This window comes from Streptomyces sp. NPDC002787, assembly GCF_053592095.1.
In genome coordinates, this window is sequence record NZ_JBSFVC010000022.1 from 1 (window position 1) to 187,969 (window position 187,969).

Consider the following 187,969-nt stretch of genomic DNA (forward strand, 5'->3'; position numbering starts at 1 on the left):
GTCGTGCGTCGGCTGCGGGTGCCTGGGGGCTGGTCGCGCAGTTCCCCGCGCCCCTGAAAAGCAGGGGCTGCGCCCCTTGCTTTTCGGCCCGGGGCCCCTTCGCGTTTCAGGCCCCGCGGAGCCTGGTCTTTCCGGGACGCGGGGAACTGCGCGAGAAGCCCCACCGGACCCGCAGCCGACGGCCGACCGAACAAAAGGGGCCCCTCCGCACGGAGGGACCCCTTTGATGCTGAGCGGTGCCGCAGGCCTACCGCAGCCGCGCCATCAGCGCGTGCTCGACCAGGGTGATCAGCGCCGACTTCGCATCGGCCCGGTGCCGCGCGTCCGTCGTGATGATCGGGGTGTCCGGACCGATCTGCAGAGCCTCCCGGACCTCGTCCGGGTTGTACGGCTGCTGGCCGTCGAAGCCGTTCAGCGCGATCACGAACGGCAGGCCGCTGTTCTCGAAGTAGTCGACGGCCGGGAAGCAGTCGGCCAGACGACGCGTGTCGACGAGGACGATCGCGCCGATGGCGCCGCGGACCAGGTCGTCCCACATGAACCAGAAGCGGTCCTGACCGGGGGTGCCGAACAGGTACAGGATGAGGTCCTGGTCGAGGGTGATGCGGCCGAAGTCCATGGCGACCGTGGTGGTCGTCTTGTCCCCGGTGTGGGTGAGGTCGTCGATGCCCGCCGACGCGGACGTCATGACGGCCTCGGTACGCAGCGGGTTGATCTCCGAGACGGCCCCGACGAACGTGGTCTTGCCCACGCCGAAGCCGCCAGCCACCACGATCTTCGCGGACGTGGTGGAGCGGGAAGGCCCTCCGCTAGAGCTTGCGAAGTCCACTGAGCACCCTTTCGAGCAGTGTCACGTCTGGCTGGCCGCCGGCGCTCTCGTCGCCGCCGGGCTGATGGATGGCGACCAGGCCCGCCTCCGCCAAGTCGGCGACGAGGATCCTGGCCACGCCGAGGGGGATGGTCAGGAGCGCCGAGATTTCGGCGACCGACTTGATCTCTCGGCAGAGGTTGCAGATCCGCTGATGCTCGGGCAACTGGCCCTGCATCTGGTGCGGCTGCGCGGTGGTGTGCACCAGTGCCTCGATGGCGAGCTGGTAGCGCGGCCTGGTGCGGCCGCCCGTCATGGCGTACGGGCGCACCAGGGGGTTGCTCGCCGCCCCGGCGGGCGACGGCTCAGGGGTGCGGCGCTGCGGCTGCACGGGCTGGATGCGCGGCGCCGGCGGCTGGTCGTACGGCGAAGGGCCGGGGCCCTGCGGTGCGTACGGCTGCTGGCGGCTCGGTGCGGAGGGGAAGTTGTACCGGTTCTGGTCACCCTGGCCCGGCCCCTGGCCAGGGTAGGACCAGTTGCCCGACGATGAACCGCCTGGGGGTGTTGCCACGTTCTCTCCTCCTCCGACTGTGCTGGCATCCATGGCTCATTGGAAGCCGCGTCCCGAAACCTTACGGCCCCGGGACGCCAAAACGCACCGTCTGACTGTTAGTTGAGCAGGCTGCCCTGGAGCTCCGCACGAAGATCGGGCGTCAGGACGGTACCGGCACGGTCGACCAGAAGGGCCATCTCGTACCCGATGAGGCCGATGTCGGCTTCCGGATGTGCGAGAACGGCGAGCGAGGAACCGTCGGAAATGGACATGATGAAGAGGAATCCCCGCTCCATCTCCACAACCGTCTGATTGACGCTGCCACCTTCGAAGATGCGGGAGGCACCCGCTGTCAGAGAGGTCAGACCCGACGCGACGGCCGCCAGCTGGTCGGCTCGGTCACGCGGGAACCCTTCGGACATCGCCAGAAGGAGTCCGTCGGCGGAGACCACCACCGTGTGCGACACCCCTGGGGTGTTGTCCACGAAGTTGGTGATCAACCAGTTCAGGTTCTGCGCCGCCTGGCTCATCGGGCTCACACTAACGCTCCTGGTTGTAGGTGCTGTCAGGACCGAAGCCCTGGCCGTTCGTTTCACTGCCTGCGTTGCGCCCACGCTGGACACCCCGGCGCAGGTTGCTCAGCCTGCCCCGGACGTCCTCGGGAGCGCGGGAGATCTGTGGACCTCCCTGCGGGGTCGTCGTGGCGGCTCCCTCGACCAGGTTGGCCTTGGGCACCCGCCGCGGCAGACCGGAGGAGGTGACCCCGCCTGCCTTGGGCTTCTTCAGCTGGGAGGCCTGCTGCCAGCGCTCGTCGTTGGCCGAGCGCCAGTCGCCGTTCGGTCCCCCGGCCTTCGGCTGGTCCTGGGCCACATCCTGTCGTCCGTTCACGGCGCCCGCGCTCGTGCCGCCCGCGCTCGCGGTGGAGCCGCGGCGGGGGAGGCCGGCGTCGGTCAGCGCGTGGCCGGCGGAAGGAGTGGATCCCGGACGGTCGAAGCCTACGCGGTCCGGCTCCTCCACGTCAGCGGCCTGCGCAGATTCCGGTTCCGGAGCGTACTCGGAGCGGTACGAGCTCTGGTAGTCCTGCTGCTGCGGCCAGTCGTCCTGATAGGACGGCTCTTCGAAGCCCGAGTACGTCTCCGGGGCGTTCGCGGCGGCCGCCGCGTGCTCTTCCTGGACGGGCTCCGCATAGGAGGGCTCGGGGTAACCACCGGTAGCGGTGAACGAGTCGTTCCCGCTCGGCAGATGCCCGTTGCCGTTCGCCACGCCGCCCGGCGAGCCGAAGTACGTCTCGTCGTACGACGGCTGCCGCGGCTCCTCGTACGCCGTCTGCTGGTCGAACGACCGCTGCGGGTCCACGTAGGCCGTCGCGCCGTTGTCGTAGGACGGCTCGGGGGCCTGGAAGTCGTCGCCGTAGCGCGGCGTCTCACCGGCGGGCAGCTGCGGGTTCTGGTGCGTCTGGGCCTCCAGGGCCGCGCGACGCTCCTCGCGCATCAGGGAACGGCCGACGGGGTCCAGATCGCGGATGTCGTCCGGGACCTCGTAGCGGCTGTCGTCGAAGCCCAGCTCGGCGGCGGTCCGCATCGGGGCGATGTCCGGCTGCTGGAACGCGTGCTGCTGCTCCGGGATGATCTGCGAGACGGTGAACTGGTCGGCCTGCGGCTGCTGCTCGCCACCGCCACCATGGGTGATGACGTCCGGGAGCATGACCAGCGAGGTCGTACCGGCCTGCTCACCCGAGGGGCGCAGCTGGACGCGGATGCCGTGCCGGTCGGACAGCCGGCCGACCACGAAGAGGCCCATGCGCTGCGAGATCGCGGCGTCCACGGTCGGCGGGTTGGCCAGCTTGTGGTTGATGTCCGCGAAGTCCTCGGCGGTGAGGCCGATGCCCTTGTCGTGGATCTCGATCATCACGCGGCCGTCGGGGAGACGGGTCGCGGTGACGCGGACCTTGGTCTGCGGGGAGGAGAACGTGGTGGCGTTCTCCAGGAGCTCGGCGAGCAGGTGCACGAGGTCGGTCACCGAGCGGCCGTGGATCTCGGCCTCCGGGACGCCGGAGAGCTCGATGCGCTCGTACTGCTCCACCTCGGAGGAAGCGGCGCGCAGCACGTCGATCAGCGGGACCGGCTGGTCCCAGCGGCGGCCGGGCTCCTCGCCGGCGAGGACGAGGAGGTTCTCGCCGTTGCGGCGCATACGGGTCGCCAGGTGGTCCAGCTTGAAGAGGTTCTCCAGCTGGTCCGGGTCGGCCTCGTTGTTCTCCAGGTCGGTGATCAGGGTCAGCTGGCCCTCGATCAGCGACTGGTTGCGGCGCGAGAGGTTGGTGAAGATCGCGTTGATGTTGCCCCGCAGCAGGGCCTGCTCGGCGGCGAGCCGGACGGCCTCGCGGTGGACCTGGTCGAACGCGCGGGCGACTTCACCGATCTCGTCCGTGGAGTTGATCGGGATCGGCGCCACCCGGGTGTCGACCCGGCCGGGGTCGGTGCGCGAGAGCTGGTCGACCAGCATCGGCAGGCGCTGCTCGGCGATGCCGAAGGCGGCGTTGCGCAGCTGGCGCATCGAGCGGCTCATCTGGCGGGCCATGATCCCGGCGATGATGAACGCGGCGAGCAGGGCGACGATGACGATGGCGCCGTTGATGTAGGCGTCGCGCTGGGCGTCGGAGGCGATCTGGCCGGCCTCGGACACCGCGCGGTTGATCAGTTCGGTCTCGACCTCGCTGTAACCCTCGAACTTCAGGGTGGAGGCCGCCATCCAGTTCTGGTAGGTGACGCCCTGCTTGGCGAGGTCCTCGGGGGAGGCACCGCTGCCGATCGCCTGGATCATCTTCAGCATGGTGTCCGGCGGCGCGACGTAGTCCGGGTCCTTCGCGGCGGCCTCGGCCGCCTGCTTCTTGCCCTCTTCGGTCTTCTGCGCCATGACCGACTCCAGGCGCGCGGCGTCGGCCTCGGTGCCGCCGGAGACGTACTCCTGTACGGCGATGTTCTCCAGGTACGCGTACGAGGTGAACGCGGTGACCTGCTGGCGGAAGACCCTCTCGTCCTCGCTGGGCCGGACCAGCAGGTGGGTGCCGATCGAGCGCTGCAGCGAGGCGGCGCCCTTGGCGAGCGTGACCGCGTAGACCGTACGGCCGTACGCGGTGATGTTGCCGGTACCGAGGCCGAGCTCGTTGGAGAACTCCGCCAGGAGGTGCTCGACGGTGACGTAGCCCTCTTCGGTCTGTACCGGGTCGGCTGCCCGGGTAAAGGCGGTCTGCCGGAGTTTCTCCAGCGACGGCTCGGCCTCCTCCACCAGACGCAGCCGGCGCTCCAGGCCCTGCCCGGCGGGCATCCCGACGACCTCCGCGTGGAAGGCGTCGGCCTTCTCGTCGGTGAAGGCGCGGGCGTCCTTGACGACCTCGCTGTCCCGGTCGCCGTCCAGCAGCGGCTGGGCGGAGAGGTCACGCTCGTTGAGAAGCGCCTCGGCGTAGACACCGGCGGCGGCCACGATCTTGGCGACCTTCTCGGCCTCCCGTGCCTCCTGCCAGGTGTCGATGGAACCCTTCACCTGGAAGCCGCCCATGACCAGGCCGACCAGCACGGGTATGAGGAGAATCGCGTTCAGGCGGGTGGGTACACGCCAGTTGCGGGGGGAGAGACGACTGCCGCTGGGCGCGGGAGCTGCCGTCGGCTCCGGTCCGGTCACTTGTGCGGGTGCCGCTCCGCGCGACGGCGGGGTGAAGTTGCCCCGCGCCGACGGCTCGGGACCTTTCTTGCTTCGCCTCACTCGACCAACAACCTCTCGGCGCCGGCACCTACGTCGTGCCGCGGGTGACTCCACGCCCTAGTACGTCTTTGACTAATGGGCAGTTCAGGCATTCCAGCACGTCACGCTGAGGACTTCCAAACACTGGGAGGCAACGATTCCGCGTGATGTAAGTCCCAGATAAAACGGTCATAAAGAGCGAGCCCCGGCAAAAAGCGGGGCCATCGTGAGCGCAGCGGTACCGATCGACCGCGACGCGTGGTCGTACCACCCTATTTCTCTGTCGAAACGTTATGAACACCGAGGCCGACCGTGTCAAAGGACACAGCCGGCTTCGGTGTAACTACGACAACTGCCGTATGACGTTGTGGACTTGAGTCCTGTTTTGGGTCCAGGTGAGGTACTTCGGACCCCTGTGGCCTACCGCAGGCGGGCCATCAGCGCGTGTTCGACCAGGGTGATGAGGGCCGACTTGGCGTCCGCGCGGTGGCGGGCGTCGGTCGTGATGATCGGGGTGTCGGGCCCGATCTGCAGTGCCTCGCGCACCTCGTCGGGAGTGTAGGGCTGGTGACCGTCGAAGCCGTTGAGGGCGATGACGAAGGGGAGCCCGCTGTTCTCGAAGTAGTCGACCGCGGGGAAGCAGTCGGCGAGCCGGCGGGTGTCCACCAGGACCACCGCGCCGATGGCGCCGCGGACCAGGTCGTCCCACATGAACCAGAAGCGGTCCTGACCCGGCGTACCGAAGAGGTACAGGATGAGGTCCTGGTCGAGGGTGATGCGGCCGAAGTCCATGGCGACCGTGGTGGTCGTCTTGTCCCCGGTGTGGGTGAGGTCGTCGATGCCCGCCGACGCGGACGTCATGACGGCCTCGGTACGCAGCGGGTTGATCTCCGAGACGGCCCCGACGAACGTGGTCTTGCCCACGCCGAAGCCACCCGCCACCACGATCTTCGCCGAGGTGGTGGCCCGCCCCGCTTCAGAGCTTCCGAAGTCCACTGAGCACCCTTTCCAGCAGAGTCACGTCCGGGGCGCCACCGGCGTTCTCGTCGCCACCGGGCTGGTGGATCGCGACGAGTCCGGCCTCGGCGAGGTCCGCGACAAGGATCCGGGCCACACCGAGCGGCATGGACAGCAGGGCCGACACCTCGGCCACCGACTTCACCTCGCGGCACAGGTGGCAGATCCGCTGGTGCTCGGGGAGCAGCCCCATCAGGTGCGCGGGGTCTGCCGTCGTGCTGATCAGCGCCTCGAGGGCGAGCTGGTAACGCGGCCGCGTCCGGCCACCGGTCATGGCGTACGGCCGAACCAGCGGCTGGTCGCCCTCGTCTCCGTACGGCTCTGCGTACGGATCGTGAGGAGCGGTGGGCGGGGTCATTGATCCTCCGAGCGGGACAGCAAGTCGGTCAGTCGTGCCGTCTGACGGGGGCCGGTGGGGGGACTGTGGCGGCCGGACGGTGATTTGGTGAGTTCGGTGGAGCCGCAGGCGTCAGTGGAGCAGACTGCCTTGGAGTTCGGCGCGCAGGTCGGGCGTGAGCACGGCGCCCGCGCGGTCGACGAGCAGCGCCATCTCGTAACCGACGAGGCCGATGTCGCACTCGGGGTGGGCGAGGACGGCCAGGGACGATCCGTCGGAGACGGACATCAGGAACAGAAAACCGCGTTCCATCTCGACCACCGTCTGGGCCACGTCCCCGCCCTCGAAGATCCGGGACGCCCCGGCCGTGAGTGACGTGAGCCCGGAGGCGACGGCGGCGAGCTGGTCGGCACGGTCGCGCGGGAAACCTTCCGACATCGCCAGAAGAAGACCGTCGGCGGACACGACGACGGTGTGGGACACCCCGGGGGTGTTGTCCACGAAGTTGGTGATCAACCAGTTGAGGTTCTGTGCCGCCTGGCTCATCTGGCTCAACTAACGCTCCTGCTGGTGAGTGGGGCTCGGGAAGCTGCCGGTCTGGCCGGTACCGGCCTGTCGACCCTGCGCGATGCCCCGACGGAGATTGGTCAGCCGGCCGCGAACGTCGTCAGGCGTACGCGAGACCTGCGGACCGGTTTGGTGCTGTTGCTGCTGAGCCGTGCCCGGCACGAGGTTCGCGCGCGGGACCCGACGCGGGAGGCCGGAGGTGGTGACCCCGCCCGCCGACGGCTGACGGACACGCTCGGCCTGGCGGACCAGGTCGTCGTTGGGAGTGCTGCGCCAGGTGGGGGAAGCGGGCGCGGCGGGGGGCGCCGGACGCTGGGGAGCGGCCGGGGCCTGGTGGGCGGGCGGCTGCTGCGGCGCGGGAACGTTGCCCGGCTGCTGCGGCTGCTGGTCGTTCTGCCCGTTCTGACCGCCCTGACCGTGGAACCAGTTGGTCTCCAGCGTGTCGTACAGCGGCGTACGGCCGTCCATCGGCCCCGTGGCAGGCGGCAGCGCCTCCGGCTCCTGCGGGCGCGCGGGGCGCTGCGGGGGCACGGGCGGACGCTGCGGCGGCATCGGGGGACGCGGGGCGCCGTAGCTCTCACCGTTGTCCTGCGGACGCTCGAACTGGCCGGTGTCCTGCGGACGCTCGAACTGGCCGGTGTCCTGCGGACGCTCGAACTGGCCGGTGTCCTGCGGGTTCTGGCGCCCCGGTGCGTCGAAGCGCCCGGTGCCCCGGCCGTTCTGGCCGGACGTGCCGAACTGGCCGGTGTCCTGCGGGTTCTGTCGGCCGTTGGCCCCGAACTGGTCGGTGTGCCGCGGGTTCTGCCGGCCCGGCGCCGGGAACTGGCCCGTACCGGAGCCGTCGTAGCCCTGCGTGGCGAACTGGCCGGTGGACGAGGGGTCCTGCGAGCCGCCCCGGGCCGGACCGGTGGGCGCCGGCGGAGCACCGGCCCCGCCGTACACGTCGGAGCGGATGAAGGAACCGGTGCCGTTCTGCGGGGCACCCGCGCCGGGGCGCCGGCTGTCGAAGTCGGCATGCGGGGAAGGCGGGAAGTCCGTGGGCGAGCCCGGACCCTGGCCGGGGTCGATGCGCGGCATCGGCGCGGTGACGTCCGGCTGCTCCTCGTGGCCGCGCGGGGCGTCCAGCGAGGCGCGCGGCACCGGCGGCTGCGCGTTGTCGTCGCTCCAGCTCGGCGTCCGCGGCGGGGTGTTGCCCCCGGGCAGCTCGGCGCGCGGACCACCGCGGCCGGGCAGCTGCGGACGGCGCCTGCCGGAACGTTCCTTGCCCTGCTTCGGCGGCACGGGACCCAGGCCGTTGTCGGCCCCGCCCGGCCGGCCCGCACCCGCGTCACCCGGGCCACCGGCCGGGCGCAGACCCGGACCGCCGCCCGGGAAGCCGCCCTGGCGCCCGGAGTCGTCGAAGCTCTCGAAGTGGTGCCCACCGGTCCCGGCGGCCTGCAGCCCCTGCGGGGCACCCGGCGCCTGACCGCCGCCGAACCCTCCGGCACCGGCGCCCGCCGGAGCCGGCCGGCCGCCCTGCCCAGGCGCCGGCGGACCACCCTGGGGCCCACGCGGACCACCGGGGTTGCCGAGACCGCCCGGACCACTGGGGTTGCCGGGCAGCGCGGCCCGCGGACCCTGGCCCGCGCCGACCTGCCCACGCTGCGGAGGACCACCGAGCAGACCGCCACCGGCGGAGGGGCCACCACCGAGCGGCGGGCCCGACTGGTTGCCGGCCTGGCGACGCGCGGCGGCGGCACCGGCCGCGGCCTGCGCGGCGGCCGGACCACCGGTGGAGGGAGCGCCCTGGCCGGGCTTGCCCGGGGTGGGCTTCTTGTTGCCCTGCGCCACGTCCACGGGGAGCATGACGAGCGCGGTCGTACCGCCCGAGTCGGACGGACGCAGCTGGATACGGATGCCGTGGCGCTGCGACAGCCGGCCGACCACGAACAGACCCATGCGGCGGGAGACCGAGACGTCCACGGTGGGCGGCGAGGCGAGCCGCTCGTTGATCGCGGCGAGGTCCTCGGGGGAGAGGCCGATACCGGTGTCGTGGATCTCGATCAGCACCCGGCCGTCGGGCAGCGCGTGACCGGTGACCTTGACCTTGGTCTGCGGGGAGGAGAAAGAGGTCGCGTTCTCCAGCAGCTCGGCGAGCAGGTGCACGAGGTCGTTGACCACGCGACCGGCGACCTCGGTCGTCGGCACGGAGGCGAGTTCGATGCGCTCGTACTGCTCCACCTCGGACGCGGCGGCGCGGAGCACGTCGACCAGCGGGACCGGGCGGGTCCAGCGGCGGCCGGGCTCTTCACCGGCGAGAACGAGGAGGTTCTCACCGTTACGGCGCATGCGGGTGGCGAGGTGGTCGAGCTTGAAGAGGGAGGACAGCTGGTCCGGGTCGGCCTCGCGGGACTCCAGTTCGGAGATGAGCGACAGCTGACGCTGGATGAGGCCCTGGGAGCGGCGCGAGAGGTTGGTGAACATCGCGTTGACGTTGCCCCGGAGGAGGGCCTGCTCGGCGGCGAGGCGGACGGCCTCGCGGTGCACGTCGTCGAAGGCCGCGGCCACCTGGCCGATCTCGTCCCGGGAGTGCACACCGACGGACTCGACGGAGGTGTCGACGTCCTGCGGGTCCGACTCGGACAGCTGCTTGACCAGCTCGGGCAGCCGGTCCTGGGCGACCTTGGTCGCCGTGTCCTGCAGCCGCCGCAGCGAGCGGATCATGGACCGGGCCACGACGAACGCGCCGACCAGGGAGACACCGAGGACGAGCAGGATCAGCGCACCGGAGAAGATCGCCTCCTGCTCGGAGTCGGCCCGGAGGTTACGAGCGGTCTGCTCCATCTCCTCCAGGAGAGACCCCTCGATCTTCTTCATCTGCTCGATCTTGGCAGACGAGTCGTCGGTCCAGTCCTTGTACGAGCGCCTGTCCTGCCCGCCCAGACCGCCCGCGCTGCCGAGCACCCGGTCCGCGTAGACGTCGGCGGCCTCGATGGTCGGGCTCGCGTCGTCGATCGGCTTGGTCAGCTCCTCGGCGCCCGAGCCGTAGATGTCGGAGAAGGTGCTGCGGTCGGACTGCTCGTTGGCCAGGGCCGAGTTGGCGTACAGCCGGTCGTTCTCGGAGAGCTTGCCGGCGCTGGCGTCGGTCGGGGGCAGGGCCGCCGCGATGACCGCGCGCTGGATGGAGGCGTACTCCTTGGCGGACGAGAACGCCGCCAGGGCACGGGTCCGCTTGATCATGTCCGGGTTGCTGGTGGCCTCGGCCATGTCCGTGGAGAGGTCCAGCAACTGGTCGATCAGGCGGTGGTAGGCCTCGACGGTCTGCGTGGAGTTCTTGGGGTCCGCGTAGGCGTTCTTGCGGATGCTGCTGAGGTTGTACAGCTCACGCACGACCCGGACGAGACTGTCGCGGACACCGGGCAGCTTGTCGGTGGTGTTCGCGGTCTCGGCGGCCTGGGTCGCGTCGGTGAACTGGACGCGGGCCTGGTCCGTCTTCTCGCGGGTGCCCTTGACCGTGTAGTCGCCGACGCCCAGCCCGTGCGCGAGGGGACCGGCGGACAGGTCCCGCTCCTGCTGGAGCGCGGCGGCGAGCTCGGTCGCCTGCTTGGTCATGTCCGTCAGCAGCCGCATGTTCTCGAGCTGCTGGATGTCGTCCACGTTGTCGCCGATGCGCAGGGCGCCGAGCGAGGTCGCCGCCACCACGGGGAGCGCGAGCAGCGACACGAGACGGGTCGAGATGCGCCAGTTGCGCAGGGCTATTCGGGAGCCGGCGCCTCCGGCACCGGCCTTGCTGCCGCCCTTGGGCTTCCCGGGCGGCGCGGAAGGAACTGACGCGCCGGGGCGCCCGGAGCGCTCACCGCCGTCGCCGATCTCAGCCGGACCCGGGTTCTGGGCGTGCTGGGGGGAGGAACCGTTACCGGCTCCGTTGTGTGGCTCCGGCTCCGCCGAAGCGCTGCCATCCCTCTTGAAACGTCCCTGCACTAGCGTCGCAACCTCTGGACCAGGCGCCCCACCGCGTGAACGGCGGGACGGTGTCGGCGTCTTCGGGGACGCCCTGAATTCGTCCCCATTGGTGGTCGTGAGTGACCGGCGCTGGCTCCCCCTTCCACCGCCGCCAGGCGCTGCTCTGCGCCTCTGCGCGCCGGCACGATCCTGCGGCGGTCCGTGGAATTCCAGCACAGTGCCGGATCTCCAACAAGGCCAATGGGTAACGGTCTGTTCACTGTGACAGCATGTGAGTGAGGCGTCACCGGGCGTGGAAGGGGTTTCTGTTTATACCGGGCATATCCGGGTGAACCGCTGGTGTGAGCAGGGTGTCCCAGTCGCCATGATCAGGAGCGGAATGCGGGCTTCAGGTAACTAATGTCCGTTTCGCAAGGGCGAGTTGATGGCCTGGATTGCCCGTTTTGCCCATGACTGAGTGAGCAAACTCACACGCCGATCATGCCTTCTTCACGACTTGACCCGGGAATCGGATGTTTAGCCTGACGCTTTACAGGGATGGCGAATCCGACAACCCGCGCTTGTGGGACGGCCCTTGCGGCCCTCCCGGCGCCCGTACACGACGAGGTCTTGGACAACAGTGAAGACGACGACGATGTTCCGCACGATAGCCAACCCCCGGCGCACGACGCTGGCCCACCTCGCCGACGCCGAGGATCTGCGCACGCCGGAGCAGGAGCACTCCGTCGACCTCCCCTCCCAGACCGCCAACCCCCGCCGGACGATCCTGGAGACGGTCCCGGTCCGGGCGGCGGAGTAGTTGCAGGCTCAAGTACGTACGGAATCCGTCAACCGCTCAAGTCGGTTCCTGTGAAGAAACGGCGGATTCCTGCGAGGGTGACGCGGAAGGGCGCCCGGCACGAGCCGGGCGCCCTTCCGCATGCGCGCCGTATTAATGCGCAGGCGGGCACCCATTGCCGCGTTAGCCTGGACCGTCAGACTCCAGCCAGCTCAGTTAAGGGGCGCAAGCATCCCGTGCGCATCGCCAGGTTCTCCATCGACGGGAACGTAGCCTTCGGCGCGGTCGAGGGCGACAAGCCGGACGAGCTCGTCCTCGACATCATCAAGGGCATTCCGTTCGCGGACTTCGAGCTCTCCGGTACGAAGGTCCCGGTCAGCAAGGTCAGGCTGCTGCCGCCGGTGCTCCCCAACAAGGTCGTCGCCTTCGGCCGCAACTACGCCGAACACGCCCGCGAGCTGGGCAACGAGGTCCCCGACGCCCCGTTCGCCTTCTTCAAGCCGGCCACCTCGGTGATCGGCCCCGGCGACGAGATCCAGTACCCGTCCTTCACCGAGGACCTCCACCACGAGGCCGAACTGGCCGTCGTCATCGGCCGTATGTGCCGCGAGGTCCCGCGCGCCCGCGTCAAGGACGTGATCTTCGGCTACACCTGTGCCAACGACATCACCGCCCGTGACGTCCAGAAGCGCGAGAAGCAGTGGGCCCGGGCCAAGGGCTTCGACACCTCCTGCCCGCTGGGCCCCTGGGTGGAGACCGACCTCGACCCGAGCGACCTGACCATCCAGCTCACCGTCAACGGCGCGCAGCGACAGCTCGGGCGTACGAGCGAGATGATCCACTCCATCGAGGACCTGATCGTCAACATCACCGAGGCCATGACCCTGCTCCCCGGCGACGTCATCCTCACGGGCACCCCGGCGGGGGTCGGCCCCCTCAACGTCGGCGACGAGGTCGCCGTCACCATCGAAGGCATCGGCACTCTCACCAACAAGGTGATCAAGCGTGGCTAACGGCTCCGTCCGCGTACGTTTCTGTCCGTCCCCGACCGGCAACCCCCATGTGGGCCTGGTCCGCACGGCCCTGTTCAACTGGGCGTTCGCCCGCCACACCGGCGGCACGTTCGTCTTCCGCATCGAGGACACCGACGCGGCCCGCGACTCCGAGGAGTCCTACGAGCAGCTCCTGGACTCCCTGCGCTGGCTGGGCTTCACCTGGGACGAGGGACCCGAGGTCGGCGGCCCGCACGCGCCGTACCGCCAGTCGCAGCGCATGGACACGTACAAGGAGATCGCCCGGAAGCTCCAGGACGCCGGCCACGCCTACCACTGCTACTGCACCGCCTCGGAGCTGGAGGAGCGCCGCGACGCCGCCCGCGCTGCCGGCCGACCCTCCGGCTACGACGGCAAGTGCCGCGAGGTCACCCCCGAGCAGAAGGCCCGGTACGAGGCCGAGGGCCGCGAGCCGATCGTCCGCTTCCGGATGCCCGACGAGACGATCACCTTCACGGACCTGGTCCGCGGCGAGCTGACCTTCACCCCGGAGAACGTGCCCGACTACGGCATCGTCCGCGCGAACGGCGCCCCGCTCTACACGCTCGTCAACCCCGTCGACGACGCCCTGATGGAGATCACCCACGTCCTGCGCGGCGAGGACCTCCTCTCCTCGACGCCCCGTCAGTTCGCCCTGTACAAGGCGCTGATGGAGCTGGGCATCGCCAAGGAGGTCCCGTCCTTCGGGCACCTGCCGTACGTGATGGGCGAGGGCAACAAGAAGCTGTCCAAGCGCGACCCGGAGTCGAGCCTGAACCTCTACCGGGAGCGCGGCTTCCTGCCCGAGGGCCTGCTCAACTACCTCTCCCTGCTCGGCTGGTCGCTCTCCGCGGACAAGGACATCTTCACGATCGAGGAGATGGTCGCCGCCTTCGACATCGCGGACGTGAACCCCAACCCGGCCCGCTTCGACCTGAAGAAGGCCGAGGCGATCAACGCCGACCACATCCGCATGCTGGGTGTGAAGGAGTTCACCGACCGCTGCGCCCCCTGGCTGAAGGCCCCCTTCGCCTCCTGGGCGCCGGAGGACTTCGACGAGGCGAAGTGGGAGGCCATCGCCCCGCACGCCCAGACCCGCCTCAAGGTCCTCTCGGAGATCACGGAGAACGTCGACTTCCTGTTCCTGCCGGAGCCGGTGCGGGACGAGGCGAGCTGGACCAAGGGCATGAAGGAGGGCTCCGACGCCCTGCTCCGCACGGCCCGCGAGAAGCTGGAGGCGGCCGACTGGGCCGCGGCCGAGTCCCTGAAGGAAGCCGTCCTGGCCGCTGGTGAGGCCCACGGCCTCAAGCTCGGCAAGGCCCAGGCCCCGGTCCGCGTCGCCGTCACCGGCCGCACGGTCGGCCTGCCCCTCTTCGAGTCCCTGGAGATCCTGGGCAAGGAGAAGACGCTGGCGAGGATCGACGCGGCGCTGGCCAGGCTGGCCGCGTAACGCGCGTGCGCCACGCTCGTACGTGAGGGGCGGCACCCGGAGGACCGGGTGCCGCCCCTTCGTCATCCCCGTCCTCCGGACAGGACGGCCGGCCTGCGGCTACCGTCGGATCATGGACATCAAGGCGGTGCTCTGGGACGTCGACGACACTCTTTTCGACTACACCGCGGCCGACCGGGCCGGAATGCGGGATCACCTCACCGCCGAGGGCCTGCTGCTCGGACACGAGTCCGTCGAGGCGGCCCTGTCCCGCTGGCGCGAGCTCACCAGCCTGCACTGGAGGCGGTACGCGGCGGGCGAGGGGGACTGGGAGTCCACGCGCCGCGACCGGGTACGGGACTTCCACGGTCAGCCCCTGAGCGACGCGGAGGCCGACGCCTGGTTCGAGCGCTACGTCGCCCACTACGAGCGGGCGTGGTCGCTCTTCCCGGACGTCCTGCCCGTCCTGGACGTGCTCGCCGCCAGCCACCGGCACGCGGTGCTGTCCAACTCCAGCCTCCCCGTCCAGGAACGCAAGCTGCGCGCCCTCGGCGTGTGGGACCGCTTCGAGACGGTGCTGTGCGCCGAGCAACTGGGCGTCCACAAGCCGGCCGCCGAGGCGTTCCACGTGGCCTGCGAGGCCCTGGAGCTGCCGCCGCACGAGGTCGCGTACGTCGGCGACCACCCGGAGATCGACGGCCGGGGCGCCGCCGACGCCGGTCTGCTGTCCGTCTGGATCGACCGCGGTGGCCTCTACGCGACCGTCGACCCACCGGTCGGGCCGCACCGGATCGCCACCCTCGCCGAACTCCCCGCGATCCTCGGCTCGGATACCCGTTTTGGAGCGCCGTCCACCTTCGGGTAATGTTCTTTCTGCGCCGCCGGGGAGCGGGCCGAAAGGCCGGAACCGACGGAGCAAGCTAGAACAAGATCCCCTCAGGGGCTTGCGTTCCAGTGGCCTATGGTGTAATTGGCAGCACGACTGATTCTGGTTCAGTTAGTCTTGGTTCGAGTCCAGGTAGGCCAGCTCGCAGAGCTCATCTGCACCAGCGGAGATCATATCCGCGAAGCCCCCGTTGTGTAGCGGCCTAGCACGCTGCCCTCTCAAGGCAGTAGCGCCGGTTCGAATCCGGTCGGGGGTACGGTGATCTGAAGATCGCTAGGGCCCCCGTTGTGTAGCGGCCTAGCACGCCGCCCTCTCAAGGCGGTAGCGCCGGTTCGAATCCGGTCGGGGGTACTGACTGGTCTAAACCACATTGGTCTATGGTGTAATTGGCAGCACGACTGATTCTGGTTCAGTTAGTCTTGGTTCGAGTCCAGGTAGACCAGCTCGGACCTGCGGCGGTGTAGTACTAAACGCCTGCAGGCTCCACGCCCCCGTTGTGTAGCGGCCTAGCACGCCGCCCTCTCAAGGCGGTAGCGCCGGTTCGAATCCGGTCGGGGGTACGTTTCATGAAGGCCCTCCACTTCGATGGGGGGCCTTCGTCGTGCGTTCCGGCTGCATGGGTTCCGGCTACTCGATGCCGTACCGCCGCGCCGACTCCTCCTCCTGGGCCAGTCGGTGCAGGGCGCGCAGGACCGGCTCGAAGAGCACCGTGGCCGCGACCGCCGTCTCCACCATCTCCGCGTCCGACTCGTGGGCCTCCATGCGGTCAAGGTCCCGCGCCGCCGCCTGGTGCATCAACTCCGCGTACGGGGCCATCAGTTCGGCGTCGCACGGATAGCCGAGCCGCAGCAGCGTCGCCACCAGCGCCACCAGCGAGCGGTGCACGGGGGACAGGGAGCCGATCTCCCGCGCCGCATCCCAGCCCAGGGTCCGCAGCAGCCGGTCCACCTCCGCCGTCGCGGCGGCCGTGACGGGGTCCTCCGCGTCCGGGTCGGGGGCCTGGGGCAGCGCCCACAGGGCCGCGCCGAGCCGGATCGTACGGCCCAGGGACTCGTCGTCGACGTGCTTCAGCACCTCCCGGGCGTTCGCCACCGGCACCTTCCCCACCTGGATCAACGCGCGCACCAGCCGCAGCCGGCGCAGATGCTCCTCGTCGTACTCCGCCGTCGTCGCGTTGACCTGGCGGCCCGGCTGCAACAGGCCTTCGCGCAGGTAGTACTTGATCGTCGCGGCGGACACCCCGCTCCGGCTGCTCAGTTCGGCCAGTCGCACAGCACTTGCACCTTTCCTTGGTTAGCGGCACTATCCAATCATGGGTACTCGGATAGTGCCGCTCACCAACGAGGGGGAGTCATGTTCGGGAAGCGTGTGACCGCCGGCCGTACCACCGCCGACGCCGAGGGTGACGTCGTCGTCCTGCTCATCGGCGTACGCATCAACCACTTCTGGGCCGTGCACCACTGGGGGCCGGTCATGGCGGCGATGCCGCGGATGCTGCGGGAGCTGCGCAAGGACCCGGCCCGGGGGCTGCTGAACGCGGTGCTGCTCACGGCCTCGCCGCGGACGTACTACGTCGTCCAGTACTGGGAGTCCAAGGAGAAGCTGTACGGATACGCGCACGCGCCCGACGCGTTCCACCGCGTGGCGTGGGCGGCGCTCAACCGCAAGGAGCGCAAGGGCAAGGGGCGGCAGCACGTGGGGCTGTGGCACGAGACGTATGTGGTGCCGGAGGGGTCCTACGAGTCTATCTACGCCGACATGCCGGCGTTCGGGCTGGCGGCCGCGCACGGGCAGGTCGCGGTCGAGCGGCGGGGGCGGTCGGCGCAGGAGCGGTTCGCTCATCGGGCGGGCAAGGAAGCGACGGCCTAGCTGGTCGCCGTGAGGGAACTGCGGTCGGGCGGCTGCGGGGTTCGTCGTGGTTGCTCGCGCAGTTCCCTGCGCTCCTGGCCCGGCCGTGCTGCCGTGATCTCATGAGAAAAGGCCTGCCGCGGCGTTGAGGCAGGCCTTTTCATGGTGGGACGGGGCTTTGGGACGGTCAGCCTGTGCGGCGCAAGGCCTCTGACAGGCGGCCCGCGGCGTCGATGACCGCCTGCGCGTGCATGCGGCCCGGGTGACGGGTCAGGCGCTCGATGGGGCCCGAGACGGAGACGGCGGCCACCACACGGTTCGACGGGCCGCGCACGGGGGCCGAGACCGAGGCCACGCCCGGCTCGCGCTCGCCGATGGACTGGGCCCAGCCCCGGCGCCGTACGCCCGAGAGGGCGGTGGCCGTGAAGCGTGCGCCCTGGAGGCCGCGGTGCAGGCGCTCCGGCTCCTCCCAGGCCATGAGGATCTGCGCCGAGGAACCGGCCTTCATCGTGAGGGTCGAACCGACCGGGACCGTGTCCCGGAGTCCGGACAGGCGCTCCGCCGCGGCGACGCAGATGCGCATGTCGCCCTGGCGGCGGTAGAGCTGAGCGCTCTCGCCCGTCACATCCCGTAGGTGCGTGAGCACCGGGCCCGCCGTCGCGAGGAGGCGGTCCTCGCCGGCGGCCGCGGCCAGCTCGGCCAGCCGGGGGCCGAGGATGAAACGGCCCTGCATGTCGCGTGCCACCATGCGGTGGTGTTCCAGAGCCACGGCCAGGCGGTGGGCCGTGGGTCGTGCGAGTCCGGTGGCGCCGACCAGACCCGCGAGGGTGGCCGGACCGGACTCAAGGGCGCTCAGGACCAGGGCCGCCTTGTCCAGAACGCCGACGCCGCTACTGTTGTCCATGCAACGATACTCGCGTCTCACTCTGTGAAACGCAAGTTCAATTTCGCGTGGACCTTGCCACTCTGGAAGCAGAACAAACGGCTCGCGGACCAACGAGCCGGGCGGCCGGCGCGCGGTGCTGCGACTCAGTGGGGCATGGGCGCTCGCCACCTCCGTATCTCTAGTTGGGCCGGCGCACGGACAAGCCGGCCGGAGGGAAAGCGATGGGTAGGACACTCGCGGAGAAGGTCTGGGACGACCATGTCGTCCGGCGCGCCGAGGGCGAGCCCGACCTCCTCTTCATCGATCTGCACCTGCTGCACGAGGTGACCAGCCCCCAGGCCTTCGACGGTCTGCGCAAGAGCGGGCGGAAGGTGCGCCGACTCGACCTGACCATCGCGACCGAGGACCACAACACCCCGACCCTCGACATCGACAAGCCGATCGCGGACCCGGTCTCGCGTGTCCAGCTGGAGACGCTGCGCGCGAACGCCGCCGAGTTCGGTGTGCGGCTGCACCCGCTGGGCGACGTCGAGCAGGGCGTCGTGCACGTCGTCGGCCCGCAGCTGGGTCTGACCCAGCCCGGCATGACCGTCGTCTGCGGTGACTCCCACACCTCCACCCATGGCGCCTTCGGCGGTCTGGCGTTCGGCATCGGCACCTCCCAGGTGGAGCACGTGCTGGCCACCCAGACGCTCCCGCTGGTCCGCCCGAAGACCATGGCCATCACGGTCGACGGCGAGCTGCCCGAGGGCGTCACCGCCAAGGACCTGATCCTGGCGATCATCGCCAAGATCGGCACGGGCGGCGGCCAGGGCTACGTCCTGGAGTACCGCGGTTCCGCCATCGAGAAGCTCTCGATGGAGGCCCGGATGACCATCTGCAACATGTCGATCGAGGCCGGCGCCCGCGCGGGCATGATCGCCCCCGACGAGACCACCTTCGCGTACCTCAAGGGCCGCCCGCACGCCCCCGAGGGCGAGGACTGGGACGCGGCCGTCGCGTACTGGAAGACGCTGAAGACGGACGAGGACGCGGAGTTCGACGCCGAGGTCGTCATCGACGCCGCCTCGCTGTCGCCGTTCGTCACCTGGGGTACCAACCCCGGCCAGGGTGCGCCGCTTTCGGCGGACGTCCCCGACCCCGCTTCGTACGAAGACGCTTCGGAGCGCCTGGCCGCCGAAAAGGCCCTGGAGTACATGGGGTTGGAGGCCGGGCAGCCGCTGCGCTCCATCAAGGTGGACACCGTCTTCGTAGGCTCCTGCACCAACGGCCGCATCGAGGACCTGCGCGCCGCCGCCGAGCTCGTCAAGGGCCGCAAAGTCGCCGACGGCGTACGGATGCTGGTCGTCCCCGGCTCCGCGCGGGTCGGACTGCAGGCCGTCTCCGAGGGTCTGGACGTCGTCTTCAAGGAGGCCGGCGCCGAATGGCGGCACGCGGGCTGCTCGATGTGCCTGGGCATGAACCCCGACCAGCTGGCCCCGGGCGAGCGCTCCGCGTCCACCTCCAACCGCAACTTCGAGGGCAGGCAGGGCAAGGGCGGTCGTACGCACCTGGTCTCGCCGCAGGTCGCCGCCGCGACGGCCGTACTGGGCCACCTGGCGTCCCCCGCCGACCTGTCCGACGCCGACACCCGTACGCCCGCTGGAGTCTGAGAGCCATGGAAGCATTCACCAAGCACACCGGCCGGGCCGTCCCGCTGCGCCGCAGCAACGTCGACACCGACCAGATCATCCCCGCCCACTGGCTCAAGAAGGTGACCAGGGACGGCTTCGAGGACGGGCTGTTCGAGGCCTGGCGCAAGGATGAGAAATTCATCCTCAACCAGCCGGAGCGCGAGGGCGCCACCGTCCTGGTCGCCGGTCCCGACTTCGGCACCGGCTCCTCCCGCGAGCACGCGGTGTGGGCGCTGCAGAACTACGGCTTCAAGGCCGTGATCTCCTCCCGCTTCGCCGACATCTTCCGCGGCAACTCGCTCAAGAACGGCCTGCTCACGGTCGTGCTGGAGCAGAAGATCGTGGACGCGCTCCAGGAGCTCACGGAGAAGGACCCCGAGGCCGAGGTCACGGTCGACCTGGAGGCCCGTGAGGTGCGTGCCGAGGGCATCACCGCCTCCTTCGAGCTGGACGAGAACTCCCGCTGGCGGCTGCTGAACGGGCTGGACGACATCTCCATCACCCTCCAGAACGAGGCGGACATCGCCGCGTACGAGGCCAAGCGCCCGTCGTACAAGCCGAGGACGCTGAAGGTCTGACCCGTCGGCGCGACGTACCCCTCCGGGCGGCTCGCGCAAGGCGGATTCCAGCCACGGTGACACCCCCAGGTACCCCCAATCGTGCACGGTTGGGGGTACCTGCATGTCCGGGTTCGGAGACCTTCGAAGTCATGTGCAGAAAGGTTTCAACTCCCCTAGTTACAAAGGTGATTGCCGGGGTACGCGCACCATGATGCGGCATCGTTCGGGGGTGCTCCGGAAGCCCCCGGGAGACGGCAGTTGCCCCCTGCGCAGGCGACAACTCGCCCCAGATGGCACAATCTGTGCATGGAACACGACGGCCAACTCGAGCTCTATGCGGCGGTCGCGAGCCAACTCAAGGAAGCGCACGCAAGGGTGCGCGCACTGCAAGTCCCGGAGGGCGTACGCATGGCGCTGACCCGGAAGCTGCTGGTCATTACGGCCGTGGCCAAGCACGATCTCGCCGACGCGGCAAGGCGTCTGGAGATCTTCATGACGGACCTGGACGAGGGGCGAATGCCCGCAGAGGAACGCTGAAGGAACTCCATGACCGCCGAGTTCGTTGCGGCACAAGGGTGATAAGCCCGTTTCGTGTTTGATTTGCGGTATATATCTGCCTAACGTGCGAAAAAGCTTGAACATTTCGTTCTGGCGATGTCTCCGAAGGGGAAGACGTGAACAAGGCGCAGCTCGTAGAAGCGATTGCGGACAAGCTCGGTGGTCGTCAGCAGGCCGCCGACGCGGTCGACGCCGTCCTGGACGCCATCGTCCGGGCGACGGTCGCTGGTGAACGGGTCTCGGTCACCGGCTTCGGTTCGTTCGAGAAGGTCGACCGCCCGGCCCGTTACGCCCGCAACCCGCAGACGGGTGAGCGGGTTCGGGTCAAGAAGACCTCCGTGCCGCGTTTCCGCGCGGGCCAGGGCTTCAAGGACCTGGTGAGCGGTTCGAAGAAGCTTCCCCGTGGTGGCGAGGTCGCGGTCAAGAAGGCCCCCAAGGGCAGCCTGAGCGGTGGGGCTTCGGCGACGGTCAAGAAGGCGGCGGCGAAGAAGACGACCGCGAAGAAGACCACCGCCCGCAAGACCACCGCGGCCGCCAAGAAGACGACGGCGGCCGCGAAGAAGACCACGGCGAAGAAGACGACCGCCAAGAAGACGGCGACGAAGTCGACCGCCGCGAAGAAGACCACGGCGGCGAAGTCGGCGACGGCGAAGAAGACGACCGCGAAGAAGGCGCCGGCGAAGAAGGCCACGGCCACGAAGGCGCCGGCCAAGAAGTCGACGGCTCGCAAGACGACCGCGAAGAAGACGACTGCGACCCGCCAGTCGTAGGGCGCCGGGTACTCACACGCGCCGGGCCGGGCTCCTGTGGATGGAGCCCGGCCCGCGGTGTGTTCTTGGGCGGATTCGGGTTCCCCGCACCCCTTCGGGACGCGGCCCCGGCCCAGCTCTTCTCAGAACGTCTGCAGGGTGATCAGGGTGATGCGCAGGGCTTCGCCCTTGCCCTCTGTTTCGATGCGCACGCGTTGGCCCGGGCGGAGGAGGCGCAGGGCGCCGGCGTCGAAGGCCCGGGCGTCGAAGGGGACGGGGGTGCCGTCGTCGAGGAGGACCTGGCCGGTGCGGGTGGTGGGGTCGTAGGTGTACGCGGTGGCCTGCATGGACGCAGCCTACTGGCCGGGGATCAGCAGGCGCGCGGCCGCGGCGGCCGTACGGGGGCCGACGCCGAGGGTGAGGGCGGCGCGCAGGTCGCCGCCGGTGTCGACGTCCTGGCGTACGGAGTCGACGGTGTCGAGTGAGAGTTCCACGGCGCCGGAGCGGCGGTGGCGCAGGCGGGAGTCGGGGCCGAAGGCGGGGGAGAGATCGTGCCCGGGGGTCGCGGCGAGCAGGGTGGTGCCGGTACCGGCGGCGTCCGGGAGGAAAGCGCGGGGGAACGCGGTGGCCGCGTTCAGGACGCGGGTCAATTCCGTGGGCCGCAGGGCGGGCAGATCGGCGTTCAGGGCCGCCACGGGGCTTTGCGGGCGTGCAGCGCGCACGATGGCCGTTCCGTGCCGCAGAGCGGCGTTCAGGCCGTCTTGGGGGCCATCGCGGGGATCCTCGGGGACCGTGCGGGCGCCCAGGGCCGTCAGCTCGCGGGCGGCGAGGGGGTCGTCCGTGACCACCACCACACCACCGACCGCCCTGGCGGCCAGGGCCGCGGCCACCGTGTCCTGGGCGAACGCGAGCGCCAGGCCGGGGCGCACCCCGTCGGCAGCGGTGTCCGAGAGCCTGCTCTTGGCCCGCGCCAGGGGCTTCAGGGGTACGACCAGGGTCCACTGCACGGGCGTTCCGTCCCTCTCTTGTCGCGGCCATTGTCACCTGGGAGCCATGGGGCGCCGCAGGGTGGGGCGTACGGTGTTCTCGACAGACCGGTGGCCCGGGGCGACACTTGTGCGGCTCCGGACCCCGGGGCAGGCCCTGGGAAGTCCTAGAGGAAGGTGTCCGCGTGCCCCGCCGCAGAATCGGCTTCTGGTACCGCCTCGCCGCGGTGATCGCCAAACCGCCACTGGTGGTGCTGATCAAGCGGGACTGGCGCGGAATGGAGAACATTCCGGCCGAGGGTGGATTTATCACCGCAGTGAACCACAATTCTCATGTCGACCCCTTTGCGTACGCCCACTATCAGTACAACAGCGGCCGTGTTCCGCGATTTCTCGCGAAGAGCGCTCTCTTCGGCAAGGGATTCGTCGGCGCCGTCATGCGTGGCACCGGACAGATCCCCGTCTATCGCGAGAGCACCGACGCGCTGAGCGCCTTCCGGGCCGCGATCGACGCCGTGGAGCGCGGCGAGTGCGTCGCCTTCTACCCCGAGGGCACCCTCACCCGCGACCCGAACGGCTGGCCCATGACCGGCAAGACCGGCGCCGCGCGGGTCGCCCTGCAGACCAGGTGCCCGGTGATCCCCGTCGCCCAGTGGGGCGCCAACGAACTTCTGCCGCCGTACGCCAAGAAGCCCAACCTCCTGCCGCGCAAGACCCACCACGTGCTCGCGGGCCCGCCCGTCGACCTCTCGCGCTTCTACGGCCAGGAGATGACCCCCGACCTGCTGAAGGACGCGACGGAGGTCATCATGGCCGCCATCACCCACCAGCTCGAGGAGATCCGCGGCGAGAAGGCGCCCGAGACGCCGTACGACCCGAAGCGGGAGCGGATCGAGCAGCGGCGCAGGACAGCCCGGGCGGTCGTCGACCATCACAAGCAGCAGCGGCACGGCATGATCCAGCGGACACAGGCACATCAGGAAGAGGGGCAGGGCAAGTGAGCAAGCCGGTCAAGGCGGCCGTCTTCGGCACCGGTTCGTGGGGCACGGCCTTCGGCATGGTGCTCGCGGACGCGGGATGCGACACCGTTCTGTGGGGGCGGCGCCCGGAACTCGCGGACGCGGTCAACTCCACCCGGACCAACCCGGACTACCTGCCCGGCGTGGAGCTCCCGGAGAACCTGCGGGCCACCACCGATCCCGCCGAGGCCGCCGCGGACGCCGACTTCACCGTCCTCGCCGTCCCCTCCCAGACCCTGCGCGCCAACCTCGCCGAATGGACGCCCCTGCTGGCCCCCGACACCGTCCTCGTCTCCCTCATGAAAGGCGTCGAACTCGGTTCCGCCATGCGGATGAGCGAGGTCATCGAGGACGTCGCCAAGGTCGGCCGGGACCGCGTCGCCGTCGTCACCGGGCCCAACCTGGCACGGGAGATCGCCTCGCGCATGCCCGCCGCCTCCGTGGTCGCCTGCACCGACGAGGCGGTCGCGCAGAAGCTCCAGACCGCCTGCCACACCCCGTACTTCCGCCCGTACACGAACACCGACGTCGTCGGCTGCGAGCTGGGCGGCGCGGTGAAGAACGTCATCGGTCTCGCCGTCGGCATCGTGGACGGCATGGGCCTCGGCGACAACGCCAAGGGCTCCCTCATCACCCGTGGTCTCGCCGAGACGACCCGCCTCGGCCTCGCGATGGGCGCCGACCCGCTCACCTTCTCCGGACTCGCGGGCCTCGGCGACCTGGTGGCCACCTGCTCCTCGCCGCTCTCCCGCAACCACACCTTCGGCACCAACCTCGGCAGGGGCATGACCCTGCAGGAGACCATCGCGGTCACCAAGCAGACCGCCGAAGGCGTCAAGTCCTGTGAGTCCGTGCTGGACTTGGCGCGCCGGCACGGTGTCGACATGCCCATCACCGAGACGGTCGTCGGCATCGTCCACGAGGGCAAGCCGCCCGTGGTCGCCCTCAAGGAGCTGATGTCGCGTTCCGCCAAGCCGGAGCGACGCTGAGCGAAACCGGCCGTGGGGGCGCTGACTGCCGCACTACCAACGGGTACTCTCAACGCGATATGAGCACCGAGAACCTTCCCCAGAGCCCTGAGCAGCCGCCCCGCAAGCCGCGCGTGGCCGTCGTCTTCGGCGGCCGCAGCTCGGAACACGGGATCTCCGTGGTCACGGCCGGCGCCGTCCTGCGCGCCATCGACCGGACGAAGTACGACGTCCTGCCGATCGGCATCACCAGGGAAGGCCGTTGGTTCCTCACCGCCGACGAACCGGAGCGCATGGCGATCATCGACCGCCGCACGCCCAGCGTCGAGGAGCTCGCCGAGTCGCGGGAGGGCGGCGTGGTGCTCCCCGTCGATCCCGCCAACCGCGAAGTCGTCTACAGCGAGCCCGGTTCGGTGCCCAAGGCCCTCGGCGAGGTCGACGTCGTCTTCCCCGTCCTGCACGGCCCGTACGGCGAGGACGGCACCCTCCAGGGCATGCTGGAGCTCTCCGGCGTCCCGTACGTCGGCTCGGGCGTCCTCGCCTCGGCCGTCGGCCAGGACAAGGAGTACATGAAGCGGGTGTTCACCTCCTTCGGGCTCAAGGTCGGCCCGTACGTGGTGATCCGGCCGCGCGAGTGGCAGCTCGACGAGTCCGCCGCCCGTAAGAAGATCATCGACCTCGCCGGTGAGCACGGCTGGCCCCTCTTCGTGAAGCCCGCCCGCGCGGGTTCCTCCATCGGCATCACCAAGGTCGACGACCTCTCCGGCCTCGACGAGGCGATCGCCGAGGCCCAGCGGCACGACCCGAAGATCCTCGTCGAGGCGGCCCTGCGCGGCCGCGAGATCGAGTGCGGCGTCCTGGAGTTCGAGGACGGCCCCCGCGCTTCCGTCCCCGCCGAGATCCCGCCGCCCGAGGCCCACGCGTACTACGACTTCGAGGCCAAGTACATCGACTCCACCCCCGGCATCGTCCCGGCCCCCCTCACCCCGGAGGAGACCGCCGAGGTCCAGAAGCTCGCGGTCGACGCCTTCGAGGCGGCCTCCTGCGAGGGCCTGGTCCGCGCGGACTTCTTCCTCACGGAGGACGGCGATTTCGTGATCAACGAGATCAACACGCTGCCCGGTTTCACGCCGATCTCGATGTACCCGGCGATGTGGAAGGCGAGCGGCGTGGAGTACGTGGAGCTGGTGGACCGCCTGATCCAGGCGGCGCTGCGCAGGCCGACGGGCCTCCGCTGAGGCGTACCCCTGATGGGCCGGAGGCCCAAAAGGGCGCGGGAACCTGCGCGACCAGCCACAAGCGGGCCGCAGCCTCCCGACGGCCGTCCTGGCAGACGACTAGGAAGCAACCCCCTCAGGTATCGCCTTCTTGATCGCGGGCGCCAGCCCCACCAGTATCGGCGAGGTGTCCTCCCCGGCCCGATCCGCCGACACCGCAACCTCCACATACGCGGAGCGATTCGCCGTGGTGAAGCGGTACGACCCGTCGTCCCGCTTCTCCATCAGCCAGTCCACCCCGTCGACGGCCCCGGCCACGGCATCGGCATCCCGCCCCTCGGCCACCCCGGGGTCGATCATCTTGGGCGGCTGGGGCACACCACAGCGCAGTATGATCACCGCGTCGCCCCAGCCCGCCGTCAGCTCGGAGGCCGGCTGGGGATCCTGGCGGCTGAGACCGTCCACCTCGCGCGGCAACACCTCGTCCAGGTTCCGGCACAGTTTCACGGCGGCAGCCCCAGCGCTGGGAACCGCCGCCGAGCCGCCGTCGTCTGCTGAGGAGCAGCCCACGACGGCGATCAACGACATGGCCAGGACGGGCAGCCCGAGGCGAACGGGGTGCCGGTGACGCGAGGAGTTCACCGGCCAAGGGTAGACGGGGGCTACAGATGTACGACCGGGCAGGTCAGGGTGCGGGTGATCCCGTCCACTTGCTGGACCTTCGCGACCACCAGTCGGCCGAGGTCGTCGACGGTGTCGGCCTGGGCGCGCACGATGACGTCGTACGGACCCGTCACGTCCTCGGCCTGGATGACCCCAGGGATCTTGCTGATCGTGTCGGCGACGGTCGACGCCTTGCCGACCTCCGTCTGGATCAGGATGTACGCCTGTACCACGGAACCTCCAGGGCGGCCACGAGGATCATGTGGATCATGTCGGGAAAAGGAACGCCACGGTATCGCGTCGCCGAGCGCCAGGGGGAGACCCAGGGAGGCCGCGCCGCACGCACCGGGGTGCGGGGACGACGGAAGTTGACGGTCCACTCGACCGTACCGAGGACGACAACGGCCCGCGACCGGGCGCGAGTGACACTGGAAGCGGCACGAGAAGGGGCGATACGACGATGAAGGGCACCGTGGGAGAGCTGGGGGAGTTCGGGCTCATCAGGGAGCTCACCTCCCGGCTCACCACCACCCCGGCGGTCCGGGTCGGCCCCGGCGACGACGCCGCCGTGGTGTCCGCGCCGGACCGCCGGGTCGTGGCGAGCACCGATCTGCTCCTGGAGGGGCGGCACTTCCGGCGCGACTGGTCCACGGCGTACGACGTCGGGCGCAAGGCGGCCGCGCAGAACCTCGCGGACATCGCCGCCATGGGTGCCGTGCCCACCGCGCTGCTCCTCGGGCTGGTCGCGCCCGCCGAACTCCCGGTGACCTGGGCCACCGAGCTGATGGACGGCCTGCGCGACGAGTGCCAGGTGGCCGGCGCCGCCGTGGTCGGCGGTGACGTCGTACGCGGCGACACCATCATGATCTCGATCACCGCGCTCGGTGATCTGCGCAACCACGAGCCCGTGACCCGGGGCGGAGCCCAGCCCGGCGACGTCGTGGCCGTCACCGGCTGGCTCGGCTGGTCCGCCGCCGGGCACGCCGTGCTCTCCCGGGGCTTCCGCTCACCGCGCGCCTTCGTGGAGGCCCACCGGCGCCCCGAGCCGCCGTATCACGCGGGCCCCGCCGCCGCCGGCCTGGGCGCGACCGCGATGTGCGACGTGAGCGACGGGCTGATCGCGGACCTGGGGCACATCGCGGAGGCGAGCAAGTGCCGCATCGACATCCGCTCCGGCGCGATCGACATCCCCTCCCAGATGAACGACATCGGGCAGGCCGTCGGCGTCGACCCCATCCAGTGGGTCCTCACCGGCGGCGAGGACCACGCGATCGTGGCGACCTTCCCGCCGGACGTGAAGCTGCCCGCGCGCTGGAAGGTGATCGGCGAGGTCCTCAACCCCTCGGCGCTGCCCCAGGTGACCGTGGACGGGGCACCCTGGACGAGCAAGGGCGGCTGGGACCACTTCGGGGACATCGAGTCATGAGCCTCCCCAGGGTCCTGACGGTGGCGGGCTCCGACTCGGGTGGCGGGGCCGGCATTCAGGCCGACCTGAAGACGATGCTCGCGCTCGGCGTGCACGGCATGAGCGTCGTCACCGCCGTCACCGCGCAGAACTCCCTCGGGGTGCAGGGCGCTTGGGAGCTGCCGGTGGAGGCCGTACGGGCCCAGTACCGCAGCGTCGTCGACGACATCGGCGTCCAGGCGGTCAAGACCGGCATGCTCGCCTCCGCCGAACTGGTCGAGGCGGTCGCCGAGTTGCTGGCGGCCACGGACGCGCCGGTCGTCGTCGACCCCGTCGGCGTCTCCAAGCACGGCGACCCGCTCCTCGCCGCCTCCGCGGTGGACTCCGTACGCGAGCGGCTGCTGCCGGTGGCGACCGTCGCCACGCCCAACCTCGACGAGGTCGCCCAACTCACCGGCGTACAGGTGGGGTCGGAGGCCGGTATGCGCGAGGCGGCCGAGGCCGTGCTGGCGTACGGGCCGCGATGGGCGCTGATCAAGGGCGGACATCTGCCGGGAGAAGCCGTCGACCTGCTGAGCGACGGCTCCGAGGAGCACTGGCTGCGGGCCCCCAGGTACGACAACCGGCACACGCACGGCACGGGCTGCACCCTCGCCTCCGCGATCGCCGCGCAGCTCGCGAAGGGGCGGACGGTGCCGGAGGCCGTCGCGGCGGCCAAGGAGTACGTCACCGGGGCGATCTCCGCCGGGTTCGCGCTCGGCGGCGGCATCGGGCCCGTGGACCACGGCTGGGCCCTCACCCGGGGTACTCCGGCGGCTTGATGTCCGTCGCCGGCTTCCCGGTGACCCGTAGGTAGGGCGTCGTCGGGGACGGCAAAAAGCCGGTCCACCCCAGGTGGACCGGCTCGATGCAGCGAACCAGCAGTGGCCGCGCGCTTAGCTGTGCGTCAGCGCGAGACCTTGCCGGCCTTGATGCACGAGGTGCAAGCGTTCACGCGCTTCGGCGTCCCGCCGACCACGGTACGGACGCGCTGGATGTTGGGGTTCCAGCGACGGGACGTACGGCGGTGCGAGTGCGAGATGTTGTTGCCGAAGCCCGGCCCCTTGCCGCAGACGTCGCAGTTGGCAGCCACGGGTCACTCCAAAGACTTCAGATGCACTAACGGTTGATCCCGGCAGGCCGGGATCGTGATCATGGGATCAGAATCTGAGTGGCGTTGCCAGGGGAGAGCCCGATGTGGATCGGGCAACCGGAGCAGCATACAACGGCTGCGCCGGTACAACGAAACTACCATGGCTGCTCAGGAGCCCTGCCCACGCCCTCTTCCGGTGTCCACCCCTCCAAGGTCTACTCTGCGTCCCAGTCCAGCAGCTCAAGGAGGCGCAGGTGCCGCAGGTGCCGCAGACATTCTTCGATGCTCTCGCGGTGCGCACCTGGTGCGGACTCGCGCTGGCGGCGCTGGGACGCGCGCGCGAGGAGATCGACGCCATCAACGTCTACCCGGTGGCCGACGGCGACACGGGCACAAACCTCTACCTGACGATGGAGTCGGCCGCGGCGGCCGTGGAGGCGGTGTTCGCGGGCCACGAGGCCGGCGGCTCGCCCACGAGTGAGGGGAAGCCCACGCTCGCCGAGGCCGCGCGGGCCATGGCGCACGGCGCGCTCATCGGGGCCCGGGGGAATTCCGGGACGATCCTCGCCCAGTTGCTGCGCGGCATGGCCCAGGTCCTCGCCGACGACGGTGAGGCCGTCCACACCGACGGGCAGGGCCTCCGGCTCGCCCTCCGGCACGCCGCCGACTCCGCCCGCGACGCCGTAGCCCACCCGGTCGAGGGCACCGTCCTCACGGTCGCCTCCGCCGCGGCCGACGCGGCCACCGGCGCCGGTGGCGGTGGCGACTGCGGCACGGTCGCCCGCGCCGCCTACGAGGGCGCGGGTACGGCCCTGGCGGCGACCCCCGGCCAACTGGCCCCTCTGGCCCGCGCCGGCGTCGTGGACGCGGGCGGGCGGGGTCTGGTGGCGGTGCTGGCGGCGCTGGTGGAGACGTTCACGGGGGAGGCGCCGAGGACGGTGGCGGTTCCGGCCGTGCACGCGCGCGTGGCCGACGCCCCCGGTGCCGTGGCGGAGGTGTGCGAGGCCGATGACCGGCCCGGGGCGGGCGGGCCCGCCTTCGAGGTGATCTACTTGCTGGAGGCGGAGGACACGGCCGTGGCCCGCCTGCGGAGCCGTCTGGACGCGCTGGGCGACTCGCTCGTGGTGGTCGGCGGGGACGGGCTGTGGAATGTCCATGTGCACGTCGACGACGCCGGGGCCGCCGTGGAGGCCGGGGTCGAGGCCGGGCGGCCGTACCGGATCCGGATCACGCACTTCGGGGCCGAGGACGCGCACATGACCGGTGAGGCCGGGCGGCAGCCGCGTGAGCGCGCCCAGCGGGCCGTCGTGGCCGTCGTGCTGGGGGAGGGGCTGGCCGGGCTGTACACCGAGGCCGGCGCGACCACCGTGCTGGCCCGTCCCGGGGAGCCGCCCGCCAGCGGGGAGCTCGTGGAGGCCGTACGACGTGCCCACGCGCGCGAGGTGGTGCTGCTGCCCAACGACGCGGACCTGCGCCACACGGCGGCCGCCGCGGCCGAGCAGGCCCGCGCCGAGGGTGTCCGGGTCGCCCTCATCCCCACCCGCTCGGCCGTCCAGGGCATCGCCGCCCTCGCCGTCCACGAGCCCGACCGCCGCTTCGACGAGGACGTCGTCTCCATGACCTCCGCGGCCGGCGCCACCCGCTACGCCGAGGTCGTCATCGCCGAGCGCCAGTCCTGGACCATGGCCGGCATCTGTCAGGCCGGCGACGTCCTCGGTCTCATCGACGGGGACGTCGCCGTCATCGGCGACGACGTCACGGCCACGGCGGCCTCGGTCGTCGACCGCATGCTCGCCGCCGGCGGCGAAATGGTCACCCTGGTCCTCGGCGACGAGGCTCCCGCCGGTGTCGTGGACCACGTGGAGACGCGGGTGCGAGAGGGGCACCTGGCGGTGGACACGGTGGTCTACCGGGGCGGCCGCCAGGGCGCGCTGCTCCTGATCGGCGTGGAGTAGGCCGAAAAGGGGCGCGGGGAACTGCGCGAACGGGGTCCGGGGCGGAGCCCCGAGTCTTTGACGGGGGTCGAAGGGGCACCGCCCCTGGGAGGGGACGGGTAGGGGCGGCGGGGGCGAGAAGAGCCAGGGGGCACCCCCGGCTCAGCCCTCCCCCGCCACCTCCCGCAGCCGCTCCGCCTCCGCCCGCCGAGCCACCGCCGTCTCGTCGTCGCGGTCACCCAGCGCGACCAGAACGGCCCGCGCCCGCCCCCCAGCGGCAGCCCCCCGCTGAAGATCCGCCTCCAACCACCCCGCGGCGAGCTCCGCGGCCGTACGCGCGTCGACGAAGTCCGCCCCGAGGGAGTCGTACACCGACACCGCCCGCTCGACGAACACGAGCGCCTCCTCGAAGACCGGCCGGAAGGAGGCGAGGTCCGCGTCCTCGGCCACGGACCGGGCGAGCAGGTCACCGAACTGCCGGTACGTCTCGCCGAGTTCCGCAACGACGCGCCGCCGGTTCTCCTCACCGGCCACATCGGACAGGGCCGCCTCGCACCCCACCACCGCGTCACCCATCAACTCACGCGCCACGTCGAGGTCGGCCCCCTCACGATCCGCGCGCCCCGCGTACCAGGCCCGCGCCCGCAGCGCCCGGACATACCCGTGGACGTTCCCCAGCTCGCCCCAGAGATCGACGGCACGCGCGTACGCCCGGTCGGCCTCGGCGGGCATTCCCGCGCGCGCGAGGGCCTCGGCGGCGAGATGGGCGAGCATCGCGTGGTCGCGCTGCTCGGGCCAGTGCCGGGCGATGTCGGCCGCCCGCAGCCACCGTTCGGCGGCCTCGCGGTGCTCACCCAGCTCGGTGTGGCAGTCTCCGAGCCACCACAGGGTCTGGGCGACGGCCCCTTCCCCGTGCGTCTCGGCAGTGAGATCCGGCAGCGCCGACTCCAGCACCTCGGCCGCCTCCGCCCAGCGCCCCAGCCGCAGCAGGAACCCGCCGAGCAGATGCCGCGCCCAGGCGCCCAGCGTGGTGCCCTCGCCCGCCTCGTCGGCCCAGTGCGCCGCCTCCAGGGCGTGCTCCGCGGCCTGATCGACCCGCTCACCGGCGCCGAGCAGCTCGGCCAGCTGGAGGTGCAGCTGGGCGTGGCCCACCGGCTCCAGATCCGCCCCGCCGTGCTCCAGCGCCGCCCGGGCCGCCCCCTCGGCGGTCTCCAGGTCCCCCAGATGCTGCGCGACCCCGGCGAGCCGCGCCTCGTACTGCACCGCGAACCACGGCAGCCCGGCGGCCACATACCGCTCCGACGCCTCCGCGAACAGTTCGGCGGCCCTCTCTGCGTCCCCGCCGTGCGCGGCCAGTTCCCCGAGCATCGCCTGGGCCTCCGCAGCTCGTGAGGCCAGCCGCACGTCCTGCGCGCGGCGCGGCTCGACGAACTCCGCCAGCTCCCGCACGGCGGCCTCGGCGGGGGCCACCGCGTCGGCCCCCTCCGACTCGTGCATCCGCTGGACGAGTATCCGCGCTCGCCCCACCAGCACGGACGCGGTCTGCCGCACGCCCGTCCCGCCGTCCGCCCAGAGGGCGAGGACCTTCTCGTACGGCTCGGAGATCAACTCCAGGGCCGCATCCGAGTGCCCCGTCAGGGCGTGGACGTTCGCCCCACGCGCGCGTGCGGCCAGCGCCTCGCCGGGGTCGCCGGCCTCCTCGTACAGCTCGGCGGCCCGTTCGAACAAGGCGCGGCCCTCGGGTCCGAGGCCGATCGCCTCGTGGTCGACGATCTCCGCACGGTCCCAGGCCTCCAGTTCCCCGCCCTCGGCCCGCGCGGCACGCGCCACGGCGGCCCAGGCGTCGACCGAACCCGGGTGCAGGGACGCGGAGAGCCGCCGCGCCTCCGCGAGGAGGGAGGGCAGGTCGTCCGGGGCGGCGGAGGACTCCGTCCGCTCCACGGCGGCGGGCTGCCGGGGCGCGGGCACCGGCACGACGGTCCGCGTCGAGCGCACCCCCAGCGGCAGCCGGTCCAGCAGCGGCGACCGGTCCATCCGCTCCCGGACATGCGTGCTGACGTACGCCGTGCCGTTGCGCTCGTCGAAGAGCGCGGCCAGGGAAAGGGCCTCCTCGCGCGCGTGGGAGGCCAGTTCGCGGGCGGTCCAGGTACGGCCGGGGGGACCGGGGACGGTCTGATCGTCGAACCCACGTGCGGTCAGGCGGTTCATGAGGAGCGCGACCACGCTCATGAAGTCCAGCTTGCTGCGCGGGTCCCCCGAGTCCGTGAAGTACGCCGGACGCTCGGCCAGCAGCTCCAGGCCGCGCGCCTCGTTGCCGGTCAGGGCACAGAACTCCACGTGGTCCGCGTACGCGCCCCGCATGCTCTCCATGGCCCGCACCAGCCGGAAACCCCGCAGATGGTGGCCCCGCGCCTCGTCCGTCCGTCCCAGGCGCAGCAGCGGGACCAGGGACGACGCCAGGATGGTGTGCGGTTCGTGGGCGCAGGTGTACTCGCCCTCCAGGACCGGCGCCCACAGCTCCAACGCCTCGTCGTCCCTGCGCTGCCGGGCCTGCCACCAGCCCTGGCCGTGCAGCTCGCAGGCGTGGCAGTCGGCCATGGCGTCCCGGTCGGCGGCCAGCCACGCCCCGTACGCACGCTCGGCCCGCCCCAGGTCACCGATGTGCGCGGCCACACTGAACTCGGCGCTGCGCACGGCCCGTTCCGAGTGCCCGGCGAGCCGGTAGCGGTGCTCCATCTCGCCGAGCCACTTCTCGATGGAGGCGAGCGGGATGTGCGGCTGGTTCAGCATGCCGGCCGACATCCACTTGAAGACCCAGTGCAGGGAGTGGATCTCGTACTCGTCGAAGTCCTCCGGGCGCTCGTCCCACATGCGCAGCAGACGCGCGAAGGGGACGAACATCTTGTCCTTCTCGGAGCTGTAGTTGTAGACCTTCAGCTGGTGCCCGAGCGCCTCGATCACGGCGAGCGGGACGTTCAGCTTCTCGGCCTCCGCGAGCAGCCGCTCCGCGCGCGCGTTGCGTGCGGGACCCTCCGGCTGCTCGTAGTTCTCCGCCATGGCCCGGCGCAGCTCGTCGAAGTCCATGGAATCCATGACGTCACTCATCCGCGGCCGCCCTCCCCGAAGCCGAAGCCCGAACCGGACCCAGGACCGGAGCCGGGCCCCGACCCCGGCTCGGTGTGCGTGGCCCACTCCAGCAGGCCGATGAACGCGCGGTTCAGCAGCGCCGAGTCGGCGGGCCTGAGCGGCCGCTGGGCCATCAGCAGGGCCTGCCCGTACAGGGACTCCGTGGCCGTGCCGATCAGCTCCCGGTCGGTCAGGGAACTGATCCGCCGGATCAACGGGTTGAGGTGGTTGAGGACCAGCCGCGCGCGCGGGGCGCTGCCCCGCAGCGAGCCGAGGATGCCCGCCCACAGGTCGTCGGCCTGCTCCTCGGCCTCCGCGCGGGCCTGCTCGTGCCGGGAGGACCGGTCGTCCAGGTGCAGCGCGGGCACCGACAGCGGATGGAAGGCCCTGAGCACCACATCGCACCCCAGGGGATCGAGCTTGGCACGCGCGGCCGACAGGAAGCCCGCCAGCGCCAGCTCCACGTCCGGGTCCACCGTGTCCAGGTGCGCGGTCACCGTGTCGGCGTCCAGCTCGGCGACGACCGTCCCCGGGCGCACCGACGGCAACGCCTCGACCAGCTCGCTGTCGTACGTGTAGCCGCCGTTGACCACGCCGACGCCCTGGGCGGACGCGATCGGCGCGACCTGCCGGTACTCCTCGACGGTGCGCGTGAAATGGACCACCGGGTGCCGTTGTGCGAACTCCTCCAGGGACAGCCGTCCGTCGGTCGTCTCGAAGGGCAGCCACGGCAGCATCGTGCGCAGCATCTCCCTGTCGTGCCGCGCCAGGGACTTCACGCCCAGGTAGTGCACCGACAGGAAGGCCGCCAGCCGCTCCGGATCACCGGCGGCCAGCCCCGTGAGCCAGCCGCGGATCCGCTCGCCCAGCGCCTCCCGGACGGCCGCCAGGGTCTCGTCCTCGTACAGCGACTCCCGCGAGGCCGTGGGCCGCAGACTGTCCGTGTCCAGCACACAGCGCACGAAGAACGCCCAGTCCGGCAGCAGCTGTTCGGCCCGCTCGGTGAGCAGCATGCCCTTCAGATGCACCCGGTGGCCCGCCCGCTGGGCCGGGCTGACGGCCGAGGGCAGGACGTACGCCACACCCCGGATCCCGGCCAGCGGCACGTCCAGGTCGATCGAGTCCAGCGGAGTGAACCCGAACAGGTCGTGACAGTGCCGCGCCAGGGCCACCTTGCGGGTGCTGGGGGAGGGGTACGCGCGTTCCCAGGGCGCCGGCAGATCGGTGACCGCCTCGTCGCCCACCCGGACGTCGTACGGCAGCAGCGACCCGAAGTCCCGCGCGAGTGTCAGCACGCGCGCGTGGGAGAGCCAGTCGGCCGTACCGGGCCGCGCGACCAGGTGCACGGTCGTGCCCGGTTCGGGACACGCCTCGTCGGGCAGCGTCCGCACGGTGTACGAGCCGTCATCGGCCGCCGTCCACTCCACGGGCGGCGCGTCCGGCGTACGGGCGCTGCGGCTGACCACGCGGATGCGTTCGGCGACCACGAAACAGGCGAGGAGCCCGATGCCGAACTGCCCCAGGAAGTCCGAGCGGACCTCCTGGATGCCACCGTCGCCGCGCTTGGAACTGCGCCCGATCGTGGCCAGCAGGCTGTGCACGTCCGCCTCGGTGAGCCCGATGCCGGAGTCCTCCACCCACAGCGCGCCGCCCTCGGCGAACAGCCGTACCCGGGCGGGAGCGTCGGGCTGCTCGGCGCGGCGCGCGGTGATCGCGTCCACGGCGTTCTGCAGCAGCTCGCGCAGATAGACCTTCGGACTGGAGTAGAGGTGGTGCGAGAGCAGATCCACCAGGCCACGCAGATCGACCTGGAACGTATGAGGTGACTGGGGTGACTGAGGAATCCGAGGTGCCTGGGATGACTGTGAGGTCATTGAATCCATCGTCGCAGCGCCGGTGGGAGGGGAATCTGGCGACGGCGGCGGGGTCGGGCGGTCCCGCGAGACGGTGACCGCGGACGGAGGCGGCAGGGCCCGACTGCTGGGCCCGGGAGTGCGTCATCCTAGGCGCGAACGACCCGTCTGACCAGCGGATTTCGGGGACGTATACGGGATTGTCAGTGCCGTGGTGTGCAATGGATCTCGTGCCCGCGCTCGAAGAACCGCTCAAGAACACGCTCGGCGCCGCCACCGCGAAGGTGATGGCCGAGCACCTCGGCCTGCACACCGTCGGGGACCTGCTGCACCACTATCCCCGCAGGTACGAGGAGCGCGGGCAGCTCACCCACCTCGCCGACCTGCCCATGGACGAGCACGTCACGGTGGTCGCCCAGGTCGCCGACGCCCGCCTGCACACCTTCGCCTCCGCCAAGGCCCCCCGGGGCAAGGGCCAGCGCCTCGAAGTGACCATCACGGACGGCAGCGGCCGCCTCCAGCTCGTCTTCTTCGGCAACGGCGTGCACAAACCCCACAAGGAGCTCCTCCCCGGCACCCGCGCCCTCTTCGCCGGCAAGGTCTCCGTCTTCAACCGCCGCCTCCAACTGGCCCACCCGGCCTACGAACTGCTGCGCGGCGACGACGTCACGGAGACCGTCGACACCTGGGCCGGCGCCCTCATCCCGATCTACCCGGCCACCGCCAAGCTGGAGTCCTGGAAGATCGCCAAGGCGGTGCAGACGGTCCTGCCGAGCGCGCAGGACGCCGTCGACCCCCTGCCCGACTCCCTCCGGGAGGGCCGAGGCCTGGCCACCCTCCCCGAAGCCCTCCTGAAGATCCACCGCCCGCACACCAAGGCCGACATCGAGTCCGCCCGCGACCGCCTCAAGTGGGACGAGGCCTTCGTCCTCCAGGTGGCCCTGGCCCGCCGCCGCCACGCCGACGCCCAACTCCCCGCCGTCGCCCGCCGCCCCGCCCCCGAAGGCCTCCTCACCGCCTTCGACGCCCGGCTCCCCTTCACCCTCACCGAGGGCCAGCGCAAGGTCTCCAAGGAGATCTTCGACGACCTGGCCACCGAGCACCCGATGCACCGGCTGCTCCAGGGAGAGGTCGGCAGTGGGAAGACCATGGTGGCCCTCCGCGCCATGCTCGCCGTCGTCGACGCGGGCGGGCAGGCGGCCATGCTGGCGCCCACCGAGGTGCTCGCCCAGCAGCACCACCGGTCGGTCACCGAGATGATGGGCGAGCTGGCCGAGGGCGGCATGCTGGGCGGCGCCGAGCACGCCACCAAGGTGGTGCTGCTCACCGGCTCGATGGGCGCCGCGGCCCGCCGGCAGGCGCTGCTGGACCTCGTCACCGGCGAGGCCGGGATCGTCATCGGCACCCACGCGCTGATCGAGGACAAGGTGCAGTTCCACGACCTGGGCCTGGTCGTCGTGGACGAGCAGCACCGCTTCGGAGTGGAACAGCGCGACGCCCTGCGCGGCAAGGGCAAGCAGCCGCCCCACCTCCTCGTCATGACGGCCACCCCCATCCCGCGCACGGTCGCCATGACCGTCTTCGGCGACCTGGAGACCTCGGTCCTCGACCAACTCCCCGCCGGCCGCTCACCCATCGCCAGCCATGTCGTCCCGGCCGCCGACAAGCCCCACTTCCTCGCCCGCGCCTGGGAGCGCGTCCGCGAGGAGGTGGAGAACGGCCACCAGGCGTACGTCGTCTGCCCCCGCATCGGCGACGACATCGACGAACCCGCCGACCCGAAGAAGTCCGGCAAGAAGTCCCCCGAGGACGAGGCGGAGAAGCGCCCGCCCCTCGCCGTCCTCGAGGTCGCCGACCAACTCACCAAGGGCCCCCTCCAGGGCCTGAAGGTCGAAGTCCTGCACGGCCGTATGCACCCCGACGACAAGGACGCGGTCATGCGCCGCTTCGCCGCCGGCGAGACCAAGGTCCTGGTCGCCACCACGGTCATCGAGGTAGGCGTCAACGTCCCGAACGCCACCGCCATGGTGATCATGGACGCCGACCGCTTCGGCGTCTCCCAGCTCCACCAGCTCCGCGGCCGGGTGGGCCGAGGCTCCGCCGCGGGCCTCTGCCTCCTGGTCACCGAGATGCCGGAGGCGAGCGCCGCCCGTCAGCGCCTGGGCGCCGTCGCCTCCACGCTCGACGGCTTCGAGCTCTCCCGCATCGACCTCGAACAACGCCGCGAGGGCGACGTTCTCGGCCAGGCCCAGTCCGGCGCCCGCACCAGCCTGCGCATGCTGACCGTCATCGACGACGAGGAGATCATCGCGGAGGCGAGAGAGGAGGCGGCAGCGGTGGTGGCCGCCGACCCGGACCTGGAGCGCCTGCCTGCGCTGAGGACAGCCCTGGACGCCTTGCTGGACGAGGAGAGGGAGCAGTACCTGGACAAGGGCTGAGGGCAGTGCGCCCCTTCAGGGGCGCGGGGAACCGCGAGAGCAGCCACGACGAACCCGCAGCCGTTCACGGTGCTCACGCACCCCCCATCTCCGACTGCCAGACTGGACCCGTGACCACGCCCTCGAACAAGGACCCACGATGACCCGCGTGATCGCCGGCGCAGCCGGCGGACGCCGTCTCTCTGTGCCGCCCGGCACAGGAACCCGGCCCACCTCCGACCGCGCACGCGAAGGCCTCTTCTCCACCTGGCAGTCCCTCCTCGGCGGCCCCCTCGACGGCGAACGGGTCCTCGACCTGTACGCGGGCTCGGGCGCGGTCGGCCTGGAGGCCCTCTCCCGAGGCGCCGGCCACACCCTCCTCGTGGAGGCCGACGCACGAGCGGCCCGCACCATCCGCGACAACGTCCGATCGCTCGGCCTCCCCGGCGCCGAAGTGAGGTCGGGCAAAGCGGAGCAGATCATCCAGGGCCCGGCGCCGGAGAAGCCGTACGACCTCGTCTTCCTCGACCCCCCGTACGCCGTCTCCGACGACGATCTTCGCGAGATTCTGCTCACACTCCGTACCGGGGGGTGGCTAGGCGAGGAAGCCCTCGTCACCGTGGAGCGCAGCACCAGAGGCGGTGAATTCGCCTGGCCGACCGGTTTCGAAGCCATCAGGGCCCGTCGCTACGGCGAGGGAACGTTTTGGTACGGTCGCGCCGCCTCTACGTGCGAAGACGCACGATGACCGGACCGGAGAGCGAGGGATCCCAAGTGCGCCGTGCCGTCTGTCCCGGGTCGTTCGACCCCATCACCAACGGCCACCTCGACATCATTGGCCGCGCCTCCAAGCTGTACGACGAGGTCTACGTCGCGGTGATGATCAACAAGTCCAAGAAGGGCCTGTTCGAGGTCGAGGAGCGGATGGAGCTGATCCGCCAGGTCACCGGCGAGTACGCGAACGTACGCGTGGAGGCCTTCCACGGCCTCCTCGTCGACTTCTGCAAGCAGCGCGACATCCCCGCCATCGTCAAGGGCCTGCGCGCGGTCAGCGACTTCGACTACGAGCTGCAGATGGCCCAGATGAACATCGGCCTGTCGGGCGTGGAGACCCTCTTCGTCCCCACCAACCCCACCTACAGCTTCCTGTCGTCCTCCCTGGTCAAGGAGGTCGCGACCTGGGGCGGCGACGTCTCCCACCTGGTGCCCCCGCTCGTCCTCCAAGCGCTGAGCGAGCGACTGAAGCGGGACTGAGCGGACGAAGGTCCCCCGCTGGCCGTACAGTCGACCCGACCGTCTCCAACACAGCTGTAGAGAGTGGCGAGCACACGGTGGACCACACGGTGGACGTGCAGAAGAAGCTCGACGAGATCGTCTCGGTGGTCTCCGGCGCCCGATCCATGCCCATGTCGGCCTCGTGCGTGGTCAACCGCGCCGAACTGCTCTCCCTGCTCGAAGAACTGCGCGCCGCCCTGCCCGACTCCCTCGCCCAGGCCAGGGAGCTGATCGGCGACCGTGACCACATGGTCGAGCGGGCCCGCCAGGAGGCCGAGCGGATCATCGAGCACGCACACGCCGAGCGCGGCTCCCTGATCTCCGACACCGAGGTCGCCCGCCGCTCCCAGAACGAGGCCGACCGCATCCTCTCCGAGGCCCGCCAGGAGGCCGAGGAGGTCCGCGCCGAGGCCGACGACTACGTCGACTCCAAGCTCGCCAACTTCGAGGTCGTCCTCACCAAGACCCTCGGTTCGGTCGGCCGGGGCCGCGAGAAGCTCCTCGGCACGGGCCCCGGTCTCGACGAGCAGGGTTACGAGGACGAGGACGCCCCCGAGCGCAGCCACGACCCCGAGACCCTGCGTCGCGACGCCGACGCCTACGTGGACGCCAAGCTCGGCGCCTTCGAGGCGGTCCTCGCCAAGACCCTGGAGGCGGTCGGCCGCGGTCGGCAGAAGCTCCACGGCCGCATCGCCACCGACGACCTCGGCGCCCTCGCGCTGAACGACGACGGCACCTCTCCGCAGCTCACCAGCGACGCCGACTACCTGGCCGGACTGGCCGAGCTCTCCGACACCCCCGCCCAGCGGTCCCCGTCCGTGCCGGGGCAGCAGTCGTACGGCCAGCAGCAGGACGCGTACCAGGCGACGGCGTACCAGCAGGATCCGTACGGCGGCTACCAGCAGCAGTACACCCAGCCCCAGCAGGCCGCCGATCCCTACGGCTACCAGCAGGCCGACCCGTACGCGGCCGGCTACCCGCAGCAGCCGGCGTACGACCCGAACCAGGGCCACCAGGACCAGCAGGGGCCCCAGGGGCACCAGGACCATCAGGGGTACGCGCAGCAGCCGGCGAACGCGCTCGACGAGACCAGCCTCTTCGACACCACCATGATCACGGCGGAGCAGCTGCGCCGCTACGAACAGGGCCGCTGACAGCGGATTGGGCCGTGAGCGAAAGGTCCAGTATCCTGGCTCTTCGGTCGCGCGTGCGTTCATGCTGTCCGCAGAAGACGCCCGCGATCGTGCGCTGCCCGGAACACCGGGGGCGGCGCCCTCCTCCGAGTTCCGAAGACCGAAAGCAGAAATGGCTCTGAACGCCCGCCTCGACCACCGCAACCCCCTCGTGTTCGACACGCACGAGCTGGGTCGGCGGCCCGGTGCGCTGCAGCGCCTGACGCGCTCGGTCGACGCTCCGAAGGACCTCGGGATCAAGGGGGTCGTCGGAGTGCCGGAAGGCGCCCCGGTGGAGCTCGAACTCCGCCTGGAGTCGGTCATGGAAGGGGTGCTTGTCACAGGCACCGCCCGTGCCAAGGCCGAGGGGGAGTGCGTAAGGTGTCTGGAGCCGCTGGAGCTGGAGCTCGAAGCGGACTTCCAGGAGATGTTCTCGTACCCCGACGCCGACGAGCGGGGCCGCGTGATCGCGGAGCCCGACGCCGACGCCGAGGACGACGAGGACAGGCTCTTCATCGAGGACGGCCTGTTCGACCTCGAACCCGTGCTGCGTGACGCGGTGGTGCTCGCACTGCCGATGCAGCCGGTGTGCCAGGACGACTGCCCCGGCCTGTGCTCCGAGTGCGGAGCCAGGCTCGCGGACGACCCGGACCACCACCACGACGCCGTCGACATCCGTTGGGCGGCACTGCAGGGACTCGCCGGTTCACTCGAAGATGGCGAGAAGGACGAGATGAGCGGCGCCGAACCGGGCGTCGACGAGAAGCAGGAGAAGTAGCCGTGGCTGTTCCGAAGCGGAAGATGTCGCGCAGCAACACGCGCCACCGCCGGTCGCAGTGGAAGGCTGCGGTCCCCACCCTGGTTGCGTGCGAGCGCTGCCACGAGCCCAAGCTGCAGCACATCGCGTGCCCGTCTTGCGGCACCTACAACAAGCGCCAGGTCCTCGAGGTCTGAGCGGCTGGTGAGAGGCTTTATGTCTGACGCCAAGGCGGAGACCAACGCCAAGAAAAAGGCGGAGAACACAGCCTCGTCCCACACGCTTCTGGAAGGGCGGCTCGGCTATCAGCTCGAGTCCGCCCTTCTGGTGCGCGCGCTGACCCACCGTTCGTACGCGTACGAGAACGGCGGTCTGCCCACCAACGAGCGCCTGGAGTTCCTCGGGGACTCCGTCCTCGGCCTCGTGGTCACGGACACGCTGTATCGCACCCACCCCGACCTGCCCGAAGGCCAATTGGCCAAGCTGCGGGCCGCGGTGGTCAACTCTCGTGCGCTGGCGGAGGTGGGCCGTGGGCTCGACCTCGGCTCCTTCATCCGGCTCGGCCGCGGTGAAGAGGGCACAGGCGGCCGGGACAAGGCGTCCATCCTCGCCGACACCCTGGAAGCGGTGATCGGTGCGGTCTATCTCGACCAGGGACTGGACTCGGCGGCGGAGCTGGTGCACCGCCTGTTCGACCCGCTGATCGAGAAGTCCTCGAATCTCGGAGCCGGCCTGGACTGGAAGACCAGTCTCCAGGAGCTCACCGCGACCGAGGGGCTCGGTGTGCCCGAGTACCTGGTCACGGAGACCGGCCCCGACCACGAGAAGACCTTCACAGCTGCCGCCCGCGTCGGAGGCGTCTCGTACGGCACCGGCACCGGCCGCAGCAAGAAGGAAGCGGAGCAGCAGGCGGCCGAGTCCGCCTGGCGTGCGATCCGCGCCGCGGCGGACGAACGGGCGAAGGCGGCGGCCGAGGCCGCGGCCCAGCCCGACGACCCCGCCGACACACCTTCGGACACCGCCCCGGCCTGACACCGGGACCGGATCGATCGAAACCCCCACCGGACACGCTTCCGGTGGGGGTTTCGGCATTCCGTGCGAGGCGATGACTTGTGGGGAAGCGGGACAGGGCCGCGGCAGCGGACGCGGGCGGAGCACCGAGCGACGACACGGTGAACCACCTCGCGGCAGCCGCCATCGGCGGGCACGGCTACAGATCGGGCATGCCCACGGCAACATCTCCATGACGACACCCACCGACGTCCCGTGCCACGGCACCCAGTCGCCGGTGAGCGAGGGCCCCGCTCCCTGCTCACCCCCGGTCTCACCCCTGACGGCCGCCTCGCCGACGCCCCCTGGCCACCGGGTACGCTGCCGACGTCATCCCACACCGCCACCGGAGGACCCCGTGCCCGAACTTCCCGAGGTCGAGGTCGTCCGGCGGGGACTGGAACGCTGGGTGGCCCACCGCACCGTCGCCGACGTCGAGGTGCTGCACCCGCGCTCGATCCGGCGGCACCTGGCCGGCCCCGAGGACTTCGCGCACCGCCTCAAGGGGCACCGGATCGGCGAGCCGAGCCGGCGGGGCAAGTATCTGTGGCTGCCGGTGGAGGACACCGGGATCGCCGCGCTGGCCCACCTCGGGATGAGCGGGCAACTGCTCGTGCAGCCGCACGACGCGGCGGACGAGAAGCACCTCAGGATCCGCGTCCGCTTCGCGGACGACCTCGCCACCGAACTCCGCTTCGTGGACCAACGCACCTTCGGCGGCCTGTCGTTGCACGACACCACCCCCGACGGTCTGCCGGACGTCATCGCGCACATCGCCCGCGACCCGCTCGACCCGCTGTTCGACGCCGAGGCCTTCCACCAGACGCTGCGGCGGAAGCGTACGACCATCAAACGGGCCCTGCTCGACCAGTCGTTGATCAGCGGGGTCGGCAACATCTACGCCGACGAGGCGCTCTGGCGCGCACGCATCCACTACGAGCGCCCGACCGCCGGTTTCACCCGCCCGCGCACCACTGAACTCCTGGGCCATATACGGGACGTGATGAACGCGGCCCTGGCGGTGGGCGGCACGAGCTTCGACAGCCTGTACGTCAACGTCAACGGTGAGTCGGGGTACTTCGACCGCTCGCTCGACGCGTACGGCCGCGAAGGGCTCCCCTGTCGGCGCTGTGCCACGCCGATGCGGCGCCGGCCGTGGATGAACCGGTCCAGCTACTTCTGCCCGACGTGTCAGCGGGCGCCGCGGGCCTCGTCGTAACGCGTGCGGGCCCGGAGCACGTCCTCCATGCGGTCCTCCACGCAGGTGATGAGGGACAGCAGGCGCTCGGAGACCTCGCGGCCGAGCGGGGTGAGTGTGTAGTCGACGCGGGGCGGGTTGGTGGGCTGGGCCTCGCGATGGACCAGGCCGTCGCGCTCCAGCGCGTGCAGGGTCTGGGAGAGCATCTTCTCGCTGACGCCGTCGACGCGTCGGCGCAGCTCGTTGAAGCGGAGCGAGCCCTCGTGCAGCGCGCCCATCGTGAGCACGCCCCAGCGGCCCGTGACGTGCTCCAGGGTGCCCCGCGACGGACAGTTCCTGGCGAACACGTCGAAGGCCAGGTCGTCGAGGTTCACGGCGTCCGCGCCCGAGGCGGCCAGCGCGGGCGTCACGGCGGTCTGCGCGGCTGATTCCATACGCCCAGAATACTCCGGCACAGCGCTAACCAGAAGGTTGCACTAACTTCGAGTTAGCGCAGCGCGTGGGGTGATCCCGACTGACGAGCGGCTCTACGGCCTAGTAACCGAAGTCCTGCGTCCACCACGGCCCGCCGTCGCCCATGTGGACGCCGACGCCGAGGGTCTTGAAGTCGCAGTTCAGGATGTTCGCCCTGTGGCCCGGGCTGTTCATCCAGGCTTCCATGACCGCCTCGGCGGTGGCCTGGCCGCGGGCGATGTTCTCGCCGCCGAGGCCGATGATCCCGAGGGCGGTGGCGCGGTCCCACGGGTCCTGGCCGTCAGGGTTCGTGTGGTCGAAGAAGCCGCGCAGGGCCATGTCCTCGCTGAAGGCCTCCGCCAGCTTCGCCAGGTCGCTGTTGGCCGCCACCGGGCTGCAACCCGCCTTGGCCCGCTCCTCGTTGACCAGGAGGAGTACCGCGGCCTCGGCCTGGGTCTCGGAGGAGACCTCCGCCGGGGGAACGGTCTTCTTCTCCTTGGTGGGCTCGGCGCTCGGCTTCTTGGTCTTCTTCGAGCCGGAGCCCTTGTCCGCCTCTTCGGAGGGCTTCTCGGACGGCGTCTTCGAGGGGGACGGGCTGTTCGACGGCGAGGCCTCGCGCTCGGCGTCACGGCTGGTGGACTCGTCCTCGCGCTGCTCCTGCGCGGCGCCGTCCGTGCCGCCCTGCTGGGCCGCCGCACCCGTCGGCGAGCCGGCCGGCACGACCGTCTCGTTGCTGGCGCCCCCGCTGACCGTGTACTTGTCGCCGCCCGGCAGCACCCCGGTGGCCACCGCGACGGTGCCGAGGGCGACGGCGGCGGAGACACCGAGGAGACCGGTCTTCACGGGGGTCACGGTCTTCTTCTTGCGGCGGCGTGAACCACCGGCACGCGACGCGGCCTGTGCGTCCGCCTCCAGGACCGCGGCGAACCCGTACAGGTTCTCCGGACCGTAATGGGGCTCCTCGGAAGGGAAGCCGAGGTCCGTGACCCCGGTGGCACGGCCCCCCCTGGCGGCGCGGCCGGCGGCGGAGCGTCGGTGGCGTCCCATGTCTTGGCCTTCCTCGTCCTTGCGGTGTCCCAGCGGTCAACGTTGGTGATGTCGTCAACGTTGTGCTCGTCTTCTTCACGAACCCCACACGAACGAGTGAGTTTCATATGAGATTCATTGGGTGGGGACGGTACAGCATGGCGCCAGGGGAGGGAGAGGCCCGGGGGACATTGGCCCGTTAGCGTGCAGGCATGAGCGAGGATGTACGGCTGGTCGCCTGGGTGCGTGGACGGGTGCAAGGTGTGGGTTTCCGCTGGTTCACCCGGGCCAGGGCGCTGGAGATCGGCGGGCTGAGTGGTTTTGCTCTCAATTTGGCCGACGGGCGGGTCCAGGTGGTCGCCGAGGGCTCCCGTGAGGCGTGCGAAGGGCTTCTCCAGTGGCTCCAGAGTGACGACACGCCCGGGCGCGTGGACGGGGTCACCGAGATCTGGGACACACCGCGAGGGGGTTATGACGGCTTCGCCATCCGCTGACCCCTTCGGAGAAGCGGCCGGGAGGAGCACGGAAGGGTGCGCCAACGGCATATGCCAGCGGCATGTACAAACCAGAAATGTGCAGGTGATTGCCAAGACGGGATTGTCGTGGCAGTCTCCGAAGAAGGGATGATCCCTTCGTTTCGCCGGTCAGGAGAGGTCCCGGAACCGCCGCAGCGCCGCCCGCTCAGGGCCGCGCGCCACCGGGGTGCCCGCCAATACGGGGCGTGATCGTGTTGACCGTCAAACTTTTTGGTGAGACGCTGAAAGCCCCGCGCACCTTAGCTGTTTGGCATGGAGTACGGCAGCAAAAACTCAACAGTGCCAAGCACCACGGGTGCGATTCCCTCACGACCCACACCGCTTCGGTCGGTCACTCATTGTGGAGGACCATCCATCATGGCAAAGGCGCTTCTCGGTTACGTCGGCGGCTCCGACCCGCGACTCCTCGCCGAGATGCGACGGCTCCAGCAGCGCGTCCAGGACCTGGAATCCGAGCTCAATCGGATCCAGGCCGAGAACGACGCACTGACGGCTGCCGCTTCTCACGACTCGCTCATGGAGCTCGACGCACACCAGGCGGAGCCTGCGCTCACCTGATCACTGCATCGCACCACGACAGACAGCAGTGGTTGGGCTGCCCGTATCAACCGCTAAGTTGTCAGATCTGCAAGGGACGCCTTCCTGAGGCGTCCCTTCTTTCTTTCCCCCGCGCCCCCACGCGTCCTCACACTGTTTAACGTCTGATGTGCCCTGCACGTTCATGTGCGAAACCGCGCGTTCATGGAGTGAGACAAGGCCGGAAGGTAGAGTCCAGCGCCGTGCACCTCAAGGCCCTGACCCTCCGAGGGTTCAAATCGTTCGCCTCGGCGACCACACTCCGGTTCGAGCCGGGCATCACGTGTGTCGTCGGACCGAACGGTTCGGGCAAGTCCAACGTCGTGGACGCGCTCAGCTGGGTCATGGGCGAGCAGGGCGCGAAGTCGCTGCGCGGCGGCAAGATGGAGGACGTCATCTTCGCCGGCACCACCGGGCGTCCCCCGCTCGGCCGCGCCGAGGTGTCCCTGACCATCGACAACTCCGACGGCGCCCTGCCCATCGAGTACGCCGAGGTCACGATCACGCGGATCATGTTCCGCAACGGCGGCAGCGAGTACCAGATCAACGGCGACACCTGCCGCCTCCTCGACATCCAGGACCTGCTCTCCGACTCCGGCATCGGCCGCGAGATGCACGTCATCGTCGGCCAGGGCCAGCTCGACTCCGTCCTGCACGCCGACCCCATGGGCAGACGCGCCTTCATCGAGGAGGCCGCCGGCGTCCTCAAACACCGTAAGCGCAAGGAGAAGGCGCTCCGGAAGCTGGACGCCATGCAGGCCAACCTGGCCCGCGTCCAGGACCTCACCGACGAACTCCGCCGCCAGCTCAAGCCGCTCGGCCGGCAGGCCGCCGTCGCCCGCCGGGCCGCCGTCATCCAGGCCGATCTGCGTGACGCCCGCCTGAGGCTGCTGGCCGACGACCTCGTACGACTCCACGCGGCGCTGCGGACCGAGGTCGCCGACGAAGCCGCGCTGAAGCAGCGAAAGGACGCCGCCGAGGCCGAGCTGAAGAAGGCGCTCCAGCGGGAGGCGCTGCTGGAGGACGAGGTACGACGGCTCACCCCACGCCTCCAGCGGGCCCAGGAGACCTGGTACGAGCTGTCCCGGCTCGCCGAACGGGTGCGCGGCACGATCTCCCTGGCCGACGCCCGGGTCAAGAGCGCCAACTCCGCTCCCTTCGAGGAACGGCGTGGCCGCGACCCGGAGGACATGGAGCGCGAGGCCGCCCGCATCCGCGAACAGGAGGCCGAGCTCGAAGCGGCCCTGGAAGCGGCCGAGCGCGCCCTGGAGGACACGGTCGAGCACCGGGCCGAGCTGGAACGCGACCTGATGATCGAGGAACGCCGGCTGAAGGACGTCGCCCGCTCCATCGCCGACCGCCGTGAGAGCCTCGCCCGTCTGAACGGCCAGGTCAACGCCGCCCGCTCCCGCGCGGCCTCCGCCCAGGCGGAGATCGACCGCCTGGCCGCCGCCCGCGACGAGGCGCAGCAACGCGCCGTCACCGCACAGGAGGAGTACGAGGCGCTGAAGGCCGAGGTCGACGGCCTCGACGCCGACGACACCGAACTGGCCGAACAGCACGAGGCCGCGAAGCGTGCCCTCGCCGAGGCCGAGTCGGCCCACGCCGCCGCCCGCGAGGCCACCACCACCGCCGAACGCCGCCGCGCCGCCACCCAGGCCCGCCACGAAGCCCTCGCCCTGGGCCTGCGCCGCAAGGACGGCACGGGCGCGTTGCTCGGGGCCAAGGACCGGCTCACCGGGCTGCTCGGCCCGGCCGCCGAGCTGCTGACGGTCACCCCGGGCCACGAGGTCGCCCTGGCGGCGGCCTTCGGCGCGGCGGCCGACGCGATCGCGGTGACGAGCCCCGCCTCTGCGGCCGAGGCCATCCGGCTCCTCCGCAAACAGGACGCGGGCCGGGCGGCACTGGTGCTGGCGGGGGTGCCGGAAGAGCCGACACCAGCGCCCCGTAGGGACGTGGGGAACTGCGCGGCCGGCCACGACGAACCCGCGGCCGAACGGCGACCCCTCCCGGCATCCCCCCTCGCGCACTTCGCCACCGATCTCGTCCGAGGCCCTTCCGACCTCATGCCGGCCGTACGCCGGCTCCTGCGAGGCATCGTCGTGGTCGACACCCTCGAAGACGCCGAAGACCTCGTCTACGCGCGCCCCGATCTCACCGCCGTCACCGCCGAGGGCGACCTCCTCGGCGCCCACTTCGCGCACGGCGGCTCGGCCGGGGCGCCGAGCCTGCTGGAGGTGCAGGCGTCCGTCGACGAGGCGGCGGCCGAGCTGGAGGAGCTGGCCGTACGGTGCGAGGAGTTGGCCGAGGCCCAGCAGAGCGCCGTCGAGCTGCGCCGGGAACGGGCCGGACTCGTGGAGGAGCTGGGCGAGCGGCGCCGCGCGGCCGAGCGGGAGAAGTCGGCGGTCGCCCAGCAGCTCGGGCGGCTGGCCGGGCAGGCGAGGGGCGCGGCCGGGGAGGCCGAGCGCTCCACCGCCGCCGCCGCGCGGGCGCAGGAGGCGCTCGACAAGGCCGTACAGGAAGCCGAGGAGCTGGCCGAACGGCTCGCGGTGGCCGAGGAGATGCCCGTCGAGGAGGAGCCCGACACCTCCGTACGGGACCGGCTCGCGGCCGACGGGGCCAATGCGCGGCAGACCGAGATGGAGGCCCGGCTCCAGGTGCGGACGCACGAGGAGCGGGTCAAGGGGCTCGCGGGGCGTGCCGACTCGCTCGACCGGGCCGCGCGCGCCGAGCGCGAGGCGCGGGCGCGGGCCGAACAGCGCAGGGCGCGCCTGCGGCACGAGGCGGCCGTCGCCGAGGCGGTCGCCTCCGGTGCCCGGCAGCTGCTTCTCCACGTCGAGGTCTCGCTCGCCCGCGCGGAGGAGGAACGCTCCGCCGCCGACGCGGCCAAGGCCCGGCGGGAGCAGGAGCTCACGCGGGCCCGGGGCGAGGGCCGTGACCTCAAGGCCGAGCTGGACAAGCTGACCGACTCCGTGCACCGGGGTGAGGTGCTCGGTGCCGAGAAGCGGATGCGGATCGAGCAGCTGGAGACCAAGGCGCTGGAGGAGCTGGGCGTCGAACCGGAGGGGCTCATCGCGGAGTACGGGCCCGACCAGCTCGTACCGCCGTCGCTGCCTGCGGAGGGGGAGGAGCTGCCGGAGGACCCGGAGCATCCCCGCAACCAGCCCAAGACGTTCCACCGGGCCGAGCAGGAGAAGCGGCTCAAGGCGGCCGAGCGGGCCTACCAGCAGCTCGGCAAGGTCAATCCGCTGGCGCTGGAGGAGTTCGCGGCGCTGGAGGAGCGGCACAAGTTCCTCAGCGAGCAGCTGGAGGACCTGAAGAAGACCCGCGCCGACCTCCTCCAGGTGGTGAAGGAGGTCGACGAGCGCGTCGAGCAGGTCTTCACCGAGGCGTTCTGGGACACCGCACGGGAGTTCGAGGGCGTATTCAGCCGCCTCTTCCCCGGTGGTGAGGGGCGGCTGATCCTCACCGACCCCGACAACATGCTCACCACCGGCGTCGATGTCGAGGCCCGGCCGCCGGGCAAGAAGGTCAAGCGGCTGTCGCTGCTCTCCGGTGGCGAGCGGTCGCTGACCGCCGTCGCCATGCTCGTGTCGATCTTCAAGGCGCGGCCCAGCCCGTTCTATGTGATGGACGAGGTCGAGGCGGCGCTCGACGACACCAACCTCCAGCGGCTGATCCGCATCATGCAGGAGCTGCAGGAGGCTTCGCAGCTCATCGTGATCACGCACCAGAAGCGGACGATGGAGGTCGCCGACGCGTTGTATGGCGTGTCCATGCAGGGCGACGGTGTGTCGAAGGTCATCAGTCAGCGGTTGCGTTAGCCGTTTTCGTCTGCGGGTAGGCGGGGCTGGTCGCGCAGTTCCATGAGCCCTATGTCAGCCAACCCGCTCAATCTTCAATACTTGAACTCAATTTCCTCCATCTCCCCCCTCGCAGCTAGTAAACGCTTGCCCAGACCCCCCTCTTGACTTCGAAAGTTGAAGGCATAGTCTCGGCGGCGTTGTTTTTACCTTCAAAGCGGAAGGTCCCCCCACGTGACCAGCACTGCCCAGTCATCCAGAACAGGAGCTCGGGACGCTCAGCCCGACCATCTCTCGCACGTGATCTTCATCGCCGCGGCGGCCGCGATGGGCGGCTTCCTCTTCGGCTACGACAGCGCCGTGATCAACGGTGCCGTCGAAGCCATCCGGCACCGCTACGACATCGGCTCCACGGCCCTCGCCCAGGTCATCGCCGTCGCGCTGATCGGCTGCGCCGTCGGCGCCGCCACGGCCGGTCGCATAGCCGACCGCATCGGCCGAATCCGGTGCATGCAGATCGCGGCCGTCCTCTTCACGGTCAGCGCCGTCGGCTCCGCGCTCCCCTTCGCGCTGTACGACCTGGCCTTCTGGCGGATCGTCGGCGGCTTCGCCATCGGCATGGCGTCCGTGATCGGCCCCGCCTACATCGCCGAGGTGGCCCCACCCGCCTACCGGGGACGGCTCGGCTCGTTCCAGCAGGCCGCGATCGTGGTCGGCATCGCCGTCTCGCAGCTGGTCAACTGGGGCATCCTGAACGCCGCCGGCGGCGACCAGCGCGGTGAGCTGCTGGGCCTGGAGGCCTGGCAGATCATGCTCGGCGTCATGGTCGTCCCGGCCGTGCTGTACGGCCTGCTCTCCTTCGCGATCCCCGAGTCGCCGCGCTTCCTGATCTCCGTCGGCAAGGACGAGCGCGCCCGGGAGGTGCTCGCCGAGGTCGAGGGCAAGGACGTCGACCTCGACGCGCGGGTCGCCGAGATCGAGTCGGCCATGCGGAGCGAGCACAAGTCGACCTTCAAGGACCTGCTGGGCGGCAGCTTCCTCTTCAAGCCGATCGTCTGGATCGGCATCGGCCTGTCGGTCTTCCAGCAGTTCGTCGGCATCAACGTCGCGTTCTACTACTCCGCCACCCTGTGGCAGTCCGTGGGCGTCGACCCGACCGAGTCGTTCTTCTACTCCTTCACGACCTCGATCATCAACATCGTCGGCACCGTCATCGCGATGATCTTCGTGGACCGCATCGGCCGCAAGCCGCTCGCCCTCATCGGCTCCGTCGGCATGGTCGTCGGTCTCGCCCTGGAGGCCTGGGCCTTCTCCTATGGCCTCGTCGACGGCAAGCTCCCCGCCACGCAGGGCTGGGTCGCCCTGATCGCCGCCCATGTCTTCGTCCTCTTCTTCGCCCTCTCCTGGGGTGTCGTCGTCTGGGTCATGCTCGGCGAGATGTTCCCGAACAGGCTCCGCGCCGCCGCCCTGGGCGTGGCCGCCTCCGCGCAGTGGATCGCCAACTGGGCCATCACCGCGAGCTTCCCGTCCCTGGCCGACTGGAACCTCTCCGTGACGTACGTGATCTACACGGTCTTCGCCGCGCTCTCCATCCCCTTCGTCCTGAGGTTCGTGAAGGAGACGAAGGGCAAGGCGCTGGAGGAGATGGGCTAGCCCGTCGGCCGAGTGCCGCCCCGAGTTCGAGGAGAGGGGCCAAGTCCCCGCTGCCTCTCGCCTCGTACCCCTCCGCCGTCCCGGCCCGACCACTGAGCGGGCCGGGACGCGGTTCGTCAGGGGCGACGGTCAGCCGTCCAGGCGCGGCAGCACCCGCTCGGCGAACAGGCGGAGCCCGCGCCATCCCTCCTCGACCGGCATCCCGCCGGCCAGCGGATGCAGGACGTAGTTGTCGAGGCCCAGCGCCACGCACTCGTCCGGCGTCACGATCCGGTACACACCCTCCGCGCGCAGCTCCGCCACCGTCGCCGCCGCCGACCGCACGGCCGACCGGATACCGGCCGACTGCCACGAGGCGTACGTCCGCGCCTCGTGCAGGAAGTGGTCGCCGTACTCGGCCCACGCCCGGTCCGGATCCTCCGCCACGTGCAGCAAAGGGGTCTCGGCGGCCGGCATCATCGTCCAGCCCTCGGTGCCGTACTCGACCAGCCGCTCCTTGTAGTAGGCCTCCAGCTCCGGCAGATGCGCGCTCGGGAAGAAGGGGAGGCCCAGACGCGCCGCCCGGCGGGCCGCGGCCTTCGACGAGCCGCCGACCAGCAGCAGCGGATGCGGCTCGGTGCCCGGACGCGGGGTGACCCGGACCGTGCGCCCCCGATAGGCGAACGGCTCACCGGTCCACGCCTGGAGCAGCGTCTCCAACACCTCGTCCTGGAGCTTGCCACGTCCCTTCCAGTCGACGTCGAACTGCGCGTACTCCTCCGGCCGGTACCCGATCCCCGCCACGGTCACCAACCGCCCGCCGCTCACCAGATCCAGTACGGCGATGTCCTCGGCCAGCCGCAGCGGGTCGTGCAGCGGCCCGATCACCGCCGACACCGTGACCGCGATCCGGCGCGTGGCCCCGAACACGGCGCCCGCGAAGACGAACGGCGACGGCAGCCAGTTGTTCTCGACCCCGTGGTGCTCCTCCGTCTGCACGGTGCTGAATCCCCGCTCATCGGCGTACGCGGCCATCTCGACGGCGGCCCGGTAGCGGGCCCGGAGCGAGGCGGGCGTGGCGCCGGGCTCGACCAGATTGAAACGGACGACCGTGACGGGCATGGGGGACCCCCTTCGGGCGGCTGTGGAGGGGGGACGGTAGCTGACGGATCGTCAGGTATCCAGGGGTGTGGAAGAGCCGTGTCCCCCCGTACGGCGATCGAACGCGGCGCGGGTGGTCCCGCATACTGGTCCCGTTATGGAACTCATCCTTGCTGTAGTCATCGCCGTGGTCGTGCTCGGCGTGCTGGGCGGGCTCGTCGTAGGCAGCCGCAGGAAGAAGTCGCTGCCGCCGGCGCCCCCCACGACACCCGACATCACCGCACCTCCGGCCGAGCCGCACGTCGGCGACGAGGCCGAGACGCCGCGCGACGAACCGCGCCGAACGATCGAGGAGGTGGACCTCCCGGATTCCACGGCGACGGCACCCGTCGCCGTCGAGGAGCCGCCGGCCGCCCCCGAGATCGAGATCCCGGAGCCGACCGCCGGCCGTCTGGTGCGGCTGCGCGCCCGGCTCTCCCGCTCGCAGAACGCGCTCGGCAAGGGGCTGCTCACGCTGCTCTCGCGCGAGCACCTCGACGACGACACCTGGGAGGAGATCGAGGACACCCTCCTCACCGCCGACGTCGGCGTCCAGCCCACCCAGGAGCTGGTCGAACGGCTGCGCGAGCGCGTGAGGGTGCTCGGCACTCGTACCCCGGTCGAGCTCCGCGCGCTGCTGCGCGAGGAACTGCTCAAGATCCTCGTCCCCGAGTTCGACCGCGCGGTCAACACCGACTCGCCGCTCGACACCCCGGGCATCGTGATGGTCGTCGGCGTCAACGGCACCGGAAAGACCACCACCACCGGCAAGCTCGCCCGCGTCCTCGTCGCCGACGGCAAGAACGTCGTTCTCGGCGCCGCCGACACCTTCCGCGCCGCCGCCGCCGACCAGCTGCAGACCTGGGGCGAGCGCGTCGGCGCCCGTACCGTGCGCGGTCCCGAGGGCGGCGACCCGGCGTCCATCGCCTTCGACGCCGTCAAGGAGGGCATCGAGGAGGGCGCCGACGTCGTCCTCATCGACACCGCCGGCCGGCTGCACACCAAGACCGGCCTCATGGACGAGCTCGGCAAGGTCAAGCGCGTCGTCGAGAAGCACGCGCCGTTGGACGAGATCCTGCTCGTCCTCGACGCCACCACCGGTCAGAACGGACTCGTCCAGGCCCGCGTCTTCGCCGAGGTCGTCGACATCACCGGCATCGTCCTCACCAAGCTCGACGGCACCGCCAAGGGCGGCATCGTCATCGCCGTACAGCGCGAGCTGGGCGTGCCCGTCAAGCTCGTCGGTCTGGGAGAGGGCGCGGACGATCTGGCGCCGTTCGAGCCGGAGGCGTTCGTGGATGCGCTTATCGGCGAGTAAGCACGCCCTGACGTTCACCAGTGATCAAAGAAGCGCCCGCCCCCAAGGTGCGGTTGGGGACGGGCGCTTCGCTGTGTACGTACAGGGGGAGCTGAGGTCAGGCCCGCGACCGGTGTGCCACGTACGCCAGGGTCCCCAGCAGCAGTCGCGCCGCCGGCGGCCGCGTCGCCGAGTCGAGTGCGGGGGAGCGGAGCCAGCGGACCGGGCCGAGGCCGCCGCGGTCGGAGGGCGGGGCGGTGACATGGGTGCCGGGGCCGAGGCCGCGCAGGTCGAGGGAGGACGGGTCGTCCCACCCCATGCGGTAGAGCAGCGCGGGCAGCTCGGCGGCGGCGCCGGGGGAGACCAGGAAGAGGGCGCGGCCCTCGGGGGTGGCGAGCACGGGGCCGACGGGAAGACCCATGCGCTCGAGCCGGACGAGCGCGTGCCGGCCGGCCGACTCGGCGACCTCGATCACATCGAAGGAGCGGCCCACCGGCAGCATCACGGCGGCGCCGGGGAACTGGGCCCAGGCCTCGGTCACCTCGTCGAGCGTGGCACCGGCGCGGACCGGAGGCGCGAAGTGGAGGGGGTGCGCGCCGGGTGCGGAGCAGTCGGCCTTGCCGCACGAGCACGCGCCCGAAGCCGTCCGCGCGCCGGGGACGACGTCCCACCCCCAGAGGCCGGTGAACTCGGCCACGGCCGTGCACTCCGAGGAACGGCCGCGCCGACGCGTGCCGGATCGCATGTCCCGAATGCCGCCGATCGTGAAGCCCATGCCCCCTCCAACGGGTCCAGCGCGCCGGTGGTTACGCGACGGAGTCGGAATGCGACGCTCTGCTTCCGCGTCGGCGGCGCACCATGGCATCTCGGGTGGTGCGGTCGGCGACGCGCGCCCCTGAATGCATCGCTCCGCCCGGTCCCGGCCGTCATGTGTCAAGTGAATCGCGTACCGGACACCGTTAGTTCATTCGAAGGGGTGGCGAATGGTGGCGTTTCTGGAATCGCCGTGGCCGGACGCGTGATCGTAGGATTACTTTGAGTGCACGGGGCCTGGGGACGTACGCGCTCGTGGGTATGCCGGAGGCAAGTCGTCTTTCCGTTCGATGGGTGACGAGGGTCGGACGTACGGCGTGGTAACCGGCATTCTGGTAGGGCTTGGCGCACGCAGCGCACACAAGTGGTTTCAGGGATGGGGGCGTTCCAGTGGGCGGCAACGGCGGAAGCGGCACGAACGCTGAGAAGCGCCCGAACGAACTGCTGGCCTCGTGGTTCGTCCGCAGCGGCTGGTCCAAGGGCGAGCTCGCCCGGCAGGTGAACCGCCGGGCCCGCCAGCTCGGGGCCAACCACATCTCCACCGACACCTCGCGCGTACGACGCTGGCTCGACGGGGAGAACCCGCGCGAGCCGATCCCGCGGATCCTGTCGGAGCTGTTCTCCGAGCGGTTCGGCTGTGTCGTCGCCGTGGAGGACCTGGGGCTGCGAGCCGCCCACCAGGCCCCGTCCGTGTCCGGCGTCGACCTGCCCTGGACGGGCCCGCAGACCGTGGCGCTGATCAGCGAGTTCTCGCGCAGCGACCTGATGCTGGCGCGGCGCGGCTTCCTCGGGAGCTCGCTGGCCCTCTCCGCGGGCCCGGCCCTCATCGAACCGATGCAGCGCTGGCTCGTCCCCTCGCCCCCCGCCCAGCGCGCGGAACCCGAGCCGTCGCCCGCCGCGCGCCGCGGCCGGCTCTCCACACCGGAGCTGGACCTCCTCGAATCCACCACGGTCATGTTCCGGCAGTGGGACGCCCAGTGCGGCGGCGGTCTGCGCCGCAAGGCGGTCGTCGGCCAGCTGCACGAGGTGACCGACCTCCTCCAGGAGCCTCAGCCCGAGGCCACCACCCGACGGCTGTTCAAGGTCGCCGCCGAACTGGCCGAGCTGGCGGGCTGGATGAGCTACGACGTAGGCCTCCAGCCCACCGCCCAGAAGTACTTCGTCCTGGCCCTGCACGCGGCCAAGGAAGCCGGCGACAAGCCCCTCGGCTCGTACGTCCTGTCCAGCATGAGCCGCCAGATGATCCACCTCGGCCGACCCGACGACGCCCTCGAACTGATCCATCTCGCCCAGTACGGCAGCCGTGACTGCGCGAGCCCGCGCACCCAGTCGATGCTGTATGCGATGGAGGCCCGCGCCTACGCCAACATGGGCCAGCCCGGAAAGTGCAAACGGGCCGTCCGGATGGCCGAGGACGTCTTCGCCGACGCCGAGGAGTGGGACGACCCGGACCCCGACTGGATCCGCTTCTTCAACGAGGCCGAGCTGCACGGCGAGAACTCCCACTCCTACCGCGACCTCGCCTATGTCGCCGGCCGCAGCCCCACCTACGCGTCCCTGGCCGAGCCGGTGATGCGCCGCGCCGTGGACCTCTTCTCGACGGACACCGAACACCAGCGGTCGTACGCGCTGAACCTCATCGGCATGGCCACCGTGCACCTGCTCCAGCGTGAGCCCGAACAGGGCGCGGCCATGGCCCAGCGCGCCATGGACGTCGCACGTAAAGTCCGTTCCGAGCGCGTCAACACCCGTATCCGAAAGACCGTCGACACGGCCGTACGCGATTTCGGTGGGCTCTCCGAGGTCGTCGACCTCACCGAGCAGCTCGCCGTCCACCTCCCCGAGGCCGCCGAAGCGGTCTGACCCGGCCGGGCCCGCCGCACCCCAAGGGCCACTCGACTCCGGCCGCGGCCGGCCATCCCGACTGCCCGACTCGGCTCCCCCATGCCAGGTCATCGGATGGTCTGCCGTGGTCGGTCCGTTCCGGACGCTCCACGCAAAGTTCCATCGGATACGAAACCGTTATCCGCCGAGCGGCCCGCAGAGGCTGGGCCCCACAAGGGGCGAATCCTCCGAGATTCACGTTTCACCTGTCTGTAACGTGATGGGGGCCTTCGTCACCTCCAGGAAACAATTCCAAACTCCCGGCGAAACGGTGCTGCGTCAGTCTCCTCAGCACAGTCGGCCCTCCCCGATAGCTCCCAAGCTTCAGCATCCGCACGGGCCGTTCCGACCACGAGGAGATACCGGCATTGAACGGCACAGATACCGGATTCGTATTGATCAGTGCGGCGCTCGTCATGGTGATGACGCCGGGCCTCGCGCTCTTCTACGGCGGCATGGTCCGGGCCAAGAGCGTGCTGAACATGCTGATGATGTCCTTCATCTCGCTGGGCATCGTCAGCATCCTGTGGGTGCTGTACGGCTACTCGCTCGCCTTCAGCGGTGACCAGGGCGGCTTCATCGGCAACCTGGACGCGATCGGCCTCAAGGGCATCGACGTCACCAGCACGGTCGACAGCTTCGTCGCCGGGGCGAACGGCGAGCCGCACAAGATCGCCGCGTTCGCCTTCATCCTCTTCCAGATGCTGTTCGCGGTCATCACCCCGGCCCTGATGAGCGGCGCCCTCGCCGACCGCGTCAAGTTTGGCGCCTGGATGATCTTCGTCGCGCTCTGGGTCACCCTGGTGTACTTCCCGGTCGCGCACTGGGTGTGGGCGCCGGGCGGCTGGCTCTTCGAGATGGGCGTCATCGACTTCGCCGGTGGTACCGCGGTCCACATCAACGCGGGTATCGGCGCGCTGGCGGCGGTCCTCGTCGTCGGCAAGCGGATCGGCTTCAAGAAGGACCCGATGCGGCCGCACAGCCTGCCGCTGGTCCTGATCGGCACCGCCCTGCTGTGGTTCGGCTGGTTCGGCTTCAACGCCGGTTCCTGGCTCGGTGTCGACGGCACGACCGCCCGTATGGCGATCAACACGCAGATCGCGACCGCCGCGGCCATCATCGGCTGGCTGATCTACGAGCGCATCCGCCACGGCGCGTTCACCACCCTCGGCGCCTGCTCCGGTGCCGTCGCGGGCCTCGTCGCGATCACCCCGTCCGGTGGTCACGTCAACGCCTTCGGCGCCATCCTGATCGGCATCGTCGCCGGCGCGGTCTGCTCCTGGGCCGTCAGCCTCAAGTACAAGCTCGGCTACGACGACTCCCTCGACGTCGTCGGCGTCCACCTGGTCGGCGGTGTCCTCGGCACCCTGATGGTCGGCTTCCTCGCCACGGACGGGATCGGCGGCCTCGACCAGTTCGGCAAGCAGGCCACCGGTGCCTTCTCCGTCATGGGCTACACCTTCGTCGTCACGTGGATCATCGCCTTCGCCATCCAGAAGACGATCGGCTTCCGGGCGTCCGAGGAGGACGAGGTCACCGGTGTCGACCAGGCCCTGCACGCCGAGACCGCCTACGACTTCAGCTCGGCGGCCGGTTCTCACATCTCCTCCGCCACCACGACGAGCAGCGTCGCTGCCACTGAGAGCAAGAAGGTCGAGGCATGAAGCTGATCACCGCCGTCGTCAAGCCGCACCGGCTCGACGAGATCAAGGAAGCCCTGCAGGCCTTCGGGGTGCACGGCCTTACGGTGACCGAGGCCAGTGGGTACGGTCGGCAGCGGGGACACACCGAGGTGTACCGCGGCGCCGAGTACACGGTCGACCTGGTTCCCAAGATCCGGATCGAGGTACTGGCCGAGGACGACGACGCCGAGCAGTTGATCGACGTCATCGTCAAGGCCGCCCGCACCGGCAAGATCGGTGACGGCAAGGTCTGGTCCCTGCCGGTCGAGACGGCCGTACGGGTCCGGACCGGCGAGCGCGGCCCGGACGCGCTCTGACCGAAGAGAAGAACAGGAGTCGCTGGGTGACGAGTACGGACGTACGTACGGATGCAGAGGACTCGGGACCCAGCGGCTATGCGGCGGCCCGGCTGCGCCTCCTCCAGGAGGGGGCGCAGTCCGGGCCGCCGCGCCGTACGGCCCTGGCCGAGCTGACCGACGACTGGCTCGCGGGACTGTTCGGCGCGGGCAACTCCGAACCACGCGGGGTCTCGCTCGTCGCCGTCGGGGGATACGGGCGCGGCGAGCTCTCGCCCCGCAGCGATCTCGATCTGCTGCTCCTGCACGACGGGTCCGACGAGGAGGCGGTGGCCGCGCTGGCCGACCGTATCTGGTACCCGGTCTGGGATCTGGGGCTGGCCCTGGACCACTCCGTGCGCACCCCCGCCGAGGCCCGCAAGACGGCCGGCGAGGACCTCAAGGTGCAGCTGGGGCTCCTGGACGCCCGGCACATCGCCGGTGACCTGGGGCTGACCGCCGGGCTGCGGACCTCCGTCCTCGCCGACTGGCGCAACCAGGCGCCCAAGCGCCTCCCGGAGCTCCAGGAGCTGTGCGCCGAGCGGGCCGAGCGGCAGGGAGAGCTGCAGTACCTGCTGGAACCCGACCTCAAGGAGGCGCGGGGCGGGCTGCGCGACGCCACCGCCCTCCGCGCCGTCGCCGCCTCCTGGCTCGCCGACGCCCCGCGCGAGGGGCTCGCGGACGCCCGGCGCCGGCTCCTCGACGTACGGGACGCGCTGCATCTCACCACCGGGCGCGCGACCGACCGGCTCGCGCTCCAGGAACAGGACCAGGTCGCCGCCGAACTGGGCCTGCTGGACGCCGACACCCTGCTGCGCCAGGTCTACGAGGCCGCGCGGGTCATCTCCTACGCCAGTGATGTGACCTGGCGTGAAGTGGGGCGCGTCCTGCGGTCGCGCGCCGTGCGGCCCCGGCTGCGCGCCATGCTCGGTGGCGGGAAGCCGGCCCCCGAGCGGTCGCCGCTGGCCGAGGGCGTGGTCGAGCAGGACGGAGAGGTCGTGCTCGCGCGGGCCGCCAAGCCCGACCGGGACCCCGTGCTGCCGCTGCGCGCCGCCGCCGCTGCCGCCCAGGCCGGACTGCCGCTCTCCCTGCACGCCGTGCGACGCATGGCGGCCGCCGCCCGGCCACTGCCGACGCCCTGGCCCGCCGAGGCGCGCGAGCAACTCGTCACGCTGCTGGGCTCCGGGCGCCCGACCGTCGACGTCTGGGAGGCGTTGGAGGCCGAGGGCCTCATCACCCATCTGCTGCCCGACTGGGAGCGGGTCCGCTGCCGGCCCCAGCGCAACGCCGTGCACATCTGGACCGTCGACCGGCACCTCATCGAGACCGCCGTCCGGGCCTCCGAACTGACCCGCCGGGTCCACCGCCCCGACCTCCTCCTCGTCGCCGCGCTGCTGCACGACATCGGCAAGGGCTGGCCCGGCGACCACTCCGTCGCAGGCGAGATCATCGCCAAGGACGTGGCGGCCAGGATCGGCTTCGACCGCGAGGACGTGGCGGTCCTCGCCACCCTCGTACGGCATCATCTGCTGCTCGTCGACACGGCCACCCGGCGTGACCTGGAGGACCCGGCCACCGTTCGGTCGGTGGCCGACGCCGTGGGATCGCCGGGCACGCTCGAACTGCTGCACGCGCTGACCGAGTCGGACGCGCTCGCCACCGGGCCCGCCGCCTGGTCGTCGTGGCGTGCCTCGCTGGTGGCCGAGCTGGTCCAGCGGGTCGAGGCGGTGTTCGCGGGCGACGTGCCCGAGGAGCCGGAGCCCGCAGCGCCCACCGCCGAGCAGGAGCGGCTCTCCATCGAGGCGTTCCGCACGGGCGGGCCGGTGCTGTCGCTGCGCGCGCAGACGGAGGCCGCCGAGGAGAAGGACGAGAAGGCCGACCCCGAGCCGCTCGGCGTGGAACTCCTGATCGCCGTACCCGACCAGCCGGGCGTGCTGCCCGCGGTCGCCGGCGTCCTCGCCATGCACCGGCTCACCGTGCGCACGGCCGAACTGCGGACGTTCGACCTGCCGGACGGCGTCGAGGGCTCCGTCCTGCTGCTGAACTGGCGGGTGGCCGCCGAGTACGGCTCGCTGCCCCAGGCGGCCCGGCTCCGCGCCGACCTCGTACGGGCCCTGGACGGCTCGCTGGACATCGCCGGGCGGCTGGCCGAGCGCGACGCGGCCTATCCCCGGCGGCGTGGCGTCGTCGCACCGCCGCCGCGCGTCGCCGTGGCCGCGGCCGCCTCCCGGCACGCCACGGTCATCGAGGTGCGCGCCCAGGACGCGCCCGGGTTGCTGCACCGGATCGGGCGCGCCCTTGAGGACGCGAACGTACGGGTGCGCAGCGCGCATGTCAGCACGCTGGGCGCCAACGCCGTGGACGCCTTCTACGTGACCGGGCCGAAGGGCGCACCGCTGCCGGGCGACGAGGCGGCGGCCGTGGCGCGGAAGCTGGAGGAGACCCTGCGCGGCTGAGCGCGACGGGTACGGGGCCGACGCGGCCCCGTACCCCCGGGGGCGGGCCCAGTCGTCACTATCCACAGGGGTGGAGACCCGACCACACCCAGACAGATACCCTGGAGGGCAACCCAGACTGCCCCCGACTCCGAGGACCGACACCGCCGTGTTCGATACGCTCTCCGATCGCCTCTCAGCGACTTTCAAGAACCTGCGCGGCAAGGGGCGCCTTTCCGAGGCGGACATCGATGCCACGGCACGCGAGATCCGCATCGCGCTCCTGGAGGCGGACGTCGCGCTGCCGGTCGTCCGGGGCTTCATCAAGAACGTCAAGGAGCGCGCGCTCGGCGCCGAGGTCTCCAAGGCGCTGAACCCCGCCCAGCAGGTCCTCAAGATCGTCAACGAGGAGCTGGTCGGGATCCTCGGCGGCGAGACCCGTCGCCTCCGCTTCGCCAAGAACCCGCCGACCGTGATCATGCTCGCGGGTCTGCAGGGTGCCGGTAAGACGACCCTCGCGGGCAAGCTGGGCCGCTGGCTGAAGGAGCAGGGCCACTCGCCGCTCCTCGTCGCCTGTGACCTCCAGCGCCCCAACGCCGTGAACCAGCTCAGCGTCGTCGCCGAGCGCGCGGGCGTCGCGGTCTACGCCCCGGAGCCGGGCAACGGCGTGGGCGACCCGGTCAAGGTCGCCAAGGACTCCATCGAGTTCGCCAAGTCGAAGGTCCACGACATCGTGGTCGTCGACACCGCCGGTCGCCTGGGCATCGACCAGGAGATGATGCAGCAGGCGGCGGACATCCGGGACGCGGTCTCCCCGGACGAGATCCTCTTCGTCGTCGACGCGATGATCGGTCAGGACGCCGTCAACACGGCCGAGTCCTTCCGCGACGGCGTCGGCTTCGACGGCGTGGTGCTCTCCAAGCTCGACGGTGACGCCCGCGGTGGTGCCGCCCTGTCGATCGCCTCGGTCACCGGCAAGCCGATCATGTTCGCGTCGAACGGCGAGAAGCTCGACGACTTCGACGCGTTCCACCCTGACCGGATGGCCTCCCGCATCCTCGACATGGGTGACCTGCTCACCCTGATCGAGCAGGCGGAGAAGACCTTCAGCCAGGAAGAGGCCGCCAAGATGGCCTCCAAGCTGGCGTCCAAGAAGGGCCAGGACTTCACCCTCGACGACTTCCTGGCCCAGATGGAGCAGGTCAGGAAGATGGGCAGCATCAGCAAGCTGCTCGGCATGCTCCCCGGCATGGGGCAGATCAAGGACCAGATCAACAACATCGACGAGCGCGACGTCGACCGCACGGCCGCGATCATCAAGTCGATGACCCCGGCCGAGCGCCAGGAACCGACGATCATCAACGGCTCGCGCCGCGCCCGTATCGCCAAGGGTTCCGGTGTCGAGGTCAGCGCGGTGAAGAACCTCGTCGAGCGGTTCTTCGAGGCCCGCAAGATGATGTCCCGCATGGCCCAGGGCGGCGGCATGCCCGGGATGCCGGGCATCCCCGGGATGGGCGGCGGCCCCGGCCGCAGCAAGAAGCAGCCCAAGAAGGCCAAGGGCAAGCAGCGCTCGGGCAACCCGATGAAGCGCAAGCAGCAGGAGCAGGAGGAGGCCGCGCGCCGCGCGGCCGCCGCCCAGGGCGGTGCCCTCGGTCTGCCGGGCCAGCAGGGCGCCCAGGACTTCGAGCTGCCGGACGAGTTCAAGAAGTTCATGGGCTGACACGCCCAAACGGCGGACGCCGCGTGACCGGCCGGGGGGTGTGGCCGGGCGCGCGGCGCCGGTGTGCCGTTGCGTGGACGGCATGGGTGTGGTGTGTCGCTCGTGATGCTCCCGGTGGCAACTCCCGTACACGGATGTGTTTTTCCCCTGGATGATGCGTCAGGCTATGGGTGCCGTGCGGCACTTGGCCAAGCGAAAGCGCCGACGGACTGCTTTCTTCACACCATTCACACCCGTTCACACCGGTCTCGGTGGAAAGTCTCTAAGACCTTCTCAGGGCGTCCGCGCGATCAGGTAGCGGAACACGTTCGACATCCACACCGTGCCGTCCCGGCGGCGATGCGGGTGCAGCGCCTCGGTCAGTTCCTTGTCCACCTGGACCTGGTCTGTGGCCCTGATCGCCGCGTCGAACAGGCCGGTCGACAGCAGCCCCCGCACCGCGTTGTCCACGTTGGCATACCCGAAGGGGCAGGCCACGCGTCCGGAGCCGTCCGGCTTCAGGCCCGCCCGCTGGGCGACCTCCTCCAGGTCGTCCCGCAGGGCCGGCCGCCAACTGCCCGCGCTGCGCAGGGGATCGGCGAGCTTCGTGGCCACGCGGAGCACGGCGGAGGTGGTGCAGCGCTCCGGCGGGCCCCAGCCGGCGAGGACCACGGGGGTGCCGCGTTCCGCGAGCGGGGTCGCCGAGGCGAGCAGGTCGCCGAGGCCCTCGGAGTCCCCGGCCAGACAGCCGATCGGCTCGAAGGCGGTCACCAGGTTGTACAACGGGTCACCCGGGGCGCGAGCCGCGTCCTCGGGTGTGCCGTCGACGACCCGGACGTCGGCACGCGCGCGCGTGCCCCATGGCTCTGGCTGCAGCCGCTCCCGGGCGAGAGCGATTCTCTCGGGTGACGAGGCGTCGACGCCGGTGACCGCGGCACCTCGCGACGCCGCCATCAACAGCGCGAGCCCCGACCCGCAGCCGAGGCCCAGCAGCCGCGTGCCGGTGCCCACGTCGAGCCGCCGGTGGACGGCCTCGTACAGCGGTACCAGCATCCGTTCCTGGATCTCGGCCCAGTCACGCGCGCGTGCACACTGGTCCACGCGGGGTGCGGCCCCCGCGCGAGGCAGCCGCTGCCGCACGAGCGTAGGTGTCATATCGAAAGCGCCCCAATCCGCCGTAAGTTGCCGTTGCCGGATTTCCTGGCCCCCGTGGCAGTGCGCGCTCGCACTCCCCCCGTATGCCAGGAAACTCCGCACTCGGCGAGTCGTCCAGGGGTAGCGGACACCGGTTTGCGGACTGTCAGGCGCGGCGAAAAGAATTCACATCACCGCAATATGCCCCCGTACTATCGCGCCATGGCAAAGGCACCCGTACTCACGCCCCGCGCGGACGACTTCCCGCGCTGGTACCAGGATCTGATCACCAAGGCCGAACTGGCCGACAACGGTCCGGTGCGCGGCACCATGGTGATCCGACCGTACGGGTACGGGCTGTGGGAGCGGATGCAGCAGGAGATGGACGCCCGGATCAAGGAGACGGGCACGCAGAACGCGTACTTCCCGCTCCTGATCCCGCAGTCCTACCTCACCCGGGAGGCCGAGCACGTCGAGGGCTTCGCACCCGAGCTGGCCGTGGTGACGCACGGCGGCGGCAAGGACCTCGAAGAGCCCGCCGTGGTCCGCCCCACCTCCGAGATGATCATCAACGACTACTTCTCGAAGTGGGTGCAGAGCTACCGCGATCTGCCGCTGCTGATCAACCAGTGGGCCAACGTGGTCCGTTGGGAGCTGCGCCCCCGGCTCTTCCTCCGCACGAGCGAGTTCCTCTGGCAGGAGGGCCACACGGCGCACGCGACGTACGAGGAGGCGCGCGACTTCGCCGCGCACATCCACCGGGAGGTCTACGAGGACTTCATGGTGAACGTCCTCGCGATGGACGTGGTTCCCGGCCGCAAGACCGTCAGGGAGCGCTTCGCGGGCGCCATCAACACCCTCACGCTCGAAGGCATGATGGGCGACGGCAAGGCCCTCCAGATGGCCACCAGCCACGAACTGGGCCAGAACTTCGCCAAGGCGTTCAACACCCGGTACCTGTCCAGGGAGGGCAGGCAGGAGCTCGTCTGGCAGACCTCCTGGGGCTCCACCACCCGCATGATCGGCGCCCTGGTGATGATGCACGGCGACGACCACGGCCTGCGGGTCCCGCCCCGGCTGGCCCACGTTCAGGCCGTCGTGCTCGCGATCAAGGGCGACGAGGCGGTTCTGGCCAAGGTCCGCGAGCTCGGCGCCCGGCTCAAGGCCGCGGGCATCCGCGTCCACGTGGACGACCGTACGGACATCCCGTTCGGCCGCCGCGCCGTCGACTGGGAACTCAAGGGCGTCCCCGTACGCATCGAGGTCGGCCCCCGGGACCTGGAGAACGGCACCGCGATGCTCGCCCGCCGCATCCCGGGCGGCAAGGAACCGGTCGCCCTCGACTCGCTCGTCCACCTGCTGCCCACGATCCTCGAAGAGGACCAGGCGCTCCTTCTGAAGCAGTCGCGCGAGCGCCGGGAGTCCCGGACGACCGAGGTGTCCACGCTCCACGAGGCGATCGAGACCGCGACGGCCGGCGGCTGGGCGCGTATCCCCTGGTCGACGCTGGGCGAGGACGGCGAGACCAAGCTCGGGGAGCACGCGGTGACCGTACGGTGTCTGGTCGCCGAGGATGGGTCGGTGCCCGACTCCTACGACGCACCCGGTAACGTCGCTGTCGTGGCGCGCGCTTACTAGAGCGATCCGTTCCGCCGGGAGAGCGACCGAAACGCCTCTTGCGCATCTGACGACCACAGGTGCCCCGGCGCGCGGGCCCCGCCTACGTGCCGGGGCGTACGTGTGACTACGTACCGCCTTGTGGCGAGCTGTGAGGCTTCTCCGCAGATCAGCGCACCCGCCCTCGTCAGGACGCACTAGTGGCAACTGACGGGTACGTGCAAATTATTTGGGATGGCCCGGAATCGGAACACAGGGGCACTCAGGCTCGTTGTCATTACGTGAGCACGACACAGACACCCCCTGTTCTCGCCGCAGAGCTGGCGCAGGCGTGGGCCGACATTCAACGGCACCACCCCGAGCTGCCGGATCTTGCCGCTCCCGAGTCCCTGATCGGGGAGTCGTCGTCCGCCTGCGGGCACGAACTCTCCTTCGAGCGACTGCTCCATGAGGCAGTCCATGGCATCGCCGCCGCGCGCGGAGTCCGCGACACCTCCCGGGCCGGCCGCTACCACAACCGCAGATTCCTCGCGATCGCCGAGGAGCTCGGCCTCGACCACCCCGAGGAACCGCACCCCAGCAGCGGTTTCTCGCTGGTCACGCTCAACCCCGAGGCCAAGCGTCGCTACCGCCCGACCATCGAAAGACTGCAGCGCGCCCTCAAGGCCCACACCGCGGCGACCTCCGCGGACACGGCCCGCAGCTTCCGGGGCCCGGCCGCCCGTCACGGCTCCTCCGGCGGCGGCGTCCGCGTCAAGGCCGTCTGCGACTGCGGCCGCAACGTCCGCGTAGTCCCGTCCGTACTCGCCCAGGCCCCCATCGTCTGCGGCGGCTGCGGCAAGCCCTTCCGGATCCCGGAGGTCGTGGGCGCGGCGTGACGCGAGGGCGAGCCGAGAAGACGGCGAGCTGAACAGACGGCTGCTCGTGGCAGCCGTATCCGGCTCGCGGTCGGTCAGTGGTCCGCTCTCGCCGAGGGCAGTCGTGCCGCTGCGGCAGCACGGGTGGGCGCAGGCGGCACCCGGTGAGCGCCGGTGAGCGAAACCCCTGGCGCCGGGTGCCGCTTCGGCATGGCTCCGTGCGGCCTCGGTAAGAGACGAACCCCGGCGTGTGGCACAATGGCTAGCTGTACTCGACAGTCGCACAGGACCCCTCTCTCCTCCGGCTGACGCGTCCATCGGGCACTCGGGTACCGCAACCCCACGCGGCATTCTCGCCGTGCCCAACCACGTCAAATCCAGGAGAACCCACTCCCGTGGCAGTCAAGATCAAGCTGAAGCGTCTGGGCAAGATCCGTTCGCCTCACTACCGCATCGTCGTCGCCGACTCCCGTACCCGTCGTGACGGCCGTGCGATCGAGGAGATCGGCAAGTACCACCCGACGTACAACCCGTCGGTCATCGAGGTCGACGAGGAGCGCGTCGCGTACTGGCTGGGTGTCGGCGCGCAGCCGACCGAGCCCGTTCTCGCGATCCTGAAGAAGACCGGCGACTGGCAGAAGTTCAAGGGCGAGCCCGCTCCGGCGCCGCTCCTCGTGGCTCAGCCGAAGTCCTCCCGCCCCTCGTTCGAGGCCCTGGGCGGCGACGACGAGGGCAAGGGTGAGGCGATCACCCAGAAGAAGAAGGCCGAGAAGAAGGACGAGGCCGCGGCCGAGTCCGAGTCGACCGAGGCCTGAGCATGCTCGAGGAGGCTCTCGAGCACCTCGTCAAGGGCATCGTCGACTACCCCGACGATGTGCAGGTCGCTTCCCGCAACCTGCGTCGCGGGCGCGTACTCGAGGTCAGGGTCCACCCTGACGACCTCGGCAAGGTGATCGGCCGCAACGGCCGTACCGCTCGCGCCCTGCGTACCGTCGTGGGCGCCATCGGCGGCCGGGGTGTCCGTGTCGACCTCGTCGACGTGGACCACGTCCGCTGACGAAGATTCGCAGCACCGGCTCGGGCCGGGGAGGGCCACTGGGCCGTCCCCGGCCCGTAGTCGTATGAGTTGTATGACAGGAGATCAAGCACAGTGCAGCTCGTAGTCGCACGGATCGGCCGCGCCCACGGCATCAAGGGCGAGGTCACCGTCGAGGTCCGCACCGACGAGCCGGAAGTCCGGCTCGGCCCCGGCGCCGTCCTGCTCACGGACCCCGCCTCGACGGGCCCGCTCACCATCGAGTCCGGCCGAGTCCACAGCGGCCGGCTGCTCCTGCGCTTCGAGGGCGTCCGCGACCGCAACGCCGCCGAGGCCCTGCGCAACACCCTGCTGATCGCGGAGGTGGACCCTGAGGAGCTGCCGGAGGAGGAGGACGAGTACTACGACCACCAGCTGATGGACCTGGACGTGGTCACCAAGGACGGCACCGAGGTCGGCCGGATCACCGAGATCTCGCATCTGCCCTCCCAGGACCTCTTCATCGTCGAGCGGCCCGACGGGAGCGAGGTGATGATCCCCTTCGTCGAGGAGATCGTCACCGAGATCGACCTCCAGGAGCAGCGGGCGGTCATCGACCCGCCGCCCGGCCTGATCGACGACCGGGCGGAGATCGCGTCCGCCCGGGACGCCACAGACGCCACGGACGCCGCGGACTCGGCGGACTCGGCCGGGGACGAGGCGTGATGCGGCTCGACGTCGTCACGATCTTCCCCGAGTACCTCGAGCCCCTGAACGTCTCCCTCGTCGGCAAGGCACGCGCGCGTGGACAGCTGAACGTGCACGTCCATGACCTGCGGCAGTGGACGTACGACCGCCACAACACGGTCGACGACACCCCGTACGGCGGCGGCCCCGGCATGGTCATGAAGACCGAACCCTGGGGCGACGCCCTGGACTCCGTCCTCGCCGACGGCTACGAGACCGGTTCCCGCGCGCCGGCGCTCATCGTCCCCACCCCCAGCGGCCGCCCCTTCACCCAGGCGCTCGCCGTCGAACTCTCCGAGCGCCCCTGGCTGGTCTTCACACCGGCGCGCTACGAGGGCATCGACCGGCGCGTGATCGACGAGTACGCCACCCGCATACCCGTCTACGAGGTCTCCATCGGCGACTACGTGCTCGCCGGCGGCGAGGCGGCCGTCCTCGTCGTCACCGAGGCGGTGGCGCGGCTGCTGCCCGGCGTCCTCGGCAACGCCGAGTCGCACCGCGACGACTCCTTCGCGCCCGGCGCCATGGCCAACCTCCTTGAGGGGCCCGTCTACACGAAGCCGCCCGAGTGGCGCGGCCGCGACATCCCCGAGGTGCTGCTCAGCGGCCACCACGGCAAGATCGCCCGCTGGCGCCGGGACGAGGCCCTGAAGCGTACGGCCGCCAACCGGCCCGATCTCATCGAGCGCTGCGACCCGAAGGTGTTCGACAAGAAGGACCGCGAGATGCTCTCCATCCTGGGCTGGGCCCCGGACCCGGAGGGGGAACGGTACGGCCGATTTTGGCGGCGGCCGGAGGGCGTGGAACAATAGGCCGCTGTTGTGCGTCGTCCGGCGTGCGCCCCTGCCACAGGGGGACACGACGCCCGCCCCGACACGGACAGCATCCTCTCGAAACACCTAGCTCCCGCCTATGACCTGTGGCATGGGCGAAGAAAGCAGACGAAATGTCTCACCTGCTCGACTCCGTCGACGCCGCGTCGCTGCGCAGCGACATCCCGGCCTTCCGCCCGGGTGACACCGTCAACGTCCACGTCCGCGTCATCGAGGGCAACCGCTCCCGTGTGCAGCAGTTCAAGGGCGTAGTCATCCGTCGCCAGGGCGCCGGTGTCCGCGAGACCTTCACGGTCCGCAAGGTCTCGTTCTCCGTCGGCGTCGAGCGCACCTTCCCGGTGCACACCCCGATCGTCGAGAAGATCGAGCTCGTCACCCGCGGTGACGTCCGTCGCGCCAAGCTGTACTACCTGCGCGAGCTGCGCGGCAAGGCGGCGAAGATCAAGGAGAAGCGCGAGAACTGATCGCGCGCCCGGCTCGGAACCGAGTCGCAAAAGGTCGTCACAGAGGGGCCGGATACGATCTGACCCCGATGGATACCGAAGCACGGCAGCACATGGAGCGCGACCGCTCCTCCCACCCTTCCGGCGGGTTCTCCGAGGAGAACCCGAACACGGGAGGGCCGGAGGGCCGGTCGCGTTTCGCGTGGGCGGACCGGGTCACCGCGTTGGTTCCGGGCCGTGGTTACACCCTGACCGTGCTGATCTGCCTGCTTTTTCTGGCCCTCTTCAGCAACTTCGTGATGCAGCCGTTCCAGATTCCCAGCAGCTCCATGGAGCGCTCATTGAGGATCGGGGACCGCGTTCTCGTAAATAAGTTGGCATACGGTTTCGGATCTGAGCCGCAGCGCGGTGACGTCGTCGTCTTCGACGGCACCGGCTACTTCGGGAACGCCGACTACATCAAGCGCGTTGTCGGCGTGGGGGGAGACCGGGTGGTCTGCTGCGACCAGGAGGGGAGGCTTGAGGTGAACGGCCGGTGGGTCGACGAGTCGGCGTTTCTGTACCCGGGCGACAGCCCGTCGAGTGTGCCCTTCGACGTGGTCGTCCCCGAGGGCAAGCTGTTCCTCCTCGGCGACCACCGCGGTGACTCCAGCGATTCCCGCGACCATCTGGGATCGCCCGGCGGCGGAATGGTCCCGCTCGGCGCCGTGATCGGCCGGGCCGACTGGATCGCCTGGCCCGCCGACCACTGGACGAGACTGGACCGTCCGGACGCCTACGCGCGCGTGCCCGCAGCCGGCGGTGCGCATGGGTAATCGCGGCAAGCCCCGCGGTGCTCCGAGCACCGCGGCCGACAATCTGCTGCCCACCGGTACCCGGCGATCCGGCGGGGCCGCCCGGCCGAGCCGCGTCGAGCGGCGCAAGCTCGCGCGCAAGATCAAGCGGCGCAGACGCCGTTCCGCGGTCAAGGAGATCCCGCTGCTCGTCGGGGTCGCCGTCCTCATAGCCCTGGTCCTGAAGACCTTCCTCGTCCAGGCGTTCGTGATCCCCTCGGGCTCCATGGAGCAGACGATCCAGATCGGCGACCGCGTCCTGGTCGACAAGCTCACCCCCTGGTTCGGCTCCAAGCCCACCCGCGGTGACGTCGTCGTCTTCAAGGACCCCGGCGGCTGGCTGGAGGACGAGCAGACGACGACCCCGACCGAGGACCCGATCGTCATCAAGCAGATAAAGGAGGGCCTGCAGTTCATCGGCCTCCTCCCGTCCGACGACGAGAAGGACCTGATCAAGCGGGTCGTCGCGGTCGGCGGCGACACCGTCAAGTGCTGCGACACCCAGGGCCGCGTCACCGTCAACGGCATGCCGCTGGACGAGACGGCGTACATCCACCCCGGCAACCAGCCCTCCACCCAGCGGTTCGAGGTGACCGTGCCCCAGGGCCGCCTCTGGGTGATGGGCGACCACCGGGAGAACTCCGCCGACTCGCGCGCCCACCAGTCCGACGATTCACAGACGGCGCAGTACGGCGGTACGGTCCCGGAGGCTTCCGTCGTCGGCCGGGCCGTGGTGATCGCCTGGCCCGTCGGTCACTGGGGGCAGTTGGAGGAGCCTGACACGTTCTCGGCGGTGCCGAGCGGGTCGACCACCGCCCTCGGCGCTTCGCATAGGGTGGCCTCCGCGGATCGAAACGGATTGATCCCCCTCCCGACCCCTGCGGAACTCCCGCTCGTTATGGGAGTGGTGGGCCTGCACCGGATGTGGCGTGGGCGGCGGTACGGAGTGAGGAGTGGATGTGGGGGATTTGGCGGTCGGCGCACGGTCCGGACACGGTGGTTCCGAAGAACGGCCCGAGCGGTCCGACGAGGCGGCTTCCCCGGCCGCGGAAAACGTGGAGAACGTCGTGAACTCCGAAGGTTCCGCCGACTCCGGGAGTGACTCCCCGGACGGCGGGGACGACGCCCGGACCTCGGTCGACGACGGCGACCAGGACGAGCGGCCCAAGAAGAAGCAGCGTTCCTTCTGGAAGGAACTGCCGATCCTGATCGGTATCGCGCTGGTGCTCGCGCTGCTGATCAAGACCTTCCTGGTGCAGGCGTTCTCCATCCCGTCGGACTCGATGCAGAACACCCTGCAGGAGGGCGACCGGGTCCTGGTCGACAAGCTCACCCCGTGGTTCGGCTCCGAGCCCGAGCGCGGCGAGGTCGTCGTCTTCCACGACCCGGACGGCTGGCTGGACGGTGAGCCCACCCTGGAGCCCAACGCCGTGCAGCGGGTCCTCGGCTGGATCGGCCTGATGCCGTCCGCCGAGGAGAAGGACCTCATCAAGCGGGTCATCGGCGTCGCCGGCGACACCGTGGAGTGCAAGGGCACCGGCCCGCTCAAGGTCAACGGCAAGGCGCTGAACGAGCCGTACGTGTACCCGGGCAACACCCCCTGCACCGTCGACGACACCGGCGGTCAGTTCAAGGTGAAGGTACCCGAGGGCAAAATCTGGGTCATGGGTGACCACCGGCAGAACTCGCTGGACTCCCGCTACCACCAGAACGACGCGAACAAGGGCATGGTCCCCGTGAGCCAGGCCGTGGGCCGCGCCATCGTGGTCGCCTGGCCGCCCACCCGCTGGTCCACGCTGCCGATCCCCGAGACCTTCGACCAGAACCTGAGCGCCGCCGCCCCCGGCGCGCTCGGCCTCGCGGGCGCGGTCCCGCTGGTGCTGTGGCGCCGACGCCGCCTTCTCGCCGGCGAGAGCCCGAGGGTTTCTGGCACGGGTACCGCCGGGTAGGGTGCCGTCCCAGATCGCCGATCATCCGCGGCCCGCACGGGGCCCGGACGGTCGATTCTCCGACTGGGGGAGCACTGGGATGAGCGGGACGACACGTCGTACCGACGAGGGCCACGGACGGCTCGGCAGCAAGTTGTCGGGACTGGCCGTGGCCCTCGGCTGTGTGCTCTTCCTGGGCGGCTTCCTCTGGGGCGCGCTCGTCTACGCGCCCTACACCGTGCCCACCGACTCCATGGCCCCCACCATCACCTCCGGGGACCGCATACTCGCGGAGCGGATCGACGGCGCCGAGGTCGAGCGCGGCGACGTCGTGGTCTTCCGGCAGGAGAGCTGGGGCAACGCACCCATGGTCAAGCGGGTCGTCGCGGTAGGCGGGGACACGGTCGCCTGCTGCACCGACGGCAAGCTGACCGTCAACGGCGAGAAGATCGACGAGGGGTACCTGCCCGAGGGTGAGGACGCCGAGCTGACCGGTATCCCCGAGATCACCGTCCCCAAGGGCCGGCTGTTCCTCCTCGGTGATGAGCGCAGCGGCTCCCTGGACTCCACCGCGCACCTCACGGAGGCCGGCAACGGCACGGTGCCGCGAAGCAACGTGGACGCGCGCGTGGACGCCGTCGTCTGGCCCATGGACGGCATGCTGGCGCCCCCCACGGGCTTCGAGAAGCTCGGCGCGCTCTCCTCTCCCGGCCCGCTGCGGCTGATCACCGCCGCGCTGGTCGTGGGCATGGTGCTCGTCCTGGGCGGCGCGGCCTACGGGCCCGTCGCCAAGCGGCTCGGGGGTCGTGGCCGTTCGACGCAGACGGAGCCGGCCGGTGTCGGCTGAGGACACGTACGAGGGCGGGCTGCGCAGGGTGGCCCGGGTGATCCTGCTGGACCCGCGGGAACGCGTCCTGCTGCTGCACGGGCACGAGCCGGACGATCCGGCCGACGACTGGTGGTTCACGCCCGGCGGCGGTGTGGAGGGCACGGAGACCCGTGAGGAGGCCGCCCTGCGGGAGCTCGCGGAGGAGACCGGGATCACGAACGTCGAGCTGGGCCCCGTACTGTGGCGGCGGATGTGCTCCTTCCCCTTCGCCGGACGCCGCTGGGACCAGGACGAGTGGTACTACCTCGCCCGAACCACCGATACGCACCAGGTGGTGCCCGCCGCCGGCGGCCTCACGGAGCTGGAACGACGCAGTGTCGCCGGAGCACGTTGGTGGACGTGCGGGGAACTGGCCCGGGCGCATGAGACGGTGTACCCGACCAGACTCGCCGAACTGCTTCGCACACTGCTCGACGAGGGTCCCCCGGCCAGTCCCGTGGACCTCGACACCGAAATTGTCTAGGGGCTCGCGGGACTGGCGCACAATGGTGGGATCGCACGGCTGAAGGGGAACATGCCATGAGCGCCGAGGACCTCGAGAAGTACGAGACCGAGATGGAGCTGAAGCTCTACCGGGAGTACCGCGATGTCGTCGGTCTGTTCAAATACGTGATCGAGACCGAGCGGCGCTTCTATCTGACCAACGACTACGAGATGCAGGTGCACTCGGTACAGGGCGAGGTGTTCTTCGAGGTGTCCATGGCCGACGCCTGGGTGTGGGACATGTACCGGCCTGCTCGGTTCGTGAAGCAGGTACGGGTGCTCACGTTCAAGGACGTGAACATCGAGGAGCTGAACAAGAGCGATCTGGAGCTGCCGGGCAGCTGAGGTCGGTGTGGCGGCTGCGGAGCCGTCATCCGTGTGGGTGATGAAGTTGTCCACAACGGCCTGCTTGTCCACCAAGATCCAATAGCGGGCTGAGTCGCCCTCAGTGTTGGCGCCGGAGGTGGTGCCGACATGAGCAAGGCACGAGGCGACAACACGCGGGGCAGCAACACGCGAGGCGACAGCCCGCGAAAGAACAGCTCGTGGGGGAACAGCGCGCGAGGTGCGCTCGGCAGGTACGGCGAGGAACTGGCCGCGCGGCGGCTGGCCGACGCCGGGATGACGGTCCTGGAGCGCAACTGGCGCGGTGGCAGGACCGGCGAGATCGACATCGTGGCCCGTGACGGGGACGCGCTGGTCGTCTGCGAGGTGAAGACCCGCAGGGCCGGCCCGTTCGAACACCCCATGGCGGCCGTCACGGCCACCAAGGCCGAGCGCCTGCGGGGGCTCGCCGAGCGCTGGCTCCAGGAACACGGAGGGAGCCCGCCGGGCGGGGTCCGCATCGACGTCGTGGGCGTCGTCCTCCCCGACCGCGGCGCCCCTGTCGTGGAGCACGTACGGGGGGTGGCCTGATGGGATTCGCCCGCACATGCTCCGTCGCCCTCGTCGGCGTCGAGGGCGTCGTCGTCGAGGTCCAGGCCGACCTGGAACCGGGGGTGGCGGCCTTCACGCTGGTGGGGCTGCCGGACAAGAGCCTGACCGAGAGCAAGGACCGGGTCAGGGCGGCGGTGGTCAACTCGGGCGCAGAGTGGCCGCAGAAGAAGCTGACCGTGGGGCTCAGTCCCGCGTCCGTGCCGAAGGCCGGCAGTGGGTTCGACCTGGCGGTGGCCTGCGCGGTGCTGGGAGCCTGCGAGCGGATCGATCCGCGGGTCCTCTCCGACATCGTGATGATCGGCGAGCTCGGACTCGACGGACGCGTACGACCGGTACGGGGCATCCTGCCCGCCGTCCTGGCCGCCGCCGAGGCCGGATACGAGCAGGTGGTGGTGCCGGAGTGCGCGGCCGCGGAGGCCTCGCTCGTGCCGGGCGTCTCGGTACTGGGCGTGCGCACCCTGCGGCAGCTGATCGCCGTGCTCGCGGACGAACCCGTGCCGGACGAGGAACCCGACGAGGGCCGTCCGGACCCGCTCATGGCGGGGCTGCGCATGCCGGGCACGGGGGCGGCTACCGGCATGCACACCACGGGAGCCGCGCAGCAGGACCAGGGTCACGACCTCGCCGATGTCGTCGGCCAGCTCGCGGCGCGGACCGCCGTGGAGGTCGCGGCCGCCGGTGGACACCACCTCTTCCTGGAGGGCCCGCCGGGCGCCGGCAAGACGATGCTCGCCGAGCGGCTGCCGGCCATCCTGCCCGCGCTGGGCAGGGAGGAGTCGCTGGAGGTCACGGCGGTCCATTCGATCGCCGGTCTGCTGCCGGCCGGGAAGCCCTTGGTCGACGTCGCGCCCTACTGCGCCCCGCATCACTCGGCCACGATGCAGGCACTCGTCGGTGGCGGCCAGGGCATCGCACGGCCCGGCGCCGTCTCCCTCGCCCATCGCGGGGTGCTTTTCCTCGATGAGACCCCGGAGTTCAGCAGCCAGGCTCTGGACGCCCTGCGGCAGCCGTTGGAGGCGGGGCACGTGGTGATCGCGCGCAGCGCGGGAGTGGTGCGGTTCCCGGCGAAATTCTTGATGGTGCTCGCCGCGAATCCCTGCCCCTGTGGTCGTTTCTCGCGGACGGACGACCTGTGTGAGTGTCCGCCCGCCTCGATCCGTCGCTATCAGGCCAGGCTCTCGGGCCCGCTGCTCGACCGGGTCGACCTCCGGGTCGAGGTCGACCGGGTCACCCGGTCCGAGCTCACCCAGCGCGGGGCCCGGGGCGAGTCCACGGCCGCGGTGGCCGACCGTGTGCGCTCGGCCAGGGAGAGGGCGTGCACCCGTCTGCTCGGCACACCCTGGCGGACGAACAGCGAGGTACCGGGGCGCGAACTGCGGAATCGATGGCATGCCGCGCCGGGCGCGATGGACGAGGCCGAGCGCTGCTTGGAACGAGGTGTGCTCACCGCGCGCGGCCTGGACCGGGTGCTCCGGGTCGCCTGGACCATCGCGGACCTCGTCGGCCACGACCGCCCCGACGCGACAGACGTCAACCTGGCACTGCAACTGCGCACGGGAGTTCCTCGCGGAGTGCCGATGGCCATCGGGGCGCTGACGTGAAGCCCGCGACCCGTGCGGCATGGGCGGGTGAGCCATGACCGGCGGCGGTGCGGCCGATGCCGAGCGGCTCGACCGGGCCTTCCTCGCCCGCGTCATCGAGCCCGGCGACGAACTCGGCGGCCGATGGCTGCGGGAGCTCGGCGCCCGGGAAGTGGTGCGGAGGCTCTCCGGGGGCGGGCGACCGCTGCCGGAGGCCTCCGACAAGCGATGGGCGGGGCTGTGCGCCCGCGCCGGACGGGCCGACCCGGAAGGGGACCTCGCCCGGGCGAGGGCGGCCGGGGTCCGGTTCCTCGTCCCCGGGGACGCCGAGTGGCCAGGTCAGCTCGACGATCTCGGGGACGGGCGACCCGTGGGGCTGTGGGTGCGAGGGAGGGCCCATGCGCGGATGTGGGCGTTGCGGTCGGTGGCTGTGGTGGGGGCGCGGGCCTGTACGGAGTACGGCGCGCACATGGCGGCCGCACTGGGGGCGGGGCTGGCCGAGCGGGGGTGGGTGGTCGTGTCCGGCGGGGCGTACGGCGTGGACGGGGCCGCGCACCGGGGCGCGCTGGGGGCCGGTGGGGCGACCGTGGCCGTGCTGGCCTGTGGCGTGGACCGGCCGTATCCCAGGGGACATGTGCAGCTGATCAACAGGATCGCGGAACAGGGCCTGGTGGTGGGGGAGTTGCCGCCGGGGGAGCACCCCACGCCGAGCCGGTTCATTCTGCGGAACCGGGTCATCGCGGCGCTCACCAGGGGGACCGTCGTCGTGGAGGCGGCCTACCGCAGTGGCGCGCTGGTCACGGCGCGGGCCGCGCAGCGACTGGGCCGGTTCACGATGGGGGTACCGGGGCCGGCCACCTCGGCGCTGTCGGCGGGAGTGCACGAACTGCTGCGGAGCGACGCCGTGCTCGTGTCCGACGCCGCCGAAGTCGTCGAACTGGTCGGTGACATGGGGGAGCTGGCGCCGGACCGTCGGGGGCCCGTGCTCCCCCGCGACCTGCTGGAACCCGGGGCACGGCAGGTCCTCGCCGCGCTGCCGGGGCGGGGCGTCGCAGCCGCCGAGGAGATCGCCCGGGGCGCGGGCACGGCGGTGGACGACGCGGTCGGGAGACTGTACGAGCTCCGATCACTTGGTTACGTCGAACGACACGGCGACGGCTGGAAGTTGACACGCCAGGCGATGATCTCCGTTTCGTCGGATCGGAGGCCAACGTGACCGAGCGTGTTCGGCCGTCCGGGGGAACGCCGACAGCCTTGCGGTTTCGGGCAGTTGGCGTCCCGGCACCGTCACACAGAGCGACTGCCCTGACTCGGTGGGGCGTCCAACGGAACGTATCTGCGCACGGGGGATCCACCGCCCTTCGCGCACTGCGACTCCCCAGTCACGCTACGCTCACGAGGATTCCGACTTAGGACAGGCAACTCAACATCAAACCGACAGCTAACCCATGCACCCCCAGTTCACGGCAGAACGGCACAAGGCGACGAATGCCCCAGCACACCTCCGGGTCTGACCGGGCGGCGGTACCCTCCGCCGCTCGCGGCACCGTGCGCCCGCCCGCCCCCTCGACACTCGACGAGCTGTGGCGGACGTACAAGACGACGGGCGACGAACGGCTGCGAGAGCAGCTGATCCTCCACTACTCACCCCTGGTGAAGTACGTCGCGGGCCGGGTGAGCGTCGGCCTGCCGGCCAACGTCGAGCAGGCCGACTTCGTCTCCTCCGGCGTCTTCGGGCTCATCGACGCGATCGAGAAGTTCGACATCGACCGGGAGATCAAGTTCGAGACGTACGCGATCACCCGGATCCGGGGCGCGATGATCGACGAACTGCGCGCGCTGGACTGGATCCCCCGGTCGGTGCGGCAGAAGGCACGCAATGTGGAGCGGGCCTACGCCACGCTGGAGGCGCGCCTCAGACGCACCCCGAGCGAGGGTGAGGTCGCCGCCGAGATGGGAATCGCGGTCGACGAACTGCACGCGGTCTTCAGCCAGTTGTCGCTGGCCAACGTGGTGGCGCTGGAGGAGCTGCTGCACGCCGGGGGCGAGGGCGGTGGCAGGCTGAGTCTGATGGACACGCTGGAGGACACCGCCGCGGACAACCCGGTCGAGGTGGCCGAGGACCGGGAGCTGCGCCGCTTCCTGGCGCGGGCCATCAACACGCTGCCCAAGCGGGAGAAGACCGTCGTCACGCTGTACTACTACGAGGGGCTCACGCTCGCCGAGATCGGGAACGTGCTGGGGGTGACCGAGAGCCGGGTGAGCCAGATCCACACGAAATCGGTGCTGCAGCTGCGGGCGAAGCTGGCGAGTTTCGGTCGCTGATTCGGTTCGGCCTGGCCGGATGTGGTGTGTGACCAGGCCTGGGCGGGCTCCGGCGTGTGCCGGCAGGGCCTCGCCCGGGGCTGGTCGAGGGAAGGCACTCCCGTGCGTGGCGGTCCGTCCGTAAAGTGGTTGACGTGCCAAGGATTCGAGCGGCCTCTGTGGCCGAGCACCGGTCGATGCAGCGAGCCGCCCTGCTGGACGCGGCTCGGTCCCTGCTGTCCGAGGGCGGGACGGAGGCGTTGACGTTCCCGGCGCTCGCCGAGCGCACGGGGCTGGCAAGGTCGTCCGTGTACGAGTACTTCCGGTCGCGGGCCGCCGTGGTCGAGGAGCTGTGCGAAGTCGACTTTCCCGTTTGGGCGGCGGAGGTCGAGGCGGCGATGGCGGCGGTCGAGCGGGCCGAGGACAAGGTCGAGGCGTACGTTCGCAAGCAGCTGGAGCTGGTGGGGGACCGGCGGCATCGGGCCGTTGTCGCGATCTCGGCGAGCGAGTTGGACGCCGGGGCCCGGGAGAAGATCCGGGCCGCGCACGGTGGGCTCGTCGCGATGATCGTGGAGGCGCTGGCGGGGCTCGGGCATGCGGAGCCCCGGTTGGCCGCGATGATGTTGCAGGGGGTCGTGGACGCGGCCGTGCGGCGTATCGAGCTGGGGGCCGCCGAGGATCCCTCCGTGATCACCGAGGCGGCTGTGGCCATGACTCTGCGGGGTGTGCGGGGCTGAGGCCGCGTCGTTCGGCGCGCGTCGGCGGGGCTGAGGCCGCGTCGTTCGGCGAGTGGCGACGCGAGTGGCGACGGGGCTGACGCTGCGTCCGGCGTCGGGCTGGGTCTTGGTTGCTCGTGCGCCCTCCGCTGGGGCCGGGAGGGGGTTGGTATCGCTCACCGGCGCGTCCGCTGCGCCCACCCTCCTCCCCCCTCCCCCTCCCCCTCCTCACTCCCGGCTTCGCTTGAGCGGGAGGTGCCCCCCATCGCCCCAGCGGCACGACCGCCCGCAGCTGTGCAGGCGGGCGGCGCGGCTGCCCGCAGCCATGGGGCATGAGAGCGGCGGGCGGCGCGCTGCCCGGGTCGGTGTGCGGCCACTCGTGCGTTCGGCGTGGCTACTCGGGTACCGGTAGCAGACGCGACGGGCCCCTGCGCAGCAGCCACGGTGGGAGTAGTGACAGTGGGTCCAGGTAGGTCTCGCCTCGGCGTAAGCCCCAGTGCAGACAGGCCGTCGGGCAGTGCGAAGGGGACGGCTCCAGGGTGCCCAGGAGGGTGCCTGCGGATACCTCGGTGCCCTTCTTCACCGACGCCTGTACCGGTTCGTAGGTCGTGCGCAGGGGTGGTTCGCCCGTGGCGGCCAGTTCGACGGCGATGACCCCTCGGCCCGCCACCCGGCCGGCGAAGGACACCCGGCCCGGGGCGACCGCCCGCACCGGGGAGCCAGGTGGGGCGGAGAGGTCGACGCCTCGGTGACCTCGGGCGTAGGGGGTGGGCGGGGGCTCCCAGGCGCGGACCACCCAGGGGTGGAGGCCCACGGGCCAGCCGCGGCCGACGGCGGGTACGGGCTCCTCGGGGAGCGGTGGTCCAGGGGCCGCTCGCGGTGCCGTCGTCCAGGCCGTGCCCAGGAGTGCCGACGTCAGGCACAGCAGCAGGGTCAGGCACGCACCCGCACGTCGTCGTCGGTTCGTTCGCTCGTGAGACATGGCGGAAGCGTCCCGTGAACAGGCCGATCATGGCCGGGATCTGTGGAGTACTCGCGAGTTGTGGATATCGGCGTCACCCGGGGCCTCGTGGGTCCCGTACACTTCTGATGGCGATCCGGGTCACCGGGTCGACTTCGCACGCCCCGGTACGAGGTCCGTCAGATTCGTCGGACGGTCCGTATCAGCGCCCCTCGGTCCTTCGTGGCAACGGCGCATCGCGGGCGTCAGGCGCGGGAGCCGTCCGGTTCTCGCGGCACAACCGAGAAATTCAAGGAGAACGGCCATGGCCGTCGTCACGATGCGGGAGCTGCTGGAGAGCGGCGTCCACTTCGGTCACCAGACCCGTCGCTGGAACCCGAAGATGAAGCGCTTCATCTTCACCGAGCGCAACGGCATCTACATCATCGACCTGCTCCAGTCGCTGTCGTACATCGACCGCGCCTACGAGTTCGTCAAGGAGACCGTCGCCCACGGCGGCACGGTCATGTTCGTCGGCACGAAGAAGCAGGCGCAGGAGGCCATCGCCGAGCAGGCCACCCGCGTCGGCATGCCCTACGTCAACCAGCGCTGGCTGGGCGGCATGCTCACCAACTTCTCGACCGTCTACAAGCGTCTGCAGCGCCTCAAGGAGCTCGAGCAGATCGACTTCGAGGACGTCGCGTCGTCGGGTCTGACCAAGAAGGAGCTCCTGGTCCTCTCGCGTGAGAAGGCCAAGCTGGAGAAGACCCTCGGCGGTATCCGCGAGATGCAGAAGGTGCCCAGCGCCGTCTGGATCGTGGACACCAAGAAGGAGCACATCGCGGTCGGCGAGGCACGGAAGCTCAACATCCCGGTCGTCGCCATCCTCGACACCAACTGCGACCCCGACGAGGTCGACTACAAGATCCCGGGCAACGACGACGCGATCCGCTCCGTCACGCTGCTCACCCGTGTGATCGCGGACGCGGTCGCCGAGGGCCTCATCTCCCGCTCCCGGGTCGCCACCGAGGGCAAGGGCGACAAGGCCGCGGGCGAGCCGCTGGCCGCGTGGGAGCGCGACCTGCTCGAGGGCGAGAAGAAGGCCGACGAGGCTCCGGTCGCCGCTGAGGCTCCGGCTGCCGCCGAGGCCCCCGCCGAGACCGAGGCTCCGGCCGAGGCCGCTGCCGAGGCCCCCGCCGCCGAGGCTGAGGCCCCCGCCGCCGAGGCTGAGGCCCCGGCCGCCGAGGCTCCGGCCGCGGACGCCGAGCAGGCCTGACCTCCGCGGTCGTAAGGCTGTCGACATGACGGCGGGTGGCGTCCGGTACGCCACCCGCCGTTCACCCGCAGCCACTAGATCTTCGTGGCCGTAGATCTCCGCAGCCCGTAGATCTTCGACGGGCGCCCGCCCCTACGAGCGGCGGCGGACGCCGACTTCGAGACTTCGAACTCCGAGAAGAGATTCACAGATCATGGCGAACTACACCGCCGCCGACGTCAAGAAGCTCCGCGAGCTCACCGGCGCCGGCATGATGGACTGCAAGAAGGCCCTGGACGAGGCCGAGGGCAGCGTCGACAAGGCCGTCGAGGCGCTGCGCATCAAGGGCCAGAAGGGCGTCGCCAAGCGCGAGGGCCGCTCCGCCGAGAACGGCGCCGTGGTCTCCCTCATCGCCGACGACAACACCTCCGGTGTCCTCGTCGAGCTGAAGTGCGAGACGGACTTCGTCGCCAAGGGTGAGAAGTTCCAGGCCGCCGCCGCCGCGATCGCCGAGCACGTCGCCAAGACCTCCCCGGCCGACATCGAGGCCCTGCTCGCCTCCGAGATCGAGGCCGGCAAGACCGTCCAGGCGTTCGTGGACGAGGCCAACGCCAACCTCGGCGAGAAGATCGTCCTCGACCGTTTCGCGCAGTACGCCGACGGTTTCGTCTTCTCCTACATGCACCGCACCATGCCCGACCTGCCCCCGCAGATCGGTGTCCTGGTCGAGCTGGACAAGGCCGACGCCGACGTGGCCAAGGGCATCGCCCAGCACATCGCCGCCTTCGCGCCGAAGTACCTCTCCAAGGAGGACGTCCCGGCCGAGGTCGTCGAGTCCGAGCGCCGCGTCGCCGAGGAGACCACCCGCGCCGAGGGCAAGCCCGAGGCTGCCCTGCCGAAGATCGTCGAGGGTCGCCTCAACGGCTTCTTCAAGGACGCCACGCTGCTCGGTCAGCCGTACGCGCTCGACAACAAGAAGTCCGTCCAGAAGGTCCTGGACGAGGCCGGTGTCACCCTGAAGCGCTTCACGCGCATCAAGGTCGGCATCTGAGTCCGTTACCCGACGGGCACCCGGCCCCGATAGGGTCGAGTGCAGTCGTTCGCGTACACCGCCACGTGCGCGCGTGACGCGTGACGGACGACAGCGGATCTGACGAGGAGGCCATTGCCGCGCATGGGATGCGAACATCACCCCACCGGCAATGGCCTTCTTCGTATGTGCGACACGTAAAGAGGCGAGATCTCCATGACCACCAAGCCCGAGAAGAGCGACGACGGCAAAGTACGCGGCCGGTATCTGCTGAAGCTGTCCGGAGAGGCGTTCTCCGGGGGCGGTGGCCTCGGCGTCGACCCGGACGTGGTCCACGCCATCGCCCGGGAGATCGCGGCCGTCGTACGCGACGGAGCAGAGATCGCGGTCGTCATCGGCGGCGGCAACTTCTTCCGCGGTGCCGAACTCCAGCAGCGCGGCATGGACCGGGCCCGCTCCGACTACATGGGCATGCTCGGCACGGTCATGAACTGCCTCGCCCTCCAGGACTTCCTGGAGAAGGAGGGCATCGACAGCCGGGTCCAGACCGCCATCACCATGGGCCAGGTCGCCGAGCCCTACATCCCGCTGCGTGCCGTGCGCCACCTGGAGAAGGGCCGCGTGGTCATCTTCGGCGCCGGCATGGGCATGCCCTACTTCTCCACCGACACCACCGCCGCCCAGCGCGCCCTGGAGATCGACGCCGAGGCGCTGCTCATGGGCAAGAACGGCGTGGACGGGGTCTACGACTCCGACCCCAAGACCAACCCGGACGCGGTCAGGTTCGACTCCCTCGGCTACGGCGAGGTCATCACCCGCGAACTCAAGGTCGCCGACGCCACCGCGATCACGCTCTGCCGTGACAACAAGCTCCCGATCCTCGTGTTCGAGCTTCTCAAGGAGGGCAATATCGCGCGGGCCGTCAAGGGTGAGAAGATCGGCACTCTCGTGGGTGATCAGGGAAGCCGGGCCTGACCGGGTCCTTCCCCTGCCCGGGGGACGGAGACCGACCGGGGGATGGACAATGTCCTGCCGGTCGGGAACCGTGCAGGAACAAGACGCGACGCAGCCGGCCGCCGACCTGACCAAGAACAGCTGCCGGGCCTACTCAAGACACGCAGGAGCAAGTGGTGATCGAAGAGACCCTCCTCGAGGCCGAGGAGAAGATGGAGAAGGCCGTCGTGGTCGCCAAGGACGACTTCGCCGCGATCCGCACCGGTCGTGCGCACCCGGCGATGTTCAACAAGATCGTGGCCGACTACTACGGCGCGCTGACGCCGATCAACCAGCTGGCCTCGTTCTCGGTGCCGGAGCCGCGCATGGCCGTGGTGACCCCGTTCGACAAGACCGCCCTGCGCAACATCGAGCAGGCGATCCGCGACTCCGACCTGGGCGTCAACCCGAGCAACGACGGCAACATCATCCGGGTGGTGTTCCCCGAGCTCACCGAGGAGCGCCGCCGCGACTACATCAAGGTCGCCAAGACCAAGGGCGAGGACGCCAAGGTCTCGATCCGTTCCGTGCGCCGCAAGGCCAAGGACGCCATCGACAAGCTCGTCAAGGACGGCGAGGTCGGCGAGGACGAGGGCCGCCGTGCGGAGAAGGAGCTCGACGACACCACCGCGAAGTACGTCGCCCAGGTGGACGAGCTGCTCAAGCACAAGGAAGCCGAGCTCCTCGAGGTCTGATGAACGACTCTTCCTGGGGGGCGCCGTCACAAGCCGGGTACTGGGCGCCGACCGACCGGGGACCTGTCCAGGGGCACGCCCCGGCGGGTCCCCCCTACGATGCGCCTGAGGCCCAGCAGACTCGCCCCATGCCCATCGTGCCCGACGTCCCCGCGCATGGCGGGAACCAGGACGACGACCGGGGGGCGGCTCGGCAGGCCGGCCCCCCGTTCCGCGACGAGACGCCGTCGGCGCACCCCTACGGGGAGGCGCCGCAGAAGCCGGAGCCCATGCCCGACGCCCCGCAGCCCGCCCCGCAGAAGAAGAGCGCGGGCCGTGACCTGGGCGCCGCCATAGGGGTCGGCGTCGCGCTCGGCGCGGTCATCGTCGCGTCGCTGTTCATTGTCAAGGCGGCCTTCGTCGGCGTGATAGCGGTGGCCGTGGTGGTCGGGCTGTGGGAGCTCACCTCACGGCTGCAGGAACGCAAGGGCATCAAGGCGCCCCTCGTTCCGCTCGCGGTCGGCGGGGCCGCCATGGTCGTCGCCGGGTACGTGCGCGGGCCGGAGGGCGCCTGGGTGGCCATGGCGCTCACCGCGCTCGCCGTCCTCGTCTGGCGGATGACCGAACCGCCGGACAACTACCTCAAGGACGTCACGGCGGGGGTCTTCGCGGCCTTCTACGTGCCGTTCCTGGCCACGTTCGTCGCGCTCATGCTCACCGCCGACGACGGACCGCAGCGGGTCCTGCTGTTCCTGGTGCTGACCATCGTCAGCGACACGGGGGCGTACGCCATCGGCTGGCGCTTCGGCAGGCACAAGCTCGCGCCGCGCATCAGCCCCGGCAAGACCCGTGAGGGCCTGCTCGGCGCGGTCGCCTTCGCCATGGTCGCGGGCGCGCTGCTCATGCAGTTCGTCATCGACGACGGCGCGTGGTGGCAGGGCCTGCTCCTCGGCCTCGCCGTCGCCGCCAGCGCCACGCTCGGCGACCTCGGCGAGTCCATGATCAAGCGGGACCTCGGCATCAAGGACATGGGCACGCTGCTGCCGGGCCACGGCGGCATCATGGACCGCCTGGACTCGCTGCTGCCGACCGCCCCGGTGGTCTGGCTGCTGCTGGTGCTGTTCGTGGGCTCGGGCTGACCGGTGCGTACGTGACTTCTGTGGGCCCCCGTCCTGTCTCAGGCGGGGGCCCACAGACATGGCCCCGCACGCGAACGGGTGGGACGATTTCCGTGCAGGCCCTCACAGGGGGGATCACCCCGGAAGGGGGCGGGCGCCATGTCCGACTTCCGTCAATCGATCGACATCGACCGCCGCCCGGAGGACGTCTGGGCGTACATCACCGAGTTCTCCCACCTCCCGGAGTGGCAGGAGAGCGCGGTCGCGACGGAGCAGCTCGACCCCGGGCCTGTCGGCGTCGGATCCCGGGTGCGCATCACCCGTCACCTCGGCCGCCGGGACATCCCGATGACCATGGAACTCACCCAGTTCGAGCCACCGCGTGTCTGGGGCATGCAGGGCATCGACGGTCCCGTCCGCGGCCATGTGCACGGCGAGATCACCCCCCTCGACGACGGCCGCCGCTCCCGCGTCACCGTCGAGGTCGGCTTCGACGGCAAGGGCATCGGCAAGGTCCTCGTCCCCCTCGTCGTCCGCCCCCAGATCCGCAAGGAACTGCCCCGCAACGAACAGCACCTCAAGGACAACCTGGAGCACGCCGTCACGTAGCTCACGCGACGGAGCGGCGCCGGCCCCCGCACACGGCCCCGAGCCGCGGCACGGCTGCGGCCGCAGGTACACCTCAAATGATCTGCGACACTTGGTAGGTCATGCCTAAGCCCGGAGAACTCACTTTCGTCGCCCCCCGCGGAGCCAAGAAGCCGCCGCGGCATCTCGCTGATCTCACGCCTGCGGAGCGTAAGGAGGCTGTTGCCGCGGTCGGGGAGAAGCCGTTTCGTGCCAAGCAGCTCTCGCAGCACTACTTCGCGCGGTACGCGCACGCCCCGGAGCAGTGGACCGACATTCCCGCGGGCGCGCGCGCCAAGCTCCAGGAGGCGCTGCTTCCGGAGCTGATGACGGTCGTGCGGCATCTGTCGACCGACCAGGAGACCACCCGCAAGACACTGTGGCGGCTGTTCGACGGGACGCTCGTCGAGTCGGTGCTGATGCGGTACCCGGACCGGGTCACCATGTGCATCAGTTCGCAGGCCGGGTGCGGGATGAACTGCCCCTTCTGCGCCACCGGGCAGGCCGGGCTCGACCGGAATCTGTCCACCGCCGAGATCGTCCATCAGATCGTCGACGGGATGCGGGCGCTGAGGGACGGAGAGATTCCGGGTGGGCCGGCGCGGCTCTCCAACATCGTCTTCATGGGGATGGGCGAGCCGCTCGCCAACTACAACCGGGTCGTCGGAGCCATTCGCCGGCTCACCGATCCGGAGCCGGACGGGCTGGGGCTGTCGCAGCGCGGGATCACCGTGTCGACGGTCGGGCTGGTGCCCGCCATCCACCGGTTCGCCGACGAGGGCTTCAAGTGCCGGCTCGCGATCTCGCTGCACGCCCCCGACGACGAGCTGCGCGACACGCTCGTGCCGGTGAACACGCGGTGGAAGGTGCGCGAGGTCCTGGACGCCGGGTGGGAGTACGCGGCCAAGTCCGGGCGGCGGCTGTCCATCGAGTACGCGCTGATCAGGGACATCAACGACCAGGCCTGGCGCGGTGACCGACTGGGCCGGCTGCTCAAGGGCAAGCCGGTGCATGTGAACCTGATCCCGCTCAACCCGACCCCGGGGTCCAAGTGGACCGCCTCCCGGCCCGAGGACGAGAAGGCGTTCGTCGAGGCCATCGCCGCCCATGGCGTGCCGGTGACCATCCGGGACACCCGGGGACAGGAGATCGACGGGGCGTGCGGGCAGCTGGCGGCCACCGAGCGGTAGACCGAGGAGTAGCGCGCGGCCACCGGCAGGAGTCGGAATTCGGCCACGGGGTACTCTGACCTCCGTACACATCTTCATATTCCGACAGGGGAGCGCCACAGCGCTGAGAGTGCGGCATCCGGGCCGCAGACCCTCTGAACCTCGCCCAGGTCATTCTGGGTAGGAAGTTCGGTCATCACTCAAGCTGTTGCGCCCTGCCCGGGAGTCCTCGGAACGACGAGGGTACTGGGCGGGGCCGCGTCTCTTCCTGGTCACTTCCAGGAGGAATGAATTCAGTGGGCATCACCAGGAGAGCGACGGTTCTCGTCGTCGGCCTCGGGCTCGTCACGTTGTCCGCGTGCGGCTCGTCCTCCAACGACACCGGCTCCAAGACCGTCACCCTCGTCAGCCACGGGTCCTTCGCCTACTCCAAGGACGTGCTGAAGGCGTTCGAGAAGGAGTCCGGGTACAAGGTCAAGGTCCTCAAGAGCGGCGACGCGGGGCAGGCCGTCAACCAGGCGATCCTGACCAAGGACAACCCGCAGGGCGATGTCTTCTTCGGCGTCGACAACACGCTGCTGTCCCGCGCCCTCGACAACGGCCTCTTCCAGCCGTACGAGGCGAAGGGGCTCGACAAGGTCGGCGCCGAGTACCAGCTCGACAAGGACGAGCACCGGGTCACGCCCATCGACTCCGGCGACATCTGCGTCAACTACGACAAGGCCTACTTCAGCGAGAAGAAGATCGAGCCGCCCCAGTCGTTCGATGATCTCGTGAAGCCCGAGTACAAGGACCTCCTCGTCACCGAGAACGCCTCCACCTCCTCGCCGGGGCTCGGATTCGTCCTCGGTACGGCCGCGCGGTACGGCGACGACGGGTGGGAGGGCTACTGGGAGAAGCTCAAGGCCAACGGCGTGAAGGTCGTCGACGGCTGGGAGCAGGCGTACTACCAGGAGTTCTCCGGGTCGACGGACGGCAAGAAGGCCGGGGGCGACCGGCCGCTCGTCGTGTCGTACGCCTCCTCGCCGCCCGCCGAGGTCGTCTACGCGGACCCGCGCCCGAAGACCGCGCCGACCGGGGTCGCGGACGGCACCTGCTTCCGGCAGATCGAGTTCGCGGGGCTGCTGAGCAACGCGAAGAACGCCGAGGGCGGCAAGGCGCTGATCGACTTCCTGATCTCCAAGCGGTTCCAGGAGGACATGCCGCTCAACATGTTCGTGTACCCGGTGGTCGAGGGGGCGTCCGTGCCCGCCGAGTTCACCGAGTACGGGCCCGCGGCGAAGGACCCCGAGACCATGGCGCCCGAGAAGATCGCCGAGAACCGTGACCAGTGGGTCAAGTCGTGGACCTCGCTCGTACTGAAGTAGCCGAAGCGGCCAAGGGAACCGCGGCCGCACCGCGGCGACCTCGCCGGCCCCGTCGGCCGGGGAGCGCGGCGCGGCTCGGGCTCATGGTGGTGCCCGTCGCGTTCTTCGCGGTGTTCTTCGCCTATCCCGTCGCCGCGATCGTCGTACGGGGGCTGAAGGGCGACGGGACCTGGGACCTCGGGCGGTTCGGGGAGGTGCTGGGGGACTCCGGGATCCGGCATGTGCTGTGGTTCACCACCTGGCAGGCGCTCGTCTCGACCGCGCTCACGCTGCTGATCGCGCTCCCCGGCGCGTATGTGTTCGCGCGCTTCGATTTCAGGGGCAAGGAGATTCTGCGGGCGGTCGTGACCGTGCCGTTCGTGCTGCCGACCGTGGTCGTGGGTACGGCGTTCCTGGCGCTGGTCGGACGCGGTGGGCTGTTCGACGAGCTGTGGGGCGTACGGCTGGACACGACGGTCTGGGCGATTCTGCTCGCGCATGTGTTCTTCAACTACGCGGTCGTCGTACGCACCGTCGGCGGGCTGTGGGCGCAGCTCGATCCACGGCAGGAGGAGGCCGCGCGGATGCTCGGGGCGTCCCCCCTGGCGGCCTGGCGGAAGGTGACCCTTCCGGCGCTCGCGCCCGCCGTGGCGGCCGCCGCGCTGATGGTCTTCCTCTTCACCTTCACCTCGTTCGGGGTCGTACAGATCCTCGGCGGGCCGACCTTCTCGACGCTCGAGGTGGAGATCTACCGGCAGACCTCGGAGATCTTCGACCTCCCCACGGCCGCCGTGCTGACGCTCGTGCAGTTCGTCGCCGTCGGGCTGATCCTCGCCGTGCACGCGTGGACCGTACGGCGGCGGGAGACCGCGTTGCGGCTGGTGGACGCGTCGCTCACGGCGCGGCGGCCACGCGGGGCGGGGCAGTGGGCGCTGCTGGGCGCGGTCCTCGCCACGGTCGTCGTGCTGATCCTGCTGCCGCTGGGCGTGCTGGTGGAGCGCTCGCTCGACGCGCCGGGATTCGGCTACTACAAGGCGCTGACCGGCGAGGACAGTGGGATCTTCCTGGTGGCGCCGATCGAGGCGGTCGGGAATTCACTCAGGTACGCGGCTGCCGCGACCGCCATCGCCCTGCTCATCGGCGGGCTCGCCGCCGCCGCGCTCACCCGGCGGGCCGGCCGTCTCGTCCGGGGCTTCGACGCGCTGCTGATGCTGCCGCTCGGGGTGTCCGCGGTGACCGTCGGCTTCGGCTTCCTCATCGCGCTGGACGAGCCGCCCCTCGACCTGCGGTCCTCCTGGATCCTGGTGCCGCTCGCCCAGGCCCTGGTGGGCGTCCCCTTCGTCGTACGGACCATGCTGCCCGTGCTGCGGGCGGTGGACGAGCGGCTGCGGGAGGCGGCGGCCGTGCTCGGGGCGTCGCCGTGGCGGGTGTGGCGCGAGGTCGATCTGCCGATGGTGCGGCGGGCGCTGCTGGTGGCGGCCGGGTTCGCCTTCGCCGTGTCGCTCGGGGAGTTCGGGGCCACCGTGTTCATCGCGCGGGCCGACAATCCGACGCTGCCGGTCGCCGTGGCCCGGCTGCTCGGGCGGCCGGGAGACATCAACTACGGCCAGGCCATGGCCCTTTCGACGATTCTGATGGTGGTGTGCGCGGTGGCCCTGCTGGTGCTGGAGCGCCTGCGTACCGATCGCACGGGGGAGTTCTGATGTTGCTCAGGCTTGAGGACGCGACCGTACGGTTCGATGGGCGGCCCGTGCTCGACGCGGTCGATCTGGAGGTCGCCGAGCACGAGATCGTGTGTGTGCTGGGGCCGAGCGGGAGTGGGAAGTCGACGCTGCTGCGGGTGGTCGCCGGGCTCCAACCCCTCGACGGGGGAAGGGTGTCGCTCGACGGACGGGACCAGTCGGGCGTGCCCGCGCACAGGCGTGGGGTCGGCCTGATGTTCCAGGACCACCAGCTCTTCCCACAGCGGGACGTGGCCGGCAACGTCGCCTTCGGGCCCCGTATGCACGGCGAGGCGAAGGACGAACGAGCGCTACGGGTACGGGAGTTGCTGGAGCTGGTCGGGCTGCCGGGGGCCGCGCGCCGGCGGGTCGGGGAGCTGTCCGGTGGTGAGCAGCAGCGGGTCGCGCTGGCCCGGGCGCTCGCCCCGCGCCCCCGGCTGCTCATGCTGGACGAGCCCCTCGGCCAGCTGGACCGTTCGCTGCGGGAACGGCTCGTCGTCGAACTCCGGGAGCTGTTCGGGGAGTTGGGGACGACCGTGCTGGCGGTCACGCACGACCAGGGTGAGGCGTTCGCGCTGGGCGACCGGGTCGTGGTGATGCGGGACGGGCGGATCGCCCAGTCCGGCACGCCCCTTGAGGTCTGGCAGCGGCCGGCGGACGAGTTCGTGGCCCGCTTCCTCGGCTTCGACAACGTGGTCGACGCGACGGTGACCGGGTCGGTCGCGGACACGGCGTGGGGCAAGGTGCCGGTGCCCGAGGGCTCGCCGCAGGGGGCGTGCGCGCTGCTCGTCCGGCCCGCCGGCGTACGGCTGGTGGACGTGGCCGACGGGCTGCGCTGCGCCGTGGCCGCGCGGACGTTCCGGGGCACCCATGTCGCCGTGCACCTCCAGCCCGGGGACGCGCCTCGTCTGGAGGCGGCGTGCGCGCTGCGAGACGCGCCGGAGCCCGGGGACGAGGTCGGCGTGAGCTTCGACGCTGCGGAAATCGTCGTGCTGGGAGCGGGTCCGGCCGCATAAGGTGCGGCATCATGGCGATGCGTACGCGAGAACCCCAGGCCCGGCATGAGCGCTACTGCGCCGAGATCGAGCTCCAGGTGCGGAAGATGAGGGACATCGTGACCTCCGGGGCCGATCTGTCGGCGACCGTGCCGACCTGCCCCGACTGGTCTTTGGAACAGCTGCTGCGGCACACCGGCGGAGCGATGCGCTGGGTCGAAGTCAATGTACGGACCCGCTCGGAGGAAGAGGTGCCCGAGCCGGACGTGCCGCTCTACGAGGGCCCGGAGAAGCAGGGGGACCCTGCCACGTTGGACGCCTGGCTCGCGGAGACCGGCGAGATGACCGTCGCCACGCTGCGTGAGGCGGGGCCCGATGCGCCGGCGTGGTCGTGGGGCTGGGAGCGCAGCGCGGGGTTCTGGGCCCGCCGGATGGCCCATGAGCAGGTCGTCCACGGTGCCGATGCCGCGCTCACCGTCGGGCGGCCGGTCGAGGTGGCGCCGGAGATCGCCGCCGACGCGATCGACGAGTGGCTGGAGATCGTCGAGTTCGTCCAGCGGACCATGCCGCACGACGAGGCGGCCGAACTGCGCGGCGCGGGGCGCAGCATCCACCTCCACGCCACGGACACCGACGCGGGTGTGAACGCCGAGTGGTTCGTCGAGCTGACCGAGGACGTCGTGCGCTGGCGCCGGGGCCATGAGAAGGCGACGGTCGCGCTGCGTGGCCCGCTCACCGAGGTCCTGCTCGCCTTCTATCGCCGACTCCCGCCGGACGGTGGGAGGTTGGAGGTGCTGGGCGATCGGGAGCTGCTGGACTTCTGGCTGGAGCGGGCGACCTTCGGCTGAGCCGCCGCCGCGCGTGAGGCCTGGACACCGATGCGTACGCACGTGGCCCGTGCCCCTCGCGAAGAGGAGCACGGGCCACCGCCGTACCGGCTGATCAGCGTGTGGAGGCCCCACGCCGCCGCATGCTGTAGTACACGGCACCGGCGCCCAGGGCGACCAGGGCCGCCGCGGCGCCGGCGATGATGCCGGTGTTGGAGTCGGCACCGGTCTCGGCGAGGTTGGAGTCACCCTCGGGGGACGGGACGTTGTTGTCGTCCGAGCCCACGGGTGTGGTTCCCTCCGAGGCCGACGGGGTGGGGGAGTTCTTGGTCTTGGACGGTTCTCCCTTGTCCTTGCCCTTGTCCTTGTTGTCGTTCTTGTCGTCCGCGGGCTTCTCCGGGCTCTTAGAGGCGGCCGGCGGGGTGTCCGCCTTCCCCTCGCAGGCCTCCGCGGGGGCGACCAGGTTCGGCTTGATGTCCTCGTCGACGTAGTTCTCCGCCTTGACATGGATGCGGTACTCGGCGTTGGGCTCCCAGTCCTCCTCGAAGGTGACGGTGACACCCTCGGCGGTGGAGTTCTCGATGGTCTTGCTGCCGACCATGCGCAGGTCGGCCCCATTGTTCTCCAGGTAGACCGTGATTTCGGCCTTGACACCCAGCGGGTCCACGTCGGTCACGCGGATGACGCCCTTGTCGCCGTCGCACTCGGCGACGGCGGAGAAGTCCTTGATGCTGCAGGCCATGGCATTGCCCGCGGCGCCGAACACGAGTGCGGCGGACGCGAAAGCAACACCGAGACAGCGCGAGGTACGCGCGATTCGGGGAGTTATGGACACGTTTGCCCTTCACGGGAAGCACAGGGGAGTGGGGGTGACGGAGGGCCGCTGGAGTGGCGGCTTCCCCATGTGCCTCACAGGTTTATAAGCGCGCGATAAGCACTGTCAATCCGGAGAAGTGTTTGAGCGGTTGACTTTGCCCGCTGATGAACCGTTCGAAGGTTTGACGCACGTTCAGTGACGTGCGTAGTTCTCACTCCCCTAGCCGCGCCAAGGCCTCCGGTGCCTCCTCGATCTGGTCCACCAGGGCGATGCGGGCCTCCATCGAACGCCCGCGCGCGAGGGACTGGAGCAGTGGCCAGGTCGGCAGTTTCTCCGTCCAGTGGGCGCGGTCGACGAGGACCATGGGGGTTGGTTCGCCGCGCGACTCGTAGTAGTTGGGCGTCGCGTTGTCGAAGATCTCCTGGACCGTCCCCGCCGCGCCCGGCAGGAAGACGATGCCGGTGTTGGAGCGGGCGAGGAGGCCGTCCTCGCGGGTGGCGTTGGCGAAGTACTTGGCGATGTGCGAGGCGAACGGGTTCGGCGGCTCGTGGCCGTAGAACCAGGTGGGGATGCCGACGGAGGTGCCGCCCTTCGGCCAGCGGGTGCGCACGTCGAAGGCGGCGCTCGCCCAGTCGGTGATCGAGGGGGTGAACTTCGGGGCCTTCGCGAGGAGTCGCAGCGACTCCGTGAGCATCTCGTCGTCGTACGGCGCCGCGTACGCGCCCAGGTTCGCCGCCTCCATCGCGCCAGGACCGCCGCCGGTGGCGACCGTGAGGCCGGAGCGGGCCAGGGTGCGGCCGAGACGGGCGGCGCCCGCGTACGCCTCGGTGCCGCGTGCCATCGCGTGGCCGCCCATCACGCCCACCACCCGTGCGCCGGAGAGGAGTTCGTCGAGGGCGTCCGAGACGGAGTCGTCGTGGACGGCGCGCAGCATGGAGGCGTAGACGTCCCGGTCGGCCTTGGTCCGCTGGAACCAGGCGTAGGCGACGGCGTCGGGTGTCGCCTCGTAACCGCCGTCCGAGAGGGACGCGAAGAGCTCGTCCGGGGAGTAGACCAGGCCCCGGTACGGATCGAAGGGCAGGCCGGGGACGGGCGGGAAGACCAGGGCGCCGTCCGCGCGTATCTTCGCCGCCGCCTCCTCGCGCATCGGGCAGCCGAGGAAGACGGCTCCGGCCGTGCTGGTGGCGAGCAGTTCGCGCGTACGGTCCGTCAGGTCGACGGCCTGGACCCGGAATCCGGCGAGGGTGCCGCGGGCCGAGACGGTCGCGTCGAACTCCTCGATCGTCTCGATCTCGTGGTCGTCGTGGTGGGCCGCATGAGCGGGCATCGTCTGCACTCGCCCATGCTAATTCGCTCCGCTGGGGAGGCGCCGGGGCTCTCACTGTGGGCCGGCCGTCGCCGAGGAACAACCGCAGGTGTGGGTGGGTACGGGTGCGCGTGCGTCGTGGCTTGTCGTGCAGTTCCCCGCCGCGCCCCTGAAGGGGGCGCGGCGGGACGGGCCGGTCGACAGGCGGAACTTCAGCTCTCGATCGCGGCCGGGTCCATCCAAACGACCTCCCACGTGTGGCCGTCGATGTCGTCGAAGGCGCGGCCGTACATGAAGTCCATCTCCTGGACCTTCTCCGACGCGGTGCCACCGGCGGCGACCGCCTTCTCGACCAGCTCGTCCACCTTCTCGCGGCTCTCCGCGCTCAGACAGAGCATCACCTCGCTGGTCTTCGTGGCGTCCGCGATCTCCTTCTTCGTGAAGGACGCGTAGAACGGCTTGGTGAGCAGCATCGCCACGATGGTGTCGCTGATCACGACGGAGGCCGCGTTCTCGTCGCTGAACTGGGGGTTGAGCGCGTACCCGAGCTCCGTGAAGAACTTCTTCGAGGCGTCGAGGTCGTTCACGGGCAGGTTCACGAAGATCATCTGCTGGTACATGGTGAGGTCTCTCCCATCGGTTTCGGTCCGTTCGAAGGGGTAGACCGGGGGTCCCCGCGAAACTCATCGCCGCTCGCGGATTTTTTCGTACGAGTTTTCCGGCGTCCCGGGCAGATGTGTTCAGGCGGCCAGCGGCAGCGCCGCCAGCTGGGCGACCGTCCAGGTCAGCGGGCCGAACACGGCGAGCAGGGCGCCCGCGCGGAGCAGGGCCGCCTGCCGGGGCAGCGCGCTGGGTGCCCCCAGCCGCAACAGTGCGGCCGTGGTGTCCGCGTGCGCCCGCCGGGCCTCGACGGCGGCCGTCGCGAGGGTGAGCACGGCGCAGCCGGCCACCACGAGCGCGCCCAGCAGGGTGAGCGGGCCGACCGTGGGGCGCGTGCCCGAGGACAGCGTCACCATGGCGTACGCCCCGGAGGCCACCGCGCACACCACCCCGAGCGGGCGCCCGATGCGCCGGGCCTCCTCCTGGAGCACGCGCCCGGCGAGGAGCCGCAGTACGCCGGGGCGTACGGCCTGGAGCAGCCGCCCGGTGAGGTGGGTCAGCCCGGGTCCGGTGAGGACCAGGCCCAGTGCGGTGAGCAGCCAGCCGCCGAGGACTCCGGCGGGACTGGTCGCGAGGCCGCCGGGGAGGGTGAGGCCGGAGCCGGGGGCGGATTCTCCGGCGTACGTCTCGACGGCGAGGCCGACGGCGAGGACGGCGATGCCCCAGGGGAGGCCGCCGGGGGCGGGGAGCGGGGCCGGTGGTTCGGGCAGCTCTCGTGGGTCGGCGGGGTCGTCGGCGCTCTCGTCCGGCTCCTCCTCGTACCTCGTCGCACCCGCCGGGGAGGCGGCCCGCCTGCGGATGTCGAAGGTGTCGTACGCCATGAAGCGTGTCCGGGGGCCGGTGGGCCGGGCCCCGGAGTCCTTGGGGCGCAGGACGAGCGCGGTCGTCGCGGAGGCGACGGCCGGTACCAGGGAGAGGAGGGTGAGAGCGGCGGGCAGCGGCAGGGGCCGCCCTGCGGCGAGGACGTCGGCGGCGGCGCCGTCGAAGGGCATGCCCGTGAGGTCGCCGCGCAGGTGGAGGAAGAAGAGGAGGGCGAGGAGCGAGCCGAGGACGGTGGACAGGGCCGTGGTGACCGCCGAGATGGCCATCAGCCGGCCGGGACCGAGGCCGATCGCGGAGAGGCCGGGGCGCGGGCGGGTGCCGGGGTCGGTGCGGGCCACCGTCACCGCGAAGTACACGGTGGCGGCGGCGGGCGCCACGCACCAGGCGAGTCGCAGCACGGAGCCGGCCGGGGCCTGCGGGTGGGCCATGGCGTGACCGAGGGCGCAGAGCAGCAGGAAGCCCGTGCCGGCGGTGGCCGCGCTGACCAGGAGGCGGCGGCGCTGGACGACGGGGTGGGCCCGGCGGGCTAGGCGGAGAGCGAGCACGCGGCCCGGCCTTCCCCGTCAGCGGCGGACGGACGCGTCTCGTCGGCGGCGGGCCCACTTTCCCCTTCGGCGGGGGGCCGATCCCCACCGCCGGCGCCGGATCGGCCTCCTTCGGCAGCGGACCGGCCTCCTTCGACGCCGGGTCGGCTTCCTTCGGCGCCGGACCGACCTTCCTGTTCGGCGGTCAGCCGGCCTCCCGGTTCGGCGGTGAGGCGGGCCGTGCCTTCGGCGGTGGGTGGGTGCTCTCTTTCGGCGGCGGCTCGGTCTCCGCTTTGGGCGCCGGGGCGGCCTCCCTGTTCGGGGGCCAGGCGGGCTCCTTGCTCAGTGGTGAGGTGGCCTCCTCCCTGGGCCGTGGGTCGGGCTCCTCGCTCGGCGGTGACGCGGGCTTTGCTTCTGGTGGTGGACGAGCGTTCCGTTCCGGTGCCGGGTCGGCCTTCGCCTTCGGGGGTGAGTCGGGCACTGCCGTCGGTGCCGGGGCGGCCTACCTGTTCGGCGGAGAGTCGGCCTTCCCCTTTGGCGGTGAGCCGGGAATTGCCGTCGGTGCTGGGTCGGCCCCCGTCTTCGGTGCCGGGGCGGCCTCCCTGATCGGCGGTCACTCGGCCTGACCCCTCGGTGGTGAGATGGCTTTTGCTGTCGGCGGTGGGTGGGCGTTCCCCTTCGGTGGCGAGGCGGCCTCCCCTCTCGGTGCCGGGGCGGCTTCCCCGTTCGGGGGTCAGGCGGGCTCCTCGATCGGGGGTGAGGTGGGCTCCTCCCCGGGCCGTGGATGGGGCTCCCCTCTCGGTGCCGGGGCGGCCTCCCCGTTCGGGGGCCAAGTGGGCTCGTCGGTCGGTGGTGGGGCGGCCGTCAGGGGTGGCTCGGGCTTTGCCTTCTGCGGTGGAGGGCAGGTGGACCGTCCTCACGCATCGTCCGTCGAGCAGGGACACCGTGCGGTCCGCGAGGGACGCGGTGTCGGGATCGTGGGTGGCGAGGACGACCGTGATGTCGTGCGAGCGGGCGGCCGTGGTGAGGGTGCGCAGGACGTGGGTGTGTTCGGCGCGGTGCAGGGAGGCGGTCGGCTCGTCCGCGAAGAGCACGGTGGGGGCGGCGATCAGGGCTCGGGCGACGACCACGCGCTGGCGCTCGGACTGCAGGAGGGCGTGCGGGCGTTTGCGGGCCGAGCCGCGGATGTCGAGGCGCTCCAACCACTCCAGGGCGGCGGCCTTGGCGGCCCGGCGGCCGGCGCCGCGCAGCATCAGCGGCAGCGCGGTGTTCTCCCAGGCGTTCAGCTCGGGGACGAGGATGGGCTCGGGGTCGATCCAGCCGAAGCGGTCGCGGCGCAGCCGTTCCCGGGCGAGCGGCCCCATGGTGTGGACGGGGACGCTGTTGAACCACACCTCGCCCTGCTGGGGCCGCAATTGTCCGGACAGGCAGCGCAGGAGCGTGGTCTTGCCGCTGCCGCGCGGGCCCGTGACGGCGACGATCTCGCCCTCGCGGACGCTCAGCGACAGGCCTTGCAGAGCGGGTGAGCCGTCGTGCGCGTAGGTCAGACCACGTGCCCAGAGCACGTCGTTGTCCGGCGGGGCCACCATGGGCGTACACCTCGGTTCGGATCAGGATTGCCGGGGGAGCCCCCCGTCCGGGGGAACGAAGGCAGGGCCGATCGGTTACAGGGGCACGCTAGGGAGTCAGGGTGGCAGGGGTCGGACAGCACACGGCCCGGGGCGCCCCCATCTCACTCGGATGGGTGCGCCCCGGGCCGTTTGAAAGAGCGGGCCGCGAGCTGCCGACGAGCTACAGCAGGGTCCAGGCCTCCGTCAGCGTCGCGCGCAGGATCTGCTCGATCTCGTCGAAGGTCGACTGGTCGGAGATCAGCGGCGGGGCGAGCTGGACGACCGGGTCGCCGCGGTCGTCGGCACGGCAGTACAGGCCGTTCTCGAACAGCTTCTTCGACAGGAAGCCGTAGAGGATCCGCTCGGTCTCGTCGTCGTCGAAGCTCTCCTTGGTCGCCTTGTCCTTGACCAGCTCGATTCCGTAGAAGTAGCCGTTGCCGCGGACGTCGCCGACGATCGGCAGGTCGTACAGCTTCTCCAGCGTGGATCGGAAGGCGCCCTCGTTGTCGAGGACGTGCTGGTTGAGGCCCTCGCGCTCGAACAGGTCGAGGTTGGCGAGGCCGACGGCCGCGGAGACCGGGTGGCCGCCGAAGGTGTAGCCGTGCAGGAAGGTGTTGTCGCCCTTGTAGAAGGGCTCGGCTATGCGGTCCGAGACGACGCAGGCGCCTATCGGGGAGTAGCCCGAGGTCATGCCCTTGGCGCAGGTGATCATGTCCGGGACGTAGCCGAACTTGTCGCAGGCGAACATCGTGCCGAGCCGGCCGAAGGCGCAGATGACCTCGTCCGACACCAGCAGCACGTCGTACTGGTCGCAGATCTCGCGGACCCGCTGGAAGTAGCCGGGCGGCGGCGGGAAGCAGCCGCCGGCGTTCTGCACCGGCTCCAGGAAGACCGCCGCGACCGTGTCCGGACCCTCGAAGAGGATCTGCTGCTCGATCTGGTCGGCGGCCCAGCGGCCGAAGGCCTCGGGGTCGTCGCCGAAGTGCGGGGCGCGGTAGATGTTGGTGTTCGGGACCTTGTGGGCGCCGGGCACCAGCGGCTCGAAGGGGGCCTTCAGGGCCGGCAGGCCGGTGATGGACAGGGCGCCCTGCGGGGTGCCGTGGTAGGCGACCGCGCGGGAGATGACCTTGTACTTGGTCGGCTTGCCCTTGAGCTTGAAGTACTGCTTGGCGAGCTTCCATGCGGTCTCGACCGCCTCGCCGCCGCCGGTGGTGAAGAAGACCTTGTTCAGATCGCCGGGCGCGTAGGAGGCGATACGTTCCGCCAGCTCGACGGCCTTCGGGTGGGCGTAGGACCACACCGGGAAGAAGGCCAGCTCCTGCGCCTGCTTGAACGCGGTCTCCGCCAGCTCGGTGCGGCCGTGGCCCGCCTGGACCACGAAGAGCCCCGCGAGACCGTCGAGGTACCGCTTGCCCTTGTCGTCGTAGATGTAGGTGCCCTCGCCCCGGACGATGGTGGGGACCGGGGAGTTCTCGTACGAGGACATGCGGGTGAAGTGCATCCACAGGTGGTCGTACGCGGTCTGGCTGAGGTCCTTGGGGCTCACGGTCATCGCGTCCTCACGGTTATCGGGTTCCCCACATGTAGGTCTGCTTCTTGAGCTTGAGGTAGACGAAGCTCTCGGTGGACCGCACGCCGGGCAGGGTCCGGATGCGCTTGTTGATGACCTCCAGGAGGTGGTCGTCGTCCTCGCAGACGACCTCCGCCATCAGGTCGAAGGAGCCGGCGGTGATCACGATGTACTCGACCTCCGCCATGGCCGTCAGCGCGTCCGCCACGGGATCCAGGTCGCCGTCGACGTTGATGCCGAGCATCGCCTGACGCCGGAAGCCCACGGTGAGGGGGTCGGTGACGGCGACGATCTGCATCACGCCCTGGTCGAGCAGCTTCTGGACGCGCTGGCGCACGGCCGCCTCGGACAGGCCGACGGCCTTGCCGATCGCGGCGTACGGCCGCCGGCCGTCCTCCTGGAGCTGCTGGACGATGGCGAGGGAGACGGCGTCCAACTGCGGAGTGCCGTTCCTGGGCTCCCTGGAGTCCCTGGAGTCCCTCCTGGACTCCCTGGGGTCCTTGGAGTCCTTCTGGTCTGCGCTTCGACTGGCCACGACCTCACTGTGCACGACGTCTCGACAGTTCCGCAAGGCTGAACCGATGAAATTCGTTGTTTACGGGCTCGCAGCTTGCGGATTTCGCAGTGAGTGAGGTGTCGGGGGTGTTGAAAACGTGGGGCGGCGGATTAGGGTGGTGTCTCAAAGGATGGACACCCCAACCTGGACACCCAATCTGGAGGGCCGGCAGTGAGCACCGAGCTGCGTCGTCTGCGCAACTACATCGATGGTGAATTCCGTGACGCCGTCGAAGGGCGGACCACCGAGGTGGTCAACCCCGCCACGGGCGAGGCCTACGCGACCGCGCCGCTGTCCGGCCAGGCCGACGTCGACGCGGCGATGGCCGCGGCCGAGGCCGCGTTCCCCGGGTGGCGGGACACGACTCCGGCCGAGCGCCAGAAGGCCCTGCTGAAGATCGCCGACGCGTTCGAGGAGCGGGCCGAGGAGCTCATCGCGGCGGAGGTGGAGAACACGGGCAAGCCGATCGGGCTGACCCGCTCCGAGGAGATCCCGCCGATGGTGGACCAGATCCGCTTCTTCGCGGGCGCCGCGCGGATGCTGGAGGGCCGGTCGGCCGGCGAGTACATGGAGGGGATGACCTCGATCGTCCGCCGTGAGCCGGTCGGCGTCTGCGCGCAGGTCGCGCCGTGGAACTACCCGATGATGATGGCCGTGTGGAAGTTCGCGCCGGCGATCGCCGCGGGCAACACGGTCGTGCTGAAGCCGTCGGACACGACCCCGGCGTCGACCGTCCTCATGGCGGAGATCATCGGGGCGATCCTGCCGAAGGGCGTCTTCAACGTGATCACCGGTGACCGTGACACCGGGCGGATGATGGTCGAGCACCCGGTTCCGGCCATGGCCTCGATCACGGGTTCGGTGCGGGCGGGTATGCAGGTCGCCGAGTCCGCGTCCAAGGACGTCAAGCGCGTCCACCTGGAGCTGGGCGGCAAGGCGCCGGTCGTCGTCTTCGCCGACACCGACATCGCCAAGGCCGTCGAGGACATCTCCGTGGCGGGCTTCTTCAACGCCGGGCAGGACTGTACGGCCGCGACCCGCGTCCTCGTCCAGGAGGGCATCCACGACGAGTTCGTGGCGGCGCTCGCGAAGGCGGCGGCCGAGACGAAGACGGGGCAGCCGGACGACGAGGACGTCCTCTACGGGCCGCTCAACAACCCCAACCAGCTCAAGCAGGTCGCCGGCTTCATCGAGCGGCTGCCCGCCCACGCCAAGGTCGAGGCGGGTGGTCACCGGGTCGGTGAAAAGGGGTACTTCTACGCGCCGACCGTCGTCTCCGGGCTGAAGCAGGACGACGAGATCATCCAGAAGGAGGTCTTCGGGCCGGTCATCACGGTGCAGTCCTTCTCGGACGAGGGGCAGGCCGTCGCGTGGGCGAACGGAGTGGAGTACGCGCTCGCGTCGTCGGTGTGGACCAGGGACCACGGGCGGGCCATGCGGATGTCCAAGGCGCTGGACTTCGGGTGCGTGTGGATCAACACGCACATTCCGCTGGTCGCGGAGATGCCGCACGGTGGGTTCAAGAAGTCGGGGTACGGCAAGGACCTGTCGGGTTACGGGTTCGATGACTACACGCGGATCAAGCACGTGATGACGTCGCTGGGCTGAGGGGCGTTGGCGGTCGAGAGTTGGATGTGGCTGGTCGCGCCCACGCGGCGGAGCCGCAGAATGACACAGCCCCGCGCTCCTCTCGGGCCTGCGGCCCACCGGGGCGCGGGGTTCCGGACAGGCTTGCTCGGCCGCCGCTCCCTCCTGCGCGGCCTCGGCACGGGAGCGGCTCTCGGCGCGCTCGGCGGGTGTGGGGTGCCCGCCGCCTACGTGGCGCCCGGGGAGCGGGCCGGGGTCGACCTCTCGGCCCGGGACAAACGGCTGAGCTGGGCGAACTGGCCCCTGTACATCGACACGGACGACGAGGACGACTCGCGACGGCCGACGCTGGAGGCGTTCGAGCGGCGGACCGGGATCGCCGTGGACTATGTCGAGGAGATCAACGACAACGACGAGTTCTTCGGCAAGATCAGCCCGGCCCTGATGAACCACCAGCCGACCGGGCGCGACCTCGTCGTCATCAGCGACTGGATGTGCGCCCGGTTCGTACGGCTGGGCTGGGTGCAGGACATGGACCGGGCGGCCCAGCCGAACGTCACCGCGTACCTCGACCCGCAGCTGCGGTCGCCCGCCTTCGACCCCGGCCGCAGGTTCACCGTGCCCTGGCAGTCGGGGATCACCGGCATCGCGTACAACCGCCGGAAGGTGGGCCGGGAGATACGCCGTGTCTCCGACCTGTGGGCGGATGACCTCAAGGGGCGGGTGACCCTGCTCTCCGGGCTCGACGAGGCGTTCGCGCTGCTCATGCAAGGCAACGGCGTCGATGTCACACGCTGGACGTCGGACGACTTCCACACCGTCTGCGACCAGGCCGAAGCGCGCGTGCGCGCCGGTCACATCCGCCGTTTCACCGGCAACGACTACATCAAGGACCTCTCCAGCGGCGACGTCCTCGCCTGTCAGGCGTACTCCGGCGACGTCATCCAACTCCAGGCCGACCACCCGGACATCCGGTTCGTCGTGCCCGAGGAGGGCGCCGAACTCTGGTCCGAGTCCCTGATGATCCCCAACCTCGCCCGCCACAAGGCCAACGCCGAGCGCCTCGTCGACCACTACTACGACCCCGAGGTCGCCGCCGAACTCGCCGCCTGGGTCAACTACGTCTGCCCCGTCCCCGCGGCCCGCGACGTCCTCGCCTCGGCCAGGGACGAGGAGACCGCCGCCCTCGCCGAGGACCCCCTGATCTTCCCCGACGACGACATGCGCACCCGGCTCGCCATCGCCCGCGACATCACACCGGCGGAACGGCGGGAGTTCGCGCGGCGGTGGAACGGGATCGTGGGGTTGTAGGGCGACCGGGGTGGACCCGGCGGTGCCTCAGGTGATCTCGGGTCAGCACCTGCGGGGAAGGGCGTGAGTCGTGCCCCGGTAGGTCCCAGGTGTCGCCGTCGGCGGTCAGGGTGCTGAGGGTGATGGCGCCCTGGCTGTAGAAGGAGTGCGTCTGGTGTGCGTCGGTCGTCGTCTCGCCAGCCGGCGCGGCGGCAGACCGCCCCGGAGCGGGAGCGTTGTGCAATGCGAAATTTTGTGTTGCAGACGTGGTGCCCGGGCGCGCGGACCTCCTACCTTCCCGTCTCAACAGACCGGTCCTCACCGGGCGAACCGCCCCCCACGGCCGGAACAGTGATGTTCCTGTGCGCGGATCCCGGCGAAAGCCCTTCCCCAACTCACCTGTCATCCGAGCCGTTTCGGTGGCTCGGGCACCTTTCGAGGGATTTGAGGAACTTCGATGAACGCACGTTCCGTACGCGGTGCTCTGGCGGTCGCCGCCTCTCTCTGCGCACTGGCCGGGGCCACCGCATGCAACGTCGAGTCCGGCAGCGCCGCCGCCGACGCCGACAAGAGCGCATCGCCCACACAGGCCAAGGACCTCAAGGTCGGCTGGTCGACGATCTACCTGACCCCGTCGTGGATGCAGCAGACCCTGAAGATGCTGCAGACGGACGTCGACAAGCTGAAGTCGGCGGGCAAGGTGTCGTCGTTCAAGACGTTCAACGCCAACGGCGACACCTCGCAGCAGATCGCGCAGATCCGGGCGATGATCCAGCAGAAGTACGACGTGATCCTCGTCGACGCGGGCTCGTCCACCGCACTCAACCCGGCGATGGAGCAGGCCGTCGCCGCGGGCATCACCGTCGTCGCCTTCGACTCGCTGCCGACCAGCGAGAAGGTCGTCAGAGTCGGGACGGACCAGAAGGCCTGGGGCTCGATGATGGCCGAGTGGCTGGCGAAGAAGCTGGACGGCAAGGGCAGCATCATCGCCATGAACGGGCCGGCCGGCGTCGCCGTCAGCGAGGACCGGTGGGCCGGGGCCGAGGCGGTGTTCAAGAAGTACCCGGATATCAAGATCGTCAGCAATGTGCACAGCGAGTACAACCTCGCCCCGGCCGCCCAGGCCTTCGCCTCCGCGTACTCCGCCCACCCGGACATCGACGGTGTGTTCTCGCAGGGCGGCGCGCTCTCGGCCGCCGCGCTCCAGACGCTGGTCAAGCAGGACAAGAAGCTCGTCCCGATCACCGGCGAGAACTACAACGGCTTCCTCAAGCTGTGGCAGAGCAAGCAGAAGGAAGGATTCTCCTCCCTGGCCACCGCCCAGCCCAACTACCTCTCCGTGATCGCCCTGGAGGCGGCCGTGGCCAAGAGGGAGGGCGTGGACGTACCGCAGAACATCGACGTGCCGCTGCCGGAGATCACCGACGACAACCTCGGCGACTACGCCAAGCCCGACCAGGCCGACGACTCCTACCCGATCAACGATCTGCCGCAGGCCGAGATCGACAAGCTCATCGGCAAGTGAGCGGGTGACCACCGTGCCGCTGCTGAGCGTGGAGAAGGTGTCGAAGTCGTTCGCGGGCAACCGGGTGCTCACGGACGTGAGCTTCGAGGTCGAGCCGGGGGAGGTGCTGGCCCTGGTCGGCGAGAACGGGGCCGGCAAGTCCACCGTCCTCTCCCTCGTCACCGGGCTCCTGGCCCCCGACTCCGGCCGTGTCGTGTACGACGGGACGGCCGTCCCCCGGGCGTGGTCTCCCCACCGCGCCCGGGCGGCCGGGGTCGGCTCCGTCCACCAGGAGCTGAGCCTCAACCCGCACCAGAGCGTCGCGGAGAACGTCTTCCTGGGCGCCTGGCCCAGCCGTCGGGGCCTGGTCCGGGGACGTGACCTCGCGGCCCGGGCCCGGCCGCTGCTCGCCCGGGTCGGCCTCGACGTCGACCCGCGCACCCCGGTCGGCCGGCTGCCGCTGGGCCGCCGCCAACTGGTCGAACTCGCCAAGGCCCTGGCCGGTGAGCCTCGTCTGCTCATCCTGGACGAGGCCACCTCCGCGCTCGACGAGGACCAGGTGGGCGCCGTTTTCCGCGTCGTGCGTGAACTGCGCGACCAGGGCGGCTCGGTGATCCTCGTCAGCCACCGCATGGCCGAACTCTTCGCGATCAGCGACCGGTTGACGGTCCTGAAGGACGGTGTCGTGACGGCGACACGGGAACGGGACCGCACCGATCACGACGACATCGTGCGGCTGATGGTGGGACGGGAGCTGTCGGATCTGTTCCCGGCGAAGGCCGCGGCGACCACGGACGAGGGCGCCCGGAAGAGTGCCGTCGCACCTCTCCTCCGCGTACGCGGCCTCACCGTCCCCCGCGCCTGCGCCGGCGTCGACCTCGACCTCCTTCCGGGGCGCGTCGTCGGGCTCGGCGGGCTTCAGGGGCAGGGGCAACGCGAGGTGCTGCGCGCCCTGTTCGGGCTGGTCCGGCACACCGGGGACATCTCCTTCGACGGGCGGCCGGTGCGGCTGGCGTCGCCCCGAGACGCGATCCGGCACCGTATCGCGTACGTTCCCGAGGACCGCAAGACCGAGGGCGTCCACACCGTGCGCAGCGTGCGCGCCAATCTGGCGCTGCCCAGCATGCGCGCCCTCGCCCCCGCGAGCCGTCTCACCACCGTCTCGCGCGGCGCCGAGACCACGCTCGTCGACGATCTCGTCGAACGGCTGCGCATCAAGGCGGCCTCCCCGGCGCAGGAGGCCCGCCGCCTCTCGGGCGGGAATCAGCAGAAGGTCGCGCTGGCCAAGTGGCTGCCCACCGAGCCACGCGTCCTGCTGCTCGCCGAACCGACCCGGGGCATCGACATCGGCACCAAGCGCGAGATCTACCACCTGCTGCGCCGCCTGGCCGACGACGGTCTCGCGGTGCTCGTCACCTCCGGAGACACCATGGAACTGGTCGGCCTGTGCGACGAGGTGGCCGTCCTGTACGAGGGGACGGTCGTGGACCGCCTCACCGGGCCCGAGCTGACCGAGGAACGCCTGGTCAGGGCGTCGGTGATGGGGACGGCCGGCGCGCCGGACGCCGCCGGCGGGGACGACACCGGGGATACCGGCGACACCGGCGACACCGGCGACGCGGGTACGGACGGCATGGGCTCGGGCGGCACGGCCCCCCACCGCGCGGGCTCCGGCGGTACGGCGGATCCCGGGAGCGTGGTCCATGCGTGAGCGTCTCGCCGTCGCCGCGCGCGGCAACACCGACCTCCTCTCGCTGGCGGCCCTCCTGCTGGTGCTGCTGGTCGCCTACCAGCACTACGACTCCAGCCTGCTCACCCCCGCCTCCATCACCATCCTCTCCGCCCAGTTCCTGCCGCTGATCCTGGCCGCCGCCGGGCAGACGACGGTGATGCTGCTCGGCGGGATCGACCTCTCGCTCGGGGCGGTGCTCGCACTGGCGATGGCCGTGTTCGCCACGTACGACGCCCAGGGCGCGGGCGGAGTGGTCACGGCGGTCCTGCTCGCCCTGTGCGTGGCGGTCGGGGCGGGCGCGGTCAACGGGGCGCTGGTCGCGTACGCCGGGCTGCCGCCGATCGTGGTGACCCTCGCCGCGTCGTTCCTGTGGGGCGGGGTCACCCTGGTGGTCCTGCCGCAGCCGGGCGGGCAGGTGCCGGCCGGGCTGGTCGACGCGTACAACAACGGCTGGTACGGCGTGGCCCTCCCGGCGGTCGTCGTCGCGCTCGTCCTCGCCCTGTGGAAACTGCTGCGCACCACCCGGCACGGGCTCGCCCTCTACGCCGCCGGCGGCAACGAACACGGCGCCTACGCGAGCGGGTTGCACACCCGGGGCGTGAAGATCGCCGGATACGCGCTCGCGGGCGCGTTCACCGGGCTTGCCGGGATCGGGCTCGCCGTGCAGACCGGCTCGGCGGACCCGACCATCGGGGCGCCGTACACGCTCAACTCGATCGCCGCGTGCGTGCTCGGCGGCATCAGTTTCTTCGGCGGGGTCGGCCGGATGCGCGGCACGGTCCTGGGCGCACTCGTCATCGGACTGCTGACCAACCTCCTGCTGTTCACCGGGATCTCGCCCTTCTACCAGCTCATCGTGCAGGGCGTGATCCTCGTGGTGGCGCTCGCCCTGAAGACGTACCTCACGAGGGAGGCGGCCGTATGAGCGGCCTTGTGTCGGTGGCGACGCTGCGCGGCAGCCGGGCGGCCTGGGCGTTCTGTGTGCTCGCGATCACCTGGCTCGCCGCGATCCTCTTCGCGGACGGCTTCGACAGCGTCTCCAACGTCCGCTATCTGGTGCAGACGGCGTCGTTCCTCGGCATCGTCGCGGTCGGGCAGACCCTCGTCGTCATGATGAGCGGCATCGACCTGTCCGTCTCCGGTGTCGTGGCCCTGTCGGCGGTGGTGTGCGCCACGGTGGCCTCCGGTACGGGCGGTGGGGCGACGGCCGTCGTGGTGGCGCTGTCGCTGAGCGCGCTCGTGGGCGCGGTGAACGCGGCCGGAGTGGTGTGGCTGCGCGTACCGCCGATGGTGATGACCCTCGCCACCGGCACGATCCTCGCCGGGGCGCTGCTCGTCTACACCGACGGTTCCCCCAGCTCCGCGCGGGTCCCCCTGCTGGACACCCTCGCCAACGGCCGCCTCCTGGGCGTCCCCTGGGCGTTCGTGCTGTGGCTCGCCGTCACGGCCGCCGCCTTCTGGCTCCTCCACCTCTCCCGCACCGGCCGGTACGCCTTCGCCCTCGGCGCGGGCGAGGACGCGGCCCGCGCCTCCGGGGTACCGGTCGTGTCCACGGCGTTCACCGCGTACGTGTCCTGCGCGCTCCTCGCCGGGGTCGCGGGCCTGGTCCTGCTCGGCTTCACCGGCACCAGCTCCCTGACCATGGGCAACCCCTACCAACTCCTCTCCATCGCCTCCGTCGTCCTCGGCGGCACCTCCATCCTCGGCGGCCGCGGCCACCTCCTCGGCACGGTCGGCGGCGCCCTCCTGCTCACCCTGCTCACCGCCCTCCTGACCTCCTGGAACCTCTCGGAAGGCGTACGCCAGGTCGTCCTCGGCGTCCTGATCATCGGGCTGCTGCTGGTCTACGCGCGGGAGCGCCGGACATGACCGCGACGGAGAACCTCCTGCGGGACCTCGTACGGATCCCGAGCGTCAACCCCCGTGACGGAGCGGGCGACGGGGGCGAGACGGCGGTCGCGGAGCACGTACGGGACTGGCTGGCGGGGCGGGGTGTCCGGGCCCAGCTGGACGAGGTGCTGCCGGGGCGGTGCAATGTCGTCGCCGTCGTACCGGGGCACCGGCCCGAGGCGGTCCTGCTGGAGACGCACCTCGACACCGTCGAGACGGACGGGATGACCGTCGGGCCGTACGAGGGGGAGGTCCGGGGCGGCCGGCTGTACGGGCGGGGCGCCTGTGACGCGAAGGGGGCGCTGGCCGCGTTCCTGCTGGCCGTCGCCGAACTCGCGGCCGGGGAGCCGCCGCCGTACACCGTCGTGCTGGCCGGGGTCTGCGACGAGGAGCACGCGTACCGGGGCGTGCTGCGGCTGGTGGACGCGCTTGCGGGGCGGGGGGTGGTGGACGCGCTCGCGGGGGGTGAGGTCGTCGGGGCTCTCGCGGGGCGTGAGGTCGTCGGGGCGGTCGTCGGGGAGCCCACGGGGTTGTTCCCGGCCGTCGCACACAAGGGGGTGGTCCGCTACACCGTGCGCACCACCGGCCGCGCCGGGCACAGTTCGCGCCCCGGGGAGGCGGTCAACGCGATCACGCTGATGGGGCCGGTCATCGCCCATCTCGCGGACCACCCTCCGGCCACCCCGCCGCATCCGCTCCTCGGGCCCGCCACCCGCACGGTCACCCGGATCCGGGGCGGTACCGGCCCCAACACCGTCCCCGGCGGCTGCGAGGTGGACGTCGACCGCCGCACGCTCCCCGGCGAGGACCCGGAGGCCGTCTGGCGGGCGGACCGCGCCGAACTCGCCGCGCTGGGGGCCGAGGTGGACCCGCCGTTCACCGTCGACCCGCCCCTCGACACCCGTCCCGACGCCGAGATCGTCACCGCCCTGTGCCGGGCCCTCGCCGACCACGACCGTCCGGCCGACGTGCGGGGCATGCCCTTCGGGACGGACGCCAGCAAGCTCGCCCGCGCCGGTGTTCCCTCGGTGGTCTTCGGGCCCGGATCGGTCGCGGACGCCCACGCGGCGGCGGAGTCGGTGGAGCTCGCGGAGGTGGAACTGGCCGCGCGGGTCGTGGCGGCGGCGGTGCGGGGGATGGGGGCCGAGGGGCGCGGAGAGAGTGCGGGGGCGCGACGGGCGGGGGATTCGGTGGGAAATGCGGCGGTGGCCTCGCGGGAGGCTTCGGCGCGGCGAGAGGGAGAGGCGTCGTGCGGCTGAACGGTCACCTCGTGGCCGGTGCCGGCGTTGGGTCGGGCGTGGGAGGGTCGTCGCGCCGCCGACCGGGCGGCCCGTCCTCGTTCTCGTCCTCGTTCTCGTTCTCGTCGGTACCGAAAGCAGGAGGGCCGTCATGCGGCTGACCGACCATGTCACGCTCGTCGCCAGCGGTGCGCACGGGTTCGACCTCAGCGACCCGTTGGACTGTCATGTCTACCTCGTGCGGGGCGCCCGGCACAGCGTGCTCGTCGACGCGGGAGCCGGCCGGTCCGCCCACGCCGTCGTGCGCGCCGTACGTGCCATGGGCGCCGATCCCGGCCATCTCCTCCTCACCCACGGCCACGCCGACCACGCGGGCGGAGCCGCCGCGCTCGCCGAGCGGTTGCCCGGTCTGCGGGTGCTGGCCGGGGCCGAGGCCACGGCGTGGATCGCGGCGGGCGACGAACACGGCGTCAGCCTCGACAGGGGAAAGGCGGCCGGGTACTACCCGGCCGACTACACCCTCACCCCCTGCCCCCGCGTCGAGGCCATGGACGACGGTGCGGAGATCGAGCTCGGCGGCGGTGTGGTCCTGCGTGCCGTCGCGACGCCCGGTCATGCCGACGGCCACCTCTGTTACCACCTGCGCACCCCGGCCTACCAGGCGCTCTTCTCCGGGGACTGTGTCTTCACCGGAGGCCGTATCTCGCTGCAGAATCTGCACGACTGCCGGGTGCCCGAGTACGCGGCCAGTCTGACCAGGCTCGCCGCGCTCGACGTCGACGCGCTCTTCCCCGGCCACCACGAGGTCTCCCTCGCCCGGGCCGGACGCCATCTGGAGGCCGCCCGCGACACCGTCGCCCGTGGACTGCTGCCGAGGAGTACGACATGACCACCACTTCGGGATCTCCGGCCCGCCGCAACCAGGCGTCCTCGCTGCGCAGGGCGCTCACCGTCCTGGAGCACATCCGCGACCACGCCGGCACCGGGCGGGGCCTCTCACTGACCCGGCTCGCCGAGGAACTCGGCATCAACAAGAGCACGGTGCTGCGGCTCGCCGCGCCGCTCCTGGAGGCCGACCTGCTGGTCCGCGACCGGGAGACGGGCTGGTTCCGGCTCGGGCACGGCACCCTGCGGCTCGGCCAGGCCTACCTCTCCTCGCTCGACCTGCGGACCGTCGCCACCGAGCCGCTGCGGCTGCTCCAGCACGCGGTGGGGGAGACCTGCCATCTGGTGGTGTACGAGGCGCCGGACATCGTCTACATCGACAAGGTCGAGAACGAGACCAACGTCCGCATGGCCTCGCGGGTCGGAAGCCGGGTCCCCGCCTACCGCACCGCCGTCGGCAAGGCCGTCCTCGCCTGGCAGAGCGAGGAGGCGTTCCGGGTCGTCGTCGCCGCCGGGATGCCACCGGTCACCGAGCACACGTGCACCGATCCGCAGCGGCTGCGCGCCGAACTCGACCGGGTCCGCCGGCAGGGCTACGCCATCGACGACCGCGAGAACGAACCCGAGGTGCGGTGCGTCGCCGCGCCCGTCTTCGACCACACCGACGCGGCTGTCGGCGCGGTCAGCGTCTCCGGCCTCACCACCCGGATGACCCCCGCCCGCGTCCGCGAGGTCGGCCCCATGGTCGTCCGCACCGGCCTCGACATCTCACACGTCCTCGGCTCCTCCAGGGCCCGGGACAACGGCCGCTGAGCGCTCCGCACAGCGGCTCGGCCCAGCGCTCCGCCGGGAGGGCCGTGGTGTGTCGTCGGCGGTCGGCTGCCGCGCCGTCGTGGCTGGTCGCGCAGTTCCCCGCGCCCCTTCAGGGCGGGGGCCCGTTCGAGAGGAGTCCCATGGAAATCCCGCCGCCCTCCCTGCCCCCGGCCTCCACCGCGTCGACGTACACCTTCGTCGAGGACCTGCGCGCCGAGGGCACCGACGCCGTGCTCGACCGGGTCCTCGGCGCGTACGGCTGCGACACGCTCACCGTCGCCGCCGCCTACCACCGCGCCCGGGACGTCACCCCGCACGGCCCCGCGCGCGTCACCCTGCGCCGCGACGGGACGCACTTCGTCCCGCCGGCCGACCTGTTCGACGGCCTGCGTCTCATACCTCCGGTGCAGGCGGGCGCCGAGGAGGAGCCGTTGCGGGACCTGCGCCGGCGTACGGCAGACCGGGAAGCGGCCCTGCACGGGTGGACCGTCTTCCTGCACAACACCACCCTGGGCCTCGCCCACCCCGACGTCACCCAGCAGAACTGCTTCGGCGACCGGGCCGCCCCGGCCGACCTGTGCCCCGCCCACCCCGACGTACGGGCGTACGCCGTGGCGCTCGCCCGCTCGGTGGCGCGCACGGGTGTGGACGCGGTGGTCGCCGAGTCCCTCCACTACGGCACCTTCGGCCACGGCTACCACCACGAACGCAGCTTCGTCGCCCTGGGCCCCTTGGAGGAGTTCCTGCTCGGCCTCTGCTTCTGCCCGCACTGCGTACGGCACGCCGAGGCCGCCGGGGCGGACGCGGGCGCCGCGCGGGCCGAGGCGGCTCGGGTGGTGGGGCGGGTGCTCGACGGGGAGGAGCCGCAGTTCGCGAATCTCAACGGGGAGGAGCCGCAGCCCGCGAACCTCGACGGGGAGGAGCCGCAGCCCGCGAACCTCCCCGAGCCGGTCGCCGTCTACGTCCGCGCCCGTGTCGACACCGTCACCTCGCTCGCCGCGACCGTGGCCGACGCGGTGGCGGACGAAGGGTCGAGGCTCGTCTTCCTCGATCTGACCGGCGCGGTCAAGGGCTACGCGGACGGCCGGCCGACGGGTGCGCTCGCCGTCGACGAGGCCTGGCGGATCGGGGTCGACGCGGCGGCGGTCAGCGCCGTCGTCCCCGGCTACGCCGTGCTCGCGTACGCCCGGGACCCGGAGCGGATCACGTCCGACGTCGCCGCCTACCGGGCCGCGCTGCGGGAGGGCTGCTCGCTGAGAGCCGTGCTGCGCCCGGGAGTTCCGGACACCGACTCCGCCGACCACCTCGCGGCGAAGACCGCGGCGGCCACCGGGCCCGGCGGGGCCGACGCCGTGGACTTCTACCACTACGGCCTGGCTCCCTTCCCGGTGCTGGATCGCATCCCCGCGGCGCTCAAGGGACGGCGCTGATTCCGGGGGCGTATACCGGTCGTTCCGAAGTGAATTCCGGCGACCTGTTCGTGGCGACCCTGTGGAGATAGTGCAATTGTCTGCGGTGCGGTGGCGCTTTATCAGCTTTTCGGTGTCGATTCGGACCCGACGGGTCCGCGGCCGAGGGGTTGCGGCAAATTCCGTCGTGCCGTAGTTACGTGAATCATGAACTTGTTCACCCGTGCTGCGTCCCTGCGCCGCCCGGCAGCCCCCACAGCCTCGCAACTCCCCCACGAGTCACCGGCTTCCGCTTCCACCGGCCCCTCGGATCCCGCCCTGGCGATACTGACCGGCGAATGGGTGATCGACGCGGCGCACAGCCGTATCGGCTTCTCCGTCCGCCACGCCTTGGTGACGACCGTGCGCGGGGCATTCACGGAGTACCAGAGCCGGCTCTACTTCGACGGCCGCGATCCGGGCCGTTCACGGGCCGAGATCGTCATCTCCACCGCGTCCGTCGACACCGGAGTGGAACAACGCGACGCCCATCTGATGGGCCGCGACTTTCTCGATGTCGCGAACCATCCGCGTATGCGCTTCGTCAGCACGGCGGTGCGCATGGTTGGCAACGATGTCTTCCGCATGTCCGGCGAACTGACCATCAAGAGCGTCACCCGTCACGTCGACCTGGAACTCACCTACATAGGACACGTCATGGACCCGTTCGGATATGAACGGGTGGGTTTCGACGGGACGACCACCATCAATCGTTCCGAATGGGGTCTGACGTACAACCAGAGACTGGCGGAGGGCGGTGCCATGGTGAGCGAAAAGGTGCGCCTGCAGTTCGACATCGCCGCGATCCGCTCGATTCCCGGCGCCTGACGGCCGACGACCTCCCGCGGGGCCCAGCCCGTCCGGTGGGCCCCACCCCCCACCCCCCACCGCCGTGCCGTGTCCGGCGTCCGCTTCAGCGGTACCAAGGAGGCCGTACCGAACGGCGACCCCACTTTTGAACGCGTTCAAGACGGGGCGTACGCTCCCCGCATGAGCGACAGAGCCGCCCTGCTCAAGGGCATCCGCGCGTGGCTGGTCTTCTTCGTCGTCTGTCTGGTGCTGAGCGGGGCCACGGCGTTTCCGCTGGTCCATGAGCTGCGGTGGGCCGAGGAGCTGTTGCGTTCCCTGTCCGTCGGGGAGCATCTGCCGACGCTCATGGAGTGGATCGAGCGCGTCCGGGCGGGGCTCGACGAGGCCGACGCCGAGTACCCGTTCCTCCTGTACGGCACGGACTGGCTGGCCTTCGCGCACCTCGTGATCGCCGTGGCCTTCTACGGCCCCTACCGCGATCCGGTCCGCAACATCTGGGTCGTCGAGGTCGGCATGATCGCCTGCGCGGGGATCATCCCGCTGGCTCTGATCTGCGGGCCGATCCGCGGGATTCCCTTCTGGTGGTCGGTGATCGACATGGCGTTCGGGGTGTTCGGCGTGATCCCGCTGTACGTCGTACGACAGCGGATCAAGCGGCTGGAGGCGCTCGCCCCTGGGTGGGACCAGGGGCGGGGCCACGGGCGGGACCAAAAAACTGTTATCCCGGCCGCCTCCACACCGTCTCCGTAGGCATCCCCTGTTTCCCCGCATACAGGAGTGAGCCGTATGAACAGTGTGATCTCCGCCTCGGAGGTTCCCCACGTCACGGAGATGGCTGAGAAGGTACGGAACACAGCCGAGTGAACAGGGTGAGCCCAGCAGGACCGGAAGGAACGTACGTGGTCGGGCGGCAGTGGCGCTCCACCATCGCGGCCGCGCAGGCAGGGGACCGGCGCGCCCTCGACGAGCTGGTCGAGGGCTGGTTGCCCCTCGTCTACAACATCGTGGGCCGGGCCCTCAACGGGCATGCCGATGTCGACGACGTCGTGCAGGAGACCATGCTGCGCGCGGTCGACAACCTCGGCACGCTGCGCGATCCGGACAGCTTCCGCTCCTGGCTGGTCGCGATCGCCATGCGGCAGATACGGGACCGGGCGCGCCGCCGCACCGCCGACCAGCTCGACGACGGCGATGCCCACAGCGCCGCGGACTTCGCAGAACTGACCGTGCTGCGGCTGCAGTTGGAGGGCCAGCGCAAGGAGGTCGCCGAAGCGGTCCGCTGGCTCGACGACGAGGACCGGCAGCTGCTGTCGCTGTGGTGGCTGGAGGTCGCGGGCGAACTCACCCGGCGTGAACTCGCCGCTGCCGTCGGCATCAGCCGGCAGCACGCCGCGGTACGGGTGCAGCGGATGAAGGCCCGCCTCGAAACCGCGCGCGGCATTGTGCGCGCCCTCGACTCCTCCTGCGCCGACCTGGGCCGGGTCACCGCCCGCTGGAGCGGGCAGCCCGACTCGGTGTGGCGCAAGCGGATCGCCCGGCACATCCGCGGCTGCGCCCGCTGCGACGGCGACGGCCGCCGGGGCGAGGTCGTCGTCCCCGCCGAACGCCTCCTCGTCGGGCTCGCCCTGGTTCCCGTCCCGGTCGGCTTCACCCTGTCGCTGGCGTTCGGCGGGAAGACCGCCGTGGCGGCGACCGCCGCGACCGCCTCGGTGGGTTGGTCCGCCAAGGTGCTCGGTGTCCTGACCAAGCCCGCCGTCGCGGTGACGGCGAGCGCGTCGATCGTCGCCGGGGGCGCCTACGTGGTGACGCAGCCCCCGGGTGACCGGACCCCGCAGGCCGCGCCCACCGCGCTCAGCACGGCACGCGCGCCCGAGGTCTCGACGCCCCGCACCCCCTCGCCGCGCACGTCACCGTCGCCCTCGCCCTCGCCGTCCTCCTCCGCCTCCCCTTCACCGACGAAGGAGGAGGGCGTGTACGGCACCGTCGTCGACGTCGCGGACGAGGCGCCCGACCCGGACACCCCGCCCGCCGCCCTCCCGCACCGGCCGGAGTCCGGCCTCACCAGCAGCGGCGGCACGCGGACCGTGATGAACCACCGCGGCGACAACGTGACCTTCTCGGGCAAGGGGTACGTCCTGGTCCGCTGGCAGATCTCGCCCCAATACCGGCCGGGCAGCCTGGTCATGCCGACCTGGACCGGGCTCGAGGGCAAGCTCTTCCACGTCGCCTCGGGCGGCGGCCGCCGCATGGACGACCCGACCTCCGCCGACGGCAGGACCTCCGGCATGGGCGGCCCCGCCACCGGATACACCGTCCTGCCCGCGGGCACCCAGCAGATGTGGCAGAACGAGTACTTCTACCTCGACGGAACGGTCACCCTCACCCAGAACGAACGCGGCGCCGACTACGGCATCACCGTCGCCCCCTCCACCTGGGACGCCATCACCGAGGACATCACCTACGGCCCCGACCGGGGCGCCCTCCGCTACGGCCTCGTCCGCGACAACGGCAAGGACTCGGCTCCGGTTCCGCAGTACGTCACGCGGGAGCGGCCGCAGGACGCGGCGACGGTGGCGCAGCGGTCGGAGGTGTAGCGCCTGGGCCGGCCTGAGGCTCGGGGGTTCGGGCGGTTCAGCCGATGCGGGTGCGTTGTGGCCGGTCGCGCAGTTCCCCGCGCCCCTCGTGGGGCGCGGCCCCACCGTTGCGCAGTGCGCACAGGGCGTCGACTCGGTTGGTGGTGATCGAGTCGACGCCCAGGGCGATCAGGCGGCGCATGGAGCGGCGGGTGTCGGGGGTCCAGGCGGAGAGGAGGTAGCCGTCGCGGTGGACGCGGTCGGCGAGGGCGGGGGTGAGCAGGCCGAAGCGGTAGTTGAGCCAGCGGGGGCGTATGGCGTCGAGGAGGGCGGGGCGGGGTGGGGCGGAGGTCTTCCAGGTGAGCGCGATCTCGGCGGTGGGGGCGGCGGCCCGGAGCGCGAGCATGGTGGGCGGGTCGGCGCTGTAGTAGACGCGGTCCTCGGCCTCGTACTCCCGCACGACGTCCAGGATCTGGCGCACCGCCCGGGGGTTCACCGCGCCGGGCAGGTCCACCATGACCCGGCTGTCCTTGGTGGTGAGCAGCGCGTCGGCCAGTGTCGGCACCCCGTCGGCCGTCAGCCCGCGCAGCTCCGCGGCGGAGAGCGCGGACAGCGGCCGGTCCAGCTCCCAGAGCCGGTTCAGCGTCGAGTCGTGGAGCAGGACGGGGACGCCGTCGCGGGTCGTCCGCACGTCGAACTCGACGGCGTCCGCGCCGAGTTCGAGCCCGGCCCGTAGGGAGTCGAGCGTGTTCTCACGGTGGTGGTAGGGAGCGCCGCGATGGGCCACGGCTGTCACGGTGCGCATGGGGTTCATTGTGGGTCCGGTGACCGTCCGGTGAGGGGTGACGGGAGGCCGTGGGTCCGTCGGGGCGGAGGACCACGAGGGGCGAGGCGCCCGTCGGCCCGCCGTGGTGAACGGGGCGGGCCGACGGCCGGGGTGTGTCAGGGGGTGAGCCAGGCCGACGTGTAGGTGTCGATCTCGGCGGACAGACGGGCCTTGCCGGGCTCGTCGAGGAAGGACGCCTCCACGGCGTTCTTCGCGAGGTCCGCGAGGCCCTGCTCGTCGAGGTCGAGGAGGCGTGCGGCGACCGCGTACTCGGTGTTGAGGTCGGTGCCGAACATCGGCGGGTCGTCGGAGTTGATGGTCACCAGGACCCCCGCCCGCACGAACTCCTTGACGGGGTGCTCGTCCAGGGTGCGGACCGCTCGCGTCGCGATGTTCGAGGTCGGACAGACCTCCAGGGCGATGCGGTGCTCGGCGAGGTGGGCGAGGAGTTTCGGGTCGCGGGCCGAGCTGGTGCCGTGTCCGATGCGCTCCGCGCGCAGGTGGGTGAGGGCGTCCCACACGGTCTCGGGGCCTGTCGTCTCGCCGGCGTGCGGCACGGAGTGCAGGCCGGCCGCGATCGCCCGGTCGAAGTACGGCTTGAACTGCGGCCTCGGTACGCCGACCTCGGGCCCGCCGAGCCCGAACGACACCAGCCCTTCCGGCCGCAGCCGGTCGTCGGTGGCGAGCCGGACGGTCTCCTCGGCGGAGACCAGTCCCGCCTCGCCGGGAATGTCGAAGCACCACCGCAGTACGGTCCCGAACTCGGCCTCCGCGGCCTTGCGCGCGTCCTCGATCGCCTCCATGAAGGCCCGCTCGTCGATCCCGCGACGGGTGGAGGAGTACGGCGTGATGGTCAGCTCCGCGTACCGCACCTGCTGGCGGGCCAAGTCCCGCGCCACCTCGAACGTCAGCAGCCGGACGTCCTCCGGGGTGCGGATCAGGTCGACCACGGACAGGTACACCTGGATGAAGTGGGCGAAGTCCGTGAACGTGAAGTAGTCCGCGAGTGCCTCGGGGTCCGTCGGGACCTTGGAGTCGGGGTGGCGGGCGGCCAGTTCCGAGACGATACGGGGGGAGGCGGAGCCGACATGGTGCACGTGCAGTTCGGCCTTGGGCAGACCGGCGATGAAGGCGTGCGCGTCGCGGGCGCCGGAGGTGCCGGGAGCGGCTGACATGCCGGAGACGGCGGGGGCGACGGGTACGCCCTGCGTGGTGCGGTGGTCGGTCAAGGTTCCTCCCCGGGAACGGCGTCCGCCCGGGACCTCGGGCCTCGTCGGGGGACGCGGGTGATCGGCTGATCGATGACTCGGGGATCATCGTAGGCGGCGGACCGGACGCCGGCTCCCGGGCCTTAGCATGACGGAACGTACGCGTGATCGCGGGGGCGGAAAACCGGCCCAGAGCGGTACGGAACGGAACGGTACAGGGGGAACCACGTATGTCATCCGACGAGGCACCGACTCCGGAGAGACCGGCCGCCCCGCAGCCGGACCCGTGGACGTCCCCGCGAGACGACGCCACGACTTATCCGACGCTGGCCGACGGCGCCACCCTGCCGACGGTGACTGACGATGTCGAGCCGGTGACGGTGGTGCAGGGTGCCGCCTTGCCGACGGTGGTTGACGATGTCGAGGCGGTGACGGTGGTGCAGGGTGCCGCTTTGCCCACGGTGACGGAAGATGTCGTGCCACCGACGGTGGCCGAGGGCGCCGAGCGGACCACGGTGGTCGACGGCGCCGTGCCGCCCACCGTGGCTGACCGTGCTGTGCCGCCCACCGCGGCTGATCGTGCTGTGCCGCCCACCGTGGCTGACGGTGCCGCGCTGTCCGCCGTGGCCGATGCTGTTCCTCCGTCGGTCGCGCCGGACCTCGCCGCGCGCCCCGAGGACGTGGGCCCGACGCCGGCCCCGAAGGTCCCGTTGGTCCCGTTGGACAAGGCGACGGCGCCCGCTGGGTCCGCCGACATCGGTGCGCCCACTGCTGCCGCCGGCTCCGCCGAGCCGAGCGCGCCGGTCATGTCCGCCGGGGGTGCGGAGTCGAGCACACCGGTCGCGTCCGCCTGGGCTGCGGAGCCGAGTACGCCGGTCGGTGCCCCCGGATCTGTCGAGCCGAACGTGCCCACCGCTCCCGGTCACGCCCGGCCGAGCGCGCCGGTCGATGCCGCCGGGCCCGTCGGGTTCGCCAAAACCGACCCGCCCGCCGACCCGGCCACCCCCGCGCCCGCCACCCCCGCCCCGGCTCCCTTCGACCCTTGGGCCCCACCGGCCGACCACCCGGCGCCGCGTCCCGCCCCGGGCGCGTCCTCCGTGCACGACCAGATGACGGTCGCGTCCATACCGGGTGCCGAGGCGAGCGGCCCGGTGCCGGCCGATCCGAGTGCGTCGACGTCTCCCCAGGGCCCGGTGTCCCCGCAGCCCTGGGCCGGCCCCGGCGGCTTCACGCCCCCGGGCGGCCCGCGGCCCGCCATGTCGTCGTCCCCGGCCCCGAACCCGTTCGCCCCGCCCGCGCCCAACGCCTCGTTCCCACCGCCCGCAGCCGGCAGCCCCTCCGCGGCGCCCGCCCCTGGAGCCTCCTACGCCGCACCCGCTCCCGGAGCCCCACTCCCGCCCCCGCCCATCAGCCCGGAGGGCCCCGGTCAGGTCCCGTACGGCTATCCCCAGTACCCGGCGTATCCGGGCGCCCACGTCCACCCCGGCGTCGGCTATCCGGCCCCCGGTCCCGGCTACGCCTGGCCCGCGATGGCGCCGCCGCCGAGCAACGGCATGGGGATCGCGGCGATGGTGCTCGGTATCTGCGCCTCCGTGCTGTTCTGCCTGTGGCCGCTCGCCATTCTGCTAGGCGTCATGGCCGTGATCTTCGGATGCATCGGCCGGGCCAAGGCACGCCGGGGCGAGGCGACGAACCCGGGGCACGCGCTGGCCGGGATCATCTGCGGAGTGGTCGGCATCCTGCTGGGCATCGGCTTCATCGTCCTCATCATCGTGGCGCCGGGCAGCGACAGTTTCGACTCGGACCCCGACCCCTACGACGACAGCTACTCCACGTCGCTGTCCCTGGCACTCCCGGCCGGCGACAGCGACGTACTCCCCGCCGCCGACGCCCTCTCCCGCCGCGCCGACTAGACGGGCTCGGCAGGCCCGACGGGGTGGACGGGCTCGCCACGCCCCGACGGGGTGCGGGAAACCGCGCGACCCGCCACGACGTACCCCCAGCCGACCTGCCGGCCGTCCGGCGGAGCGCTCACGCGTCGACCCCGCTCAGCAACCGCTCCCGCGCCGCCATCAGGGCGAAGCCCAGCAGGTTGGGGCCCCGCCACCGCTCGGGGTCCATGGCGCGTTCGTCGTCCGCCGCGAGGCCTATGCCCCAGACGCGGTCGAGGGGGCTGGCCTCGACGAGCACCCGGTTCCCCGTGCCCAGGAGGAAGGTCCGCAGGTCGGCGTGGGCGGCGAACTTGTGGAAGCTGCCCTCGACGACGATGCCGAAGCGCTCCCGCTCCCACAGGGCGTCGTCGAAGCCGCGGACGAGCCGTCCGATCTTCTTGGCCTGTGCGGGACTCGACGCCGCGACGGCCTTGCGCTCCGCGTCCACGTCCCCGAAGAGCCGGGCCTTGGACGCCATCATCCAGTGCTCGGCCGTCGCGTACTCCACTCCGTCCACCGTGAACGGCGACGGCCACCACTGGCTCAGACAGCTCGCGCCGATCCGGCCGTCGGGCCGTGGCCGGTGTCCCCAGAAGTGCAGGTACTTGACCCTTGCCCCCGCGCGGACCGCACCCGTCAGCGTGTCCCAAGAATCGATCTTCTCCATGCCGACGAGTCTGGCAGCCACCACTGACAATCCGTCCTCGATTTGCCGCCCTGGCTCGACACCTGGTCGACAGATTCCGTCGCGTAACCAAAAGGCAACAACGGAATCACTTGTTGATGCCCTATGCCTCTGCCAGGATCGGCACTCAAATCGAGCTGGAGCTACGCCACCGCCCCGCGGAAAGCGGGGGCACCGGCGGAGGAGAGCGACATGCAGAACCCGGGCACCGCCACCCCGGACCGATTTCCCGCACAGGACCGCTTCGCGGCCGGCGCGCAGTACATCGCCGGCCGCCTGACGAAGGGCACCTCGGGGCGTACCCACGCGGTCGTCGACCCCGCGAGGGGCGAGGAGGTCCTCACGTACGAGCTCGCCGGCACCGACGACGTGGACGAGGCCGTGGCCGCCGCCCGCGCGGCGCTCCCCGGCTGGGCGGCGACGACGCCCGGCGAGCGCTCGGACGCGCTGCACCGCTTCGCCGCCGTCCTGGCAGAACGGGCGGAGGAGTTCGCGCGGGCCGAATCCCTGCAGTGCGGGAAGCCGCTCAAGCTCACACGCGAGTTCGACGTGCCGGGCACCGTCGACAACACCGCGTTCTTCGCGGGCGCCGCCCGGCACCTCCACGGCCAGTCGGCGGGCGAGTACTCCGGCGACCACACCTCGTACGTACGCCGTGAGCCCATCGGGGTCGTCGGCTCCATCGCGCCCTGGAACTACCCGCTCCAGATGGCCGCCTGGAAGATCCTCCCGGCGGTCGCCGCGGGCAACGTGATCGTCCTGAAGCCCGCCGAGACGACCCCGCTCACCTCGCTCCTCTTCGCGCAGGCCGCAACCGACGCCGGGATCCCCGACGGCGTGATCAACATCGTCACCGGCACCGGCAAGGAGGCCGGCGAGCACCTAGTCGGCCATCCCGACGTGGCCATGACCTCCTTCACCGGGTCCACGGCCGTCGGCAGGCGCGTCGCCGAGATCGCCACGGCCACCGTCAAGCGCATCCACCTGGAACTGGGCGGCAAGGCCCCCTTCGTCGTCTTCGACGACGCCGACCTGGAGGCCGCCGTCCACGGCGCGGTCGCCGGCGCCCTCATCAACACGGGCCAGGACTGCACGGCCGCCACGCGCGCGTACGTGCAGCGGCCCCTGTACGAGGAGTTCGTCGCGCGGACGGCCGCCCTCATGGAGACCGTCAGGCTCGGCGACCCCTTCGCCCCGGGCACCGACCTCGGACCGCTGATCTCGCACGTCCAGCGCGACCGGGTCGCCGGGTTCGTCGAGCGGGCACGCGCGTACGCGCGCGTGGTGACGGGCGGTGCGGCGCCCCAGGGGGACTTGAGGAACGGCGCGTACTATCTGCCGACGCTGATCGCGGACGCGGCCCAGGACAGCGAGATCGTCCAGTCGGAGATCTTCGGTCCGGTGCTCGTGGTGCTGCCCTTCGACACCGACGACGAGGGCATCCGGCTCGCCAACGACACGCCCTACGGGCTCGCGGCCTCCGCCTGGAGCCGGGACGTGTACCGGGCGGGCCGCGCCACCCGCGAGATCAAGGCCGGATGCGTGTGGGTCAACGACCACATCCCGATCATCAGCGAGATGCCGCACGGCGGCTACAAGGCATCCGGCTTCGGCAAGGACATGTCCACGTACTCGTTCGAGGAGTACACCCAGATCAAGCACGTCATGTTCGACAATACGGCGATCGCCAGGAAGGACTGGCACCGCACGATCTTCGGGGACCGCTGACCAGACCGGGGACCGGCCGCCCGACCCCCGGCGGTCTCCGCACACCCTCCCGAAAGGGCACCCTCCGAAAGGGCATCACGCGCATGGAGCAGTACGAGCCCGACCGCCTGTCCCCGGCCCAGGTGGCCGCCGTGCGGCGCAGCCTCACCAACGGCAGGGCCGCCCTCAGCCGCCGTTCGCTGCTGCGCGCCGGAACGGGCGGCGCACTGGCGATCGGCGGGCTCGGGGCGCTGAGCGCCTGCGGCATCCCCGCGGCGAAGAACACCTCGGGCGTCTCCTCCGAGGACCACTCGGCCAAGGAGAAGGAGATCAGCTTCTCCAACTGGACCGAGTACATGGACGTCGACGACAGCGGCAGGCGCCACCCCAGCCTGGAGGCGTTCACCAGCCGCACCGGCATCAAGGTCAAGTACACCGAGGACATCAACGACAATGTGGGGTTCTTCGGCAAGATCAAGCCGCAGCTCGCGGCCGGGCAGGACACCGGGCGCGACCTGATCTGCGTCACCGACTGGCTGGCGGCCCGCCTGATCCGCTTCGGGTGGGTCCAGAAACTGGACGCGTCCAACCTGCCGCACGCCTTCATGAACCTCTCCCAGCAGTTCCGCAGCCCCGACTGGGACCCGGGACGCGCGTACTCGTACCCCTGGACCGGCATATCCACCGTCATCGCCTACAACAAGAAGGCCCTCGACGGCGAGGAGGTGAAGTCGGTCTCCGACATGCTCGACAACCCCAGGCTGAAGGGCCGGATCGGTTTCCTCTCCGAGATGCGCGACAGCATCGGGATGACCCTGCTGGACATGGGCAAGGACCCGGCGAAGTTCACCGACGACGACTACGACGCGGCGATCGCCCGCCTCCAGAAGGCCGTCGACCAGGGCCAGATCCGCCGCTTCACCGGCAACGAGTACACCTCGGACCTCAGCAAGGGCGACTTCGCGGCCTGTATCGCCTGGGCCGGTGACGTCGTCCAGCTCAAGGCAGACAGCCCGGACATCGACTTCGTCATCCCCGACAGCGGCTACATGACCTCGACCGACAATCTGCTGGTCCCCAACAAGGCCCGGCACAAGACCAACGCCGAACGGCTCATCGACTACTACTACGAGCCGAAGCCGGCCGCCGAACTCGCCGCGTACATCAACTACGTGTGCCCGGTCGACGGGGTGCAGGCGGAGCTGGCCAAGATCGACCCGGACGCGGCGAACAACCCGCTGATCATTCCCGACGCGGCCATGGCGGCCAAGTCCCGCGCCTTCCGCTCCCTCAGCCAGAAGGAAGAGACGGCGTACGAAGAGAAGTTCGCGAAGCTGACAGGGGCGTGACGAGGACGATGACCAGCAAGAAGACCACAGAGAACGGCAGCGGTGACGTCCGCCTCTCCGGCATCGGCAAGACCTACGGCTCCTTCACCGCCGTGCACCCGCTCGACCTGACCGTGCCGGAAGGTTCCTTCTTCGCCCTCCTCGGCGCCTCCGGCTGCGGCAAGACGACCACCCTGCGGATGATCGCGGGGCTGGAGGAACCTTCCTGCGGGAGCGTCCATCTCGGCGAGCAGGACGTGACGTCGTTGCCGCCCTACAAGCGGCCGGTGAACACGGTCTTCCAGTCGTACGCGCTCTTCCCGCACCTCGACATCTTCGAGAACGTCGCCTTCGGGCTGCGCCGACGCGGCATCAAGTCCGTGAAGAAGCAGGTCGAGGAGATGTTGGACCTGGTCCAGCTCGGCGAGCAGGCCCGCAAGAAGCCGCACCAGCTGTCGGGTGGTCAGCAGCAGCGCGTCGCCGTGGCCCGCGCGCTCATCAACCACCCCAAGGTGCTCCTCCTCGACGAGCCCCTCGGCGCGCTCGACCTGAAGCTGCGCCGCCAGATGCAGCTGGAGCTCAAGCGGATCCAGACCGAGGTCGGCATCACGTTCATCCATGTCACGCACGACCAGGAGGAGGCCATGACCATGGCCGACACGGTCGCCGTGATGAACGGCGGCCGTGTCGAGCAGCTCGGCTCGCCGGCCGACCTGTACGAGAACCCGCAGACCACCTTCGTCGCCAACTTCCTAGGCACCTCCAACCTCATCGAGGCCGAGGTCGACTCCGAGAGCGGCGGCGACATCGTGCTGAAGGCGGGCGCCGACCAGCTCGTCCTCCCGCAGGCGAGGTGCGGTGCGCCCACGCGTACCGGGGGGAAGGTCCTCGTCGGGGTGCGCCCGGAGAAGATCACCCTCACGCACGCGGACGACGCCGGGGACATCCCGGCCGGCCGTAACCGGATCACCGGGAAGATAGCCGCGACCAGCTTCATCGGCGTCTCCACGCAGTACGTCATCGACAGCTCGGTCTGTCCCGAGTTCGAGGTGTACGCGCAGAACATCGACCGCGACGCCCGGCTCGTGCCCGGCGCCGATGTCGTCCTGCACTGGAGCCCGGCGCACACGTTCGGTCTGGACGCCGCACAGGACATCGACGCCGGTGTCGAAGAGGGGGCGGCCGTCTGATGGCGACGACCCTCACCGAAGCCGAGGCGCCACCACCCCTCGCCCCCGCGCAGACCATGGCGAAGCCGCCGCGCAAGCGGGGCCGCTGGACGCCGTACCTGCTGCTCGCGCCCGGTCTGATCTGGCTGCTCGTCTTCTTCGCGATGCCGATGGTCTACCAGGCCTCCACGTCCGTGCAGACGGGCTCGCTGGAGGAGGGCTACCAGGTCACCTGGCACTTCGCGACGTACTGGGACGCGCTCAGCGAGTACTACCCGCAGTTCCTGCGCTCGGTCCTCTACGCGGGCTCGGCGACGATCCTCTGCCTGCTGCTGGGCTATCCGCTGGCCTACCTGATCGCGTTCCGCGCGGGCCGCTGGCGCCATCTGATCCTGATCCTGGTGATCGCGCCGTTCTTCACCAGCTTCCTGATCCGCACCCTCGCCTGGAAGACGATCCTCTCGGACGGCGGCCCGGTCGTCGGCGCGCTCAACTCGCTGCACGTCCTGGACGTCACCAGCTGGCTCGGCCTCACGGCCGGGGACCGGGTGCTCGCCACCCCGCTCGCGGTGGTCTGCGGCCTCACGTACAACTTCCTGCCGTTCATGATCCTGCCGCTCTACACCTCGCTGGAGCGCATCGACGGGCGGCTGCACGAGGCGGCCGGCGACCTCTACGCCAAGCCGTTCACCACCTTCCGCAAGGTCACCTTCCCGCTCTCCAAGCCGGGCGTCGTCTCCGGCACGCTGCTGACCTTCATCCCGGCGAGTGGCGACTACGTGAACGCCGAACTCCTCGGCTCCACCAACACCCAGATGATCGGCAACGTCATCCAGAGCCAGTTCCTGAGGATTCTCGACTATCCGACGGCGGCGGCCCTTTCGTTCATTCTCATGGCCGCGATCCTCATCATGGTCACGGTCTACATCCGCAGGTCCGGGACGGAGGATCTGGTCTAAATGGCCTTCGTGCACTGGCTCAAGCGGAATCTCGTCGTCATCGCCGGACTGCTGACGCTCGGATATCTGCTGCTGCCGAACATCGTCGTCACCGTCTTCTCCTTCAACCAGCCGAAGGGCCGCTTCAACTACGAGTGGCAGGAATTCTCCACGGCCGCCTGGACCGACCCGTGCGGCGTCGCCGATCTGTGCGGCTCGCTCGCGCTCAGCCTCCAACTGGCCGCCTGGGCGACCCTGGGCGCGACCGCCCTGGGCACGATGATCGCCTTCGCGCTGGTCCGCTACCGCTTCCGCGCGCGGGGCGCCGTCAACTCGCTGATCTTCCTGCCGATGGCGATGCCCGAGGTCGTGATGGCGGCTTCGCTTCTCACCCTTTTCCTCAATCTGGGTGCGCAGTTGGGATTCTGGACGATCCTCATCGCCCACATCATGTTCTGCCTCAGCTTCGTCGTGGTCGCCGTCAAGGCGCGCGTGATGTCGATGGACCCGAGGCTTGAGGAGGCCGCGCGCGATCTGTACGCCGGGCCCGTCCAGACCTTCCTCCGGGTCACCCTGCCCATCGCCGCGCCGGGTATCGCGGCGGGCGCGCTGTTGGCGTTCGCGCTCTCCTTCGACGATTTCATCATCACCAATTTCAACGCGGGCTCGACCGTCACCTTCCCCATGTTCGTCTGGGGCTCGGCGCAGCGCGGTACGCCCGTCCAGATCAATGTGATCGGTACGGCCATGTTCCTCGTCGCCGTGCTGTTCGTGGTGGCCGGAATGGTCATCGGAAACCGCAGAAAGCGCCAGAAGGCGTAGACCAGAAGGCGCAGAATCCCGATAACTCTGTAGGGAGTTGAAATCATGGCCCCAAGCGCCATGAACCGTTGGACAAAATCCCTCTCCGACGCACAGCCGGTCCCGTACTGGCTCGAAGACCCCGGCAAGCCCCATCCCGAGCCCGCGCTCACCGGCGCCGAGACCTGCGATCTTCTGGTCGTCGGCGGCGGCTACAGCGGACTGTGGACCGCGCTGATCGCCAAGGAGCGCGACCCACGGCGGGATGTCGTCCTGCTGGAAGGCCGTGAGGTGGGCTGGGCCGCCTCCGGCCGCAACGGCGGCTTCTGCGCCGCCTCGCTCACCCACGGGCTGGCCAACGGCCTCGCCCGCTGGCCCGACGAGATCCACAGGCTCCAGGAGCTGGGCGCCCGCAACCTCGACGAGATCGAGGCGGCGGTCGCCCGCCACGGCCTCGACTGCGACTTCGAGCGCACCGGCGAGATCGACGTCGCCACCGAGACCTACCAGGCCTGGGAACTGCGCGACTGGTACGACGAGATCGAACACAAGGGCCTCGCCGACGGCATCGAGTTCCTCGACGCCGACGCGGTCCGCGAGCAGGTCGCCTCACCGACCTTCGAGGCCGGCCTCCACGACCGCCGGGGTGTCGCCATGCTGCACCCCGCCAAACTCGCCTGGGGCCTGAAGCGCGCCTGTCTGAACCTCGGCGTCCGCGTCTACGAGCACACCCCCGCGCTGAACCTGAAGGCGTACGGCGCCGGTATGGCCGTCCGCACCCCCTACGGCCAGGTCCGTACCCGCCAGGTGGCGCTCGGCACGAACATCTTCCCCAGCCTGGTCAGACGCGTCCGCGCGTACACCGTCCCCGTCTACGACTACGCCCTGATGACCGAACCGCTGACCACCGACCAGCTGGCGTCGATCGGCTGGAAGAACCGGCAGGGACTCGGGGACTCGGCCAACCAGTTCCACTACTTCCGGCTCAGCGCCGACAACCGGATCCTCTGGGGCGGCTACGACGCGGTCTACCCGTACGGCGGCCGGGTGCGCGCCGAGTACGACGACCGGCCGGAGACGTACGCCAAGCTCGCCTGGCACTTCTTCACGTGCTTCCCCCAGCTGGAGGGCGTCCGCTTCACCCACGCCTGGGGCGGCGCCATCGACACCTGCTCCCGCTTCTCGGCGTTCTTCGGCATCGCCCACCAGGGCAGGGTGGCGTACGCGGCCGGCTACACGGGGCTGGGCGTGGGGGCGACCCGGTTCGGCGCGGAGGTCATGCTCGACCTGCTCTCGGGGGAGCGCACGGAGCGCACCGAGCTGGAGATGGTCCGCAAGAAGCCGCTGCCGTTCCCGCCGGAGCCGTTCGCCTGGACCGGCATCGCGCTCACCAAGTGGTCCCTGGCCCGCGCCGACTCCCACGCCGGCCGTCGCAACCTGTGGCTGAAGGCCATGGACCGGCTGGGCCTGGGCTTCGACAGCTGAGACCGCGAAGCCCGAGAACGGAGCGTGCCAAGCCCGAGAGCGGAGACCGCGAAGCTCGAAAAGCCGGTGGTCAGCGGGGCGTGAGGGCGCGTTCGTGATCAACAGGCGTGCGCCGATCATCGAAGGTGTGCGCCTCGCACCACCGCGGATACCCCCTTCACCACCAAGAAGTGGTCGGAACCCGCGTAATGGCCGGCCGTTACCTCTGTCTGTGCTCCTGACGCGAAACCGCGTCCGATGGAGCTCTACAGAGAGGAAGGTCCCTGTCATGACTGGGGCCAAGACGGCGGTCGAGTGGCTGGCATCCGTATCACCGGATCCCGACGCCTGCCGCTGGGAGTGGGAGCGCAACCCCCTGGGGGTCGCCCTGCTTCCGGCGGGCAGGGCCTGGGACGTGCTGATCCTGCCCGGCGCACTCGGCTATCCCACGCTCGACGTCCTGACCCGCATCATCGACCAACCCGGACCCGTGCTCGTCGACTTCGGCGACGACCGCATGGGCTTCTTCGTGCCGCCGGGCACGGCGTCCCGGTGGATCGGCACGGGTGTGCGCAGCGCGGGCGGCGGCACCTGGATCGTGGTGCCGTACCCGGGCCGGCAGACCGGCGGCGTCCGCTGGCTGATCCCGCCGGACGGCAGCGGCACACTCACCGATCCGGCGCTGCTCGAACTGGCGATGCACGAGGCGGCGGCGAGCCTGGCGAGGGACGAGGACCGGTAGCCGCGGCTGACAGCCACACGTCGTGACGGCGGCCGTGCCCCGGCCGCACCGCGCTCTCGTCGGCCGCCCGTGCGGCCGACACGGACGTCACTCGACGGGTGAGACGACTTGGCCTGGCGAGTCGCATTCATCCGGCAGGCCGGCGCACCCGGAACCACAGCGAGGAGAGCAGGATCGCGCACACGCACCAGCTCGCCACCACGTCGAGCGGCCAGTGGTAGCCCTGGCGCACCAGACCGAAGCCGACCCCGATGTTCAGGACGACCGCGAGGACGACGACCGCGCGGCGCGCGAGGGTCCCGCGCAGCCAGGGCAGCAGAAGAAGGACGGCACCGCCGTACGCGACGGAGGCGGTCGCCGTGTGGCCCGAGGGGTAGAAACCCGTGCCCGGTCCCATGATCGGCGGGCCCGACCGGGCGATGAGCTCCTTCAGCGGGACGACCCAGAGGGGTACCGCGGCCATGAGGAGCACCGCCCCGGCGGACGGCCGCCACCAGTGGTCCCTACCGGTGGCACGCGTACGCCACGCCACGAACAGGAGCACGAGGGCGAGGACCGGGACGGCGACGGTGATGTTGCCGAGGTCGGCGAGGAACTGGGTGGGGGCACCCCGGTGGACCAGCCGGTCGCTGAGGCGTTCGTCCGTGCGGGCCAGCGGGCCGCGGGCGAGGACCTGCCAGGTGATGAGCGCGAAGAGGAGGGCCGGGAGGCCGAGAAGGAGGAGAGCGGCGCTGCGGCCGGAGGGGGTGGTCGGCCACCCCCGAACAGGGGGGGTGGTTCGGGGGCGGCCGTCCGGATCGGTGTGCCGCACGCCCCGGGGGGTTTGGGGCGGGCGGCCATCCGATCGGTGAGGAGATCCGGAGCCGGAAGCTCCGGGTGTGTGCGCGAGGGCACGACCAGGGCGAAGCTGGGGAGGCCCCGACCCGGTGTCGCCCACAGTCCCCTGTGGGCGGGGTGTATCTCTCATCTGCGTCAAAACCTACGACAGGGAGCGCGACGACGACAGGCCGAATCGCGACCCATCATGCACCTTGCACACCTTCTTCACGCCCTCTGACGCTTGTCCACAGGGACCGGAATCCGGGGTCGGATTCCGGTTCCGGGAAGCGTGGGACGTCGGAGGCGCCCGGGAGATTCCGTATGCGAGCGGCCCGCGAACGCGGCCCTCCAGATACAGTCGGCTGGATACGGCCGTTCGGATACGGGCGCTTGCATACGGCCGTTCTGATACGGGCGCTCGGATACGGGGCGCTCAGATGCCGGAGAACGCCTGCTCGATGATGTCGAGGCCCTCGTTCAGGAGGTCCTCGCCGATGACGAGCGGCGGCAGGAAGCGCAGGACGTTGCCGTAGGTGCCACAGGTCAGGACCAGCAGGCCCTCCTGGTGGCAGGCCTTGGCCAGCGCGGCGGTCGCCTCCGGGTTCGGCTCCTTCGTCGTGCGGTCCTTGACCAGCTCGATGGCGATCATGGCGCCACGGCCCCGGATGTCGCCGATGACGTCGAACTTCTCGGCCATGGCGGCGAGACGGGCCTTCATGACCGCCTCGATGTTCTTCGCCCTGGCGTTGAGGTCCAGCTCCTTCATCGTTTCGATCGAGCCGAGGGCGCCCGCGCAGGCGACGGGGTTGCCGCCATAGGTGCCGCCCAGGCCACCCGCGTGCGCCGCGTCCATGATCTCCGCGCGCCCGGTGACGGCGGCGAGCGGCAGACCACCGGCGATGCCCTTCGCCGTCGTGATCAGATCCGGGACGATGCCCTCGTCCTCGCACGCGAACCACTGCCCGGTCCGGCAGAAACCGGACTGGATCTCGTCGGCGACGAAGACGATCCCGTTGTCGGAGGCGAACTTCCTGATCGCCGGCAGGAAGCCCTTGGCGGGCTCGATGAAGCCGCCCTCGCCGAGGACCGGCTCGATGATGATCGCGGCCACGTTCTCGGCGCCGACCTGCTTGGCGATCTGGTCGATCGCCTGGGCGGCGGCCTCGGGGCCCGCGTTCTCCGGGCCGGTCGGCCAGCGGTAGCCGTACGCCACCGGGACGCGGTACACCTCGGGGGCGAACGGTCCGAAGCCGTGCTTGTACGGCATGTTCTTCGCGGTCAGCGCCATCGTGAGGTTGGTGCGGCCGTGGTAGCCGTGGTCGAACACGACCACGGCCTGCCGCCTGGTGTACGAGCGGGCGATCTTCACGGCGTTCTCGACGGCCTCGGCGCCGCTGTTGAACAGCGCGGACTTCTTGGCGTGGTCGCCCGGGGTCAGCTCGGCGAGGGCCTCGGCGACCGCCACGTAGCCCTCGTACGGCGTGACCATGAAGCAGGTGTGCGTGAAGTCCTGGAGCTGGGCGGTGGCCCGGCGGACGACGGCCTCGGCGCTCGCGCCGACGCTCGTCACGGCGATGCCCGAGCCGAAGTCGATGAGCCGGTTGCCGTCGACGTCCTCGACGATGCCGCCGGCCGCGCGCGCGGTGAACACCGGCAACACCGACCCCACCCCCGCCGCGACCGCGGCGACCCGCCGGGCCTGCAGCTCCTGGGACTTCGGTCCGGGGATGGCGGTGACGACGCGGCGCTCCTGCGGAAGCGGCGGAAGGGCGGTCATGGGGGCTCCCTGGTGATCGTGCGTGTGTACGACATGGGGCGTACGGGGCGGGCCGGCGCTCGCGCCGACCGGTGCGGGTGTTTTTTCGGACGCTTGCCTTCTTTTCTCGCAGGCTAGGGCGGCGACCGGAGGGTGGGCATGCTCCATGTGGGCGTTGTCGAGGGTTCGTCTTGTCCGCGTTGGACATGGAGGAACGAGGGCGCGGGTGTGCGCCCGGCCGCGTAATACGGTGAGCGCGGAGGTCCACCCGGCCGCGTAAACGGTGAACTCCCTTTGCGGGAGCGTTAGATTGGCTCGCTGATGGTGGACGGAACGGCTGGTCAGGGGGCAAGCGCGATGGACAGCGACGGAACGCGGGACGCGCGAGGCACGCATGCGAATCCCGTGCCGCGTCCGGCGGGGTCGCCGGAGATGCCGACGGCACCTCCTGTGCCGCCCAGGCCTGCGGGGGCCCCAGGCACGCCCCCGGGCGCCCCGGGGGTGCCGCCCCGGCCGGACGGGAACGCCTTCCTGTCCTGGCTGCGGACGCCGCGACCCGACGCGGCGCCCGGCGTGTGGCGCTTCGGGCACCGGCCGCGGCCGGAGGAGGAGCCCGAGACCGTCCCCGGCCGGCAGCTCCTCGCCGGCGCCCTGATCGCCTTCCTGGTCGGCTGGCTGATCTGGTCCCTGCTCTGGAACGGCTACCTCGGTGGCTGGTGGCTGGTGCCGCTCTACGCGATGATCCCGGACTCCTGGGCCCCCGCCCACTCGTACTCCGCGGTGGTCCTCAGTTATGCCTGGTACACGATCGTCGCCCTGGCGATCATGGTCGGCGTCGGGCGGCTCGGTCGCTGGGGCGAGGTCTGGCGGCGGTACGGGCCCCCGCGCTTCCGGCAGCGGCAGGAGCGGCAGGTGGTACCGCCGCCCCAGGACGACCCGGCCCAATGGAACCAGTTGCGCGAGGCCGGTGCCGGGGAAGCCGCTGATCGGCTTGTCGCTGAGGCGGGGGCCGGGCTCATGCGGGATGTGGATCATGCTCGGATCATGCGGGCGTGGCAGGGCGTGCGGAGCGGCCGGCACAGTCTGGCGACGTTCACCGGTGCCGTGCTGAAGGACGGCGCGGCCGCCTGTCTGCACCCCTCCGGTGAGCGGGACCTGCCGGCCCGGCTGGCCAGGCACGACATGGTCACCGGGCAGGTCCGGCTGGGCGGCACCGTCGACGACCCGCGCAACCCGTACGCCTACCGGGGCACGGGCCTCGCCCTGGGCCCCGAACTCCTCGGCACGTCCCTGCTGGCCGTCGGCCCCGCCGGATCGGGCAAGACCGGGAGTGTGGTCTGGCCCGTCGCCGAGTCGCTGTGTCTGCACGCGCTCGCCGGGCGGGCCGCCGTCGTCGTGGTCGGCGCCGCGGGCGCCGGTCTCGGCCCGGCCGACGCCTACGACGTCGTCGTACGGATCGGGAATCCGGAGTCCGTGTACGACCTCGATCTCTACGGCGGGACCACGGACCCCGACGAGGCGGCGGCCGTGCTCGCGGAGGCGCTCGTCGGTGATCTCGCCGACCCGCACCCGGGCGGCGACAGCCGGCGCTCCACCACGGTGCTCGCCCAGTTGCTCGGACCGTTCCGGGCCGTGCACGGACGGTTCCCGTCGGTGCCGCAGCTGCGGCAGTTGCTGGACGGCGCCCCCGGCCCGCTGGGCGAGCTGCGCAAGGGTCTCCAGGACGCCGGGCAGGAGTCGCTGCTGCGGGAGCTGGACGCGCGGGAGCGGCAGCTCGGGCACCCCGGGGACGTCGGCGGCGTCCTGGCCGACCGGGTCGCCCTCCTCGACCGGCCCGCGTTCGCCGGGTTCTTCGACACTTCCGGCCAGTCCCGCCCCTTCTCCCTCCGTGCCCTCGACCACCCCGTACGCGTCCGCATCGACCTCCCCGAACGCGGTCACGCCGACGCCTCGCGCATCCTGGCGCGGCTGGTGCTCGCGCAGTTCACCGCGAGCGTCGCCGTACGGGAGGACCGGTCGCTGTTCGCCTGCCTCGTGCTGGACGACGCCACGGGGGCCGTCACGCCGGAGGCCGTACGCGGCATCCAGCGGCTGCGCTCCGCCAACGCGGGCACGGTCCTCACCCTCCGGACCCTCGACGACGTGCCCCGGCCCCTGCGCGGGCCGCTCCTCGGCGCCACCGGCTGCCGGATGGCGCTGTCCGGGCTCACCCCGTGGGACGGGCAGGACTTCGCCGAGGTCTGGGGCAAGGAGTGGACCGAGGCACGGGACGTCACCGACCGGCAGATCATCGCCGACTCCCCGGCGGGCAAGGCCTGGCACGCACTGCGCCGGGTCATCACGGGGCACGCCCCCACCGCCCGGGCCGTGACGGTACGGCAGGTGGAGCGGGAGCGGTGGTCCGCGTCCGAACTGGCGCACGGCGTGCCGCCGGGCCACGCCGTGCTGTCCCTGACGAACGTACGGGGCGAGCACGCGCCGCCGCTGCTGGTGGATCTGCGGGGCTGAGCGGGGTGGCAGTGGGGCGGCTGCGGGGCGGTGCGGGTGCCGTTCGGTTTGAGCCATTCGGTGTGCGGTGCGTGGGACTTGTGATCGTACGGTGAGGCAGAATCGGGACAGGTCGTTCATACGTGACGGCCAAAAGACGGTGCCCACCCTTGTCCCTGACGTCGGCCTGAAGGTCCCATGCCCCCCACGCTCGCCTCGCTCGTCCACCATTCCGCGCTCAAGCTGACCGTGCGGGCGGGCGCGGACCGCCTGGACGTACCGGTGCGCTGGGCGCACGCCAGTGAGCTCGCCGATCCCGTGCCGTACATGGAGGGCGGCGAGCTGCTGCTGATCACCGCGCTGAAGCTGGACGCGGAGGATCCGGAGGCGATGCGGCGCTATGTACGGCGGCTGGTGGGAGCCGGGGTCGTCGGGCTCGGCTTCGCCGTCGGGCTGCACTACGAGGACGTCCCCCAGGCGCTCGTCGACGCGGCCGAGGAGGAGGGGCTGCCCCTCCTGGAAGTACCCCGGCGTACGCCCTTCCTCGCCATCAGCAAGGCGGTGTCGGCCGCCATCGCCGCCGAGCAGTACCAGGCGGTGACGGCGGGGTTCGCCGCGCAGCGGGAACTCACCAAACAGGCGCTGACCGGCGGGCCCGAAGGGCTGCTCGCCGCGCTCGCCTCGCAGGTCGACGGGTGGGCCGCCCTGTACGACGCGTCCGGCGCGGTCGTCGCGGTGGCGCCCGAGTGGGCGGAGCGGCGGGCCGGGCGGCTGACCGCCGACGTCGAACGGCTGCGGGACCGGCCCGCGCCGGCCAGCGCGGTCGTCGGCGGTGAGGACCGCGTCGAACTCCACTCCCTCGGCACCGGGCGCCGCGCCCGCGCCGCCCTGGCCGTCGGCACGGCGGGGGCTCCGGGCACCGCCGAGCGGTACGCCGTCCACGCCGCGATCTCCCTGCTGACCCTCACCACGGAACGGTCCCGCGCGCTCCACGCCGCCGAGCAGCGGATCGGTGCGGCCGTGCTGCGCATGCTGCTGGCCGGGGAGTGCGACCACGCACGCGCCGTCGCCGGTGACCTGTACGGGGGACTGCTGGACGCCCCCTTCCGCCTGATCCTCGCGGAGTCCGCCTCGGCTTCGGCGGCACGGGCGCGGGTGGAGGGGGCGGCGGCCGCGACGGGGGCCGGTGGGGTCGGGGGTGGCGCCGAGGGAGTGGGTGCGGCTGGGGCCGGGGGTGGGCAACGGGTTGGGGCAGAGGGTGTGGAAGCGGCCGGATCCGGGGCGGCCGGGATCGGCTCCGGGGCTGGGGTCGGATCCGGGGTTGGGGTGCAATCTGGGTCCGGGGTCAGGGCTGTGACCGCTGCCGCCTTGGCCGTCGCCGACCCCGACGGGGATCTGCTCGGGCAGCTTGTCGAGGTCGTGGAGGCCGCTGCCGCGCGGGCCGGGGAGGCCGTGCTCGTCGTTCCCGACGGGGAGCGGCTCGTGGTGCTCGCCGTGGACGGGGGTGCGGCGGTGGCCGCGTGCGGGGAGTTCGCGGTGGCGTTGGAGACCTCGCGGGCGGCCGGGCGGGACTCGGTGGCGGGTGGCCCGGTGTCCGCCGCTGCCTCCGTCGAGGAGGAGGAACTCGTCGTCGGGCTGTCCGCGCCCGCCGGGCCCATCGCGGCCGCGGCCGCGTACAAGCAGGCCGAGCAGGCGCTGTCCGTGGCCCGGCGGCGCGGGCGGTGCCTCGTCGAGCACGAGGAGTTGGCCGCCGGGTCCGTGCTGCCGCTCCTCGGTGACGACGCGGTGCGTGCCTTCGCCGACAGCCTGCTGCGGCCACTCTGTGAGCACGACGCGACCGGGCGGGGGGATCTTGTCGCCTCGTTGCGGGCGTGGTTGTCGAGGCATGGGCAGTGGGATGCGGCCGCCGCGGATCTGGGGGTGCACCGGCATACGTTGCGGTACCGGATGCGGCGGGTGGAGGAGATCCTGGGGCGTTCCTTGGACGATGCCGATGTGCGGATGGAGTTGTGGCTGGCGTTGAAGGCCACGGCCGCGGCGGGGGAGTAGGGCGTGTTTCTCGCCCCCGCCGCCCCTACCCGTCCCAGCCCCAGGGGCTGCCGCCCCTTCGACCCCGCTCGGCGGTTGTTCGGGCGCGGGCGGGTGGGGGCTTGTCGCGCAGTTCCCCGCGCCCCTGGAAAGGCAGGGCTGCGCCCCTGCCTTTCCATCGGCCCGCGACCGCGTCTGACATCTCGGCCCGCGTCCACGTGTGACCTGTGGCCCGTGTGACCTGTGGCCCGCGGCGGTCACGCCACGCCAGCCACTCCGCCAATCCGTAGCAAGCCTCGGTAGTACTCGTACGTGCCGGACAAACGACCGTCCGCCGTCCCGGCCCTACCGTGGAGCCGGAAGCTGATGTGTACCCACCGAAGGGCCGGGATCGACTATGACCGCCACTCATGCCTTCTGGCTCGCCGGCCGCCAGGCCACCGGTGAGACCACGTTCGATGTGACGTCGCCCTGGGACGGCCGCCTCGTCGGCAGGGTGAGCGTGCCGACGGACGGGCAGGTCGAGGAGGCCGTGGCCGCCGCGTACGCCGTGCGGGACGAGTTCGCCGCGACCCCGGCGCACGTGCGGGCCGCCGCGCTGGACCACGTCAGCAGGCGCCTCGTCGAGCGGACCGAGGAGATCGCGCAGCTGATCTCGGCCGAGAACGGCAAGCCGGTCAAGTGGGCGCGCGGCGAGGTCGGCCGGGCGGTGTCCGTGTTCCGGTTCGCCGCCGAGGAGGCCCGGCGGTTCAACGGCGGCGAGGCCCAGCGGCTCGACACCGACCTGGGCGGACAGGGGCGGCTCGCCCTCACCCGCCGCTTCCCCAAGGGCGTCGTCCTCGGTATCGCGCCCTTCAACTTCCCGCTCAACCTCTGCGCCCACAAGATCGCCCCGGCGATCGCCGCCGGTGTGCCGATCATCCTGAAGCCCGCCCCGGCCACGCCCCTCTCCGGTCTGATCATCGGCGAACTCCTCGCGGAGGCCGAGGCCGCCCTCCCCGCCGGTGCCTGGAGCATCCTCCCCGTCGCCAACGACCGCATGCCCGCCCTCGTCCAGGACGAGCGGCTGCCCGTGATCTCCTTCACCGGGTCCGAGAAGGTCGGCTACGCGATCATGGACTCGGTCCCGCGCAAGCACTGCACGCTGGAACTGGGCGGCAACGGCGCGGCGGTCGTGCTCGCCGACTACGCGAGCGACGAGGACCTCGACTGGGCCGCGACCCGTATCGCGACCTTCTCGAACTACCAGGGCGGCCAGTCCTGCATCTCCGTGCAGCGAGTGATCGCGGACGCGTCCGTGTACGAGCGGCTGCTGCCGCGCCTCGTGGCCGCGGTCGAGGCGCAGGTGACCGGTGACCCGTCCGACGGTGCCACCGACGTGGGACCGCTGGTCAGCGAGGACGCCGCCCAGCGCGTCGAGGCGTGGGTCCAGGAAGCGGTCGACGCCGGCGCCGTCCTGCTCACCGGTGGCAAGCGCGACGGTGCCTCGTACGCGCCGACCGTCCTCACCGACGTACCCGCCGACGTGACCCTCTCCCGCGAGGAGGTCTTCGGCCCCGTCCTCACCGTGACGAAGGTGGACGGCGAGGCCGAGGCCTTCGCCGCCGTCAACGACTCCAAGTACGGCCTCCAGGCGGGCGTCTTCACCCACGACCTGCGGACCGCCTTCCGCGCCCACCGCGCGCTCGAGGTCGGCGGCGTGGTCGTCGGCGACGTGCCGTCCTACCGCGCCGACCAGATGCCGTACGGCGGCGTGAAGCAATCCGGCGTCGGGCGGGAGGGCGTGCGCTTCGCCATGGACGACTACACCTACGAGCGGGTGATGGTGCTGACGGGGCTTCAGCTCTGAGGGCGACCGAAAGGGCTGAACCGCCTTTCTGAGCATTCCCGCACGACCCCTAGCTCGTGACAATCATTTTCATGTAGTCTGGGGTCAGATCCCGGGATGAAGGGGCCCGGCACCGATGCCTTCCGGTGCCGGGCCCCTTCTGTTGTGCCGGCCTGCTTCCGGACCCTCAACCGGAGAAGCCGACGTGCGCCAGCCGCAGCGGGCCGCGCAGTGTGAGGTGGACGTCGTGAACGCCGGTGGCCTCGACGCCGGTGCGGAGGGTGGTGTAGGCGTACGGGTCGCCGGTGGGGCGGTCCAGCGTCAGAGTCGCGAGGACCGGACCGCCGACCAGCGAGAACTCCACGGAGCCCGCCCCGGACACCTCCACCTCGACCTCGGTGACGCCCGGTCCGAAGTCGCACCCCTGGAAGAGCAGTTCACCGGAGCCACCGCCCGTCGGCGTCACCGCGTCGCCCGACACCTTCGTGCGGTCGACGATCTCCGTGCCGCGCTGTTCGTCGAAGTCCGCCGCGTTCAGGCCGTGGGTGAGGACCGGGCGCGGGGCGACCGGCTCGCCCTCGACGGCGACCGTCGTACGGAGGCGGATGTCCTCGCTCGACGCGCCGACCAGCAGCTCGTACGCGCCCGGCTCCAGGTGCCAGGTGCCGTGCGCCACGTCCCAGAACTCCAGGACCGAGAGCGGGAGCCGGAACGTCAGCTCCGTCGAGGCGCCGGGAGCGAGGGTGACGCGCCGGTGGGCGACGAGTTCGCGGCGCGGGCGCGGGACCGAGGGTTCCTCGGCGCGGACGTAGAGCTGGGCGACCTCGTCGGCGGTCACCGCGCCCGTGTTGGTGACCGTGCAGGAGACCGTCAGCTCGCCGTCCGCCACACGGGCGTTGAGGTTTCCGTACGCGAACTCCGCGTACGACAGGCCGTGGCCGAACGGGAACAGCGGGGTGCCCTCGAAGTAGAGGTACGTCTGGCGGGCGCCGATCACGTCGTAGTCGAGGAGGTCGGGGAGGTCCGCGTCGGCGGCGTACCAGGTCTGCGGGAGGCGGCCGGCGGGGGAGACGTCGCCGGCGAGGACGCGGGCCAGGGCGGTGCCCGCGGCCTGGCCGCCGTGCGCGGTCCACAGGACGGCGGGCAGGTCGGTGGGGTCGAGCGCGTACGGGTAGGCCGAGACCAGGACCAGCGCGGTGTTCGGGTTGGCGGCGCGGGCCGCGCGCAGCAGGCGCTCCTGGTGGGCGGGGAGCGCGAGGGTCGGGCGGTCCTCGGTCTCGCGGCCGTTGATGTGCGGGTCGTTGCCCGCGACCACGATCACCGCGTCGGCCTCGGCCGCGACCCTGGTCACGGCCTCCTCACCGGGCTGGGTCACCATGAGCGCGAAGACTTCCGCATTCGCTTCGTTCTCGTCGGCAACTTTCACGCCGTCGGCGCCGACAGTGACGTACCGGCCTGTCCCTGTGTGCTTGAGGAGGTGACCGTTCCCGTGGGATGCGGAGGGCTCCAGGCGGAACGTCTCCTGGACGATCCAGCCGCCCGGCTGGTCGGCGGAGGCCCGCAGGTATCCGTCGTCGGCGACCGAGAGGTAGCGGCCGTCCGGCGCGCGGAAGGTGAGCACGCCCTCGCCCCAGTCGATGAGGGCGAACTCGGTGCCGTCCGTGTCCGTGGTGAGCGGCGGCAAGTCGGTGCGGCCGGCGAGGAGCGCCGGGTCGAGCGCGCCCTCCGCGCCGCGCACCTCGTCGGCGGCGCCGTCCGCCTCGGGTACGGACAGATACGCCCCGGTGGACAGCGCCTTGAGGCGCACGCGGTCCACGCCCTCCGCGAAGGTCACGCGATCGGCGCCGAAGCGGTCGTACAGGCCTTCGAGCGGGGTCGAGCGGTGGATGAGGGTGCCGCTGTACCAGTCGAGCTTGCACTCGTCGGCGAGCAGACCGACGACGGCGATTCGGGCGTCGGCCGCGAGCGGCAGCAGGCCGCTCGCGTTCTTCAGCAGGACGATCGCCTGCTCGGCGGCCTCCTGGGCGAGGGCGCGGTGGGCCGGGGTGTCGAAGTCCTTGGTGCCGGTGTACGGGTCGGTCCCGGGGTCGAATTCGCCGAGGCGGATGCGGACGGAGAGCTGGCGGCGGACCGCCTCGTCGATGTCGTCGGCGGTCAGCAGGCCTTCGGCCAGGGCCCCCTGGATTCGTCCGATCATCGTCGAACTCTCCGTGCCGTGGTCGGTGAAGCTGTCGACGCCGGCGCGCAGCGAGGCGGCGGTCGCCTCCTCGTGGGTGTCGAAGTAGTGCTCGGAGTCGACGAGGTTCGACGGCGCGCCCGCGTCCGAGCAGACCAGCAGATGCTCGTCGGTCCAGGTGCGCAGATGCTCGGCCAGGTAGGGCGAGACGTGGTTGGGGCGGCCGTTGACCAGGTTGTACGCGGGCATCACCCCGGCCACCGCGCCCGCCTCGACCGTCTCGCGGAAGGCGCGCAGGTCGTACTCGTGCAGGACGCGGGGGCGGACGGAGGAGGACGTGATCGAGCGGTCGGTCTCGTTGTTGTGCGCCAGCCAGTGCTTGAGCACCGGGGCCGTCCGCCAGTACGTCGGGTGGTCGCCGCGCAGACCCCGGGTGTACGCGGTCGCGATCGCCGAGGTCAGCCTCGGGTCCTCGGAGTAGCCCTCCTCGTTGCGGCCCCACAGGGGGTGGCGCAGCAGGTTGACCGTGGGGGCCCAGACGTTGAGGCCGATACGGTCGTCGCGGGCGCGCATCGCGCGGACCTCGGTGGACACGGCCTCGCCGACGCGGCGGACGAGGTCCTCGTTCCAGGTCGCGCCGAGACCCACGGCCTGCGGGAACACCGTCGCCGGGCCCATCCAGGCCACGCCGTGCAGAGCCTCCTGGCCGGTGCGGAAGGCGGCCACCCCGAGCCGGTCGACGGCGGGCGCGAACTGGTGCAGGAACGCGATCCTCTCGTCCAGGGTGAGCCGCTGGAGCAGATCGTCGATGCGCTTCGCGAGCGGCAGCTGCGGATCGCGGAAAGGCGGCGGGGGCGGCGTCTGTGCGGTCACGTGGGGTTCCCTTTGCGGTGGAGCGGCGAGGGTGCTTTCGAAGCGCTTCGATGCTCATTCGACGGTGGGGCGGGTGTCAAGAGACCAAGGCGCAACAGATCCGTTTCCTCACCGTCATATCGGCCGCCATTTCAGGGGTCGGAAGGGATTGTTCCGGTCGTCCGCGCCTCTGGGGAATCTTGGAATCGACCCTTGTGCACCCCCGGTCGTTCACTTAACCTCGCAGCAACATCGAAGCGCTTCGACTGCGGAGGGAAACGCTTCGCGTGCTCACCTCCCTCCGCTGCTCGAGGGTTCACCGCTTCAGCACAGCCAGTTCCACTCAAGACACCGCAGCCGACGGCCACCGCCGGGTGTCCTGGTGTGCGCCATGAAGGGTTGACGCAATGACGCCGAACTCCGCCACCTCCGCCGCGCCCAGCCGGAGAAGCTTCCTCGCCTCCACGGCGGTCGCCGCCGCCGTAGTGGCGGGGGGCGTGCCGCTGCTGTCCGCCTGCGGCGGCTCGCAGGAAGGCCGCAAGGAGGGCGCGACGTCGGGCAAGGACGCGCAGAAGATCCTTCCGACGTTCGTCGCGTCGAACGTCGTGGCGCCCGACATCCCGGCGAAGAACGGTGCGCCGGCGGGTTTCACCAAGGCGATCGCGACGGCCGACCTGAAGACCTCGGTCCCGAAACAGCTCGGCAGCGGCGGCAGGCTGAAGGTCATGTCCCCGTTCTGGGGGACACCGCCGAAGGGCGACAACCCGTACTACACGGCGATGAACGAGGCCGTCGGCGTCGAGGTCACCTGGCAGAACCAGGACGGTGTCACCTACGACCAGAAGCTCGGCGCGGTCCTCGCCTCCAGCGACATCCCCGAAGTGGTGGTCGTGCCCGGCTGGAACCTGATGGGCAAGATACCGAGCGCCATCAACGCCAAGTTCGCCGACCTCGGCCCGTACCTCTCCGGCGACAAGGTCAAGGACTACCCGAACCTCGCGGCCGTCCCCACCGAGGCCTGGCAGCGCGGCATCTTCGGCGGCCAGCTGCGCGCGATCCCGTTCCCCGCGCCCTACGTCACCGACATCGCGCCCATGTACCGCAGGGACATCTTCAAGGCGAAGGGGTACACCGTCCCGACCAGCCCCGACGAGTTCCTGTCCTGGGCGAAGGAGGCCACCGATGCCAAGGCGAAGGTGTGGGCCTGCGACGACATGAAGTGGTCGGCGTTCAACTTCTACGGTGTCTTCCCCGGCAGCGACAAGGCGCTGTGGTGGAACATGGTCGACGGCAAGCTGGTCAACCGCATCGAGACCGAGGAGTACCTGGAAGCGCTGGAGTGGACGCGCAAGCTCTACGCGGCGAACGTGGTCCACCCGGACGCGGTCTCCGGCAAGGCGGGCGGCGACGCCAGGAACCGGTTCACGGCCGGTCAGTCCCTGGTCTTCAACGGGAACATCTCCGGCTGGTGGGGCTCGGTCTCCGAACAGGCCACCCAGAACAGCGACTTCGACATGGCCGCGTTCGACATCTTCGGCCCCGACGGCGGTGACCCCACGCTGTGGGCGGTCCAGCCCGCCAACATCTTCACCTTCATCAGCAAGAAGGCGACCGCGCAGCAGATCAAGGACTTCCTCGCCCTCTGCAACTACTGCGCCGCGCCCTATGGCACCAAGGAGTTCATGCTCACCGCCTACGGCGTCGAGGGCACGGACTACGAGACCAAGAAGGGCCTGCCGGTCAAGACCACCCAGGGCGTCAACGAGGTCAACGGCGCCTACGACTACACCGGCAACCCCGCCCCGTACGTCGCCTACCCCGACTTCCCCGAGGTCACCAAGGGCATCGTCGAGTGGCAGCAGCGCATGGGCGCCTTCACCAAGAAGACCTCCTTCTTCGGGCTGACCGTCACCGAACCGAACCGCTGGGCCAACCTCGCCGACAGCTTCGAGCAGTTGGAGGACGACGTCGTGCGCGGCCGCAAGAAGATCAGCGACGTCCAGCAGGCGGTGTCCGACTGGAAGAGCAAGGGCGGCGACGGCCTGCGCGACTGGTACAAGAAGCTGCTCGACGACACCGGTTCGGCGAACTGATCCGGGGCCGAGGCAAGGAGAAGGCCGTGTCCCACAGCACGGTGCCCCGGTCCAGAGCCGAGGCGAAGACCCCCGAGAAGACCCCGGGGGAGTCCGGCGACTCCACCGGGTCCCCGCCCCGCGACACACGCGGGGGCAAGCGGGCGGGCAGACTGAGCCTCCGTCTGAGATTCCGGCGTGACCGCACGCTGATCCTGATGACGCTGCCGGCGGTCCTGCTGGTCCTGGTCTTCAACTACATACCGATCCTCGGCAATGTGGTCGCCTTCCAGGACTACGACCCCTACCTCAGCGAGAACGGCTTCGTCGCCATCTTCCAGAGCCCCTGGGTCGGCTTCGAACAGTTCGAGAGGATCTTCGCGGACTCGGCCTTCTGGCACGCGGTGCAGAACACCTTCGTGCTCTTCTTCCTCCAGCTCGTCCTGTTCTTCCCCATCCCGATCCTGCTCGCGCTGCTCATCAACAGCATCGTCAGGCCCCGGATCCGGGCGGTCGCCCAGGCGATCATGTACCTCCCGCACTTCTTCTCCTGGGTCCTCGTCGTCACCGTGTTCATGCAGATCTTCGGTGGGGCGGGCGTCATCGCACAGACGCTCCGCCAGCACGGCTACGACGGATTCGACCTGATGACCAACCCGGAGATCTTCAAGTACCTGGTCACGGTCGAGATGATCTGGAAGGACGCCGGCTGGGGCATCATCGTCTTCCTCGCCGCGCTCTCCTCCGTCTCCCACGACCTCTACGAGGCCGCCGCGATGGACGGCGCCGGCCGCTGGCGGCGCATGTGGCACATCACCCTGCCCGCGCTGCGTCCGGTGATCGCCCTGCTGCTGGTCCTGCGCGTCGGTGACGCCCTGACCGTCGGCTTCGAACAACTGCTGCTCCAACGGCAGGCGGTGGGCGTCGACGCCTCCGATGTCCTCGACACCTATGTGTGGTGGAACGGCATCCGCAACCAGGACTTCAGCTACGCCGCCGCCGCGGGACTCATCAAGGGCGTGGTCGGCCTCGCACTGGTCCTGACCGCCAACAAGGTCGCCCATCTCATGGGTGAGCAGGGGGTGTACAAGAAATGAGCGCACTCGTCGACAAGGCGGCCAAGACGGCCGAGCCGGTCCGTCAGCCGGTGGCGAAGAAGCCGAGCCGCTGGGCCGCTCCGCCCCGCCCGGTGTGGGAGGAGGAACCCGCCAAGGCGGGACTCGCGGGCAAGGGCATCGCCCTGGGCTTCGCCTGCTTCGCGATCCTCTTCCCCCTCTGGATCGTCATCGTCACCAGCCTCCAGACGAAGAAGACCATCGACGAGGCGGGCGGCCTGGTGGTCGTCCCCAGGGGCATCACCTTCATCGCCTACAAGGAACTCCTCAGCGGTGGCCAGGTCCAGACGGCCGCACTGGTGAGCGTCGGCGTCACTGTCGTCGGCACCCTGTTCAGCATGACCGTGTCGGTCCTGTGCGCCTACGGCCTGTCCCGCGTCGGCTCACTCGGCCACCGCTGGATCCTGATGACGCTGCTCGCCACGATGTTCTTCGGCGCCGGCCTCATCCCGACCTATCTGCTGGTCCAGGCCCTCGGCCTCACCGACACCTACCTCGCGCTGATCCTCCCCAGCGCCGTGAGCGTCTTCAACATCCTGGTCCTGCGCTCGTTCTTCATGGGCATCTCGCCGGAACTCATCGACAGCGCCCGCATCGACGGCGCGGGCGACTGGCGCATCCTGTGGAAGATCGTGATGCCGCTCTCCCGAGCCGTCCTCGCGGTCATCGCCCTCTTCTACGCGGTCGGTTACTGGAGCGCCTGGTTCAACGCCTCCATCTACCTCACCGACCAGGACATGATGCCGCTGCAGAACGTCATGATCCAGCTCGTCCAGAAACAGGAACGCCCGGTCGGTCTCTCCGCCCAGATCAACACCGGCCAACTCTCCCCGCTGGCCATCCAGATGGCGGTCATGGTCATGGCTCTGCTTCCCGTCGCCGTCCTCTCCCCCTTCGTCCAGAAGCACTTCAAGAAGGGCATGCTCACCGGCGCGGTCAAAGGCTGAACGGGGCGCCTAATAGCTCGGGGGTTCGGGTGCGTTGGCGGGTGCGGGTGGTTCGTGGTTGCTCGCGCAGTTCCCCGCGCCCCTGAGCGGCATGGGTCGCGCCCGGGGCTTTTGAGGGGCGCGGGGAACTGCGCGACCAGCCACCCACTACCTGCACCCGCCAACAAACCGTACCGATCGAGCTATCAGGCGCCCGAACACAATCCTCCCGCACGCACAGACGAGGTATGTCATGCCCACGCCCCAGCCGAGCCGCCGCTCCATACTCGCCGGAACCGCAGCCGCCGCCACTTTCATGGCAGTGCCTTCGCTGGGAACCCCGGCCCATGCGGCAGAACCCCAAGCCGCCGAGGCCGCCGCAGGCTACCGCTGGCGAAACGCGGTGATCGGCGGCACCGGCTTCATCACCGGAGTCCTGTTCCACCCGGCGAGGCGCGGCCTCGCCTACGCCCGCACCGACATCGGCGGCGCCTACCGCTGGGACGACCGCAAGGCCCGCTGGACCCCGCTCACCGACCACCTCGGCTGGGACGACTGGAACCTCCTCGGCGTGGAGGCCATCGCCATCGACCCCGCCCACCCGAACCGCCTGTACCTCGCCCTCGGCACCTACGCCCAGTCCTGGGCCGGCAACGGCGCGATCCTCCGCTCCGACGACCGGGGCGCCACCTGGACCCGTACCGACCTCACCGTGAAGCTCGGAGCCAACGAGGACGGCCGGGGCGCGGGCGAGCGTCTGCTCGTCGACCCGCGCGACAGCGACACCCTGTGGCTGGGCACGCGACACGACGGACTGCTCAGGTCCACCGACCGGGGCGCCACCTGGGCGGCGGCCACCGGCTTCCCGGCGACCCCCAGCGGCTCCGGCCAGGGCGTCGTGTTCCTCGTCGCCGCCGGCCGTACCCTCTACGCCGGCTGGGGCGACGCCGACGGTACCTCCGCCACGGCCAACCTCTACCGGACCGGCGACGGCGCCACCTGGGAGGCGGTCCCGGCGCAGCCCACGGGCACCTCCGCCAAGGTCCCGATCCGCGCCGCGTACGACAAGCACACCCGCGAGCTGTACGTGACGTACGCCAACGCCCCCGGCCCCAACGGCCAGTCCGACGGCAGTGTGCACAAGCTCCGCACCACCACCGGCAAGTGGACCGACGTGACCCCGGTGAAGCCCGGCGGCACCGCGGCCGACGGTGGCGCCGACACCTTCGGCTACGGCGGGGTCGACGTCGACGCCCGCCGCCCCGGCACCCTCGTCGTCTCCACCAACAACCGCTGGGCCGACATCGACACCGTGTACCGGTCCACCAACGGCGGCCGTACCTGGACGTCCCTCAAGGACTCCGCTGTCTTCGACGTATCCGAGACTCCTTACCTCAAGTGGGGTGCCGACAAGCCGAAGTTCGGCTGGTGGATCCAGGCGCTCGCCCTCGACCCGTACGACTCGAAGCACCTCGTGTACGGCACCGGTGCGACCCTCTACGGCACCCGGGACCTGAAGCACTGGGCGCCGCAGATCCGGGGGCTGGAGGAGACGTCCGTGCGCCAGCTGATCTCGCCTCCGGTCGGGAAGGCGCACCTGATCAGCGGCCTCGGGGACATCGGCACGATGTACCACGAGCGGCTCACGGCGTCCCCGTCGCGCGGCATGGCGTCGAACCCCGTGTTCGGGTCGGCGACGGGACTCGCGCAGGCCTCGACGAAGCCGTCGTACGTGGTCCGCACCGGCTGGGGCGACCACGGCAACGGCGCCTACTCGCGCGACGGCGGGCAGACCTGGGCGCCCTTCGAGGCCCAGCCCGACATCGCCAAGAACGCACCGGGGCCGATCGCCACCAACACCGACGGCAGCGTGCTGCTGTGGTCCTTCGTGCACTGGGACGGCACCAAGTACGCAGCCCACCGCTCCGCCGACAACGGCGCGACCTGGACCGAGATCTCCTCCTTCCCGAAGGGCGCCACGCCGGTCGCCGACCCGGCCGACCCGACGCTCTTCTACGCATACGACACCGACACAGGAACGCTATACGCCAGCACTGACAGTGGCCGTTCCTTCACGGTGCGTGCGACCGGCCTGCCCGAGGGCGACAGCCAGTTCAAGCTGGTCGCGGCCCCGGGACGCACCGGTGACCTGTGGCTGAGCGTGAAGTGGAACGGGGTGTACCGGTCCACCGACGGCGGCGCGAGCTTCTCCAAGGTCGACAGCTGCCGGGCCTCGTACACCCTCGGCTTCGGCAAGGCGGCCGACGGCGCCGACTACCCGGCGATCTACCAGGTCGGCTCCACGGAGACCATCACCGCCGTCTACCGCTCCGACGACGGCGCGAGGACCTGGACCCGCATCAACGACGACGCCCACCAGTGGGGCTGGACCGGCGAGGTCGTCATCGGCGACCCGCGCGTGTACGGCCGCGTGTACCTGGCGACGAACGGGCGGGGCATCCAGTACGGGGAGCCGGTCTGATGCCGGAGGCGACGCGGCCGGATCCGAAGGACGCCACCCGGCTCCGCCCCGGTCTGAACGACGCCACTCGGCCCCGACCCGGTCTGAACGACGCCACCCGGCCCCGACCCGGCCTGAACGACGCCACCCGCGGCCGCGTCCTCTTCGGCGGGGACTACAACCCCGAGCAGTGGCCCGAGGAGGTGTGGCACGACGACGTCCGGCTCATGAAGGAGGCAAGCGTCAACTCCGTCACCCTCGGAGTCTTCTCCTGGGCCAAGCTCGAACCCCGCCCAGGAGCGAGGGAGTTCGGCTGGCTGGACACGCTGATGGACCTGATGCACGACAACGGCATCGGCGTCGTCCTCGCCACCCCCACGTCGTCCCCGCCGCCGTGGATGGGCCGCCTCCACCCCGAGACCCTCCCGCGCGACGAGAACGGGCAGGTCGAGTGGTGGGGCTCCCGCCAGCACTTCTCGCACTCCAGCGACACCTACCGCCGTTACGCCGCCGCCATCACCGAGGACCTCGCCGCCCGCTACGGCACCCACCCGGCCCTCACGATGTGGCACATCAACAACGAGTACTGCACCTACGACTGGGGCGACGAGGCGGCGGCCACCTTCCGCGACTGGCTCCGGAAGAAGTACGGCACCCTCGACGCGCTCAACGAGGCCTGGGGCACGGCCTTCTGGAGCCAGGGCTACGACGGCTGGCACGAGATCCTCCCGCCGCGCCGCGCGCACTACATGAAGAACCCCACCCATGTGCTCGACTTCAAACGCTTCACGAGCGACATGCTCCTGGAGTGCTACGTCATCGAGCGCGACATCGTCCGCCGGCACACCCCGCACATCCCGGTGACGACCAACTTCATGCCGATGTGGGTGGGCCAGGACGCGTGGCGGTGGGCCGAGGAGGAGGACGTCGTCTCGGTCGACATCTACCCGGACCCCCGCGACCCGTTCGGCGCCCAGAACGGCGCCCTGGTCCAGGACATGACCCGCTCACAGGCGGGCGGCGGCCCCTGGATGCTCATGGAACAGGCCGCCGGACCCGTCAACTGGCGCGGCGTCAACCATCCCAAGCCCCGCGGCCTCAACCGCCTGTGGTCCCTCCAGGCCGTCGCCCGGGGAGCGGACGCCGTCTGCTACTTCCAGTGGCGGCAGTCCCGGCAGGGCGCGGAGAAGTTCCACTCCGGCATGGTCAGTCACGCGGGCGAACAAGGGCGCACCTACCAGGAGGTCAAGCAGCTTGGCGCCGAACTCACCGCTGTCGGCGCCGAGGTGGCGGGACGTCATGTCGAGGCCGACGTGGCCGTGCTCTTCGACTGGAACTCCTGGTGGGCCGGCGCCCAGGACGGCCGGCTGTCGTCGGAGGTCGACCTCCCCCAGGTCGTACGTTCCTGGCACCGCGCCCTCTGGGAGTCGCATCTCACGACCGCCTTCGCCCACCCCGAGCACGACCTCTCCGCGTACCGGCTCGTCGTCGTACCGCAGCTCTACCTGGTCACCGACACCGCCGTCGAGAACCTGCTCGCGTACGTCCGCGACGGCGGCACCCTGGTCAGCGGCTTCCACACCGGTATCGCCGACGAGGACGACCGCGTACGCCCCGGCGGCATGGACGCGCGGCTCCGCGATCTGTTCGGCATCCGCACCCTGCACGAGTGGTGGCCGCTGGACCCGGGGGAGGAGGTCGAGTGCGACGGCTACCGCGGGGCCTTCCGGGGGACGCTGTGGTCCGAGGAGATCGAGGCGGCGGACCCGGACGAGGTCATCCCCTACAAGGGCGGTGAACTCGACGGCCTCCCGGCGGTGTTGCGGAAGGGTCGCGCCTGGTACGTCTCCACACTCCCCGAACCCGCCGAACTGCGCGCCCTGCTGACGCGGGTCGCCGCCGACGCCGGGGTACGGCCGGTGCTCGACGGGCTGCCCGACGGGGTGGAGGCGGTACGCCGGGGCGAGGTGCTCTTCGTGCTCAACCACGGCCGCGACGAGGTCACGGTCGACGTGCCGGGCACTCACCACGACCTGCTGACCGGGGCGACCGTCACCGGATCGCTGGTGCTCGGCCGGTACGGCGTGGCGGTGCTGACATCATGACCGCGACCACGCGCGACACGACCCCGCACACATGGCGGCACGGCACTTGGGAACCGGCCCCCGCCGCCCGCTGGGAGGACGCCTTCCTGAGCGGCAACGGCCGACACGGCGCCATGGTGTTCGGCGATCCGAACGACGACCGCGTCATCGTCAACCACCACACCCTCGTACGTCCCAACGGTGGCGAGACCGCCAGGCCGCCGCGCCTCGCCCACGAACTGGCCTCGCTCCAGGACCGGTTGCTCGCCGGGGACCTGACCGCCGCCGAAAAGTTCACGGACGGGCGGGAGCTGCAGTGGGTGCAGCCCTTCCATCCCGCGTTCCAGGTGCGGCTGAGGCGGGCGGACGGGGATGGGGGCGGGCGCGGTTATCGCCGCTCGGTCGACTTCACCACCGGCGTCGTCGAGGCGGCCTGCGAGGGCTGGCACAGCCGCGTCTTCGTCTCGCGCGCCGACGACGTGATCGTCCAGTACGTCACGGGCCCCCGGCTCACCCTGGACATCGACCTCGACCACCGGCTGCCGGGCGCGCCCACCGATCTGGGGATCGGCCACGGCGCGGTCCTCACCCCCGAGGGCGCGTCGCTGAGCCTGCGCGCCCGCTACCCGGGGAGCGACCGCGCGTACACCGGCACCACGCTCGTCGTCGTCACCGGCGGCCGTACGACCCTCACCCCGCCCGGCGTACGGGTGGAACGGGCCGAGGCCGTGCTGCTCCTCACCCGGGTGCGGCGGCACACGGGCGAGCTGGACGCGGTGACCGAACGGCAGGGGCTGCGGGAGCTGGTGCCCGAGCAGGAGCCCTCCCACCATCCCTCCCACCGCCCCTACCACCACCTCCTGGAACGTCACCTCGACCTCCATCGGACCGCGTACACCCGGGCCTCCCTCACCCTCGACACCGACGACACCGAACGCTCCCTCCCCGGCTCCGAACTCCTCCGCCGCCCCCACAGCCCCGCCCTCCTCGAACGCCTCTTCGCCGCCGGCCGCTACCACCTCCTCTCCTCCAGCGGCCTGCTCCCGCCCCGCCTCGTCGGCCTGTGGACCGGCGACTGGAACACGGCCTGGGCGGGGGCGTTCACCAACGACGCCAACCTCAACCTGCAGACGTCCTCGGCCGCGGCGGCCGCCCTGCCCGAGGTCACGCAGGCGCACGCCTCCCTGATCCACGGTCAGCTCGCCGACTGGCGGGACAACGCGCGGGCGATCTTCGGCGCCCGGGGTGTCGTCGCCCCGCCCCACTCCGACGGTGAGACCGGGCTGACGTACCACTTCAGCCGCGAGTACCCGCTGCACCTGTGGACGGCGGGAGCCGACTGGCTGCTGAAGCCGCTCGTCGACCACGACGAGACCCGAGGTGAACGCGACCCGCGCACCGCCTCCGCCCTCGCCGAAGTCGCCGTGTTCTACGAGGACTTCCTCACCCGCACCGACGCAGACGGGAACGTCGTCGTCGTTCCGTCCTACTCGCCCGAGAACCGTCCCGCGAACGCGAGCTGGGGCGCCATCAACGCGGCCATGGACCTGTCGGCCGCCCGGCACGCCCTGCTCACCGCCGCCGAGTACCACGCCGACCAGCCCGAGCGGGCGGACCGCTGGCGGGCACTCGCCGACCGGCTCCCGCCCCATCGCGTCAACGCCGACGGCGCGCTCGCCGAGTGGGCCTGGCCAGGCCTCGACGACACCTACGACCACCGCCACCTGAGCCATCTCTACGGCGTCTGGCCCCTGGACGAGATCAACCCCTACGACACCCCGGACCTCGCCACCGCCGCCCACCGCGCCCTCGAACTGAGGGGCGCCGAGAACGACTCGGCCCACGGCCATCTCCACCACGCCCTCGTCGCGGCCCGGCTGCGCGACGGCGACCGGGTCGCGCACGCCCTCGGTCAGGTCCTCGGCGGGGACTTCTTCCACGCCTCCCTGATGAGCGCGCACTACCCGAAGCGCGACGTCTACAACGCGGACGCCGCGCACACCCTGCCCGCCGTGCTGACCGAGATGCTCGCGCAGTCGACACCGGACCGCCTGGTGCTGCTGCCCGCGCTCCCGGCGGCCTGCCCGGCGGGCCGTCTGCGAGGCGTCCGCACGAGGTTCGGGGCCGAACTCGACCTCACCTGGAGCCCGCGGGAAGCGACCGCGGTGATCCGCCCCACCCGGACCTGCCGCGTAGAACTCCGGACTTCCTCCGGCGCCGAGCCGTTCACCACGCTCGACCTCGTCGCCGGAGAAGACCGCGTCCTCACCCTGGGGCCGCGGTAGCTCCCCCCGCAGTTCCCCCCACCCATGGAAGGAACACACCCCATGGCAACACGCACCCGCACCGGGACCGTCAGTCGTCCCCGCACCCGCACCCTGGGCCGGATCGGCAAGGCCCTGCTCGCCCCGGCGCTCGCGCTCGGCGCCACCGTCGGCCTCGCCTCCGCCCCCGCCTCGGCCGCCGTCTGGAACTCCTGCGACCGTTGGGGCAACACCAGCCTGAACGGCTACACCCTCTACAACAACATCTGGGGCTCCGGCTTCGGCAGCCAGTGCATCTGGGCCAACTCCGGCACCAACTGGGGCGTTTGGGCCAACCACCCCAACACCGGCGGCATCAAGTCGTACCCCAACTCCAAGAAGGTGATCAACAAGACGATCACCTCGCTCGGCTCGCTCAACAGCAGCTACAACGTCACGGTCCCGTCCTCGGGCGCGTACAACACCTCGTACGACGTCTGGGACACGGACTACGACTACGAGATCATGCTCTGGGTCAACTACAACGGTGACGTCGGCGCGCTCGGCAGCTACCAGGGCAACGTGACGCTCGGCGGCCACAACTGGAACGTCTACAAGGGCCGGGTCACCCGGGAAGACGGCACGTACTGGGACGTCTTCTCGTTCCTGCGCACGTCGGACTCCACCTCCGGCACGGTCCAGATCCTCCCCGTCCTGAAGTGGATCAAGGACACGAAGGGCTGGATGGGCAACGAGACCATCGGCGACGTGCAGTTCGGCTTCGAGGTCACCTCCTCGTCCGGCGGCCTGGACTTCGTCACCAACAACCTGACCGTCAGCAGCAGCTGACGGTCGACGGCCGCTGAGCCGTACGTAGGCCCGAGCCGGCGCCGTACCCCCACGCGGCACCGGCTCGGGTCGTCCTCGTCTGTGGCCCTGTGCGTCTAGCTCTCCGGCGTCAGACGGATCAGCAGCACACCGGGAGCGCGCGGTACCGACACCCGTAGTTCGCCGGCGGCCGGGTCCCAGACCGCCGCCGAGTCCGCGTACGCGGCGGACGGGTGCAGGATCTCCGCGCGGACGGGACCGCTCCGGCCCCTCAAGTGCCCTACGGAGAGCCCCACTTCGGACCCGCCGCCGCGTCGCCACACCGAGAGGTACGACGGCCCGTGTGCGCCCGGGACCCGCAGACCCAGCGCCAGCCACTCGTCCGTCCACCCCGCCAGGCCGAGCGGCCAGAAGGGTACGGCCCGTGCGAGGTCCCCCCGGATGACCTTGTACGTTCCCAACGCATCACGCACCAGTTCGAGTTGACGCTCGGACATGCGGTTCAGGTGGCCCGAGAGATGGATGCGGCCGAGGAGCGCCCCGCCGAGGGTGAAGGTGATCAGGTCGTCGTCGTGGTCGGGCTGCGGGTAGGCCCAGACGGCGCCCTGCTCGGGCGGTACCGCCGTGGGCGCGGACGCGGCGATCGAGGGGTAGCGCAGGGGGTCCTGCTGGTCGCTGGTGGACTGGAGTTGGGAGACGGCCAGGGTGGCGCCGTCCATGCGCATGCCGCCGGAGGCGCAGTTCTCGACGACCAGGTGCGGGTAGCGGTCCAGTACGGCGGACAGCCAGTCCAGGTAGGCGTGGGCGTGGCCCAGGAGGCCGGCGCCGGGGGAGAGGTCGCCGGGCGCGGTGGTGCCGGGGTCGACCACGATGTTGTAGTCGAGCTTGAGGTAGCCCACGCCCCAGTCGCCGACGAGGCGGTCCACGGTCTTGTCGAGGTGAGCACGGGCGGCCGGGTGACGCAGGTCGAGGTGATGGCGGCCCTGTTCGGTCAGCCGTACGCCGTCGCGCTGGAAGAAGGCCTCCGGCGGGAGTTCGGCCGCGACCGGGCTGCGTACGCCCACGACCTCCGGCTCCAGCCACAGCCCGGGCACCATGCCGCGTTCCCGGATCCGGCCCAGGACGGCCCGGATGCCGTCATCGACCTGTCCGCCGCCGGCTCGACCGCTGTCGTTGACCTCACGGTTGTCGTCGGTCTGACCGTTGTCGTCGGCCTGACCTCCGGCGTGGTCGCCGGCACCGTCATGGTCGCCGCCGGTGGCCTCACCGCTGGGGCCCGTTTGATCGCGGGTGGCGGCCTGATCAGCCCGGTCGGTCCGAGCAGTCCGGTCTGCCCGATCAGTCCGATCAGTCCGGTCGGTCCGATCGGTCCGGTCCGCCTCGTCGCCCGTACCGCCGACCCCGCCGGGGAAGCGGCGCCGCGACGGCAGCCACTCGCCCACGCCGTCCCACCAGCCGCCGTCCACCGAGTCGTCGTACCAGCCGGAGTCGATACAGAAGTACTCGGCGCCGACGCTCGCCGCCGCGTCGATCAGCGGCAGCAGCTTCTCCGTCGTCGGGTCGCCCATCAGGGTGTTCATGTAGTCGTTGAAGACGACGGGCAGCCCCTCGTGGTCCGGGTGAGGGCGGCGGACGGCCCGGCGGTACGCGGTCAGCGCCCCCAGCGCCTCGTCCAGCGCCGAGCCGTGGCCGGCCCCGGCGGCTGTCCCGAGCGCCAGCGCCGCCGGCACCGTCGTGAACTCCTCGCCCGGAGCCAGCCGCACCCGCCACTGGTGCTCGGCGTCGGTCGGGCCGTTCACGGCCAGGTACGTGCCGTGTGCGCGTTCCCCCAGGTCCCAGCGCCAGCCGACCGGCGACTCCACCTGCCAGACCCACGCCCGGCCCCGGCCCCGACCCCGGCCCTGGCCCTGGCCCTGGCCCTCACCACTGTCCCCACCCCGCTCCGTGAGCGCCCCCATCGCCAGATGCCCGTCGGTGGGCCAACTCCCGCGCCCCGTCACCCCGAGCGCCGCCCGGCTGTCGTGCTGGTGGGCGTCCACACTGATGTCGGCGACCGCCGCCCGCAGCGGCTCGGCACACCAACGGCACTCCGCGAGCCAGTCGTTGCGCGCCCGGTGCACATCGAGGACGTCGGGGGAGGGGAGCCCGCCGAGGAGGAGGCTGCTGACGGACTGGACGACGACGGGGTCCGCGCCGTCGTTGCGCAGCCGCACCCGGGAGCGGAGCACGGACACACCGCCGGGCGAGGACAGCTCGGCGAAGGCCGTCAACCCCGTGGCCGGGTCATGGAGTTCGACGGTCAGCCGCTCCCAGCCGCCGTCACTGTCACCGCGGTGCCCCCGGTAGGCGAGCCTCGCGCCGAGGGCCGTGCCAGTGAAGCGCGGCCCGGACCATCCGCTGCCGTGCCCGAACGCGGTCAACTCGACGAGGGGGAGGGCCGTTTCGGGGTCGACGGTGTCACCGGAGGGGCCGAGCCGGATCAGCCGCAGTGTTCCGTCCGCGGCCGTCGCGAACGCGGTCTCGACCGCCGGGTGCCCCCAAGTGAAGGTGCCGTCCCCCGCAGGGTTGGTGCCGGTGCCGGCACCAGCACCGATGCCGCCGTCCGTCAGGTCGCTTCCGCCGAAGTCGCTCGCGCCGGAGTCCAAGGTCGCTTCCCCTCCTGAGCCGTCCCGTCCAAGCCATCGACCACGCCTCGACCACGCGAGGGGGCACGCCATCGACCACGGCCCCCCGACCACGTCCTCGATCCGTCCTCGACCGCACCGTCGTCCGGCCGTCGTCCGCCGGCGGAGGCGCCCGTGTGAATCGTCGTCGGAGGCGCCCGCGTGAATCCGTCGTTACGTTCTCTTGACGCCCCTCGTGTGACCGGTCACAATCCTGGCATGAATGTGACCGGTCACACAAGGCGCCCGGCAAGCATCCGGGACGTCGCGACCGCCGCCGGGGTCTCGTACCAGACCGTCTCCCGGGTGATCAACGGTCACCCCAGCGTCAAGCAGACGACGCGCCAACGGGTGCTGGCGGCCATCGAGGAGCTGGGGTTCCGGCGGAACGCCACCGCGCTCGCGCTGGCCAGCGGACGCACCCGGGCCGTGACCGTGCTCACCGCGAACACCACGCACTACGGCTACGCCTCGATCCTCCAGGGCATCGAGGAGGCGGCGCGGGCGGCGTCGTACGCGGTCGGGATCGGTGTCCTCGAATCGGCGGAGGAGGCCGCTGTCACCGCCGAGGTGCAGCGGGCGGCGGACGCGGGCGGCGGGCTGATCGTGATCGCCTACGATCCGGCCGGTGTCGCGGCGCTCGGGGCCGTTCCCGCCGAACTCCCGGTCGTCGGCGTCGTCGAGACCCCGGCGGCCCCGCCGGAAGGCGACCGCCCCTGGGTGTGGACCGACGACCGCGAGGCCGCCTACGAGGTCACCCGCCACCTCCTCTCTCTCGGCCACGAGACCGTGCACTACGTCGCCATCCCCTCCAGCACCCGGCGCACCAGCGCCCGTACCACCGGCTGGCGGCAGGCGCTCAAGGAGGCCGGAGCGCCCGAACCCCGTGCCGTGCAGGGGAGTTGGGGTCCAGCGGGCGGTCACGCGGCGGGGCTCAGGCTCGCGCGGGACCCTGCCGTCACCGCCGTCCTGTGCGGCAACGACGACCTCGCGCTCGGTGTGCTCCGCGCCCTGCACGAGTCCGGCAGGTCCGTGCCCGGTGAGGTGAGCGTCGCCGGGTTCGACGACGCCCCGCACTCCGCCTATCTGACCCCGTCCCTGACGACCGTACGCCTGGACTTCACCGGCCTCGGGCGGGCCGCGTTCGCCCTGCTGCACGGGGTGGTCGAGGAGTCCGCGCAGATCGCCCCGCACCCCGTCTCGGTGCCCGAACTGGTGGTGCGGGAGAGCGCGGGGCCACCGCCCGCCCAGGTCTGAACTCCCGCACCAGCACAAGCTGTTCCGCATCCTGCCCTGCCCTGAACCACCTGTTCTCGAAAGGCACGCGATGAAGACAAGAGCTCTCCCGACGCTGGCCCTCATCTGCGCCCTCGGCCTGGCCGCCACCGCGTGCAGCGACCCCACGGCGACCGGGGACTCGGGCACGGGTACGCAGACGGCCGTCGACCCCACCGCCCGCCTCGACGGTGTGAAACTGACGATGTGGACCGCGCAGAACACGGTCAACGCGCCCAAGCAGGTCATCGACGCCTTCGAGAAGGCGACCGGCGCCCAGGTGGAGACCCAGGCGGTCCCCGACCTCTACGAGCAGAACGTGCCGACCAAGCTGGCCTCCGGCGACCGCCCCGACCTGATGTTCTGGCAGCCGTCCATCTCCACGCTCCCCTTCGTCCAGCCGCAGCAGAACCTCCTCACCCTCGACGGCGAGGAGTGGGTCTCCAAGCTGGGCGACACCGAGAAGTCGCTGGGGGTCATCGACGGCAAGCGGTACGCGGCGATCGTCACCAGCCCCGCCATGCTCGGCGTCTACTACAACAAGGACGTCTTCGAGAAGGCCGGACTGAGCGAGAAGGACTTCCCGAAGTCGTACGACGAACTCCTCGCCCTCGGCCACAAGGTCACCGACAAGACGGACGCGGCCGCCTTCTACGAGGCCGGCGGCGACAAGTGGCCCCTCCAGTGGCAGATGCAGGTGCAGCTCACCGACCTCGACAAGCAGTGGTGGGCCGACCTGAACGAGAACAAGGAGAAGTGGACCGACCCGGTCGTCGTCGGCGCGATCAAGAAGTACAAGGAGAAGCTGCTCGACGCCGGGCTCGCCCAGAAGAACTACAGGACCGGCACCTTCACCGGGCAGGCCGACGCCCTGTGGAAGGGCGAGGCCGGCATGGTCCTCAACGTCACCTCCTTCCAGAGCCAGTTGCAGGCCAAGTACTCCACCGCGGAGATCGACGAGAGGATCGGCTGGTTCCCGATCGCCAACTCCGCCGCCACCGGCCTGTACTCACCCGACCAGACCAACGGCGTCGTCGCCTTCAAGACCGGTGACGAGAAACGGCAGAACGCGGCCCGCCAGTTCCTCGCCTTCTGGCTCGGCCCCGACTACGCGGACTACATCAAGACGATGAAGATCCCGTCCGTACAGCCGTCCGTGCCCACCCCGGACGGGCTGCCGCAGACGTCGACGGCCCAGGTCGACGCCCTGCCCACGGCCATCGGCGTCTTCCAGGCCAAGGCGATCGTCGCCCCCGACACCCACCTCTACCTCGCCGACATGCTCTACGACAAGAAGAGCCCGCAGCAGGTCGCCCAGGCCATCCAGGACCAGTTCGCGCAGGTGGCGAAGGCCCAGGGCGCGCCCGGTTTCTGACCGGAGGGAGAGGCGGAACCAGGGACGGACAGGGCTTTTCGATGGCGGACACGGCCGTACGCACCCGTAAACAGGCACCCATGAGAAGCGAACCCCGGCGCGTGGGGCGGCTGCCCAGCGCCGCCGTGCACCACCCCTGGTGGTTCGCGCTCCCCGCGATCGTCGTCTTCGCGGGCTTCTTCCTGGTGCCCAACCTGCTCAACTTCTACTACCCGTTCACCGACTGGTCCTCGTACCACCCGGACATCGCCTTCACCGGCCTCGACAACTTCAAGACCATCGCCGACGACGGCACCCTCGTCCGGGCCATCCGCACGACCCTGCTGTACGCGCTCCTCGCGGCGGTCTTCCAGAACGGCTTCGGCCTGGTGCTGGCCCTGCTGCTGGAGGACGACACCCGCTTCAACCGGTTCTTCCGCGCCGTCTTCTTCCTGCCGGTGCTCATCTCGGCCCTCGCCACCGGCTACGTATTCCAGGCCCTCCTCGACCAGGACGGCGCGGTCAACTCCGTCCTCGGCACGGACGTTCCCTGGCTGGGCTCGACGACCTGGACGCTCGTCGTCGTCACCCTCATCCACGGCTGGAAGTGGATGGGCCTGTCGATGCTGATCTATCTGGCGGGCCTGAAGGGCATCCCCGGCGACATGCTGGAAGCCGCGCGGATGGACGGTGCCGGGCCCTGGCGGACCTTCTGGTCGGTGCGCTGGCCGATGCTCGCGCCGGCCCTCACCTTCAACGTCACCACCGCGCTCATCGGCTCGATGAACACCTTCGACATCGTGCAGGCCACCACGGGCGGCGGGCCCGCCGCCTCCACCGAGGTCTTCAACATCTACATGTTCCGCATCTTCGGACAGGGCCTGTACGCCCAGGCCTCCGCGATGAGCCTGGTCCTCTTCCTGGTGGTGGTCGCCGTCGCGATCCCGCTGGTCATCGGCTTGCGGCGAAGGGAGCAGATGCTATGAGCACGGTGATGTGGCGCTATGGCCGCCCGGCCCTCGTCCTCCTCATCGCCGGGCTTGCCGTCGGCGTCCCCCTGTGGCTCGTCCTCGTCACCTCCGCCAAGCCGCAGGCGGAGGCCATCAAGCCGAACCTGGAACTGCCCGAGCGGTGGCAGCCCGGCGGCAACTACCGGGACGCCGTCGCCCAGGGCGAGATGCTGCGCGGACTGCTCAACTCGCTGCTTGTCGTGGTCCCTTCGGTGGTCCTCGTGCTGATCCTCGGCGCGGGCGCCGCCTGGGTCTTCGCGCGCCGCAAGTCGAGGCTGGTCTCGGCGGCGTACGCGCTGTGCATCAGCGGACTGCTGCTGCCGCCGGCCGTCATCACCATCGTGATGGAGCTGCGGCAGCTGGGTCTGGCGGGCACCCGGCCCGGAATGATCGCCGTGTACACCGGGATGTACCTCTCCACGTCGATCTTCTTCATGACGGGCTTCATCCGCGCCATCCCCATGGAGCTGGAGGAGGCGGCCCGGATCGACGGGGCGAAGCCCTTCCGGATCTTCGCGCGGATCGTCCTGCCACTGCTCCGGCCGGTCATCGCCACCGCCACGATCATGGTGATGCTCTACGCCTGGAGCGACGTCTTCTACGCCTTCTTCGTCCTCGGCGGCGGCGACCGGGCCACTCTCCCGCTCAACCTCTACAAGGTCGCCAGCGCCCAGCTCTACCTCAACAACTGGCATCTCGTCTTCGCGTACGTCGTGGTGATGAGCCTGCCGATGGTCGCCGTCTTCCTCGTCGGCCAGCGAAAGATCGTGTCCGGAATCACCAGTGGAGCCGTCAAATGACCGGAGGTCCAGCAGCGTGAGCCCCCACACCGGTACGAGCACCCCCATGAGATCCCGTACCAGAACCGCCCTGGTCACAGCAGTACTTGGAGTCACCGCCATGGCAGGCACCCTCCCCGCCACCGGATCGTCCGCGGCTGCGGCCGCCGCGCCGCAGCGCCTCTCCGTCGACCTCTCCGCCTCCGAGGGCCCGGTGATGCTCGGCGCCAACGGCGCGCTCTACGGGCTCAGCGACGACGGGGTGCCCAGCGACGCGGCCCTCGCACCGCTGAAGATCACCAGCATCTCGCAGAAGCCGGAGGGCGGCGCCCAGCACCCCAACGGCGACGCGCTCACCGTCTCCAAGTCGTTCTTCCGCAACGGCGGCGGCGAGATCAACGTGATGATGCAGGACATCTACGCCAAGTGGCCCTACGAGGACCTCGGCATCGACGACTACCTCCCCAAGGTCGACAAGATCGTCAAGGAGGTCTCGGCCGACCCGAACCGCGACCGCTTCGTCTACATCCCGTTCAACGAGCCCGACCAGATCTGGTACAAGCTCGACGTCGCCGACCAGGCGCAGTACGAGATCAACCGTGACCGGTTCTTCCGGGACTGGAAGACGGTCTACGAACGCATCCGCGCGATCGACCCCGACGCACGGATCGCCGGCCCCAACGAAGCCGCCTACCACAACCGCCTGTTGAAGGACTTCCTCGCCTTCGCCAAGCGCGAGAACGTCCTGCCCCAGGTGATGACCTGGCACGAACTGGGCTCCGGCTCCCTCAGGGACTTCCAGGCGCACTACGACGACTACCGCGCCCTGGAGCGGGCGGCGGGCATATCCCCGCTGAAGATCAACATCGACGAGTACGCCAACCGCCGCGACCTCTCCGTCCCCGGCCAACTCGTCCAGTGGGTCTCGATGTTCGAGAGGAACAAGGTGTACGCCAACCAGGCGTACTGGGACGCCGCCGGCAACATGGACGGCAACGTCGTCCGCTCCAACATCCCCAACGGCGGCTGGTGGTTCTTCCGCTGGTACGCGGGCCTGACCGGGAACACCGTCAAGGTCACCCCGCCGCAGGCCAACACCATCGACACCCTCCAGGGCCTCGCCTCCTTCGACCCCTCCCGCCGCCAGGCCCAGGTGCTGCTCGGCGGCTCCGCCGCCGACACGGACGTCGTGGTCCAGAAGGTCCCGCGCTCCCTCTTCGGCCGCACCGTCACCGCGACCGTCGCCGAGGCCGCCTGGTCCGGCTACGAGGGCCAGCACGCCGCCCCGCGCGTCCTCTCCCGCGCGAAGGTGAAGGTCGCCGACGACGGCACGGTGACCGTCCCGCTGCGCGGCCCGCACAAGATGTCCGCCTACCGCATCGTCCTCACCCCCGGCGGCACCGGCACCCCGTCCGCCGTCTCCACCCCCTGGACCGCCTCCTACGAGGCCGAGGACGCCGCCATCACCGACGGCAAGGTCTACACCCAGGGCACCGTGAGCAACGCCAACGGCTACGCGGCCTCCGGCACCAGGGACGTCGGCTCCCTCAACCAGGCCGGCAGCAAGGTCGACTTCACGGTGACCGTCCCGAAGGACGGCACATACGACCTGGCGATCCTCTACGGCAACCAGTCCGGGACCCCGGCCACCCAGAAGCTGTCCATCGACGGCGGCGACCCGGTCACGGTGACCTATCCCTCCACCGAGAACTGGACCTACCGCGCCAAGAAGGACGTCAGTGTGGAGCTGCCGGCCGGCACCCACACCCTGACCCTCGCTAAGGGCGACGCGGAGGTCACCCTCGACCGCATCGACCTCACCGCCCGCACCGCCGAGCCCGCCGCCTCGTACGAGGCCACGCTCGCGGACATCAGCGGCAAGCCGTCGTACGACTACTCCTCGTCGGCCGGGGTCGGCACCGGCGCACTCGTGCTGCGCTCCGGCGACAAGGCGGTCTTCGACGTGTACGCCCCGCGCGACGGCTACTACCGTGTGGTGCCCCGGGCGTCCGCACCGGTGAAGCTCGCCCTGCACGGACAGTCGGTGGCGGCGGTGCCCGACCGGCCGCTGCGGCTCTACCTCGTCGCGGGCAACAACCGGATCACCGCCACCGCCAGGAGCGCCTCCGTCCGTTCCCTCGACGTCACCGGCGCCGGTTCGACCACCGGCAGCCTCACCTACGAGGGAGCCTCGGCGACGCTCGCGGGCGGGGCCAAGCTGGTCGACTCGGCGTACGCCTCGGCCGGCTCGTACATCGGCTGGCTCGGCAACAGCGCGGACAGCACCGCAGAGTTCACGGTGAACGCGCCCACCGCCGGCCGCTACGTCCTGGTCGTCCACTACGCCCACAACGACCGCCGCGACAACGGCCACGCCTACAACACCGACATCATGTCCCGTACGGCGGACATCACGGTCGGGGGCGGCGAGCCGCGGAAGGTCACCTTCAAGAACACCTGGAGCTGGGACGACTACTGGACGGTGGGCGTCCCGGTCGACCTGAAGAAGGGCGCCAACAAGGTGACCTTCGGCAACGCGGGCGCGTGGGCGCCGAACATCGACCGGATCGAGGTGGGCCGGGTCGTCGGCTAGGGGACGGAGGCCTCGGCCACCGGTGCGTGCCGGTGGCCGAGGCCTGTCCACTCAGGGCATCAGGTCCGGTCGACCTCGGCCCGCAGCGCGTTGTAGTCGGCGAAGGCCGTGTCGACCTCGGCCCGGGTCAGGCCGTAGCGGGCCAGGTCGTAGTGGTGGGGCCGGCTGCCCTTGGGGCGGGCCACGATCTCGGGGAGCCGGGCGGCGTCGGCGTCGGTCCAGCGGGCGCCGACGGCCTCGTGGAGCTTCGGGGCGCCCGTGGTGGGGTCGGTGCCGAGCCAGGAGTACGGGACGTCCACCAGCGCCTCGCGGGGGATGTCGGCGCGGGCCGCGAGGGCGCGGTCCATGGAGCGGCTCAGCAGTTCGAGCCACTGGGCGCCGAGGACGTGCAGGTCGAGCGGGCTGAGGGTGCCGATCATGCCCTGCTCGACCAGGCTGCAGAACGACGCGACGACGGTCGCCGGGTCACGGTGGGTCCACACGATCGTGGCATCGGGGAAGACGACGCGCAGTGCGTCGAGGTTCCCGAGGTGCATGGGGGACTTGAGCATCCAGCGGCGGCGCGGGCGGCCGTACTGGAGGACCTGGTAGACCTGCTTGAGGTAGCCGTAGTCCGGGACGAAGTCCCGCTCGAAGTGCCAGGTCTGGTAAGCCGGTATGCGGGCCTGGGAGAGGGGCACCAGGGCGTGCGGGAGGATGAAGGTGCACTCCTCCGGGTCCTCGGCGGCCATGTGGTGGATGTGGCGGAAGCGCGGGGCGAGCAGGTTGATGCCGTCGACCCATCGGCGCGCGGACGTGATCGCCTTCCGCCGCGATTCGGGCGAGGTGTAGAGGTCGGGGGCGAGCAGTTCCCACAGCAGGGGGCAGCGGTGCTCGTCCGAGATCGACAGCACACCGTGGGTGAGCGTGGTGGCGGTGCGCGGCAGACCGACCACGAACACCGGCTTCTCGATGGGCTCCCGCTCGATCTCGGGGTGCTCGGCGATCAGCCTGCGGACCCGGGCCCGGTTGGTGAGATGTCTGCGCAGATGGGCCTGGGCGGCCTGCCAGCCGACCGGAGTCAGGTCCGCGTCGCCCGCCCAGTGCCGCAGCAGGAACCGGAACCCGTCGTTGAACTCCTCGTCCCCGTCCCCCTGTCCGGCCTTGGCGACGATCCGCTCGAAGACCTGGTCCGGGTCGCGCCGGGAGCGGAGCGTGGGCCGGAGCAGGAGGTTGGCCAGAGTCAGAGCCGGCGGGGTGGAGGGCACAGGTGTGTCCTTTCCGAGGGATGAGGACGGACGGCACCGCGTCTCGTGAACCGACCGGGGTCCCAGACTAAACGGGGAGTGGTCCCCGGAAAACACCGCCACTCATGCTGTCTCCCCGGCACGGGCGCGGAAGTTCACCGGCAACGCGGACGGCACGCCGAATCCGGCGGTCCCGGTGCCCGACGCGGGCCCCGGGACCGCCAGGTCATGTCCGTACTGCCGGCACGTGCTCCCCCGCCCCGTCGCCGTACCGCCCCCGCAGCTCCGACAGCACACCGGAGACCGCCGCCGTGAGCGGGACCGCCAGGAGCATCCCGAGGATGCCGGCGATGGAGGCGCCCGCCGTGAGGGCCAGCAGGATCGCCGCCGGGTGCATCTGCACGGTCCGGCTGTGGATCATCGGCTGGAGCACGTTCCCCTCGATCAGCTGCACCGCGAAGACGACCCCGACCGCCCACAGCGCCGTCACCAGGCCGCGGTCCGCGAACGCGACGAGGATCGCCACCGCGCCGGACAGGAACGCGCCGAGGTACGGGATGTACGCGCCGACGAACACCAGCGCGCCGAGCCCGACGGCGCCCGGCACCTGAAGGATCAGCAGCCCGACGGCGATCAGGGCACCGTCGATGAAGGCGATGAGCGTCGTCCCCCGCATATAGCCCTCGATGGCCCGGAACGCGCGCCGGGCCATCACCTCCAGGGTGTCACCGGTGCCGCGCGGAGCGAACGAGTGCAGGGACGCGACCGCCTTGTCGGAGTCCCGCAGGAAGAAGAACATCAGCAGCATCGCCAGGACGGCCATCGCGACGAACTCACTGACCGCGCTGACCCCGCTGAGCACCCCGGAGGCCGCGGTGCCGCCGAACTTCGACAGCAGCTCCCTCGCGTTCTTCGCGAGGTCGTCCAGCGACGTCCCCGCCGGCCCGAACTCGTCACTGAGCGACTTCGCGGCGTCCCGGAGCGACGAGATGATCTGGTCACCGGTGTCGATCAGCGCGGCCACCACGATGTAGGCGGCCCCGCCCATCACCACGAGCACGGCCGCACAGGTCAGCCCGGCGGCAAGGGACTTGTTGAACCTCATCGCCACCAGCCGCCGATACAGCGGGCCGAGCAGCGCCGTACCGAGCAGTGCGATCAGCACCGGCGTGACCGCCGTCTGGAACGTCACACAGATCCACACACCCACGGCCACGACACCGGTCACCAGCAGCGTGAGCGCGCTCCAGCCGGCGATGTGCCGCGCGGGCCCCGGCAGGAAGCCACGCGGGACGCCCCCCTCCGGCGGGGCGGCAGACCTGGGCACGTCGTGGTACGCGCCGGTGGTGCGTATCGTCGTACGCGTCCGGTGGATGGGTCTGCGGATGGGCCCGCCCCGACGGCCCGGCCGTCCCCCGCGTGCGCCACGAGGGTCTCCCGTACGGCTGTTCATCCTCGGTCATCTCCACTCGCTCAGCGGCTGTGCACACCCCTGAGGATCTTGGGATGGCCGCGCCACAGCGTAGACCCGGCCGGCCGACGGCGATCGGGCCGGTCCGCCGGAACGCCAGCGCTGAACCTCCCGACGACCGAGGTGGCCCCCCAACCACCCTCCACCTGGCGGCAAGGGCAGTCGTGCCGATGGAGCGATGGGGGGAGCGTGGGAGCAGGGCGGCGACTCGTAACCGCCGAGCCGCGGAACCCACCCGGCCCATCCCCGGCACCTACTCGGCGATCGGCAAGGCCGCCTCATCCCGCAGGAACACCGGGATCCGATCCAACGGGGCGTCCACAGTCACGGACGCACCGCCCTCATACGTCTCCCCGGTCCACGCGTCCGTCCACCGCGCCCCCGCCGGCAGATACGTCGTCCACGTCGTCACCCCCGCCTCCAGCACCGGCGCCACCAGCACATCCCGCCCGAACAGATACGCGTCGTCGACCGACCAGGCCCGTTCGTCCTCGGAAAACTCAAGGAACAGCGGCCGCATCACCGGCAGCCCCTCCTCATGGGCCTCCCGCATCACCCGCAGCACATACGGCTTCAACCGCTCCCGCAGCCGCAGGTACCGCTCCAGGATCGCCCCGGCCTCCTCCCCGTACGACCACACCTCGTTGGGCCCACCGGTCATGGCCGGCCCCAGCGGCATGCCGGGCTCACGGAAGCCGTGCAGCCGCATCAGCGGTGAGAACGCGCCGAACTGGAACCAGCGCACCATCACCTCGCGGTACGCCGGATCATCCGGGTTCCCGCCGTGGAAGCCGCCGATGTCGGTGTTCCACCAGGGGATGCCGGACAGTGCCGTGTTCAGTCCCGCCACGATCTGCTGACGCAGCGTCGTGAAGTCGGTGCCGATGTCACCGGACCACAGCGCGGCCCCCCACCGCTGACTGCCCGCCCACGCCGACCGGTTGAGGGAGACGATCTCCTCCTCCCCGGCCGCCCTCAGCCCTTCGTAGAACGTGCGCGCGCTCTCGGCCGGGTAGATGTTGCCGACCTCCAGGCCGGGGCCCGCCCAGTAGCGCAGGTTCTCCTGGAAGCCCGGCTTGATCTCCGGCTCGCAGGCGTCCAGCCAGAACGCCTTGATGCCGTACGGCTCCAGGTAGTTCTCCTTCACCCGCGACCACACGAACTCGCGCGCCTCCGGGTTCGTCGCGTCGTAGAAGGCCACCTGGACCGTCGACGCGACCCCCTTGTCCGGCCAGTCGGCGTGCGCCATCGGCCCGTACTGGGTGCCGATGAAGTAGCCGCGCTGCTCCATCACAGGGTGGTTCTCGCTCAGCGGCGAGACCGACGGCCACACGGACACCACCAGCTTGATGCCCAGCTCGTCCAACTCCCGGACCATGGCCGCCGGGTCGGGCCACTCGTCCAGGTCGAACTTCCACTCGCCGAGGTGCGTCCAGTGGAAGAAGTCGCACACGATGACGTCGATCGGCAGGCCCCGTCGCTTGTACTCCCGGGCCACGGCGAGCAGTTCGTCCTGCGTCCGGTAGCGCAGCTTGCACTGCCAGAAACCGGCCGCCCACTCCGGCAGCATCGGCGTACGGCCCGTCGCCGCGCTGTAGCGGCGCTGCGCGTCGGCCGGGTCGCCCGCGGTGATCCAGTAGTCGATCTGCCGGGCCGAGTCCGCGACCCAGCGGGTGCCGTTGCCGGCCAGCTCGACACGGCCGATCGCCGGGTTGTTCCACAGCAGGGTGTAGCCGCGGCTGGAAGTGAGCACCGGGATGCCCACCTCGGCATTGCGCTGGACCAGGTCGAGCACGAGCCCCTTCTGGTCGAGCCGCCCGTGCTGGTGCTGCCCGAGGCCGTACAGCTTCTCGTCGTCGTACGCGGCGAAGCGCTGCTCCAGGCGGTGGTAGCCGTTGCCGACGGCGGTGTAGAGCCGCGAGCCGGGCCACCAGAAATGGGCGCGGGCCTCTGACAGCAGCTCGCTCCCGTCGGCCGTGCGGCAGTAGCGGATCAGGCCCTCCGCGTTCACCTCGACGGTGAGCGCGCCGACGGTCAGCCGCCCCAGCCCGTCCTCGATCTTGACGCTGCTCTCGGTGGACTCCGGCTCGTCGAGCAGGGCACCCGGCAGCCCGTGGAGGACCGGTCCGCCTAGGCGGGCGCGGACCCGGACCGCGTCCGGGCCCCAGGGCTCGATCCGCAGGGTCTCCTGGCGTCCGCTCCACTCCAGGGCGCCGTCCCGCTCACGGAACGTGCCGACGGTGGGGGAAGACTGGGCGAGGCTGACCGCGCCCGTCGGGGTCTGGTTCTCGGCAGGCAGATTCACGAGACGGCTCCTGGAAACGAGGAGTGGCGGCACACCCGGCTCGGCTCCGGTGGCCGGGCGGTGGGGGAGGAGAGGAGGAGGGGAGGAGGGGAGGAGGGGAGAGCCGCACGGAGGCTTCCGCACGGCGGCTTGCGTACGGGGGGTTCGCGCACGCGGTCTGCATACGGGGTTTGCGTAGGCGGACCCCGTACGACGGCTTGCGTACGCCGGTTCGCGTACGACGTGGGCTCAGCCCGTGGCGGACAGCGGACCCGTGCTCGCGCGGACCGTCAACTCGGGGGCGAGCAGCACCACTTCGTCGGTGTCCCGCCCCTCCAGTTTGGCGATCAGCTGCTCCACGGCCCGCCGGCCCATCTCCTGGGCCGGGATGGCGACAGAGGTCAGCCGCACCGAGGCCTGCACGGCGACCTGGTCCGGGCAGACCGCGATCACCGAGACGTCCTCGGGCACCGCGCGGCCCTGCTGCCGCAGCAGCGCGAGCAGCGGCTCCACCGCGGACTCGTTCTGCACGACGAACCCCGTGGTGCCCGGCCGTTCGTCGAAGATCCTGGCCAGGGTCGCGGCCATCGCGTCATAGCCGCCCTCGCAGGGGCGGTGCAGCACACGCAGGCCCAACTCCCTCGCCTTGGAGCGAAGTCCGTCGAGGGTACGCTCGGCGAACCCGGTGTGCCGTTCGTACACCGCGGGCGCCTCGCCGATGACGGCGATGTCGCGGTGGCCGAGCATCGCCAGATGCTCCACACACAGCGCGCCGGTCGCCCCGAAGTCGAGGTCGACACAGGTCAGGCCGCTGGTGTCGGCCGGCAGACCGATGAGCACCGACGGCTGGTCGGTGCCGCGCAGCAGCGGCAGCCGCTCGTCGTCGAGCTCCACGTCCATCAGGATCATGGCGTCGGCGAGCCCGCTGCCCGTGACACGGCGTACCGCGTCGGGGCCCTCCTCGCCGGTGAGCAGCAGCACGTCGTAGCCGTAGGTGCGCGCCGTGGTGGCCACCGCTATGGCGATCTCCATCATCACCGGGACGTACATGTCGGTGCGGAGCGGGACCATGAGGGCGACGATGTTCGACCTGCTGCTCGCCAGGGCGCGGGCCCCCGCGTTCGGGTGGTAGCCGAGCTCCTGGATGCTCCGCTCGACCCGCTGCCGGGTGCCGGCGGAGATGGACCGCTTGCCGCTGAGGACATAGCTCACCGTGCTCGCCGAGACTCCGGCGTGCTGGGCGACCTCGGCGAGGGTGACCATCCAGCTCTCCAAGCGTGTTTAAGCGCTTCGACTGCGCGTGTTTCTGAACAGGGCGAGTGAGGGTGGCTCGACAGTAGCTCGGCGGTGGAGTGGGTGTCCATAGGTTGTCGAAGCGCTTCGATAATTCGTCGATCGCCGAGGGAGGTGGAGTGGGGGTGTCGTGGGCCGGGGACGGGTGGTGCGGGCTGGTCGCGCAGTTCCCCACGCCCCTGGGGTGGGCTGGTGCGGGCCTCTGGTGCGAGGCCCTCTGTCCTCAGCTTAGGACCGGACGGCCACCTGTCGCGGTGTCCGCCGCGGGCCGAGAGGGGGCGCGCGTCGGCCGAACGGCACGCGAGGGGTGGCGGGGACATCCCGGATCGGGTACCAACGATCGGGTAGCACCCATCGGTAACCATCCAGGGACAAGATCCCGATTCGCGGCGAGGTGAGCCTCATGTCCGCACCACCCCTCAAGAAGCCCGTCGTCACCGAGCGTGAGGCCCGCCAGGTGGCGGAGGCCGCCCGGGAGCAGGACTGGCGCAAGCCCAGCTTCGCCAAGGAACTGTTCCTGGGCCGGTTCCGCCTCGACCTCATCCACCCCCACCCGCTCCCCACCGACGAGGCCGTCCGGCGCGGTGAGCAGTTCCTGACCAAGCTCCGCGACTTCTGCGAGACCAAGGTCGACGGCGCCCTGATCGAGCGCGAGGCCCGCATCCCCGACGAGGTGATCAACGGGCTCAAGGAGCTCGGCGCCCTCGGCATGAAGATCGACCCCAAGTACGGCGGTCTCGGCCTCACCCAGGTGTACTACAACAAGGCGCTCGCCCTGGTCGGCTCGGCCAGCCCCGCCATCGGCGTCCTGCTCTCGGCGCACCAGTCGATCGGCGTACCCCAGCCGCTGAAGTTGTTCGGCACCCCCGAGCAGAAGCAGAAGTTCCTGCCGCGCTGCGCCCGCACCGACATCAGCGCGTTCCTCCTCACCGAGCCCGACGTCGGTTCCGACCCGGCCCGGCTGGCCACGTCGGCGGTCCCCGACGGCGACGACTACGTCCTCGACGGCGTGAAGCTGTGGACGACCAACGGCGTGGTCGCCGACCTGCTCGTGGTCATGGCGCGGGTGCCGAAGTCCGACGGGCACAAGGGCGGTATCACCGCCTTCGTCGTGGAGGCCGACTCGCCCGGTGTCACCGTCGAGAACCGCAACGCCTTCATGGGCCTGCGCGGCATCGAGAACGGCGTGACCCGCTTCCACCAGGTCCGGGTCCCCGCCGCGAACCGCATCGGCCCCGAGGGCGCCGGCCTGAAGATCGCCCTGACCACGCTCAACACCGGCCGTCTGTCCCTGCCCGCGTCCTGCGTGGCCGCCGGAAAGTGGTGCCTGAAGATCGCCCGGGAGTGGTCGGCGGCCCGTGAGCAGTGGGGCAAGCCGGTCGCCCACCACGAGGCGGTCGGGCAGAAGATCTCCTTCATCGCGGCGACGACCTTCGCCCTGGAAGCGGTCCTGGACCTCTCCTCCCAGATGGCCGACGAGGACCGCAACGACATCCGCATCGAGGGCGCCCTGGCCAAGCTCTTCGCCTCCGAGATGGGCTGGCGCATCGCCGACGAACTGGTCCAGATCCGCGGTGGCCGCGGCTTCGAGACCGCCGACTCCCTGCGGGCACGCGGCGAACGGGCCGTCCCCGCCGAGCAGGTCCTGCGCGATTTGCGCATCAACCGGATCTTCGAGGGCTCCACGGAGATCATGCACCTGCTGATCGCCCGCGAGGCCGTGGACGCCCACCTCTCCGTGGCCGGTGACCTCATCGACCCGGAGAAGTCCCTGTCCGACAAGGCCAGGGCGGGCGCCAACGCGGGCGTCTTCTACGCCAAGTGGCTGCCCAAGCTGGTCGCCGGCACGGGTCAACTCCCGCGCGCGTACGGCGACTTCCACCCGGCGGGCCATCCGGATCTCTCTGCCCACCTGCGCTATGTCGAGCGCAACGCCCGCAAGCTCGCCCGCTCCACCTTCTACGCCATGTCCCGCTGGCAGGGCCGTATGGAGACCAAGCAGGGCTTCCTGGGCCGGATCGTCGACATCGGCGCCGAGCTCTTCGCGATGAGCGCGGCCGTCGTACGCGCCGAACTCCTGCGCACCACCGAGGGCCACGGCCGCGAGGCCTACCAGCTCGCCGACGTCTTCTGCCGGCAGTCCCGCATCCGCGTCGAGGAACTCTTCGGCCGCCTGTGGACCAACACCGACGACCTCGACCGCAAGGTGGTCAAGGGCGTCCTCGGCGGCGCCTACGAATGGCTGGAGCAGGGCGTGATCGACCCCTCGGGCGAGGGCCCGTGGATCGCGGACGCGACCCCGGGCGAGAGTGAGAAGGAGAACGTCCACCGCCCCATCCGCTGATGTCAGGCCTCCTCGCGCCTCCCTGGAGACCGGCCCGCAGGGCCATCTCCAGGGGCGCGGGGAACTGCGCGACCAGCCCCCACGGCGCCGCACCCGCCCGACGACAGAGCGCGGCACCCCGGAAGGCGACCGGCTAGCAGTACTTGTCGCTGGCGTCCCGAGTCGTCCAGGAACAGGAATCCACCTTCGAACCGCCCGCCTTCGACAGCGTCGCCGTGTCGCTCGTGTTGTTCCACACATAGGCCTTGCGGTTCTGGTACTTGGTCGTGCTCGTGTCCTTGCCCGACCCCGTGAGGACCTTCATGGTCTTCTTCGCCCCGATCGACACGTTCAGGAACGTGTACTTGTGGTTCTGGGGGTCCTTCAGCACCCAGCCCTTCAGCGAGACCGCCTTCGAGCCCGTGTTCTTGATCTGCACCCACTCGCCGTTGAGGCTCGCGTTGGACCGCGTGTCCTTGCCCGGGCTGTCGAAGTACACGCGGTAGATGATCACCCCGCCCGCGGCCTCGGCCGGGCTGCTCAGCAGCGTGCCGGTCAGGGCGACGGCTCCGGCGAGCGCGGGCAGGGCAGCGCGTATGCGCTTGTGCATGGATTCCCCCAGGGTCCTCGTTCACGACCGCCGTCATCCACCGAGACGACGATCGACTGATCCGACAATCGGATCAACAGGCCAGAAGTCATATCACCCCGTCTTCACGCGTGCTTCACAAACGGAGAAATGGCCTCGTCAACCACAGACGGCACGAAGCGGGTCATCAGGGGGACGCGCGGTCCTGCCGGACACCGGATGCGGCCACAATGGGGGGATGAGCGACAGTCCAGCCCCTCTCGCCGATCCGCATCTCGTCTTCGACCCGGTCGACGGTGTACGCGACGTGGTGATCCTCGGATCGACCGGCTCGATCGGCACCCAGGCCATCGACCTCGTCCTGCGCAACCCGGACCGCTTCCGCGTCACCGGACTCTCCGCCGCCGGAGGGCGGGTGGAGCTGCTGGCCGAGCAGGCGCGCCGCCTGCGCGTGCGGACCGTCGCCGTCGCCCGGGAGGACGCCGTACCGGCCCTGCGCGAGGCCCTGACCACGGCGTACGGCGCCGGGGAGCCGCTGCCCGAGATCCTCGCGGGACCGGACGCGGCCACCCACCTCGCCGGCTCCGACTGCCACACCGTGCTCAACGGCATCACCGGCTCTATCGGCCTCGCCCCGACCCTCGCCGCCCTGGAGGCGGGCCGCACCCTCGCGCTCGCCAACAAGGAGTCGCTCATCGTCGGCGGCCCGCTGGTGAAGGCCGTGGCCAAGCCGGGCCAGATCATCCCGGTCGACTCCGAGCACGCCGCCCTCTTCCAGGCCCTCGCCTCCGGCACCCGCGCCGACGTGCGCAAGCTCGTCGTCACCGCCTCGGGCGGCCCCTTCCGCGGCCGTACGAAGGCGGAACTGGCCGACGTGACACCCGCCGACGCCCTCGCACACCCCACCTGGGCCATGGGACCGGTCATCACGATCAACTCCGCGACCCTGGTCAACAAGGGCCTGGAAGTCATCGAGGCGCACCTGCTCTACGACATTCCCTTCGATCGCATTGAGGTCGTGGTGCACCCCCAGTCGTATGTCCACTCGATGGTTGAGTTCACGGACGGATCGACGATGGCCCAGGCGACGCCTCCCGACATGCGCGGGCCCATCGCCATCGGCCTCGGCTGGCCGCAGCGCGTCCCCGACGCCGCGCCCGCCTTCGACTGGACCAAGGCGTCCACCTGGGAGTTCTTCCCCCTCGACAACGACGCGTTCCCGTCGGTCGCACTCGCCCGGCACGTGGGGGAGCTCGCGGGCACCGCCCCGGCGGTGTTCAATGCCGCCAACGAGGAGTGCGTCGACGCGTTCCTGCACGGCGGTCTGCGGTTCGACGCGATCATGGAAACCGTCACGCGGGTCGTCGAGGAGCACGGCACCCCCGCGGCGGGAACTTCCCTGACCGTGGCGGACGTCCTCGAAGCGGAGACCTGGGCGCGCGCCCGGGCCCGTGAACTGACCACCTCGACCGGCAAACCCACCGAGCGGACGACCGCGGAGGCCCGTGCATGACGACCCTGATGTTCATCCTCGGCATAGTCGTCTTCGTGATCGGCCTGGCGTTCTCGATCGCCTGGCACGAGCTGGGCCACTTCTCGACCGCCAAGCTCTTCGGCGTCCGCGTGCCCCAGTTCATGGTGGGCTTCGGCCCGACCCTCTGGTCGAAGAAGAAGGGCGAGACCGAGTACGGCGTCAAGGCGATCCCGCTCGGCGGCTACATCCGCATGATCGGCATGATCCCGCCCGGCGAGGACGGCCGGATCGAGAGCCGCTCGACCTCCCCGTGGCGCGTGATGATCGAGGACGCCCGCGCGGCCTCCTTCGAGGAGCTCAAGCCCGGCGACGAGAACCGCCTCTTCTACACGCGCAAGCCCTGGAAGCGCGTCATCGTCATGTTCGCCGGACCCTTCATGAACCTGGTCCTGGCCGTCGTGATCTTCGTCGGTGTGATGATGACCTTCGGCGCCCAGGCGCAGACCACCACGGTCAGCAAGGTCTCGGACTGCGTCATCTCCGCCGGCGAGAACCGCTCGAAGTGCAAGGACGGCGACAAGCAGGCCCCCGCCAAGGCGGCCGGCCTGCAGCCCGGCGACAAGATCGTCGCGTTCAACGGCACCCCCGTCGAGGACTGGTCCGCCCTCCAGTCCGACATCCGCGCCAACCCCGGCAAGGAAGTCACCGTCACCGTCGAGCGCAAGGGCGAGAAGCTGGACCTCACCACCACCCTCGTCAGGAACCAGGTCAGCAGGACCGACGGCGAGGGCGGCTACGTCGAGGGCAAGTACGACTACGCGGGCTGGTTCGGCTTCACGCCCGCCACCGCCATCGTCCCGCTCTCCTTCGCCGACTCCGTCGACCGCATGGGCGACATGATGGAGAACGGCGTCGAGTCCCTGCTCGCCCTGCCCTCCAAGGTCCCCGCCCTGTGGGACGCCACCTTCGGCGACGGCGAGCGCGAGGCCGACTCCCCCATGGGCGTGGTCGGCGCGGCCCGCGTCGGCGGCGAGATCTTCACCATGGACATCCCCGCCACGCAGCAGCTCGCCAGCTTCCTCATCCTGCTCGCCGGCTTCAACCTCTCCCTCTTCCTGTTCAACATGCTCCCGCTCCTCCCGCTCGACGGCGGGCACATCGCGGGCGCCCTGTGGGAGTCGGTCCGCCGGAACGCGGCCAAGGTGCTGCGCCGCCCCGACCCCGGCCCGTTCGACGTGGCGAAGCTGATGCCCGTCGCGTACGTGGTCGCCGGAATCTTCGTCTGCTTCACGCTCCTGGTGCTGATCGCGGACCTGGTGAACCCGGTGCGCATCTCCTAGTCACCCGTAGTTCACGGCGGCCGGGCACACTCGCGGAGTGGAGCCCGGCCGCCGTCGTACGCGCGCGATCGCTCACCGGTGCCCGACCCCCTCGGCGAGTCTCCCCAACCGGTGGGTTCACGGACGACGGGGGTCCCCCACCGAGCGCATTCGAAGTGGGGGGAGTGCTCGGGCCCATGCCCGTGCCGTAATCTCGAAGCCTGGAGCCCGCCTGTTCCGGGACCCGATCCTGATCCACAACTTGGGGTTGCACAGCAGATGACTGCGATTTCTCTCGGCATGCCGTCCGTTCCGACCAAGCTCGCCGAGCGCCGCAAGAGCCGGCAGATCCAGGTCGGGTCCGTGGCGGTCGGCGGAGACGCACCGGTGTCGGTCCAGTCGATGACCACCACGCGTACGTCGGACATCGGCGCCACGCTGCAGCAGATCGCCGAGCTCACGGCCTCCGGCTGCCAGATCGTTCGCGTCGCCTGCCCGACCCAGGACGACGCCGACGCCCTCGCCACCATCGCCCGCAAGTCGCAGATCCCGGTCATCGCCGACATCCACTTCCAGCCGAAGTACGTCTTCGCCGCCATCGAGGCGGGCTGCGCGGCCGTCCGCGTCAACCCCGGCAACATCAAGCAGTTCGACGACAAGGTCAAGGAGATCGCCAAGGCGGCGAGCGACCACGGCACCCCGATCCGCATCGGTGTCAACGCCGGCTCCCTCGACCGCCGCCTCCTCCAGAAGTACGGCAAGGCCACCCCCGAGGCCCTGGTCGAGTCGGCCCTCTGGGAGGCCTCCCTCTTCGAGGAGCACGGCTTCCGGGACATCAAGATCTCGGTCAAGCACAACGACCCGGTCGTCATGGTCAACGCCTACCGCCAGCTCGCCGCCCAGTGCGACTACCCCCTCCACCTCGGCGTCACCGAGGCCGGCCCCGCCTTCCAGGGCACCATCAAGTCGGCGGTGGCCTTCGGCGCGCTCCTCTCCGAGGGCATCGGCGACACGATCCGCGTCTCCCTCTCGGCCCCGCCGGTCGAGGAGATCAAGGTCGGTAACCAGATCCTGGAGTCGCTGAACCTGAAGCCGCGCCGCCTCGAAATCGTCTCCTGCCCCTCCTGCGGCCGCGCCCAGGTCGACGTCTACAAGCTCGCCGAAGAGGTCACCGCCGGCCTCACCGGCATGGAGGTCCCCCTCCGCGTGGCCGTCATGGGCTGCGTCGTCAACGGCCCCGGCGAGGCACGCGAGGCCGACCTCGGCGTCGCCTCCGGCAACGGCAAGGGCCAGATCTTCGTCAAGGGCGAGGTCATCAAGACCGTCCCCGAGTCCAAGATCGTCGAGACCCTCATCGAGGAGGCGATGAAGATCGCCGAACAGATGGAGGCGGACGGCATCGCCTCCGGCGAACCGACGGTGGCGGTAGCGGGCTGAGCCCGGCGTCCTGGAGTGGGGCCGCAGGCCCTCCGTCCAGGGGCGCGGGGCTGTATCGGTGTGCGGCTCCGCCGCGTGGGCGCGACAAGCCACGACGCACCCGCACCCGCCGAAGCACAGGAGCCCCCGAGCTGCCAGGCGCCCCGGCCCCGGCGCAGCCGCAGGGCGCCCCGCCACAGCCCGGCAGGGTATCGTGCGGAGACCAGCGCAGACCCCAGGGTGAGGCCCCCGCACGTGTTGACCCAGACCACCACCAGGGTCCTCGAACCGAGTGACCTGGACGCCGCACTCGCCGTCCTGGACCGAGACCCCGTCGCGAACGCCTTCGTGACCTCCCGCGTCCAGGTCGCCGGCCTGGACCCGTGGCGCCTCGGCGGCGAGATGTGGGGCTGGTACGAGGACGGCGCCCTGACCTCCCTCTGCTACGCCGGCGCCAACCTCGTCCCCATCTGCGCCACCCCCCGCGCCGTCCGCGCCTTCGCCGACCGCGCCCGCCGGGCCGGCCGCCGCTGCTCCTCGGTCGTCGGCCCCGCCGAACCCACCGCCCAGCTCTGGCGCCTCCTCGAACCCAGCTGGGGCCCGGCCCGCGAGGTCCGCTCCCACCAGCCCCTCATGGTCACCGACCGGCTGCCCGACCCCACCGAGGTCGCCCCGGACCCGTACGTCCGCCGCATCCGCAAGGACGAGATGGACGCGATCATGCCGGCGTGCGTCGCGATGTTCACCGAGGAGGTCGGCGTCTCCCCGCTGGCCGGCGACGGCGGCCTCCTCTACCAGGCCCGCGTCGCCGAACTCGTGGGCTCCGGCCGCTCCTTCGCCCGCCTCGACCGCGAGGGCCGCGTCGTCTTCAAGGCCGAGATCGGCGCCGCGACCCCGCAGGCCTGCCAGATCCAGGGCGTCTGGGTGGCCCCCGAATACCGGGGCCAGGGCCTGGCCGCCCCCGGCATGGCCGCCGTCCTCCGCTACGCACTGGCCGACGTGGCCCCCTTGGCCAGCCTCTACGTCAACGACTTCAACACCGCTGCCAGGCGCACGTACCACAGGGTGGGCTTCCAAGAGGTGGGCGCCTTCATGAGCGTGCTGTTCTGAGACACCGCGGCCTGTAAGGGCGCGGGGCCGTATCGATATGCGGCTCCGCCGCGTGGGTGCGACCAGCCACATACGACCCGCACCCCGCGGACACCGTGAACCCCCCTGTAGAGTCCGCGACATGGACCTCGTCATCGGCGCCTTGGACCTCTCCGCCCACGTGGACGAGGCCCTGGCCGTCCAAGCCGTAGCCTTCGGCCTGGGCCCCGACGAGGTGGCCGTACGCCGCCAGATCGTCCTCCGCCACATGACCTACCCGGGGGCCAGGGCCCTCGGCGCCACAGCCGAAGGCCGCCTCGTGGGTTTCGTGTACGGCATGCCCAACGACCGCACCCACTGGTGGTCGACCGTCGTGGAGCCCTACCTCCGCGCCCTCGGCCACGACCACTGGCTGGACGACTCCTTCGTGATCACCGAACTCCACGTCCACCCCCGGCACCAGAACCGGGGCATCGGCCGCGCCCTCATCACCACGATCACCGACAGCGCCACCGAACCCCGCTCGATCCTCTCCGCGATCGACGTCGACAGCCCGGCCCGCGGCCTCTACCGCTCCCTCGGCTACACGGACCTGGCCCGCCAGGTCGTCTTCCCCAGCGCCCCCAGGCCGTACGCGGTGATGGGTGCCCACCTTCCCCTGCGCCGCAGGTAGCCGCCGTACCGCCCACCGTCGCCTCCGCCGGATTTCCACGGGCCCCCGCCCCCCGGCTAACCTCCTGCCATCACCCGATCCGCAGCAGGAGTACGAGAATCATGGCGAACGCACCGGTCCAGCGCATGTCCCAGTTGATGGCCAAGACGCTGCGCGACGACCCGGCGGACGCCGAGGTGCTCAGCCACAAGCTCCTCGTCCGCGCCGGTTACGTCCGCCGCACGGCGGCCGGCGTGTGGACCTGGCTGCCGCTCGGCAAGAAGGTCCTCGCCAACGTGGAGCGCATCGTCCGCGAGGAGATGGACGCGATCGGCGCCCAGGAGGTGCTGCTCCCCGCCCTGCTGCCGAAGGAGCCGTACGAGGCGACCGGCCGCTGGGACGAGTACGGCCCCGAGCTGTTCCGCCTCAAGGACCGCAAGGGCGGCGACTACCTCCTCGGCCCCACCCACGAGGAGATCTTCACGCTGATCGTGAAGGACCAGGCGTCCTCCTACAAGGACCTGCCGGTCATCCTCTACCAGATCCAGACCAAGTTCCGTGACGAGGCCCGCCCCCGCGCCGGCATCCTGCGCGGCCGTGAGTTCCTGATGAAGGACTCGTACTCCTTCGACACCGAGGACGAGGGCCTCGCCCAGTCCTACGCCCTGCACCGCCAGGCCTACCAGAAGGTGTTCGAGCGCCTGGGCCTCGACTACCGCATCTGCGCGGCCACGGCGGGCGCGATGGGCGGTTCGAAGTCGGAGGAGTTCCTCGCCCCGGCCGGCGCCGGCGAGGACACCTTCGCGGACTGCCCGAACTGCGACTTCGCGGCCAACACCGAGGCGATCACCTTCGCGTTGAAGCCGGTCGACGCCGCCGGCGTGCCCGCGCTCGAAGAGATCCCCACCCCCGACACCCCGACCATCGAGACCCTCGCCGCCCACCTCGGCGTCCCGGCCTCGGCCACCCTGAAGAACCTCCTCGTGAAGGTCGACGGCGAGATCGTCGCCGTCGGCGTCCCCGGTGACCGCGAGGTCGACATGGGCAAGGTCGAGGCGCACTTCGCCCCGGCGGTCGTCGAGATGGTCACCGAGGCCGACTTCGCGGGCCGCCCCGACCTGGTCCGCGGCTACGTCGGCCCGCAGGGCCTGGGCGAGAAGGTCACGTACATCGCCGACCCGCGTGTGGCCCCCGGCACCTCCTGGATCACCGGCGCCAACAAGGACGCCACCCACGCCAAGAACGTCGTCGCCGGCCGTGACTTCCAGGTCGGCGAGTACGTCGACGTCGTGGTCGTCCAGGAGGGCGACCCCTGCCCGAACTGCGGCACCGGCCTCAGGCTCGACCGCGCCATCGAGATCGGCCACATCTTCCAGCTCGGCCGCAAGTACGCCGACGCCCTCAAGCTCGACGTCCTCGGCCAGAACGGCAAGCCCGTCCGCGTCACCATGGGCTCGTACGGCATCGGCGTCTCCCGCGCGGTCGCGGCCCTCGCCGAGCAGTCCGCCGACGACAAGGGCCTGTGCTGGCCCGCCGAGGTCGCCCCGGCCGACGTCCACGTCGTCGCGGCGGGCAAGGCCCTCCAGACCGAACTGGCCCTCGACGTCTCCGAGAAGCTGAGGGCGGCCGGTCTGCGCGTCCTGGTCGACGACCGCGCCGGTGTCTCCCCGGGCGTGAAGTTCACCGACTCCGAACTGATCGGCGTACCCAAGATCCTGGTCGCCGGCCGCCGCTCCGCCGAGGGCGTCCTGGAGCTGAAGGACCGCCGCACCGGTGAGCGCGAGGAGCTGACGGTCGACGAGGCGATCGCCCGCCTGACCGTCGCCTAGCGAGAGGAAACCCTCAGAATGTTCTCCCGGGGCGTATAGGCGCCTCACAGGTTTCTCTCAGACCGTTCCCCGACCGTAGGGCGTAACAGGACGTCACTACGGAGGGGAACGGTCATGGAGACCAGGGAAAGAAGGGAACGAGGCGCCGTCGCGGGAATCCGCAGAGGCGCCCGGCGGACGGCGGCCACGGCGGCGGCGGTGACGCTCGCGGCGGCGGCCGGCATGTTCGCGCTGATCGGCACGATGCAGGCGGACGCGGAGACCACCGCGAGCGGCAGCGGCACGACGTCGACGTCGTCGAGCACGAACGGTGACACCGGCAGCAGCACGGCCACGTCCTCGGGCTCCACCTCTTCGGAGTCTTCCTCTTCGGACTCGACCTCCTCCGACTCCTCCTCGAAGTCCTCCTCTTCAAACTCCACCTCCTCCGACTCCTCCTCGGACCTCCAGTCCTCCTCCGACGGCATGAGCTCGTCCACGGACGACGCGGCCGACTCGACCTCGGGGGCGTCGTGATGACCGTGTCGACGACCTCCCGCCCCACGGCCGCCTCGGACTGGCGGGCCCTCGGTACCAGCGTCCGCCTGGTCACCACGGACCCGGCCCTGCTCGACTCCTGCGATCTGCTCCTGGCCCGGCAGCCGGCCGAGGTCGACGCCGCGTGCAGCCCGCTTCCGCGCGGACTCGGAGCTGTCGGCGCCGGACGCGGCCGAAGGCCGGCCGGTGAAGGTCAGCCCGCTCCTGGCCGAGGCCCTGGCGGTGGCCCTGCGCGCCGCCCGCGCCACGGACGGCGCGGTGGACCCGACGGTCGGCTCGGCGATGGAGGCGCTCGGCTACGACCGGGATTTCACCCTGGTCCAGGAGGACGACCGCCCGGTGCGGCTCGCGGTGAAGCGGGTGCCGGGCTGGAGCCTGGTCGAGCTGGACCGCGCCACGAACACCGTGGCCCTGCCGCCCGGCGTCAGCCTGGACCTGGGTGCCACGGCCAAGGCGTGGGCGGCCGACAAGGCGGCGCACACGCTGGCCCGGGCGGCCGACTGCGGCATCCTGGTCAGCCTCGGCGGCGACACGGCCGTCGCGGGTGAACCCCCGGCCGGCGGCTGGCGCATCCGCGTCCAGGACGAGACGGGCCCCGTCGGCGACCTCCCGGCCCACGGCTCCTACGCCACGGTCGGCATCCGCACGGCGGCCTCGCCACCTCCGGCACCGCCGCCCGCCGCTGGCGCCGTGGCGACCACCACCTCCACCACATCGTCGACCCCCGCACGGGTCGGTCCGCCACCACCCCTTGGCGCACCGTCTCGGTCGCCGCCGCCACCTGCGCCGACGCCAACGCGGCCGGCACGGCGGCCCTGGTGAAGGGCGAGAGCGCGGTCCGCTGGCTGTCGCGGCTGGCCCTGCCGGCGAGGCTGATCACGCACGACGGCACGGTGGTCACGACACAGGGCTGGCCTGATTCAGCCCGTCCGGCGTTTGAGGTCTACATGTCACCCCGGCTCCTCGCCCCCGGCGGCACCCCCGCCGGCCGGATACCGAGAGCGGCTGTCAAGCGCGCGAAGCGGGCGGCGGCCGACTGCCCGGTCCTGGCTCTGAAGTTGAACGCCGGGGACGGGCAGCGCCGAGCTTCTTAGGGGCGCGGGGAACTGCGCGACCAGCCACGACCCACCGTCACTGTCCGAACGCTCCCAGTCGAATCAGCTCGTCATCCGATTCGGTCAGAGCCACCCGGCGAACTCCAGCAACAACTCCGCATCCCGAGGTCGGCCCACCCGCCGAGCCCGGACCCCGGACTCCACGGCCCGGAACAGCGTCCACCCCCGCAGCCGCTCCTGATCCACGTCCAACGACTCGGCCAGCTTCTTCACCCGCCGCCGAGTGATCGCCGCTCCCGACGGCGACGCGATCAGATCCTCCACCCGATCCCGCACCAGCCGAGCCAGATCGAACGCACACTCACCCACCACCGGATCCGGCCCCACCGCCAGCCACGGCAGCCGCTCCCCGGCCAGCACCTTGCTCTGCCGGAACGTCCCGTGCAGCAACCGCTCCTCGGGCGCGGAACCCAGCAGCTCCGCACGAACCCCGAGAGCCGCGTCGACCAGCCCCCGGACCTCGGAGTCCTCATCGGCGCCTGCCCGGAGGGCCTCCGCCTGCCGCCCCGTCCGCTCGGCCACCGTCTCGAAGACATGCGCCTCGGGCGGCTCCACCCACAGCCGCCGCAACGTCGCCGCCGCCTCCAGCAGCGCCTTCGCCTCGGGCAGCGACCGCACCGACAGATCGGGATGCAGCCGCTCCAGCAGCAGCACACCGTGACGGTCACCGGGGTTGAGCAACTGCACCGCGCCCCGCCCGTCCCAGTGCGCGAGCGCCGCCCGCTCACTCTCCGGCCGGGCCCGCTCGGGCGCCAGCTTGAGCACGGCCGGGGTGCCGTCGATCTGCCGTACGAGGAGCACCAGACTGCTGCGGCCTCCGGGGGCCTGCACCCGCTCCACGGTCAACTCGCGTAGATCCACGGCCTGTTGGACAAGGCTGGGCAGTGTTTCCAGCCATGCGCCGACCCCGTCACCACCGTCCGGCCGCCGTGCCTCGGCGAGCGCTCGCACAAGCCGCTGCGGCGGTTCGAAGTCCTCGAAAGCCATGCGAGCCATGTGCGAGCCGTTCCCTTCGGACCGTGATCAGGTGTGCGGTGTCGCCGACGGGCCGGCAGCGGCCGTCCGCTCGGCGAGACCAGGGAAGGCTACGCTTCCGCCCCTCCACCGCACCGCCCGCACCGCCGCTTCCCGCAGCGCCTCGGCCGCCGTACGGCGCCGGTCACCCTCGGATGCCCGGACGAGATCGGAGTACACACCGGCCACGCGCTCCTCCAGCTCGGCGGCGAGCCGTACGGCGGAGTCGGAGTCGGTCACCTGGAAGGGCAGCGCGTATCCGGCCGCCGCCACGGCGGGCTTGCCACCCAGGTCCCGCACGGTCCGGGTGAGTTCGTCCCGACGGCCGCGGTGCGCGTCGTACGCCTCCCGCGCCTCGCTCTGCCGTGCCTCGCCGATCCTCCCGCCCACGATCCCGTACCCGTACACGGCGGCGTGCTCGGCCGCGAGCGCCGCCTGCACCGCCTTCAGCTCCCCGCCGCTCACTTCGCACCCTCCGTCAACAGGTACGCGTGCCCGGCCCCCGCCGCCGCCACCGAGGCCATCAGCCGCGCCACCTCGCCCGGCACGCCCAGCAGCGCCTTGGCCCGCCTGTCGGCGAGCCCCCGCTCGGCGGCGGCCAGTTCGGCGAGAGCGGCCTTGGGGTCGTCCGGCACGGGGGCGGACCCGCCCGCGGGCGACGCCGAGGCCGACCCCGACGGGGAGGCCGAAGCCGTCTTCGCCCCCTTGCCGCCTCCGAACGCCTGGGCATGCCGTACGACCTCCGCCCGCAGCGGCGTCACCAGCGCGGCCAGATCCGGATGGGCGGCGATCACGAGGTCGTACCGCTCCACGAGCCCCTCACTGTCCCGGGCCACACGCGCCCGTACCCGCTCCACCTCCGACGTACCGCCCCCGCCGGCATCCGACCCCTCACCCCCGGACGAGCACCCCACGAGCAGGCCCGCACCGGCGGCCCCGACGAGCAAACTCCTTCTGCGCGGCCCCGACAGGGCACGCGACGGCAGGCTGAACGACACAGCAGACGTCCTAGGGGGGTCGTACGAACAAAAGAGCGGTGTGATCACGTTACCCGGCCGCACCCCGTAAGGGGCGCGGGACACAATCGACATGCGGCTCCGCCGCGTGGGCACGACCAGCCACAGACAACCCGCACGCGCCGACGGACCCACCACCCGAGCGCGGAGGCGGACGGCAACACCCCAGCGGAGCGGCTACCCTTTGACCTGACACGCGCCCTACCCACAACAGCACACGCGGCCGAGGAGTCACCCGGATGAGCACCACCCAGAGCGAGAGGCTGCGAGAACTGCTGGAACCGCTCGTACGCTCCCAGGGCCTGGATCTCGAAGAGATCGCAGTGGACTCGGTCGGACGCAAACGAGTGCTGCGCGTGGTCGTCGATTCGGACGAGGGCGCGGATCTGGACGCGGTCGCCGACGTCAGCCGCGCGCTCTCGGCCAAGCTGGACGAGACGGACGCGATGGGCCAGGCGGAGTACACCCTGGAAGTCGGCACCCCGGGCGCCGAGCGCGCCCTCACCGAGCACCGTCACTACCGCCGTGCCGTGGACCGTCTGGTGAAGTTCGCGCTCCACGAGGACGGGGAACTGATCGCCAGAATCCTGACCGTGGACGACGACGGCCTCGACCTCGAAGTGCCCGGCGTGAAGGGCCGCAAGGCCACCACCCGCCGGCTCGCCTTCGACGAGATCGACAAGGCGCGCGTCCAGGTCGAGTTCAACCGCAAGGACAAGAAGGACAAGAAGGACATGAAGGAAGAGGAGGAGGCGTAGCCGTGGACATCGACATGAGTGCCCTCAGGGGCTTGGTACGGGAGAAGGAGATCTCCTTCGACCTGCTCGTCGAGGCGATCGAGGCGGCCCTCCTCATCGCCTACCACCGCACCGAGGGAAGCCGCCGCCACGCGCGCGTGGAGCTCAACCGGGAGACCGGCCATGTGACCGTGTGGGCGAAGGAGGACCCCGAGGACCTGGAGGAGGGGCAGGAGGCGCGCGCGTTCGACGACACCCCGTCGGACTTCGGCCGCATCGCCGCCACCACCGCCAAGCAGGTGATCCTGCAGCGACTGCGGGACGCGGAGGACGACGCGACGCTCGGCGAGTACGCGGGGCGCGAGGGCGACATTGTCACCGGTGTGGTCCAGCAGGGTCGCGACCCGAAGAACGTGCTCGTCGACATCGGCAAGCTGGAGGCCATCCTGCCGGTGCAGGAGCAGGTCCCCGGCGAGTCGTACCAGCACGGCATGCGGCTCAGGTCGTACGTCGTACGGGTGGCGAAGGGCGTGCGCGGCCCGTCGGTCACCCTCTCGCGCACGCACCCCAATCTCGTGAAGAAGCTCTTCGCGCTGGAGGTGCCGGAGATCGCCGACGGGTCCGTCGAGATCGCCGCCATCGCGCGTGAGGCGGGTCACCGCACGAAGATCGCCGTCCGCTCCACGCGCAGCGGCCTGAACGCCAAGGGCGCCTGCATCGGCCCGATGGGCGGCCGTGTGCGCAACGTCATGGGCGAGCTGAACGGTGAGAAGATCGACATCGTCGACTGGTCGGACGACCCGGCCGAGATGGTGGCGAACGCGCTCTCCCCGGCCCGGGTCTCCAAGGTCGAGGTGGTGGACCTCGCTGCCCGCTCCGCGCGGGTGACGGTGCCCGACTACCAGCTGTCGCTGGCGATCGGTAAGGAGGGCCAGAACGCCCGCCTCGCCGCCCGTCTCACCGGCTGGCGGATCGACATCCGGCCGGACACCGAGCAGCCCTCGGAGTAACCACTCGATCAGACGTCCGGGCTGGGCCGTCCGGGTACTTTCCGGTGCCCGGGGAATAGATCCAAGCCGCAGGTCGCTTAGATCACGACAACAACCGTTCGATTCTTGCCCCAAAGGGGTGAGGTCGGTGCGGGGAGGTAGACTTAGCAGTGTCTGGCCGGACGCGTGCCCGCGCATGCCCTGAACGCACCTGTGTGGGGTGCAGGCAGCGATCGGCCAAGACCGAGCTGCTGCGCGTCGTGGCGATCGAGGACGAATGCGTCCCCGATCCTCGCGGTACGCTGCCCGGCCGGGGTGCGTACGTCCACCCCGCCCAGGTCTGTCTCGACCTGGCGGTACGCCGCCGGGCGTTCACGCGGGCGCTGCGTGCCCCGGGAGCGCTCGACACAAAGGCGTTGCGCCGATACGTGGAGCAGACAACAGTTGCTGAGCAGGCAACACCGTAAGACGTGTCGTACGGAGCCTCCGTACGGCCCTGGTACCCCGCGAGTTGGAAGTAGGTCGAGATTGCGATGAGCACTCGATGAGCACGCGATGAGTACGCCCATGAAGTAGCGACGGTCCGGACGCACCCGGACCTAAAAAGGAGCGAAGTGGCTAAGGTCCGGGTATACGAACTCGCCAAGGAGTTCGGGGTTGAGAGCAAGGTCGTCATGGCCAAGCTCCAAGAGCTCGGTGAATTCGTCCGTTCGGCGTCCTCGACGATCGAGGCGCCCGTTGTACGCAAGCTGACTGATGCCCTCCAGCAGGGCAGCGGTGGCGGCAAGCCCGCCCCCCGCAAGGCCGCCCCGGCACGTCCGGCGGCCCCCTCTCCCGCGCAGGCCGCACGTCCGGCCGCCCCGCGTCCGGGTCCGGCCGCGCCGAAGCCGCCCGCGGCGGAGCGGCCCGCCGCCCCGGCGCCGGGTCCGCGCCCGGTTCCGGGTCCCAAGCCGCCGACGCCGAAGCCCGCTCCGGCCTCCCCGGCCCCGAGCGTGCCCGAGTTCCAGGCACCCCCGTCGGCTCCGGCCGCCCCGTCCCCGCGTCCGGGCGCTCGTCCCGGCCCGGGTGCGCAGCGACCGGCCGGGGGCCACGGTGGCCAGCGTCCGGGCGGTCCCGGTCAGGACCGCGGCCAGGAGCGTGGCGGCCAGGCCCCGCGCCCCGGCGGCCAGCGTCCCGGCGGTGCCGGTGCGCCCAAGCCGGGCGGCGCTCGTCCGGCCGGTCCGCGTCCGGGTAACAACCCCTTCACCTCCGGTGGCTCCACCGGCATGGGTCGCCCGCAGGGCCCCCGTCCCGGCGGTGCGCCCCGACCTGGTGGACACGGCGGCCCGGGTGGTCCCGGTGGCGGCCAGGGCGGTCCGCGTCCCGCGGCTCCCGGCCAGGCGCCTCGTCCGCAGGGTGCCGGCGGCGGTCCCCGTCCGCAGGCTCCGGGCGGTCCCCGTCCGACCCCGGGCGGCATGCCCCGTCCGCAGGGTGGCGGTCCTCGTCCCGGCGGCGGCCCCGGTGGCCCCCGTCCCAACCCCGGCATGATGCCGCAGCGTCCGGCTGCCGGCCCGCGTCCCGGCGGCGGTGGCCCCGGTGGCCGCGGTCCCGGTGGCGGCGGTCGTCCCGGTGGCGGTGGCGGCGGTCGTCCCGGTGGCGGCGGCGGCTTCGCCGGTCGTCCCGGTGGCGGCGGCGGTGGCTTCGCGGGTCGTCCGGGTGCTCCCGGTGGCGGCGGTGGCGGTTTCGCCGGTCGTCCCGGTGGTCCGGGTGCCGGCGGCGGTGGCCGTCCCGGCTTCGGTGGCCGTCCCGGTGGTCCGGGTGCCCGTGGTGGCACGCAGGGCGCCTTCGGTCGTCCCGGTGGTCCCGCGCGTCGTGGTCGCAAGTCGAAGCGGCAGAGGCGCCAGGAGTACGAGGCCATGCAGGCCCCGTCGGTCGGCGGCGTGATGCTGCCTCGCGGCAACGGCGAGACCATTCGCCTGTCGCGCGGTGCGTCGCTCACCGACTTCGCCGAGAAGATCGGCGCCAACCCCGCCTCCCTCGTCGCGGTCATGATGAACCTCGGCGAGATGGTCACGGCCACGCAGTCCGTCTCCGACGCGACCCTCGAGGTCCTCGCCGGCGAGATGAACTACACGGTCCAGATCGTCAGCCCCGAGGAGGAGGACCGCGAGCTGCTCGAGTCCTTCGACCTGGAGTTCGGCGAGGACGAGGGCGACGAGGACGACCTGGTCGTCCGCCCGCCGGTCGTCACCGTCATGGGTCACGTCGACCACGGTAAGACCCGCCTCCTCGACGCCATCCGCAAGACGAACGTCATCGCGGGCGAGGCCGGCGGCATCACCCAGCACATCGGTGCCTACCAGGTCACGACCGAGGTCAACGAAGAGGATCGCAAGATCACCTTCATCGACACCCCGGGTCACGAGGCGTTCACCGCCATGCGTGCCCGTGGTGCCAAGTCGACCGACATCGCGATCCTGGTCGTCGCGGCCAACGACGGTGTCATGCCGCAGACGGTCGAGGCGCTCAACCACGCCAAGGCGGCCGAGGTCCCGATCGTCGTCGCGGTCAACAAGATCGACGTCGAGGGCGCCGACCCGACCAAGGTGCGCGGTCAGCTGACCGAGTACGGCCTGGTGGCCGAGGAGTACGGCGGCGACACGATGTTCGTCGACATCTCCGCCAAGCAGGGTCTGCACATCGACTCCCTGCTGGAAGCGGTCATCCTGACCGCCGACGCCTCGCTCGACCTGCGGGCCAACCCGAAGCAGGACGCGCAGGGCATCTCGATCGAGTCCCGCCTCGACCGCGGCCGCGGTGCCGTGGCGACGGTCCTCGTCCAGCGAGGCACGCTGCGGGTCGGCGACACGATGGTGGTCGGCGACGCGTACGGCCGCGTCCGTGCCATGCACGACGACAACGGCAACAACGTGCTCGAGGCAGGCCCGGCGACGCCGGTGCAGGTCCTGGGTCTGACCAACGTCCCGGGCGCGGGCGACAACTTCATCGTCGTGGACGAGGACCGTACGGCCCGTCAGATCGCCGAGAAGCGTGCCGCCCGTGAGCGCAACGCCGCGTTCGCCAAGCGCACGCGCCGCGTCTCGCTCGAGGACCTGGACAAGGTGCTCAAGGCCGGCGAGGTCCAGCAGCTGAACCTGATCATCAAGGGTGACGCTTCTGGTTCCGTCGAGGCCCTGGAGTCCTCCCTGCTCCAGCTGGACGTCGGCGAAGAGGTCGACATCCGCGTCCTGCACCGCGGCGTCGGTGCGGTCACGGAGTCCGACATCGACCTCGCGATGGGTTCCGACGCGATCGTCATCGGCTTCAACGTCCGGGCAGCCGGCCGTGCGCAGCAGATGGCCGAGCGCGAAGGCGTGGACGTCCGCTACTACTCGGTCATCTACCAGGCGATCGAGGAGATCGAGGCGGCCCTCAAGGGCATGCTCAAGCCGGAGTACGAAGAGGTCGAGCTCGGTACGGCGGAGATCCGCGAGGTCTTCAAGTCGTCCAAGCTGGGCAACATCGCGGGTGTTCTCATCCGCTCCGGCGAGGTCAAGCGGAACACCAAGGCCCGCCTCCTCCGCGACGGCAAGGTCATCGCGGAGAACCTCAACATCGAGGGCCTGCGTCGCTTCAAGGACGACGTCACCGAGATCCGCGAAGGGTTCGAGGGCGGTATCAACCTCGGCAACTTCAACGACATCAAGGTGGACGACGTCATCGCGACGTACGAGATGCGCGAGAAGCCGCGGGCGTAAGCCGGTGGTTCACACCGGCCGGGGGTGACCTGTTCACCCCCGGCCGGTGTGGCCGTATCAGGGGGCTGCGCCCCCAGGCCCCCGCCCTTTAGGGGTGGGGGTCTCGTGAGGCGGCCGTGAGGTGACGGTCGTAGGTGGCTGGTCGCGCAGTTCCCCGCGCCCCTGAAAAGCAGGGGCTGCGCCCCGTGCAGGCCCGCAGGGCCTAGATCTTTTAGGGGCGCGG

The 187,969-nt window shown here is 70.8% G+C and carries 153 protein-coding genes, 5 tRNA genes and 4 pseudogenes; 116 read left to right on the forward strand and 46 right to left on the reverse strand.

The features are described from left to right. Positions 1 to 247: 247 nt before the first annotated feature. The 8 genes from ACWD26_RS28290 to ACWD26_RS28325 form a co-directional block, all read right to left on the reverse strand. On the reverse strand, positions 248 to 829 hold the full coding sequence (locus ACWD26_RS28290) for a GTP-binding protein (protein WP_009314218.1): 582 nt from the start codon (positions 827 to 829) through the stop codon (positions 248 to 250). Further along, positions 810 to 1,379, reverse strand: coding sequence for a DUF742 domain-containing protein (locus tag ACWD26_RS28295; RefSeq protein ID WP_451274773.1), 570 nt, complete (start codon positions 1,377 to 1,379; stop codon positions 810 to 812). The genes ACWD26_RS28290 and ACWD26_RS28295 overlap by 20 nt, the downstream gene beginning before the upstream one ends. Positions 1,380 to 1,477: 98 nt before the next feature. Next, a complete protein-coding gene (locus ACWD26_RS28300; RefSeq protein ID WP_004983065.1) occupies positions 1,478 to 1,891 on the reverse strand; it encodes a roadblock/LC7 domain-containing protein in 414 nt (137 codons plus the stop codon). Positions 1,892 to 1,901: 10 nt separating this feature from the next. After that, positions 1,902 to 5,120: a nitrate- and nitrite sensing domain-containing protein gene (locus tag ACWD26_RS28305; RefSeq protein WP_451274774.1), complete on the reverse strand. Its 3,219-nt coding sequence runs from the start codon at positions 5,118 to 5,120 to the stop codon at positions 1,902 to 1,904. 399 nt (positions 5,121 to 5,519) lie between these two features. Next, positions 5,520 to 6,095: a GTP-binding protein gene (locus ACWD26_RS28310; RefSeq protein WP_239757449.1), complete on the reverse strand. Its 576-nt coding sequence runs from the start codon at positions 6,093 to 6,095 to the stop codon at positions 5,520 to 5,522. After that, entirely contained in the window at positions 6,076 to 6,474 is a 399-nt protein-coding gene (locus tag ACWD26_RS28315) for a DUF742 domain-containing protein (protein ID WP_086754757.1), read from the reverse strand. Before ACWD26_RS28315 ends, ACWD26_RS28310 begins: the two co-directional genes overlap by 20 nt. 111 nt (positions 6,475 to 6,585) lie before the next feature. After that, the gene (locus tag ACWD26_RS28320; RefSeq protein WP_005479910.1) at positions 6,586 to 6,999 is read right to left on the reverse strand and encodes a roadblock/LC7 domain-containing protein; all 414 of its coding nucleotides are present in this window, start codon (positions 6,997 to 6,999) and stop codon (positions 6,586 to 6,588) included. 9 nt (positions 7,000 to 7,008) lie between these two features. Continuing rightward, entirely contained in the window at positions 7,009 to 10,980 is a 3,972-nt protein-coding gene (locus ACWD26_RS28325) for a nitrate- and nitrite sensing domain-containing protein (RefSeq protein ID WP_451274775.1), read from the reverse strand. A 601-nt stretch (positions 10,981 to 11,581) separates the two neighbouring features. Here ACWD26_RS28325 and ACWD26_RS28330 point away from each other — a divergent pair. From ACWD26_RS28330 to ACWD26_RS28370, 9 genes are all read left to right on the forward strand, one after another. After that, complete coding sequence (locus ACWD26_RS28330; RefSeq protein ID WP_451274776.1) at positions 11,582 to 11,761, forward strand: hypothetical protein; 180 nt, start codon at positions 11,582 to 11,584, stop codon at positions 11,759 to 11,761. 215 nt (positions 11,762 to 11,976) lie between these two features. After that, positions 11,977 to 12,753 carry a fumarylacetoacetate hydrolase family protein gene (locus ACWD26_RS28335; protein WP_451274777.1) on the forward strand — a complete coding sequence of 259 codons (777 nt, stop codon included), beginning with the start codon at positions 11,977 to 11,979 and terminating at the stop codon, positions 12,751 to 12,753. Then, positions 12,746 to 14,221, forward strand: coding sequence for a glutamate--tRNA ligase (gene gltX / locus ACWD26_RS28340; protein WP_451274778.1), 1,476 nt, complete (start codon positions 12,746 to 12,748; stop codon positions 14,219 to 14,221). Before ACWD26_RS28335 ends, gltX begins: the two co-directional genes overlap by 8 nt. A gap of 112 nt (positions 14,222 to 14,333) precedes the next feature. Then, complete coding sequence (locus ACWD26_RS28345) at positions 14,334 to 15,065, forward strand: HAD family hydrolase (RefSeq protein WP_451274779.1); 732 nt, start codon at positions 14,334 to 14,336, stop codon at positions 15,063 to 15,065. A gap of 90 nt (positions 15,066 to 15,155) precedes the next feature. Further along, positions 15,156 to 15,227: transfer RNA gene (locus ACWD26_RS28350), tRNA-Gln, on the forward strand. A gap of 42 nt (positions 15,228 to 15,269) precedes the next feature. Continuing rightward, a tRNA-Glu gene (locus ACWD26_RS28355) sits at positions 15,270 to 15,342 on the forward strand. A gap of 22 nt (positions 15,343 to 15,364) precedes the next feature. Next, a tRNA-Glu gene (locus ACWD26_RS28360) sits at positions 15,365 to 15,437 on the forward strand. A gap of 20 nt (positions 15,438 to 15,457) precedes the next feature. Further along, a tRNA-Gln gene (locus ACWD26_RS28365) sits at positions 15,458 to 15,529 on the forward strand. A gap of 44 nt (positions 15,530 to 15,573) precedes the next feature. After that, positions 15,574 to 15,646: transfer RNA gene (locus ACWD26_RS28370), tRNA-Glu, on the forward strand. Between the two features lie 67 nt (positions 15,647 to 15,713). On the opposite strand, the gene ACWD26_RS28375 is transcribed toward ACWD26_RS28370, so the two are convergent. Beyond that, positions 15,714 to 16,358 carry a MerR family transcriptional regulator gene (locus tag ACWD26_RS28375; RefSeq protein WP_451274780.1) on the reverse strand — a complete coding sequence of 215 codons (645 nt, stop codon included), beginning with the start codon at positions 16,356 to 16,358 and terminating at the stop codon, positions 15,714 to 15,716. 81 nt (positions 16,359 to 16,439) lie between these two features. Between ACWD26_RS28375 and ACWD26_RS28380 the strand changes: the two genes are divergently transcribed. Next, complete coding sequence (locus tag ACWD26_RS28380) at positions 16,440 to 16,955, forward strand: DUF4188 domain-containing protein (RefSeq protein ID WP_451274781.1); 516 nt, start codon at positions 16,440 to 16,442, stop codon at positions 16,953 to 16,955. Between the two features lie 166 nt (positions 16,956 to 17,121). On the opposite strand, the gene ndgR is transcribed toward ACWD26_RS28380, so the two are convergent. Further along, a complete protein-coding gene (gene ndgR, locus ACWD26_RS28385; protein ID WP_020270051.1) occupies positions 17,122 to 17,838 on the reverse strand; it encodes an IclR family transcriptional regulator NdgR in 717 nt (238 codons plus the stop codon). 203 nt (positions 17,839 to 18,041) lie between these two features. Here ndgR and leuC point away from each other — a divergent pair, with 203 nt between their 5' ends. The 4 genes from leuC to ACWD26_RS28405 all read left to right on the forward strand — a co-directional run bounded on the left by leuC (position 18,042) and on the right by ACWD26_RS28405 (position 21,381). After that, the gene (leuC, locus tag ACWD26_RS28390; RefSeq protein ID WP_451274782.1) at positions 18,042 to 19,472 is read left to right on the forward strand and encodes a 3-isopropylmalate dehydratase large subunit; all 1,431 of its coding nucleotides are present in this window, start codon (positions 18,042 to 18,044) and stop codon (positions 19,470 to 19,472) included. A 5-nt stretch (positions 19,473 to 19,477) separates the two neighbouring features. Next, complete coding sequence (gene leuD, locus ACWD26_RS28395) at positions 19,478 to 20,071, forward strand: 3-isopropylmalate dehydratase small subunit (protein ID WP_451274783.1); 594 nt, start codon at positions 19,478 to 19,480, stop codon at positions 20,069 to 20,071. 288 nt (positions 20,072 to 20,359) lie between these two features. Continuing rightward, positions 20,360 to 20,590 (forward strand): SCO5555 family protein, encoded by a 231-nt coding sequence (locus ACWD26_RS28400; protein ID WP_451274784.1) that lies wholly within the window; start codon positions 20,360 to 20,362, stop codon positions 20,588 to 20,590. Positions 20,591 to 20,727: 137 nt separating this feature from the next. Further along, on the forward strand, positions 20,728 to 21,381 hold the full coding sequence (locus ACWD26_RS28405) for an HU family DNA-binding protein (RefSeq protein WP_451274785.1): 654 nt from the start codon (positions 20,728 to 20,730) through the stop codon (positions 21,379 to 21,381). A gap of 122 nt (positions 21,382 to 21,503) precedes the next feature. Here the strand turns inward: ACWD26_RS28405 and ACWD26_RS28410 are convergent, their stop codons facing one another. Together ACWD26_RS28410 and cofC are read right to left on the reverse strand one after the other, a co-directional pair. Beyond that, a complete protein-coding gene (locus ACWD26_RS28410; protein WP_451274786.1) occupies positions 21,504 to 21,707 on the reverse strand; it encodes a hypothetical protein in 204 nt (67 codons plus the stop codon). A 9-nt stretch (positions 21,708 to 21,716) separates the two neighbouring features. Beyond that, on the reverse strand, positions 21,717 to 22,367 hold the full coding sequence (gene cofC / locus ACWD26_RS28415; protein WP_451274787.1) for a 2-phospho-L-lactate guanylyltransferase: 651 nt from the start codon (positions 22,365 to 22,367) through the stop codon (positions 21,717 to 21,719). Positions 22,368 to 22,531: 164 nt separating this feature from the next. On the opposite strand from cofC, the gene ACWD26_RS28420 reads away from it, so the two are divergent. Genes ACWD26_RS28420 through ACWD26_RS28430 form a run of 3 tightly spaced genes read left to right on the forward strand, consistent with a single transcriptional unit; the run spans position 22,532 to position 25,571 of the window. Next, positions 22,532 to 23,347: a lysophospholipid acyltransferase family protein gene (locus ACWD26_RS28420; protein ID WP_451274788.1), complete on the forward strand. Its 816-nt coding sequence runs from the start codon at positions 22,532 to 22,534 to the stop codon at positions 23,345 to 23,347. Then, a complete protein-coding gene (locus ACWD26_RS28425; RefSeq protein WP_451274789.1) occupies positions 23,344 to 24,354 on the forward strand; it encodes an NAD(P)H-dependent glycerol-3-phosphate dehydrogenase in 1,011 nt (336 codons plus the stop codon). Before ACWD26_RS28420 ends, ACWD26_RS28425 begins: the two co-directional genes overlap by 4 nt. Positions 24,355 to 24,413: 59 nt before the next feature. Continuing rightward, positions 24,414 to 25,571 (forward strand): D-alanine--D-alanine ligase family protein, encoded by a 1,158-nt coding sequence (locus ACWD26_RS28430; protein ID WP_451274790.1) that lies wholly within the window; start codon positions 24,414 to 24,416, stop codon positions 25,569 to 25,571. A 99-nt stretch (positions 25,572 to 25,670) separates the two neighbouring features. Here ACWD26_RS28430 and ACWD26_RS28435 read toward each other — a convergent pair whose 3' ends face one another. After that, positions 25,671 to 26,192: a DUF3515 family protein gene (locus ACWD26_RS28435; protein WP_451274791.1), complete on the reverse strand. Its 522-nt coding sequence runs from the start codon at positions 26,190 to 26,192 to the stop codon at positions 25,671 to 25,673. 20 nt (positions 26,193 to 26,212) lie between these two features. Beyond that, a complete protein-coding gene (locus tag ACWD26_RS28440) occupies positions 26,213 to 26,446 on the reverse strand; it encodes an Lrp/AsnC family transcriptional regulator (protein WP_055512560.1) in 234 nt (77 codons plus the stop codon). Positions 26,447 to 26,673: 227 nt separating this feature from the next. Here ACWD26_RS28440 and ACWD26_RS28445 point away from each other — a divergent pair, with 227 nt between their 5' ends. Both ACWD26_RS28445 and thiD read left to right on the forward strand, forming a co-directional pair. Further along, positions 26,674 to 27,639, forward strand: a complete 966-nt coding sequence (locus ACWD26_RS28445) for a thiamine-phosphate kinase (protein ID WP_451274792.1) — start codon at positions 26,674 to 26,676, stop codon at positions 27,637 to 27,639. Next, entirely contained in the window at positions 27,636 to 28,439 is an 804-nt protein-coding gene (gene thiD, locus ACWD26_RS28450) for a bifunctional hydroxymethylpyrimidine kinase/phosphomethylpyrimidine kinase (protein WP_451274793.1), read from the forward strand. The genes ACWD26_RS28445 and thiD overlap by 4 nt, the downstream gene beginning before the upstream one ends. Positions 28,440 to 28,564: 125 nt before the next feature. Here the strand turns inward: thiD and rpmB are convergent, their stop codons facing one another. After that, a complete protein-coding gene (rpmB, locus tag ACWD26_RS28455) occupies positions 28,565 to 28,750 on the reverse strand; it encodes a 50S ribosomal protein L28 (RefSeq protein ID WP_003993230.1) in 186 nt (61 codons plus the stop codon). Between the two features lie 254 nt (positions 28,751 to 29,004). Here rpmB and ACWD26_RS28460 point away from each other — a divergent pair, with 254 nt between their 5' ends. Then, positions 29,005 to 30,705 carry a DAK2 domain-containing protein gene (locus ACWD26_RS28460; protein WP_451274794.1) on the forward strand — a complete coding sequence of 567 codons (1,701 nt, stop codon included), beginning with the start codon at positions 29,005 to 29,007 and terminating at the stop codon, positions 30,703 to 30,705. Between the two features lie 141 nt (positions 30,706 to 30,846). On the opposite strand, the gene ACWD26_RS28465 is transcribed toward ACWD26_RS28460, so the two are convergent. Together ACWD26_RS28465 and ACWD26_RS28470 are read right to left on the reverse strand one after the other, a co-directional pair. Beyond that, the gene (locus ACWD26_RS28465; RefSeq protein WP_451274795.1) at positions 30,847 to 33,789 is read right to left on the reverse strand and encodes a tetratricopeptide repeat protein; all 2,943 of its coding nucleotides are present in this window, start codon (positions 33,787 to 33,789) and stop codon (positions 30,847 to 30,849) included. Next, positions 33,786 to 35,693 carry an HSP90 family protein gene (locus ACWD26_RS28470; RefSeq protein ID WP_451274796.1) on the reverse strand — a complete coding sequence of 636 codons (1,908 nt, stop codon included), beginning with the start codon at positions 35,691 to 35,693 and terminating at the stop codon, positions 33,786 to 33,788. Before ACWD26_RS28470 ends, ACWD26_RS28465 begins: the two co-directional genes overlap by 4 nt. 191 nt (positions 35,694 to 35,884) lie before the next feature. Between ACWD26_RS28470 and recG the strand changes: the two genes are divergently transcribed. From recG to mutM, 8 genes are all read left to right on the forward strand, one after another. Continuing rightward, complete coding sequence (recG, locus tag ACWD26_RS28475; RefSeq protein WP_451274797.1) at positions 35,885 to 38,101, forward strand: ATP-dependent DNA helicase RecG; 2,217 nt, start codon at positions 35,885 to 35,887, stop codon at positions 38,099 to 38,101. A 139-nt stretch (positions 38,102 to 38,240) separates the two neighbouring features. After that, positions 38,241 to 38,828: a 16S rRNA (guanine(966)-N(2))-methyltransferase RsmD gene (gene rsmD / locus ACWD26_RS28480; RefSeq protein ID WP_451274798.1), complete on the forward strand. Its 588-nt coding sequence runs from the start codon at positions 38,241 to 38,243 to the stop codon at positions 38,826 to 38,828. 26 nt (positions 38,829 to 38,854) lie between these two features. After that, on the forward strand, positions 38,855 to 39,334 hold the full coding sequence (gene coaD, locus ACWD26_RS28485) for a pantetheine-phosphate adenylyltransferase (RefSeq protein WP_451274799.1): 480 nt from the start codon (positions 38,855 to 38,857) through the stop codon (positions 39,332 to 39,334). 89 nt (positions 39,335 to 39,423) lie between these two features. Then, on the forward strand, positions 39,424 to 40,509 hold the full coding sequence (locus ACWD26_RS28490) for a cell division initiation protein (RefSeq protein WP_451274906.1): 1,086 nt from the start codon (positions 39,424 to 39,426) through the stop codon (positions 40,507 to 40,509). Positions 40,510 to 40,660: 151 nt separating this feature from the next. Beyond that, complete coding sequence (locus ACWD26_RS28495; RefSeq protein ID WP_451274800.1) at positions 40,661 to 41,305, forward strand: YceD family protein; 645 nt, start codon at positions 40,661 to 40,663, stop codon at positions 41,303 to 41,305. A gap of 2 nt (positions 41,306 to 41,307) precedes the next feature. After that, positions 41,308 to 41,481 carry a 50S ribosomal protein L32 gene (gene rpmF / locus ACWD26_RS28500; RefSeq protein WP_007493396.1) on the forward strand — a complete coding sequence of 58 codons (174 nt, stop codon included), beginning with the start codon at positions 41,308 to 41,310 and terminating at the stop codon, positions 41,479 to 41,481. A 19-nt stretch (positions 41,482 to 41,500) separates the two neighbouring features. Continuing rightward, positions 41,501 to 42,316: a ribonuclease III gene (rnc, locus tag ACWD26_RS28505; protein ID WP_451274801.1), complete on the forward strand. Its 816-nt coding sequence runs from the start codon at positions 41,501 to 41,503 to the stop codon at positions 42,314 to 42,316. A gap of 376 nt (positions 42,317 to 42,692) precedes the next feature. Next, positions 42,693 to 43,553 (forward strand): bifunctional DNA-formamidopyrimidine glycosylase/DNA-(apurinic or apyrimidinic site) lyase, encoded by an 861-nt coding sequence (gene mutM / locus ACWD26_RS28510; protein WP_451274802.1) that lies wholly within the window; start codon positions 42,693 to 42,695, stop codon positions 43,551 to 43,553. Here mutM and ACWD26_RS28515 read toward each other — a convergent pair. After that, positions 43,526 to 43,966 (reverse strand): winged helix-turn-helix transcriptional regulator, encoded by a 441-nt coding sequence (locus ACWD26_RS28515; protein ID WP_451274803.1) that lies wholly within the window; start codon positions 43,964 to 43,966, stop codon positions 43,526 to 43,528. The genes mutM and ACWD26_RS28515 overlap by 28 nt on opposite strands. 100 nt (positions 43,967 to 44,066) lie before the next feature. Then, on the reverse strand, positions 44,067 to 45,032 hold the full coding sequence (locus tag ACWD26_RS28520) for a CAP domain-containing protein (RefSeq protein ID WP_451274804.1): 966 nt from the start codon (positions 45,030 to 45,032) through the stop codon (positions 44,067 to 44,069). Positions 45,033 to 45,223: 191 nt separating this feature from the next. Between ACWD26_RS28520 and ACWD26_RS28525 the strand changes: the two genes are divergently transcribed. The 4 genes from ACWD26_RS28525 (at position 45,224) to ACWD26_RS28540 (ending at position 51,579) form a co-directional block, all read left to right on the forward strand. Next, entirely contained in the window at positions 45,224 to 45,505 is a 282-nt protein-coding gene (locus ACWD26_RS28525; protein WP_451274805.1) for an acylphosphatase, read from the forward strand. A 399-nt stretch (positions 45,506 to 45,904) separates the two neighbouring features. Further along, a complete protein-coding gene (locus ACWD26_RS28530; protein ID WP_451274806.1) occupies positions 45,905 to 46,105 on the forward strand; it encodes a hypothetical protein in 201 nt (66 codons plus the stop codon). A 221-nt stretch (positions 46,106 to 46,326) separates the two neighbouring features. Beyond that, positions 46,327 to 49,947 (forward strand): chromosome segregation protein SMC, encoded by a 3,621-nt coding sequence (gene smc / locus ACWD26_RS28535; protein WP_451274807.1) that lies wholly within the window; start codon positions 46,327 to 46,329, stop codon positions 49,945 to 49,947. A gap of 213 nt (positions 49,948 to 50,160) precedes the next feature. Continuing rightward, entirely contained in the window at positions 50,161 to 51,579 is a 1,419-nt protein-coding gene (locus ACWD26_RS28540) for a sugar porter family MFS transporter (protein ID WP_451274808.1), read from the forward strand. A gap of 129 nt (positions 51,580 to 51,708) precedes the next feature. On the opposite strand, the gene ACWD26_RS28545 is transcribed toward ACWD26_RS28540, so the two are convergent. Beyond that, positions 51,709 to 52,680, reverse strand: coding sequence for an LLM class flavin-dependent oxidoreductase (locus tag ACWD26_RS28545; protein WP_451274809.1), 972 nt, complete (start codon positions 52,678 to 52,680; stop codon positions 51,709 to 51,711). A 136-nt stretch (positions 52,681 to 52,816) separates the two neighbouring features. Between ACWD26_RS28545 and ftsY the strand changes: the two genes are divergently transcribed. Next, the gene (gene ftsY / locus ACWD26_RS28550) at positions 52,817 to 54,016 is read left to right on the forward strand and encodes a signal recognition particle-docking protein FtsY (RefSeq protein ID WP_451274810.1); all 1,200 of its coding nucleotides are present in this window, start codon (positions 52,817 to 52,819) and stop codon (positions 54,014 to 54,016) included. Positions 54,017 to 54,113: 97 nt separating this feature from the next. Here the strand turns inward: ftsY and ACWD26_RS28555 are convergent, their stop codons facing one another. Beyond that, complete coding sequence (locus tag ACWD26_RS28555) at positions 54,114 to 54,770, reverse strand: bifunctional DNA primase/polymerase (protein ID WP_451274811.1); 657 nt, start codon at positions 54,768 to 54,770, stop codon at positions 54,114 to 54,116. A gap of 428 nt (positions 54,771 to 55,198) precedes the next feature. Between ACWD26_RS28555 and nsdA the strand changes: the two genes are divergently transcribed. The 5 genes from nsdA to ffh all read left to right on the forward strand — a co-directional run bounded on the left by nsdA (position 55,199) and on the right by ffh (position 62,864). After that, the gene (gene nsdA, locus ACWD26_RS28560; RefSeq protein WP_451274812.1) at positions 55,199 to 56,671 is read left to right on the forward strand and encodes a transcriptional repressor NsdA; all 1,473 of its coding nucleotides are present in this window, start codon (positions 55,199 to 55,201) and stop codon (positions 56,669 to 56,671) included. Positions 56,672 to 57,060: 389 nt separating this feature from the next. Then, the gene (locus ACWD26_RS28565; RefSeq protein WP_451274813.1) at positions 57,061 to 58,356 is read left to right on the forward strand and encodes an ammonium transporter; all 1,296 of its coding nucleotides are present in this window, start codon (positions 57,061 to 57,063) and stop codon (positions 58,354 to 58,356) included. Next, positions 58,353 to 58,691: a P-II family nitrogen regulator gene (locus ACWD26_RS28570; protein ID WP_003997576.1), complete on the forward strand. Its 339-nt coding sequence runs from the start codon at positions 58,353 to 58,355 to the stop codon at positions 58,689 to 58,691. The genes ACWD26_RS28565 and ACWD26_RS28570 overlap by 4 nt, the downstream gene beginning before the upstream one ends. A 26-nt stretch (positions 58,692 to 58,717) precedes the next feature. Continuing rightward, on the forward strand, positions 58,718 to 61,165 hold the full coding sequence (locus ACWD26_RS28575; protein WP_451274814.1) for a [protein-PII] uridylyltransferase: 2,448 nt from the start codon (positions 58,718 to 58,720) through the stop codon (positions 61,163 to 61,165). Between the two features lie 148 nt (positions 61,166 to 61,313). Continuing rightward, positions 61,314 to 62,864: a signal recognition particle protein gene (ffh, locus tag ACWD26_RS28580; RefSeq protein WP_451274815.1), complete on the forward strand. Its 1,551-nt coding sequence runs from the start codon at positions 61,314 to 61,316 to the stop codon at positions 62,862 to 62,864. A gap of 273 nt (positions 62,865 to 63,137) precedes the next feature. Here the strand turns inward: ffh and ACWD26_RS28585 are convergent, their stop codons facing one another. Beyond that, positions 63,138 to 63,998 (reverse strand): methyltransferase domain-containing protein, encoded by an 861-nt coding sequence (locus tag ACWD26_RS28585; protein ID WP_451274816.1) that lies wholly within the window; start codon positions 63,996 to 63,998, stop codon positions 63,138 to 63,140. A gap of 201 nt (positions 63,999 to 64,199) precedes the next feature. Here ACWD26_RS28585 and proS point away from each other — a divergent pair, with 201 nt between their 5' ends. The 18 genes and pseudogenes from proS (at position 64,200) to ACWD26_RS28675 (ending at position 79,179) form a co-directional block, all read left to right on the forward strand. Continuing rightward, positions 64,200 to 65,615 carry a proline--tRNA ligase gene (gene proS / locus ACWD26_RS28590; RefSeq protein WP_451274817.1) on the forward strand — a complete coding sequence of 472 codons (1,416 nt, stop codon included), beginning with the start codon at positions 64,200 to 64,202 and terminating at the stop codon, positions 65,613 to 65,615. A gap of 260 nt (positions 65,616 to 65,875) precedes the next feature. Next, positions 65,876 to 66,472 carry a hypothetical protein gene (locus tag ACWD26_RS28595; RefSeq protein WP_239757488.1) on the forward strand — a complete coding sequence of 199 codons (597 nt, stop codon included), beginning with the start codon at positions 65,876 to 65,878 and terminating at the stop codon, positions 66,470 to 66,472. 374 nt (positions 66,473 to 66,846) lie between these two features. Continuing rightward, positions 66,847 to 67,266, forward strand: a complete 420-nt coding sequence (rpsP, locus tag ACWD26_RS28600; protein WP_220646336.1) for a 30S ribosomal protein S16 — start codon at positions 66,847 to 66,849, stop codon at positions 67,264 to 67,266. A 2-nt stretch (positions 67,267 to 67,268) separates the two neighbouring features. Then, positions 67,269 to 67,508: an RNA-binding protein gene (locus tag ACWD26_RS28605; protein WP_033526925.1), complete on the forward strand. Its 240-nt coding sequence runs from the start codon at positions 67,269 to 67,271 to the stop codon at positions 67,506 to 67,508. A gap of 93 nt (positions 67,509 to 67,601) precedes the next feature. Then, positions 67,602 to 68,192 (forward strand): ribosome maturation factor RimM, encoded by a 591-nt coding sequence (gene rimM / locus ACWD26_RS28610; protein WP_451274818.1) that lies wholly within the window; start codon positions 67,602 to 67,604, stop codon positions 68,190 to 68,192. Further along, a complete protein-coding gene (trmD, locus tag ACWD26_RS28615) occupies positions 68,192 to 69,025 on the forward strand; it encodes a tRNA (guanosine(37)-N1)-methyltransferase TrmD (protein ID WP_451274907.1) in 834 nt (277 codons plus the stop codon). Before rimM ends, trmD begins: the two co-directional genes overlap by 1 nt. Before the next feature lie 134 nt (positions 69,026 to 69,159). After that, positions 69,160 to 69,510 carry a 50S ribosomal protein L19 gene (gene rplS, locus ACWD26_RS28620; protein WP_123763339.1) on the forward strand — a complete coding sequence of 117 codons (351 nt, stop codon included), beginning with the start codon at positions 69,160 to 69,162 and terminating at the stop codon, positions 69,508 to 69,510. Positions 69,511 to 69,578: 68 nt separating this feature from the next. Further along, positions 69,579 to 70,304, forward strand: a complete 726-nt coding sequence (gene lepB, locus ACWD26_RS28625) for a signal peptidase I (protein ID WP_451274819.1) — start codon at positions 69,579 to 69,581, stop codon at positions 70,302 to 70,304. Then, positions 70,297 to 71,394, forward strand: a pseudogene (gene lepB / locus ACWD26_RS28630) (signal peptidase I); the annotation flags it as partial. The gene lepB (ACWD26_RS28625) and the pseudogene lepB (ACWD26_RS28630), both read left to right, overlap by 8 nt. Beyond that, positions 71,282 to 72,271: a signal peptidase I gene (lepB, locus tag ACWD26_RS28635; protein ID WP_451274820.1), complete on the forward strand. Its 990-nt coding sequence runs from the start codon at positions 71,282 to 71,284 to the stop codon at positions 72,269 to 72,271. The pseudogene lepB (ACWD26_RS28630) and the gene lepB (ACWD26_RS28635), both read left to right, overlap by 113 nt. 79 nt (positions 72,272 to 72,350) lie before the next feature. After that, positions 72,351 to 73,097: a signal peptidase I gene (lepB, locus tag ACWD26_RS28640; protein WP_451274821.1), complete on the forward strand. Its 747-nt coding sequence runs from the start codon at positions 72,351 to 72,353 to the stop codon at positions 73,095 to 73,097. Beyond that, positions 73,087 to 73,602, forward strand: coding sequence for an NUDIX hydrolase (locus ACWD26_RS28645; RefSeq protein ID WP_451274822.1), 516 nt, complete (start codon positions 73,087 to 73,089; stop codon positions 73,600 to 73,602). The genes lepB (ACWD26_RS28640) and ACWD26_RS28645 overlap by 11 nt, the downstream gene beginning before the upstream one ends. A 56-nt stretch (positions 73,603 to 73,658) precedes the next feature. Then, positions 73,659 to 73,967: a DUF2469 domain-containing protein gene (locus ACWD26_RS28650; protein ID WP_005311352.1), complete on the forward strand. Its 309-nt coding sequence runs from the start codon at positions 73,659 to 73,661 to the stop codon at positions 73,965 to 73,967. Between the two features lie 129 nt (positions 73,968 to 74,096). After that, positions 74,097 to 74,537 carry a YraN family protein gene (locus ACWD26_RS28655; protein WP_451274823.1) on the forward strand — a complete coding sequence of 147 codons (441 nt, stop codon included), beginning with the start codon at positions 74,097 to 74,099 and terminating at the stop codon, positions 74,535 to 74,537. Next, positions 74,537 to 76,159, forward strand: a complete 1,623-nt coding sequence (locus ACWD26_RS28660) for a YifB family Mg chelatase-like AAA ATPase (protein ID WP_451274824.1) — start codon at positions 74,537 to 74,539, stop codon at positions 76,157 to 76,159. The genes ACWD26_RS28655 and ACWD26_RS28660 overlap by 1 nt, the downstream gene beginning before the upstream one ends. A 34-nt stretch (positions 76,160 to 76,193) precedes the next feature. Next, positions 76,194 to 77,354, forward strand: a complete 1,161-nt coding sequence (gene dprA, locus ACWD26_RS28665; protein WP_451274825.1) for a DNA-processing protein DprA — start codon at positions 76,194 to 76,196, stop codon at positions 77,352 to 77,354. Between the two features lie 272 nt (positions 77,355 to 77,626). Further along, positions 77,627 to 78,463, forward strand: a complete 837-nt coding sequence (whiG, locus tag ACWD26_RS28670) for an RNA polymerase sigma factor WhiG (protein WP_451274826.1) — start codon at positions 77,627 to 77,629, stop codon at positions 78,461 to 78,463. A 158-nt stretch (positions 78,464 to 78,621) separates the two neighbouring features. Next, the gene (locus ACWD26_RS28675) at positions 78,622 to 79,179 is read left to right on the forward strand and encodes a TetR/AcrR family transcriptional regulator (protein ID WP_451274908.1); all 558 of its coding nucleotides are present in this window, start codon (positions 78,622 to 78,624) and stop codon (positions 79,177 to 79,179) included. A gap of 373 nt (positions 79,180 to 79,552) precedes the next feature. Here ACWD26_RS28675 and ACWD26_RS28680 read toward each other — a convergent pair whose 3' ends face one another. Further along, a complete protein-coding gene (locus ACWD26_RS28680) occupies positions 79,553 to 80,140 on the reverse strand; it encodes a peptidoglycan DD-metalloendopeptidase family protein (RefSeq protein ID WP_451274827.1) in 588 nt (195 codons plus the stop codon). Between the two features lie 283 nt (positions 80,141 to 80,423). Between ACWD26_RS28680 and rpsB the strand changes: the two genes are divergently transcribed. The 11 genes from rpsB (at position 80,424) to ACWD26_RS28735 (ending at position 91,874) form a co-directional block, all read left to right on the forward strand. Next, positions 80,424 to 81,374 carry a 30S ribosomal protein S2 gene (gene rpsB, locus ACWD26_RS28685; protein ID WP_451274828.1) on the forward strand — a complete coding sequence of 317 codons (951 nt, stop codon included), beginning with the start codon at positions 80,424 to 80,426 and terminating at the stop codon, positions 81,372 to 81,374. Between the two features lie 193 nt (positions 81,375 to 81,567). Further along, the gene (gene tsf, locus ACWD26_RS28690; protein ID WP_451274829.1) at positions 81,568 to 82,404 is read left to right on the forward strand and encodes a translation elongation factor Ts; all 837 of its coding nucleotides are present in this window, start codon (positions 81,568 to 81,570) and stop codon (positions 82,402 to 82,404) included. 195 nt (positions 82,405 to 82,599) lie between these two features. Further along, positions 82,600 to 83,358 (forward strand): UMP kinase, encoded by a 759-nt coding sequence (pyrH, locus tag ACWD26_RS28695; protein ID WP_451274830.1) that lies wholly within the window; start codon positions 82,600 to 82,602, stop codon positions 83,356 to 83,358. Between the two features lie 155 nt (positions 83,359 to 83,513). Then, positions 83,514 to 84,071: a ribosome recycling factor gene (gene frr, locus ACWD26_RS28700; protein ID WP_149825702.1), complete on the forward strand. Its 558-nt coding sequence runs from the start codon at positions 83,514 to 83,516 to the stop codon at positions 84,069 to 84,071. Continuing rightward, positions 84,071 to 85,189 carry a phosphatidate cytidylyltransferase gene (locus tag ACWD26_RS28705; RefSeq protein WP_451274831.1) on the forward strand — a complete coding sequence of 373 codons (1,119 nt, stop codon included), beginning with the start codon at positions 84,071 to 84,073 and terminating at the stop codon, positions 85,187 to 85,189. The genes frr and ACWD26_RS28705 overlap by 1 nt, the downstream gene beginning before the upstream one ends. A 138-nt stretch (positions 85,190 to 85,327) precedes the next feature. Further along, complete coding sequence (locus ACWD26_RS28710; protein ID WP_451274832.1) at positions 85,328 to 85,777, forward strand: SRPBCC family protein; 450 nt, start codon at positions 85,328 to 85,330, stop codon at positions 85,775 to 85,777. Between the two features lie 101 nt (positions 85,778 to 85,878). After that, entirely contained in the window at positions 85,879 to 86,985 is a 1,107-nt protein-coding gene (gene rlmN / locus ACWD26_RS28715) for a 23S rRNA (adenine(2503)-C(2))-methyltransferase RlmN (RefSeq protein WP_451274833.1), read from the forward strand. Between the two features lie 266 nt (positions 86,986 to 87,251). Beyond that, entirely contained in the window at positions 87,252 to 88,331 is a 1,080-nt protein-coding gene (locus ACWD26_RS28720) for a thiamine ABC transporter substrate-binding protein (protein WP_451274834.1), read from the forward strand. Further along, positions 88,307 to 90,013, forward strand: coding sequence for an ABC transporter permease (locus ACWD26_RS28725; protein ID WP_451274835.1), 1,707 nt, complete (start codon positions 88,307 to 88,309; stop codon positions 90,011 to 90,013). The genes ACWD26_RS28720 and ACWD26_RS28725 overlap by 25 nt, the downstream gene beginning before the upstream one ends. Beyond that, on the forward strand, positions 90,013 to 91,047 hold the full coding sequence (locus ACWD26_RS28730; RefSeq protein WP_451274836.1) for an ABC transporter ATP-binding protein: 1,035 nt from the start codon (positions 90,013 to 90,015) through the stop codon (positions 91,045 to 91,047). Before ACWD26_RS28725 ends, ACWD26_RS28730 begins: the two co-directional genes overlap by 1 nt. 11 nt (positions 91,048 to 91,058) lie before the next feature. Next, a complete protein-coding gene (locus ACWD26_RS28735; RefSeq protein ID WP_451274837.1) occupies positions 91,059 to 91,874 on the forward strand; it encodes a maleylpyruvate isomerase family mycothiol-dependent enzyme in 816 nt (271 codons plus the stop codon). A 94-nt stretch (positions 91,875 to 91,968) separates the two neighbouring features. Here the strand turns inward: ACWD26_RS28735 and ACWD26_RS28740 are convergent, their stop codons facing one another. The 7 genes and pseudogenes from ACWD26_RS28740 to ACWD26_RS28770 all read right to left on the reverse strand — a co-directional run bounded on the left by ACWD26_RS28740 (position 91,969) and on the right by ACWD26_RS28770 (position 99,712). Continuing rightward, positions 91,969 to 92,688, reverse strand: a complete 720-nt coding sequence (locus ACWD26_RS28740) for an LAETG motif-containing sortase-dependent surface protein (protein ID WP_451274838.1) — start codon at positions 92,686 to 92,688, stop codon at positions 91,969 to 91,971. A gap of 193 nt (positions 92,689 to 92,881) precedes the next feature. Next, entirely contained in the window at positions 92,882 to 94,006 is a 1,125-nt protein-coding gene (locus ACWD26_RS28745) for an LOG family protein (RefSeq protein WP_451274839.1), read from the reverse strand. Positions 94,007 to 94,188: 182 nt separating this feature from the next. Continuing rightward, entirely contained in the window at positions 94,189 to 94,596 is a 408-nt protein-coding gene (locus ACWD26_RS28750; RefSeq protein ID WP_451274840.1) for a VOC family protein, read from the reverse strand. A 120-nt stretch (positions 94,597 to 94,716) separates the two neighbouring features. Then, entirely contained in the window at positions 94,717 to 96,003 is a 1,287-nt protein-coding gene (locus ACWD26_RS28755) for a hypothetical protein (protein WP_451274841.1), read from the reverse strand. 854 nt (positions 96,004 to 96,857) lie between these two features. After that, positions 96,858 to 97,571: pseudogene (locus tag ACWD26_RS28760) on the reverse strand (ABC transporter ATP-binding protein); the annotation flags it as partial. A 202-nt stretch (positions 97,572 to 97,773) separates the two neighbouring features. Next, positions 97,774 to 99,144 (reverse strand): aspartate aminotransferase family protein, encoded by a 1,371-nt coding sequence (locus ACWD26_RS28765; protein ID WP_451274842.1) that lies wholly within the window; start codon positions 99,142 to 99,144, stop codon positions 97,774 to 97,776. 13 nt (positions 99,145 to 99,157) lie between these two features. Then, positions 99,158 to 99,712, reverse strand: coding sequence for an Lrp/AsnC family transcriptional regulator (locus ACWD26_RS28770; protein WP_451274843.1), 555 nt, complete (start codon positions 99,710 to 99,712; stop codon positions 99,158 to 99,160). 177 nt (positions 99,713 to 99,889) lie between these two features. Here ACWD26_RS28770 and ACWD26_RS28775 point away from each other — a divergent pair, with 177 nt between their 5' ends. The 13 genes from ACWD26_RS28775 (at position 99,890) to ACWD26_RS28835 (ending at position 115,509) form a co-directional block, all read left to right on the forward strand. After that, positions 99,890 to 101,326 (forward strand): gamma-aminobutyraldehyde dehydrogenase, encoded by a 1,437-nt coding sequence (locus ACWD26_RS28775; RefSeq protein ID WP_451274844.1) that lies wholly within the window; start codon positions 99,890 to 99,892, stop codon positions 101,324 to 101,326. A gap of 60 nt (positions 101,327 to 101,386) precedes the next feature. After that, entirely contained in the window at positions 101,387 to 102,616 is a 1,230-nt protein-coding gene (locus ACWD26_RS28780; protein ID WP_451274845.1) for a polyamine ABC transporter substrate-binding protein, read from the forward strand. A gap of 436 nt (positions 102,617 to 103,052) precedes the next feature. Then, the gene (locus tag ACWD26_RS28785) at positions 103,053 to 104,120 is read left to right on the forward strand and encodes a substrate-binding domain-containing protein (protein ID WP_451274846.1); all 1,068 of its coding nucleotides are present in this window, start codon (positions 103,053 to 103,055) and stop codon (positions 104,118 to 104,120) included. A 4-nt stretch (positions 104,121 to 104,124) separates the two neighbouring features. Beyond that, the gene (locus tag ACWD26_RS28790; RefSeq protein WP_451274847.1) at positions 104,125 to 105,810 is read left to right on the forward strand and encodes a sugar ABC transporter ATP-binding protein; all 1,686 of its coding nucleotides are present in this window, start codon (positions 104,125 to 104,127) and stop codon (positions 105,808 to 105,810) included. Beyond that, positions 105,803 to 106,756 carry an ABC transporter permease gene (locus ACWD26_RS28795; protein WP_451274848.1) on the forward strand — a complete coding sequence of 318 codons (954 nt, stop codon included), beginning with the start codon at positions 105,803 to 105,805 and terminating at the stop codon, positions 106,754 to 106,756. Before ACWD26_RS28790 ends, ACWD26_RS28795 begins: the two co-directional genes overlap by 8 nt. Beyond that, positions 106,753 to 107,700: an ABC transporter permease gene (locus ACWD26_RS28800; protein ID WP_451274849.1), complete on the forward strand. Its 948-nt coding sequence runs from the start codon at positions 106,753 to 106,755 to the stop codon at positions 107,698 to 107,700. Before ACWD26_RS28795 ends, ACWD26_RS28800 begins: the two co-directional genes overlap by 4 nt. Beyond that, positions 107,697 to 108,980: a M20/M25/M40 family metallo-hydrolase gene (locus tag ACWD26_RS28805; protein WP_451274850.1), complete on the forward strand. Its 1,284-nt coding sequence runs from the start codon at positions 107,697 to 107,699 to the stop codon at positions 108,978 to 108,980. The genes ACWD26_RS28800 and ACWD26_RS28805 overlap by 4 nt, the downstream gene beginning before the upstream one ends. 130 nt (positions 108,981 to 109,110) lie before the next feature. Then, on the forward strand, positions 109,111 to 109,848 hold the full coding sequence (locus ACWD26_RS28810) for an MBL fold metallo-hydrolase (RefSeq protein ID WP_451274851.1): 738 nt from the start codon (positions 109,111 to 109,113) through the stop codon (positions 109,846 to 109,848). Then, positions 109,845 to 110,657: an IclR family transcriptional regulator gene (locus ACWD26_RS28815; RefSeq protein WP_451274852.1), complete on the forward strand. Its 813-nt coding sequence runs from the start codon at positions 109,845 to 109,847 to the stop codon at positions 110,655 to 110,657. The genes ACWD26_RS28810 and ACWD26_RS28815 overlap by 4 nt, the downstream gene beginning before the upstream one ends. 140 nt (positions 110,658 to 110,797) lie before the next feature. Next, the gene (locus tag ACWD26_RS28820; RefSeq protein ID WP_451274853.1) at positions 110,798 to 112,087 is read left to right on the forward strand and encodes a hypothetical protein; all 1,290 of its coding nucleotides are present in this window, start codon (positions 110,798 to 110,800) and stop codon (positions 112,085 to 112,087) included. Between the two features lie 186 nt (positions 112,088 to 112,273). Next, positions 112,274 to 112,933 carry a YceI family protein gene (locus ACWD26_RS28825; RefSeq protein WP_451274854.1) on the forward strand — a complete coding sequence of 220 codons (660 nt, stop codon included), beginning with the start codon at positions 112,274 to 112,276 and terminating at the stop codon, positions 112,931 to 112,933. Positions 112,934 to 113,095: 162 nt separating this feature from the next. Beyond that, on the forward strand, positions 113,096 to 113,665 hold the full coding sequence (locus tag ACWD26_RS28830; RefSeq protein ID WP_451274855.1) for a hypothetical protein: 570 nt from the start codon (positions 113,096 to 113,098) through the stop codon (positions 113,663 to 113,665). Positions 113,666 to 113,814: 149 nt separating this feature from the next. After that, positions 113,815 to 115,509 (forward strand): RNA polymerase sigma factor, encoded by a 1,695-nt coding sequence (locus tag ACWD26_RS28835; RefSeq protein ID WP_451274856.1) that lies wholly within the window; start codon positions 113,815 to 113,817, stop codon positions 115,507 to 115,509. A gap of 37 nt (positions 115,510 to 115,546) precedes the next feature. On the opposite strand, the gene ACWD26_RS28840 is transcribed toward ACWD26_RS28835, so the two are convergent. Both ACWD26_RS28840 and ACWD26_RS28845 read right to left on the reverse strand, forming a co-directional pair. Beyond that, on the reverse strand, positions 115,547 to 116,293 hold the full coding sequence (locus ACWD26_RS28840; RefSeq protein WP_451274857.1) for a glycerophosphodiester phosphodiesterase: 747 nt from the start codon (positions 116,291 to 116,293) through the stop codon (positions 115,547 to 115,549). 137 nt (positions 116,294 to 116,430) lie between these two features. After that, positions 116,431 to 117,617, reverse strand: a pseudogene (locus tag ACWD26_RS28845) (adenosine deaminase). Between the two features lie 258 nt (positions 117,618 to 117,875). Here ACWD26_RS28845 and ACWD26_RS28850 point away from each other — a divergent pair. Further along, complete coding sequence (locus ACWD26_RS28850; protein WP_451274858.1) at positions 117,876 to 119,435, forward strand: DUF4190 domain-containing protein; 1,560 nt, start codon at positions 117,876 to 117,878, stop codon at positions 119,433 to 119,435. Between the two features lie 118 nt (positions 119,436 to 119,553). On the opposite strand, the gene ACWD26_RS28855 is transcribed toward ACWD26_RS28850, so the two are convergent. Further along, positions 119,554 to 120,120, reverse strand: coding sequence for an NADAR family protein (locus tag ACWD26_RS28855; protein WP_451274859.1), 567 nt, complete (start codon positions 120,118 to 120,120; stop codon positions 119,554 to 119,556). Positions 120,121 to 120,330: 210 nt separating this feature from the next. On the opposite strand from ACWD26_RS28855, the gene ACWD26_RS28860 reads away from it, so the two are divergent. From ACWD26_RS28860 to ACWD26_RS28890, 7 genes are all read left to right on the forward strand, one after another. Further along, positions 120,331 to 121,866, forward strand: a complete 1,536-nt coding sequence (locus tag ACWD26_RS28860) for a gamma-aminobutyraldehyde dehydrogenase (protein WP_451274860.1) — start codon at positions 120,331 to 120,333, stop codon at positions 121,864 to 121,866. Between the two features lie 83 nt (positions 121,867 to 121,949). Next, positions 121,950 to 123,194: a polyamine ABC transporter substrate-binding protein gene (locus ACWD26_RS28865; RefSeq protein WP_451274861.1), complete on the forward strand. Its 1,245-nt coding sequence runs from the start codon at positions 121,950 to 121,952 to the stop codon at positions 123,192 to 123,194. 8 nt (positions 123,195 to 123,202) lie between these two features. Beyond that, entirely contained in the window at positions 123,203 to 124,363 is a 1,161-nt protein-coding gene (locus tag ACWD26_RS28870) for an ABC transporter ATP-binding protein (protein ID WP_451274862.1), read from the forward strand. Further along, complete coding sequence (locus tag ACWD26_RS28875; RefSeq protein WP_451274863.1) at positions 124,363 to 125,301, forward strand: ABC transporter permease; 939 nt, start codon at positions 124,363 to 124,365, stop codon at positions 125,299 to 125,301. The genes ACWD26_RS28870 and ACWD26_RS28875 overlap by 1 nt, the downstream gene beginning before the upstream one ends. Beyond that, the gene (locus ACWD26_RS28880; RefSeq protein ID WP_451274864.1) at positions 125,302 to 126,102 is read left to right on the forward strand and encodes an ABC transporter permease; all 801 of its coding nucleotides are present in this window, start codon (positions 125,302 to 125,304) and stop codon (positions 126,100 to 126,102) included. It abuts the gene before it with no gap. A 45-nt stretch (positions 126,103 to 126,147) separates the two neighbouring features. Next, positions 126,148 to 127,566 (forward strand): NAD(P)/FAD-dependent oxidoreductase, encoded by a 1,419-nt coding sequence (locus ACWD26_RS28885; RefSeq protein ID WP_451274865.1) that lies wholly within the window; start codon positions 126,148 to 126,150, stop codon positions 127,564 to 127,566. Between the two features lie 268 nt (positions 127,567 to 127,834). Beyond that, positions 127,835 to 128,287, forward strand: a complete 453-nt coding sequence (locus ACWD26_RS28890; RefSeq protein WP_451274866.1) for a hypothetical protein — start codon at positions 127,835 to 127,837, stop codon at positions 128,285 to 128,287. 127 nt (positions 128,288 to 128,414) lie between these two features. On the opposite strand, the gene ACWD26_RS28895 is transcribed toward ACWD26_RS28890, so the two are convergent. After that, positions 128,415 to 129,098, reverse strand: a complete 684-nt coding sequence (locus tag ACWD26_RS28895; RefSeq protein ID WP_451274867.1) for a phosphatase PAP2 family protein — start codon at positions 129,096 to 129,098, stop codon at positions 128,415 to 128,417. Between the two features lie 441 nt (positions 129,099 to 129,539). Then, complete coding sequence (gabT, locus tag ACWD26_RS28900; RefSeq protein ID WP_451274868.1) at positions 129,540 to 130,883, reverse strand: 4-aminobutyrate--2-oxoglutarate transaminase; 1,344 nt, start codon at positions 130,881 to 130,883, stop codon at positions 129,540 to 129,542. Between the two features lie 336 nt (positions 130,884 to 131,219). Here gabT and ACWD26_RS28905 point away from each other — a divergent pair, with 336 nt between their 5' ends. From ACWD26_RS28905 to ACWD26_RS28915, 3 genes are all read left to right on the forward strand, one after another. Further along, on the forward strand, positions 131,220 to 133,370 hold the full coding sequence (locus ACWD26_RS28905; RefSeq protein WP_451274869.1) for an ATP-binding protein: 2,151 nt from the start codon (positions 131,220 to 131,222) through the stop codon (positions 133,368 to 133,370). A 177-nt stretch (positions 133,371 to 133,547) separates the two neighbouring features. After that, positions 133,548 to 135,398, forward strand: coding sequence for a PucR family transcriptional regulator (locus ACWD26_RS28910; RefSeq protein WP_451274870.1), 1,851 nt, complete (start codon positions 133,548 to 133,550; stop codon positions 135,396 to 135,398). A 376-nt stretch (positions 135,399 to 135,774) separates the two neighbouring features. Further along, a complete protein-coding gene (locus ACWD26_RS28915; protein ID WP_451274871.1) occupies positions 135,775 to 137,226 on the forward strand; it encodes an aldehyde dehydrogenase family protein in 1,452 nt (483 codons plus the stop codon). Between the two features lie 166 nt (positions 137,227 to 137,392). Here the strand turns inward: ACWD26_RS28915 and ACWD26_RS28920 are convergent, their stop codons facing one another. After that, positions 137,393 to 140,254 carry a glycoside hydrolase family 3 C-terminal domain-containing protein gene (locus tag ACWD26_RS28920; protein ID WP_451274872.1) on the reverse strand — a complete coding sequence of 954 codons (2,862 nt, stop codon included), beginning with the start codon at positions 140,252 to 140,254 and terminating at the stop codon, positions 137,393 to 137,395. 386 nt (positions 140,255 to 140,640) lie between these two features. Between ACWD26_RS28920 and ACWD26_RS28925 the strand changes: the two genes are divergently transcribed. The 7 genes from ACWD26_RS28925 (at position 140,641) to ACWD26_RS28955 (ending at position 151,983) form a co-directional block, all read left to right on the forward strand. Beyond that, on the forward strand, positions 140,641 to 142,326 hold the full coding sequence (locus tag ACWD26_RS28925; protein ID WP_451274873.1) for an extracellular solute-binding protein: 1,686 nt from the start codon (positions 140,641 to 140,643) through the stop codon (positions 142,324 to 142,326). A 26-nt stretch (positions 142,327 to 142,352) separates the two neighbouring features. After that, positions 142,353 to 143,402: an ABC transporter permease gene (locus ACWD26_RS28930; RefSeq protein WP_451274874.1), complete on the forward strand. Its 1,050-nt coding sequence runs from the start codon at positions 142,353 to 142,355 to the stop codon at positions 143,400 to 143,402. Then, a complete protein-coding gene (locus tag ACWD26_RS28935; protein ID WP_451274875.1) occupies positions 143,399 to 144,367 on the forward strand; it encodes a carbohydrate ABC transporter permease in 969 nt (322 codons plus the stop codon). Before ACWD26_RS28930 ends, ACWD26_RS28935 begins: the two co-directional genes overlap by 4 nt. 232 nt (positions 144,368 to 144,599) lie before the next feature. Next, positions 144,600 to 146,828 carry a 1,4-beta-glucanase gene (locus tag ACWD26_RS28940; RefSeq protein WP_451274876.1) on the forward strand — a complete coding sequence of 743 codons (2,229 nt, stop codon included), beginning with the start codon at positions 144,600 to 144,602 and terminating at the stop codon, positions 146,826 to 146,828. Next, positions 146,828 to 148,912: a beta-galactosidase gene (locus tag ACWD26_RS28945; RefSeq protein ID WP_451274877.1), complete on the forward strand. Its 2,085-nt coding sequence runs from the start codon at positions 146,828 to 146,830 to the stop codon at positions 148,910 to 148,912. The genes ACWD26_RS28940 and ACWD26_RS28945 overlap by 1 nt, the downstream gene beginning before the upstream one ends. Continuing rightward, positions 148,909 to 151,176 carry a glycosyl hydrolase family 95 catalytic domain-containing protein gene (locus tag ACWD26_RS28950; protein ID WP_451274878.1) on the forward strand — a complete coding sequence of 756 codons (2,268 nt, stop codon included), beginning with the start codon at positions 148,909 to 148,911 and terminating at the stop codon, positions 151,174 to 151,176. The genes ACWD26_RS28945 and ACWD26_RS28950 overlap by 4 nt, the downstream gene beginning before the upstream one ends. A gap of 42 nt (positions 151,177 to 151,218) precedes the next feature. Then, the gene (locus ACWD26_RS28955) at positions 151,219 to 151,983 is read left to right on the forward strand and encodes a glycoside hydrolase family 12 protein (RefSeq protein WP_451274879.1); all 765 of its coding nucleotides are present in this window, start codon (positions 151,219 to 151,221) and stop codon (positions 151,981 to 151,983) included. A 95-nt stretch (positions 151,984 to 152,078) separates the two neighbouring features. On the opposite strand, the gene ACWD26_RS28960 is transcribed toward ACWD26_RS28955, so the two are convergent. Continuing rightward, a complete protein-coding gene (locus ACWD26_RS28960) occupies positions 152,079 to 154,607 on the reverse strand; it encodes a glycoside hydrolase family 36 protein (RefSeq protein ID WP_451274880.1) in 2,529 nt (842 codons plus the stop codon). 237 nt (positions 154,608 to 154,844) lie between these two features. Between ACWD26_RS28960 and ACWD26_RS28965 the strand changes: the two genes are divergently transcribed. From ACWD26_RS28965 to ACWD26_RS28985, 5 genes are all read left to right on the forward strand, one after another. Next, positions 154,845 to 155,882, forward strand: a complete 1,038-nt coding sequence (locus tag ACWD26_RS28965) for a LacI family DNA-binding transcriptional regulator (protein ID WP_451274881.1) — start codon at positions 154,845 to 154,847, stop codon at positions 155,880 to 155,882. Between the two features lie 70 nt (positions 155,883 to 155,952). Beyond that, complete coding sequence (locus ACWD26_RS28970) at positions 155,953 to 157,275, forward strand: ABC transporter substrate-binding protein (protein ID WP_451274882.1); 1,323 nt, start codon at positions 155,953 to 155,955, stop codon at positions 157,273 to 157,275. Between the two features lie 41 nt (positions 157,276 to 157,316). Next, a complete protein-coding gene (locus tag ACWD26_RS28975) occupies positions 157,317 to 158,240 on the forward strand; it encodes a carbohydrate ABC transporter permease (RefSeq protein ID WP_451274883.1) in 924 nt (307 codons plus the stop codon). Beyond that, positions 158,237 to 159,064: a carbohydrate ABC transporter permease gene (locus tag ACWD26_RS28980; protein ID WP_451274884.1), complete on the forward strand. Its 828-nt coding sequence runs from the start codon at positions 158,237 to 158,239 to the stop codon at positions 159,062 to 159,064. Before ACWD26_RS28975 ends, ACWD26_RS28980 begins: the two co-directional genes overlap by 4 nt. Before the next feature lie 100 nt (positions 159,065 to 159,164). Beyond that, complete coding sequence (locus ACWD26_RS28985; RefSeq protein ID WP_451274885.1) at positions 159,165 to 161,636, forward strand: CBM35 domain-containing protein; 2,472 nt, start codon at positions 159,165 to 159,167, stop codon at positions 161,634 to 161,636. Positions 161,637 to 161,695: 59 nt separating this feature from the next. Here ACWD26_RS28985 and ACWD26_RS28990 read toward each other — a convergent pair whose 3' ends face one another. The 4 genes from ACWD26_RS28990 to ACWD26_RS29005 form a co-directional block, all read right to left on the reverse strand. Beyond that, complete coding sequence (locus ACWD26_RS28990; protein WP_451274886.1) at positions 161,696 to 162,883, reverse strand: sulfotransferase family protein; 1,188 nt, start codon at positions 162,881 to 162,883, stop codon at positions 161,696 to 161,698. A 205-nt stretch (positions 162,884 to 163,088) separates the two neighbouring features. Beyond that, positions 163,089 to 164,189, reverse strand: a complete 1,101-nt coding sequence (locus tag ACWD26_RS28995) for an AI-2E family transporter (RefSeq protein ID WP_451274887.1) — start codon at positions 164,187 to 164,189, stop codon at positions 163,089 to 163,091. 397 nt (positions 164,190 to 164,586) lie between these two features. Further along, positions 164,587 to 166,638: a glycoside hydrolase family 31 protein gene (locus ACWD26_RS29000; RefSeq protein ID WP_451274888.1), complete on the reverse strand. Its 2,052-nt coding sequence runs from the start codon at positions 166,636 to 166,638 to the stop codon at positions 164,587 to 164,589. Positions 166,639 to 166,866: 228 nt separating this feature from the next. After that, a complete protein-coding gene (locus ACWD26_RS29005) occupies positions 166,867 to 167,880 on the reverse strand; it encodes a LacI family DNA-binding transcriptional regulator (RefSeq protein ID WP_451274889.1) in 1,014 nt (337 codons plus the stop codon). Positions 167,881 to 168,313: 433 nt separating this feature from the next. Here ACWD26_RS29005 and ACWD26_RS29010 point away from each other — a divergent pair, with 433 nt between their 5' ends. Beyond that, positions 168,314 to 170,254, forward strand: coding sequence for an acyl-CoA dehydrogenase family protein (locus tag ACWD26_RS29010; protein WP_451274890.1), 1,941 nt, complete (start codon positions 168,314 to 168,316; stop codon positions 170,252 to 170,254). Between the two features lie 133 nt (positions 170,255 to 170,387). On the opposite strand, the gene ACWD26_RS29015 is transcribed toward ACWD26_RS29010, so the two are convergent. Beyond that, entirely contained in the window at positions 170,388 to 170,843 is a 456-nt protein-coding gene (locus tag ACWD26_RS29015) for a lamin tail domain-containing protein (protein ID WP_451274891.1), read from the reverse strand. 217 nt (positions 170,844 to 171,060) lie between these two features. On the opposite strand from ACWD26_RS29015, the gene dxr reads away from it, so the two are divergent. The 6 genes from dxr to ACWD26_RS29045 all read left to right on the forward strand — a co-directional run bounded on the left by dxr (position 171,061) and on the right by ACWD26_RS29045 (position 178,601). Continuing rightward, positions 171,061 to 172,335 carry a 1-deoxy-D-xylulose-5-phosphate reductoisomerase gene (gene dxr, locus ACWD26_RS29020; protein ID WP_451274892.1) on the forward strand — a complete coding sequence of 425 codons (1,275 nt, stop codon included), beginning with the start codon at positions 171,061 to 171,063 and terminating at the stop codon, positions 172,333 to 172,335. After that, positions 172,332 to 173,636 (forward strand): M50 family metallopeptidase, encoded by a 1,305-nt coding sequence (locus tag ACWD26_RS29025; RefSeq protein ID WP_451274893.1) that lies wholly within the window; start codon positions 172,332 to 172,334, stop codon positions 173,634 to 173,636. Before dxr ends, ACWD26_RS29025 begins: the two co-directional genes overlap by 4 nt. Positions 173,637 to 173,894: 258 nt before the next feature. Then, entirely contained in the window at positions 173,895 to 175,052 is a 1,158-nt protein-coding gene (gene ispG, locus ACWD26_RS29030) for a flavodoxin-dependent (E)-4-hydroxy-3-methylbut-2-enyl-diphosphate synthase (RefSeq protein WP_451274894.1), read from the forward strand. A 234-nt stretch (positions 175,053 to 175,286) separates the two neighbouring features. Next, entirely contained in the window at positions 175,287 to 176,141 is an 855-nt protein-coding gene (locus tag ACWD26_RS29035; protein ID WP_451274895.1) for a GNAT family N-acetyltransferase, read from the forward strand. 121 nt (positions 176,142 to 176,262) lie between these two features. Then, complete coding sequence (locus ACWD26_RS29040; protein WP_451274896.1) at positions 176,263 to 176,793, forward strand: GNAT family N-acetyltransferase; 531 nt, start codon at positions 176,263 to 176,265, stop codon at positions 176,791 to 176,793. Positions 176,794 to 176,894: 101 nt separating this feature from the next. Then, positions 176,895 to 178,601, forward strand: coding sequence for a proline--tRNA ligase (locus ACWD26_RS29045; protein WP_451274897.1), 1,707 nt, complete (start codon positions 176,895 to 176,897; stop codon positions 178,599 to 178,601). A gap of 44 nt (positions 178,602 to 178,645) precedes the next feature. Here the strand turns inward: ACWD26_RS29045 and ACWD26_RS29050 are convergent, their stop codons facing one another. After that, complete coding sequence (locus ACWD26_RS29050) at positions 178,646 to 179,068, reverse strand: hypothetical protein (protein WP_451274898.1); 423 nt, start codon at positions 179,066 to 179,068, stop codon at positions 178,646 to 178,648. Between the two features lie 256 nt (positions 179,069 to 179,324). Between ACWD26_RS29050 and ACWD26_RS29055 the strand changes: the two are divergent. Together ACWD26_RS29055 and ACWD26_RS29060 are read left to right on the forward strand one after the other, a co-directional pair. Beyond that, positions 179,325 to 179,696: pseudogene (locus tag ACWD26_RS29055) on the forward strand (FAD:protein FMN transferase); the annotation flags it as partial. A 5-nt stretch (positions 179,697 to 179,701) separates the two neighbouring features. Beyond that, on the forward strand, positions 179,702 to 180,232 hold the full coding sequence (locus ACWD26_RS29060) for an FAD:protein FMN transferase (protein WP_451274909.1): 531 nt from the start codon (positions 179,702 to 179,704) through the stop codon (positions 180,230 to 180,232). 84 nt (positions 180,233 to 180,316) lie between these two features. On the opposite strand, the gene ACWD26_RS29065 is transcribed toward ACWD26_RS29060, so the two are convergent. Genes ACWD26_RS29065 through ACWD26_RS29075 form a run of 3 tightly spaced genes read right to left on the reverse strand, consistent with a single transcriptional unit; the run spans position 180,317 to position 182,214 of the window. After that, a complete protein-coding gene (locus tag ACWD26_RS29065; protein ID WP_451274899.1) occupies positions 180,317 to 181,249 on the reverse strand; it encodes an aminoglycoside phosphotransferase family protein in 933 nt (310 codons plus the stop codon). A gap of 27 nt (positions 181,250 to 181,276) precedes the next feature. Continuing rightward, on the reverse strand, positions 181,277 to 181,732 hold the full coding sequence (locus ACWD26_RS29070) for a ferritin-like domain-containing protein (protein WP_451274900.1): 456 nt from the start codon (positions 181,730 to 181,732) through the stop codon (positions 181,277 to 181,279). Beyond that, positions 181,729 to 182,214: a hypothetical protein gene (locus ACWD26_RS29075; RefSeq protein ID WP_451274901.1), complete on the reverse strand. Its 486-nt coding sequence runs from the start codon at positions 182,212 to 182,214 to the stop codon at positions 181,729 to 181,731. Before ACWD26_RS29075 ends, ACWD26_RS29070 begins: the two co-directional genes overlap by 4 nt. A 308-nt stretch (positions 182,215 to 182,522) precedes the next feature. On the opposite strand from ACWD26_RS29075, the gene rimP reads away from it, so the two are divergent. The 4 genes from rimP to infB all read left to right on the forward strand — a co-directional run bounded on the left by rimP (position 182,523) and on the right by infB (position 187,746). After that, complete coding sequence (gene rimP / locus ACWD26_RS29080) at positions 182,523 to 183,041, forward strand: ribosome maturation factor RimP (protein ID WP_451274902.1); 519 nt, start codon at positions 182,523 to 182,525, stop codon at positions 183,039 to 183,041. Between the two features lie 2 nt (positions 183,042 to 183,043). Continuing rightward, a complete protein-coding gene (gene nusA / locus ACWD26_RS29085) occupies positions 183,044 to 184,030 on the forward strand; it encodes a transcription termination factor NusA (protein ID WP_451274903.1) in 987 nt (328 codons plus the stop codon). 149 nt (positions 184,031 to 184,179) lie between these two features. Next, on the forward strand, positions 184,180 to 184,476 hold the full coding sequence (locus ACWD26_RS29090) for a YlxR family protein (protein ID WP_451274904.1): 297 nt from the start codon (positions 184,180 to 184,182) through the stop codon (positions 184,474 to 184,476). A 147-nt stretch (positions 184,477 to 184,623) separates the two neighbouring features. After that, entirely contained in the window at positions 184,624 to 187,746 is a 3,123-nt protein-coding gene (gene infB, locus ACWD26_RS29095; protein WP_451274905.1) for a translation initiation factor IF-2, read from the forward strand. The last annotated feature ends 223 nt before the right edge of the window (positions 187,747 to 187,969 follow it).

Bases quoted from the DNA above. Each gene is read 5' to 3' on its own strand.
- ACWD26_RS28950 (WP_451274878.1), top strand. From the start codon at position 148,909: ATGACCGCGACCACGCGCGACACGACCCCGCACACATGGCGGCACGGC.
- ACWD26_RS28865 (WP_451274861.1), top strand. From the start codon at position 121,950: ATGGAGCAGTACGAGCCCGACCGCCTGTCCCCGGCCCAGGTGGCCGCC.
- ACWD26_RS28515 (WP_451274803.1), bottom strand. From the start codon at position 43,966: ATGGAATCAGCCGCGCAGACCGCCGTGACGCCCGCGCTGGCCGCCTCG.
- ACWD26_RS28965 (WP_451274881.1), top strand. From the start codon at position 154,845: ATGAATGTGACCGGTCACACAAGGCGCCCGGCAAGCATCCGGGACGTC.
- ACWD26_RS28935 (WP_451274875.1), top strand. From the start codon at position 143,399: ATGAGCGCACTCGTCGACAAGGCGGCCAAGACGGCCGAGCCGGTCCGT.
- ACWD26_RS28780 (WP_451274845.1), top strand. From the start codon at position 101,387: ATGACACAGCCCCGCGCTCCTCTCGGGCCTGCGGCCCACCGGGGCGCG.
- ACWD26_RS28545 (WP_451274809.1), bottom strand. From the start codon at position 52,680: ATGCCCGTCACGGTCGTCCGTTTCAATCTGGTCGAGCCCGGCGCCACG.
- ACWD26_RS29005 (WP_451274889.1), bottom strand. From the start codon at position 167,880: ATGGTCACCCTCGCCGAGGTCGCCCAGCACGCCGGAGTCTCGGCGAGC.
- dprA (WP_451274825.1), top strand. From the start codon at position 76,194: ATGACCGGCGGCGGTGCGGCCGATGCCGAGCGGCTCGACCGGGCCTTC.
- ACWD26_RS28765 (WP_451274842.1), bottom strand. From the start codon at position 99,144: ATGACCGTGAGCCCCAAGGACCTCAGCCAGACCGCGTACGACCACCTG.
- ACWD26_RS28315 (WP_086754757.1), bottom strand. From the start codon at position 6,474: ATGACCCCGCCCACCGCTCCTCACGATCCGTACGCAGAGCCGTACGGA.
- ACWD26_RS28735 (WP_451274837.1), top strand. From the start codon at position 91,059: ATGGCGATGCGTACGCGAGAACCCCAGGCCCGGCATGAGCGCTACTGC.
- whiG (WP_451274826.1), top strand. From the start codon at position 77,627: ATGCCCCAGCACACCTCCGGGTCTGACCGGGCGGCGGTACCCTCCGCC.
- ACWD26_RS28940 (WP_451274876.1), top strand. From the start codon at position 144,600: ATGCCCACGCCCCAGCCGAGCCGCCGCTCCATACTCGCCGGAACCGCA.
- ACWD26_RS28810 (WP_451274851.1), top strand. From the start codon at position 109,111: ATGCGGCTGACCGACCATGTCACGCTCGTCGCCAGCGGTGCGCACGGG.
- ACWD26_RS28805 (WP_451274850.1), top strand. From the start codon at position 107,697: ATGACCGCGACGGAGAACCTCCTGCGGGACCTCGTACGGATCCCGAGC.
- ACWD26_RS28910 (WP_451274870.1), top strand. From the start codon at position 133,548: ATGCCCCCCACGCTCGCCTCGCTCGTCCACCATTCCGCGCTCAAGCTG.
- dxr (WP_451274892.1), top strand. From the start codon at position 171,061: ATGAGCGACAGTCCAGCCCCTCTCGCCGATCCGCATCTCGTCTTCGAC.
- ACWD26_RS28300 (WP_004983065.1), bottom strand. From the start codon at position 1,891: ATGAGCCAGGCGGCGCAGAACCTGAACTGGTTGATCACCAACTTCGTG.
- trmD (WP_451274907.1), top strand. From the start codon at position 68,192: ATGCGGCTCGACGTCGTCACGATCTTCCCCGAGTACCTCGAGCCCCTG.
- ACWD26_RS28870 (WP_451274862.1), top strand. From the start codon at position 123,203: ATGACCAGCAAGAAGACCACAGAGAACGGCAGCGGTGACGTCCGCCTC.
- ftsY (WP_451274810.1), top strand. From the start codon at position 52,817: ATGGAACTCATCCTTGCTGTAGTCATCGCCGTGGTCGTGCTCGGCGTG.
- ACWD26_RS28970 (WP_451274882.1), top strand. From the start codon at position 155,953: ATGAAGACAAGAGCTCTCCCGACGCTGGCCCTCATCTGCGCCCTCGGC.
- ACWD26_RS28800 (WP_451274849.1), top strand. From the start codon at position 106,753: ATGAGCGGCCTTGTGTCGGTGGCGACGCTGCGCGGCAGCCGGGCGGCC.
- ACWD26_RS29040 (WP_451274896.1), top strand. From the start codon at position 176,263: ATGGACCTCGTCATCGGCGCCTTGGACCTCTCCGCCCACGTGGACGAG.
- ACWD26_RS28445 (WP_451274792.1), top strand. From the start codon at position 26,674: ATGAAGGGCACCGTGGGAGAGCTGGGGGAGTTCGGGCTCATCAGGGAG.
- rlmN (WP_451274833.1), top strand. From the start codon at position 85,879: ATGCCTAAGCCCGGAGAACTCACTTTCGTCGCCCCCCGCGGAGCCAAG.
- ACWD26_RS28815 (WP_451274852.1), top strand. From the start codon at position 109,845: ATGACCACCACTTCGGGATCTCCGGCCCGCCGCAACCAGGCGTCCTCG.
- rpsB (WP_451274828.1), top strand. From the start codon at position 80,424: ATGGCCGTCGTCACGATGCGGGAGCTGCTGGAGAGCGGCGTCCACTTC.
- ACWD26_RS28885 (WP_451274865.1), top strand. From the start codon at position 126,148: ATGGCCCCAAGCGCCATGAACCGTTGGACAAAATCCCTCTCCGACGCA.
- ACWD26_RS28830 (WP_451274855.1), top strand. From the start codon at position 113,096: ATGAGCGACAGAGCCGCCCTGCTCAAGGGCATCCGCGCGTGGCTGGTC.
- ACWD26_RS28570 (WP_003997576.1), top strand. From the start codon at position 58,353: ATGAAGCTGATCACCGCCGTCGTCAAGCCGCACCGGCTCGACGAGATC.
- ACWD26_RS28410 (WP_451274786.1), bottom strand. From the start codon at position 21,707: ATGCAGGCCACCGCGTACACCTACGACCCCACCACCCGCACCGGCCAG.
- ACWD26_RS29045 (WP_451274897.1), top strand. From the start codon at position 176,895: ATGGCGAACGCACCGGTCCAGCGCATGTCCCAGTTGATGGCCAAGACG.
- rnc (WP_451274801.1), top strand. From the start codon at position 41,501: ATGTCTGACGCCAAGGCGGAGACCAACGCCAAGAAAAAGGCGGAGAAC.
- rimP (WP_451274902.1), top strand. From the start codon at position 182,523: ATGAGCACCACCCAGAGCGAGAGGCTGCGAGAACTGCTGGAACCGCTC.
- ACWD26_RS28400 (WP_451274784.1), top strand. From the start codon at position 20,360: ATGGAACACGACGGCCAACTCGAGCTCTATGCGGCGGTCGCGAGCCAA.
- ACWD26_RS28720 (WP_451274834.1), top strand. From the start codon at position 87,252: ATGAATTCAGTGGGCATCACCAGGAGAGCGACGGTTCTCGTCGTCGGC.
- ACWD26_RS29065 (WP_451274899.1), bottom strand. From the start codon at position 181,249: ATGGCTCGCATGGCTTTCGAGGACTTCGAACCGCCGCAGCGGCTTGTG.
- ndgR (WP_020270051.1), bottom strand. From the start codon at position 17,838: ATGGACAACAGTAGCGGCGTCGGCGTTCTGGACAAGGCGGCCCTGGTC.
- ACWD26_RS29015 (WP_451274891.1), bottom strand. From the start codon at position 170,843: ATGCACAAGCGCATACGCGCTGCCCTGCCCGCGCTCGCCGGAGCCGTC.
- ACWD26_RS28905 (WP_451274869.1), top strand. From the start codon at position 131,220: ATGGACAGCGACGGAACGCGGGACGCGCGAGGCACGCATGCGAATCCC.
- ACWD26_RS28705 (WP_451274831.1), top strand. From the start codon at position 84,071: ATGAACGACTCTTCCTGGGGGGCGCCGTCACAAGCCGGGTACTGGGCG.
- gabT (WP_451274868.1), bottom strand. From the start codon at position 130,883: ATGACCGCCCTTCCGCCGCTTCCGCAGGAGCGCCGCGTCGTCACCGCC.
- lepB (WP_451274821.1), top strand. From the start codon at position 72,351: ATGAGCGGGACGACACGTCGTACCGACGAGGGCCACGGACGGCTCGGC.
- ACWD26_RS28605 (WP_033526925.1), top strand. From the start codon at position 67,269: ATGCTCGAGGAGGCTCTCGAGCACCTCGTCAAGGGCATCGTCGACTAC.
- ACWD26_RS28840 (WP_451274857.1), bottom strand. From the start codon at position 116,293: ATGCGCACCGTGACAGCCGTGGCCCATCGCGGCGCTCCCTACCACCAC.
- ACWD26_RS28660 (WP_451274824.1), top strand. From the start codon at position 74,537: ATGGGATTCGCCCGCACATGCTCCGTCGCCCTCGTCGGCGTCGAGGGC.
- leuC (WP_451274782.1), top strand. From the start codon at position 18,042: ATGGGTAGGACACTCGCGGAGAAGGTCTGGGACGACCATGTCGTCCGG.
- ACWD26_RS28320 (WP_005479910.1), bottom strand. From the start codon at position 6,999: ATGAGCCAGGCGGCACAGAACCTCAACTGGTTGATCACCAACTTCGTG.
- ACWD26_RS28495 (WP_451274800.1), top strand. From the start codon at position 40,661: ATGGCTCTGAACGCCCGCCTCGACCACCGCAACCCCCTCGTGTTCGAC.
- ACWD26_RS28730 (WP_451274836.1), top strand. From the start codon at position 90,013: ATGTTGCTCAGGCTTGAGGACGCGACCGTACGGTTCGATGGGCGGCCC.
- ACWD26_RS28860 (WP_451274860.1), top strand. From the start codon at position 120,331: ATGCAGAACCCGGGCACCGCCACCCCGGACCGATTTCCCGCACAGGAC.
- ACWD26_RS28945 (WP_451274877.1), top strand. From the start codon at position 146,828: ATGCCGGAGGCGACGCGGCCGGATCCGAAGGACGCCACCCGGCTCCGC.
- proS (WP_451274817.1), top strand. From the start codon at position 64,200: ATGGCAAAGGCACCCGTACTCACGCCCCGCGCGGACGACTTCCCGCGC.
- recG (WP_451274797.1), top strand. From the start codon at position 35,885: ATGGATCTCGTGCCCGCGCTCGAAGAACCGCTCAAGAACACGCTCGGC.
- rsmD (WP_451274798.1), top strand. From the start codon at position 38,241: ATGACCCGCGTGATCGCCGGCGCAGCCGGCGGACGCCGTCTCTCTGTG.
- ACWD26_RS28855 (WP_451274859.1), bottom strand. From the start codon at position 120,120: ATGGAGAAGATCGATTCTTGGGACACGCTGACGGGTGCGGTCCGCGCG.
- ACWD26_RS28680 (WP_451274827.1), bottom strand. From the start codon at position 80,140: ATGTCTCACGAGCGAACGAACCGACGACGACGTGCGGGTGCGTGCCTG.
- ACWD26_RS29025 (WP_451274893.1), top strand. From the start codon at position 172,332: ATGACGACCCTGATGTTCATCCTCGGCATAGTCGTCTTCGTGATCGGC.
- ACWD26_RS28530 (WP_451274806.1), top strand. From the start codon at position 45,905: ATGGCAAAGGCGCTTCTCGGTTACGTCGGCGGCTCCGACCCGCGACTC.
- ACWD26_RS28925 (WP_451274873.1), top strand. From the start codon at position 140,641: ATGACGCCGAACTCCGCCACCTCCGCCGCGCCCAGCCGGAGAAGCTTC.
- ACWD26_RS28430 (WP_451274790.1), top strand. From the start codon at position 24,414: ATGAGCACCGAGAACCTTCCCCAGAGCCCTGAGCAGCCGCCCCGCAAG.
- lepB (WP_451274819.1), top strand. From the start codon at position 69,579: ATGGATACCGAAGCACGGCAGCACATGGAGCGCGACCGCTCCTCCCAC.
- ACWD26_RS28880 (WP_451274864.1), top strand. From the start codon at position 125,302: ATGGCCTTCGTGCACTGGCTCAAGCGGAATCTCGTCGTCATCGCCGGA.
- ACWD26_RS28380 (WP_451274781.1), top strand. From the start codon at position 16,440: ATGTTCGGGAAGCGTGTGACCGCCGGCCGTACCACCGCCGACGCCGAG.
- ACWD26_RS28820 (WP_451274853.1), top strand. From the start codon at position 110,798: ATGGAAATCCCGCCGCCCTCCCTGCCCCCGGCCTCCACCGCGTCGACG.
- ACWD26_RS28345 (WP_451274779.1), top strand. From the start codon at position 14,334: ATGGACATCAAGGCGGTGCTCTGGGACGTCGACGACACTCTTTTCGAC.
- tsf (WP_451274829.1), top strand. From the start codon at position 81,568: ATGGCGAACTACACCGCCGCCGACGTCAAGAAGCTCCGCGAGCTCACC.
- ACWD26_RS28520 (WP_451274804.1), bottom strand. From the start codon at position 45,032: ATGGGACGCCACCGACGCTCCGCCGCCGGCCGCGCCGCCAGGGGGGGC.
- ACWD26_RS28955 (WP_451274879.1), top strand. From the start codon at position 151,219: ATGGCAACACGCACCCGCACCGGGACCGTCAGTCGTCCCCGCACCCGC.
- thiD (WP_451274793.1), top strand. From the start codon at position 27,636: ATGAGCCTCCCCAGGGTCCTGACGGTGGCGGGCTCCGACTCGGGTGGC.
- ACWD26_RS28650 (WP_005311352.1), top strand. From the start codon at position 73,659: ATGAGCGCCGAGGACCTCGAGAAGTACGAGACCGAGATGGAGCTGAAG.
- ACWD26_RS28975 (WP_451274883.1), top strand. From the start codon at position 157,317: ATGGCGGACACGGCCGTACGCACCCGTAAACAGGCACCCATGAGAAGC.
- ACWD26_RS28985 (WP_451274885.1), top strand. From the start codon at position 159,165: ATGGCAGGCACCCTCCCCGCCACCGGATCGTCCGCGGCTGCGGCCGCC.
- rplS (WP_123763339.1), top strand. From the start codon at position 69,160: ATGTCTCACCTGCTCGACTCCGTCGACGCCGCGTCGCTGCGCAGCGAC.
- ACWD26_RS28470 (WP_451274796.1), bottom strand. From the start codon at position 35,693: ATGGATTCAATGACCTCACAGTCATCCCAGGCACCTCGGATTCCTCAG.
- ACWD26_RS28890 (WP_451274866.1), top strand. From the start codon at position 127,835: ATGACTGGGGCCAAGACGGCGGTCGAGTGGCTGGCATCCGTATCACCG.
- leuD (WP_451274783.1), top strand. From the start codon at position 19,478: ATGGAAGCATTCACCAAGCACACCGGCCGGGCCGTCCCGCTGCGCCGC.
- ACWD26_RS28525 (WP_451274805.1), top strand. From the start codon at position 45,224: ATGAGCGAGGATGTACGGCTGGTCGCCTGGGTGCGTGGACGGGTGCAA.
- ACWD26_RS28825 (WP_451274854.1), top strand. From the start codon at position 112,274: ATGAACTTGTTCACCCGTGCTGCGTCCCTGCGCCGCCCGGCAGCCCCC.
- ACWD26_RS28750 (WP_451274840.1), bottom strand. From the start codon at position 94,596: ATGTACCAGCAGATGATCTTCGTGAACCTGCCCGTGAACGACCTCGAC.
- ACWD26_RS28785 (WP_451274846.1), top strand. From the start codon at position 103,053: ATGAACGCACGTTCCGTACGCGGTGCTCTGGCGGTCGCCGCCTCTCTC.
- ACWD26_RS28710 (WP_451274832.1), top strand. From the start codon at position 85,328: ATGTCCGACTTCCGTCAATCGATCGACATCGACCGCCGCCCGGAGGAC.
- ispG (WP_451274894.1), top strand. From the start codon at position 173,895: ATGACTGCGATTTCTCTCGGCATGCCGTCCGTTCCGACCAAGCTCGCC.
- ACWD26_RS29010 (WP_451274890.1), top strand. From the start codon at position 168,314: ATGTCCGCACCACCCCTCAAGAAGCCCGTCGTCACCGAGCGTGAGGCC.
- ACWD26_RS28915 (WP_451274871.1), top strand. From the start codon at position 135,775: ATGACCGCCACTCATGCCTTCTGGCTCGCCGGCCGCCAGGCCACCGGT.
- ACWD26_RS29050 (WP_451274898.1), bottom strand. From the start codon at position 179,068: ATGCCGTCGGAGGAGGACTGGAGGTCCGAGGAGGAGTCGGAGGAGGTG.
- ACWD26_RS28655 (WP_451274823.1), top strand. From the start codon at position 74,097: ATGAGCAAGGCACGAGGCGACAACACGCGGGGCAGCAACACGCGAGGC.
- pyrH (WP_451274830.1), top strand. From the start codon at position 82,600: ATGACCACCAAGCCCGAGAAGAGCGACGACGGCAAAGTACGCGGCCGG.
- ACWD26_RS28585 (WP_451274816.1), bottom strand. From the start codon at position 63,998: ATGACACCTACGCTCGTGCGGCAGCGGCTGCCTCGCGCGGGGGCCGCA.
- ACWD26_RS28465 (WP_451274795.1), bottom strand. From the start codon at position 33,789: ATGAGTGACGTCATGGATTCCATGGACTTCGACGAGCTGCGCCGGGCC.
- ACWD26_RS28980 (WP_451274884.1), top strand. From the start codon at position 158,237: ATGAGCACGGTGATGTGGCGCTATGGCCGCCCGGCCCTCGTCCTCCTC.
- ACWD26_RS28795 (WP_451274848.1), top strand. From the start codon at position 105,803: ATGCGTGAGCGTCTCGCCGTCGCCGCGCGCGGCAACACCGACCTCCTC.
- ACWD26_RS28555 (WP_451274811.1), bottom strand. From the start codon at position 54,770: ATGGGCTTCACGATCGGCGGCATTCGGGACATGCGATCCGGCACGCGT.
- ACWD26_RS28875 (WP_451274863.1), top strand. From the start codon at position 124,363: ATGGCGACGACCCTCACCGAAGCCGAGGCGCCACCACCCCTCGCCCCC.